We start from the raw sequence: 230,686 nt of genomic DNA, 5'->3' as shown, positions 1-230,686 counted from the left end.
ACGCCCAGTACAAGGGCCTTGCCGAAGCGCTTGCCAGCCTCGCCGCCTGCCTTGTCGGACTCAGCCGCGGAGCCCTTGACGAGCGCCGGGCCGAAGCCCTTCATTGACGGCAGTACCGGCAGCCAAACTGTGTCTTCGGCCTGGGCCATTGCGCCTCCTATTTTTGATGACGCTCAGACCATCTGGCCTGTGCATCGGCTACTTCATTCAGCAGTGAGCGGTGCCGTGCCATGGCCAGCGCCTGGCGCGCCCGGGTGAACGCCGTCTGTGGACGCTTGGCCGGGCGGCCCGGCCGTGGCTTGCCGCCAAGCATCCCCACCACGGTGGTCGTCAGGATGGTGACCTTGTCGACCAGCTCATCCAGCCGCTGAACCTCGGGGGAGTATTCCGAGACCCGCGGGCCCGGATCCGACGGCGCCGACTTCTTCGCGGCCGCCATGTCCGCCATGATCCGGGCGGCCACCTCGTCGTCATTGGCGATTGACTCCCGCAGCAGCGACGTTCCCGGCAGCCGGTCCAGCAGGATGCGGAGCTTCCGCCACGAGTGCTTGCCTCGAAAGAAGTCCAGGAGATCCAAGGAGTACTCCCGGTGGAAATCTGCTTCAATCTCGGCCCCGTACCTGTCCACCATGGAGACTAGATACGGGAAGGAGCTTCCCCCTGGGTGGTGTACCCCTGTTTCAGCATCAGGCGGATCTTGCGGGGGTCCCGCTCGGTGACTTTGCCGCCGCCCGGGCCGATCAGGACCACGGCTTCCGCCAGCTCGAAGTGGAGCATCATGTCGGTGATGAGGTTCTCCAACGCCTTCATTCCGGCCTCCGCCAGCAGCTGCTCCACCCGCTGCCACTGCTCGCCACACAGCGTGATCAACATGGCCTCCATGTCGCCCTGACGGTAAGCCCGGGCCCACTGCAGCAGGGACGCGCCAGTCGGTGCCTCGATGACGATGGTCTCCTCAGCGGAGACGGGTAGCTGGAACGGCTTCTGCTTGGCTTCAGCTGAGTACTGATCCCAAGTCTTGAATTCCTGTGACATTTGGTAGGCCTCTTTCTTTACTTGCGTGGCTTGGACGGTTCGGCCTTGTCAGCCGGCGGGGTGGGGACGTCCGCGAGCGCCTCGGGAGGTTCGACGGCGGACGGCTGTGCGGGTGCGTCGGTCTTGGCGGGTGCCGTGTGGGCGCGCCAGCCCTGGGCGCGGAGGTTGGTGGCTTCGACGCGGTCTGTTGTTGACCATGTGCGCTTGCCATCGGGGGAGATCAGCTTGATCAGATCGGACATGAGTAACTCCTTGGGTGAGGTGGTAGGCGGGTAAGAAGGTGGGGGCACCGGTGGGCCTACCAAGCAACCGGTGCCACCAGATAAGGGTGGGCGGTGGGCTAGGGGCCTGCTGGTGCGGGGAAGCCCATGGCTTCGTGGTCAAGTCCGGGGCCGCCCCAGATCTCGCGGAAGGAGGTGCCGACCTTGGCGTCGGTCTTGGCGCTGAAGGTGGCGGGGTACTTGACCTCGTCGCCTTCGGACCAGGCCTGTTCGCCGTTCTCGGTGATCTTGGCGTCCGGGAGCCAGCGGGCCACGTAGATGGCATCGGGGCCGTCGCCGTCCTTGCCGATGGCCAGCACCCGGTATTGCTTGCTGACCGGGCGGGCGGCCTTGTCGAAGAAGAAGTTCCCGTCGGAGTCGGTGGTGACCGTGGTCAGGTCCATGCCATGGAACAGTTCCATGGTGGTGCGCTTGGATTCCTGCATCGTGAACGCGAGGCCGGACTTATCCCCCACGATGTCGGTACGGGTCGGCTCGGCGAAGCCGTGTGAGGTAGTTTCCACGACTTCCTGGTCGCGGGACCAGGAGGCGCCGTCGTCCTTGGTGGTCAGACCCACCGGTAGGTAGCCGGGCGGGACGATCAGCCCATCAGTAGCGGTCCAAATGTTTGTGATCTCGGTATCCGCGGCTTCCTTCGGTTTGACGAAGATCGCCATTTCGAGAATCTTGCGGATGTTCTCGGGCGTGTGCCCCTGCTGTTCCTGGAAAGTCTTGGCAACCATGATGGCGGCCTCCTATATCTGTCGGTACTCGATGCGATACGAAGCCACAAAGCGGTTCGTCGCGGGGTTTTTGTAGTCAACCCATGTCGGGCTGACAGACGTGCGGACGCGGTCTATGAGGACACCGCCCGCCTTGCGGCCAATCAAGCCGTGGAAGAACTGCCTGACGTCCTCTGCGAGCGCCCCTGCAGAGCCGTAGTCCGGCTTGAAGCACTCGACGTCCACAACGGGGGCGTCGGTGACCAGGTCGTCAGTGCCGGGGCCGCGGGCTATCCGGATGAATCCGGGCAGATCCTCGACCTTTTCCGGCACTTCGGTGGCGCAGCGGACGCTGGTCTGCTCCTCGAGGTGGGCCACCAGTGCCTTTTCGATGTCGGGCCAGCGGCTCATCCTGCAGCCGCCCGCCCGAGAATGCGGCGCCGCGCGGTGCGGGAGGTGCCGAACTCCTGATCGACGTTGTCGGAGACGATGTTGACGAAGGGCCGGCCGCCGGGTCTTACCCCGGCAACCGTCGTCACTGTCATCTCCACACCTTCGGCCTTGGCGAGCTGCTCGACACGCTTTTTGCGCCGGTCAGCGATCACCTGCAGGTGGGCTTTTACGTCCCGGTGGTGCATGGCCTTGAGCATGAGCTCCCGTGAGATCTCCATTTCTGCCATCAGCCAGTCACCCGCTGCAGCTGCAGTTTCATGTAGCCCTGGACAATGAAGCCCTTGGGTTGCCGGGCTGGCTCTCCGATCACCTGGTAGGCGAGCCCTGCAAGCACGACGGCGTCCACCGCACCGATGGGGGCGGAAAGTGGCAGGTACAGCCAATAGCCGGAGGTCTGTTGGCCCTTGGCCACCATGTCCTCCGTGGCTCCCATCGGCTCGTACCAGCACGGCGAGGGCTCATCATGCCCAGGGGCGATGATGGGGTTGCCATACTCGTTCCGTTCATCCGTGGCGTGGCCCCGGACGCGGAGGATGCACTCCTCACTGAACATGTCCATCAAGGGGCCCCTTGGAGCTTGTACTTCTGCAGGACCGCCATGGACACGGAGTCGTACCCGGATTCCAGCGACACCGACCGAGAACCCAAGGACTCCTGGCTGATGCGGCCGGCCGCCCCGGACACGGCCCGCTCGGCAATGACGGTAAGCAGCTCGGCTGGGCATGCCGCATGGCCGTGGGAGAAGCGGACGTTGATGAACCTGGGGAACCCTCCCGGGCGCTCCAAGGTCCCGTCCTGCATGGATTCCCACCCCGTCACCGCGTCGCCGGCCGAGCTGGTCACCTCGAGGACTTCCACCAGGTGCATGGTCGGCAGCAGGACAGTGTCCGAAGTGCCGGCCCGAAGCTTCACCGTGGACGTCGCCAGCGGGGCAATGTGCCACTCGCACTCAGTCCGGATGGACTCTGCCGCTGCGTTGAGCACGGCGGGCGGGAACGGGGCGCCCTTGAAACCGACCAGCTCACTGCCCTGCACCAGCGACTCCAAGGTCACCCCTCCCATTACTTGTCCGCCGGGGCCGGAGCCTGCTTGTTGGCCGGGGCTGGGGCTGCCTTCGCGTCGGGCTTGTCCAGGGCCGCAGCTTCAGCGTCGGCGGTCGCCTTGGCAGCTTCCTCGGCTTCCTTCGCGGCCTTCTTCGCAGCAGCAGCCGCGGCACGCTCGCGCTTCTCCTCGGCTTTCTCCGCCGCCGAGTTCTTCAAGGACTCCACATCCTTACCGAGCAGACCCCGAACCTCTGCGTCATCATCGGAGTACTGAAACGTGGTGACGTACCCCGAAGATGTGACAACTTCGTATTCCTTCAATCCCGCCATGGGACACCTCCTGAAAAGTTGGGCGGCTGGCGGCCCCGCCACAAGTGACTAAGGCCGCCAGCCGAGTATTGGGGTTGACTAGGCGCGAACCGCGGCCTTGACGAATGCGGACGGGCGGGTGACACCGAAGGCAACTCGCTCTTCAGCAGAGACTGCAACCAGGCCACGCACGAAGAAGTCTTCGTGCGAGTCGGAGACGCTCACCGTGGTCTGCTCGCGGTCCCAGAGAACAGCCTTGGAGTAGTCGCCCAGCAGGGGGACACCGGAGGTGACGCCCTCGGTCTCGATAACGGGAGTGCCCCACAGGGTGCGGGGACCCATCGCGAACGGGCCGGCGCCGTGGAACTTGCCCGTGGCACCGTTCTCCCGAGCGAGGTCCAAGTACTCGACATCTTCCGGGTGCATACCCCAAGCGTTGGGGATGACCTTGCCGACCGTGCGGGCCTTGGTCTGGGCCTTGCGTGTGGTGGTGAAGAAGTCCGTATCGAATGCCTGTGACTGCAGGCCCGAGACGTTCAAGATGCCGGTGAGGTTATCACCGGTGCCGTTGCCACTGAAGATCTGCAACTCCTCGGTCTCCGCAATGTCCGCACGCAGCTCGTCGTTGATCATGCCTTCCAGCTGGGCAACATCGGAGAGTGCACGCTTGGTGGCTGGCACCCACTCGGCAATCGTCTTGACGTTGGTGACCTTGCGCTCAAACGCCCAGGACCCCTGCGGGCGGTAGCCGCCGTTGGGGTTGTTGATCAGAGCGCCGGCGCCTTCCGGAGCCGTGGGGCGATCGGCAGAGGTCGCCTCGGCCACAGGAGCCGCGGCGTTGGTGTGAGAGACCTGACGGACGTACTCAATAGCATCCGAGCCAGTGCGGCGAACGCTGATGAGATCACGGATGGTCAGTGGGCGACGGCCCAGCATCTCCAAGATGCCGGACTGCTCCGGAGTGACGAAGGCGCCGGCAGAGGTCTGGTCCCCACCGACGAACAAGCCCTTGACGCTGATGGGTGCCGTGGAGAACTTGGCCTTGTCGCCGACGCGGCCGTCGGGGAACGCGGCCATGGCGTCCTTGAACTGGGCCGAGTTCACAACTTCAAGGCCCAGGTTCTTCATGCGCTGGACGGGGCTGGCGCCCTTCTGGGCCTCCAGCAGGTCGCCGGCGTCCCCGCCAATCTCGGCCGCCAGTGCCTTGGCGTCGTCAAGGATGGCGGCATCGGCCTTGGCAGTCTTGATCTGCTCAAGGAAGTCCTTGGACTTCGCCATGGCCGTGGTGTAATCGGCCAGCTCTTCCCCGGTCAGCGACCGCGACTCGTCCGCCGCCTTCTGCGCAATTTCGCGGGCGGTCTTGACAGCCGCCCGGGCGGTGTCCTGAAGCATCTTCAGCTTGCTCATTCTTTGCCTCCTGGGCATAAAAAAAGACCCACACGGGTGTGCAGGTCAGGGGGTTGGTACTGGCGGCTACGCGCTGGCTTCGAGCTCCAGCTCAAGACCCATCACGTCGGCCATCTCAGCCAGGGAAGTGACGGGCTTGGCCGCCTTCGCCTGGTCGTCCTCGACTTCGGCAGCCGCAATGACCGCCCCAATGGCATCCTGCGCCGAGCGCAAGGAGTCAATGTGCTTGGCCGCGAGGACACGACCAGCCTTTATCCCATCAGCGAGCGCCTTGACAGCAACCACCGAGGTGTCTTGGTTCGCGCCGATGGGCACGAAACTGAATTCGTAGACCTTCAGCTTGCGAAGTTCGTTTGCCTTCGTACCGTCCTCCAGCTCGACGGCGCCCTCGTCGAGGACGTCGAAGGCGAAGGACAGTTGGGTGAGCTTCTTGTCTCGGACCAGCCGGTATGTGTGGGGTCCTTTGGGGGAGTCCATGTCGAACTTCCCCTTGACCCACCAGCCGTGGTCGTCCTCGCCCATGTCCGAGGCGCCGGCCACGTAGTAGTCGGGATCGTCGAAGCGGTGACCGAAGAGGCCAGGCATGGTGTTGCCGGAATCGGCCCAAGCCTTGATGTCGTCAAGGAAGGCGCCCTGGGCGATCACGTCGCCGTAGGAATCCGGCTCCCGGGTGAACGTGCTGGGGTAGACGATGAACTCGCCTTCCTCCAGATCATCTTCGGGGCCGGCTTTGACCCGTGCGGTGGTGCTTTTGATACGCATGTGCCCTCCTTACGGGCTAGGTGATGATGACGACAGAGCACTGGCAGCCGGCAACGTCGTCCACGTCGCCACTGAAGGAGCCTGGCCACTTCATTCCGTTGCTGAAATCGTCGTCTATGGACTGCTCTTCGCCGTCCATGGATGTGTGGCTGGCCCGCGGGTTGCCGGAATTGACTTGCCAGCGCTTGGTGGCCTTGGGCTGGGTCTGCCGTGATGCTTCCACCATGGCGAACCCTACGAAGTTTGCCGCCGCTGTCATGCCTGCCTGGGCGGAGCGTGACTCTTCTGCGACGTTGAACACGTGCTCGGCCGCTTCCATGCCGTCCTCGTCGAAGGCTTCCTCCAATGAGGCCAGAGTGGTCGCGTTGACCTGTCCGGCAATACGCTGTGAAACCTTCTTCAGGAACGCCTCCGTGCGGGCCACGCTGTAGGCTTCAGGGTCCATGCCCATGTCCTTCAGCGCCGCGGCCGCCACCGTCCCGGTGACGGACAGGGACTGCTTGAGCAGGTCCTCTGCGAGCTCGTCCTCCCATTGCTTGGCGTCCCACCACGTCGGGGACTTCTCCCGGTATGCGGCCAGCACGACGGCGCGCTGCCGGGAGAAGAACTTGGAGAACACGTCTGCCAGTGAGCCGGCGTGCTCGGCCGGGATCTCCTCATCGGTTGGCGCCTTGATCTCGTATTCGTTGTCCTTGGCTGCCTTCTTCCGGATGAGCGGCATCAGGGCCATGGACTGGCCGCCTACGTTCTGAGTCCCAGAATCTTGCGGCGAAGCCTGCCCGCCCGTCACCACGTTCAGCGGGACGATCAGGTCATCGCCGCCCTCCACGGCATACATGTTCCGCATGGCCCGGGCTTCGTTACGGCTCATCCATGGGCCCCCCACGGCGGCCTGCAGCTGGGCAGCTTGCTCTTCAAAGCTGCCCCGCATCTTCTCCTCAAGATTGAACTCAAGATAGAAGTTGTCCATGCCCCCATAGTCCGGGAACAGCTGAAGCACCAGCTCCTGCACAATGCGCTGCAGCCACGGGCCCAGAGTGTCCTGGTAAAGGTTCTTGTGCTGCTCTTTGATGTTGGAGAAGGTGGCCTTGTCCAGCAGCCCCACCATGGGCGGTGGGATGAAATAGGCCGAGGCGACCTCCTCGCGGGTCAGCTTTCGCGACTCGATGTACTGCAGATCCCGTGCCGTCTGGGAGGCATCGGTGAACTTCATCCCATCCTCAAGGATGGGTGTTCCGCCAGCCTCAGTGCCGCCGCCTGCGTACTGCGAGCGCCAGCCAGCACGGAACCGGTTCCGTGCTTCCTTGGACCAGGCAGGGGCGCCAACAGGGCGTTCCAGATAGCCAGAGGTGCGGGCGCCATTGCGGAACGTCTGGGCCCTCATGCGGGCTGCCTCGTACTCCTCGGCGAGGATTTCGCGGAGCGACTCAATAGGGGAGACCCCGCCGAGGTCGCCGTCCGGGCTGTACCCGCCGATGTAGACCACCTGGTCGCGGGTGTAGATGGCCTTCCCCTTGGTGCCCTGCACCTCGAAGGCTTCGGCCATGAGCCAGTTCTCACCCTTGACGGACCACATGCTCGGAGGGATACGGACCAAGGAGGTCCGTCCGCCGGCCGATATCTTTACGGCCAGGAAGCGCTCATAAATGGCGAGGTCCCTGATCAGTGCATCGAAGAACGTGTAATGGGTTGTCCACGGGTTGGGGCTGTCCAGCATCTGGATCAGTGGATGGTCGGTCACCCGGTGCCTGTCAGAATCGTCCACCCGTTCGAAGAGGTGAAGGCCCAGACTGGCGATGTTGCGGCCGAGGAAATCCACTACCGTGCGGACGCTGCCGTGCCGCTTCCAGATTAGGGCGTACGTGGCGCTGTAGTCCACCGTGATCTGAACGGAGGCCGAGCCTGTGGACACTGCACGGGACAGTGATGTGATCTGCCCGGCTGAAACGATTGCCGCCATGGTGGCCTCCTTACGGGGACTGGGTGAATTCGATCTCGGACCGCTCAACAATGACTTGCCCATCCATGGGGATGGGCTCGTCCGACTGGCCGATCAGAACGGCATCGCGGATGAACAGGAGCTGGGCTTCTTGCCGCACCAGGTAGCCGTCAATGGACTGGCCAGACTTGAGGTTCACGATGATGCGGACAGCCTGCAGGCTCTTCCACCCGCGAGGCTTACGGTGGCCCGGCTGCCAGTAGGCGGCGGATACGCCACCGGCGGCCAGCCCCAGAAGGAGCAGAAGTACTTCGAGCATGCGTTCTCCTTAGACCACCATCAGGTCGTCTTCTTCGTAGGCCGATATGGCAGGTACTTCCACGCCCGCCAGCCAGATCGCCAGCGTGCCGGCTTCCAGCGGGGTGATGTCGTCAGTGGCGCCCTTGCGGCCCAGCGCCCAGCGGTCACCCACCGGCCGCTTCACAGCACCGATGACTGCATCGTCCAGCTCTGCGGCCGGGGTGTGCAGCAGCTCGCCGTCCTTGACCTTGGTCTCCAGGGTGGCGCAGGCGTCCAGCACGTCAGCGGTGGATGCCACGTGCAGGCGGACGCCGGCCTTCTCAAGGTGGGGGATCAGGACAGCGCCAGGGCCGCGCCCGTCAATGACGCACGTGGCTCCGTAGGTGTCTTGCAGCTCCTTGGCCCTGTCCACCACCCAGCTTGTTTTGGGCCCATGCTGCAGCGGCTTCATCCAGGACCCTTCCGGGTTGGTCGCTCCGGCCACAATGGAGGAGCTGGTCAGGTCCATGGACACGGCAATTCCGAATGCCTGGATAGCCAGATCCTCCGGACGGGACAGCCGTTCGCCGTTCTCCCACTTCTTCGGGCCGAACAGCTCCGAGGTAGTGGGGTCATCCCACCAGCCCATCCGCTCACGGCCGAACTCCTCGGGCGGCAACGCATCCCGTTCGCTTTGGACGTACTCAATGGTCATGCCCGTGCCGTTCGCACGCACCCGCCCCAAAAGAGTGTTCGCCATGTACCAGTTTTCTTGGTCGTCCATCTGGCAGCCTTCAAATTCGCCAGGCTCATGGCTGCACTTCTCGTTCGCACAGGCGAGCCGTGGCGCGCCCCACTCGAGATAAACCAGGCGGCGCGAGCTGCCAATCCTTCCGCGGTCCCGGATCTTCCGCAGCGGCACCGAATGGCGCAGCCCGGCACTGGATCCATAGACCACCTGCGGATCAGGACGGGCCGAGAGCGTAGGCAACAGTGCGCCCAGGTGCGCCGGCGTAAGAGCGAATCCCTCATCCAGCACCACCTTGTCTCCGGTGAGCCCTCGCCCTCCGTGCTTGGTGCGTGCCTTGAAGTTCAGGCGGTGACCGTTCTTCAGCTCGATGCCCTCGCTGCCAGAGGCCCGATGGATCTGCTTCACGCGCTTCGACAGGGACGGCGAGCCCATGATGAGGTTCTCCATATCTCGGAACGCTTCCTGCGCCGTCGAGAACTCGTGAGCTGACCAGACAATCAGTTCCTGGTCGGTGATGAAAAGCCAGCCCAGGGCAGCCTGCTTGAACAGGCCTGTCTTCATGTTCTGCCGGCACGCAATGACCGCCGCTTCAAACGCCGTGGACTTGCCGGCCTTGTCGATGCCAAACATCATGTCCAGCGCCAACGCCTGCTCCGGATCGGGAGCGAAGCCAACCGAAGAAGCAAGGTCAGCAACTTCCGGACCGAACGTCTGGTGATATTCCGGCCCCGTACAGTAAGCAGGCTTAACCAGTGATGCCAAGCTTGATGTCACGTCGCCGCCTCAATTCATCCACGGTGTCTTCCTCGACCACAGCGCCTGCGAGCGCAGCATCAAGGGAGGCACTGAGCTGTTTGACCAGGGAGGACACAGCGGAGCCCGTGTCCATGGCGGAGTGATCAATGCGGCGGGCGAGAACAAGGGCCGCTTGCCCCATGACCGTGCCTACGCGCTCGGCCTTTTCAAGCTCGACTCGCACGGCGTCGGCCACGCTGCCCGGTTCGTCGGCGTCGGGGGCCGGTGGGGACTTGCCGTGGGCGGTTTTCTTGGCGGCAGCAGCCTGGACGATGCTTGGCAGGGCTGCCGGCTTGGTTCGGTGGGCCCGAACCCGGCATTGGGTGCTGCAATAGGTGGCTGTCCTGCGCTTTGCCGCGAACGGCTGCTCGCAGGTGGCGCAAATGACCTCCATAGCGGCCCTCCTGACTGACCGGACGGGCGGATCGCGTTACCGTATCGTCGCGTAACCCAGAATCGGTAACGTTACGTAGAAGTCCCGAAAACGTAAATGACTCCAGGCAGAGTCTGGCGTGTGTTATAGTGCCAGAGATTTTGACCCCCCTACCCCTGACGGGCGGGCGGGTAAGTCACCAGATGCGGATGGTCATCTTCCCTCGGCCGGTCCGGGCCGCCACTGCGTTGGCTTGGCCAGCTCGGCGGTTGCAGTCCTGGTGTTCGGGGCCTGTCCAAGCCGTGCGGTCGTCGTTATGGCCGAGATCCCAAGGTGTTCCTGGCTCAATCTCCACGTTGCAGCGGTTGCAGGTCGCTTGTCCGGCCTGAACAGCAGGTTCCCACCGCTTGCGCTCGGCTTGATGCTCGGCACCGTAGCCGCGTTCGGTGGTTGATGCTCTCGGTGTCGCCATGATTCCTCCAGACAGTCAACACATGCCGGCCCGCCGCCCCCTTACTGGAGGGGGAGATGTGCCGGATGGGGCGGCCTCCGCGGTTGGGGTGGGCCAACTGATGAGGTGGCCGGCGCCTGCTCGGCAGGCTGGCCCGGGGACGCCGGGAGTGCCTGCCAGGGAGGGTGGCCGGAGGGGGATGGGTGGGGGTGGGCCTCGCATAGGGGGAGGGGTACAGCAAAGGCCCCGGCGATACCCGCCGGGGCCTTGCATAAATCCTCTGGGGACAGCTATCCCCTCGGAATTACTCTACTACAATCAACGCCCGGGCCGCCGCTTTGCCTGCATGTCCTCGTACACAGTCAGCACATCGCCCGGATAATAGAGCTTCGGCGCCCTCTCTGTGGTCGTAACCCTGTCCAGAACATGCGGCAGCTTCCCATGCTTCACCCAGTTCTTGAAGTCGAACACAGAGACGAGCACTTTGGCCTTGGCCTGCAGGTACTCCCGCACAGCACGCGGCGCCATCGGCTCACCCCGAACCTTCACACTGATCGCGGCCAACAGGTCAGCCACACGGTAAACCTCCCCGCACTCCTGGCACCTCACCGAGGCATCATCGGGACTGGCCACGAGCTGCTCGGTGCACACCTCCGGCTCATGCCCTTCCAACGGCCGGCCACACTCGCCATACACACGGGTCTCCTCCGGACCCCACACCAAGTCCCGGGCCTGCCCCACCCACAACCGTGCCATGAACAACGTCTGCCCGGCTTCGGGGTTCTCCATGGCCTCGGCATGGGCCCGGGCCGGCAGCTGCCCCAACCACGCCTGCAGCAACAGCGCGTCCAAGCTGATCGACGGAGTGGACCCGGCCACGCCACCGGCCCCACCGGCACCCGGCGCCCTGGTCACGCTCGTTCTCCGGAGCGGCCCGACCAGGTACACCCGCAGCACGTCCACATCCTTCAGCAGATCATCCAGCTCGATGATGCAATCCGTGCACAAATACAGGCTCGTGATCCTGTGGCAGTCCGGAGTCGTACACGTCGTCATATCTTCCCCCTCAGATGCTCAATCAACAGTCGCTCCAAATCAAGCGGTACAACCAGCGCCCGGCACTCGATGTACCTGGACAGCGGCAACTTGACCACTCTGAACCGGAACGTCGAGGGTGGCTCATAGCCCAGCTTCGATGCCCGTGCCTTCAACTTCTCCAGAACCTCACGCCGATATAGGAGGATGTCAGCTGTTGGATTCTTGATCGGCAGATGCTCCACCAGGTCAAACATTGGGATTCCCCTTACGGTTACGTGGCCTAGTACGACGGCGGTTCTTCTTCCCTTGGGTGGATGGCTTGGGAATGCCTGATGGGTTGGGCGGTCTCTTCAGTTGAGCTGCAGGTGAGAGTAAGAGATCTGGTCCCCTTCCCTCCCCGTCCCGACCCGGCCCGTCCCTACCCGTCCCGGTAAATCCAGATACTGAACACTCACGTTCTGCTGGATCTACCGGAATCCGCAGATATCTATCAGGTCCATCCGTGGGCTGCTCAGGTGGCGCTGGCGCTGCCGAGTCCTGCCCGGTGCTGCTCGACTGCTTTCCGTCGCCGCTGGGAGCCTCTGAGGGGCTGCTACCAGTGGCCGGGGCCGGCGCTGCGGTTGGTGTTGGGCCGGTGGTGCTGCCGTTGCCCTGGATGGTTGCAGGCCGGGAATGGCCGTTGCCTGCGTGCTTGCCTGGCTGGACGATAGACGCCGGAGGTTTGGGCACCTTGAAGCCGTTGCGTTCACGCCAGTCATTGTTTTCAAGCCACTCACGGGTGTGCGGCGAGTAGTACGGTTTGAGCGGCTCGGGGAGCAGCGGGTAGCGCTTGTCTGCTTCCATGTCGTTGCCGCGGCCGGCGTTGCAGCCGGTGCAGCTCACTACGTACGTGTCTACCGTTGCCTTCTGGCCGGGGACACGGTGATCGTAGGTGCCAGCGAGGCGACCCTTGCGAGCCTTCCAGTTGACGACCATGCCGCAGTAGCGGCAGGCGTCACCGTCGCGAAGACGTATCGGTACTATCAGCGCCGGGTCGGAGTTGTCCGACTTGCGCTGACGCTCAAACTCTATTTCTTCCTTGGTGCGGATATGAATGAAGTCCGGGTCATCAATGACCTTGTAGACCTTTCGGGTGTGGCCGTCCTCGCCGAGGGTTTCCATCTCGACCAGGTAGCCGGCATAGATCCCGAAATCCAGCAAGGCCTTCGCCCTGGACGCCCCGGCCACCGAGACGGCCGTGCCCCGGTTGATCACGTAGTCCGTGAGGTGCGCCGCCGATTGGGTGGCGCACCTCAACACGAACCCGAACAACTCGTTCACTATTCGGTCATCAGCATCCTCATGCTCCAACACCGCCAACACAGTCGGATGATGGGCGGCGGTGTCGCCTATTCGTCCCCAGGGCACGAGGTGCACCTACTTTCATGGTTGAGACCTAAAAATTCTGTTGCGTTCCCTGCCCCGCCAGTCCACTGGCGACGGCGGCCCCTTACCCTGCCGCTGCTTGGCGGCGAGCGCCCGGGCACGTGGCTCGATGGGCAGTGGCTTTTCAATGACGCCGAGGGCCTGCAAGCTCTCGGTGAGTGGGATTAATGCCTTGAAGATCTGGGCGAAGATGTCGTGCACCATGGCTTCGATGCCTTGGATGACGTCCGCGAGCGTCGGTGGCTTGGGTTTGGCTGGCAGTGGGATTCGGCCATCGAGGACTTCGAGGAATAGCTGGTTCGTCATTGGATGCCTCCCAAACCGCGGAACATCTCAGCGGACACAAAGAGTTTGCCCCCACTCCTGAACACGTGGGTTAAGGCGCCGGGTATGGGGCCCACATCCTCTCCAAGCCAGTTGAGGACGTCGGCGAGGCCATGCCGGACTGAGCGAATGGTGTCTTGGGCCAGCGTTGGCTTGAGGGGCAGAACTTGAGTGACGATGATGCGGAGTGCCGTGGAGTCAACCGGCGGGCGGAGATCCGGAAGTGGGTTCGTCATGGTGTGCGTCCGTTCTTCAGCAGGGGCCGGCGCTTGGGTGCGTACCTGCCGCCGCCGTACCAGTCCCAGACGACGCGGTGGGGGAGTGATCCGTGCTCGGCCATGTACCCGTCAGAGAACATTGCCCGGGCGAAGGCGAACGTCGCTGCATTGAGTGTCGGTCGGCTCAAGACGTCACCTCGAACGGGGCCCATTCGCTCTGTGAGATGCCGCGGTCCCGCACGGATTCCATGCGGTACGTCTTCTTGCATTCCAGGCATTGCCAGATGACCCCGCTCGGGTATAACGGGCTGGGGCGAGAACACGTGTGTGCCGGCAGGAGCCCGGTCATATCGGTGCCTTTGAATCCACCCCTGGACAACGGCATGGTGTGGCAGCTACATTGGCACTCGGTGACGTGGTCGTGGGCTTCATCCCAGCCATCGCCAGCACATGACCTGTGCTTACCGTCGCGACAATCCGGATTCATGCGATCACCGCCGAGTAGCGCGGTAATCGCGGCATGAGCAAGGACGCGGCACTGTGCGGCGCGGTATTCGGAGATGCTGGTCAAACCCTCGCCGTGCATTGCTAGAGCGAATGTATCCGCCACTCTTTCCACGGCGGCGTCGTTGGTCAGCAGCGCATCAGAAGCCTGAAGGCCAGCGTCCGCCATTTCATCCAGTGATGATCGGCCCATGGTTTCGCTCCACAGCATCGCTTTGGAAGCAGCTTCTACCCGTTCCCCACGGCTCACTTGGTCCGCTCCCACGGGGTAACTTGGCGGGAGACTAGTTCACCCTTGGGTGGTGTCCTGATGACGTTGCGCTTGGCCCATGCGATGTCTGCTTTGAAGGCGCTTGTGACGGTGGCCTTGTCGCTTGGCTCGTATTCGGTGACGTCATCTTCCCCGTTCCACTGCACGCCCCATTCGGTGGCGCTGTTGTCGGGGTGCGCGGCGAGAGCGTCTGCAAAGTCGTCAAGAATGGATTCAAGGTCGTCCAACATGTGGCCGTAGGCAGACCGTGCGCCGGGCGTGAACGCCTCGTAAGTAGAGAACATTCGGCACTTCGCTGCCAGTTCCTCTACTGCATTTCGTAAATCAGACCTTGGTACCCCATCGGTGATTTCCACTCCAATATCCGCGCTCATGAGATTCCTCCGATGTTGTTCAGTACAGCTTGGAGCTGGGCCGGGGAGCAATGGTCACAGACCCGGTCAGGGTCGTGCGTGCAAGGTGTTGTCATGATCCGTCCTTTACGGCTGCAAGTTTCATCGGGAGCCTGTCTGCCCAGGCTGTTCTGTTAGCCGTGAATGTCTCGCTAACTTGGGCGTCTGCGTGGAGGTACCCGACAAAATGAGGACCGCAATGAATGATGAGGTTGCCGTAGTTATCGGCCGGTTCAATACGGAGCTCTTCGCTATATGCCATAGACGCGGCACGGAACTTGGCCATGTTCGCCGGATGAAACAAAGTGATTGGGACATTCGGTGCTACGCGGCGCTTCAACGCTGCTGCTATGGGGTGCCACAGTCCGGGGATGTCTCGATTGCCGTGGTCAGGCATGGTCAGCTTCACTGAACGCCCACCGAAGAGTGAACCGAGCTCGCGAATCTCCATCTGATGAATACGCTCAGGCTTATCATCCGGAGACTCAGGCGGAACGGTAGAAGTCCTGACAGTTATCTCTAACTGCTTGAACTTGTCCGAGAACAGACTCCGAATGGTACTAATGTCCTGCTTGGACAGGGAGACCCGGCCCATAGTGCCATCAAGCTCTACCAGCGGTATCCGGGCAACACCTGTTGTCATGCCACCTGATGCGGTGGCCACCAATTCCAGATGCTCACTCATCTGCAAATCCACTGTTGCCAAATACCCTGCATCTTGGCCCTGAAACGTATGGGCCGCACAGGCTGCGAGCGCGTTGGTTAGTGCGTCTGCTGGGACTGTTATTTTCATGGGTTCACACTCTCTATGAGCAGCGGCATTCGCCGTTGTGTGGGTCTATGGGTGCCCCGCATGAGTGGCAGCGGGGTGGTGCTACGGGGCGGTCGCGGTTCAGCATGGAGATGTCTGGGTTGTCGGTGCTCATGCGGTCATCTCCCGAGTGGTGCCACGGAGCCAGAGCTGGCCTGCTGGGTGCTGTTGAGCTCGGGCAGCATAGATCTTGCGCTGAGCGTCCACGAACGCGCCCAAGGGTGAGGAATAAGTCAACGGTTCAAGGTCATGACGGACGACCTGCGGGGCGTACCAAACCTGCAGCAACCACTGGCCGTCTGCTTGGCGCCTTACCCCTGCGCGTGGATACCTCAAATCACGGGCGATCGTTGTGGCCATGCTCAACTGAAACTCAGAGAACGGGTGGCGCAGTGGGACAGCTTTCGCGGCCAGTATTTCCTTGTGCCTGGTCACGGGGTTCACTGGGTTACCTCAGTGTCTTTGATGACGGTGACGTCTTCCTCGACACGGCGGTTCAGACCCTCAGTCATTTCTCTACTGGAGTAGGACCCGCCCTTGGTCTTGAACAGCTCCAGCGTGTCCTGTTCTGCCTGGTCAAGGCGGTGACCGAAATGGGTTTGTACCTGCTCAAGCCAGCGCTGACGGTTCGACCAGTCATAAACGGTGCGATCGAAGTTCTTTGCGAACCGCAGCTGCCGGTCAGTGTCCTTGGCATTTGCGTAGGCTGCGGCACGTGCCAGCTGCTTCCACGAGAGCTTCTGTACAGCTGCCTTCGTTCGCGCCAACCAATCATTGCGTTCCTTGCCGTACTCCTTAGCCTGCACAGGGCAATGAATGCTACTAATGTCACCCAAGGTCTCATCATCGAGCTTGGTGATATCCCCCCACAGAAGGTCAAACAGCAATTCCTTATCGGCTACTTCACCGGCCCCGTCCTTTGAAAGGATCTGGTTCGCAATGAACTGGCGCCGCACCTGGTAGCTGACAGATAGTTCCACGTTCAAAGCGCGGAGCTTCTTCTTCTCTTCCTTCTCCACCTCTGAAAGATCAGGCTTGGCCACGGTCAGCGGCCGGTACCACTTCGGTTCAGGGTTATAAGTGCTGTTAGTCCAGTAGTGGCCGGCAGCCACATGCTCCTCGTCGTTGAGCTCTTCGCCCTCGACGTCAGGGACGTGATCCCACTTATTAGAGTAGGTAACGTCCTGCGGGGCTTGCGGGGCCTCCAAAGCATCCATGAGCTGCTGAACCTCAGCCTGTGCATGCTCCTGCTCTGCACGGGCAATCGTCCGCTCCAGGTGCAGCGTGTAGCGCTTATCCGCATTACCAATGGTCTCCACCACCCGGGCATACAAGCCCGGCTGGCCAGCGTCCTCAAGCTCCTGGAGTTTCTTCACACCCTCCAAGTCCAAACGCCCAAACCCATACGCCTGCTGCACAGCCTCCGGTGAGCTCTTTACCCGAGCCTTAGCGATGATCTCCGACTTCGGCTTCTTGAACTTCTTCCCAATAGTGGACTCATTCAAACCCAAATCCAGAAGACGCTGGAAACCCTTAGCTTCCTCTAACGCGGTCAGGGCACGGTGGTTACGGCCGGTGGTCAGCATCGCCTCAACATCGTCCATCTCCCCACGCACTGGTGCATCAACAACGATGCAGGGCAGGAAAGACTTGTCAGCGTTCACAGCCGCCTGACGGCGACGGTGACCATCCTTCACCAGGTAATCACCCTCAAGCTCCGGGTGTGGGTAAACAATCAGCGGAGAGACAACACCAAGAGTGCGGATCTCTTCCGTCAACCGGTCCAAGTCCCCCAAGTCCTCACGAATGTTCGCCTTATTTGGCCGAACCTGACCTATCGCTATCTCTTCAAAACGTGTAGCCATTACTTCCCCACCTCTATGTCGTTATCTACTTGAAGCCCAGCCGCTACCTGCAGCAGAGCCGATTCAAAACCTGAATACTTACTCGCCCTCACGGCATCCCCACGGTCACGGCTCTGTGTAGTCAGGGACGCGAACTCTTCCGCGAGCATCATGATTCTTATGAAGCTCTCAGCCCCGAGCTGTGAAATCTCATCCGCCAAAGGACTGCCGGTAGCCGCCTCTTCCTCGGCACGCTGAGCAGCTTCCGCGTCATGACGTTCCAGCCACAGGTCCAGTGACTTGCAGACCCGCAACGCCGCAATGTAATGCGTTGACTTCACAGAGGCCGTATCAGCTAACAGCAACGCCACCGGCACATCCGCCCAGGCGGCTGCCATCTTCCACGCCAACTCATCTGTTCCCCTAGGGATTACAAATGCTGGGGCCTGATCATTCACTGTCTCCGGCATCACTTCTCCACCTCACGTATGAATCCGAACAACCCGGCCAGCAGCAGTACCAGGCCGGCGGCGTCCAATGAATTGAAAACTGTGATCATTGACCCACCAGCCACAGAGACCAGGGCGCCGGTCAGCAGTACCGGCAGCCACAGGAAAGCACGACGGCGGTTTGCGGCCACCCGCACCGACGGACGCACAACCTCGCCCATCAGAACATCCCTACTGCGGGCTGCTTGGCCGGGGCCGGCTCCACGAGCTCGTACTGCACCCTGGCAGTACCATCGACAAATACCGTGCGGGAATGTATCTCGACCACAATGGCCATGGGCGGGGGAAAGTGCGTGCGGCAAATCGTCACCAACTGCTTCTTCAGCTCGTGGGTGTCCTTGTAGGTGACCTTGCGGATCGGCCGCCAGGGAGCGCCGCCGCCTTTGGGGTAGATCACGGCGTTCCGGGTCTTCCGGTAGCCGCTCATGCCCGACCGTCGGCTATCTCGCTTAGCTTGGCGTTCCGGATCTGCATGGCCTCAGCCATGGTCCGCGGGTGATGGCGCGTCCCGTCGGGCCCGACGTTAACTGTCGAGACCACCAGCGGGCCGTGGGCCAGCCGTTGAAGCTCCGCAGCCAAAGCCTCATCAGGTGTGACTGCCGCCGTGTCCGGCGCCGGGTCCTCGACCACGGGGTTGGCATCGTCGAACCGGGTCTCGGCGTTTCGGGCCAGCCGGGCCAGCGCATGAACGGACTTCTGGAAAGCGTCCGCCCAAGCTACCAACACCTCAAAAGACGCCTGGACCTTGCCGACTTCATCAGCAGCCCGCAGATGACTGATCGCTACGGCCAGACGGTCCTTGTCCCTGTGCAACTGGGCCACGCTTTTGCCGCGGGCGATTTCAACGTTGGTGCGATCGCGGCCCTGGGGGTAGTCCAGCGCGTCGAAGAACATCCGCGACGGGAACGTCGGCAGCTCTGCGGACTTGCCAGCGGGCGCGCTGGGCTTAGGGGAATCACTCACGAGACCATTCCTTATGATTGAGTTTTTACTTGATGGGTACTTGACCGCTAGTCGGCCCGCTGCTCTTCCAACCAGACAGCGACATCCGCCGGGTCATACCGGACCAGGCCGCCCAGGCGCAAGAACCTGGGCCCCTTCTTCGCTGACCTCCAGTTGGCTAACGTGACCACTGGGATCTGCAAAACCTCCGCCAGATCCACCGGCGTCATATACCGGACCGGAGCCTCAGCCATGACCGTCACGACGCAGACCGGGCATCGACGTTGTCCCCGCTGCACTGCAGCACCCCGGGGTGTTTGCGGCGGAATTCAACGGCGGCGGGCAGGCCCTTGGTGACGGTCACTGCGCCGCAGTGGATCGCTTCCTGCAGGGTTACCACTGGATCGCCGCTACCCGGGACCGGGTAACCGTCGAGCTCGTTCTTGACACAGACATCAACCAGCATGTTGATCTGGTTCAAGGGGACGGCCACGTTTTGGTGGCTGTCGTAGATGTCGGCTGCCTCGGCGGCAAGTTCCTTTTCACGCTCGACGGCGGCCGCAGCCTTGGCCGCGCGGCGCTGGGCCGAGGTGAGGTTGGCCCGGAACGGGCGCTCCGGGGCGGGCTGGACCTCGCCGGTTGTCATGTGCTGGCGGCAAACAACCACGACGCCGGCGACTGTAAGCGTGGTGCCGGGGTTGAGGATGCGATAGTTCAGTGAATAGCGGGACCTGGGCCCCTCGGGTGACACCACCACGCAACATACCCGGCAGGCATCGCCATCGCGACGGCGTACCTCCGCCAGCAACACGCCCTGCTCCTGCGAGCGCAACGGGGATGGGAACCAGTTGTCTCCTCCGTCGGCTGTACGTGTCCATGGGCTCATGACGCCACCTTGCTCTCGTGGTGCTCAATGGTGTGTGAATTACTTATCACTTTGGGCATGACTTCATGCTCCTCGAGGGTGAAGTAGTCCTCCCAGTCAACATCTAGGCGCGCCGCGATCAGCAGCGCCAAGTCTTCGCTGAGCGTCTTCATGCCGCCCGTTTCGATTAGGTGAATGGCGTTCTGCGAGCGCTTGACGAGGAACGCCAAGTCGCGCTGGGAATACTTGCGATTCAACCTCTTCCGCCGCAATGCAGCAGGGTCCTTGACCTTCATCCAGGTCTCCTTACGAACGATTGAAAGTGTGCGGCGGGTATGTCGCATGATCAGTATTCCCTTCTTGTTTCGCTTTGACAAGTACATCATGCATTGTTTATCACTAGCTTGTCAACCCGACTAGCGAGGAAACCCGCGCGGGTTCTGCAAAGATGGGGTAGTTACTTGTCAACAAAACATTTTCGGCACTTCCTCAAGTGTCGTTGCAAAGGGAAGAGTCGGCGTCGTGAATGAACCTCAAAGCCTACGAGAGCTGGTTGACCTGGCCGTGGCCAAGCATCAGACCTCAGTGCGCCAACTTGGCAGCATCGCCAAGGCGCATGGCCACAAGGTTGTCTATACAACGCTTGGCCAGATTCGGAGCGGTACCTACAAGTCCACTCCAACGGATGAGACCATCCGTGCGATTGCGTGGCTGGCCGGCGTCAAGGACGAGGTCGCATTCATGGCCGCGGGACAACCCGTCCCCGGTCCTCCCTTTGCAGAGGAACTACCACCAGGTGTCGATAACCTTCCCGCGAAAGCACGGAAGGCCGCGATCGACATGCTGCGGGTCCTCGTTGACATGAACAAGGAGGTGGTGGGCAATGTCGAACAGCATCCCACCCATATGAACCAGGCAGGGGAAAGCCCTGCCAACCCCAAGGCTGTGAAGGTCCCTTATGTGGATCCGCACGCCCACCCAGATGCAGACAGCGCCGGTAACATTCCGTTGCCGGCCAACTACTTCGAACTCGCCGCCGACGGCTCCCGCAACCTGGGCGCCGAGGACGACGAGCGTTGGCAAAAACGCGGCGAAGAGTCGCAGGATATTGAGGGGGACCAATGACGGGACTGACTTTCACCGCGATCGACTTCGAGACGGCCAACGGCCGCCGGGCCTCGGCATGCTCCGTTGGACTGGCTCGGGTTGTGGACGGCAAGATCATCGGGACTGCTCGTAGCCTGATCCGGCCACATGCAGAACATGCAGAGTTTGCCCCGCACAACGTGAGGGTCCACGGCATCACTGCCCAGCAGGTCGCAGGTGCGCCGACATGGGACCAACTCCTACTGCCCGTCATGGCCTTCATCGACGGCACGCCCCTGGTTGCTCACAATTCCTCCTTTGATCAGAGCGTCTTCGAAGCCACAACCGCCATCCATGGTCTTGCAGTCCCGACCCCTGAATTCCTGTGCTCATTGCAGCTTGCCCAGGGACGCATGCAACTGATCGACTACAAGCTGCCCACAGTGGCCGGCTCACTCGGCGTATCCCTCACCGACCACCACAATGCTGCTGCTGATGCGATGGCATGCGCCGGCGTTGTACTTCAAATGGCCCGACTTTTTGGGCAGGACACCATGGAGGGCCTCTGGTCCGCTGCTGCCACTACCAAGGCTTCGGGCCGAAGCCAGCCGAAGGAATGGACGTCCAAGAAGCTGTCAGACCTGCCACAAGCAGCAGCGGACGCCGACGAAACCAACCCGCTGTACGGGCAGGTCTTCGTCTTCACCGGAAACATGGAGACCATGGAGCGCGACGACGCCATGGCCGCCGTCGCTAAGCATGGTGCCAGCTGTGGCAACGGCGTCACGAAGAAGACCACACACCTGGTGGCAGCAACCACCGGGACGGGCAAAGAAGCGAAAGCCCGCACCTACATAGCCGCCGGCCAGGACATAAAGATCATCACGGAGAAAGACTTCCGCGACCTTCTCACCCTGGCGAACGGCTAAGCACAGCCGTGTCATAAACCGCCCTGTGTAGTTTTAGTATCTATGTTCCCGTAGTTTGTCAGAACCTAGGTCTAGTGTCTGAATGATGTTCGATCCTTGGGGAGCGCTTCGGCGGCTTACACACATACACATCAGCTTTGTTCGCATGCCCGACGGTGCCCCTGGGCGCACAGACGGTCTGCGAGTAATCTGGTTGGATAGCAGACTCCAGCAAGACGAGCGGCGGTGCACACTGGTGCACGAGCTCGTCCACATGGAGCTGGGGCATGCCGGCTGCCAAGCGCCGAGGATTGAATACGAGGTCCGCGCCGAAACCGCGCGACGCCTCATCCCCATAGAAGCACTCTGCACACACGCTGCCTGGGCCGCCTCCATTGATGAGCTGGCCGAAGATCTCTGGGTCACCCCTGAAGTCGTCACCGACAGAATCCAAACACTCACGCCCCAAGAAGCAGCACAGCTGTCTCTTGTCGAGCACCAAACACGCTAACCCTTCCGGGTTGATCAGACAGGACATGCCATGCGAGGCAGGCCAAAACTCCCCATCGGGGCTCACGGCGACATCAACGTGGTCAGAGTCGGCAACAGCTGGCAAGCGCAGTGCCGCTACCGGGACACGGACGGCGAGACCAGGCAAGTCACCGCCTCAGCCCCGGCCCAGGGCAAAGCAAAACTCCGACTCCAAGAGAAGCTGAAGAACCGCGGCCGCGTTGGCGGAGAGGACATCACCAGGCACACCACCATCGCCCAGCTGGCCCTGCTGTGGCTCCGCACGCTGAGCCAGTCCACAGCCACCGCCGACCAGTACCAGGACAAAGTAGACAAGCACATCGTCCCCGCCCTGGGAGACCTCGCAATCCACGAAGCCACCACAGGCCGCCTAGAAGCCTTCCTGCGAGCGCTGCAGGCAAAGACCCCTACGACTGCCCGCATGACGCGCACGGTGCTGTCCCTGATGTTTGGCATGGCCGTCAGGCATGACGCCATCACGGTCAACCCGGTGGGGGAGGTGCTGATGGTCGCCCAAGAGAAGAAGAAAGTCACCGCGCTGAGTGTTGACGAGGTTCAGGCTCTGCGGGCTGACATCGAACGGTGGGCCAAAGAACGTCCCGGGCGTGACCAGGTGCGGGACTCGGTGGATGTCTTCCTGGCCACCGGGCTGCGGCCGGGGGAGTTGCTGGCGCTGCGGTTCAGTGACATTGACTTCAACGCCAACACCATCGAGGTCACGGGCACGGTGAAGCGCGACTCAGTCAAGGGTCTGCACCGGCAGGACTATCCCAAGTCGGAGTCCGGCGAGCGCATTCTCACGCTGCCGTACTTTGGCACCAAGGTACTCCGGCGCCGGCGGCTGTCGGCGAAGTCTGACCTGGTCTTCGCCAGCCGGTCTGGTGACCTCATGGAGCCGTCTAACTTCCGCCGACAGTGGCGTGACGCGCGTGGGGAGAAGTGGGCCTACGTCCAGCCGCGAAGCTTCCGGAAGGCAGTGGCCACACTCATCGAGCGCGAGTCCGGCTCCGTGGCTGCCTCGCTGCAGCTGGGCCACAGCTCGGACGCCGTGACCAAGAAGCACTACATCGCTAGGGATAAATTGGCCCCGGACGCGAGCTCGACGCTGGACAAGTGGGTCACGAAACGACCCGCGAAGGCCTGATTTTTCACCAGAAGTCACGGAATAAGCGTGGAATAAGCGTGGACCTGGAGCATTAAGCGTTAAATAAAAAAACCGCTCCAACCCCGGCGCTTGCCAGTGTTGGAGCGGTTTTACCCTGTGCACCCCTCCGGACTTGAACCGGAAACCCATTGATTAAGAGTCAATTGCTCTGCCAATTGAGCTAGGGGTGCAGACTATTCTTATGTATTTCTCTTTGCAGTAAAAAACCGCACCAACACCGGTTGTTACCAGCGCTGGAGCGGCAATACCAGTGCACCCCTCCGGACTTGAACCGGAAACCCATTGATTAAGAGTCAATTGCTCTGCCAATTGAGCTAGGGGTGCAACTTTCACCGCGTAGAAGCACTTCGGTTTGTGTCCATCGTGTTCCTCGCAACGACATGAAACTATACGGCCTTTTTGGTTCCGTGTGAAATCGAAGTCTCAGCTTTTGCCGGTTTTGAGTTGTGTATCACACTAAATCTCCCGCTCTTCCCTGTGAAGACACAGGTTTAGGTGCAGAAAAGCCACCATAAAAGTTTCCTCCACTCCGCGTTGGGTCCTCTCCGTTGAACCCTGCGCGTGGCCTACTGGCTTGTGTCAACTTTATGAAGCGCGGCAGGGGAACAAAGTTTAATGGTGGCCTCTGTCGCTACTTCAGCCATAGAATGGCGCTCATGAGTGTGAATATCAATTCAGCGGAATCATCAGAGGGCATCATCCGTACCGCCGATGGCAAGCCGGACATCAAACCCCGGAGCCGGGTTGTTACGGACGGTATTCATGCCGCCCCAGCGCGCGGCATGTTCCGTGCTGTGGGCATGGGAGATGACGATTTCAGGAAGCCTCAGATTGGTGTGGCTAGCTCTTGGAATGAGATCACGCCCTGCAACCTCTCCCTGAACCGCCTTGCTCAAGGTGCCAAAGAAGGTGTTTTCGCAGCCGACGGCTTCCCCATGCAATTCGGCACCATTTCGGTCTCCGACGGAATCTCCATGGGTCATGAGGGAATGCACTTCTCCCTAGTTTCGCGTGAGGTCATTGCCGACTCTGTGGAAACGGTCATGATGGCTGAGCGTTTGGACGGCTCCGTGCTGCTGGCCGGTTGCGATAAGTCCTTGCCCGGCATGCTCATGGCCGCCGCCCGGCTGAATCTTGCCAGCGTCTTCCTCTATGCCGGTTCAATCATGCCCGGCTTTGCAAAGCTGGAGGATGGCACGGAGAAGGAAGTCACCTTGATTGACGCCTTCGAAGCCGTCGGCGCCTGCGCCGCAGGCACCATGAGTTTGAAGGATCTTGACGCCATTGAGCGCGCCATCTGCCCCGGCGAAGGCGCATGCGGTGGAATGTACACAGCAAATACAATGGCCTGCATCGGCGAAGCGCTAGGCATGTCCCTGCCAGGCTCCGCCGCCCCGCCAAGCGCCGACCGCCGTCGTGACATGTATGCGCGCAAGTCCGGTGAAGCCGTGGTGCACCTGCTTGAAAAGGGCATCCGCGCCCGCGACATCATGACGAAGAAAGCCTTTGAAAACGCCATCGCCGTCACCATGGCATTTGGCGGTTCCACCAATGCCGTGCTGCACTTGCTGGCCATTGCTCGCGAAGCCGAGGTGGATCTGAGCCTGGATGACTTCAACCGGATCGGCGATAAGGTCCCGCACCTGGGTGATCTCAAGCCTTTTGGCCGCTACGTGATGTTCGACGTCGATAAGATTGGCGGTGTGCCTGTGATTATGAAGGCCCTGCTCGACGCCGGCCTCCTCCATGGTGATGCTCTCACCGTTACGGGCAAAACAGTTGCCGAGAATCTGGCTGAGATCAACCCGCCGGATCCAGATGGCAAGGTCCTGCGGGCTATGGATAACCCGATTCACAAAACCGGTGGAATCACCATTTTGCACGGTTCCATGGCACCGGAGGGTGCCGTCGTTAAAAGTGCCGGGTTCGACCTTGACATCTTTGAAGGTACCGCCCGTGTGTTTGAGCGTGAGCAGGGTGCCCTGCAGGCTTTGGAAAAGGGCGAAATTCAGGCCGGTGACGTGGTCGTTATTCGCTATGAAGGCCCCAAAGGTGGGCCGGGGATGCGAGAGATGCTTGCCATTACCGGTGCCATTAAGGGTGCCGGGCTGGGTAAAGACGTTCTCTTGCTCACCGACGGCCGGTTCTCCGGGGGCACCACGGGGCTGTGCATTGGCCACGTTGCCCCTGAAGCGGTCGACGGCGGTCCCATCGCTTTTGTCCGCGACGGGGACAAGATTCGTGTTGATATTGGGAATCGCAGTTTTGACCTACTGGTTGACGACGCCGAATTGGAGTCCCGCAAAATTGGTTGGACACCATTGCCGGCCAAGTTCACGACAGGCGTTTTGGCTAAGTATGCAAAGTTGGTCAACAGCGCTTCGACGGGCGCCTATTGCAGCTAGAGGTAAGCGCATTCCTCCCCGTAGAGTGGCAGGTAGGGAGCTACTTTACGGGGTCCCGTTCGTGACCATCCGAAGCACCTGCCCACAGAGTGGACTTCGGGTCCATATAGTGAGACGGTATCGTTCGCTGTTTGACACTTAAGCGTTGAAAACGGGAGACTTACACACATGCAACGAAAGCTTCCAAGCGTCATTAGCTAGCGCGTGAGGCGAAATGACCGCACCCATGGTCATGGCTCCAGTGGCGTTCTCCAATGAGAGAACTTCACGACACGTGCATACCCCTCGCTGAGAGCCTTATGGGCTGAGGGGTTCTTTTTGTTTCCACCACCAGCGGCAACTCGTATAACTGCGTTCGGCACCCAGAACTGAACGCAAATAAATAAGAAACACCTAAGAGCATGAGTTTCCCGAAGGAAGAACCGATGAGTAAAGGAACGCCCGGCAGCCCATCGCTGATGGCAGCCAAATCCTCTGGACACGGTGCCCAAGCCAGCACCACTTCTGGCGCAGTGAGCACCCTCAAGCCAGCCTCCGACGTCGTAGGTCCCAACAATGTTGTGGCACCTATTCAGATGACAGGCTCCGAAGCGCTTGTGCGTGCCCTTGAAGAGCTTGGTGTCAAGGACATTTTTGGTTTGCCCGGTGGAGCCATCCTTCCCACGTATGACCCGCTCATGGCATCTTCCCTCAATCACGTTCTTGTGCGACACGAACAAGGCGCCGGTCACGCTGCCCAGGGCTACGCACAGGTCACAGGCAATGTTGGTGTTTGTATTGCGACTTCCGGCCCCGGTGCCACCAACCTTGTAACGCCCATCATGGACGCGCACATGGACTCGGTTCCGTTAGTGGCTATCACCGGCCAGGTATCCAGTTCAGTCATTGGCACCGATGCTTTTCAGGAAGCAGACATTGTTGGCATCACCATGCCGATCACTAAACACTCCTACTTAGTGACTGACCCCAATGACATCCCTCGCGTTTTGGCCGAGGCATTTCACCTCGCCTCCACCGGGCGCCCCGGCCCCGTTCTGGTTGACGTGGCCAAGGACGCCCAGCAAGGCCAAATGACCTTTTCCTGGCCGCCAGTCATTGACCTGCCCGGCTACCGCCCGGTTTTTCGCGGCCATTCCAAGCAGTTGCGTGAAGCTGCCCGGTTGATCCGTGAATCAAAGAAGCCGGTACTTTATGTTGGCGGGGGAGTCATCAAGGCCAACGCCGCCACCGAGCTCATGGCACTGGCGGAACTCACTGGTATCCCCGTCGTCACCACTCTGATGGCTCGCGGAGCATTCCCGGACTCGCACCATCTGCACGTTGGCATGCCCGGCATGCACGGCGCCGTTTCCGCAGTCACGGCACTGCAGCAGTCAGATCTGCTGATCACCTTAGGCGCCCGCTTCGATGACCGCGTGACCGGCGTGCTCAGCAGCTTTGCACCGCATGCAAAGGTTATCCACGCAGATATTGACCCTGCGGAGATTTCCAAGAACCGCACGGCCGATGTGCCGATCGTGGGGTCTTTGAAAGAAATCATCCCCGACCTGACCGTCGCACTCAAAACGGAGCTGGACGCCAACGGCACCCCGGATCTGGGTGATTGGTGGGCATTCCTGGGCAATCTGCGTGACACGTACCCGCTGGGCTGGACCGAGCCCGAAGACGGGCTTATGTCTCCTCAACGCGTCATCTCCCGCATCGGAGCATTGTCAGGTCCCGAGGCTGTGTATGCTGCCGGAGTTGGCCAGCACCAGATGTGGGCGGCGCAGTTCATCAAGTACGAGCGTCCCCGTTCCTGGCTGAACTCAGGAGGCGCTGGCACCATGGGGTACTCGGTGCCTGCTGCCATGGGAGCAAAGGTTGGCAACCCCGACCGCGTTGTCTGGGCAATTGACGGTGACGGCTGTTTCCAGATGACCAACCAGGAGCTGGCCACCTGCCGGATTAACAACATTCCGATCAAAGTTGCCATCATCAACAACTCCTCTTTGGGTATGGTGCGCCAGTGGCAGACACTGTTCTACAACAGCCGCTACTCAAACACGGACCTGAACACCGGCCACGACACCATTCGGGTCCCTGACTTCGTCAAGCTTGCTGAAGCCTATGGCTGTGTTGGTCTGCGCTGCGAACGCGTTGAAGACATTGACGCCACCATTGAAGCGGCCTTGGCCATCAATGACCGTCCAGTGATCATCGATTTCGTTGTTAGCCCGGACTCCATGGTTTGGCCTATGGTGCCCTCAGGTGTCAGCAATGATCAAATTCAAGTTGCCAGGAACATGACCCCAGTGTGGGACGAGGAGGACTAGACATGACTCGACATACTCTTTCCGTACTGGTTGAAGACAAACCCGGTGTTTTGACCCGTGTGGCAAGCATGTTTGCCCGCCGCGCGTTCAATATCAACTCCCTAGCAGTTGGCCCCACAGAGAATGCCGGAATTTCCCGCATGACAGTTGTGGTTGATGCTGACGGTGAACTGATTGAACAAGTCACCAAGCAACTGAATAAACTAGTCAACGTCATCAAGATTGTTGAACTTGTTTCAGAGAATTCCGTACAACGGGACCACATTCTGGTCAAGGTACGGGCGGACGCCGCTACGAGATTGCAGGTAACCCAGGCTGCAGATCTCTTTAGGGCTTCAGTAGTTGATGTGTCCACAGACTCATTGACCATCGAAGCCACCGGTTACGCGGACAAGCTTGCAGCATTGCTCAACGTCTTGGAGCCATTTGGCATCCGAGAAATCGTGCAATCAGGCACCTTGGCCATCGGGCGGGGATCCCGCTCCATGAGCGATAGGGCGTTGCGCGCCTCATAGCGCACACCGTCCGCACACGCCGGCCCATGCGACCGGCATGAAATACTTTTCACCATTGGCAACACACACCATTCATTCAAGGAGCAATACAGTGACCGACATGTTCTACGACGACGACGCAGACCTCTCCATCATCCAGGGTCGCAAGGTCGCCGTCATTGGCTACGGCAGCCAGGGCCACGCACACGCACTGAGCTTGCGCGATTCAGGTGTTGACGTTCGAGTGGGCCTCAAAGAAGGCTCCAAGTCACGTGCCAAGGCAGAGGCAGAGGGCCTGCGCGTCCTCAGTGTTGCAGAGGCAACCGCAGAAGCCGATCTGATCATGATCCTTACACCGGATCAGGTTCAGCGCTTTGTTTACGCAGAAGAAATTGCACCGAACCTCAAGGCAGGCGACGCACTGTTCTTCGGCCACGGCTTTAACATCCGCTACGGTTACATCCAGCCGCCGGCCGACGTTGATGTTGCCCTCGTTGCCCCTAAGGGTCCGGGACACATTGTGCGCCGCGAGTTCGAAGCCGGCCGCGGTGTGCCGGACTTGATCGCAGTTGAGCAGAATGCCACAGGCAAAGCACGCGAGCTGGCACTGTCCTACGCCAAGGGCATCGGTGGAACCCGTGCAGGCGTCATTGAGACAACGTTCACCGAAGAGACCGAAACGGATCTGTTCGGCGAGCAGGCGGTTCTTTGCGGCGGTGCTTCACAGCTGGTTCAGTACGGTTTCGAAGTATTGACCGAAGCCGGTTACAAGCCCGAAGTTGCTTACTTCGAGGTCCTCCACGAGCTCAAGCTCATTGTTGACTTGATGGTTGAAGGTGGCATCGCCAAGCAGCGCTGGAGCGTTTCCGATACAGCAGAGTACGGCGACTACGTCTCCGGTCCTCGCGTGATCACCCCCGAGGTGAAGGAAAACATGAAGGCTGTCCTGAAAGACATCCAGAATGGCGCGTTCGCCAAGCGTTTCATTGACGATCAGGACAACGGCGGCGCCGAGTTCGCTGCGCTGCGCAAGCAGGGCGAGGACCACCCGATCGAGGCCACCGGCCGCGAACTGCGCAAGCTCTTCTCCTGGATCAAGACCAGCGATGACTACACAGAAGGCTCCGTAGCCCGCTAACGCAGCTTATCTATCAACCTTCGACGACGGCGTCTGCCGGACCTGCCTGGTCCAGCGGACGCCGTCGTGCTTTGCCACTGCAGACACAGTCTTTGCGGAGGTCAACACACGCTGGGCGCACGCTCGGCGCACGCCCGGCGCACGCTGAATTTGCTGTGTGACCTACATCGCTTGCGACGTACTTTGTTGCAATTGTTACGTCTGATCAAACCGGCCTCCCATAAACTGAAGCCCGTCTTTTGTTGTTGAATTAATAAGACAAGAACCAGTCACCAAGAATCTCCACAAGATTACAATCGAAAGCTAAAGAGGTCACCAGGTGAGCGCCACCAAGCCAGTAGTACTCCTCGCTGAGGAACTGTCACCCGCCACGATCGAGGCCCTGGGGCCCGATTTTGAGATCCGACATGCAGACGGCGCAGATCGCTCCGCTTTGCTTTCCGCCATTGTTGACGTTGATGCGATCCTGGTTCGCTCCGCAACGCAGGTAGACGCCGAGGCCATCGCCGCGGCGAAGAAACTGAAGATCATTGCACGTGCGGGTGTGGGGCTGGATAACGTTGATATCAAGGCCGCAACCCGGGCCGGGGTCATGGTGGTCAACGCACCAACATCGAACATCGTTTCTGCCGCCGAACTGACAATCGGTCACATTCTTTCCCTGGCCCGGCACATTCCGGCCGCCAGTACCGCGCTGAAAAATGGTGAGTGGAAGCGTTCCAAGTACACCGGAACCGAACTGCTGGAAAAGAAGCTCGGTATCATTGGTTTGGGCCGTATCGGCGCCCTGATCACCGAGCGCGCCAAGGCATTTGGCATGGAGATCGTTGCCTACGATCCCTACGTCACCTCAGCACGCGCCGCCAGCCTGGGAGTACAGCTCCTGTCCCTAGACGAGCTGCTGGAGCAGTCGGACTTCATCACCATCCACATGCCCCGCACCCCAGAAACACTGGGCATGATTGGCACCGAAGCATTCGCCAAGATGAAGAAAACCGCCTACGTCATCAACGTGGCCCGTGGTGGTTTGATCGATGAAGCTGCCCTGAACATCGCCTTGCGCAACGGTGACATTGCCGGAGCTGGCATTGACGTATTCGTCAAGGAACCCGCCACCGACGTTGACTTCCTGGGTCTGGATAACGTCATTGCCACACCCCACCTCGGAGCCTCCACGGATGAAGCACAGGAAAAGGCTGGCGTCTCCGTTGCCAAATCAGTACGTCTGGCCCTTGCCGGCGAGCTGGTTCCTGACGCCGTGAACGTGGCCGGTGGCGTCATTGCCCCCGACGTTCGCCCCGGTATCCCGCTGATTGAGAAGCTGGGCCGGATCTTCACTGCACTGTGCCACGCTTCTGTCACCGCCATTGATGTTGAAGTTGCCGGTGAAATTGCCGCCCACGATGTCAAAGCCCTTGAACTCTCTGCACTTAAGGGTGTCTTCAAGGATGTTGTTTCCGAGCAGGTCTCCTACGTCAACGCACCGGTTTTGGCCGAGCAGCGCGGCATCAAGACCAACCTGATCACCACCTTGGAGTCTGCTGATTACCGCAACGTGCTGACTATCCGCGGGGCGCTCTCGGATGATTCGCAGATTTCCGTTTCAGGTACTTTGACGGGCCCGAAGCAGATTCAGAAGATCGTTTCGGTCAATGGCTATGAACTTGAAATCCCGATGAGCGATCACCTCTTGGTGATCGCCTACGCGGACCGTCCCGGCGTTGTTGGCGCGTTGGGTCGCCTGCTGGGGGAAAACCAGGTCAACATTGCCGGCATGCAGGTTGCTCGCCACACAGAAGGAGGGCAGGCGCTGGCCCTGATCACGGTTGACAGCTCCGTGCCGCAGTCACTGTTGGAAGCCATCAAGGTTGAGATCGGTGCCACCATGGCCCGCGAAGTGGACCTGGAAGACTAATCTCCACACCTCTTCCTAGGTACAACAACGGCGCGGTCCCCACTTTGGTGGGGACCGCGCCGTGGTTCACTTTCCAAGCGTGGACATGCGGTGTTCCAGGAATCTACGTTTAAGGATTTTCACGGTAAATTCATAGGGTGAGAACTACTGACTCGGCCAAGACGCCTTACTACCTGACAACCGCCATCACGTACCCCAACGGCGTTCCGCACATTGGGCACGCGTACGAATACATTGCTACCGACGCCATGGCCCGGTTCAAGCGCCTTGACGGTTTTGATGTCATGTTCCTGACTGGCACAGATGAGCACGGTATGAAGATTGCCCAGACGGCTGAAAAAGAGGGCCTCACGCCCAAAGAACTCGTTGACCGCAACGTCACAATTTTCAAGGAAACCCATGCGGCCCTTGGCATTAGCTATGACCGTTTTATTCGCACCACCGACGCCGATCATTATGCCGCCTCTCAGGCCATCTGGCAGAAGATGGAAGAGGCCGGGGATATTTACTTAGGCAAGTACGAGGGCTGGTACTCGGTTCGTGACGAGGCCTACTACGGCGAAGATGAGACGGAACTGCGCGAGGACGGAAACCGCTACTCCAAGGTCACCGATACTGTACTGACCTGGACCGAGGAGGAAAGCTACTTTTTCCGACTCTCCAATTACCAAGACAAACTGCTGGCACTATACGACTCTGTACCCGAATTTGGTGCCCCCCGAACGCGCTTCAACGAGGTCATCAGCTTCGTCAAGGGAGGGCTAGAAGACCTCTCGGTTAGCCGGACCACATTCGACTGGGGAGTGCCGGTTCCTGGCAACGACAAACACGTCATGTATGTCTGGGTTGATGCGCTGACCAACTACTTAACAGGTGTGGGCTACCCTGATGTGGACTCAGAGGCTTTCAAAAATTACTGGCCGGCAGATGTTCACGTCATCGGCAAGGATATCTCCCGGTTCCATGCCGTGTACTGGCCGGCATTTTTGATGTCCGCCGGACTTGAATTGCCCAAGCGCGTAATGATCCACGGTTTCCTGCACAACAATGGCGTGAAGATGTCCAAATCGCTGGGTAACGTGGTGGCTCCTGCCGACTGGGTTGCCCAATACGGGTTGGACCAGGTGCGCTTCTTCTTGCTGCGTGAAGTTCACTTCGGGGCCGACGGCTCCTACAACCATGACGCTGTGGTGGGTCGTATGAACGCTGACCTGGCTAATAACCTGGGCAACCTAGCCCAACGTTCACTGTCCATGGTGGCGAAGAACTGCTCAGGTACCGTGCCTGCCCCTGGTGCATTCACCTCTGCCGACGAGGAGATTTTGGCTGCTGTACATGGGCTGCTTGAGCACTCACGCAACGCTTATGAGGTGCAGGATTTCCATGGCTCGTTGGAGAAGATCTGGCTTGTTTTGGGCGACACCAACGCTTACTTCGCCGAGCAGGCCCCATGGGTGCTGCGCAAGACTGATGTGGCGCGGATGGAAACAGTTTTGTACGTGACATTGGAGATCCTGCGCATTGTTTCGATCCTCATCCAGCCCGTGATGCCTGACGCGGCCGGTAAGCTGCTGACAATTTTGGGCCAGGGCACCGAAGCAGAGGATACGCTTCGCCAGTTCACGGCCATTTCCACTCCCTTGGTGGCCGGAACCGTGCTGCCCGCTCCGACGCCGATCTTCCCACGGTATGAGGAGCCGGCCGAGGCGTAGTCTTCCTTATTACCTAAAAGCCGCCGGTTGCGGATAAAGCCACCCCGCGCGCGGTGGCTTTATCCGCAACCGGCGGCTTTTGTGGTGGGCGGCGCTATTTTTGACGCAGTCCCGCTTCGCGTAAAAGGTAGATGAACCGTTCCCTGTTCATCATTTCCTTCCAATCCCAGCGCACGAAACCATTTCCTTGGGCACGGATCTGGTTCTCACGTTGCTTTTCCTTCAACACGCGTTGTTGAATGCTGAGCCCACCTCCCCAATCACCGCGCAGGTACTTGCCCTTGCCATCAAATTCACCCACTATTTTCTGCTCCTCGAACCAGAAGTCCACAAACGCGTTGCTGCCATCACGTAGTGTGAAATGTTTTTGCAGTACGGGCGCGGGGAATCCCCATTGGTGCATTTTTGCACGGCTGATCGACTCGCCGGCCGATCCTGAGAGGGAGGAGCTGAAGTTGATGATGGCAAGGGCTCGTCGCTGCGCGGCCTTGGTGGGTAGGAGCTCTGCTGAGTTCACAAGGTCCGCAAGCTGTAATGGCGGACCTTGTGGGTCTGTGCTCTGCCATGTTGGCTCGGTGAAGTCCGACTCCGAACCTGCGGGAGTGAAGTGATTGAGCATGTAGTTGCGGTTTGGGATGCGCAAACTTGAGTCGCAGATGGCCACCGCGGAGGGAAAATCAAGTGACAGAATCAGTTGCATGACGGTTGTAATTTTGTCTGTTAGTAAGAACGGGCCACAGCGCAGCATCCCTTCAGTCATCGAACCGCGGTGACGGACCACCCCGTTCTTGGACCGGCCGCTGGTCATAACATCCGTCATGACGTGCAGCTTCTGGGGTGTTCGCACTAGCCAAAGACCCCATAGGAGCCCAGCGGTGGCATGCGTAAAAACGGGCTGTCGCAGTGTTTGTTGTTGGTAAGCGAGCGTCTTCATGCCGTATTTTTGTGGCAGATTGAGTTCAGTCCACTCGGTAGATTTCATATAGATGCCACGCCGTAGGCGTGTCAGCTCACCTTTATTGGTAAGCGTGACAAGTGCGCGGCGGTCTTGTCCCACCTTTTCAAGATCGGCCGGACGGATCAGGCGTGGCAAGTTCATACATCCGAGCGTTCCACCCGGAGAGCGAGAGTGAAAGAGGCACGGTTGCAATTGTGGATAACTCCCGGCTGTGCACAACCTCGACCCATTGGGTAAAGCCGCCGGTTGCGGATAAAGCCACCCGGCGCCGAGTGGCTTTATCCGCAACCGGCGGCTTTAGCGCTGCAGGAGCCGCTCAGTCCATGGCCATTCCCTCAACAGGTGAGAGCTTCGCAGCGCGGTGAGCCGGCACTACTGAGGCCAGGAGACCGGCAACGCCAGCTACGAGCACCACCAGCAAGATTTGACCCCAAGGGACCATGACTGGGACGTCGGCAAAGTTGCCTAGGGCCGATTGCGCGCCAGCCCAACCGTAGATGACGCCCATGAAGGAGCCTATGAGCGCGGCAACTCCGGCAATCAGGACCGCTTCCAGCGCCAACATGCCTCGCAGCTGACCTCGTGTGAGACCCAAGGCCCGCAGTAAGGAATTTTCCCGGGTCCGTTCCAACACGGACAATGACAGCGTGTTCGCCACGCCGATCAGCGCAATGAACACGGCCACGGCCAGCAGCCCTGTAACCACAAGCAGCAACATATCGATGATCTGGTTGAACATGGCCTTCTCCAGAACGGCACCGCTGACCTGGTAATCGTCAATATGCAACGCACTGGCCAGAGATGTGCGCAGATCCGTTAGGGCGCTAGCATCTAGTGACTCGTCAACGGAAATCCATAGGGGAGCAATTTCTTGGCTGTGCAGCGGGTCGCCGGCATCCAGCGCAGGGAAGCTCGCCAAGGAAACCAGAGCATTTGAGCCATCGGTTGTGGCCGGGGTTGCGCTCAGAGTGGTTGTTTGAGTTCCGGCGGCCAGACTGACCGAGGTGCTTTGGAAACTCTTGGGCAGTACTGCTGATGTAGGGCCGGGACGGTTGGCGGGATTCGCCAGTAAAGCCAGCGCATCGGACTCTGATATTGCGTAGGCAGGCAGCTGCGTATCCCCGACCACTATGGAACCAACCAGCTCCAGTTTGGCAATATGCTTGACGCCTGGGAGTGCCGCTGCTGCTGCGATATCGGCCGGCGAAATCGGGGTTGCCCCGGGATAGCTCTGGGCGGTGATATCTACCGGATAACTGCCGTCAAGCTCGGTATCAAAGGCGTGTCTGGCTGTTGCTGCGCCAGTCATCATCATGGTTACAAGAGTCACTCCAATGAGGAGGGCTGAGGCCGTTGCCGTGGTCCTACGCGGATTCCGCACCGCGTTGGCGGCGGCCATTCGCCCCGGGACCCCGGCGGGACGAGCCAGTATCCCAGCTAGTGAGACCAGCTGGGGCACAATGAGAGTGGCCATCATCAGGATGCCTATGAAGGAGGCAGCTCCGGCGGGCAACGCCAAGAGTAGGTTTGCGCTCAGGCCGCCAACAACCAGCCCCACGCCGCCGAGCAGCGTGAGCACAATCCCGATTATTAGACGTGCGCGGCCGCCAGCATTCTGCAGTGAGGCGTCATCAACGGGCCGCAACGCAGCCAGAGGTGCCACAGCTGTTGCAGCTCGGGCGGGAACTAGAGCGGACAGTACCGTGAGCGAGGTTCCTACCACAAGCCCGGCAATGATGGCCGACGGCGGTACCGCCAAAGTGGCAAAGGTGAAGTCAGGGTTGTTGGCCAGCAGCGCCAAGATCAAGGCCATGATACCCGCCGCTGTAAGAACACCCAGTATCGAGGCCACGAAGCCCACAATGAGTGCTTCAACTATGACGGAGTTGCGAATCTGTTTCCGGCTGGCTCCAATACAGCGCAACAGTGCCAACTCCCGAGTCCTCTGAGCAACCAGCACGGAGAACGTATTGGAGACCACCAATGCCGAAACTAGCAAGGCAACGGCGGCGAATGCCAACAAGATGATGGTCAGTTGGTCCTGACCCCCTGTGAACATGGCCACCATTTCAGTGGTCTTTTCATCCGCTGTCAGGATTGTTGTTGCAGGACGGTCCAGACTGGTGGAGAGCGCCGATTTGGCCTCATCCACGGTGACACCGGGTTTTAGCTTCATAGCGATGCTGTCAAAGTTAGCGTCGCCGGGCGCAATGGTGCGCACAGCGGCCAGTGTGCCTACAAATTGCGCGGAGCCCTGCAACATGGGGTTTGTGGAGGAGGCCATGATGCCGGTGATGCTTGCCTGCAGACTGGTTGCAGCAGCGCCACCGGTGGCATCTGCGGAGGCAGTATTACTGCCGGATACGGCCTCACCTTTCACAGTTACTTTGCTACCTATCGTGAGGGAATTGCGCTTGGCGGTTTGCGCATCCACCACCACCTCGTTCTTACTGGAGGGCCATGCTCCCGAAAGCAACGCGAGAGGCTCCAAGGCTGAGTTGTCCGGCATATTCCGGAAGGACGCGCCAAGGGAAGTGTTGCCTAGATCAGACTGGGCATACACCGAAATCAGGGGGTAGGACTGAGCCACCAGTGAAGATGAGGCAACCATTTCAGCCGAACTCGCCGTCAACAGTTGCTCGTTTGTGGGGGAGATGAGCAAATCGGCTGATGCATATTCCTGGCCGATGCTGGCCTTCAAGGATGCCTTTGTGGAGGCATTGACCATCAGTGTTGCCGAAAGAAATGCGACCGCTAGGAGCACGGCCAAAGTAATGGCGATAAACCGCCGCGAATGAGTTTTAAGTTGGCTCAGGGAAACGTGCAACACGACTTATGCCCCCAAGGAAGCCAGCGAAGCCAGCACCGACTCGGCGGTGGGATTCTCCAACTGGCCCACCAGTTCGCCGTCGTTCATCAGAACCACGCGGTCAGCATAAGAGGCTGCCACCGGATCGTGGGTGACCATAATAATGCTCTGACCCATCTCCCGGGATGAGCGGCGCAACATGCCCAGGACTTCGGCGCCGGAGCGCGAATCTAGGTTTCCGGTGGGCTCATCGCCGAAAATGACATCGGGGCGGGTGAGTAGAGCTCGGGCAACGGCAACACGTTGTTGCTGGCCTCCGGAAAGCTCGTGCGGCTTGTGTTTGAGCCTGTCGGTTAAACCCAGCGTGGTGGTGATGAAGGTGAACCATTCCTTGTCCACTGTGCTGCCTGCCAGGGCCACCGGTAAAGTGATGTTGGCTTCTGCGGTCAGGGTCGGGACTAGATTGAAGGCTTGGAAGACGAAGCCAATCCGGTCCCGGCGCAGTTGTGTTAAAGCCTTGTCGTTCAGTGCGGTTAGCTCGGTGTCGCCTAGATGGATGGTGCCTGAAGAGACTGAGTCCAGGCCAGCCAAACAGTGCATCAGTGTTGATTTTCCGGAGCCTGAGGGGCCCATGATCGCGGTGAACTGGCCGGCGGGGAAATCCAGATCCACGTTCTTCAGCGCGGTCACCTCTGTCTCGCCTTTGCCGTAGCTTTTACGCAATCCGCGGGCCTGAACCGCTAGCGTACGTTGTTTTTGCTCTGTTGTGATGATCATGGTTTCAGCCTATTTTTTTTACTGGCTTGGCGGATCGGAGTAAGGGTGGATATGAGGGTAGGGTTCGACGCCGGAACCTCCTACCAGGGGTGGAGTGCGGTCCCGGAGGGGCCAGTTTGGGTCCATAAAATGGGCCGGAGCCGGACCTAGCGGTCAAGGTCGGGCGCGGGCCTGAGTTTCTTAAGCCAGAACTCCGTCTGCGCAATGTGCCCGGCGGTCGCTGTGGCTGCGGAGGAAGGGTCCCGATTTCTAATCGCTTCAACAATGTCCCGATGGCCCTTGTTGCTGGCCTCGCGCACGTTCGCTCCCTCAACGCTGTCAAAAACATTGAAATGCCGGCCTCGGGACCGAAAAAGACCCATCAATGAGGTCAGAGTTGAATTGCCGCCAGCGGCACAAATCGCTTCGTGGAAGCGGGCATCTAAGTCGGAGATGTCAGCGGAGTTCTCGGTGGCCTCCATTTTGGCCACCAGATCATCCAATTCTGCCATGAGCTCAGGTGTTGCCCGGGCCGCTGCCCCGGCGGCAGCATGTGATTCCAAGGAGCGGCGTATTTCGAAAAGTTCAAGAACGCTGTCAAAGGGGAAAAGGTCCACTAGCAACGCGAAGCCCTTGAGGATCTGTGCCGGTTCAAGGGAGGAAACATAGGTTCCAGAGCCGTGTCTAGCTTCCATAACGCCCAAGGCAGACATGGCGCGGATTGCCTCGCGTAGGGAACTACGCGAAACACCAAGTTGTGCGGCCAGTTCGCCTTCGGGCGGGCATTTCTGGCCAGGCAGCAGCTCACCGGATGCGATCTTGGCCCGTAACCCGTGCATGGCCGTCTCCACTGCGCTCATCGGAGGTCCCTTTCGGTAACTGTTATCATGGTCCTTCGAAATCTACAGACTCATCATATGTGTTGCAAAAGTCCTCATATGTCTTCCAAGTATTTTCCAACAATAATGGCCTAATTGCTGGCAAATAGAGTAAGTCATCGGACAAGTTTTCTAATTCATCTCTTGTCTTCATTCAAAATGTGAGGTAGCTTACTGATGAATCGTTATCAGCCGCCAACAGAAAGTACTCCGTGGCTTCTTCTTGCAGCACAGCACCATCCGCGCTTCTGACTCCGGAGGGGCAGCCCGCCCTGACTGATTGGTCGCTGAGCGCTGACAAACTTCATCTCAACCATGGTTCGTTCGGCGCCGTGCCCCGTGCCGCTCAGGAGCACCAGCTGGCCTTGAAGGCTCGCATGGAGGCCAACCCCTGCACCTGGTTCATGGGCCAGTCGGTAGCCTTGGCCACCACCCGCCAAGAAATTGCTGACTTCCTTGGCGTGGCTGCCAATGACTTGGCTTTGGTCCCTAATGCCAGTGCCGGCGTCAGTGTTGTTTACAATTCTTTGACCTTCGCCGCCGGCGCCCAGATTGTGACCACAAATCATGCCTATGGTGCCGTTCTAGAAGGTGCGCGCCGGGTCGCCCGCGAATGTAACGGTGAGGTGCGTGTGGCCGTCGTGCCGCTAGAGGCCGATGCGGCCAAGAGCGCTGAACTGATCATGGCGCAGGTGACCGAGCGCACGGCCCTGATCGTGATCGATCAAACCACCTCGGCTACAGCGCGTGCTCTTCCGGTGTTGGAGATCGCCCGGGCCGCCAAGAAATTAAGCATCCCGTTGTTGGTGGACGGGGCACACTCACCCGGGGCTGAAGCTGAGCCCGTGCCGGATTTTGAGGGCGTTTGGGTAGGTAATTTGCACAAATTTGCGTGCGCTCCTCGGGGAACGGCAGCGGTTGTGGCTCGCGGGCCTTTGCGTGAACTATTACACCCGCTGATCGATTCCTGGGGGTTCCCGCACGCATTTCCAGAGAACTTTGATCATGTGGGCACTCAGGATGTCAGCCCGTGGATGGCGGCCAAGACCGCTTTTGACACCATTGAAACCCGCTATGGGTGGGATGCTGTCCGTAGTTATTCCTGCGCCTTGGCAGATTACGGCCAGTCCATTATCCAAGATGCCCTCACCGCCAAGACGGGGCAGGATGCAGCGGTCGACGTCGGAATGCAGGTTGGTCAGTTGCGGCTGGTCAGGCTTCCCCAAGGGTTGGCAACGACGCACGAGGATTCCCACGCCGTACGTGCCTGGATCTCCGAGGTTCTGAACATTGAAACCGCTATCACCACTTTTGGCGGGGCCGGCTTCCTGCGGCTTTCGACCCATGTCTACAACACGGCCCGGGATTATGAATACTTTGCCGAACGAGCGGTCCCTGAACTTTTCCGGCTGGCACATCTGCGTTAGCCACGCAGAACCGCTCCCTGTAGCTCTCCGCAAGACCCACCGCCGCTACACTATGAAAGGCCTCCCATGAAAAAGAAAATCACTACCGTCACCGCCTTGGGCGTTGCCGCAGTTCTTGTCCTATCCGGCTGTGGCGGAGGTAATTCCTCTGCAGAGGGCACGGTCACCCTAAAAATGGTTGAGAGCCTGACTAATCCCACCCGAACGGACACTTTAAAATCACTCTTGGCAGGATTTGAAAAAGCTAATCCTGGTATCAAGGTGGACCTCATCTCACCACCAACGGACTCGGCAGATCAAAAAATCCAGCAAATGCTGCAGTCTGGTAAAGGCATTGACGTGGTTGAAGCCCGAGACATCACGGTTGGCTCCTTCGGCGCGAATAAGTGGTTGTATGACATGAGCGCGGATCTGAAGGACTGGGACGGCTGGACGAACCTCACAGATAACGCAGTTAACTATTCCAAACAAGACGGCAAGACCTACTACATTCCCTATGGTTTCTACGGGCTCTCGCTGTTCTACCGCACGGACTTGGTGAAGGAGGCAGGGTTCTCCGGACCACCGGCGAGCTGGCAGGACCTCCTGAAACAGTCAGAAAAGCTGAACGAACCCGACGCCAATAAGTTCGGCTACGCCTTCCGCGGAGGACCCAATGCCAACTCCAACGCCGTCGCCGTAATCGAGGCCTACACAGCAGATCAGATTGATCTAGAGAATGCTTTCAAACTCAACAACGGAAAAACCATCTTCTCCGCTCCCGAGGCACAGCAGGCCATGGATGACTACTTGGAGATTTTCAAGAAAGGATCTCCGCCGTCGTCCGTGGCATGGGGCTACCCGGAAATGGTTCAAGGCTTCAGTAACGGTTCCACAGCATTTCTGCTCCAGGACCCTGAAGTAATCGCCACCATCAAGGAGTCAAAATCCATCAAGGATGACCAGTGGAATGTTGCACCATTGCTTGTTGGCCCCACTGGTAAAGCCATCCAACCGGTAGCAACGGCAGGCTGGGGTATCGCTGAGTCCAGCACCGCCAAGCCAGAAGCCATCAAACTCATCAAGTACCTCTCTCAGGGCGAGCCGGCCACCCAGTTCAGTAAGGACAACTCACTGGTCCCGATTCTGAAATCTGCTGCCGAGGATCCGTTTTACAGCACAGGCCCCTGGGCCGCATACGTCACCATGACCGAGAACCCAGAGACTTACATTTCGGCCGTACAGCCCCGTGGCGTGGCTTGGTGGACCGAATGGATTAAGAAGTCCGACGGCGAACTGCAGCGCGTTCTCACCGGCAAGATGACCACCACGGAACTCTTGGCCAGCTGGGACAGCTACTGGACCGAAAAGATGGCGGGCTAGTCACCTGTGGCACTGAAAGCTAAGCAGGAGGGGGTGCGCGGGCAGAGCCTTGCCGGCGCACCACCAGCACCGCAGACTGTCTACTCCCGGAAGAAACGGTTCAACTCCAGGACCGCACTGACGCTACTGGCCTTCATGGCTCCCGCAGCAATCTTTGTTGGCATCTTTACCTACTATCCAATGATCTCGGGCAGCCAGATGGCGTTCCGTCATTGGAACCTTAACGATCTTTCCGACACCTCATGGGTTGGTTGGGGCAACTTCGTTACTCTTTTCGAGAATCCAGAATTTGGCACTATTGTTCGCAACACTGTTGTCTGGGTGGTTGGTTCGTTGGTGCCCCAGGTGGTTATCGGGTTTGCGCTGGCATTGTTCCTCAAACGGCGTTTCAGATTTCGCAGCGCATACCAAGCGCTCATCTTCTTCCCATGGGCCGTGTCCGGATTCCTGATCGGTATGCTCTTCCGCTGGATGTTCAACGCCGAGTTCGGCGTTGTCAATGATCTTTTGATGAAGACGGGGCTGACGGACTCGCCCATCCCGTGGCTGGCCGAACCCAGCTTCGCCATGACCGCCATCATTGTGGCCAATATTTGGTACGGCGTGACGTTCTTCGCCATTATGATTCTGGCCGCGCTGCAGTCAGTCTCCGAAGACATGTATGAAGCGGCGGCGATTGACGGTGCCGGGAAAATCCGGACCTTCTTGAGCATTACTCTGCCAGCCATTTCAGTCACGCTGGGGCTTACCATTCTCTTGCGCATTATCTGGATCTTTAACTTCCCGGATGTCATCTGGGCTATGACCGGCGGCGGACCGGCTGACCAAACCCACATCATCACCACCTACATGATCAAAATTACTCAAGAGGGTGATTACGGTCAGGCCTCGGCACTGGGCTTGATAGTGGTCTTTACCTTGATGTTGTTTGCCGCGTTCTACCTGATGGCCGTGCGTCCCCGAAAGGCAAACCGATGATCAATAAACAAACCGCTTTGGGGCGCACCACCAAGATCATCTTTTTGGGCCTCGCGTTGATTGTGACGATCTTTCCGTTGTACTGGATTGTTGTCACGTCACTGAAGGCTCCCGGAACAATCTATTCATTGCCCCTAGACTACTGGCCCAAGGAATTGTCCTTGGAGAACTACGTTGGATTGTTCACGAAGTCCGATTTTGGCCGGTACATGATCAACAGCTTGTTGGTGGCCACAGTTGCCGCCACGGTGGCGACCCTGATCTCCCTGCTCTCGGCGTATGTGCTGGCACGTTTTCAATTTTCGGGACGCGGCGCGGTCTTGGGAGCCTTTCTGCTGACCCAGATGATCCCGGGATTTATCGCACTAGGCCCGTTGTACATGATGATGACAAACTTCAATTTGGTTGATTCTAAAACCGGACTGATTCTTGTCTACATCGCTATCTGTATTCCGTTCTGCACCATCATGCTCCGTGGCTTCTTTGAAAACGTGCCGGATGCGTTGGAGGAGGCTGCCATGATTGACGGCTGCTCACGACTTGGTGCGCTCTTCCGTGTCTTGGTGCCCGTTATGATGCCGGGCATTGCTGCCAGCTTCATCTTCAACTTCGTCAACTGCTGGAATGAACTATTCCTGTCGGTGACATTGATGAATAGCGATGAAAACAAGACCATTCCGACGGCGCTTGCCGGTTTTATCTCCAGCTTCAACATTGACTGGGGTTCCATGTCAGCTGCCGCCGTGCTGACGGTTGTCCCAACCTTGGTTATCTTTGCCTTCGCCAGCAAATTCATTGTGCAGGGACTGACAGCAGGTGCAGTGAAGGGCTAACTCCAAAAAAACGGCGAATAGGGTGTCTCGACCACGAATCAAAGGGGTAGTTATCTCCAATCTCGAAGGGGGAGAGGGGTAGTTATCTCCAATCTCGGCGGGTTAGCGCGGGGAGACTATCCCAGTCTCATAGGCAATGACCACCACTTGCACACGGTCCCGGGCGTTCAGTTTGGCCAAGATATGGCCCACATGGGTCTTGACAGTGGCCTCTGAGACAAAGAGTTGAGTAGCGATCTCCGGGTTGGAAAGCCCGTTGGCAATCAACACAAACACCTCATGCTCACGGCCGGTGAGGCTGGCCACGGCTGCTGCGTTGGCGTCATTGGCAAGACTGGGTGCTGAGAGCATGGGTGCCACATGATCTAGGAGTCGCCGTGTGGTGGAGGGGGCAATCACCGCGTCGCCGGCAAAAACTGTTCTGATGGCTCCGAGCAGCTCTTCCGGAGGGGCATCTTTCAGAAGGAATCCACTAGCCCCGGCCTGAATGGCTGCCAACGCATATTCATCCAAGTCGAAAGTTGTCAGTACCACAATTTTCAGATCGGCCAGCCATGATCCCTCCGGGGCAGCATTGATCCGTTGCATCAATTTTCGTGTAGTTTCCAACCCGTCCATTCCGGGCATGCGCACATCCATGAGGACCACATCCGTGGCTGTCACGGCGAGTCTCTGCAATGCCTCGATACCGTTGCCGGCCTGCACCACCACGCTAAGATCGGCCTGAGAATTAATGAGCATGCCTAAACCTGAGCGGACCAATTGCTGATCATCCACTAAGGCAACGCGAATGGGGGAGTTAGGTGTCATGAGGTTAGTTCTCCGAATAGGGAATGAATGCTGTGATGTTGAATCCTCCACCGGGGAGCGGGCCCGCGCTAAGTTTTCCGTCGTAAAGCTTGACCCGTTCAGCCATACCGCGCAAACCGTTTCCGCCGGCGCCGGCAGGGGTTGGGCTGGAGGCTCCGCGGCCGTCGTCGTTCACACTAACTTCCAACCCGCGGGCATTCCACCCAAGATTGACGGTGGCTTGAACGTTGGGACCTGCGTGCTTCATGACGTTAGTTAGTGCTTCTTGAACGGCGCGGTACGCGGTGAGTTCGGCCCCGGCAGGCAGCGGGCGTCTTGAATCGCCAGTGACACTGTAACCCACGGGTAGTCCGGCTGCGCGGATACCCAAAAGAAGCTCGTCAAGGTCCATCAGGCCTGGCAGCGGGCGGGTTGAGGCCTCGGCGTCACCCCGCAACACGCCCAAAAGCCGGCGCATTTCTTGCAGAGATGAACGGCCCGTGGCGGCGATTGTGGCCAGCGTTTCAGGGGCAATCTCAGGATTGGCCACTGCTGCGTACCGGGCGCCGTCGGCCTGGGTGATGATGACGGAAAGAGAATGCGCCACAATATCGTGCATTTCGCGGGCAATGTGCGCACGTTCATCGCTGGCTGCCAGTTCGCGTTCATGCTGCGCTTCGATTTCCAGCCGGTTGGCACGGTCGGAGAGGGCTTGTTCGCGCAAGCGTTTGGTGCGGGTTAAATCCCCTGCTGTCCAGCTGAATAGGACTAATACCCAGACCGAAATGATGGTGACAATCCCTGATGGCAGATCTGCCAACGAGGTTGTCCCAAAGTTGTAAAAATAGCGGGTGACCAACAGGACGGCACCCACTAAAGCCAGGCCGAGTCCGCCTAGGCTGGCCCACCGGGGTCCGAACGCCGCAAGGGCGTAAACAACAAGAGGCACAGCAATATTGGCCGGTGCCGGAGGAACATGCAAGGCCCACTGCAGTAGCGCAACCCCCGCAATAAGGCTCCCAGCCAAGACAGTCCGTGTGCGCCGCCACGCTAAAGGAACCGCCAAGGCTGCGGCGAAGATGCTACTGACTAAAGTGTTAGAAAGGGCGCCAGGATAGCCCACGTCCGTCATGCTGAAGGGAAAAACCATCAGCAACAGGACAGCCATGAGAATAAAATCCACGGCAAACCGGTGCCGGCGGAACCAATCGTAGATGGAATGCATGATCACACCTCCAACTCTAGGTGGCGCGGGGTCACGCGGCATCCTGCCAGGGGTGGAGAGATGGAGTACCGGCTATATGAACCTCAGCGGCGGCCAGCAGCTGCCGTGATTCGGCTCGCCATGTTCTTGAAGATGATGCCGTGGAAAGGAAGCACTGCCAGCCAGTACAAACGCCCCCACAGCCCGCGGGGGAAAAAGACCGCTCGCTGGCGGAAAATACTCCCGCCAGAGTCGGGATCGGGCTTCCCCTGAGAACCGGAGCCTGAGTCACTGCCTGGGGCGCCGCCGTCGTCCGCTAACGGGGTGACCTCAAATTCAAGCCAAGCCCGGCCCGGGACAATCATCTCTGCTCGCAGCCGCAGCAGACGGCCGCGATCCAGGGTTTCTACCCGCCACCAGTCCACTGTGTCATTGAGCTGGAGATGGGTGGGGCTACGCCGTCCTCGGGTTAGACCAACCCCGCCTGCAAGCTTGTCCATCCAGCCCCGCACCGACCAGGCCAAAGGAAGTGAGTAGTAACCGTTCTCTCCGCCGATCCCTTCCACCACCGCCCACACTTGGCTGGCAGGAACATCAGTTGTTTTGCTTCGCTCATCGGTGAAGACTGTTAAACCTGCCCAGTCGGGGTCACTGGGTAGCGGCTCTGCGGGTGCACTCAGTGCGTGCGCAGTGGCCCACGTAGTTTCTACCGTGTCAGCTTCCATTTTATTCAGCGCTAGTTCCACCGCGTGTTTATAGGTGGTGAGGCCGCCGTCAGGTTCGGGAATGTAATTGGCAATGTCATTTTCGCTGGACACGCAGTCGTGTTGCAGCGATTCAACGAGGGGAATCGCCAGACTGCGGGGGACTGGGGTTACCAGGTTGACCCACTGGGCTGCCAACCATGGGGTCAGCACTGGCAGTGGAATGACTACTGGAGGCCGGAAACCCGAAGCCTGGGCATAGCGACGCATCATGTCCGCGTAGCGCAGAACTTCGGGCCCGCCAATATCGAAGGTCCTGTTGATCTGCGGTGGAAGCGTGGTGGCACCGACCAGGTAGTGCAGAGCATCCCTGATGGCAATAGGCTGGATTTTGTTCATAACCCATTTAGGGGCCGGCATCACTGGGAGAACATCTGTGAGGTGGCGGACCATCTCAAAACTTGCCGAGCCCGAACCAATAACAAGACCAGCCTGAAGAACCGCTGTGGGCGTGCCGGAGGCCATCAAGATATCGCCAACCTCTGTGCGGGAGGCCAGATGGCGGCTGAGTTTGCCTTTGGGGTGGAGGCCGGAAAGATAAACAAGGCGTTTTACCCCAGCCTCGCGGGCAGCCTTGCCCAAGTTCATGGCGCAGAGACGTTCTATCCGCTCAAAATCGGCAACCGCGTCCTTTGCTCCTGACATGGAATGGACCAGATAGTAGACAATCTCTGCGTTGGAGCACAGCTCGTCAGCCGTCTGTTCATCTTCCATGGAGCCTTCATCGACTTTCACCTGATCGTGCCAGGGGACGTCACGTAATTTGGTGCTGTTGCGGGTCAGCACGGTTACCTCATGTCCGGCGTCGAGGAGCAAAGGCACTAGCCGGCCACCAACATATCCGGTAGCTCCTGCAACAGCAATCCTGGCCATGTTCACTACCTCCGGCTCGACAAAACGACTTCGTTCCACCATTATGTAGTTAGATTTTCTTATAATCAAACTTTGGAGTCGGATATGGTCAATGGCCAAGGTATTTCACCTCGGGGCCAGATGCACCAGGCTTCGGTTTTGGTTCGCGAGATTCTCGTTCTGAACGAGGAAATGGAGTTCATCATGCGGCGTTCAATGGACGTCAATGAAACGGACTTTGCGGCAATGCAGCATCTGATGAAACGGATGTCGATGTCTCCGGGCGAGTTAGCCCAATTACTCCATCTGACCCCTGCGGCCACCACCACAGTGATCGATCGGTTGGTGAGCAAAGGCCATGTCCAGCGGACACCGCATCCCACCGACAGACGCCGCTCAGTGATCAGTCCAAGCCCGGAATCGGTCCGTGCAACCATGGAAAAACTCATGCCCATGATCTTGGCAGTGGATAGAAAAGCCCGCGGTTACGATGACGAGGGACAGCGGGTGCTAGTAGATTTCCTTAGCGGTGTGGTGGAATCGATTACCAGCCGCATTAGCGACCTCGAAGCCAAATTTCCAGACCTTACCCAGACCCAAGCACTAGCTAAAGGTGTGCAGTGATGCCAACAACCAATCAAGGTCCAGACACGTTACGAGGTGGAACCATGACGGATCGCAGGAGCAGCGTTTCGGCTGATAGACCGGCTTTGGGAGAGCCTATGATCAGTGCGGGGACGCCGGATTGGGGTTCTTTCAAGGTGCAGGTTCAGGCGTCATTACACGAGTATTTTGCCGGACACGAGGAGCGCGCACGCAACTACTCACCGGCGTTCAGCTCTCTTTGGAATCGGATGGCTCAGACCACCGATGGTGGTAAATGGATGCGTCCCAAGCTGGTTTATATGACATATTCGGCGTTTGGTGGCAGCAATCTGCGTGCCTGCGCAGACATGGCCGCGGCCTTTGAGATCCTGCACGCAGCATTGCTGGTGCATGACGACGTCATTGACAGGGACTTTATCCGCCGAGGCACGGCCACCATTGGCGCAAATTACCGGGATATGGCGGCCTCTCTTGGCCATGATGATGCTGACGCTGATCATGCCGGATTTTCCGCCGCCATTATTGCCGGAGATCTGTTGCTGACAGGATCACTTCGCTTGGCTACTTCGGCCGCACTGTCCCACCCGCACAGCATGCTGATCCTGGAAACCATGCACGAGGCAATTTTTGCCGCTGCCGCCGGTGAACTCGATGACTTGTTGTTCTCACTGGGGGGCTTGGATGCCCAACTGCCAGAAGTGCTGAACATGGAACGGCTAAAAACCGCTGTTTATTCTTTTGAAATGCCCCTGCGTGCCGGAGCGTTGTTGGCGGGCGAGTCGGTAGACACTGCCGATGCGTTGGCCTCGGTGGGCCGCGACATTGGCATTGCGTACCAAATCATTGACGATGTTCTGGGAACATTCGGCGAATCCGCCCAGACTGGCAAGTCGGTTGACTCTGACCTTCGCGAGGGTAAACGCACCATCTTGACCACCTTTGCCCAAGGCTCCCATGAGTTTGTAGCTGCTTTGGAGTCGTTCAAGGCAGGGCGGGCAAGCACGGATTCCATGCGTGAGGTCCTCCACCAACTAGGGGCGCAGGACTTTGCTGTGGGTCTGGCCGAATCCCTGGTTTCGGATGCTTTGGATAAGGCAGGGCAGCTGGAACTGCCAGAAGCGCTCTATTCCGAACTTTGCCGCATCTGCGATCACGTCCTGACAAGGAAAAACTAAGCATGGGAATGGATCCCTTAGGGCATTACTCAGATACCGCCACCCGCAGTGCAGGGGTGGTGATTGGCAGCTATTCAACCTCGTTTGGGCTGGCCTGCTGGATTTTGGGGCGTAAAGAGCGCCGCCACATCGAGAATATCTACGCTTTGGTCCGGATTGCTGATGAAGTGGTCGACGGCGCTGCTGCCGCGGCCGGGCTCGATGCGCAAGAAGTGTGTTGGCAACTTGATAATTTGGAACAGGAAACCGAAAAGGCTTTGGAGTGTGGCTACAGCACCAACATGGTGGTTCATGCTTTTGCCTTGACGGCGCGGCAGGTGGGCATTGATGCCCAGTTGACGAAACCCTTTTTTGCTTCGATGCGAACGGATGTGCTTGAAACAGTGCATTCCGCGGAAACTTTAGCGGAATACATTTATGGTTCTGCAGAAGTGGTGGGTCTTATGTGCCTGCAGGTTTTCCAAACCATGAAAGGCTCCGTGCCCGGTCATGAACAGGAGCTGATCCATTCCGCTCGTAGTTTGGGTGCCGCATTTCAAAAAGTGAATTTTTTGCGTGATTTAGGTGCTGACAGTGGTGACTTGGGCCGTTTTTATTTTCCCGGGTTGGACCCGTCTGTTTTCAACGATGCGCATAAACGCGAACTGCTGCAGGACATCCGGGACGACCTTGCTGCAGCCAGGGCAGGCATGGTGTTTCTTGCACCCCCGGCGCAACGCGCTGTGCGCTTGGCGCATGATTTGTTTCTAGCGCTTGTAGATCGGATCGGAAAAGTACCGGCCGCCAATCTGGTGAAACGTCGAGTCCGCGTGCCTGACTGGCAAAAAGTCTGTATAGCTTTGCGAGTATTCACCAGCACTACCCGGATCAACCCCCGCAAGCTTTTGCCACAGGAGGCACACCTATGAACCGAACATGCGTCGTCATTGGTGGAGGCATCTCAGGGTTAGCCACGGCTGGGCTCTTGGCAAGGGACGGGCACGCTGTCACGATTCTGGAAAAAGGGGATCAGCTTGGCGGCCGTGCGGGCAGGTGGGAAAGTGAAGGATTCAGTTTTGACACCGGGCCTAGTTGGTACCTCATGCCGGAAGTCATTGACCACTGGTTCGCCATGATGGGCACTAGCGCGGCTGCCGAGCTGGAGCTAGTCAGGCTGGATCCGGCCTACAAATTATGGAACTCCCCAAATTTGGTTGCCGCGGCCAACATCGGCAGCATCGGCAGTGACGGGAAAGCGCAGCCAGGCACGGACTCAACCGAAGTCCGGACAGGACGTGGACTGGCCACGGCCCTTTTCGAGTCCCAAGAACCGGGCTCCGGAGAAGAGCTGGAACGCTACCTGGACTCCGCCGAGCTGGCCTACAACTTGGCCAAAAAGCACTTTCTTTATGATCCATTTAGTACTCTTCGCGGCTTCCTTAGCCCTCAGGTTCTTCGCCATGCGCCCAGGCTTGCCAAGCTTCTGACGCAGAAGTTGCACGGCTTTGTGGCGGCACGCTTTACACATCCACTGCAACAAAAAGTGCTGGGTTATCCTGCTGTTTTTCTGGGCACCAGCCCCTACAAGGCGCCCTCTATTTATCATCTGATGAGCCATCTGGATTTACAGGATGGGGTGTTGTACCCGCAAGGCGGATTCGCCGCCGTTGTTGATGCGATGGAGCGTGTGGCCCGTACGGCAGGGGTAAATATCATCACCAGTGCCACAGCAACGCAGATTCTCACCAAAACGGCCGGGAAAAAAGCTCGCTGCGAGGGAGTTGCCTGGCAAGACAACGCCGGTGCTGGGCACAGATTGAGTGCCGACCTTGTTGTGGGGGCTGCGGATCTGCACCACGTAGAGACGGCGCTGCTTCCGGAGCCATTGCGCATGCGAAAAGAAAGCAAATGGGAGAAGACTGATCCGGGTATCAGCGCCGTCCTTGTCTGCCTTGGTGTCAGCGGCACCTTGGCAGAATTTGCCCATCACAACCTGCTCTTCACCGACGACTGGCAGGACAACTTTGCCCGCATCACTGATGGCCAGGCGCTTGCCAGCACCACGTCCTTGTACGTCAGTCGCCCCAGCGCCACAGATCCTACAGTGGCTCCAGCTGGCAGCGAGAACCTGTTTTTTTTGATTCCGGCCCCGGCGTTGACGAAGTGGGGGAAGGGCGGGCACGACGGCGCTGGCTCACCTGAGGTGGAAAAAGTTGCCGATGCGGCCATCGCCCAACTTGCCACGTGGACTAACACCCCGGATCTGGCAGAACGCATTGTGGTCCGGCGCAGCTACGGCCCAGCGGATTTTGAAGATAACTTCAACGCATGGAAAGGGAGCGCATTAGGCCTGGCCCACACCCTGACTCAAAGTGCGTTCCTGCGCCCGGGCAACAGCAACGCCAAGGTGGCAGGGTTGTACTATGCAGGAAGCTCCGTTCGGCCCGGAATCGGTGTGCCCATGTGCATGATCAGCGCAGAAATAGTGCTTAAATTGGTCCGCGGTGACACCACCGCAGGACCCTTGGATGCAGGACCCTTGGATGCACAGCCCTTGGATGCACCGGTGGATGCCACATGATTTATCTCTCTATTCTGCTGGCCCTGTTAGGGTGCATGGCACTTATCGATGCCCGGTGGAAACTGTTCCTCTTTGACAAGCCACTTGCCGGCGCCGCAGTCCTTCTTCTGGGTACAGCTTTTTTCCTGGCCTGGGATGTGTGGGCCATTGCTGTTGGCATCTTCTTACACCGCGATTCCCCGCTGATGACGGGGATCATGATCGGGGAGCAACTGCCACTGGAAGAAGCATTTTTCCTGCTGTTCTTGTGCTATCAAACGATGATTCTCTTTACCGGAGCTCAGCGAGTGCTATCGCGGGCAACTAAGCGTGGACGCCGGCGTGGAAACCACCAACCGGAACACCAACCAGGAGGTGGGCAGGGATGAATTTTCTTCAGCTCAATGCAATCTTCCTTTCGCTAGCTGCTCTGATCTTCGTAGCGGCCCTGTGGCGCTGCCCAAAGAAACGGACGGTGAGTACCGCTGTTCTTGTTTCTCTGCTCGTCATGGTGGGGCTGACGGTGGTCTTCGACAACCTGATGATTGCTTCGGGTCTCTTTGACTACGCTGGTGAGACGCTTAACGGTTTGCACATTGGTCTGGCTCCCATTGAAGACTTTGCGTACCCGCTTGGTGGGGTGCTGCTGCTACCAGGGCTTTGGTTGTTGCTGACAGGGAGGAAAAAATCATGAAGAATTTATTTGTGACTTCACGCCCTGTTTCTTGGGTCAATACGGCCTATCCCTTCGCAGCAGCCTACTTTTTGGTGACGGGACGGATCGACTGGGTATTTGTGGTGGGAACAATATTCTTCCTGATCCCTTACAACCTCTTGATGTACGGCATCAATGATGTTTTTGACTACGAATCGGATCTACTCAATGCCCGCAAAGGGGGAGTAGAAGGCGCGGTTTTGGACCGCCGCCACCACCGTTTTGTGCTCTGGGCCGCCGTCATTGCCACTGCACCATTTGTGCTGGTCCTGGCCACCCAAGGGGGTGTGGGTGCAAATATTGTTCTAACCGTATCCTTGTTCGCCGTAGTGGCTTATAGCGCGCCAGTTCTGCGTTTCAAGGAACGTCCGTTCCTGGATTCCATTACCTCAAGCACGCATTTTGTCTCTCCTGCCGTATACGGCTTGGCCTTGGTTAACGCTGAGTTTTCCCCCGCAGTTTGGGCCGTGTTATTGGCCTTCTTCCTGTGGGGCATGGCCAGCCATGCCTTTGGTGCTGTGCAGGATGTTGTACCGGATCGAGAGGCGAATATTGCCTCCATTGGTACAGTGCTTGGTGCCCGCTTCACCGCGTGGTTTTCCTTTATTGCCTACGCCATGGCGGGCGTGCTGATGCTATGGACCCCAGCACCCTTTGCTGCCGTGTTGGCCGTGCCTTACTTAATCAATGTTGGCCCCTATCTACGTGTCACCGATGCCACCTCCGCAAGCGCCAATGTTGCTTGGAAGAGATTCCTATGGCTGAACTACCTCACCGGATTCCTTGTCACGTTGACTTTGATCTGGCTGATTCTCCGAGGCAGCTAGTAATCGTTGCCCTGGAACCGCTCCGCTTCGAAGTGACCCAGTAACCAAGCGACCCAGCTACCCAAGCGACCCAGCTACTCAAGTACCGAAAGGCCTACTCATGAATGTCTCTATCGTCTGGTTCCGCGATGACTTGCGCGTGGCCGACAACCCCGCTTTACTAGCTGCTACCGGGGAAGGTTCCGCTGTGGCGCTCTACGTCCTGGATGAGGAGTCCCCGGGTATCCGGGCACTGGGTGGGGCCGTGAAGTGGTGGCTACACTACGCACTTGTAGACCTTCGAGCTGAACTTGCCCAGCTGGGTATTGAGCTAATCCTGCGCCGTGGCCCCGGCGTTGGGGTTGTCACCGAGTTGGCCGCCGAGCTGGGAGCGGGAGCCCTCTACTGGAACCGACGCTATGGCGGCCCGGAACGAGAGGTCGATGCAGCGGTCAAGTCCTGGGCGGGAGACAAGGGCATCCACGCCGAAAGCTTCCAAGCCAACCTTTTGCATGAACCATGGAAAGTGCGCACCGGGGCAGGTAATCCATATCAGGTTTTCACACCTTTCTGGCGAACAGTCTCCACCGAGGACTTCAGGGCACCGCTTGGCCATCCCGACCCCGGATCAGGCTTTGGCGCTCCGCTGCCAGAAAGCGATGGGCTAGAAAGCTGGAACTTGCTACCCACCACCCCCGATTGGGCCGGCGGGCTGCGTGAAAACTGGCAGCCCACGGCGGCGGCCGGCCATGAACTGCTGGCTGATTTCCTCAATGAGCGGGTAGGGGATTACTCTGACGCGCGCGACAGGCCTGACCAACGCGGAACAAGCCGGCTTTCACCTTACTTGCGTTGGGGGCAGCTGAGCCCGTTCCAGATATGGGCTGGACTGGCGCAGATCCGCCAGAGCGGTCCCACCTCCCATAGTTCCACGCCGGCTGGATCAACTGGTCCCGCCGTGTTTGCCTCCGAGCTGGGCTGGCGTGAATTTTGCTGGCACCAGTTGTATCACCACCCGGATTTGGCCACCACCAATCTGCGTCCACAGTTTGATCACTTTCCATGGCGGACTGCCGGTGGCGATGAACGTTCCGCCGAGCACCTGGCCGCTTGGCAGCAGGGTAAGACAGGAATCCCAATGGTGGATGCCGGTCAGCGGGAATTATGGCACACAGGGGTGATGCACAACAGAGTCCGGATGGTTGCGGCCAGTTTTCTGGTGAAGAACCTTGGCTTTGATTGGCGGGTGGGGGAGCAGTGGTTCTGGGATACTTTAATTGATGCGGATGCTGCCTCCAATCCGGCAAACTGGCAATGGGTAGCAGGTTCTGGTGCGGATGCCTCTCCGTATTTTCGGATCTTTAATCCGCTGACTCAGGCTAAGAAATTCGATCCTGCGGCGAAATATGTCAGCCGGTGGGTGCCGGAGGTTTTGTCCAGTGATTACCCGGAGCCTATTGTGGATCTGCAGGTCACCCGACGCGAAGCACTGGAAAGCTACGCATCCATTAAGGCCTAATCTCATTATGTGAGATGCTTTGACCATCATGTGGATGGTTTCGTTACCCTGAAACTATGAGCGCATCAACTGAAACTGCCGTGCTGGACCCTTCCGTGTTGGACGTTGCTGTTATTGCAGGCGACGGTATTGGCCCCGAAGTGACCGCCGAGGCCGTGAAGGTCCTGAAAAAAGTGTGCGCCAGTGACGGCCTTGGCCTGAAGCTCACTGACTACTTGCTCGGAGCTGAGCACTGGTTGGCCACGGGTGAGACACTGCCGGATTCCACTATTGAGGCCCTGCGCAGCCATGACGCCATTCTTTTTGGCGCCGTGGGTGCAGCACCTGGGGATACCTCCATTCCCTCCGGGCTGATTGAACGCGAGATGCTCCTGAAGCTGCGATTTAGCCTGGATCATTACGTCAATCTGCGCCCTTCTTTCTTGTACGACGGCGTGGCCTCACCCTTGGCGAATCCGGGCACCATTGACTTTGTGGTGGTTCGCGAAGGAACCGAGGGCCCTTATGTTGGCAACGGCGGAGTGTTGCGTAAAGGTACCCCGCACGAGGTGGCCACGGAAGTCTCTGTGAACACCGCATTCGGTGTGGAACGTTTGGTCCGCGATGGTTTCCGCCGCGCCAATGAGCGTCCCCGCAAGAAGCTCACCTACGTGCACAAGCACAACGTGCTGGTTTACGCCGGGCACTTGTGGAAGCGCACAGTTGAAGCTGTGGCGGCGGACTTCCCTGAGGTCAAAGTAGATTACCTGCACGTGGATGCTGCCATGATCTTTTTGGTGACCGATCCCGCACGTTTTGATGTGATCGTCACCGACAACTTATTTGGGGACATCGTGACCGATCTGGCAGCGGCGGTCACAGGCGGAATCGGCTTGGCCGCCTCGGGAAATATCAACATGGACCGCACGGCTCCGTCCATGTTTGAACCCGTCCATGGTTCTGCCCCGGATATTGCCGGCCAGCAAAAAGCGGATCCAACGGCGGCCATCCTCTCAGCGGCGCTACTGCTGCACCACGCGGGTCACAGCAATGCAGCGCAAAAGATAGAGGCGGCAGTTGCAGCAGATATTGCCACCCGCGAAGCGGGCTCGCCCAGGTCTACCAGCGCCATTGGTGACGCTATAGCGGCGGCTCTCTAACGGCGTCGTACTTCTGCGCCTTGCCACTGGCCAGCACATGAATCTAGTACGCGCAGTGGGTCACAGCACGCCGGGTAGGTACTACAGTTGAGGTAGTTTCACAGTGCGGGTCCGGGAGTGTCGGATCCGCCAAAAAAGTACCGAACTCCGCCTCAAGCTGGAACTACCGATGGCGGGCACAACCATGTGGAGGAAGCATGACCCAGATCGCCAATGAGCATTCCTTTTCTCAGCAGCGCAATGAAAGCCCTAAGAGCAGCGCGGAGCGTGAGGCCATTTTGGCCAACCCCGGCTTTGGCGATTACTTCACTGATCACACGGCAGTGGTTGATTATAAGGTTGATGCCAAGGGTGCCGGTGGCTGGAGCAATGCCCGAATTGAACCCTATGGTCCCATTGCCATGGATCCGGCTTCTGCAGTGTTGCACTACGGCCAGGAAATCTTCGAAGGTATGAAGGCCTACAGGCACGCAGACGGTTCCATCTGGACCTTCCGTCCCGAAGCCAATGCCGCCCGGTTGAACGCTTCAGCACGCCGAGTGGCGCTCCCGGAGCTGCCGGTGGAGACCTTCTTGGAGTCACTGCGCCAGCTGGTGAGAATTGATCAGGAATGGGTGCCCACCAACGATGGTGATGCCCTGTACCTGCGCCCGTTCATGATTGCCACCGAGGCGTTCTTAGGGGTTCGACCCGCGCGGGAGGTCTCCTACCGCGTTATTGCATCCCCGGCGGGCAACTACTTCGGTGGAGAACTGAAACCGATTTCAATCTGGCTTACCACTACCTTTGCCCGTGCCGGCGAAGGTGGCACAGGCGAGGCAAAGTGCGGTGGCAACTACGCCGCCTCACTTGCGGCGCAAATGGAGGCCGAGGCCAACGGTTGCAAGCAGGTCCTGTTCCTTGATCCGAACAATGACAACGCCGTGGAAGAACTTGGCGGCATGAACATCTTCTTCGTGTTCAAGGACGGCACACTTGTCACCCCCGAACTCAACGGCCACATTCTGCACGGGATTACCCGTTCATCCGTGATGCAGCTTGCCGCCGATCGAGGCATGCAGGTCCAAGAGCGCAAGATCACCATCGATGAATGGCGGTCCGGCGTGGCGGCAGGGGATATCACCGAGGTCTTTGCCTGCGGCACAGCTGCTGTTATCACTCCGATTGGCGAATTGAAGACGGCGGAGGGCCCCATCGCTTCCCCCGCAGTTGGCATAGGCGAGGTTACTGCAGCCATTCGCGAGCAGCTGGTGGGCATTCAAACAGGCGTAGTTGAGGACTTGCACGGCTGGCTGACCCGTCTGGTCTAATCTTCTCTTCCGAGGGCTGGGCCTGATTGCTTCTGGACCAGCCAGTGAGCGAACAAAAAATAAGCGCGCTGCTCGTGGACTGCCAATGTGGAGTCCGTGAGCAGCGCGTTTATTATTTCTGCTTGGTTGGTACAGAGACTACTTCCTCGTAGTCGTTGAGTTTGGCACCGTAGCCTCATTTACCAGATCCGCAATGATGCCAGAGCCGGCCTTAGCTGCTGCTGTGTCTACATTCTCTGAGGCCTGTTCCCAGCGCTGACGCGGGATCGATACAGTTTGCAGGCGCTGGATATGAGAGAGCATGGATTCGCGGACCAAGCAGCGTAGATCCCACAGGTCATCGCTATCCTCGGCGCTCACCACCACCCGGAGACGGACCAGTCCATTGACAGTATCTGTGACTTCCAGTTTGCCGGTGCGACCATCCCACAAGGGCGTGCCCTCAAGTGTTTCATGCAAGTGCGCCCGCAGCTGGCCCACCGGAGCCCGCCAATCGACGTCGAACTCCACGGTGCCCTTAATTTTGGGGCTATTCCTTGTCCAATTTTCAAAGGGAGTGCTGGTGAAGTAAGTGGAGGGCAGAATTAGCATGCGTTCATCCCATACACGAACCACTACATAGGTCATGGTGATTTCCTCGACCAGGCCCCACAGCCCTTCGACCACCACCACGTCATCAATACGGAGGGCGTCGGTGAAGGCAAGCTGAACTCCGGCAAAAACGTTGGAGAGTGAGCTTTGGACGGCCAAGCCAGCAACTATGGAGATCAGCCCGGCGGAAGCCAGGATCCCTGTGCCCAGTGCTCTTACCTCGGGAATGGTCAGTAACAACCCGGCCACCGCCAAAGTGATGACCAGCGCGCTGAGGATGCGTCTGCCCAAACTGATCTGGGTGGTGAGCCTGCGCCGACGTCTACTGTCCTTGACCCGCCCTGTGAACTGGCGCAGAATCAACCGTTCTGCCACGGAAAATGCTGCCAAAGCCAACCAGCATAGAGCCACAATGAAGGCAACCATCAGGGCAAAGTCCACCGGATGAAACCACGGTTGATTGGCTACTGTGCTCGCCAAAGCTATGCGCACCCCTATACAAAGCAGGACCACCAAAACCGGAGCTTTAGCCGGTGCGGAGCGGCGTTTAAAGTCAGGAACCTTCCGAAACGCATGATTGGCAATCACTCGCAAGAGGAAAGTCAGCACTAGCGCAGCCACTATGGCGCCAAGAACGGCCAGAATGGGTTTTATCGTCACTTCGAGTTGATCCATTCCTCGATGGTCTCAGAGAACCCTGGGGGGTTGTCCAACTGGCCGCAGTGACAGAGGCTGCTCCGGCGAGTTCTTTTTGACTCGCGTGCCACTGGCGCGAATGCGGGCATACCATTCAGAGACAAGCAGTGACGCGCCACCACACGGTTGGCGCTAGGAGGAGGAACTGATGGGCGATGAGCAGCGCAGACGCGAACTTGGCGATAATGAAGCCCCCGTGGAGGAAGAACTGGAAACCTCCTTTGAGCGCATCGTTGAGGAAGGCGCTCAACGCCTCCACAGAACCTGGTCCTCGGTATTAGTTACTGGATTGTTTGGTGGAATTGAAGTAGGGCTGGGAGTGATGGCCTATCTGGCGGTGGAACACGCCACCGGAAATAAGCTCTTGGCTGGGCTGGCGTTTGGTATCGGGTTTATTGCACTGCTTTTGGCTAAGAGCGAATTGTTCACGGAGGGTTTTCTGGTTCCGCTGGCTGCTGTGGCTGCCAAAGAGGCGCGCATGGGACAGCTGCTGAAGCTGTGGGGCGGCACGCTGGTTGCCAACCTGGCAGGTGGCTGGATCATCATGTGGCTGGTGATGCAGGCGTTCCCGGAATGGCGGGCAACAGTGGTGGAATCGGCTTCTCAATACGCCTTGGCGCCGTTGTCTGTGCAGACTGCCGCGCTAGCCATACTCGGCGGCAGCACCATCACGCTGATGACACGGATGCAGCACGGTACAGACTCCATGCCAGCAAAAATTGTGGCCGCCATGGGTGCGGCTTTCCTGCTGGCCGGTCTTCCGCTTTTCCACTCGATACTTGACTCGCTCATCATTTTTGGAGCCATCCAGGCAGGAGCCCCTTTCGGCTATTTAGAGTGGCTGAGCTGGTTCTGGTACACGGTGCTGTTTAACATGGCCGGGGGAGTGTTGCTGGTGACGGCGCTACGACTGGTGCGAAGCAAAGAGCTGGTCAAAGAGAAGCGAAATGAGTCTGACGCTGATAGCCGTACCAATGGGTAACTGCCAGAAGTGAGAACTTTGACGCTAGAGTTGATCTCATGCGTATAGCCCGTTTTGTTGCAGATAATGATCCCATGTACGGCATTGTAGAAGGGGAAACCGGCAGTGAAATAGTCACTGTTATCAAAGGAGATCCCTTCTTCAACGGTGTGGAGCGAACCACCATCAAATACCCGCTGGATGATGTGCGTCTGGTGGCGCCCATCATTCCGCGAAGCAAGGTGATAGGTGTGGGCCGCAACTTCGCCGAACACGCTCGCGAGCTGGGCAATGAAGTCCCGGAAAACCCGCTGCTGTTCCTCAAGCCCAACACCAGCGTTGTAGGCCCCAACGAACCCATCGTCTTGCCCGAGTTTTCCGAGGAAATCTCTTACGAAGCTGAGCTGTGCGTCGTCATTGGCCGCATATGTAAGGATGTCCCGGAATCACGTGTTGACGAGGTCATCTTTGGCTACACCTGCGGTAACGACCTCACCGCCCGCGACGTCCAAAAAGGCGACGGCCAGTGGGCCCGGGCCAAGGGCTTTGACACCTCCGCGCCGCTGGGCCCGTGGATCGAAACCAACCTTGATCCTGACGAGCTCAGCATCAAAGGCTGGCTCAACGGCGACCTTCGCCAGGACGGCAACACCAATCAGATGGTTCGCAGCGTGCGCGAACTTGTCTCGATCGTCTCCCATGCGTTCACACTTCTGCCCGGCGACGTCATCATGACCGGCACCCCGGCAGGTGTGGATCTACTCACCGAAGGCGACCGCTTCGACGTTGAGATCGAAGGCATCGGCCGCCTCTCCAACCCGGTGGTGCGCCGCTGACGGTTTTTTTGGCGGCGGCTTTGCTTCATGCACTGCGCCGGAGCCTGAGTTGAGGGGCCAGCGTGTCTTTGGGCGGGGCTTGGGTCAGGCGATGAACGAGGCAGCACGGCGGCGTCTTAAGAACCGGCCGCCCAAGCCTGTTGCTGGCTGGTTCTTTGCAGTAGCAGCAGTGTGCGGCGTGGTAGCCCGGGTCATCCATCTGAGCAATGGTCCACAACTGGTGGCCGAAATCCTCATTGTTATCGCCGTGGCTCTGGCCGCTGTCAGCTTGGTTTTGAAGCTGCGGAATTGGTTGAAGTCACGAGCGGGCAAATAGTAGGTACTTGGCAGCCGAGTACTTTAGTTGGATGCGCCAATAGGGAACGGGCTCATAGGCTAAGAGTATGAAAATAAGAATGCTCCCGTCAGGGAGTGTGTGGCGCACCGTGCTGTTGGTCATCTCTGTGGCCGCTGTGGACATACTGCTGTCAATAGTTTCGGTTGGGCTGGACTTGGACACCGGGCTAATTCCTGAGCCGGAGATTTCCGGGATGGAGTGGGCCAGGTTTGGAGTTGCCCTTCTTCTAGCCCCGGTTGGTGCGCTGGTGTTGATTGGCAGGCACCGTTTCCCCAAGACAACGGCTGTTGTGACGGCTTTGCTGGGCTCTCTTTCCTTTAGTGGTCTGGCGTTCGTTGTGGCACTATTTTTGTTGGCGAAGCGTCGATTCTCTTGGCCGGTTGCCGGGGTCATTGCTGTGAGCGTAGGCGCCGAAGCTGTTGTTGGGATCGAACCATTGGCGTGGCCCAACGCTCTATTCCTTGTTCTCCTGCTCGGTGCCATTGCCGTCTGGGGAGCCTACCGTGGCCAACGTGCTCGGTTGCTTCAGGCGCAGCTAGCCACACTGCAGGAGCGGGCCGAACGCTCCGAGGCGCAGCGCAGCGCTGACTCCGAACAAAGCAAGCTGGGTGAGCGTCACCGCATTGCCCGGGAAATGCACGATACTTTGGCGCACCGGATGTCCCTGGTGGCAGTCCAGGCAGCTGCCCTGCAGGTTGCTGCACCTGACACGCAGACGCTCCAAGCGGCCAAACTGATTCGCGAGACGGCCCATGCTGCATTGGGTGAACTCCGTGACGTGTTGGGGGTGCTGCATGAGGATGGCATTTCCGGCAGTTCTGTAATATCTGCGCAATGGCGCCAGCATGTTGCCGGTAGCGTGGCGGCGGACAGCTGCGGCCTTGTGGGAATATCACCCAGCGTTGTTTCTCATCCCACGGCCTTGGACCGCACGGCGCCCCCGGGCCTGGAAGAAATTGGTGGTTTGGTTAGCCAGTGGCGCCAAGCCGGCGTGGCCATTGACTACTCCACGAACCTGGAAACTTTTGGTGACATCCCCGATGCCGTGAGCAGGGCCGCGTACAGGGTTGTGCAGGAGGGGATCACCAATGTGGCCCGTCATGCCCCAGAGACAGAGGCTGTTGTTCGCGTGGAACTTCTAAGCGTGGAACTTCTAAGCGCACAGACGCCGACGATGGAAGCGCATCAGCTGCGGATAGTCGTTTCCAATGGGCACGGGATCAGCAACGAACCAGCCGTGGGGGCTGGGACGGGACTGATTGGTCTGGGCGAACGCATCAAAGTCTTGAACGGAATTCTTCAGCACGGGCCCAGTGATTCCGGATTTCAGTTGCAGGCCAGTATCCCGGTACAACTCCTTAGAAGGAACGGCGCTACTTCATGACCAGTTCACGAGCCCTTCCCGATCAGGCAGAGCACACCGGTTCCAACGCGGAGACTGCAGAGCTAAATCGGTTCGATACCGCCTCGCCCATCCGTGTCATTGTCGTTGACGATGAACAGCTGGTGCGGGCAGCGCTGGTAACAATGGTTAAAACCCGAACAGATATGAAGGTGGTGGGCGAGGCCGCCAGCGGACCGCAAGCGGTGCGGTGCGCGCAAACCCAACGTGCCGACGTCGTACTGATGGACGTGAGGATGCCAGGGGGCGACGGTATCGCCGCGACGCTGGAGCTGTGTGCTCTGCCAAACCCGCCTCGGGTGTTGGTACTGACAACTTTTGATCTTGACCAGCATGTCTTTGCTGCGTTGGAGGCTGGCGCGGCGGGTTTTTTGCTTAAGGACACAGATCCGGAGCGGCTTTTTCAGGCTATTCGTGCCGTAGCTGCGGGGGAAGGCATGTTGGCACCAACAGTGACAAGGCGGTTGATTGAGCGGACCAGGGAGAGGGCTGCGGCGGCGAAATCAAATGCTGCTGTGGCGCGGTTGAAGCTGCTGACAGCGCGGGAGGCGGAGGTGCTGGACGCCGTTGCACAGGGTATGAGCAATGTTGGAATTGGGCAATTCCTCTTTCTCAGCGAGGGGACAGTAAAAACCCATATGTCGCGAATTCTGACCAAACTGGAACTGGATAACAGGGTGCAGGCGGCCCTGCTGTTTCGCGATTCACGGAACTGAGCAGGGGATGGTGTCAATGGCGTGGAGGCCACCGCTCTTGTTTGCCGCCAGTACGTGACGGGATGCAAAAGCGGTGGCCTCCGTCTCCGGAGCGTCTCTAAAGCGCCTGATCCTGTCTAGACCACGCGAGTTGCAGAGCGGCGCCGGAGCACAAGAACCAATGCGATTCCCACCAGGAGAGCCCCCAGAATTGCCAGGATGGGTGCCGGTGTGCCGATTGCCCCAGCCGGGGTGACGGCAGAAACGCCGGTGTACAGCTCGGATGTACCGTCAGCCACTTGGCTGTTACCTTCGGCCAAGGTTCCCGCGCCGTCGGCCATGAGAGTTGCCCCCTCAGAGAGGTCTGAAGAACCGGCAGCAATCTTGGAGTTTCCATCCGCCAGTGCCTTAGTGCCTACCGCCAGCTTTTGTGCTCCTTCGCTAAGCGTCTTGCTCCCGGCCAGCAGACCCGATCCAGCGAGCTCCGGTACTCCTGCAACACCTTCGTTGAGCGCCTGTGTGCCATTGGAGAGTTTCTGTGTACCCGACTCCAAATTCCTTGTCGCATACAGCAATCCCGGACGCTCGGGGTCTCCGGGCGTGCCGTTCATGCCAAAGACCAGTTGCTGAGTACCCGCAGAAAGCTTCTGTGTTCCTGCTGAGAGTGCCAAGCTGCCAGCGCTAAGTTTCGCGGTGCCGTCAATAAGCCCAGGGTTGTTAGCAGTGCCCGTCAAACCGGCAGCAATTTTTCCTGTCCCTTCGGAGAGTTTGCCCGTGCCGGCGGCGAGGGCACTGGATCCTCCTGCCAAGGAGTTCACTGCGCTGAGAAGACCAGTTTGGGCTGGATCGTTGGGAACGCCGTGAACTCCAACCATCAACTGCTGGGTTCCTGCATGCAATGCTGTGGTTCCCTCGGCTAGTTGCTGGGTACCCTTTGAAATTTCAGCTGCTCCATTCGAGAGTTGCTTTGAGCCAGCTACAAGTCCAGGCTGTGCAGGATCATCGGGGACGCCGTTGAGACCAGCAGAGAGCTGAGCGGTGCCGCCGGCAAGCTGTTGAGTTCCGAGGGAGAGCTGCTGGGCGCCAGTATTAAGTGCGGCGCTGCCTTGCGCGGCCTGGCCAGCCCCTGCCTCCAATGCCCGCAGTTTATCTAGCAACGCGCCAACAGGGACTGCCGGGTTGGCCTCCGAGTAGGCAAGCAGCGCCGTCATTCCTTCGCTTAATGCCGCAATACCGGCTCCGGGTGTAGTGCCATTGGATCGTTGGCCAGCCAGCTGTGCTGCACCAGCTGCCAAACCTTGGGCTCCGGCATTGGCCTGCTGTGCGCCTGCGTTGGCTTGGGCTGCACCAGCCCCCAACGCCTCTGCGCCGGTTGCTGCCGCAGCCGCCCCTGCGCGCATTTGCTGAGCGCCAGTATTGAGAGTCGTTGCTCCGGTCGCGGCAGCGCCTGCACCTTTGTCCACTGCTCCAATACCAGGAGCAAGTGCCGTGGTGACCCCTGCAGCTAATGCAGCAGCGCCGGATTCCAACTGCTGGGAGCCGGCAAACAATTCTTCAGCGCCCGCGTTGGCTGCAAATACGCCCGGGGCCAGCTGGTTCTTGACGCCATCGGCGATGGTTGATGCTCCGGCATTGAGTTCGGTTCCGCCAGTTGCCAACTGGTTGGCGCCGTCGTGCACTGAAAAAACTCCGGGTGCTAGCTTATTGCGGACGTCGGCTGCAGTCTTTGCAGCTCCAGTGGATAAAGCCTGGGCGCCTTCGTTTGCGCTGAGCAAGCCGGGGGCCAACTTTTCCTCGATGCCTTGGCGCAATGCCGTTGCTCCGCTGGAAATTTTGCCGGCGCCTGTGTTGGCGGATGTGGCGCCTTCGGAAGCTGCTGCTGCACCTTTGGAGAGGGCTGCCGCGCCCACGTCGAGATCAGAGGCACCCTGCTTGAGCTTGTTGGCACCTTCCGAGGTGAGCTTGGTGCCATCGTTGAGCTGGGAAGCGCCGGTGGCTATTTTTGTTGTGGTGAGGGCGAAGAACATTATCAGTGCCAGCACCAGCAGGCCGAGAAGGGCGTGGACAATGTAATGGTTTCTGGCTGACTTGGGTATCGGCGCGCCGGTACTGCTGCGGGACATGGGCTGTTCCTCACGAAAAGTTGAGCAATGTGATGTAGCTAACAACTTAAGCTACTGCCGAGTAACTTACCTGAGGGAGTGACACTTAAGTTCACCGTTATGAAATTGTGATTAAAAATGTATCCGGAATTGCTTGTGATGGTCCCAGATATGTGGCCTCGTTCCGCTCCCCTGCCGTTGAGGTTGGAGATAATGACACCTCTTCGCCCTTCGCGCAGGCCTCCGTCGTCTCGTGAGGGCCTCGCAGGTCACCGGTGAGTTCGACGGCGGCATTGACCATGAGGCTAAACTGGAGCCATCATGACTATTGCTGCCTTAATTCCCACTGTTACCGCCGAAACTCCTGTCAGGGTCCGGTTCTGCCCGTCACCCACGGGAACCCCCCACGTTGGCCTGATCCGCACGGCCCTCTTTAACTGGGCCTACGCCCGGCATACCGGCGGAAAGATGATTTTCCGCATCGAAGATACCGACGCCAAACGTGACAGCGAAGAGAGTTACCTCCAACTCCTTGATGGGCTCACGTGGTTGGGTATCACCTGGGATGAGGGAGTTGAGGTTGGTGGGCCCCACGAACCGTACCGTCAGTCGCAGCGCGGTGATATCTACACGGACGTCATTGCCAAGCTGGTGGCCGGCGGGCATGCATATGAGTCTTACTCCACACCTGAAGAAGTTGAATCTCGTCACAAGGCAGCTGGTCGGGACGTTAAGCTTGGATACGACAACTTTGACCGCGACCTCACACCCGAGCAGATTTCTGCTTTTAAGGAGGAGGGCCGGCAACCGGCGCTGCGCTTGCGCATGCCTGATACCGACATCACGTTCACAGACTTGGTCCGGGGCGAGATCACCTTTAAGGCAGGATCAGTCCCGGACTACGCAATTGTTCGCCCCAACGGTGCGCCCCTGTACACGCTGGTAAACCCTGTTGATGATGCCCTCATGGGTGTCACTCACGTGCTGCGCGGGGAGGATTTGCTCTCCTCAACACCCCGCCAGGTAGCCCTTTATGAGGCGCTATATGCGGTGGGTGTGGCGAAGTACATGCCCCTGTTCGGTCACCTGCCCTACGTGATGGGTGCCGGGAATAAGAAGCTTTCCAAGCGTGACCCCGAGGCGAGCCTGTTCCTGCACCGCGATCATGGTTTCATTCCAGAAGGTCTGCTGAACTACCTGTCCCTGCTGGGGTGGTCGCTCTCCGCCGATGAGGACATTTTCACCGTTGAGCAGCTGGTAGAAAACTTCGATATTCATGACGTCTTGGGCAATCCGGCGCGCTTTGATATCAAGAAGGCTGAAGCCATTAACGGCACGCACGTGCGCCTGCTGGATGGCATCGATTTCCGCAACCGGCTTGTGCCATATTTGCAGGCGGCAGGTCTGGTAGGCGAGACGCTCTCAGCTCGCGAAAACGAGATTCTGACCGAAGCTGCGCCGTTAGTCCAGGAGCGCATCACCTTACTCGGTGAGGCGCCTGAGATGATTGCCTTCCTTTTCAAAACCGACGACGGCGTCGACGTCGCCGACGATGCACTCAAGGGCATGCCGGAGAACCTAAGTGAGGTGCTGGATGCTGCGCTGGCGGCACTGGAACCCCTTGAGGATTGGAGCGCCGAAGGTATTCAGGCGTCCTTGAAGAGCGCACTTGTTGAGGGCCTGGGCATTAAGCCACGCTTCGCTTTTGGCCCCGTGCGCACCGCCCTATCGGGACGCAAGGTCTCCCCGCCGCTATTTGAGTCCATGGTCATCCTGGGTAAGGAATCCACCCTGACCCGTCTGCGGGCTTTCAGGAGCTCTCGGTCTTGATCCCTGTGGCGCCAATAAACAACCTTGATCCCGCCCCGTTCCCGGGGCGGGTCAAGGGTGTTTTATTTGACATCGATGAGACATTAGTTGATTTGTATCGAGCTATGGCGGATGCCATGGTCTTCGCCTCGGAGCGGCTGCTGCCTGATTTCACGGCTGCTGATTGGGAGGATTTCGCTGCCCTGTACATGGCTGATCCACTTGAGTACTATGACCGCTATGTTGCCGGGGAGTTCACCTTTGCTCAGCAGCGAGGTTTGCGGGCCAGGGTTGTGTTCGACAGGTTGGGGTTCCTGGAATTTAATGACGCCGTTGAGCAGCGGTGGATCTCCGATTTTGAGACAGCGCAACCACAATCAATCCAGGCTTTCGCCGACGTAATACCGCTGTTGGATGCCTTGGACGCCGCCGGCATTCCGTATGGCGCCGTCAGCAATAATGTCCATGATTACCAGCGAACCAAGCTGGATGTGGCCGGGCTGAGTCGCATAGAGGTCCTTGTTGGTATCGACACGGTCAATGCCTCCAAGCCAGATCCGGCCATTTTCCTTGAAGGCTGTAGACAGCTCGGTACAGTGCCGGGGGAGACTATGTATGTAGGCGATAATTTTATGGTCGACGGCGTTGGTGCAGCGAACGCGGGCATGCACAGTGTGTGGTTAAACAGGAGCGGCAAGGTGGCTCCCGACGTCTCCGAAGGTGACGCATCGGTGGCGGCCGGGCTGCGTGTTGTTACCGATCTGGATCAAGTGCATTCCTTGTTGGGACTGCACACTCACGCCGCACGAGTGTGATGTACCGCTCGGCCTAAAGCACCATTACCGTTTTGGAGTTCAGCAAACTCTCGGGTATAGTTTTATCCCGGCGCGAGGGCCGTAGAAACCTTGGGGAAACCCGCGGGTTTCAGCCTGCGTGCAGCCATTGGGATATGGTGTAATTGGCAACACATCGGTTTCTGGTACCGACATTCTAGGTTCGAGTCCTGGTATCCCAGCGCTTGTAAAAGCCGCCTTTCATTTGGCGAGTGAGGCAGACTTCAGGTAATATTCTTGAAGTTCGTTGAGCAAGAAATGAATGTATTAGGGCCCCATCGTATAGCGGCCTAGTACGCTGCCCTCTCACGGCGGTAACGCGGGTTCGAATCCCGCTGGGGTCACAAAACAAAGGCCGGGAAGCTGAAAAGCTTCCCGGCCTTTTGCTTTCCCATGACGCTCGCTCACTCATGGCACTCGCTCACTCCACGTCGTTTTTAAACCGTGATCGATTTGCGCCATCCCAAGTCAAATAGGACCTGACAACAACTGAGCGAGCGTCCCGAAAAAGTCAACATAAACTGAGCGATCGTTTAAGAAAACACGACGTGGAGTGAGCGAGCATCGGATTGAGAGGCGGACCACAAGGGGTGCCTGTTGCCCACGGATCTTCAAATAGCGTCTGCCAATACCCTGTACCTTGCCCGGAACTGGCATGATAAAGCTGTGAGCCCCTCCGATTTGAGTCACCCAAGCGAGAATAATGCGAGCAGCGCGAGTACGGCCGCTGCCTCGGCAGAGCAGTCCGCTGAGCAGGAAGCAGCTGTTGGGCTGCTTGAGCGTGTGCGGACCGAGCTGGCCAAGCTGGTCCTTCCACTGGAATTGCCAGGTGTAGAGCAAGCCCGCGCCACGGCGTCGTCCGCTCTGGGCCAGCTGGATGACTACATCCTGCCCAGATGGCGAAGCTTAGATGCTCCTCTGCTAGCGGTTGTAGGAGGTTCAACTGGGGCTGGGAAGTCAACGCTCGTGAATGCGCTGATGGGCCATCCTGTGACTCGGTCCGGCGCGATTCGGCCCACCACACGCCAACCTATACTGCTACACCACCCCGACGATGCCCCGTGGTTCACCTCCTCGCGGGTGCTACCGACACTCCATCGCGTCCAGGGCGGACGTGTAAAGGACAACACTCCTGCATCACGTGCAGGTGTAGCCCCGGATGCTGGCGCTATGACTTCGCTGGTACTGGTCGCAGATCCGGCAGTTCCCGCCGGTGTCGCCATCCTTGATGCCCCTGATGTGGACTCCATCTCAGATGACAACCGCCAGCTGGCGGGGCAACTTCTGGCGGCTGCGGACCTCTGGCTGTTCGTTACAACCGCCAACAGGTACGCCGATGCTGTGCCTTGGAAGCTTCTTCTTGACGCGGCCTCGCGAGACATTACAGTGGCAGTCATCCTGGACAGGGTTCCGGCAGGTGCCGAACAGGAGATTGCTGCAGACCTGCAGGAAATGTTGATCCGAGAAGGCCTATCCGGAGCGGAACTGTTCATTGTGCCGGAATCGAATCTGGATGAGATGGGCATGCTCCCATCCGATGCCGTGGCACCGATCACGAGCTGGCTTGACCAAATTGGCAGTGATGCTGCAGGCCGGGCCGAGATTGTGCGCCGCACGCTTAACGGCACGGTCCGCTCACTGAGTGACCGGCTGAACTCGTTGGGTTTGGCAGTGCAAGCCCAACAGGACGCCAGCAGGCAACTTGAAGCAGACGTTCACGCCGCTTTTGCTGACGCCTCCACCCGCATCAGCAAGGCAACCAGTGATGGCAGCCTACTCCGAGGGGAAGTACTCGCCCGCTGGCAGGATTTTGTGGGCACGGGTGAATTCTTCCGGGCTCTTGAAAACGGTATCGGTCGTGTACGTGACAGAATTGGTGCTTTCTTCAAGGGGCAACCGCCACCGGCCGTCAAAGTTGAGGTGGCTATTGAAACGGGCTTACAAGCTGTCATTGTTGACCAAGGCGCCCGAGCATGCGAGGACGCTGATCAACGTTGGCGGGCAGATCCGGCAGGTCGCCAGCTTCTGGCCATGGACGACCTCTCCGGCGTGAGCCCAGATTTTGCCACAGAAGTTGCCGCTGAAATCCGGACGTGGCAAGGCGAAGTCATGGCATTGATTCGGGCCGAGGGTGCTGCGAAGCGCTCCCAAGCCAGATGGTTGTCCTTTGGTGTCAACGGGCTGGGCGTCATTTTGATGATAGTAGTTTTCTCCTTTACCGGGGGACTGACGGGAGCCGAAGTGGGAATCGCGGGAGGGACCGCCGTCGTAGGTCAAAAACTCTTGGAAGCCATCTTTGGTGAAGATGCCGTACGGCGTTTGGCCAAAGAAGCCAAAGAATCGTTGGATATGCGTTGTGATGGTCTGCTTGAGCGACAGCAGCAGCGGTTCCTCAGCAGGCTAGGATCGGCGGAAGGCGCATCTGATCCACTGGTGAAGCACCTTGACGAGCTAGCTGCGCAGCTTAGCGACCTCGGTGCAAGGGACGGTCAGCGTGGCAGAAGAAGCCGCAGTGATGAAGGGAAGCGAGCATGAGTCGGCATCGTCTGACACGTGCTGAGTCAACGCTGGATCGACAGCTTGTAGGGCTGAATCAGGCCCGAGAATTGGGGGAGGGGCGCCTTGACGACGGTGCTTTGGCGCAGGTTTATGCTGTGCTTGAGCGCGCCACGTCCAGACGTTCGCTCAGCGCCGATCACACGGTTGTTGGTTTTTTTGGTGCTACCGGCAGCGGAAAATCCTCGTTGTTCAACGCGGTTGCCGCCACGGATGTTGCTAGGGTTGCTGTGCGCCGCCCCACCACCAGTGAACCGCTGGCAATGGTGTGGGGGGCGGAGGGCAGCGCGCCGCTGCTGGACTGGCTTGAGATCGCAGATCGCAGGGAAGGTGACATTGTTCCCGGTTTGTCGGACGACGGCGGCGGGCTGGTGTTGCTTGACCTGCCAGATTTCGATTCGGTCCAGTTGAGTAACCGGAGCATTGTTGAGCGTCTTGCCGGGCAGGTAGATGTTTTGGTGTGGGTTGTTGACCCGCAAAAATACGCCGATGCCACCATCCACAACGACTTTATTAGACCGTTTTCCACTCACGCTTCGGTGACACTTGTGGTGCTGAATCAGGTGGACAGGCTAGCCATTGCCGAAGTGAAACCCGTGCTTGAGTCCTTGGCAGCAATTTTGGACCATGACGGGTTGGGCAAAGTGGTGGTGTCCGGGGTTTCGGCTGTGACGGGCGAGGGAGTGCTTGAACTTCGACGTAAAATTTCCGCCGTGGTTAAAGCTAAAGCCGCTAAATCTGCTCGGTTGGCGGCCGATGTTGCTGTGGCCGCTCAGCAACTCTCCGACGCGTCCGGAGGAGGGAACGCTGCTGGGGTGCACCAGCAGGATAGAAAGGCGTTGGCTGCTGGGCTGGCCAACGCAGTGCACGTTGAAACGGTTGTCACTGCCGTGCAGTCCTCCTACCGGTTGGAAGCTACCAAGAAAACAGGCTGGCCGGTGACTCGCTGGTTGTCGCGATTGAGGAAGGATCCGCTGCGCAGGCTGAGCCTGCGGCGCGGAGGGGCCTCCGAGGTGAATAGGACCTCGATGCCGCCGCCTGGATCGGCTGAGCTGGCCCAAGTGGATTCCTCGGTCCGTGATTTTGGCGATGCAGCCAGTTTGGGCGCGCCGGGCCCGTGGCGGGCATCGATCAGGGCCGCTGCCCGCAGTAACCGGGCCGCGTTACCTGACGCACTGGATCAAGCAATGGCGGGCACGGATCTGAAAGCTAACACGCGAGCGTGGTGGTGGCCGGTATTTGGGCTCATCCAATGGTTTGCGCTCCTGGTTGCGGTGGGGGGACTGGTATGGCTGGGCACGCTTGCAGTGCTGGGATATTTCCAGCTTCCCGTCCCTGATGTACCACAGGTTGAGGGCTGGCCCCTGCCTACGCTGATGGTGCTCGCCGGTGTTGTGTTGGGGATTTTCCTTGCCGTGACAAGCAAGTTCCTGGCCCTTGCCGGGTCTAAAAGTCGTGGCGCTCAGGCTCGACGGCGGTTGCGTGCCAGCATCGCTGCAGTTTCAAATCAGCTGATTATTCTCCCAACCGAGGCAGAGATTGACCAATACCGTGAGTTTCAAGAGGCCTTGAATCTCGCTCGTACCTGAGGTCCTTAGCCGCACGTATCTGACCGGCGGCGCCCCCACTACCCGCGGTTGAGGTTGGAGATGATCTCACCCCTTCGTTCCTCCGGGGTGAGATCATCTCCAACCTCAACCGTGTTGTGTTAACCCTCAGTCATCGCGTCTCGGCACTTCAGCAACGTGCGCAGGTTGCGGGTCGTTGTTGTACTTTTGTAGCGGGGCCTCGCCGACAGCTTGCTGAACGGGCTGTCCAAGGTGCCTCCCGTTGTTACCGGCCAAGCCAGAGCTTCGGGGCTAAGCCTGGCAAGTTCCACCCCGGGTAGCTCCATTCCGTGCCGGACGAGTTCATCCAACACTGCCGAATCGGAGGATAGTGTCAGGTAACAGTGGCGCTCTGGGCTATCAGCTGGCCAGGGGCACGCCTCGATGATGGATTCCAGTTGTGGCTTGTTTAGGACAACAACCCACGCGTCATAACCAAATTTCTCACGCAAGAGGGCCTCTATCCAGGACTTTATTTCCGGGACGGAGGCCTCTGCCGTGCAGACCACATTGCCGGAGGCCAGAAGAGTTTTAACCTTAGCCAAAGGCAGTGTAGCGAGGGCTGCGCGGAGCTCGGCCATCTTCACATTGATTCCACCGACGTTGACCCCACGGAGGAACACAGCGTATTGGCTCATGCGCAAACCATACCTGAGTTGGGAAATATGCTGCTAGTGGGTGCTCTTGCGCAATGCCTCGGTCAGGATACGAGAGGCATTGCAAACAATTTCTGCGTGCAGGCGACCGGGCTGGCGTGTGAGCCGCTCGATGGGGCCGGAAATGGAGACAGCCGCGATGACGCGACCTGAAGGGCCGCGCACGGGGGCTGAAACTGAGGCCACTCCGGGCTCGCGTTCACCAAGGCTCTGGCCCCACCCGCGACGGCGGACTCCGGCCAGAACCGTGGGAGTGAAGCGGGCATTTTGCAAGCCCTCGAGCAGACGCTCGTGGTCTTCCCATGCCAACAAGACCTGTGCGGCTGAACCAGCCTTCATTGTGAGCTGGGTGCCCACGGGGATGGTGTCGCGCAAACCGATGGGCCGTTCCGCGGATGCCACACAGACGCGGGAATCGCCCTGGCGGCGGAAAATTTGAGCGCTCTCCCCGGTGGAGTCGCGCAATTGCAGCAAAACAGGGCCGGCAGCTGCAATGAGCCGGTCTTCCCCAGCTGCCGAAGCTAGTTCAACTAGGCGGCTGCCCAGCACAAACCGCCCTTGCATGTCCCGGCTGACGAGCCTGTGATGTACCAAGGCTAGTGCCAGCCTGTGCACGGTGGGCCGGGCCAAACCGGTGGCCGCTACGAGCTGGGCCAAAGTTGTAGGTCCGGCTTCCAGTGCATCAAGCACAAGAGCCGCTTTGTCGATTACGCCAACGCCACTAGAATTGTCCATGTAATGATATTGACGTCTCAGCATGTGAGATGCAAATCGAAGAATTGGCTTCCCTCAGGATGAGACTGGAACAGTGGAAGCATACAAGTCAACGATTCTGCGTATGGTCACCTCAGATTCTACGTGAGGACCAGGCTTTCAAGCGCAGATTCAATAATGGAAGGGAGCTGCTGTGAGCGAGTCAACCACAGCCCATACAGTGGAGAACGCAGCAGTGGAAGTAGCAGCGGGAACCTCTGCCCTGCGCAAGATCGCGAAGACGCTGGCCGAGAAAGTTTGGCGTGATCACGTCGTTACTCATGGTGAAGGTGAGGGCAATGCCGCCCAGCCAGACCTTTTGTACATCGATCTTCACTTGATCCACGAAGTCACTTCCCCACAGGCATTCGAGGGTCTGCGCTTGGCTGGTCGTCCGCTTCGTCGCCCTGACCTGACCATAGCAACGGAAGATCACAACACTCCAACATTGGCGATCGATAAGCCGATTGCGGATCTGACCAGCCGCACCCAGATCATGACTTTGCGTAATAACTGCGCCGAATTTGGTGTTCGCCTGCACTCCCTTGGTGATGCAGAGCAAGGGATTGTGCACGTTGTGGGTCCTCAGCTGGGCCTGACTCAGCCGGGAATGACGGTTGTCTGTGGCGACTCCCACACCTCAACCCATGGCGCGGTTGGTGCTTTGGCGTTTGGTATCGGAACTTCTGAAGTCGAGCACGTCATGGCTACTCAGACACTGCCGCTGAAGCCGTTCAAGACCATGGCCATCAACGTTGAAGGGGCACTGCGCCCCGGTGTGACCTCCAAAGACATCATTCTGGCCATCATCGCAAAGATTGGAACCGGTGGTGGGCAGGGTTACGTTCTGGAATACCGTGGTTCAGCTATCCGGGCGCTATCCATGGATGCGCGCATGACCATTTGCAATATGTCCATCGAAGCTGGCGCCCGTGCAGGAATGATCGCCCCGGATGAGATCACTTTCGAGTACCTTAAGGGCCGTCCACACGCACCAGTCGGGGATGAGTGGGATGCGGCTGTTGAGTACTGGCGGTCACTGACCACCGAGGACGACGCCGAATTCGACGCCGAGGTGTTCTTGGACGCCAACACGTTGGATCCGTTCGTCACTTGGGGAACCAACCCGGGCCAAGGAGTGTCATTGAGCGATAGCGTGCCGTTCCCATCCGACTTTGGTGATGAGAACGCCAAGGCTGCCGCGGAGCGTGCGCTGACCTATATGGATTTGGAACCGGGTACACCCATGAAAGAGATCCGTGTTGACACGGTATTCCTAGGCTCTTGTACCAACTCCCGGATCGAAGATTTGCGAGCAGCCGCGGATATTATTCGCGGGCGCGAAAAGGATCCGAACATCCGCATGCTGGTGGTACCGGGCTCCGCCCGCGTGCGTCTGGAGGCAGAAGCTGAAGGGTTGGATAAGGTCTTCTTGGACTTTGGTGCCGAGTGGCGCTTTGCGGGTTGTTCCATGTGTTTGGGTATGAACCCGGACCAACTAGAACCGGGGGAGCGCTGCGCCTCAACCTCCAACCGCAACTTTGAAGGACGTCAGGGAAAGGGTGGGCGTACCCACCTTGTTTCTCCGGTGGTGGCAGCTGCCACCGCTATTCGCGGGACCCTCAGTGCCCCGTCTGATATAGATCAGCCAGCTTTCGTAGCGTAAGGAGCTAAGACAATGGAAAAGTTCTCCACTCACACCGGTATTGGTGTCCCGCTGCGCCAAAGCAATGTTGACACAGACCAGATCATCCCCGCTGTGTACCTCAAGCGGATCACCAGGACAGGGTTTGAGGATGCACTGTTTGCCAGCTGGCGCAAGAATCCGGAATTCATCCTGAACCAGGAACCGTTCAACCGTGGCTCCGTGTTAGTAGCTGGTGCCGACTTTGCTACAGGATCCTCACGTGAACATGCTGTCTGGGCACTGAAGGATTATGGTTTCAAAGCCGTGCTCTCATCCCGTTTCGCCGATATTTTCCGCGGCAACTCCGGCAAACAGGGACTTGTTGCTGCAGAACTGGCACAAGATGACATTGAATTAATCTGGAAGGTCCTGGAGCATGATCCGGGCACCGAGATCACAGTGGACCTGGTATCCAAAATGGTCACAGCTGGTTCGGTTGTAGCGCCGTTTCAGATTGATGACTACACCCGGTGGCGTTTGCTTGAAGGGCTTGATGACATTGGTCTGACCCTGCGTGACGAACCAGCCATCACCGCGTTTGAGGCTACTCGCCCTGCGATCAAACCAACCACGCTGCCAGCCAAGGTCTGATTGGTTCCATGAGTTTGACACTCTGCGTAAGCTCATGAGCTTTGTACTCACGAATTGCCGGTTTGCCCGTGGGGCGGGCCGGCAATGCGCGTTAAGGTCATAACTACGCCACGGGCTGCGCTTCGCGCAACCGCACAGCGGCAGCTAGGGGTGCGGCCCTGGTATGGCTCCCGTTAGGCATTGCGGTAGGCCCGCGCTGCGGAGCAGGGTGATCAGTTTCTGCGGGTTCTCCAAATCTGCCCATTCCCACCTGAGCACGTTGTAGCCCAATGCCCGGAGGCGGTTCTCACGGTTTTTCTCCTCAATGACAATCTGTGCCGGCGTTCTTCCCTTCAGGAATCTCTGGGCAGAATACTTTTCATGTCCATCAAACTCGCCCATGGTCTTAAATTCTTCCCAGAGGAAGTCAGGGTCTCCGATGGTGCCGCGAGCGTCGCTGAACCTCTTCTGAAGCACAGGTGGGTGGAAGCCGTGCTGGATCATGATGGCCCGGCTCCATGATTCTCCTGCCGAACCGGACCTGCTATCGGCGAAATTAAGCGCCCGACGAGTCTTTCGTTGTTGACTTCCGCTGATCAGCCGCGCCAATGATTCCTCCACCTCTACGTTGCGAATGCAGCGAGCGTATTCAACTGGCACAGCCGGGTACGCCTGTGGGTTCATAAGCCTGTCCATTGCGGCCAGACCCTGAGCAAATGTTCCAGAGGCGGCCAAATCACGGGCCGTTTCAACGAGCGAGGTTGTCAGTAGGCCATCTATCCGCCACGGTTCGGGGTCCCCGGGTACGGGATTATGCCTGCGCACTCCGTTCTCGCTTCGACCACCCGCGCAGGCGGTGGGTAAAACGCAATGGACATCGTGGGTTCTTTGCAGTGTTGGCAGACCCAGAATGCTTGCCGCTGATTCACGGCTGAACACGGGGGCGGATTGGGAAGAATCATTCACAGCCTGAATCAGGGTGCGGTAACGATGCCACGGTTTGAGGGACTTCCACACTTCCTCTGGTAGGTAGAAGCCGCGCCGGACCCGAATGACTTCACCTCGTGTGCTCAGGCGAGAGAGGCGGGTGGCGCCATGTTCGTCGTCGAACGGGTCAGATTTAGCGAGCCACGGTGGAGGCAGGAAATGTTCCATGGCTTGATTCTTGCCTCCCAGAAGGAGCTGAAGCAGCTGATTATTCCAAGATGTGCGTCAAGGGCTGCTGCGCTGCGGCTGTGGAGGAATCAACCGGACCCGGAGACCAGCACCAACGCAGCATTCCGGCAATAATGGCGGGTGTTCTGGATTCTCGCGGGCGGCACACCACCCGCGAAAATCCACACCACCCGCCGCTGACAACAGCAAGCCCAAAAGTCGCCGTTTCAGCTTATGCATCCGAGAAACTATGCTTGTCAGTGACCATCGCGCTGTACGGCTGCCGGTGGTGGAACCGAGGATTGGATGAAGATGAGCAGGATTCTAACGGTCCGTGGTGGTGTTCCACTGAAGGGACGCGTCCAGGTGAGGGGTGCCAAAAACCTTGTCCCCAAGGCGATGGTGGCAGCTCTGTTGGGCAATTCACCCTCAATTTTGCGCAATGTCCCGGAAATTAAGGACGTCGAGGTCGTCACCTCGTTGCTGCAGCTCCATGGCGTCACCGTTGACAAAGACTCCGTCACAGGAGACCTGACAATGGATCCGGCCAACGCCAAGCAGGCCAACACTGCGGAGATCAACACGCACGCCGGTGATTCCCGCATCCCCATTCTGCTGTGCGGACCGCTGATTCACTCCATTGGGCATGCTTTCATCCCGGATCTGGGCGGCTGCAAGATCGGTGACCGGCCCATCGATTATCACTTGGAAGTGCTGCGCAAGTTTGGCGCTGTCGTGGATAAAACAACAGGTGGCATCTCCATCTCGGCACCCAATGGTCTGAAGGGCACAAAAATTAACCTGCCCTACCCCAGCGTGGGGGCAACGGAGCAGGTGCTACTCTCCGCAACACGTGCGGAGGGCATTACCGAACTCAGCGGTGCCGCCACCGAACCTGAAATCATTGACCTGATTGCCATCTTGCAAAAGATGGGTGCCATCATTTCGGTCCAGACGGATAGAACCATCCGTATTGAGGGCGTGGATGAGCTCACGGGCTACGACCACACCGCCCTGCCAGATCGCAACGAATCAGCCTCATGGGCCTCGGCGGCCCTAGTCACAGGCGGTGACATCTATGTCCAAGGTGCCAGCCAGCGAGACATGATGACGTTCGTAAACACTTTCCGGAAGATCGGCGGTGGCATGGACATCCATGACGACGGCATCCGTTTCTATCACAAGGGTGGTTCGCTGAAGCCGCTAGTTCTGGAAACTGACGTTCACCCGGGCTTCATGACCGATTGGCAGCAGCCACTGGTGGTGGCATTGACTCAGGCAGAGGGCGTTTCCATTGTGCACGAGACTGTGTATGAGAACCGTTTTGGTTTCACTGAGGCTTTGGTACGTATGGGGGCCGGCATCCAGCTCCACCGCGAGTGTTTAGGTAGCATCCCGTGCCGCTTTGGTCAGCGCAACTTTGTCCACTCGGCCGTGATCTCAGGGCCAACGCCGTTAAAGGGCGTGGACATTGATATTCCGGATCTGCGTGGCGGATTCAGCCACATGATCGCGGCACTGGCTGCGCAAGGGACATCAACCGTGACAGGTATTGATGTGATCAGCCGGGGTTACGAGCACTTTACGGCCAAGCTTGATGGTCTGGGCGCCGATTTCGACGTGCATGAAACATCCAAGAACGCAAGGAATGCAGGGTAGATAACTGTGAGCAATGATCTTCCGGAGCCGGGCAAGGCAACACATAAGCGTCCCTACAAACCCAAGAGCATGACGCACCGTACGCGCTTTAATTTTGCGATCATCGCCGGGATTGCCCGTAGCCTGATGAACGTTGCAATCGGGAAACAATGGTATGGCCTGGACCGCCTGCCGTTGGATGAGGGTTTCATTGTGGTACCCAACCATTACTCCGAAATTGATCCCATCGTGGTGGGGCACTTGCTGTACAACCAAAATATTATGCCGCACTTTTTGGCTAAAGATGGATTGTTCAATAATCCGGTGCTTGGTGCTGCTCTGCGCGGTGCGCAGCAGATTCCGGTGGAGCGAGCCGGTGCCGGTGCCGGTAAGTCGCTGGTGGCCGCTAAGAAAGCGCTCGATTCCGGCAACGCCGTCGTTATTTATCCTGAAGGCACGCTGACCCGCGATCCTGATCTCTGGCCTATGAAAGGGCGGACAGGTGCGGCACGGCTTGCCCTGGCGACTGGGGTCAAGGTGATCCCCATAGTTCATTGGGGTGCCCAGGAAGTGTTCCCGCGTTATGCCAAGAGTTTCAAGATTTTCCCTCGCAAGAAGGTGAAGGTAGTAGTTGGCAATCCTGTGGATCTAAGCGCCTTCGCCGGGCGGAGCGCGGACAAGGCCACACTCGAGGCGATGACTGCGACCATTATGAAGGACATCACCTTGATGGTTCAGGACCTTCGTGGTGAGCAGGCGCCGGACGAGCTTTGGGATCCGGCAGCCCACCAGCAGTCGGCCCACGGACGCTTTGTGGAGCGAGGTTCCGACTCGAGCCACAAGCCCGTCAATAGAGAGAACATTAACAACGACGCCGGAACAACAGAAAGCGGGGACCTCCAGTGAGTTATGTGGATGGCAAGGCGCCACTCAAGACAGCAGTTTTGGGTGCCGGCAGCTGGGGAACTACTTTCGCAAAAATTCTTGGGGATGCAGCCGCGGGCACGGATCGAAAGATCGTGCTCTGGGGCCGTCGTCAAGAAGTTGTTGACCAAATAAATAACCAGCACCGCAACCCGCGCTACCTCTCAACCACCGAGCTGCCCAGCAACATCAGTGCCTCGGTCAATGTCGAAGATGTCCTCAAGGACGCCGAGCTCGTGGTCCTGGCAGTGCCCGCACAAAGCTTACGGGAGCAGCTGCGGGGGTGGGCCGGGTACATTTCCAAGGACGCCGTCGTCGTGAGTTTAATGAAGGGACTGGAGCTGGGTACCGATCAGCGCATGTCCCAAGTCATCGAAGCCGAACTTGGGCTGAGCCCTGACCGCGTGGTGGTGATTTCAGGTCCAAACCTGGCCATGGAAATTGCTCGCCAGGAACCAACAGCGTCGGTTGTTGCGTGTGTGGATGAGGACACAGCAAAATGGGTTGCCACCGTGTGCAAACCGCGGTATTTCCGCCCCTACACCATCAACGATGTGGTGGGTGTTGAGATCGGTGGAATCGTGAAGAACGTGATCGCGCTGTGCGTGGGTATTTGCGAGGGCCAAAAGGTGGGCGATAACACCAAGGCCTCCGTCATCACTCGCGGACTGGCCGAGACCACGCGGCTGGCTTTGGCGTTGGGTGGAAAGGCTGAGACCATGGCGGGGCTGGCGGGACTGGGGGATCTGGTAGCCACCTGTTCCTCGTCCTTGAGCCGAAACCACACGGCCGGTCGCATGCTGGGGGAGGGCCTCACCCTCGATGAGGTCAATAACCGAATGACCCAGACCGCTGAGGGTATCAAGTCCGGGCGTGCCGTTTCGGATCTTGCGGCGAAGATGGGCGTGGACATGCCCATCACTAACGCCGTTGTGGGTGTGCTTGAGGGTAGGCTCACTGTCGATGATCTGGGCCCGCTGCTGCTAGCCCGCCAACTCAAATCCGAAGGCGATTAACGCGTGAGTACCGATTCCCCCGCCATCACTGCGCCTATCCGTGTTGCCATTCTTTTTGGCGGGCGTTCCAGTGAGCATGCTGTCAGCTGTGTAACGGCTGCCGGTGTGCTGGGCGCCATTGACAGGACTAAGTACGACGTCGTTCCTATCGGTATCGCTAAAAGCGGACAGTGGGTTTTGGCTGGCGAGGACATCGAAGGGTGGTCCCTTGCCGAGGGTGACTCCCCGGAGGTTGCATCGGGGGTTCAGACAGTCTCGCTGGCGCACCTAGGCGGCGGTCACCAGCTGGTGGTTTCGGAGGCGGCTAAGTTGCCAGAGGAACTTGGTTCCGTGGATGTGGTGTTCCCGCTGTTGCACGGACCCTGGGGAGAAGACGGCACTATTCAGGGGCTATTGGAGTTGAGCGATACCCGCTATGTTGGGGCGGGGGTGCTGGCCTCGGCCATCGGCATGGACAAGCACTTCATGAAGGTGGTTTTTGCCGCTGCTGGCCTGAGCGTTGGGCCATACGTTGCCGTCACAGACCGTCAGTGGACTGTGGACCCGGCGAAAGTTCGCGAACGCGTGGCAGCACTGGGCTTTCCCGTGTTTGTAAAGCCGGCCCGTGCTGGTTCGTCAATGGGTATCTCTAAAGTCGATTCTCTGGATAGCCTTGATGCGGCGATTGAGGCAGCCCGTGAGCACGATCTTAAGTTGGTGATTGAGGCCGGGATTGTGGGCCGCGAGATTGAATGCGCCGTCCTGGAAGGCCGCGGGAACAATGCACCACGGGTATCCTTGCCGGGTGAAATCGCCATGGTGGACGGTGCCCACCACGAGTTCTACGACTTTGCCGCCAAGTACGTCCAGGGCAACGCAGTCAACCTGAGCTGTCCGGCGGAGATGCCTGAGGCGGATATTGCCCGGGTCCGGGAACAGGCTGCGCAAGCGTTCGATGCGGTAGGTGCAGAAGGCCTTTCCAGGGTGGACTTCTTTTATACGGCTGATGGTGAATTGATTATCAATGAGATCAACACCATGCCCGGCTTCACCCCGAGCTCCATGTACCCGCAAATGTGGGAGGCTTCGGGGCTGAGCTATCCGGAACTGATCGACGAGCTGCTCCAGTTGGCTCTGCAGCGCAAGGTGGGCCTCCGCTAGCCCTGCCCACGCTCGCTCACTTAACGTTGCTTTTTTGCCGACGCTCGCTCACTTTACTGCTTGTCCACCGCCACGTAGATGCTTCCAGCACTTGTTGGTGTTGGGGGAACGCTGATCGTCAGGGATTTCGATGGTACCGAGTCAATGACGTGAGCTACCGAATCGCAGGCCACGGATAGTGTGTCCGGGCCCACCTGCAGAGTTGAGCTGGAACCTCCGTTGCAAGCGATGATGACTCGCACAATTTCAGGGGCTCCGGTGAGCAGAGGAGTATTGTTCAAACCCTCTTTCCTAGTGTTGCCAACCGCTGCCAGGCTGTGATTATTGGGTGAGCCGAGAATTTTCTGGACGGCCTCTTTGAGCTCTGCCATGCCAGCGGGTTCTGCCGTGGCATTTTTGGTTGATTCGCTAGAATCGGGACTTGTGCTGGAACCGCTACTAGTTCCGGTGCAACCGGCTAACAATAGACCGGATATTAACGTGAGGGCAAGAAGCTTCTTGCGGCTAACATTATTTCTAATAATAGCTCCAGAATGATTCGTTGGTACTCGTTGTATTTCTTAACTGATCTTTCAACCTAGCAGTGAAAAAGCAGCAAGCTACAGCTGGTTTCGGCCTTGGGCCAACCATCCAGCGTTGATTAGCCTCCGCCAACTTTCAGCGCTTCCTGGGCCGGTCTCGCCAAGCTCCTGTGCCAAACAGAGCTGCGGCAACAAGGAGGGGCTGGAAGAATAACCGGACTAGTCGTTTGGTGTCGGTGTCGAGCCCAAATCCGTTCCTTGCGTCCAACCACTGGGCGATGTTGCCCGGAAAAACACCGATAAAGAACAAGGCCACTACCCATCCCACCGGAACGCGGCGCCGTGCCAACAGTAGGAGAGCGACACCAAGGGTGATTTCAACAATTCCCGAGGCAACAACCACAAAGTCGGGGTCTAGCGGCAGAAACTCCGGCACCTGCGCTTGAAATTCTGTCCGGGCCACCGTGAGGTGGCTGATTCCGGCGAATAGAAGCAGCGCCCCCAAAATCATGCGAACCGCTGTGCGTGGTTTAGACGTGGAAGGTTTTGGTTCGATCAGCCGGGCAAGGAACCCTTTGGACTGCGCATTGACCTGAGGCAGAGCGTTCATGGGTGTAACCTTTCGAGGGAATTGTGCCGAAGACTCTAGTCTTTCAAAGAATCCTCCCGCGCAGTACTCTCTCCACACCGCAGCCCAATCCAGGGCCAAAGAATCTACCCAGCTCACGGGCTAAACTGAAGACTGAACATTTCTGCGGCTGCATTAGCCGGCATTCCCTCTAGGAGCCCCTTCGCCCATGACCACTGAGCCATTGCAGCCAGCCCCTACTTTGAGCTGGACGCAGGGGGAGGAAGATCATTCGGCGCGCTGGTTTTCTGCCAGCGGAGCCAACCCTCCCAAAACTGTGCAGGTGGTGGATGACTCCCTCACCGCCGACGACGCTTACCGCCTTGCTGCCCAGGGCACAGCTATGTTGTGGCGGGGCGATTATCACAATGCCCGCCAGCTACTCTCGGCCATTGCCAGACGCCTGCCCGTTTTTTCAAGGCACGACGGCGAAGATGTCGCCAAAGCTTTCTACCGCTACCGACAAGGGCGGACACAGCGCGCACGTATGCTTGGGCTTTTACTTGTCCCGTTGGAGGCTGGCACACATATAACAGCACCTACCGTTGCGCTTCGCCGTGCACCCGACGTAGCCGCTGCATGGCTTGCTGCGGCTGGGCCGGTGGAATCACACACTGTGGCGCCGCTGCAAGATGTGCTTGGGGCCGTGGGTGCTTTTGAATGGCGCCGGAACGGTTTGTTTGTGCAGGAACTAGATGCCCTCATCCACCCCCACTACGGGACATTTGCGCCAATTCGCAGTGAATACTTGGCGCTGGTGGCGCAAGCTGTTCTGCCATCCACCGAGCTGGCCTTTGATATCGGCACAGGAACTGGCGTCTTGGCGGCTATCTTGGCCCAACGAGGAGTCAAACGTGTGGTTGGGACCGACAGTGAACCACGGGCCATCGCCTGCGCGCAGGAGAATCTGGAGAATCTGGGACTCAGCAGCTCTGTTGACTTGCAACTGACAGACATGTTCCCAGAAGGTCGGTCACCGCTGGTTGTGTGTAATCCACCCTGGTTGCCGGGGACGGCTAACACTTTGCTGGATAACGCGGTTTATGATCCTAAATCGCGCATGCTTAGAGCATTCCTGGCCGGATTGACGCGGCACCTTGAGCCCGGGGGAGAGGGATGGCTGATCATCTCCGACCTGGCCGAGCATTTGGGGCTGCGCTCAAGAGAGGACTTGATGACCTGGATTGAAAATGCTGGGCTTGAAGTGATTGACCGTATGGACACGTCTGCCAGGCATCCCCGCTCCATGGACACCAGTGACCCGTTCTATGCTGCACGCAGCAATGAAGTCACATCTCTTTGGAAACTGGGAGCGAAAGCTTAGCGGGCTCTCACAGGCATGCACCGTTGGCCGGGATCTTGGAAACGGCTGCAGATATTTCTGACAAAACCGTATCTGATGGAACAGTGTTATCTTCAAACACTAGCTCTGTGGCCGGTGTGCGTCCGTAAGTGGTGATGGTCCACGTAGTTTCCTTCTCCTTGAGAACCCAGTCCACGCCGTTGACGGCGACACATTTATCAGTGGTAGGGCTGGGAACTTGAACGCCGCATCGCAGGACCACAAGCGAGGGATCTCCCCACGCAGCAGTGGATTGGCTGGTGGTGGTACGACGCTTGGAGCCAGCCAGGGAGTCCGGTAGAGCCACCATCATCGATGCGCAGGCGGGATTATTGGCATCCTCGGCCTCAGTAATTGTCACCGAGGGTGAGCAGGCGGTAAGAGCTAAGAGCGCAACAGCAGCAAAAGGCACAGCGGTCCGCCATGAACGTGAAATCAGAGGCATGATTGAAGCTTATCTGCTTCCGCTGTGAAGGGTTTCGAACCGGGTATGCGCTGTCTTACACATTGGGACTTGTTGTGATTTTCATCTCATGTGCACCTCGCCACGCTAGCTCCAATGCGTTATGTGGGCTCAGCGTTCATTTCCGCATGGCAGGATAACACCCATGAATCTTGAATCCGAGGAAGTACGCCCACGGCATGGTCGAAGCAAGTCACGACGCAACGTCTTGTTTGTGTTCTTGGGTTTATTCGTGGTTGCCGCCGTGGTCAGCACGATCTTCGTTGTGAGTCTTGCTCAGAGCTTTGACAACAAGAGTCAGACGATTGAGACCGCATTCCCTGATGAAGCATCCAGGCCGGTGAAGGCAGTTGATGGGCCGTCGTCGAACGCCATGAACATTTTATTGCTTGGAAGCGATAGTCGCGGTGACTCCGTAGACATGGCCGAAGGCGGTGCGGCCTCGGACCAGCGCTCAGACACCATGATGTGGGTGCATATTCCGGGGGATCGCAAGGAAATTCAGATGATGTCCATCATGCGCGACACGTGGGTGGACATTCCTGGCCATGGAGAAGCTAAAATCAACGCGGCCATGGCGTTTGGTGGGGTCCCTTTGGTAGTGGAAACCCTTGAAGGACTGTTCAACAACCGGCTTGACCATGTGGCCATAGTGGACTTTGAAGGTTTCAAGGCAATCACAGACGCCCTGGGTGGCGTCAACGTGGACGTTCAAGTCCCCTTTACTACAGGCAACGGTAAAAACACTTTCGTCAAAGGCCAGCAGCAGATGAGTGGCGATCAGGCACTTGTCTTTGTGCGGGAGCGCTATGCGTTTACTGATGGCGACTACCAGCGCGTCCGTAACCAACAGGCGTTTTTAAAAGCTGTGATGAATTCTGTCCTTACGCCTTCGACCCTAGCCAACCCGCTAAGAATTAATGACCTCGTGGGTCGCGTTTCTCCCTATATGACGGTTGATAGCGGTCTGGACTCGGCCACTATTGGAAAACTTGCGGTGAGCCTGCGAGATATTCGCAGCTCTAACGTAAAGTCATTCACGCTGCCAAACTTGGGTACCGGGACTAGTGCCGATGGACAATCAATTGTTCTGCCGGACAATGCCGCCATAGCGGCCGTCTCCAAGGCCCTGACAGATGATTCCCTTGCTGCATATTTGGAGAGCGCCGGAATCGGCTAACCGTCTTAAGGCAAGGATCTGGTGGTAGAAAGTGCGATCTTTTAGGTCGGCTCAACAGGGGAAGAAACAGCTCATAGCTGCTTGATTTGATCGCTGTATGGTATTTTAGTTGGATCATCTAGTCCGGGAATCCAACAACCATGCCCTGATGGTGCCGGTTCTTTCCGAAATCAGTTGAGCTAAACAGGGCAAAATAATGTGCCAAATTGCTGATGGGGAAGTGAGACTAGTTTGAGACTACTTGTTGCGCCTCCAGGTCTAGTGCGCATCTGCCTAGTGTTCATGCTCCTCATTTCCGCACTGCTGGAACAGTCATACGCTGCCAGGGCAAACCCGGCAGACGTCTTGACCGACCCGGGTGGTAAACAAACGACAGAGCCGGTTGAGGGCGACACACCTCCGCCAGGGGACCAAACTACTCCACCTATCCCAACAACGCCTCCTGGGACGCTTCCATCGCCGACTACTGAGAACGAACCGCCTCCTTCGGCTGGTCCTGCTCCAGCTGGGTCGGCTCCTCCCGCGACCGCACCCGGGGATGGGGGTCTTTTCGAGCCGCCAGTGGAGGTACAGCCAGTACAGCCCGTAGTTGAACCGGTGGTGCCAGAAATAGAAACGGTTGAGCCGGAACCCACCAGTCCGGAAACTACCGCTGCCGCGACTAGCGCGGCCCCATCTACATCAGCTGCGGCACCTCCAACATCCTCCGCGCAGCCAACGAATAGCATCCCCGCACCTGCTGCAGGTGCGGCCATGGCTTCAGCTACTCCTGCTTCGGAAAACACCAGCTTAGTGAAGCTGATGGTGATTGGTCTCCTAGTTATTATTGGTCTGTGGTATATGCGATTCATGCGAAGCGGTCGTAAACGGGTCGGAAATCCTGCCACGGTGTCCGAGAAATAGTACGCTCATGACCAATAAGACAGACACAACCTCGCGCATGCGCGTCATGCTCCTTGCGCATTCATACTGGCCGGAGAACAGTCCGCCCCAGCGGCGATGGTCTTCATTAGGCCGAGAATTTATTTCTGCAGGCTGGGAAATGGACGTGGTTGTTCCAGTGGCCCATTTTCCGCAAGGGAAAAGAACGCTACACAGCAATCTTGCCGGTAGACCTTTCCGGACTCAGCAGGGGATCCATGGTGAGCGGATTCTACGCATTCCATACCTTCCACACAGCGGTAACTTCCACCTCGCGCGGCTTTTAGACCAGATTTTCTCCGCTGCGATGTCAATCCCCGCTGGGATATTTTGGCGAAAAGCTGACGCCGTGATTGTCACAGTTCCGAGCCTGCCCATTCTTGTGGCTGGGTTCGTGGTTGCCAAGGTCCGGCGTGTACCGCTCATTGTCGAGATGCGGGATGCTTGGCCCGATCTTGCTCGAGATGCCCGGATCGTCAAGGGAAACGTCAAGAGCATGATTGAAAGAGTTGTAGAGTCTATTCAGCTACGAGCCGATTTAGTGATTGCCGTCACTCAAGGTTTCGCTGAAACTCTGCGTGCGCGGGGAGTTGAGAATGTACTTACCGTCAGCAACGGCTTAGACGTAGATCTAGTGCCTGCGTTTGCTGCACCTGAGTTAACGCGAGATGTTTTGGAGGTGCTGTATCTAGGTAATCATGGGCAAAGTCAGCGCCTGGACGCTGTGATCAGGGCCAGCGCGCTGGTTGGTGGTTCAATGCACTTGCATATGGTAGGCCATGGCACGCATAGGCCCCAGTTGATCAAGCTTGCTGCTGAGCTTGGTGCTCCTGTGACCTTTCACGATTCACTCCACGGCCAGGCTGTGCTGGATCGCTACAAATCCGCAGACACCTGCATAGTGTCGTTGAGGGATGATTGGAAGTCCTTTGAGGCAACTGTGCCATCCAAGACCTATGAAGTGATGGCCATAGGCCGCCACGTGACTGCAATTGTCCGGGGAGAAGCTTCACGCATAATTACGGCTGCCAGCGCCGGCGACGTTGTGGCGTGCAATTCAGAAGCTATAGCTTCACTGTGGCGCGAACTGGCTGCGGACCGCAGCCGTTTGAACGCCGGCACAACTGGCCGTTCTTGGGTTCAATCACATGCCAACTACCCTGTTTTGGCAGCAAAATATATGCATGCCATTTCTCTTGTTTCGGGCAATGATGTGTCAAAAGTATGAGGATAAGGAATATTTCCCTAGCGGCTGGCACCGCAATCCGGCATTTATCTGATGACCCCATACTTTTGGTCCTACAGATTTCACGGCTTGTGCCGGACAGCCTGCTGTCGCCCACTGTTCGGCTGGTTGCCAAGGGACTTTCTGGGTCATCCGCTCCGGCCGCTCTTTTGGCCACGCATGTAGCGGGTGATATCCGAGGTTTGGAACGTAAATTGGTCACAGCGCTGGCACACGGTGCTCAGGGGAATAGAGCTCGCTTGGTTGCAGAAATCTGCTTAGCGGCGGGACGCCCGGACTGGGCGGACAAGTTCCTGTCACTAGCTTCTGAGTGCAAACGTTACCCAGCAACTTTGGCGCGTCGTAGATGGTACGACGGTGACATGTCAGGTGCTGTTCAGGCTCTCACCGGACAACGTGGAACCATGAAGCGTCAACGAAGCCGACTTGTGGGGGAAATGCGGTTACTTTCAGGACAGGGACCCGAGTTGGTGCCGGTGGCTATGGTGCCAGTTCCAGGCAGAGTATTGCATTTCCTGACGAACTCGTTGCCCCATACAACCAGTGGCTACGCACAACGGTCTCATTCCATTCTCACGGCTCAACAAGATCTTGGCGCAGAGATATTGGCTGTCACGCGCCTTGGATATCCTGTTCAGGTAGGGAAAATATTTGCCGCTGGCGAAGACGTTGTTAATGGTATTACGTACCGTAGAATGATACCTTCACGGTTGGCGAAGACAGCAGACGAGAGAGTACAACAGGAAGCGGCGGAGCTGCTGCAGATCGCTCTTGAGTTTCGCCCCGAAATATTACATACCACAACACATTTTACGAACGGGCTAGTGGTCGGTGCAGTGGCAGAAGCCCTCGGGATTCCATGGGTCTATGAAGTGCGCGGACAGTTGATAGATACTTGGGCTTCTTCGCGAACCAGCGCCGCAAAGTCTAGTCAGCGTTACAAGGCTTTCCAAAGCTCTGAAACATCGGTGATGCGGAAAGCCAATTCGGTAGCCACCTTGGGCAGGGTCATGAAAGCTGGCATAGTTGCACAGGGAGTTCCTGATTGCAAGATTATTATGGTGCCTAACGCTGTAGGTGGTGACTTCCTTCAAAAGCCAGAAACTCACACCGTAGCCAGAACCAAGCTCGGTCTAGATACTGGATGCGACTACATTGGCACTGTAAGTTCCTTGGTTGATTATGAAGGAATGGATGACCTGATAGAGGCGTTCGCACTACTAGCTCCTGGATTCCCGAATCTCAGGCTATTGATTGTAGGTAGCGGGCCTGTAGCTCCAGCGCTGAAGGAACGTGTGCGGCATCTGAATCTCTCAAATATAGTAATCTTTACGGGCCGAGTACCAAGGGAACAGGCACGGGTCTATCATCAGGCGCTGGATATCTTTGTTGTACCTCGAAAAGATCTTCCTGTCACGCGCGCTGTCACTCCGCTGAAACCAGTCGAGGCTCTGTCGTGTGCCAGGCCCGTGGTGGCAAGTGATCTACCGGCACTGCGAGAGATAGTGGAAGACGGCGTCAACGGTAAACTCTACGGACCGGATAATATTGGCAGCTTGGCGGAAACACTCTCCTGCCTTTTGCTTGATAAAAATGAGATGGACAGGCTTGGACTCAAGGGTCGTGACATGGTACTCGAGACGCGGACTTGGGCATCTAATGCATCGGTGTACGCGAGAAACTATGATGAATTGAAGGATAGATAGTATGGCTGCGCCAAACGATGCAACTAGCGGTCCTCAACCGACCGTAGTAGAAACTTCAGTCAATTTACGCCGTTTGAAACGCGTGGGCGCTAGGCCTTCTTTTTTAGACTATATTGTTTCAATTTGGGATTATCGCCATTTTATCTATTATGACGCTAAAGCAAAAGTAAGCACTAATAATGAGAAAGACAAGCTCGGCAGTGCTTGGTTAATTATAAGCCCGGTACTCAATGGTCTTATGTTCTTTTTTGTTATGGGTATATTGTTGAAGTCAGGACGAGGAATTGAAAATTTTGTTTCTTATTTGATTATTGGTGTTTTTTTCTTTCAATTTTCTATTAGATCCATTAATGCAAGCAGCCGGGCGATATTTTCCAATAAAAATGTCATTCATGCCTTCAAATTTCCTCGAGCAACGCTTGTAATAGCCGCCAATTTGAGAGAACTATTTCTCAATGTACCGGTTATATTGACTCTTCTGGTCCTTATCATACTGTTACCGCCGGACGAGCGTGTTACGCTCAAATGGTTATTGATAGTACCAATTATCTCACTGCAGTTCATATTTAATCTTGGTTTTGGACTAATTGTGGCCCGCATGTCATCTAGATTTAATGATGTGAATCAAATTTTGACTTATGGCATGCGAGCTTGGATGTATTTATCTTGCATGTTCTTTTCAATCGATCGTTTCTCGGATATGCCAATAGTGATGAAAGTTATGGAACATAACCCACTTTATCAAGTTCTATTCATGGCTCGAGGAGCGTTGATATACGACACTATTCCCTCTTGGAATTCATGGACTGTTTTGGCTCTTTGGTCTTTTGCAATGCTAGCGTTTGGGACCGTGTATTTTTGGAAAGCTGAAGAAAGCTATGGACGTGAGTACTGACATTAAATTTCTTGAATATTCACCTGCGGTGGTTATTGATCAAATAAGTATGGTCTATAAAACAACATCTAGGAAGCTAGATCTTGTGAAGACGTCAGAGACCAAGAATTCGAGGACTGGTCGCTTGCGACGGCCCACGGCGACAGTAGAAGTGGCCGCACTGAAGAATCTCTCTCTCGTTGTCGAGCACGGTGAGTCTCTGGGGATAATCGGCAGAAATGGTTCAGGTAAGAGTACCCTTTTGAAGATCATTTGTGGCCAGATTCCCCCCACGTCAGGAGTTGTCTATGCTTCGGCTACCCCAATAATGCTCGGTGTCAATGCGGCACTGCTGCCGGCTCTCTCTGGCGACCAGAATATTATTTTGGGCTGCTTGGCCATGGGAATGTCACATGCGGAGATAGATGAAAAATATGAGTCGATCGTGGAACTCTCCGGGCTGGAAGAAGCCCTCCATATGCCTATGAAGTCCTATTCATCTGGAATGTCCTCACGGCTTAGGTTTGCGATCGCGGCGAGCATCGATCCTGAGATTTTGATTATTGATGAGGCATTGAATACCGGGGATGCACAGTTCAAAGACCGAACGTTAAAGCGCATGCATGAACTCTTGGACCGAGCGGGCACTGTCTTTTTAGTGAGCCATAGTCTCTCCACGGTAATGGAACTGTGCAGTCGTGTGGTCTGGCTGGATGATGGTGAGCTCTTATTTGATGGCAATCCGGCTGACGCGGCGAAATTTTACCGCCAATTTACCCAAAAACTCTCTGCCGGTGACCGAATAGGAGCGCTGAAATTGCGCAGACGGCTCCTGCATGATTTAGAAGTCGCGGGCGTTGTGGATCGTAATGCCAAACGTCGGAACGGGGCCTTGGAGTGATTAATATTTCGGCGATTCGTAAGATGATGTGGCACCTGCGTGCGGGTGGTTTCGGCCAGCTCCGAGAGTGGCGTGGACGTGAGCTCTTAGAGAAGGGCATCCGTAATCTTGATAATGTCAGGGGAGCAGAAGGAATCTGGAGTGGTCGACGTTCCAAGCGCAGGCTGCAGTTCAAACCTAGTCACATGGTTCCGGACGGGGCCGGGCGGGCTAACATACGTGTTGGAGTGATCTTGGATGACTTTTCAGCGGCAGCTTTTGATTATGAATGGGATTGCCTAGCATTATCTCCTCACACTTGGAGACAGCAACTGGAACAAGGTGACATTGATTTTGTCTTTGTTGAGTCTACCTGGGCGGGGCCTAGTAAATTATGGGCAGGAAAAATAGGTGGCGTAAATGCGGATCTGAGAATTCTGAAAGAAATAATTTCCTGGTGCAGAAATGAAAATATTCCGACGGTCTTCTGGAACAAGGAAGATCCCGCGCATTATTCGGGATTCATAGAAGCAGCCAGTTTGTTTGACCAGGTTTTTACAACTGATTCAAATAAATTGCCCGAGTACCGTGAGGATCTTGGTCATTCACGAGTAGATGTTCTGCCATTCGCGGCTCAACCGGCACTGCACAACCCCATTCGGCCCCGGTATGGTTGGCGAAACCGCGATGTGGCCTTCGCTGGGATGTACTTTACTGAAAAGTATCCGGAGAGGCGCGAACAGTTGGACATGCTGTTGGGGGCAGCAGCGGATGTCTCAGATAATATGCCGAACGGACTCGAGATTTTCTCACGACAATTGGGTGGACTGGCAAAGTATCAATTTCCTGACCCGTACTCGGAGCGCGTCGTAGGTTCGCTGGACTATGCACAGATGCTTACGGCATATAAGGCCTATAATACATTTCTGAATATAAATACCGTTACTGATTCGCCTTCCATGTGTTCCCGCAGGATATTTGAAACCGTGGCGGCTGGTGCTAACATTGTGACGACGTCGAGTCCTGCAATTGCGTCGTTTTTTGGTCCTGAAGAAATTTTTGCCGTTGATTCTAGATCAGAAGCAGCTGATGTTATTATGGCCCTGCATCGCAACCCAGCTTTGGGGGAGAGGCGGTTACACAAGGCTCAACGTAAAATCTGGAACCACCACACGTACCGTCATCGTAGCGAACAGGTGCTTCAGTCCGTCCTTCCTGAACTGGCCCTCGGATTGAAGAGGCCAAGCGTTTCTGCCCTGGTCTCCACTATCAGGCCACATCAAATCGATCACATCTTTGGTACTTTGGCTAGCCAGGTTAATGTAGATGTTGAGCTGGTCCTGCTTACGCATGGATTCATCATTTCACCGGCTGAAATATTCTTGTTGAAAGAAAAACATAGTTTCTTCAATGTGACAGTACTGACTGCTCCACGCCACCAATCATTGGGTGAGTGTCTCAATGACTGCGTTAACGCTGCCGGTGGCGAAGTCCTCACAAAAATGGATGATGATGACTATTACGCTGCCCAGTACCTGAGTGATCAACTTCATGCATTAGCCTATTCTGGTGCAGATGTTGTGGGTAAACAGGCCCACTACATGCATTTGGTAGCTCATAAAGCGACACTACTGCGGTTTCCGGAACGCGAACATAGATGGACACGGTCTGTCATGGGCCCAACAATAATGGCTCGTTCCGAAGTATTCAAAGAGAACCACTTCCCGGACATAGGCATCGGCGAAGATACTATGTTCCTTCAGTCGGTACTTTTCGATGGAGGGACTATATATTCTTCCGACAGGTTCAACTACTGTCAGCAGCGATCGGGTGAGGGCCACACGTGGTCCGTCACTGACATGAATTTGATCGCAGGTAGTGAACTGCGCTTTTTTGGGCCATATAAAATCGAAGTATCTATATAGGGGAAGAATGTTAAGTTCAATTAGTAAAGTTGCAGTCATTGGTTTGGGCTACATAGGACTGCCAACCGCGGCTATTTTGGCCAGCCATGGGGTCCAAGTTGTTGGAGTCGACGTCAACCCGAGAAATGTGGACGCTGTCAACCGAGGCGAGGTTCCGTTCGTCGAACCTGATTTAGGTGGCTTCGTCGCCGGGGCGGTCAGCAATGGAAAACTCTCGGCGTCATTGCTGACGCCTCAGGCGGAAGTATACATTGTAGCGGTGCCCACGCCCTTCCTTTCGGACAAGACTATGGATGGAAAGTACATTCGGGCTGCAGCCGAAGGTATAGCTCCAAAGCTGGTCGGTGGTGAACTGGTTATTTTGGAGTCAACATCCCCCCCGGGCACCACAAAGATGCTGGGGGAGTACTTAATCGAGCTACGGCCCGATCTGAGTCTGAACCCAGACGACGGCAAGGCAGTTGTCCATGTGGCTCACTGCCCTGAGAGAGTGCTGCCAGGGCGGATCATGGTTGAGATGGTTACCAATGACAGGATTATTGGTGGACTCACTGCTGAGGCTGCTTCGCGGGCCAGGGATCTTTATGCTGCCTTTTGTCAGGGTGAATTACTGACGACTGATGCAGCTACAGCGGAAATGGCTAAATTGGTCGAAAATTCTTTTCGTGATGTGAATATCGCTTTCGCCAATGAGCTGTCTGTTATTTCCGATAAATTGGGAATAGACGTTTGGGAACTAATACGTTTGGCTAATCACCATCCTCGGGTCAATATCCTTCAGCCGGGGCCTGGTGTTGGCGGGCACTGCATCGCAGTAGACCCATGGTTTATAGTGTCAGCAGCGCCTGAGGAAGCTAATCTGATTCGGCAGGCCCGGAACACTAATGACTCTAAACCAGCCTGGGTTGTTGAACAGGCTGTTCAGTTGGCTGGGGACCTTTCTGATGCAAAAATAGCTGTGCTGGGACTTGCATTTAAAGCCAATATTGATGATCTGCGTGAGTCACCAGCCGTATTGATAACCCAGGAACTGAGTCGGAAACTGGATTCCGCGACTCTGCTGGTCGTGGAGCCGCATGTTAAGCAGCTGCCTAAGTCACTGATGCAGTTGGAGAACGTCTTCCTCACACCTTTGGAATCAGCACTTGCACAAGCTGACGTTATCGTCGTGCTGGTCGACCATGAGGTATTCAAGGCCGTTGATAAGTCTGCACATGCAAAAGTTCCGGTAGTTGATACTCGTGGTATCTGGAAGTCGTAGTTTAATCGTCTAATACTGCTCTAGGGATGGAACGAATGAAGCACGACGACGAAGAAGCACGGATATCAGCCCTTCAGTTGGCTAAGCGTAAGAAACATGGCAAGGACCTGGATTCACTGATTCTCAAGTATGAGGGGGCTTTGGCGCAGCTTAAAGTCAGGGAAAATGAAGCGAAAGCCCTAAAACGTGATCTGACGGCCATGAGACGCAATCACGACCAATACCGCCTTATTTCTGAGTCGGCGACCGCGGAAATTGTCAGGCTTAAGTCTTCTTTAGCAGCACTTCGTAATTCTAAAAGCATCCGTATGGGGCGGGCTATCAGCCGTCCTATACGGATCCTGAGACAGGCGCCCCGATCAGTGTCTAGCGCGCTAAAACAAAATGTTCAATGGAAAGCTCAACCCGGAGATGCTCAACTAGTGTTGAGTGGGAGAAGTGATAACGCTTCAGATAGCAATGGAGCACTTATACGTGCTGCACCATCAAGCGCGGCTACAGAGCCCGATGCCCAGTCCGTCGAAGTCAGCTACCTTGCGTTGATAAGGACATTTCAGCTCGCTCCGTCCAAGGGTAACGCAATACGGGTGATCTACTTTGACTATTTCACTTGTGGATCTTTGAAACGTCCAGCGGCATTCATAGATACTCATGCGGAGCTGCTCACTGGAGTGTCTACTCAGGAGCAAAAGGTACTTGATAATATCAAGGGTCAGGCTTCACTTCTCGAGAAACCGCCAAGCCTGCCACCGCGTCAGTCCAACATTGGATACCTCGCCGAACGCGGAAGAATAATGTACTGCGCCCACAGCACTGGCAAGTACAACAGTAATGGTTATTCCACCCGAACTTCCGGTCTGACCCAAGGACTACAATCCTCGGGTGAAGAAGTTGTCGTCGTGGCGCGCCCTGGCTATCCATGGGATTCTAAAGTAGATATCCCTGTTCCGTTAGCCCGAAGGTGCGAAGAACAGATTGGCGGTGTAACCCATGTATTTAACCCCGGTCCCAGCTGGACCGCAGATCGTATCGACCAGTATCTGGCAGAGTCCACAGACGTTTTCGTTCGCGAAGCTCAAAGAAATCGTGTCTCGCTTGTCCATGCCGCGTCCAATTACGTTACGTCGCTGCCTGCACTTATCGCTGCACGCCGAATGGGTGTCCCGTTCGTATACGAAGTTCGGGGGCTATGGGAAATTACCGAGCTATCGCATAGGACTTGGTGGGGTGAATCGGATCGATACAAACTGGCTTCAGCCATGGAGACCTTGGTGGCGTCCAATGCTGATGTGGTCTTGGCTATCACACGTGAAGTTCGTGCAGAACTTGTAACTCGGGGTGTAACTGAAGCCAGGATTTCGCTGTTACAGAACGCTGTTGACACGGATATCTTTGCGCCAATGCCGCCAGACTCCAACCTACGCGACAAACATAGCATTGATAGTGAAGCAATTATTTTGGGGTACGCGGGTAGCTTGGTGGCGTATGAAGGTGTCGCAGATATCGTTGCATCGATTGGCGTTCTTCGCGGAAATGGAATAAATGCTGTTCTCATGATCGTTGGTGACGGACCTGAGCTAATGAACTTGAAAGAGCAGACAAAGCAGCTAGGTATAACGGAAAGTGTCTTCTTTACTGGACGAGTAGCGAGTTCTGAAGTTCCTGCTTATATAAGCTTATTTGACATTATGCCTTGCCCACGGAGGAGGCTACCGGTAACTGAAATGGTCTCCCCTTTGAAGCCATTGGAGGCGATGGCCTGCGGTAAGGTTATGATCCTCGGTGATCTCTCACCTATGCGAGAACTGGCGGGAAGGGCCAACGAAAGGGCGCTGCTAACCACTCCTGGAGATGTCAACTCTTTGGTAACGGCCATAACTACCCTGATTGACGATCCGTCACTGTTGCAGTCAGTCGGACGACGTGCCCGGCTCTGGACGTTACGCGAGCGAACTTGGCGTCAAGCTGGAACCATTGCCGCTCGTGCGCATCGTGAGGCGAGGCTGCAATATAGTTCCTTAGAGCCAGGAGTGGCGCTAGAACAGCTCAAGATAGCGATCATTTCCGACCAATTCACCCTAGAGGGCCTCAGACCTGAAGCTGACCTCATAGTTCTACGGCCAGATACTTGGCATGCCCAATTATCAGGCCAGCCAATTGATGCTCTGTTTGTCGAATCGGCATGGGATGGAATCGACGGACTATGGAAACAAAAAGTCGGCTTCTACAGCGATGAAAAGTTTGATGAACTCAAGAGTATTATTAAATGGGCTAATGAAATGCAAGTTCCAACTATTTTTTGGAATAAGGAAGATCCGGTACATTTCAACCGTTTTCGTAAAACATCAAAGTACTTCGATCACGTTTTCACCACAGATGCTTCATGCATTAGCGCCTATATGGATAATGCTGGTGAGAGCCAGAAAACTGTTTCTTCACTGCCGTTCTATGCCCAGCCAAAATTCCACAATATTCTGCCGAGTAAGAGAGCATACGACCACACTGTCAACTATGCCGGCTCCTACTATGGGGATCGTTTTGCCGCTCGCTCAGTAGAACTCTCAAAGCTATTGAGTGCCGCAAGCAGCCAAGGCCTATCCATTTATGATAGGCAACATTTAAACCCTGATAGCCCATACCATTTCCCCGACCACCTATCGGGCTATGTTCGGGGCGGCCTTGACTACGCGGACATGGTGGAGGCTTACAAGGCCCACCCTGTGCACATCAACGTCAACTCGGTAGCCGATTCACCCACCATGTTCTCCAGACGAGTCATGGAGATCGCTGCATCAGGTGGTGCCGTCATCAGCGGGCAAGGCTGCGGGGTAGAAGATGTTTTTGCCGGTATAGTTCCTGTAATACGAACCAAGGGAGATGCCGAACTCCTCATACAACAATGGATGCAAGACGAAGAGTCAAGGCTGCGAGATACCTGGCTAACTTACCGGCTTGTTCATAGATCGCACACAGCGGCCCACAGGCTGGCCTGCGCACTCCGAACCGCGGGTCTGAAAGTGTTGGCACCAGAGCCAGCTAAATATGGTGTGTATGTCACGGAACTGAATTCGGAGGTAATAGCGTCACTGGAGATGCAGACAGTGCTGCCAACAGAGATCTTCTTTGTCGGTGAGGCATCTTCCATCCCACAAGGATGGCTGGCTACAAGGGTCGAGTCCAATGCCGAAGCATTAACGAGAGCACGGATACAAGGATTGAAGTGGGTGGCTGCGATGGGCACCGAACCGATAGATAGGACCTACTTTGAAGACCTCCTTTCAGCGGTTAGATTCGGCACATGGCGAGTCATCAGTGCGTCGTCGAAAGACTTGAATTTGCCAGGCTTGGGAATGGCTCAACTTGCAGAGGCCGAAGATGGCTCTACGGCGCTGATGGCCACCGACGCTGATGCCGAGGGGTCGCTGGTTCTTAGGCGTCCTAGCAACGCTATCCCGCTTGCCGAAGCTGGCGCAATCGGAGGTACAACAGCTCGTAAAATGCATATTCTTATTGCCGGACATGACCTCAAGTTCGCTGGCGGCATAATACGTCGGCTTCAGGGACTCGGACACAAGGTAAGTATCGATCAGTGGACAGGCCACAGTGGTCACAACGAGACCCTTAGTCTGGAGCTCTTAAAAGATGCAGACGTCGTCTTCTGCGAGTGGACGCTCGGCAATGCGGTATGGTATGCGGATAATAAAAATCCGAATCAACGACTCGTAACGCGTTTGCATCTGCAAGAGCTGTCAACGAAATATTTGGATAAAATTAATTACACTAACGTAGAGTCCGTGATCTTTGTTGGCCAACATATCGCCGATGTGGCCATTAGAGATCATGGAATCCCTGGGTCAATAGCCACTGTTATACCGAACTACGTGGATATAAATTCCCTTGCAATGGATAAAATTGGAGATGTACGTTTCAACCTCGGTCTCGTCGGAATAATACCCGAGAGGAAAAGGCTCGACATTGCCCTTGACGTCCTCACAGATCTGCGTGCTAAAGATGATCGCTTCAAGCTATATATAAAAGGAAAACTCCCTGAGGATTATCCCTGGATGTCCGACCGACCAGAGGAAATGAAGTTCTATGACGAACAGTTTGCTCGTATTCAAAAAGACCCTTTACTAAAAGGTGCGGTCCATTTCGATGGGCATGGCAATGATATGTCAGAATGGTACCGGAAAATCGGTATAGCTCTATCCGTTAGTAATTTCGAATCATTTCATTTGACTCTCGCTGACGGTGCCGCCTCAGGGGCTGTACCAATGAGTCTTGCATGGTCAGGTGCCGACCAAATATATCCGGAGAATTGGCTATCTGCAGATAGCACAGATCTGGCACAGTCCATTCGCGCTGTGACATCAAGTCCCGACAACTGGACGAGTGTTTCGGAACTATCAAAGGCTTATGCCATGGCCAGCTTTGATCAAGCCATAGTTCTAGAGAAAATCGTAGAAACGATTGTCGGAACTAGCTAATATTACATCCTTTCTTGGCTGATTAGTAAACTATCTACGAAAGCTTAACTGACCCACAATGCACGAACATTCAGATAATCAGATCCCCTTAGATGCGCTTCGAGGCTATGTTCTGCGTCGACTTCCATCCGGAGAGAGCAGTCTTTCACGAGGACGAGTAACCGCTTACAGGATGAGTGCGTCCTTCGAACGTCCAGGCCATCCGGAAATTCCTTATAACGATGGGGAAATGTGGACGGACGAATCTGACCGTGCTCGGTCACGTTTCATGCACGGGTTCATATTTTTTAGTGATTGGTCCGAATCAATCCGCACTGATACGTCCGGCGGCTTGGCAGGCGCAGCTGCGGATATTATTCTTGAATGGTATTCACGCTATCCATCGCGACCTGCGGTGAATACTATGGCTTACCATGACGAGACAACTGCCCAGAGATTGATAAATCTTCTAAATGTGAGAGAAGCCGCACTTCCCTACTTGACGGATAAAAAGATTCTGCTCCTGCAAGGTATTATCGATGATACTGCAACTCTACTTGAGAGCGAAGATTTTCATTCGACGGGAAATAATCATGGAATGTTTCAAGATCTCGCTCTCATCAACTATTCCATACTCGGAACATGGCGCGATAACAGATGTAGAAACTCTCTGTTTAACTTGGGCGAAAGCCGAATAAAGGCATACTTCCTGGATTGTTTTACATCGGAAGGTGTTCATCGTGAAAATACTCCTACGTATCACCTTATGATTTGCCATCAACTAAAATCGCATCGAGATCTTCTTGAACTTATTTCCCATCCAGACGTCGAAATACTAACGTCGACACTCAACAGGGCCTCAATATTTGCGACGCATAGTGTTATGCCATCGGGAAAATTTCCGCCCGTCAGCGATACTACCCAAAAGAGTTTAGCCTGGTACGCCCAGAATTTATTTGATGATCCAGAGTTCGAATATGCCGCAACACGTGGACGTCGCGGCAGTGTCCCGTCGGACAGAGTGTTAGTTCTCCCTTCATCAGGTTATGCCATATATAGGTCTTCGTGGACGGAGAAGGGAGCTACCTTTGCGTACTTCCATGCTGCATACAACGCGGATTATCATAAGCACTCTGACGACTTGTCGTTCCTCTTGACAAGCCAAGGGGTGGACTTGCTGACCGAGGCCGGGCCTCACGGCTATAACTATAAGGATCCTCATACACTATTTGCTTACGGGCAATATGCCCACAATAATGTGGTGGTTAATGGCAAAAGTGTGCGTCGTACTGACACTCATGCAGATACGGTGCATTTGTTTGACAATGGCAGTGGAAAAGAAAGGCTATCAGTGACAGGAGTCACTGGCCGTCTACATGGTACCCGGCATAGTAGAAGTGTGAATATTTTTGAGGCTGAAGGTGAAACCCAGATTGATCTATTGGACGTTATAGAGTCCGAATTTGGCCAAAAATACGAACTTATTTGGAATCTGGGTCCTGACGTCGTTCCGGTAGTACATGGTCAAGGATTTGAACTGTTTCACGAAGGCGTGAAAATTATGGATGCGCTGATGGCTTCAGACATTCCTCTAAAAATTAGTTTGCACTGTGGGCAAACAAAACCTACTTATATCGGATGGCGATGCCCAACCTTTGGGGTTGCGGAACCGAATAATGCAATAGTTCTGTCCTTCGGAGGTAAAAGCGCTGAGATTCTAACAAAGTTTCGCCTTAAGTCGTTCAATTATACTAATCGAGGGCTTCTGGAAGTTGAACCTATTTGGGAGAAGTTTCAGGATAAGTGCAGTCTGAACTATTCGATGTCGCCTGCGACGACTTCAGAAGGGTCCCGATTGCTGGTTGTCGTATTCTCAGCTATAAGCGGTTTGGGTGACTTTACGTATAACTACCGTTCTTCGCTAAATTCTTGTCCTGCAAATATACTATATATTCTTGATGACTTTGGAGATCAGGGTGCATACTACTATTCTGACCACGGTGACAAATATATTTATGATGCTACACAGAATCTTATTGAGACAAAATTGGATGAGTTGGGTCTGACCGTTGATAATCTAGTCACTGTAGGATCATCTAAGGGCGGAACCGCGGCTTTGATTCACGGAATCACAGCAGGTGCCGCTAATGTTTTCGTTGGAGCGCCACAGATACTTATAGGAAGTTTCTTGGAAAAACCGCACCCAAATATTTTAGAATTTATGACTGGTGGAACTAGCTCCAAAGATATTGCTTTATTGGATTGTTTGGTATTTGATGTGGCCAACAAGGCCGAGAGGTTTCCAAATATCCATATCCTAGTTGGCGAACGCGATCACCACTACAAGAATCACGTTCTGCCTTTTGTGCGGCATATGGCAGCCAAAAGCCAGAGTGTAGATCTTGACGTGCGCCCCGGACTGCCCCATGCTGAAATTGGTCCTGTGTTCGGACGGGAACTTCAAAAATTTCTTTCAACTCATTTGCTAGAGAAAGCTTCCGATGAGAACTCGGAGGAAACTGGCAAGGTATCTTCGGCGCAAATCAGTTCGTCTGGCAGCAACTCGTCCATTAGCCTTACAGTAAATAGTTTCGGGGGGGAAGAGGTTTCCTTTAAGCTGTATCTCGAAAGTGAAGTGGTCAATACGGTGCCCTATGGCGTCTTTCGCAGATACTCTTGGAGTAATTTACCGGCGGGTAGATATAGAGTACGTGTTTTTTTGAGAAAAACCCATGATCGCTCTTCGAGGGATGCATTTACCACTCGCTGGGTTTTATTGAAATGATGCCGGCTACTTGAGTGTGTGTCAAGGGCCCGACGAGACTCATCTAAAGTGCTCGCGAAATGGGGTGCGTGCCTCATTTGAGAAGTGCTCGCGAAATCTCTGGTGCATGCTTGGGTGCTTTGGTGGCTCTCCGTGGTTCGTGGGGATTCGGATTCCCGGGCTGAGTGTCATGCCGTTGTTCGGGCGGCACTTCTCAAGAGAATAACTGATGTGTAGTTGTTGGGGTTGCGGTAGCCACGTGCCGTTCGTTTGATGTGTTTGATAGAGGTGTTGTTCGCTTCGATTTTTCCGGTAGTGGCGCCGGTGACGATGAGGACCTCGATCTCTTTCCACCACCGGCAAATGGTCCGCCAAACCCTGGTCGTCTCCGGTTGCTTCGATGCTTGCACCAACTCTTCGAGGCGGTCTTTGGCCAGCTCGGCATCTTCTAAGGAAGCAGTTCGCAACAAGACCCGCACTTGTTCTTTGACTTCCCACGCTGCTTTGAGTTTCCCGGTCGGATCGTCCGTGGTGAAGACTGTCTCCAACCGGGCCCGGGCATTCTCTGAAAGGGTGTCACCAGCTCGTAGAAGCAGCCTTCGGTGTGCCCAGGCCCAGGACTCCGGACACGGTCTGGTGACGGGTTTGGGGGCTCTTGGTGGTTCGTGGGGATTCGGATTCCCGGGCTGAGTGTCATGCCATCGTCCGGGCGGCACTTCTCAAGAGAATAACTGATCTGTAGTTGTTTCGGTTGCGGTGGCCGCGGGCGGTGCGTTTGATGTGCTTGATGGAGGTGTTGTTCGCTTCGACTTTTCCGGTAGTGGCGCCGGTGACGATGAGGACCTCGATCTCTTTCCACCACCGGCAAATGGTCCGCCAAAGCGGGTAGCACCCTCGGCCCGGGCTTCTCCGGCCAACGCCCGCAGCACAGCATCGACCAGGATCGTTTCGAGGCCATAGAAGCCATCCGGCAATGAACCGTAAGTGGCTTTGGCGCTGCTGAGCAGGCCGGTAGTTTCCAGTGCCGGGAAGGCCAGGAACAGTCCGGCATGGCGAACATGGGCGGCCGGGGCGAACACCGGTGCCGCGCATTCGGCGAACACCGGTGCCGCGCATTCAAAGAGCCCGGCCCGTGCTGGTGCCCGCTCCCCGTTGCGGGCCACCGGGGCCTGCAACACAGGCTGTTGCGCTGCTTCAAGGGGCACTACAGAATCGTGGGTAAATTCAGTTGCCGGTGTTTCCGTCAGGGTGGCCATGTCGCGACGGACCGTATCGGTGGAAACCCCGGTAGCTTCGGCGGTCGCCCGCAAGCTCGCACCGCCGGCACGAACAGCACGAATCTGCGCTGCCTTGGCTTCCGTGAGCAGGGAGGGGCGTTTGGGTCCCTTCTTCACCGGCGCCAGCCCCTTCAGGCCAGTACCTTCAAGGGACTTGCGCCAGCGCCGCAACGACTCCGTGTTGACGCCGAAAGCTGCGGCGACCTCGTTGACCTAGGCGGCACCGGTATCGACTAGTTGGGAGGCCGCCAGCCGGCGCAGACCGTCTTGGCCCGCACCCCACACATAAGCCAACTGCCCGTTAATGAAGACCTTGCCACCAGTGGCGTTTTCCAGCAGGGCCGCACGCTCGCCCATGAGCACAGCGCCGAGGTCCGGCAGCACGGGAAGGGCGGTTTGGGTAGTCATTGAAACCATTGTTTCACCCACCCACGCAGGAAATCATCACGCCCTTATTATCTCACAGTGAGTATGGAATTATCAGCCCGAGCCAAAGTAAGAACCTCGGTAATTCAACAAACTACGAAAGTCGCATCCTCACCATGTCCGGAGTCCGGAGTCCTGGGTCCTGGATGCTTTCCATGTGGTGAAACTTGCCTCCGCGATGGTTGATGACGTTCGCCGCCGGGTTCAGCAAGACACACTCGGCCACCGTGGCCGCAAAGTCGATCCGCTGTTTGAAATTCGCCGTCCCCTGCAGATCGGGGCTGGGCATCTCAGTGAGAAGCAGGTAGCCCGGCTGAACGCGAAGCTTGAAGCCGGGGACCCGAACCACTAGGTCACGCTCGCTTGGCAGTGCTACCAGCAAGTCCGGGCCGTCTACCACGCAGCCCCGGAACGCGGGCGCGAACTCGTGGCCAAAGCTCTGGCGTCTTTCCCGTCGTGCTCGATTCCGGAAGTTGCTCGGCTCGGACAGACTTTGAAGTCCTGGCGGCAAGAAATACTCGCCTACTTCAAAACTCAGGGCGCTTCCAATGGCCCAACGGAGGCCGTGCAATGCCGATGTCGGCATTGGATTGCATCAGTAGCACCGTTTGAGGTCCCTGGGCGGTCGAAGTACGCGAGGATATCGATTGCCCTACGTTTGAGTGTTCCGCCCATCTTTTTCAGTTCTTTCAGTGCGGCAGGAACCCCGGTACTGAGGGAGTCAATGAGGGCTTGCATCAGCTTCTTACCGTGGGCCCGGTCTTTCTCCCGGTAAGCGGCGATCATGCGCTGATAGACGCCCCACGTCGCTTCGACCATGATGTGTTTATCCTCAGCGAACAGGTCAGTGATTCGCTTTTGTTGTTTCTCGGTCAGTAGCCCGTCACCGGTATGCAGCGTCAGCCGGGCTTTGTAGAGCGGATCTCCGGCCCGTCCCCGGTGCCCGCACGTGGTTCGCTGTACACGGCGCCGGCAGTCATCGAGCGCATCGCTGGCAAGCCGGACGACATGGAACAGATCCATCACCGCAACAGCGGCGGGGGAGTTCCTCGGCTGCGGCACTTTTGAACCCGGAGAATCCGTCCATGGCCACGACTTCCACCTCGTCCCGCCATGCTTGGGAGCGTTGTTTCAGCCAGGTAGCGAAGACCTGTTTGGAGCGGCCCTCCACCATGTCCAGCAGCCTGGACGGGCCGATCTTATCCCTTACCGAGGTGAGGTCGATGATCACGGTGACGTATTTGTCTCCATGTCGGGAGTCGCGCCAGACGTGCTCATCAACACCGAAGATCTTTACCCCGTCGAAGCGTATGGGGTCATTGATCAGCACCCGCCACCCTTCGACCAAAACAGCTTTGTTTGCGGTATTCCAAGACACTCCCAGCCCCTCTGCGACGCGGGCAACGGTGAGGTGCTGACAGACGGTGCCTTCCAACGCCCACACCAGGCGACGGCGGGAAAGCTTCGATCTGGGTTCAGCCGCCTGGGAAGTGTCTTGCCGCCAGACATGACCACACCCGGCACACCGATAACGGCGGACCCGAACCAACAAAGTCGTAGGCCGCCAGCCGAAAGGTTCATGGCCGAGTTCCCGCGTCAATGTGTCCCGCAAGATACCTTCGGAGCCACACTTTCGGCACCATTGATCCGTGGCCACCACACGACAGGCAATCACGGCACGATCGGCAGCAAGGAATTGCCCGGTCGCCTCCAAGCCAAGCCCGTCAGCGCGGCAGAAAGTAGTCAGGTCAGGGCATTGGAAGGTAGCGTTGAATACGAGGGCCTTGCTGTAGACAATCTGATTCTCTACCAAGGCCCTCACCTACGCCCAAACGAGATCCCCGCCCCAGAAATCACGCGCGCCAGACCTGACTACACTCTGGATTCGGAAGAGCCCGTAAATCGCAGAAGCGTACGTCGCACCGACGACCGGGCTGACACCTTTAAAATGCGTGTCGGTAAGGAGAGTGACAACCTGCTCTCGGTTGTTGGAACCAAGGAGAAGCTCCACAAAACGAAACTTCGTAGGACTGTCAACATCAACGACGTAGACGGTGAATCAGTGATTGATGTGTCCGACGTCATCGAAGCAGAGATTGCAAGCCATTTCGGCATAGACTGGAATCTTGGGACTGACGTTGTGCCGACTGTTATCGTTCTCTCCTTCGACCGTGTTCGGGCAAATGTTGCAACCAAATTTCTCTCGAGATCTTTCAGCTACGCAGATCGCACTCTACCTAGAACGGATCCTTCGGCCAGCATTTCTTATTTAAATGAAGAATCAGCCATATCGATCAAGTTAAGTATCACTGGATCATATGACGTCTCACTGAGACTATATAGAGGTATTAAAATAATAGACCGCATCCCTGATTCTAAATATGCAGAATATCATTGGAAACTTTTGGGGGCAGGTCGTTACCGCGTCCGTGTCCTTTTACGGAAGATGGATGACCGTGCGTGCCGGCGCGCACTTACGACGCGATGGGTATGGGTAGGCGGACTGCAATGATAAACAGGTCTTGTAAATCTGTCTTTATTTACAAGTGTTCCAATCAGTCATGATGAGGATTTACTTACCGACGAAAGTCTGGCATAGGAAAATTGCGAATTATCAGAAACCGCTTGAGAATAACTATAGTAAGTCTGCGATAGGTAAATTTGTTTCTTTCAAACATTGCATATAGGGGAAGAATTACGACAACTACAGAGGGTAATGTTTTGAAAGTATTCGACAAGAGAAGCTAGCCGTCCAGTGTTGGTTTATCGAAGTCCTCGACTGCCGAGCATCATGTGTATCCTGTGTGTCTCAACTGAAATGGATAGAATTACTTGACGACGCTAATTGCATTCACATAACACATAAAACATAATAGATATTGCATATTTGCATTATCCGAAGGAAAGGTTACCAATTAATGAACACTCAGGTTGGTAGGTCCTCTACCCCATTGCCCCCGAACCTTACGAAAATGAATTTCACAGAATTGACTGGAGTTAGGCCAGTGACAACGGCGATAGCATACCCGAATGATATTGTTGGCATTATTGCTAGCGAGGTTTTATCTGCTGAAATAGCACGGTACTACCTTACAGTTCCGTTGTATCCGGACACGTTGGTTAGTACTATTGATAAATTTCGCCCGACTTTCATCGTTGTCGAACGTGCGGCACTCTATGATGGCAGCTGGTTTGGAGTCGAATCCGAATCCGGAGGACTTCTTATCGAAGAAATTCTTCGAATCGAGAAGTGGTCCACAAAGCATGGGCGAACATTTATCTATATCGATAATGACTGGCCAGATCAGAACTACTCGCATGAGATAAGAAATTCAGCACATGTACGGTTTCCGTCACAGGAGTTCTGGCTTGCGATGCCTGAACAGCCGCGCCGAAGAAAAATCTTTCACGTGGCGAGCGACTACAGCGAAAGGACAAACAATGATTAGCAAAATTGTTCACGAACAGTCAAAGGATCTCATTCTCCTTGCAGGATCGGAGAATTTTGATGACGCGTCGGGGAGGAACGACGCCCTTGTCCGCGGGATGCTCGCAGAGGACACTGGGATTGCGACTCTCATCCCTCATAAAATTACAAACCTATATGAGGAGGATGGACTCGAAAGCCGGGTGGTGGGTATTGAACTGGACATGTCCGGGCAGATCCAAACCGAGATCTACGCCGCGCAGGCAGTCAAACGTCTGGATAATGGCCTGGCCGAATATATTTTTGCACATGGACTGAGCCTGTCAAAATGCATCGCGGCGGATCCCAAGGCTGAAGGGAAATTGATATCTTGGTTCTCCAAAAATGATCTAATGTCGGACTTAGATGATTCTGATGCTGCCCGCAAGGCAATTCATTTGACTCTTGACGCGTCTTGTCTGGTGATCGTCGATGACGAGTTCTCTAGAGTCGCGCTGATTCAACTTGTTCCCGAATTTGCGACGAAAATCCTCATTTTATGTACGTCAAGCAATGCTGGGTCACCATCTCCAGTGAATTCCGTGACTCCTCGTCAAATTGTGTCTTTCGTTAGAGCCCGACATAGAGTCTTAATTTTCGATGATTTGGTGGCGTCTACCGCACCTGGTATCCGGGGAGATGCGAACCCAACGCATGCTGCGAGCCCGGTCGACTTTTACTCCAGTGCGTACGAAATGGGGTCTCGGGATGTTCAAATCATCCGGCTGACAGCAAATGGACTTGAAGTCCATGATGGGCTTGATATTCGGCGAAACAATTGCATAACCATAAGTCCACAAATTGTGGAACGCCATTTGATAGATGGAGTACTGGCTCCACGTTACGCTGGCTGGTATCTTGCAGTCGCGGCTCGAAGTCTTGGTTGTAACATCGTTCTACCAGCGGATATTGAAACCGTAAAAAGTGCGGCAACGAATTCGTTTTTACGCAAACGTGTTTGGCCCACTTTGACTGCTGTTGACTGGAGTGATGCGAAGAGGAAACTCTTTCATAAAGAAGCAGAACTTTTCGCTAAAATACGCCGAATCGTTGTTCCCTCTGAGGGCATACGGTCAATCCTTGAGACTAGAATTCCAGAGATAACTGGGAAGACTGTTGTCCTTCCGTGGTTGGATTTGGACGGCGTGTTAGTAGGTTGCGAGTCCATGGCGGAAAAGTTGGCTGAATTAGCAGATCATGCTTCTGTGGGTCATTTCACCCCAAACGGAGACGAGCCGACAAAGAAAATTCTTTTTGTTGGACATGATTTTAAATTTGCAGGTGATCTAATCGATCAACTATCTGTCCGAGGTGAGCATGAGGTTCGCATTGAAAAATGGGTTCAACAGAACGTACAGGACGTGTCTGTTAGTCAAGCTAATGCGGATTGGGCCGACATTGTGGTCTGCGAATTCGCATCTCATAATTCGGTATGGTACTCGTGGGAGAAGCGACCTGGACAGAAATTAATCATTCATTTTCATGGATATGAGTTGTTTTCTGATTGGATCAGGGACATTAATATTAGCAATGTTGACGGTTTTGTGTTTGTGTCTGCGTTTTACCGATCCAAAGTTATTGCCGAATTGAATTGGCAAGAGGCAAACTCTTTTGTTATTCCGAATATGATCGATTCTTACGATCTTGCTCGTGAAAAGTTATCGGATGCCCGTTTCCATATTGGGATAGCTGGTATAGTTCCAGTTCTCAAACGCCCTGATCGGGCTCTCGATCTATTGGAAGCTCTATTGGAGGACGATAGTAGATACACGCTTCACATTCGAGGACGTAATCCTTGGGATTATAGCTGGATGTGGAAGGACGAGTCTGTTCGAGATTCATATGAGGCCTTCTATGAGCGATTGGTCATGAACCCGCGCCTGCGGTCGAGAGTTTCTTTCGATGGTTTTGGTCCAGACATGGGGCGCTGGTTTCAGAAGATAGGTTGGATGCTGTCGCCCAGTACACGAGAAACGTTCCATTTGGCACCGATAGAGGGTATGGCTTCCGGCGCAATACCGGTTGTTTGGGAACGCGAAGGTGCATCTGAAATATTTGATTCTAAATGGATACACGAAGACACCGCTAAAGCAGCGCATTTCATCCGTCGAATAAATAGTGACCCTCAATCCTTCCGACTTGCTCAAGTGGATGTCAAAACTGCCGTTATGGTGTACGGTATCGATTCTGTTTCCAAGAAATGGACTGATTTGATCTTTGACACCAGCGTCCAATACGATCGTGAGCCGTCAAAGATGATATCTTCCGAACGAGTGGAGGCACTATTTTCAAGGCGCCCTGATGTCACTCGTTTCGGTTGGCTAATTCGCACACTAATTCGTGACGGAAGGGAGTCACGTGTTGAACAGCTGATTGACGAAAATCCGCGCCTGTTTGATGCTCTTCCGTATGAGACGTTTGGAGCTTTTATTATGGAGCGCGGGCTGATTCGTGTTATTCGTTCAGCTTCGGCCATTCCGAAACGGAACTACGGGTCGGTATATCTCACTATCCACAATTCAGTCCTTGAAGTATTGGATTCGGATACATCACATACCGAAAAAGAATCGCGTCCTGACTGGATAAAATGTCTTTTGTCCTCGGCTCAGATCATGAATGAAAGAGTATTGGGGGCCCAATCTGAAAGTCAGCAGGTGTCTGGGAAAATCGGGGTGGAAGCTTCGGTCCTTGTCGCAGCCGATCAGATTGTTCGAGATGCCCGTGTCAGCCGACCGGCGCTTGTCGTTGGGAGTGGTAGCGCGTGGGCGTGCGTTTCGGGACTAATAGCGGCGCGTCGAGTTGGCGTGCCTTTTGTCCTAGATCTGGCCAGTTTGGGTGGAAATGTTTCCGAGGACGTTGCAGAGGGTTTACGTGAAGAATCTGACCTTGTACTTACGACAGAGCAACAAGAGATTGACATAGCGCAGGTTTGCGCTAGTTATGATGGTTTTGTGGAGCGAACTGGCCAAAGGAAATTGGCGAATCTGCGTATTGGTTTGATTGCTGATCAGTTTACTACCCGCACTGTATCAGAATCGTTTGTGGCGATACCGCTTCGTCGCAATGATGGTTACTTGCAGGTGGCAGCTGAGAACTTGGATGCAATATTTATTGAGTCGGCGTGGGAAGGGCCAAACGATGAGTGGCGCCGTGGAGTGGCTTATCATCCGGATCGAATTGCTGATCTTAAGCGGATTGTCGACGTAGCCCGTCTTAAAAATATTCCTTTGATTTTCTGGAATAAGGAGGATCCTGTCCATTTCCATAATTTCAAGGGAACGGCCGCTCTTATGGACTTCGTATTTACGACGGACAGTGATCGTGTTTCAGATTATCTCCGAATCTCAGAGAGCAATATTCGCGCAGCTGCTTCGCTGCCTTTTTACGCTCAGCCGATTATTCACAACCCTCTGAACCACGATCGGCCCTATGACCACTCAGTAGCTTACGCTGGGACATATTACGGTGACAGGTTTAAGGAGAGGTCAGTAGAATTGCACCAGATTCTTGAGGCCGCTGCCGTGCACGGCCTGACTATATACGACAGGCAAGTGAATGTTCCGGACTCCCCGTATCGTTTTCCAGCAGAGTTGGCAAAGTTCGTGCGTGAAGGAGTTCCTTACGATGAAGTCCTCAAGGTTTACAAAGCCCATCCGGTGTCTATCAATGTAAATTCGGCTCGTGACTCACCGACAATGTTCTCACGTCGAGTTGTCGAAGTTGCCGCCTCAGGCGGCGTTGTGTTGAGCGGGAAGGGGCAGGGCATCACTCAGCAAATCGGCGAGATCCTAGCCACAGATGATCCTGCGATATGGCGATCGAAACTAAGCCTTTGGATGTCAGACGAAGGCGCTCGAATCCGTGAAGCATGGTCTCAACTTCGGTGTATTGCACGGTCACACCTGGCCGACCAAGCGTTAACGTTGATGTTTCGTACGGCAGGTATACCTGTTTCGTATGTGGGACTTCCGTCCTATGCGATTGAAGTCCAAGTTCTTTCAGAGTCGATGGTAAGGGGGATGTTGTCGCAGACGTGGCTTCCTAGCGCTGCCATAGTGGGGTCGGATTCGCCCGCAAGCTTAATTGAGAAACTCCGAAAAGCACGAATCCAAGTTGTTCAGCACCGGGCAGATCTAGATCCTTCTGTAGAGTGGGTTGCACATGGGGTGCCGGATGAGGCTCCAACCTATTTCGAGGATGTCTTGCACGCCCATCGCTTCGGGATGTGGGCTGTCATTAAAGCCATTACTTGGGACGAATCGATGGGTAGGGGCGTGGCGTTGGCCACTACCAGTGATCGGGGTGAAGGTGATTTCCCGGTAATTGAACGTCTGTTCACCGATGTGCGGGACGCCGGAAAGGTTCTGTGGTGGGTCTTGGCGCCGACATTGGAATAGGTATCGACGCGGTGCCAGGTGCCCATGACTCCGGACTGTGACGACGGCCTAACCGGCTCTTGGTGGTTGGTGGGGGTTTGAGTTCTTGATTTAGCTATGCAAAGGGCCCGTGGGCCTGTTGGGATGAGTGTGTCTAAGCGTTCAACCTGGAACAGGACCACGAGCCTTGAACGAGCCTACCTTTTTGGCAGCCGACGCTGCCACCACTCTTTTCAATCTGCCTGACTACCGTGTCATCTCAACTGAGGTGTACTACTGATGTGGGACGTGCGCCACGAGGCGCTTGTTGTTCGAATGGAGGTGTGAGACCTCGGTCTGCTGGCACTCGTAGGTGCTGGTTGAAGCTGACGGCAGCCGGGCCCATGGATTGATGGGTGAGGTGGGAGCAGCCGTGACAAAGTCGGAACGGTCCGGGATTCCATGACGGGCTGGGTCTGGTGAGCGAGGCGGGAAGGTATACGTAAGGAACCGGTGTTGTTAAACCTCTTCAATCAGTGCCTGCTCTAAATCAAGGAAATTTGGGCAGGGGTGCGGTGCGTACCCGTTCTCTTCCGCAGGTAGTGGGGTGGCGGGGAACTTTTGGTCCGGTTTGTCTCGTTGGGGCCAGGAAATCATGGTGAAGGTCTACGGCGTAGCCGTGATGATGCCGCAGGGGTATAGCCGGGTGCCTAACTCGCTGATCGAATGCAAGTGAACGTGGGAACCGGAAGCGTCTCGTTCCGTGCCGCTGTGTTTTGGTGGGGCGGATAGACACTTTGCCTGTTGAAGGGCGTTTCTGGGGCGGAGCCGCCGTAGTAGTCCGAGGCCGGGAAAGCCGGTCACATGGCCAAGGGCGGCAGTGTGTCAGGGAGTGGAATCGTGTAAAGGGTTGGAGGTTCACTGGTGAATGTCGGTGAGGACCCTCGTGCTCGCAGTGATGTGGCGCGGGTGAAAGTACAACGGATGCAGGTAAAGCTACATCGGTGGGCCGGGAGTGATCCCGGTAAGAAGTTCAATGATCTGTTCAACCTTGTCTGTGACCCCGATTTTCTTCTGGTTGCGTGGGAACGCGTGGCCAGTAATCGTGGTGCACAGACGCCCGGGATTGATCAGGTAACGAAAGAAACCATCAGTTTCTGGGTGGGGGCAGAGGAATTCATTGATCACATCCGCGGCCTGTTGAGGACGGATTCGTTTCGGCCGCAACCAGTGCGGCGGGTGGAGATCCCTAAGGTTAGTGGGAAGATCAGGCAACTGGGCATTCCGACATTGGCTGACAGGGTGGTGCAGGCGTCGTTGAAGCTGGTGCTGGAACCGATATTCGAAGCGGATTTCCAACCGTCTTCGTATGGGTTCAGACCGAATCGGCGGGCACAGGATGCTATCGCAGACATTCACCATTACACATCTCATGGGTATGAGACGGTGCTCGAGGCAGACATCAAGGCGTGTTTCGATCGCATCGATCACACCGCTCGTTGACCTCGATACCGGGCAAGTCCTTGGCGTTGTCGATGGCCGTGATCATGTGGGCGTTGGTGCGTGGTTGATTCAACGTCCCTTGGAATGGCGTCTGGGAGTGCACGTTGTAGCCATTGACCCGTCAGTAGCCTTTAGAAAAGCGCTGCGGATGTGGCTGCCCCGAACCGCGTTAGCGGTGGATCACTTCCACCTTGTCTCCCTAGCGAACCAAGCCATGACCGAGGTCCGACAGCAGCTCTCCCATCAGGTTCATGGCCGGCGAGGACGGGCAGTTGATCCGGCCTGGGCGCACCGCATGCTGCTCCTACGCGCCGGCGACACCCTCTCAGAGAATGCCCGTGCCAGGTTGGAGAACCTCTTCGCCAAGGACGATCCGACCGGGAAACTCAAAGCCGCGTGGGAAGTGAAAGAACAACTCAGGGTCTTACTGCGCACCGGTTCACTGGAGGACGCCGAGCTAGCAAAGAAGCATCTCGAGACGCTCGTTCAAGCATCGAAGCAACCGGAGACGACCAGGCTCTGGCGAACCATTTGCCGGTGGTGGAACGAAACCGAGGTCCTCATCGTCACTGGCGCCACCACCGGATAAGTCGAAGCAAACAACACAGCCATCAAACACATCAAACGCACCGCCCGCGGCTACCGCAACCCAAACAACTACACGTCAGTTATTCTCTTGAGAAGTGCCGCACGGACGACGGCATAATACTTACCCCGGGAATCCAAATCCCCACGAACCACGAAGAGCCCTGAAACCGGCTCTCCGCGTTTCGTGGTGAATTCCCTTATTGCAATGGAAAGTTCACCGCTGTTCTGGCGGCGCTTCTGAGCATAATGCGTGTTGTGTAGTTGGTGCTATTGACGAAGCCGCGGCCTGTCCTTTTGATGTGTTTGATGCTGGTGTTGTTTGCTTCTACTTTCCCTGTGGTGGCGCCGGTGACGATGAGGACTTCAATCTCTGTCCACCACCGGCAAAGCGTCCGCCACAGCCTGGTCGTCTCAGGTTGGTCGGATTCCTTCACCAGCCGCTCGAGGTCTTCCTTGGCTAGTTCGGCGTCTTCCAACGAGCCGGTGCGCAGCAGTGTTCGTACTTGTTCTTTCACGTCCCAGGCTGCCTTGAGTTTCCCGGTGGGGTCATCCGTTGCGAAGACTTTCTCCAGCCTTGCCTTGGCTGCTTCCGACAGTGAATCAGCGCCCCGCAGGAGCAACATCCGGTGTGCCCAGGCCGGATCCACGGCCCGGCCACGACGCCCCCGCGCCTGTGAGAAAGGTGTTGGCGTACCTCTGTCAGTGCCTGATTTGTTAGTTGGATGAGGTGGAAGTGATCAACGGAGACGGCGGTGCGGGGCAGCCACATCCGCAAGGCTTTGCGGAATGCTGCTGAGGGATCGATAGCTACAACTTGAACGCCGAGCCGCCACTCCAGGGGGCGCTTGATCAGCCATGCTCCGACTCCGGTGTGGTCCCTGCCGTCAACAACACCCAGGATCTGCCCGGTATCTAGGTCAACGATCGTTGTCATCCACGGTTCGATCCGCTGCCACGTATTGGTCTCGGTGTTTTTGAAGAAGCGCACGGACCGGAAGCGGTGTTCATCGATCCCGAGCATTCGTGGTCGGAGGAGATCAACGTTGGGTAGTTTCGTTGCCGCCATGGTCAAGGCTTTTTGCACAAGCCACCATGAGACGCCATGGGCGATGGCTGTTTCTGTCGCTGCCCGCCCGGAAGAGACCACCGCATCAACGAGTGCGCCATGGAGCCGGCGGGTAGAGCGAGCCCTGGCTGGAACCTGGGCAGTGGCCTCAGAAAAGGTCTTTCGCTCGCACACTGACTCATCGCAAAAGTAGCGGCGCTTGCGCCAGAGTACCTCGACCGGGCCAGCGATGGGGATGTCCCGGACTCGCTGCCAGCGTCTGGAATGGCACCGAGTACCGATCACCCCGCACCCGGGGCAGCCTGACTCGACGGTACTTTCAACATGAACGCGGCGTTGCCCATAATCAAGGATCTGAGTCTCAAGAACCCGGTAATCCTTGAGGTTGAAGATCGTGGTGGCAGCATCAGGGTGCGGCAAAGTAAGCGCGTTCAAGGCTCGTAGTCCTGTCATCGATGAATGCGTCAGAACATCCATCACAACAGGGCTACGAGCCACCTTTGTTCAAGGACACGAAACCAGATTTCACCACGAACCACGGAGAGCCCTGAAACCAGACCGACAGCGAGTCAAGCCGCTACCGGCCCAACACCCAGATCATCATGCAAAATCTGGGCTAGCCTTTAGGAGTGGGAATATGTCTGGTCAGCAGTCAATACACTATTGTGTTTACGCGAACACTGGATAGCGTCTCATGGTTGTCTTAATATCATTTCAAGCGAGGCGAGGAGGTGCTCGCCAGCTCCTGGAACATAATGGTAAGGAGCCACCCCCCACTTATGGTCCGAATCTGCAACCAGGGATTTGGTTGGATATTCTATAAATCGAATTCCATCGAGAGAAGCAAGCCGGGCGTACAGTGCGTCCAGAATATCGTTATTTCTCGCGATGTTGTCCTGCTGTGGCAAAGGACTTCCATCAACCATATGAGTAGCCCAATATGTTTTGTTAACGATGATTCGTGTAGGTGAGCAAGCGTGTATGAGTTTCTCAAGGCCCGTTTCCCAAAGTTTAAAAAACTCAGAGGATCCCGGTGGAATCAGTCCAGCTCTTAGAGAAGACACGCCCGAACGTTGCAATTCTACGGAGTAAGTTAAATAGGTTCCGCAAAAAGGAAAAAGTTGAAGACGCTCGTCAATAAGATCTAATAAAAGGACATCGAAATTTGAATCGAGGAGTAATGAATGGAGGCGCTTTTCCACGTCTATTTTCACCATCCTTCTTTGGAAAGCACTATCAATCTTGGTCAAATCAGGTGGTGAGTTCAAACTATATCTGTCCGGCGGAGAAGCAAAAGCGCTTCCAAGCGAGGACCGTGCCACGTAGTCAACTAATTCAAAGTCATGTTCAAAAGAGAATGGATCCCGAGAAACGCAACTGCCATAGATAAAAATTCGATTTTTTTTGGGAGGAACTTCCATATTTAATGCACCAATGGCTTGGCCGAAGCCGTCCTGCACTTTTACAGTGATAGTTTTACCGAGAGTGGATTGCTTCCCGGAAAATTTAAACGAACTGACCGAAGAAAACCAGCGAAGCTGGTGTAGCTGACCACTATCGAGTTCCGTAAAGAAGCCAAAACGTAGGCCGCCAAAATGTGGTGGAATTCTTCCGAATTCAATTTCGACACTTTGGGATTCTCGGTCGTGCTTCCATACAAGCTTCATTTCTTGTATGAGGCGGTCCGCTATATGAGTCAGACTGCGGGGTTCCGTCCCTGGTTGCACCCCGGCATTGAATCCGGTCCTGATGAGACTGGTCTGCACGGAATCGATTGTGGCAGCAGGTGTGAGAAACTCTTTTATAGCCGAGGCCACAGCGGCCGACGGAAGCGGTGCGTGACCTTCGCCAAAGTCTGTGATCCAGATAGCGTGACTGGAGTTTTTCGTGTGTAGCCCGCGCGACCAGTAATCCATGCCGAAATGATTAATTAGTGGTGCCGTATGTTCCCGTACATGCCAATCGGATGCATTCTGGATTATAAACATACGACGAGGGAGCTGATTTCGTGCAGCGTTCATTAAGCTCGTTTCAACGCCGATTCCGTCTAGGTAGATTTTAGCCTTTTCACGCCAGTCAGCATCGAAATTATCGGTGCTAAAATTTTCGGCGAAGGCGGAGACAAGGTACTGCTGCACGAACGAGGGAGCATACCGTAAGATGTCTGTTTGGGGATTCCAAGCCAGTACTGACGCACGATCACCGAGGATAGTGCCGAAAAGAATTGCAGCGAATCCTCCGGCGCATCCGCCGATTAGGAGAAGCTCCCGATCAAGACGTGTTGCGATCGATTCAAGCAAACTAGAAATAGCAGTTACCACATCGAACTCAAGACTTCCTGCATACCAGGCGATATGGGTGGAGCCATCGATTTCCAAGCCGGGATCAGCTATGGAAATGAAAGGGATGGAAAGTTCGTGCGCAATCGTTTCCCCTGAGAAGAATGGTCCGGATTTTCGTGCTCTGTCTTGTACTGCCCCAGAGAAGAACACGGGTACGGCCAGTTGAGACTGGGAATTTAGACCCCTCAGCATTATGTCGAGTTCTGCTCCATCACCAAATTTGAGCGTATGGATTCCGTCGGCGAATTTAGAGTCTCGGAAGAAGTTCTCGGCGCTACTCCACACCAAGTGTTTTTGGTTAGTCCATCGCGAGTAGTCTCGTTCTGGTGCTTGGCCGCTAATCACGCCTAATTCCATCCTTCATTCGGGCTTCGAGTCCTTCAACCTGCTGGTGAAGACTCTCCAGTTTTAGAGTCAGTTCATCGTTGAGTGCGAGAGCTTCGCGATGAAGCCGTTCTGTATATCGATTTGAGCGTAGGAGCCGCGCCTCAAGATCTGTGGTCCTTAGAGATGAAGATCGGGCCTGGGCGCTACGGATCAACTCAATATCGTTTCGGCGGTCGACTTCATTTGGTGCTAAGATCAAGGTCGCTGTAGCACAGTATGTTCCAACCCAGGTGTAGCCAGTAGCTGCAGCCCAATCTAGGAGACGACCTCGACTGGTTTCGGTTGCAGCCTCGCAGGTAATTATAGGGCGGTCGCGGTTGATGATGGCCTGCGCACCCTCGAGAACCTCCAAGTCCATGCCCTCGACATCAACTTTTAAGAGTCGGATGGTTTGACTAAAGAATTCTTCATCGAGAGTGCTAACCACGAATTTTGCTTCGAAATGTAGTCCTGGTCGCGAAGTCAGTCTCGCGGCACCGACATTATTTTCGTCGTAGGCATCAAGAACCGCGTTGCCTCGGGTGGCTCCCAAAGCACGATTACGCAGCTCGATTAGCTCGTCTAAGAAATTGATTTCAATATTGTGCTTGAGGACTTTAGCAGTCTGGGGAATCGGTTCGAATGCGACCACTTTGCAGCCACGAATTCCTGCAAAGTAGAGGGAATGATTCCCAATATTCGCACCTGCGTCAACGACGAGATCGCCCGGCTTGAGGAGAGCGCCCACGACCGCCAAGAGTTCCGCCTCGTAAAATTGATTTGTCGTCCGTATGACGCGGCCAATATGGTCGTTGACTGAGGGGGCGGCGATAAGAACAGTCTTTGCGTCTACGGTTAGGCAAACTGGGGCCGGTAAGTCATGGGCGATCAATTTGTCTCTCCGCTTCCGTTATTTTAAATCGGATTTCATGCTAACTAAGGCTACCTTACCGGCTCTTCGTAATTAGGCATGGTTGGTGGGTTTGATTCGGTACGGACGGTGGCCTCCGGCACTGATCAGATTGCGCAGCCGGTAGTTCGAGAAGTTCCGCGGGCCATGTGCGTTATGTGGCGTTGCCTCAATCGTCTTGGCGCGGCGTGGCTGCAGGAGAGAGACATCAGGGTCTCTTTGAATGGTTATCGACTAAGAAAAACTTTCACAAGAAACCCTGACATGAATAATGCTACTTGTTGCCCGGGCTGGCGTGCGCGTGCCGACGCTCTCCTAGATGTTCCAGGTATCCACGTCATTGCCGTGGAAAACACCGCCCGCGAGCAAATCATCACTGTTGAAACCGACCAGAGTCTCACTGGCTGCCCGGTCTGTGGGGTCGTGGCTATTGGCTACGGCCGGCGCGTGGTGCGTCTGCATGACACTCCGGATCATGGCCGCCCGGTCCGGCTAGATTGGGCCAAACGAATATGGCGCTGCGCTGACCCCCACTGCCCTGCCGGGACCTTCACAGAGACCCATGAATTGGCATCAGTAAAGGCGAAACTGACCACCCGCGCGATCACTTGTGCCACTGATGCGCTCTCCCGCTTCGACACCTCGGTCTCAGCCCTTGCCTACCAGCTCGGTGTTTCCTGGCACACCCTCTGGAAGCCGGTGAAGGCTGAAGCGGAACGCCGCACCAGCATGAGTGAGCGGTTGGCGGGGGTGGATGCGTTGGGTGTTGATGAGCATGTCTGGGTTCATACCGGCTTTCCGGGTTCGGGCATGGTCACTGGCATTATTGACCACACCCGCGACGCCCACGGTGTCGTGCATGCCCGGCTGCTTGACCTGGTCGAGGGCCGGTCAGGGAAAACATACGCAGACTGGCTCAAAGCCCAGAGCCCGGAATTCCGGGCAGGAATCAAGGTTGCCATCTTGGATCCGTTCCGTGGCTATGCCAACGCGATCCGTGACGAGCTGCCTGATGCGATCCAGGTCCTTGATGCTTTCCATGTGGTGAAACTTGCCTCCACAATGGTTGATGACGTTCGCCGCAGGGTGCAGCAAGGCATCCTCGGGCACCGCGGCCGCAAGGGCGATCCGCTGTTTCAGATCCGCCGTTCCCTACAGATCGGGGCTGAGCACTTGAGCGAGAAGCAGATTGACCGGTTGAACGAGAAGCTCGAGGCCGGGGATCCAAAACATGAAGTCACGCTCGCTTGGCAGTGCTACCAACAAGTCCGGGCCATCTACCACGCACCGCCAGAAAAAGGACGGGAGCTCGTGGCCAAAGCCTTGACGTCTTTCCCGTCGTGCCCGATCCCGGAAATCGCTAGGCTCGGGCGGACCTTGAAATCATGGCGGCAAGAAATACTCACATATTTCAAAACCCAAGGGGCCTCGAACGGTCCCACGGAGGCCGTGAACGGAGTCATCGAAACCACCCGCAGGATTGCTCGTGGGTTTAGGAACTTCTCGAACTACCGGTTGCGCAATCTGCTCAGTGCCGGAGACCACCGCCGGTACCGGATCAAACCCACCAACCATGCCTAATTACGAAGAGCCACATTTACTCGCACAGCTAATCACGAAGTTGCTGCTAACTCTCGATAGTAGCATTCATCGTAGTTTGCGTTAGATGAATGTCTAGGAATTTCATATTTCCTATTAGGGTATCTGTAGACGATTTTTCAATCGCCCAGTCTAAGGCATTCTGGTCAAGCATCCAACTGTCTTCCACGGAAAGAAAAGAAATGATATATTCTACGGTATATTTCAAGAAATCTCGGCCGTTATCACTCTGACTAATATAAACATTACCAGCAAGATAACGGCGCCAGGGAGCTAAGAAATTGAGACCACCTGACTCTACAAGAGCAACATCGTATTCTTGAAGCCTGTGATTAGCTGAAATAGTTGGCGCAGTAGGAAATAAATCTACATCTTGAATCCATATGGACGTATTATATCTTTTCATAACTTCGTCAGCGACTAAATAACGTGCACATGCATAATAAGTAATAAGATTTCCAACTTCTCGAGGAGGAGTTTGAGACGACCAAGAAATATAAGGCCGAACTGATTCCCGGTGCGAGAACTCAAATAAGTTACTGAGCAGCCTATTAGCCTCAATAATAAATGCGGTGGCGTCCATGTTGTCTGCGACTATGTGTATATGTGTCGACAATGTTGGCTGAGCTATGAGGTAATAGAATATTCGTCCAAGATAGCGACGGAGAAAAGGAATATTTCCAGAATATAGAATGGTTATTCCAGTGTTTGATATAGGTTCTTCGGAGTGCCACGATATCGCCGCTGGCTCATATGATATGTCCGTCGAACTGAAACCATAAGTAATTGCACCCAAATCCAATCCGAATGAGATGACAAGTGATGGCTGTGAAGATATCGCAGCTAACATAGTTTGGTGGGCTTGTTTCCGATTATTTACTAGGCTGCTTATATAGCCTTGAATAATTCGGCCCATTGTAGTGTTGTCTGATTCAGCTCTCAAGTAAGTAGCCGATTTTTCTAAGGCTTTACGTGTACTATCGGGCAGTATGCTGCATCGTTGATTGGATGGATGAACTATAATGTTTTTAACGCGAAGAGGATCTGCAACCAATATATTATGGAGTTCAATGAGAGACTCCAAGCCACTAATAATATTTCCGGGTAGGGAATTTTGAAGTGGAGTCGATCCACGATATTTGGTGCAAACCGAAATGAGTCTTGAATTTGATTTAATACTTTTGACTCTTTGGAGACGTCGAAGCGTATCATTCACTATTCGAGTCGCACGATTCTCTAACGAGACGATTCCCATGAAATCCCAGTAGTGTAGAATCTCGGCCATGGCGAGAGATTCAGCTTCTTTACAATCCGTGTTCGGGGTTCTTAGCCAATTTTCAACTTTGACTATCTGCCTGAGACTTGAAAGCCGGATTCGTGGGCTTATCTCTTTCCGTAGGTCATGCTCAAGATGCTCTTCAATCCAAGCTACAGTGTTGTTTTCTGTATCTGGAAGTTCATCAGCACTAATGATTATCGAAGATTGCGAAGGCAATTTTTTGCTCTTGATCGCGCCTGTAATCCGTGATTTCATTCGGAGAACTGCAATGCTCGAAGTTGAAATGGATGCGTGCGAGACGTCTATTTTATACATTTATACTTTCAGGCATCTGTAACGGGTGATCTTTACCATCAGCGACTACTCGTTGAATCTCTCGCAGCGAGCCTACTTATGCTTCGAGGATTATTGTGGTTTGATCGTTATGAGATGGAACGCTCGATTACTCATTCCGTGCACTCGAGCGTTCCATCTGGGTATGCGGAACTAACATCACATCATAAAGTCTTAGGAGATAAATTCCTGTGTTCGCTGACCGACGCCTAGGAGTTGTGCGGCTGCTGCTACTGTTCGTGAGGCAGCGAGACCATCACCGTAGGGGTTTACTGCTGATGCCATTGACTCAAAGTACTCAGCGTCTTGGAATAGCCGTGTTGTTTCTTCGACGATGCGCTCTTCATCTGTTCCGATAAGCTTGACGGTCCCAGCCACAACGGCTTCCGGGCGCTCGGTGTTATCTCGCATGACCAGGACGGGTTTACCTAAGCTAGGAGCTTCTTCCTGGACGCCACCTGAATCGGTCAATACAACAGTTGCTAAAGAAAGCATTCGGGTAAACTCACCATAAGCTAGTGGCTCGGTGATGATCACGTTAGTGAGTCCTTCAATTGCAGGCAGGACAGCCTCCCGGACCACTGGATTTTTATGAGCCGGGAGCACGATGACAAGTTCAGGATCTGATTTGGCGATTCGAGCCAACGCTCTTCCCACACCGCGCATCGCGTCGCCTTGGTTTTCGCGACGGTGAGTTGTGACTAGCAGAATCCTCTTGCCGCTCGAAGCAAGTTCTTCCAGGACAGGATCGGTGAAAGCGATCTCCTTGCCCACAGTAGCCAAGAGTGCGTCGATAACAGTATTGCCTGTGACAACAATATCGGCTTCATTGACTCCCTCGGCCTGTAAGTTAGCTTTGCTTGTGCTGGTTGGGGCTAAATGCAGACTGGCCACCTGAGTCGTAATTTTACGATTTGCCTCCTCGGGAAAGGGAGAGTGCAGGTTGTGGCTACGCAGGCCCGCTTCCGCATGTATCACGGGAATGCCGCGGTAGAAAGCTGCAATGGCGCCAGCCGTAGAAGTAGTTGTGTCTCCCTGAACCACCACTGCGTCGGGTTTTTCGGCGGCGAGAAGTCTATCGAGTCCATTGATGGTGCGGGTCAAGATATCCGACAGGGTCTGGCCAGGCTGGAGGATATTCAGATCATGGTTGGGAACAATCCCAAATAATTCATTGACCTGGTCAAGCATTTCGCGATGTTGCCCAGTGACTGTGACAATGCATTCGAAGCGGTCATCTGCATGAAAGGCCGATACGATCGGAGCCATTTTGATAGCCTCGGGACGGGTGCCGAATATGGGCATGATACGGAGCACGGATATTTCCTCACTTTGATGGGCAGACCTCATCAGAGTGTACGTCAGACGAAGAAAAGTAAAGCAATCAACAACGCTGGAATAGAGACGAGTACCGTCACTATGACGAGAAGTGCTACGCGTTTTTTGCGGCGATGTTGGCGTTGACGTTCATCGAGCAGCTTCATTTTTTCCGCAACAGCGGATATTTCCGCCGGTGAGCTCTCTGATATTGCTGTCGGTGTAATGTGATTCATTAGCTCATTGGAGGCACAAGCTAGCTGAGTCGATCCGTACTCAGCTTCCCACTTAGCGACTAAGTTGATTGTGGGTTCTCGGTTGGTCTCCCAGCTGGCTGAAATAGTAGATCTCAACGGCTGATTCATGTGCCGGCCAGCTGATGAGGCTGGGTTGATCTCTACTGGCCGCCCTTCTAGCGACGTCCGGGGTACAGAGTCGGACATATGTTTCCTTTCGGTAGTCCACGTAGTCGGAGGACTAGCTGGTCAATCCTAACCCGGACAATGTGGCCCCGCACTGCGGCTGTAAATTGACTTCGAGGAGACCACCCGTCTCAATGACAAAGCGGCGCAACCACTGCCAGGTGGAGAATTGCGGGGTGGTGGATGCCATGGTGACCTCGGCATTGATGCATTGACTCATTAGGACCCCAGCCCGTTCGATGTGGTATCTGGAGGTCACTACGGTCATTGTTTTCCAGTGGTGTTGTGTGGCCAATTTACCCAGTGCAGTCGCCTCACCTCTTGTGTCCATTGGGGAAGGGGTAAAGCACACAACGTCGGAATAGATTGCTTCGTTGCTGTGAGTGTCACAGTACTCATCCGCGCTTGCATTGCCGGGGGTGTCTGTCTGTGAGATGACCAAATATTTGGCTCCAAGTTCGGAGCGTAGCAGCATCGCATCCAGTAAACGTTCTTTGCTGGCCCCTCCCAACATAACCACCGCATCAGCTTTTTTTGCCGGAGTGGTATGGACGTTGTAAAACAGCTGATAAGCCGTAAGGAGCCACGCGAGGAAGAGTGCCGCGAGGACTGCCCCAGCAATGAAGATGGTTTTTTTACGGGGCATGTGGAGTGCGGGCATCGGCCCATTCTAACGGGAGCAGGTGACAGCTCTGTGTCAACAGATGAAAGGAGATAGATTTGAGCCACGACGACGGCACCCTTTGGGAGGGCCGCCGTTGCCGTTCAATCTTGGAGTTGTTACCTAAAACGTGAAGTTCAAGATAGTCGCGGTTCCGGAGTTTAGTGGGACAGAAACGGACTTCTGGCCGGGCTTGAAACCGGGAATTTTCCCTGTTCTTCTGCAGTCTGGCCTGCAGACTCAAGGCCGTCAATCTGTGTCTGGTCCTGAGCGGCGAGTTCAGGACCAGCCAACTGGGTCATGGTACCGGTGGCGGCCTGCTGCGGCAGTTTTAGGGTTATGTTAACCGACGTCTGCTTCTGCGGGTCATTCTGATTGATGACCATGACACCCATGGTGCCGTCAGCGTGCTTTACCGGGTAGGCGTAGATGTTCTTATTACCGTCTACTTGGGATTTCAGGAAATCTCCGGAACCTAGTTTGTTGACCATCATAATTCCGTAGTATTGCGGACGCATGGTCACTATGCCGTTGGGTTGGCGGTACGGACCACTGTCACACAACGGCGAGCCCGGTGCGCCGCCTTTGCACGCCTCGAGGCCTCCGTGGAAATCTAGCTGGGTCACGCCTTCAGCCGCCGAGCGCATCGCATAGTTGACAGTCCACAACGCGGAAGCGTGAGTCTTGAGTGTTTGGTTGGAGCCGGGACACGCGGAAATGTTCGCTTCCGAGTTCCATACCGGAACATTGTGACCTGCCGCGGCCTTCACTGCAGATGCCGCGTAGGCGGCGCTGTCGTCACTGAGCTGACGCGAGAGGAGGATAGGAATGGTCCGCGCTCGGTCTGAATTTGCGGCGTCACTGCATTCGTGTAATGGGTAGTTGTGATAAGTCAAAGCACCTTGGTTCGGTAGATTCAGCGCTATATAATCTTTCCACCAGGCATCGTTATAAACTTCGGGTCCAACCACTTTCACCTCAGGGGCTGCTGCGGCTATTGCGGCAGAGTATGCACGGGCTTCTACAGCCCAGTCTTCTAAGGTGAAGGCAGCAGGTCGCAGAGCCAGGTATTTGTTCTCAACCCGGTTGTAGCCGTTGGGTTCGTTGCCCAGACTGATACCTACCAGACGGTCGCCAAGGATTTGGTGGGCATACTTTGCGAAGTCCGCAGCCCGTTCTGGGTCGTAATGGCCCATGTCCACAGCCAGCAGAGTTCGGGCGTTACCTCGGTCGAGGAGATGTTTCAGGTTCGTCAGAACCTCGGGGGTTACTTTGACCACTTTGCGGATGTCTTTGGGGTAGCTGGGGACGACTTCCCAGTTCGGGATGAGCTCATCCGTGGACGTCCAGAAAAATTTGCGGTCAACGGCCTGTGCGCCAAAACGAATAACTGGATTGCCTGACATCTTCAGGATATCCACAAGGTTCGACTGGTCAGGGTTCATCTGCATGTCGACAAGGTGGTCGGTATCCAAGGACAATCCCGCTAAGCCCTCAGGCATGATTTTCCCGGAGACGTCCGCACCGACGGTGATGGTGGTGTCCTGTATGGGCTCGGTGGCAGTGGTAGGAATCTCAGGCTGAACGTAGTCCGGGCGGTCGAAGCCAGGGAATGTCCTTTCTGTTGCCGGGGCAGCAGTAGTTGCTTTTGTACTGGTAATGACCGGCGCCTGCGTTGCTTCCTGTGGGGAAGTAGCGGTCAAGTTGGTCAGCAACTGTGTGCCGACAAGAACGAAACCACGACGGCCACGACCACTACCGCGCTAGATACCGTGGCGGCAATCACCCGCTTGCGTCGCGGCCCGTTCTCGGCGGTCCGCGGGTGGCGCTCCTCAGCAGCCGTGGCTTCAGGAACTTCTGGTTCGTCGGGGGATGGAGGGGTGCTGCGGGGCGGGGTCATAAAGGCTCCAAGAATGGTGTGGACAAATTCGGACCTCCCAAACTCGGGTCCTGCAAGAGTCAATCTGTGCGCAATAACTTCCGTGGACGTACTCAAGCTGCCATACAATAGGTCACTTCCGTCCAGCGGAAATCGGCTAGCTGAGCCAACCAAAATGATAGCCAGGGAAGTTGCCGCCAGCACATGATGGGCAGTGAGTAGTTGGACAGCTGGTTAGTCCGGATGGGATCCAAGACCCGGAGTCCTTCCAAAGATGGCAAGTTATTCCATGCGAAGAGTGTAAGGGAAATCACAATATGGTTTCGCAGAATGAACAGCAGGTCGCGGCTGCCAAGAACGAGCTACCGGTGCTAGTTGACCATGTATGCGAGGTGCACCTTCCTGCAGAGCGGAAGTAGGCGCTGGGTTTCACTGCCCATGAATTAGGTGCAGGCTACAGCCGCCAAGACCCGCTGCAGCGACTAGGTTGGTTTGCCTTTGCTCAGCTGGTTGAACGGACCAAGCTCACAGCACACCTTGCCGTAGTGGACCGGCCGTGGCCAGCGTGACTTTGACGGTGGCCAATCGCCCGAGACTCAGTCCGGCTGCTGCTGCGGCGCGCAACTTGATGGAAAGAATCATCCTAGAACGCACTGCCAACTTGGCGGACTTGGCCACCAGATTGCCACCAGAAATGGCCCGGTGCGCCACCGAACTTCCCCACCGCTTCAGCGCTAGGCCAGCCACCGCTCCGAAGACACGCCCAATCCAAGGCTGAGCGGTAGGAACAGGTGAGAAATCGCCGCAGGCCGGGTAGGTCGCCGCTGCGGGCGGATGAATGAACGGCTGAGCCACTGGGTAGTAGATGGATGCTGACAACTAGACCCACAATCCAGGAGATATCAGCTGTGCCAAGCAGGGGAGTGGTAGCCCCGGTGTACATGGCCAGGGCCAGGAGGGTACTTGAGCAATGATTCCGGCGAAGGACATCAGCAGCGCTGGAACGTTTACTTTCTCCTTCGAGGAAAAGTAGAAGTCAACCAAGTTGATGGAACTCCACGGGAGGAACACCGTCAATAGCAAGTGCACAGAGTCCTTGAAGTTGGGGTGAAGTTATCGAGGGGCCACCAGGGAAACGATGACCTAGACGGAGATGGAGCCAACCATATAGTCAAAACGCCCCCACGGGGTGAAGCGCAGTTGGCGAGTGAAAGAGCTGACAGAGGTCATAGTAGCGACGACACCGCCGCCGCCAGGAGCCTTGGCTCCAGCTGGCGCCTCCATTGAGTCCAAAGGTGCAGTGGTGCCCGGCTTTTCCAAGCTCTCTAAGCGCTCTAACGTCCACGCGCCCGAGAGCACATTTCTCCGCCTGACACAGTTGGAAGTTGAGGGGTATTGCTCGCAACGGACTTCCACCGATCCCCAAAATATTCCCCGACACTGAAACGATCTACTTCTACGAAAAAGACTTCGAGATCGATGCCCTGATGGAATGTTTGCCATCACTGGGATCGCCGCTTTCGTCTAGAACTGCTGTTTTGTCCTAGATGTTTGTTAGCGTTAACGGTGGCGGCGCAGTGCGCGGTAGTCTTGTTCAAGGTGAGCCGGGAAGTCTGGTCGGCGTAATATTGTCGACCTCAAAAGGACTCTTATGAAGCAAAAACCCGTTAAAACTGTTCGTGGCATTGTCTTAGGCCGTGGCAGCTACACCGAAGCGCTGCGCATTGGCGAGATCCTGCGGAAAGAAACCGTTGGCGGCATTCTGCTGGTTGCCGCCGCCGTCATAGCAATCATTTGGGCCAATTCGCCCATTTCCGACGGCTATTTCGCCTTGCGCGATTTCAAGATCGGTTACGCACCATGGCATCTGGAGCTCAGCTTAGGGACGTGGGCAGCTGATGGCTTACTGGCTGTGTTTTTCTTCCTGGTTGGTTTGGAACTCAAGCGTGAGTTCATAGCGGGGGATCTGCGAAAGTTCAGTAAGTCCATAGTGCCTGTGGCCGCAGCTGTGGGCGGAGTGGCGATACCTGCGGTAATTTACGCCGTCATCAACCTCAGCAGCCCCGATACGCTCCGGGGGTGGGCCATCCCCACAGCCACTGACATTGCCTTCGCTGTGGCAGTGCTGGCCATTATTGGATCTCATCTACCGAGCGCTCTGCGGATCTTCCTCTTGACCTTGGCTGTTGTGGATGACCTCTTGGCCATCAGCATCATCGCCGTTTTTTATACAGATGAGATCCAAGTTGGGCCGCTACTACTGGCTCTCATCCCACTGGCCCTTTACACTCTTTTGGCGCAGAAATACCGTCGCTTCTTTGGGGCTAAAGTCTGGACCGCTTGGGCAATCCTGCTTCCCTTGGGTCTTATCACTTGGGCATTGGTTCATGCCTCCGGCGTTCATGCAACTGTGGCCGGTGTGCTCCTTGGTTTCGCCATTCCCGTGATTCGATCACAGGCAAATGGCGGTCCCGAGGCGGGCCCGGGATTGTCGGAAATTTTTGAGCACCGCTTCCGTCCCATCTCAGCAGGTATTGCCGTTCCGGTCTTTGCTTTTTTCTCAGCAGGGGTAGCGATCGGTGGCTGGGACGGTCTGGTGTCAGCCGCAACGGACCCTGTTGCTATTGGGGTTGTGGTTGCGTTGGTGCTTGGGAAGCCAGCCGGGATCATGGGCACCACCTGGGTGTTGACGAAGTTCACCAGGGCATCTCTGGACCGTTCGCTGAAGTGGATTGACGTCTTTGGGGTCTCGCTGCTGGCAGGAATCGGTTTCACCGTCTCACTTTTGGTGGCGGAACTGAGCTTTGGGCAAGGTAGCCCCCATGATGATCACGCCAAGATCGGCATTCTCTTAGCCTCGGTGATCGCTGCTCTTCTCGCCTCGGCCATACTGACAACCAGAAACCGTCAATACCACGCGGTGGAGCTAGAAGAGACGGTTGATGATAACCATGATGGTATTCCGGATGTGTACGAGCACAATAACGACTAGCACTGATCTTTAGGCATGAGCCCCTCCCTGTGGGAGGGGCTCATTTTTATTGGATGATCACGGCCCTCGACGTACTTCAACTCTATATTGACATTTATCAATATAGAGTTAAAACTGGTCATATCGACAATCATCAATCTAGAGTTCTAATGGCGAGGAGCCCTGTGAGTACGCAGACCACAACCTCTGGTGAGCAGGCTGTAGCAGGCAAACTCTCCACCCTGGATACGTTCCTTCCTGTGTGGATTATTGCCGCCATGGCCGCAGGTCTGTTGTTGGGACGTTTTGTGCCAGGCCTGAACATGGCGCTGGATGCCGTGAAGATTGGCTCCATCTCGCTGCCGATCGCCATTGGCCTACTGGTCATGATGTACCCGGTGCTGGCAAGGGTGCGCTATAACGAGACGCGCCGAGTCTTGGCGGATCGTAAGCTACTGATCACCTCCTTGGTGCTGAACTGGGTACTGGCCCCAGCTTTCATGTTCTTTTTGGCTTGGATCTTTGTCCCGGACCTGCCTGAATACCGCACAGGGCTGATTATTGTGGGCTTGGCCCGCTGCATTGCCATGGTCATGATCTGGAACGATCTTGCCTGCGGAGACAGGGAGGCCGCGGCGGTTCTTGTATTACTAAACTCCGTCTTCCAGCTGTTTGCGTTTGGTGCTTTGGGCTGGTTTTACCTCCAGGTGCTGCCCGGGTGGCTGGGACTTCCGACGGCGTCCGCTGACTTTTCATTCTGGGCCATCACCGCCGCCGTGCTGGTCTTCTTAGGGATTCCGCTGCTGGCAGGGTTCCTGACCCGATCCATTGGCGAAAAGACCAAGGGGCGGTCCTGGTATGAAGAAACGTTCCTCCCCAAGCTGGGCCCATGGGCGCTCTACGGACTGCTCTTCACCATTACTTTGCTGTTTGCTTTACAGGGGAAAACAATTACCTCCCAGCCCCTGAATGTGGCGCGGATAGCGCTGCCGTTGCTGGTCTACTTTGTGGTCACCTTCACCGCAGGCATGATCATTGGCCGGAGTCTAAAACTCGGCTATGCCAAAACCACCACCTTGGCTTTCACGGCTTCGGGGAACAACTTTGAGCTCGCCATTGCCGTTGCAATTGGCACCTTTGGGGTCACCTCCGGTCAGGCCCTGGCAGGTGTTGTGGGCCCGCTCATTGAAGTGCCTGTTCTTGTGGCTCTGGTTTATGTGGCTCTGTGGGCCCGTCGCCGCTTTTTTACCAACTGAACCCGCACTAGCGCAGCCCCACAAGTGCCCCAAAATTTCCGTCATTTTTACCAAGGAGTATGAATTCGTGAGCGCTACCGAAACTAATAAGTTACCTTCCGTTCTGTTTGTCTGTGTGCACAACGCAGGGCGTGCCCAGATGGCTGCCGCTTATCTAACGGCCCTGTCTCACGGGGCAATCGAGGTACGCTCCGCTGGTTCTGCCCCGGCGGCCTCTATCAACCCGGCGGCCGTGAGCGCCATGGCTGAAGACGGGATCGACATGGCCGCCCAGATCCCCAAGGTCCTCACCACTGATGCGGTGGAGAAGTCCAGCGTAGTTATCACCATGGGCTGCGGCGATGCCTGCCCCGTGTTCCCCGGCAAGCGCTACGAAGACTGGCAACTCGCCGACCCTGCAGGGCAGGGGCTTGAGGCTGTCCGCGCCATCCGTGATGAGATCAAGGCCCGAGTCCTTGCCCTCATTTCCGTACTCCTGCCCACTGAACTCCTGCCCACTGAACCCCTGCCACCTGAGTTGCCGGTGGCAGTCATTGGGGCTGGGCCTATTGGTTTAGCCGCTGCAGCGAATCTGGTTCAACGCGGGCTTACGCCCCTGATTTTTGAATCAGGGGAGCACGTTGGTGCCGCCATCCGGGCGTGGGGACACATTCGCTTGTTTTCACCGTGGCGGCACAACATCGATCCGGCCTCCAGACGCCTGCTAGAAGCTACTGGCTGGAGTGAACCCCGGCTGACAGCCTTGCCATATGGCAGCGAATTTGTGCAGGAGTATCTGGCACCGCTTGCTAACATCCCGGCTATCAAGAATGCCCTGCATTTTTCTTCCACTGTCACAGCAGTGAGCCGGGTAGGTATGGACAAGACGCGTTCAGGTGGCCGTGCCGAACAGCCTTTCCTTATCCGGGTGGAATCAGCTGACGGGTCTGTGCAGGACCACCAGGTCCGGGCCGTGATTGATGCTTCCGGCACCTGGGCGCAACCCAACCCGTTGGGCCAGAGCGGATTGGTTGCTGCAGGGGAGAAGGAAGCTACCGCAGCAGGACTCATCACAACACCCTTGCCAGATGTCACCGGCACAGCGCGCGCCCAATTTGCCGGAAAACACGTTTTGGTTATTGGCGCCGGGCACTCGGCCGCAAACACGTTGCTAGCTTTAGGCCAGCTGGCCAAGAACGAGCCGGGCACCCGAATCAGCTGGGCCGTCAGGGGCCCCGATGCCTCGCGCCTCTACGGTGGTGGAAACCTTGACGGCCTGCCGGCCCGCGGCCAGCTCGGCAATCGCCTGTACCAGCTCGTCAAGGATGGCTACATCGACTTGCACACCTCCTTTGTAACCACATCCTTCTCTTTCTCCAGCGTGCCCGGTGCAGCTACCTTCGGTACGGAAACCTCCAACATGGAAACTTCCGGCGGAACTGGGGGAACTCTGCAAGTCACAGGTAATACTGTCAATGGTGAGGTAACCCTTGAGGCAGATGTGCTGATCCCCGCCACCGGGTTCCGCCCGGACCTGGACATCTTGCGAGAACTTCGACTGGAGTTGGATCCTGCTGTGGAAGCACCCCGGGACCTTGGGCCCTTGATCGATCCCGAATTCCACTCCTGTGGAACGGTCCCCGCCCATGGTGCCAAGGAACTGGCGCACCCCGAGCAGGAGTTCTACATTGCGGGTATGAAATCCTATGGCCGGGCCCCAACCTTTCTGCTTGCTACTGGCTACGAGCAAGTCCGTTCCATTGTGGCTGCCCTCGCCGGAGATCTCACCGCAGCTGATCAGGTGCACCTTGAGTTACCCAAAACAGGTGTTTGCTCCGGCGCCTAAGTGCTCCTTGAGTCACGCTAGTGGTGAGTGGTTCGCAAAAGCTGGGCACGCGGCGTCGTACATCCCTGGTGATAACCGCCGATTGTCTTGTATGGCAGACAGCGTGAGGTGTGGGTGCCTAGGATTGCCGGGCTGAGCGGGGTTTGATGAATACATAAGCAAATGCGTAAGGGTCTTTGGGCCCGGACAAAGATCCCACAGCTAAGGAACATCATGGCAACGATGCATGACCCATCCCGCTCCATCAGCGCAGCACGCGGCACCGAACTCTCCGCCAAATCGTGGCAAACCGAGGCGCCCCTGCGTATGCTCATGAACAATCTGGATCCTGAAGTTGCCGAACGTCCTGAGGATCTTGTGGTCTACGGCGGGACCGGCCGCGCCGCCCGCTCCTGGGAGGCGTATGACGCCATCGTTGCCACCTTGAAGACGCTCGAAGACGATGAGACGCTTCTGGTGCAGTCGGGCAAACCCGTGGGTGTGTTCCGCACCAATGTGTGGGCGCCCAGGGTGCTGCTGGCCAACTCCAACCTGGTGGGGGATTGGGCCACGTGGCCGGAATTCCGCAAGCTGGAGGCCGAGGGCCTGATGATGTACGGGCAGATGACGGCCGGCTCATGGATTTACATTGGCACCCAAGGGATTCTGCAGGGCACCTTTGAAACGTTCGCGGCCATTGCCGAGAAGCGCTTTGGTGGCACGCTGGCTGGAACGCTGACCCTGACCGGCGGTTGCGGTGGCATGGGCGGAGCTCAGCCGCTGGCCGTGACACTCAACGGCGGCGTCTGCTTGATTGTGGATGTCTCCGCTGAGCGTCTCCAACGCCGCGTGGGCAAGCGCTACCTGGATGAGCTGGCTCCTTCCTTGGATGCGGCCCTTGAGCGTGTTCTTGAAGCCAAGGCTGCTAGGACCCCGCTGTCCGTGGGCGTGGTGGGCAACGCCGCCGAGATCTTCCCGGAAATTCTGCGCCGCCATCAGGCGGGGGAGTTCATCGTTGACATTGTCACCGACCAGACCAGCGCGCACGATCCGCTCTCCTACCTGCCCACCGAATTCTCCGTGGAGGAATGGGCTCCGGAGTCCGCGGCCGACGCCGAAGGGTTCACCAAAAAGTCCCAGAACTCCATGGCCCGGCACGTCCAGGCCATGGTGGAATTCCAGGACGCCGGCGCTGAAGTGTTTGATTACGGCAACTCGATCCGCGATGAAGCACGCAAGGGCGGGTACAACCGGGCCTTTGATTTCCCCGGCTTTGTGCCGGCGTACATTCGCCCACTGTTTTGCGAGGGTATGGGTCCGTTTCGCTGGGTTGCCCTCTCCGGAGATCCCGAGGACATCCGCGTGACGGATGAGGCGCTAAAGGAATTGTTCCCGGAAAACGGCCACCTGCACCGCTGGCTTGACGCCGCCGCTGAGCATGTTGAATTTGAAGGCTTGCCGGCGCGTATTTGCTGGTTGGGCTACGGCGAACGGGCCAAGGCCGGTGTCATGTTCAACCAGCTGGTAGCGGACGGTAAGGTCTCAGCGCCGATCGTGATTGGCCGGGACCACCTTGACTCCGGTTCAGTGGCCTCACCATACCGCGAGACCGAATCCATGAAGGACGGCTCCGACGCCATTGCCGACTGGCCGTTGCTAAACGCCATGCTCAACACCGCCTCCGGCGCCACCTGGGTTTCCATCCATCACGGCGGTGGCGTGGGTATTGGTCGCTCCATCCACGCCGGTCAGGTCTCCGTTGCCGACGGCACACCGCTGGCTGCGGAAAAGCTGGAACGCCTGCTGACCAATGATCCCGGCATGGGCGTGATTCGCCACGCCGACGCCGGATACGAGCGTGCGCTGGAGGTTGCCGCCGAGCGCGGTGTCCGCGTCCCCATGCAGGAGCAGTAAGCCCGCCCCGGCCCCGCCGAGGTTGGAGATAATGACACCTCCACCCTGCCGAGGTTGGAGATAATGACACCTCCACCCTGGCGAAGTTGGAGATAATGACACCTCTCCACTATGGTCAGCATCGGTCCGGAGGCCTTTGCTGACCGAGGCGGTAGCTGAACAGGGCAGGGAAGGTGAGTGTCCGGCGTCGTGCGTCAGCGTTTCCAGTTATATGGGGTGGTTGTGGATACCTTGACCAGGCCGGAGCGCTCGAGGATGGGACGCGAGTATTCCGTGGAATCGCTGTGCACGAATTTTTTGCCCATAGCCAGTGCCGAACGGGCTCGAGCGGTGGTCAAGGCGCGGTATATGCCTCGGCGGCGGTAGGGCTCGAGGGTGGCCCCGCCCCAAATACCGACAAAATCGGTGCCGGGGACAGGTTCCAACCGGCCGGCGCTGACCATGCGTCCCTCAGCTTCAGCCACCCAGAGCTCCATACCGTCCTTGCGACCCAGACGGGATAGAAGAGCGTCAGCGGCACGCGTGTCAACGGATTCGCCAAATGCCTCATCGGCCATGGCGCTCATGGCGCGCACATCCGCGTCGGAAGTGATTTTTCGTAGTGTCACGCCGCTGGGCAACGCAGCATCCGCGGCCAAGGCGGCAAGGGGCCCGATCATGATGGACTCCGGATTCTCGGCAACAAACCCACGAGCCAGCAGTGCCTCGTGTAAGCCGGGCGCTTTATCATGACCGCGAGACTTCCATTCCACGCGGTTGACTACCGGATCTGCTTCGAAATATTGCAACGCTTTCGTGACAAGTGCGCTGATCGCTGGGGCATCTGCGTCGGCAAGGTCTTGATAGGTGACAAAGCCGCGCCCACCAGCGAAAGTGACAAGCCGCAGTGGACCCTCAATCATCACGTTGCTGGCGCTGGGGGTTTCTGCGTCCGTCCGAAGTTGATCGTCATAGGCACTGAGGTACTGCTCTTTAATTGTCATTGGTTTCAGTTTCTCAGGCTGTGGGCCGGTGACGCAATGCCCGGAGCTGACGTTTTGGGGAGTTCTGGGGATTTCTGGGGGAGGCCAAATGCGCCCCGGTTGGGGCGCCACAGTGCGGAATCCAAGAATGTCCCACCCTGACGCTACGGTTAATGCATGACTCTCACCGTGGCCAACCTCTCCGAGTCCGAGCTCCTGGCTCGGATTTTTCCACGCCTGCACGCCGGCAGTTCCATGGTGCTGGGGCCCGGGGATGACGCCGCCATCATCTCCGCGCCAGACGGCCGCATAGTCATCTCCATCGACACCCAGGTCCAGGATAAAGATTTTCGTCTTCTCTGGCCCAATGGCAGCACTTCCAGCGGATTCGATGTTGGGTGGAAGGCTGCCGCGCAAAACCTCAGCGACATCAACGCTATGGGTGCAGTTGCCACGGCCATGGTTATCAGCCTCACCCTGCCAGGCGGCACTCCGGTCAGCTGGGTGGAGCACTTGGCGGAGGGTTTGAGCGCGGCGATCCTAGCCCTTGGTGCACCGGGGTGTTCGGTGGCTGGAGGAGACCTTTCAGGCGGCAACGAATTGGTGGTAACAGTGGCAGTGACTGGCTCAATGGAGGGCCTTTCCCCGGTCCTGCGAAGTGGAGCTGGGCTAGGAGACCAAGTAGCAATCTGCGGCAATATGGGGTTTTCGGCAGCCGGCTGGGCCCTGCATGAAAGTACTCTGAACCCTGCTCAATACAGTCCGGCACTGATTGCTGCCGCTGAACTTTTTGCCCGGCCCCAACCTCCGTTGGCTGCCGGGCCCGCTGCAGCATCAGCCGGTGCCACGGCCATGATGGACATCTCCGATGGCCTCCTGCGTGACGCCACACGGATGGCCAACGCCAGCAACGTTAGCGTGAACTTGAACGGCAACGTATTGAAAAAGTTTGCACAAAAATTAGATGAATGTGCGCTGGCATTGGGAGCAGATCCGCTGCAGTGGGTGTTGACAGGGGGCGAAGACCACGGATTGTTATCCACATTCCCTGCCGGTGCAACACTCCCGCCAGGCTTCGTTGGGATAGGCTCTATAGTGTCCATCGACGCCACCAAACCGGTAGTGACTATTGACGGACGGAACTTCAAAAGCGCCGTGGAAGGCGCTCTGGGATGGGATCATTTTGCAGTCTAAGATCGCCGCAACTGCGCCCGTAGTTCGCCGATGGTTGGCGATGGCCGAGCAAACGTTGGCTAATCATAGCGACCGCCTCAATGCTATTAATATCTACCCGGTGGCCGACGCCGACACCGGCACTAACCTGTACCAAACGGTCCGGGCGGCGGCCCAAGCAGTCTCTGAGTTAGCACCCTCGGATGTGGGGGTCACCATGGCTGTTGCCGGGCGAGCCGCGATGGAGCAGGCTCGAGGAAATTCTGGGACACTACTCTCAGTTTCTCTTGTTGCCATGGCTGAGCCGCTCATTGGTGCCCAACGGCTCAGCGGGCCATTGATGGCAGCTGCCTTGCACCGAGCTCAAATACGTGCCTGGAGTGCTTTGAGTGAACCAATGCCAGGCACTATGCTCTCTGTCTTGGAGGCAGCATCCAGAGGTGCAAACTCAGTAGAGGGCGCCCATAACGGCGATGAATCTAACCACGCTCTGGCGCAGACTATTGACGCTGCGGTCATAGCCGCCAGAGAAGCGGTAGTGCTCACCGAGTCCCAGTTAGGAGTGCTCAGCGATGCTCGCGTAGTGGATGCTGGTGGAGTGGGGCTGCTGCTCATCTTGGACTGTTTGCGGTCCGTAATTATGGGTGAGCCGCTGCAAGAAGACCTGATGGACGGCCTCTCAGGCTACAAAGTCCAAGATCCTAACATTGCTCTGTCCATGCCGGAACAAGAAGGTGTTGAAGTCATGTGCACCATTACGTTAAGCCCGTTGGCGGCAGCAGGACTGCGCATGGAGCTTGGCGATCTAGGTGATTCGGTGATCATGAGCGCAGTCTCTGAAGAAGCTGATGACATGGGAGCCTACCCGTGGCGCCTACACGTTCATGTCCCTTCGGCTGCTGTGGCTTTGGAAGCTATCCGGGCTGTGGGTGATCCAAGCAATGTGAGTATCTCAACGCTATCGGCCCGTGCTCCTGAGGATGCCCATGAGTTCTACTGATCCGGGCGTTCCAGAATCAGGGGCAGCAAAACCGGGCAACCCGTATTCAGATCTTCTCTTGGAGCTGGGTCGGCTGGTGGGTGCCACCACCGCTAAGCAGGTAGCCAAGGGGCTGGACATCACCACTGTGGGGCAGATGCTCCACCAGTTTCCGCGACGCTATATTGCCCGCGGAGATCTGACAGATCTTGACCAGCTGCAGGTGGATGAAGAGGCCACGATCCTTGCCCGGGTGGTGGATTTGCGGACCCGTTACATGCAAACCCGCAAGGGCACCATTAGCGATGTGGTTATCACCGACAACTCCGGCCGGCCCTCCTCCCTGGTCATCAGTTTCTTCAACGGGTTCAAGGCCAAACAGGAATTGAAGCCAGGGGTGCTGGCAATGTTCTCAGGCAAAGTGGGCAGCTACGGTGGACACAAGGTGCTGACCAATCCCGGGTATGTTTTGCTGGCCGATGATGAACTGGCCGAACACGAAGTGGAAATACACGCCTCCAAACCCGTGCCGCTCTACCCAGCCACCGCCAAATTCCCCAGTTGGAAAACAGAACACGTCATTAAAGTGCTCCTACCCATCTTGGACTTTGCCATGATCCCGGACCCTGTGCCCAAGCACATCGCGGCACGAGAAAAACTCATGCCGCTGGCAGAGGCCTACGATGAAATTCACATCCCCTCAAGCATGGATACCTGGCCGCGTGCCCGTAAGCGCTTCCGTTTTCAAGAAGCGTTGGCGTTGCAAACCGCTTTGGCACAAAAGCGAGCTGAGGCGACTCGCTTGGACGCCACCTCACGAGCTGCTGTCAGCGGCGGCCTGTTGGATGCCTTCGACGCGCAGTTACCCTACACACTCACGGGGGGCCAGAGGGAAATTGGTGCTTTGGTTGCCACTGAGATTGCCGCCGGCCACCCCATGCATAGGCTGCTGCAGGGGGAGGTTGGTTCAGGTAAAACCGTGATTGCTTTGCGCGCCATGCTCCAAGTGATCGACGCCGGAGGTCAAGCCGCATTCTTGGCCCCAACTGAGGTTCTGGCCGCCCAACACCTGCACTCCATCTCGGCTTTGCTGGGCGCTTTGGGGGCGGGGACGCTTATTGGCGGGCAGCACGCTACAAAGGTGACATTGTTGACGGGATCCATGCCTGCTGCCGCTAAGAAGAAAGCTCTCTTGGCTGCAGCCTCGGGAGAGGCCGGCATTGTGATTGGCACGCATGCGCTGCTTTCAGACATCGTGCAGTTTGCTGACCTTGGCTTGATAGTGGTGGATGAACAGCACCGCTTCGGTGTGGAGCAGCGTGACGCCCTCCGTGCAAAAGCTCTGAAACCTCCGCATGTATTGGTTATGACGGCCACCCCCATCCCCCGAACTGTTGCTATGACGGTGTTTGGAGATCTTGAGGTCTCCGAGTTGACCGAGCTTCCTGCCGGCCGGGCACCCATTCTTACGCATGTCTCACCGCTGTCTGAGCATCCCGGCTGGGAACCCCGGGTTTGGTCGCGAACGCGGGAAGAGATCGACGCCGGCCACCAGGTCTATGTTGTGTGCCCCAAGATTGGGGAGGCTCCGGACGACGACGATGTGCCCCCCGCTGAGGGTGACACACGCCCCATGGCCGGGGTGCTAGATGTTGTGCAGTATTTACGCCGGGTACCGGTACTGGCGGGAACCCGCATTGAGGTCCTGCACGGGCGTTTGGATTCCGCTGATAAACAGGGAACCATGGCTGCGTTTGCCAGGGGCGAGATAGACGTGCTGGTGGCCACCACCGTGATCGAGGTTGGCGTGGACGTCCACAACGCCACGCTGATGGTAATTCTCGATGCTGACAGGTTTGGCATCTCGCAGCTGCATCAGTTACGCGGACGCGTGGGACGTGGCGGGTTGAAGGGTACATGCCTGCTGGTGACCAGCCTGGAAAAGGATCATCCCAGCCGCAAACGTTTGGACGCGGTGGCAGCAACCACAGATGGTTTTGTGCTGGCAAAACAAGATCTAGAAATGCGCCGTGAAGGTGACATTTTGGGGGCCAGACAATCAGGTGGGGGTTCTGGATTGCGTATGCTCAGTGTGCTGCGGGATGAGGATTTGATCGAGCGTGCCCGTCAGGATGCCACTGAAATTATCAGTAAGGACCCCGAACTGGCGTTTCACCCGGCTTTAAAGCTGGAAATTGAGATGTATTTGACCGAGAAAAATGAGGCATTCCTTGAACGTGGCTAGTCACAGCGTGGCCAAAGTATGAGCCGGATCGTTGCCGGAGCAGCTGGCGGATCTCCGCTGGTTTCGGTGCCAGGAGAAGGCACCCGTCCCACGACGGACCGGGTCAAGGAAGCACTGTTCTCAAGACTTGAATCGATGAATATGCTCTCAGGCACTAGGGTGCTTGACCTGTACGCGGGCGCTGGCTCTCTAGGAGTTGAAAGTGCCAGCCGCGGTGCAAGCTCGGTTGAGCTTGTTGAGTTCAACGACAAAGCCGCTGCCGTGTGCCAACGCAATGCCGAACTGGTCAACAAAGTAGTTGGCGCCAAAGTTGTCACAGTGAAACGGGCCAAAGTGGAATCATTTCTGGAGCGCGCAGCCTTGGCCGGCGTGGATCAGTGGGATTTGGTGTTCATGGATCCGCCGTATCCGTTGACCGAAACTGAACTCCAGCTGGTCTTAGGGCTGCTGGGGCCACGCCTGAGTGCATTCGCCGTGGTGGTTGTTGAGCGTTCCGCCCGGACACCCGAACCTTCATGGCCGCCGCTGATGGAGCGATTTGCGGAGAAGAAGTACGGGGAAACCCGGCTATGGTTTGCTGAGCCTGCGCAACTCCGGTGACCCTCCCCGCCGCTTTGTTGAGGTTGGAGATGATGACATCCCGGAGGAACGATGGGTGTCATCATCTCCAACCTCAACAGCACAGACGGGTGCGCATTGGCTCGTTAGCTCGCCAACGTGAACGGGCAACAGTCGAACAAAATCAAGCATTCGCCGGGTGAGGACGGCCCAGGCTGCTGATTCAACCGGTGAACAGCGGAGCCAACGCCAAAGTGAGGGCCGCTGCGGCAACCATCACCACTGCGGTTGAGATGGCAGCAAAAGCTCGCCGCTTGTTGCGTTCGGAATTATCAACAACGTGGTTCATATGTCGGAAAGACTGCTGGGTAACGCTGCGCCTGCCCGTTGGGGAGCGCGTTGCTGAACGGGACATTGATCTCCAGTAATATGCGGCAAATCCTCCGGGTGCTGACCGGAACCGTTGCCCACTCTACCAAGATGGTCCAAACAGCTTAGAACACAGCTGGTGTCATCATCTCCAACCTCAACAGCACAGGAGGGTGAGACTAGCCTGTTAGCTCGTCCAGTTCCACACCGCTGAGCAATGTGGCTGGGTGTGGGCCGGCCGCTACGAGTGACTCCGCCCAACCGGTTGGCCACGCTCCATTTGTGCCCAGCAGGATGATATTTCCGGGATAACGCCGACTAAAAAGCATGCTTGTCCCATAAGCAGCCACATTGTTCATGGTGGCCTGCAACGCCTTCGTTTGGCTGGTCACCAACGTGAATCCGGGTTCGTCGCCAACATTGACAGCCAGTATTCCATCCGGAGTCAGCCTGGTTGCAGCTTCGCGATAGAAGTCTGCGCAGGCCAGATGCGCTGGTGCTTCGGGGCCGCTAAAAATGTCCAAAATGACGACGTCGAACTTCAGCTCCGGTGGCAGCTGCGCCAACTCTTCACGGGCGTCACCAATATGAGTTGTCAGGTCGGTTCCTGCAGGCAGAGGCAACTGCTCTAAAACGAAGTCAAGCAATTCGCGTTCCAACTCCACAGCATGCTGAGTGGACCCCGGCCGGGTGGCCTGGATATATCGCGCCAAAGTCAAGGCCCCAGCACCCAAGTGCAGTGCCGTGATCGATTCGCCGGCTGGCTTGAACAGGTCAATAGCATTGGCGATCCGGCGCAGGTATTCATAGAAAACCTCCTGCGGAGCGGCCATGTTTACATGTGACTGCTCCGCACCATCGATGCTCAACACCAGGGCGTTGGCGTGCCAAGGATCGGGCTCAATCGTGGCGTGCACGCCACTGGTCCGCAGAAAGCGGCTACTGGTTTTCATCAGATTTTTGCCTGCAAGGTACTGAGGCGTTCGGCAGCTTCTTCCAATAGTGATTCTTTCTTGCAAAAGGCGAAGCGCAACAGTGAGCGCGTGCGCTGGGCGCCCTCGGGGTGGCAAAACACCGGAACCGGGATCGCTGCCACGCCGATGAGTTCGGGCAGTCGTCGGGCCAGCTCGGTGGCGTCGTTGACACCCATTCTTTGGGTATCCGCATTGATGAAGTAGGTCCCTTGTGGCAGGTACACATCGAACCCGGCCGCGCGCAGTCCCGCACCGAGAACGTCGCGTTTGCGGGCCAACGTGGCGGCCGCGTCGGTGAAATAGCTTTTATCCATGCGCAGACCAGCAGCAATGGCACTTTGGAAAGGCGTGCCGGAAGAGTAAGTCAGGAACTGCTTAACGGTGCGGGCGGCGGCAACCAACTCGGCTGGCCCGGAGAGCCAACCAATCTTCCAGCCGGTGAAGGAAAAAGTCTTGCCGGCGGAGGAAATGGTGAGCGTTCGTTGGGCCGCACCCGGCAACGTGGCCACGGGTATGTGCCGGGGACCAAAGGTCAGGTGCTCATAGACCTCATCGGTGAGGATCACGGCGTCGTACTTAACAGCTAAACGCACCACTTCACTGAGAACTTCCTCCGGAAACATGGCCCCGGTGGGATTATGCGGATTGTTCAGGATGACCATTTTGGTGCGGGGACTGAAACTGTTTTCCAAGACGGCCAGATCAGGCATGAAATTCGGTGCAAGGAGGGCAGCAGTGGTGTGAGTGGCTCCGCTGAGCCCAATCATGGCGCCATAGGAATCATAGAAAGGCTCAAAGGTGAGGACCTCGTCACCTGGACCGGTCAACGCCAGAACTGCGGAGGCGATGGCTTCCGTGGCGCCAGTGGAAATAATGATTTCCTGCTCAGGATCCAGCGTGATGCCGTAAAAACGCTCTTGGTGCTCCGCGACGGCGCGACGCAGATCCAGAATGCCTTTCCCGGGAGCGTACTGGTTGTGACCGGAGGCGATGGCTTCTTGGGCAATCCGGCGCAGTTCTGCCGGGCCGTCCTCATCAGGAAATCCCTGACCTAAGTTGATGGCCTGGTGTTGGGCCGCCAAAGTGGTGATTTCCTCAAAAATTGTGACGCCTAAGGAGCCGTCCGGGCCCATTAAGTTGGCACCTTGGGCTGTGCGCTGCCAGGGCGAGATCATAAGTGCTCCTTCGTTGCGGATGGGAGGTGATCCCCAAGTATTGTCTCTTTGACTAGGCTACCGGCCGGGGCGTTCCGCGCGAGTCCGGCGTTACCGGTCGGTACATGCCCACAGCTGGCGGACACAGAGGAGAACAAAGAGAATTTGTGCGCAATCTCAGCTAGATTCTTCTATATGCGACGTGCCGTATGCCCCGGATCCTTTGACCCCATCCACAAGGGCCACATCGAGGTGATTGCCCGTGCGGCCGGACTTTTTGACGAAGTCATTGTTGCCATCTCCACCAATTACAACAAAACCTACCGGTTCACGCTCAATGAACGTCTGGACATGGCCAAGAATACGTTCTCAGCGATCTCAGGGATCCTTGTGGAGCCGATGGGGGAGGGCCTGCTTTCCGACTACTGTCATGCGCGCGGGGTCTCGGCCATTGTAAAAGGCCTGCGCTCCTCCTCAGACTTTGACTACGAGTTGCCCATGGCAACGATGAACCGCCAGCTCTCAGGCGTGGAAACTGTTTTTCTGCCAGGGGATAGCCGCTACCTGCATTTGTCCTCCACCTTGATCAAGGAAGTCCACACTTTGGGCGGTGACGTCTCCGAGTACGTCCCGCGTGCCGTGCTGCGTCGAATTCAAGGCGCCGCGGGCCCGGACACCCGACCTGTGACAACGCTCCGAACGCAAGACTAGCTCTACTTGTGCGCACGGTAAGCGGCGAATGTGGCGCCACAGTGCTTGCTGCGCGCCGTTGGCCGCTCGCGGTGCGCAGAATTTGAATTCACACGGACTCAGCAGGGCGCTGTAACGCTCGTTGAGAGTTACATCACGGACGCCGCGGCTGAATGGGTTCGCTATGCAAGCCCTATCTGTCGTAGACTAGGTAAGGCCAATTGGCCTCTGGTGCCGATCATTTTGATGCCCGGCAGCTTTCGGGCTAAGATGGTGCGTCGGTCATACGTTTTTACAGGAGTTCTCATTAGCGAAACCACGTTGGGCAAAAAGTCCAACCATGGCACGCCCCTTACCGTCAGTGTTAGGGAGCTTGGGCGAAGCCCGGGCAGCATGTGGAAGTTCGAGGAACGTGTACCTGTGCCGGAAGATTTTGGCACTCCGCTCATTGGCGCGACGCCTGGGTCCATTTTGGATCTGGAACTCCGTTTTGAGGCCGTCCATGAAGGAATTCTGGTGTCGGGAAACGTGCTTGTCTATGTGACAGGTGAATGCTCCCGCTGCTTGGAGACGTTCGAGGATGACCTTGAAGTCGATGTGCAAGAACTTTTCTTCTACGAGGAGCCGTCCGCGGAATTCCTTGAACAAGAAGAAGATCAGCAACGTTGGGTCGAGCACGATTCTATCGATCTTGAACCGGTGTTGCGGGACGCAGTGGTAACCGCCCTGCCGTTCCAGCCGGTGTGCCGGGAAGACTGCGAGGGTCTGTGTTCCGAATGCGGAATACACCTTGCGGATGAGCCGGGGCACCACCACGAGATCCTGGATCCTCGGTGGGATGCCCTACAGGGCTTAACCGGCGAAGATAACTAGCAAATAAGTTTTTACTTGTGGGCACATGCCTGCGAGTTATCGAGAGAAAAGAGTTTGCCGTGGCTGTTCCGAAGCGGAAGATGTCCCGTGCCAATACGCGCGCACGCCGGTCCCAGTGGAAGGCCACCGCGCCTGCTCTGGTAAAAACCATCGAAAACGGACAGGTTGTTTACAGCCTCCCGCACCAGGCCAAGGTCGTCACCGACTCAGCCGGAACCGCACTGTTCTTGGAATACAAGGGCCGTAAGGTTGCTGACGTCTAAAACGTCCGTGCGGCCAACAGGTCCGTTCGATTAATTAATATTTATTGCAGGAGTGCCATGTCCGCAGAAATTCCATCAACGGAACTCACGGACGGTCACAAACTGCTTTTGAAGCGTCTCGGTGTCACTATTGATGCCGGGACGCTTCGTCTTGCCCTGACGCACCGTTCTTACGCGTATGAAAACGGTGGCATCCCCACCAATGAGCGCTTAGAATTCCTCGGCGATTCCATTCTGGGTTTCTCCGTAACTGATGCGCTGTACCGAGATCATCCCCTCTTGCCTGAAGGGGACTTGGCCAAGCGTCGCTCGGCAGTTGTCTCTACCCGCGCGTTGGCCAGCATTGGCCGCTCCTTGGGCTTGGGAGAATTCATCTACCTGGGTCAGGGTGAGCGTCTCACCAAGGGCCGGAATAAGTCTTCTATCCTGGCTGACACGATGGAAGCGCTGATCGGGGCCACCTACATTACCCACGGCATTGAGACGGCCCGCGCACTGGTTATGCGCCTCGTGGGTCCTTTGCTGGCCGATTCCGCTGTGCTGGGTGCTGGCACGGACTGGAAAACTAATATTCAGGAAATTTCTGCAGCCCGCCAGTTGGGCGCTATTTCCTACGACATCACGGGCGTTGGCCCCGATCACGACCGTTCCTTTACCGCGCGGCTGATTGTGGGTGGCGAGCATTTCGGCACCGGCACTGGCCCCTCCAAAAAGGAAGCCGAGCGTTCAGCTGCCGCCGCCGCCTGGATTGAGCTGCAGAGCCGCTTTGGTGAAGATCCTTCTGGGAAGCACGACGGCGGAACCTCCTTTGCGGGGGAAGGGGCACCCGCTGCTTCTGGTGAATAATGCCTGAGCTGCCCGAAGTAGAGGTGGTACGTAGAGGCCTTGAACGGTGGATCGCTGGGCGGAGTATCAACGGTGTTTCCGTGGTGGATCCCCGCTCAATCCGCCGCCATTCCCTGGGCGTGGAAGATTTCCGTGGCAACCTGCTAGGGACTACTGTGCTGGATGTGGTGCGGCGCGGAAAGTTCCTTTGGATGCCGCTCACCGATGATGCCTCCTCATCCACACCCCCGCATACGGCGTTGGTAGCGCACCTTGGTATGAGTGGTCAGCTGCTGGTTGAATCACCGGAACAACCATACGAGAAGCATCTAAAAGTACGCCTTTCTTTCTCCGCCCGTGATGATGCTCCGGAGGAGTTGAGATTTGTTGATCAGCGGATATTCGGTGGTTTATTTCTCACCTCACTGGTGCCTACAGCCGATGGGTTGCCCGGGGGATGTGGGCTGGGCTCAGACGGCAAGGGCTCAGGCAGCAACGGAGCAGGCAGCACTTTAGCAGGCGGCACAGTAGCCGGTGTAGAGGCAATGATCCCTGACGCAGCCGCGCACATTGGCAGAGACCCGTTGGATCCCTACTTTGACCTAGAGTCCTTGCATCAGAAACTCCGGGCACGGAAAACAGGCCTGAAGCGTGCACTATTGGATCAATCTCTGGTCTCCGGCATCGGCAATATTTATGCTGACGAGGCTCTGTGGGCTGCCAAAATGCACTTTGCCCGGCCCACGGATACGCTGCGCCGTCCCGAGACGGCACGGATCATCCATGCCGCTCGCGACGTCATGGACCGGGCGTTAGCCGCCGGAGGCACCAGTTTCGATGCGTTGTATGTCAACGTCAATGGCGCCTCCGGCTACTTTTCCCGGTCACTGAACGCCTATGGGCGCCAGGGGGAGATTTGTTACCGTTGTGATTCGCTGGGCTTATCTACACGGATTCGCCGTGACTCATTCATGAACCGGTCTTCCTACAGTTGCCCCGTCTGCCAGCCCCAACCTCGTAATGCGCGGCTTTAGGCAGGCCGGAGGAGTAACAGGCCGGAGGAGCAGCAGCATGTTCAGTGAACCAGGTGGACCGGACTAGAAAACCACCACGAATCTGGTGATGGCATCTTGTAAGATGTTCACCATTCCCGTTTCGTTTTCCATGGTGGAGCGCGATTTCAGCGCTGTGTCCGGGTGATCTGTGATGATGCCGTCAACACCGCCCCGCAGGAACCCTGTTTGCTTTGAGGCTTTATTCACTGTCCACACCATGAAACCAAGACCGGCATTGGCTGCCGCCTCCTGGATGTCAGGGGTGGCCGTCCATTCCTCCACCACAATGAAGTCCGCGATGGTGTCTGGGACGTCAACAGCGGCGAAGGCCATCGTGTAACCAACTGTGAGGTCGGGGCGTAGGGTCTTGAGGCGGTGAACGCTGGGTTTGTCGAGTGAATGATAAATGTTTTGCTGGAGGGCGCCTAGGTCTTCGAGCTCATTGACCAGCTGCTGAACATGGTCTTCGGGTTCGGCGCCACTGAATTTGATCTCCAGAAGAAGCTGCATATTAAGCTCTTGCGCCCGGGTGATGTACTCGGCAAGGGTAGGGATGCGATCTTCGTTGTCCTCCAAATCCCGGACAGTCATCGCTGTTAGTTCCTTGAGCGTGAGGTCCTTGACTGCCAGGTCTTTTCCTGTCAAGCGTTTAAGGTTGGCGTCATGCATAACCACGAACTGCTGGTCCTTACTTTGCATGACGTCCATCTCCACCAGATCCGCACCGGCACGGGACGCGGCCTCCAGCCCACTGATGGTGTTCTCAACGCCGCCATCGGAAAAGCCTCGATGAGCGAGCACCAACGTCTTTGGGTGATCCGCAATTTTCTCCATCGAAACTATGGCGCCTGTGCCCAAAACGAGGGCGAGGGCTAGTGCAGCCGTAGTGATGAACAGCGGGGCCCCGTTAGATGTTTTTTTGGCTGGCGATGAACCAGCATCCGGAACGGCGGCAGCCAGCAGCTCCTGCCGCAAATGCTCAGCCGGTAGCAAGTAAGCGCGACGGCGCAGGAAAACTACCAGCACCGCAGATACCAAGGTGGTAACCAAACCAGTGAGCAGCAGCGCAACTACCTGTGCCGCCCCCAAACTATAAGCTGCCACAGCAGGTGATGCCTCGGGTGAGAGTGCATCGCTGATGGCTGTGGGGATCAGAGTAACAAGGGCCAGCGCCCCTGTGGCCAAGCTGGCACCCAGGAGGACTGCGGCCACCGAAACAACCAGAACCAGTTCTTGTAAACCGTGAAGCAGTTTCCAACTGAGTCGGCTTGATTGCCCGCCGGTGGCATCAGTGAGGACAAAGAGGGGAACAGTCAGTGCAAAACGCGTATTGAGAATTCCCAGCACCAGTAAAAAGATCACCAGAGTGGCAGCGGATGGAATGCTCTTAAAGAGTTCGCCAGTGATGAAAGGTGGAATGGCGATGCCCTGGATGAAGGCTGATGTGAATCCAAAACCCGTTAGTGGAAGTAGGAGGAAGAGATAGCAAAGTAGCGGGAACGACGACGGCCGGATAAGTTTTCGCGACACCCTCCCCACCTCTCCCAGTACCTCGCGCACAGAAAGGGTGCCAGGACCAGTCAAACGGCTCAAAATCACCACAACAATTGTGAACTGCAGGGCCATCAGCCAGAAGGCGAGCGTGCACAATAGTATGATCAGACCCACCGTCAGCGGCAGTCCGGCGGTGCTCGTTAGGCCGCCAAGATCAAGAGCCGTCATTCCACTGGCGCGTAGTGCCTCACGGAAAAGCCAGCGCAAAATGGGAAAGGCTACGAGCAGCACAACTAGCTGCATGGCAAAGACGATACCCAGAAGACGGGCCCCGCCCTTGCGGACTAGTGCAAAGCCGCTGGCTATGTCACGGCGGACAGAGGCCCAAAATGGTATTCGGGTGGTTTTCACCGTTGACGGACCTTCCTGTACGGATGAGTGCTGACACGTTCGGTGATTTCGGAGATGAGTTCAGCGCGTGAGGATTTCTTTCGGGCCCCGGCTATGAAGCGGCGCGTCAAGCGGGCAGCACTACCTAAGTTCAAGGGGCGTCCCTCGATCCCGTACAGCTGACGAGCCCAATCGGGGAGCATGAACAGGATGCCGTCCTGGACAATGATGCCTGCCCAGACTTTCACGGGGTTGCCCTTGAGGTTGGGTTTGCGAAGGCCCTTGGCCAGCTCCGCCGCCGGCAAGGTTAGCGCCATCCAACTTTTTTGCTCATCCATGTAGCTATCGAGTTCGGCGCGGGTGGAGGAAAGGATGCTCGGGTCGATGCCAACAAGCTCTGCTGCCTTGTGCTGCTCTTGAATGAACGTGTCTTGCTGGTCAATAGTCAGGTCGGGACCAAATGCATCGGCACCCCGCAGGACTCCCCAGACAACAGTGTTGTGGGTCCACACGAGCCAGTCGTGATTATCTGCGCGAAGTTCCATACCTGTCTTGGGATCGGTCCAGTGAGCATGCGCGTGCATGCGGCGTACGGAGGTGCCAGCGGCGTCCGCATGGGCGCGGTCGCCAAAAATGGTGGTGTCAATGTATCGGCCGGTGCGTTCGGCACGGCCCTCCATATCCGTGGCGTAACCGCTGGTCTGATCGAAGAGGCGCATCATCATGGGGTTTAACGCCTGCATCAGTATGGCTGCCACGCCGCCCAGTTTAGAGGAAGGGTCGGAGAAGAGTATCCAGCTCACACTCTCCGGTCCAAAATACCCCTCATCAGTGACTGTTGCTGCGGCGCTTGTTGTATCTGTCATGGTCCCTCACAGAGTCCTTTAAAAGGACACCCGGCACGGCAGCTACACAGCTGAGTCTGTGTGTTAGCGGGTGTCAGTGTTCAACCAAACTACCAACCACAACGCGGTATAAGTGGTTGTTTTGGGAAAAGCAGGTAGTGTCCGTGGCGGCTCCTCTGCGCCGCACTCGCAGCTTCACGTTAGAGGAGGCCTCCGGGGTCCGGTGCAGCTGCGAAACAAGTGGTCTCGGTGGGGGTTCCCTAGGTAGGCGTACAAACTGGTTTTTCCAGCCACAGTGCATGCTGGCGAGAAGAGATCCGATGCTGGGGAAAGCCCAAGGCGTACGTGAGGCCCAAGTTATTGAACCGGAATTGTCCTAGCATCGCAGCTAAAAAATCGCAGCAAAAACCAGAGAAATGCGGGACTGCGCAGCTCCTAGGGGAAGAATAAGTAGCAATTTATCAATACTGCAGGGCAGCGCCCGCCCATGGACAACCCGCCCATGGACAGCCCGCCCATGGCCAACCCGCCCATGGACAAGGTGTCAGAAGTGCTAGCCCAAGGGAAGCAGCTGACGGCGATCAGTCACAGCCAACTTGGTATAGGCCCGCTGAAGATGACCCTCAACTGTGCGGGGAGATAAATAAAGTTCCTCCGCTATTGCAACATTGCTGGCCCCGGCAGCCGCCTTGACGCAAACCTCGCGCTCACGTTCTGTTAACAAGGCTAAGTTAATGCGCGTGCGCTCCAGCGCTGGAGTGTTCACGCCGGCAAGTGGGCGAGACAACTCCGCTGATACCCCCAAAAGTCGTGACGCCAGCGCCCGGTGACCCCTATCCCGTGCAAGATTTGCCGCTCGTTGCGCCAGCTCGGCCGCGTACAGTGGCCGCTCACAAGCCGTATGTTCAGCGATGACATCCTCAACAGACTCTGGGTGGGCTCCCAGTACCTCCTCATACCGTTGCAGAGTGCCCGCAAGGGCGCCTTCCACACCCTTCGCACAATGACTGAGAGTGCTAATGTCATTGTGCAGACCCAACCGCCAGGCATCGTGGGCTAGTCGCAGAGCCAGCAAATGACGGCCCCGCTTTTGAGCATCCAGGGCCAGCCTCTTCCAAACTTTGGTGGCAGAGCTTGGACCGTTGAGGTAAAGCTCCGCTGTAAGAAGGCTACGTTCGGCGTCTGCTCGGAGCCCATGGCCGCCGGTGACAGGGGCTGCGTGGAAGAGTGCATAGAACTCGGTTGAGCGCTCGCGGTCATCCACCATAGCTGCGGCTGCGGCACCGTACGCGGCAATCAGGCCGGTGAGGTGATGCGGGTCTATGGGTGAGACCAAGGCCAGAGCCTGCCCGCTCAGGTCCAGGGCTTGTGCAGCGTCGCCCTTCTCCAACGCTGTGCTGGCCTGTGCTGTAAGGAAAACTGCATGGTCCACGGCGAGGTCGGTCCAGTCAAGCTTGTGGCTGATTTCGGCAAGACCCGCGTGGGGATTCCCGTGAGAGAGGCTGGCCACATGGATCGCATGCAGGATTTCTCCGCGTGCCGTGGGTGATGCGGATTGCCATAGGTTGCCATCGATCAGGTTGCCAATCTCGCGCAAAGCAGTTGAGGGCATGCCACAATAACTGGTCTCAACTAACAGTTGGCTGTGGATGCGCAGCCGCAAATCTGGTGAAAGAAGCGGGTTTTTCGCATCCGCAGCCAGAGCCTCACGATCCGTTGCGTGGTTGCCCACTAAGTGTAGAAGACGGGCGAATGCGTGGATTTCTTCGTTGTCGCTGGGGCGTGGCGCCAGCTGAGCCAGCGCCTCTTTGAGATCGCCTAGGCCACTGAAAATAATCCAAGCTGCGCGTAGGCGTGCGGCGTCCACTCCGAGCTCAAGCAGTGGAGCAAGGACTGCCAAAGCCGGCCTTGGCCGCCCTGTCTCATGGAGAGCTTCGGCCCGGGTGATCATCAGAGCGGTACGGGAAGCGTCCTCGGACCATGTTTGGAATCTCTGTTCCTCAACGATCCGCGTCAACACCAGAACCGCGTCAAATTGCCGTGCATGGTTGGCGAGTTTCGCATCTTCGAGCAGTTCCAGGGGGCTGCTGAGTACGTCAAGGTCTTGGCTGTGTAGGGCTAAAGAAATTCTTGTGTGTGGGTGCATATCAGCACGGGGCAGGGCGGCGCGGATGCGTGCTGAATGTGCTCGTAGCGTGCTTCGTCCCAAGGTGGCTAGTACTGTGTGGGGAGTCAGCGCTGAATCAAGGGCCACTCTTGAGATAACTGGTGCACCGGCTGTGCTCCCACCATTGGAGCAGATGTGGATTAATCCGGCGTCATGGGCCTGGTCCAGCAGTTCTGCGGGAATGAGCAGGTGAGCGACGTCTTGTGGGAGTTCCCCGGTCAGGGCCAGTAGCTCTACGGCTTCCCGGAGTTCTTTGGGTTGTTCGGAGAGTCTTGTTGCAATGAGGTCCGATATTCTGCTTCCTCGAGGACGCCATTGGCTGCGAAGGGTCCAATAGGCTTTGCTGCGAGTCAGAGAGTTATCGCCCTGGGCGTCCAAGGCAAGCTCCCGTAGCTGGAGTGCATTACCCCCTGAAAAAGCCAGAAGGGTGCTGGCCGTACTGGTGTTGACGCGGCCTCCAAACAACTCCTCCAACAACACTAACGCATCAAGGGTATTCAACGAGGCCAACTCAACTCTATGTGCCTGTGCTGACACTGCGAGCCGTCGCAGTGGTGCTGGAAATGCGGCAATGGTGCGGGCTACGCACACCAACGGCAGAACACTGCTGGCCGCAAGTTGAGCGAACGCGGCTGTGCTTTCTAAATCGATATCCTCGGCGTTGTCCAGCAGCACTGTGGAGGGCCGAGAAGCCAGGCTGTGGGTTAGGGAAGCCATGAGATGTGCGGGGGAGGCGATCCGCGGCGCGGCCCCAACGAACGGCGCGGTCCCTGCAAATGAGGTGGTCCCGGCAAATGAGGGCGGCCCAGTAAAAGGGGCAGGCCCGGCAAGTTGGGCGGCTAAGGTGGCCAGTGCGGCAAAGGGAACGTCCCGAAGTACGGGAGTGCCCGTGAGCCTGTACACCGGTTTGCCGTGCTGGGTGTGTGTTGCCAAGACACGGTTGGCAAACGCCGTGCGGCCACTTCCGGACTGTCCCAGCACAATAAGTACGCCACCGGCGGCTAGTGCCCGGGCAGCTTCACTTTCGAGTTTTATCCGTGAGGGCAGGGCCGTGCCGCGGGCAGCTTGAGAGACGTTCACGCACTGATTGTAGTGAGCATTGTTTGCCTATGAGGTACGCCACGCTGTGATTACAGGTAGTGGCCCTGTCCCCGAACCACGGCTTCCTTGTGGTAGGGCTGAAATTAGCTTGTGCGGTAGTGCTGCGCTAAACGGGCCAGGCCTTCATCAACTGTGACTGCCGGGGTCCAGTCAAGCACCGCTTGAGTGTGGCGTTGGTCGAACCAGTGGGCAGTGGAGAGCTGCTCTGCCAAGAAACGGGTCATAGGTGGTTCGTCATGGACCCAGCCCCGAGAACCGGCCGCGCTCCATGCTTTTTCAATCACGGAGCCCGCACCACGAGCCAACCAACCTGGCACGGAGTAGCCAGGAGCTGGCACTCCAGCGGCGGCACAGATTCCAGCAATGAGTTCCCCCACAGCCCGGGGTTCACCATTAGTGACAACCAACGCTTGGCCGTGGGCGTAGTCCATGCGTTCAAGGCCGCGCACAATCGCCTCGGCGGCGTTATCAACATAGGTGGTGTCAATGAGTGCCCGTCCCCCATCCAGTAGGGGGAGCCTGCCTGTACGGGCGCGTTCCACTACGCGTTCCACCAGTTGAGTATCCCCGGGACCCCAAACCACATGCGGACGGACGGCCGTGACCCTGAAAGTGGGGGAGTCCTGTGCAAGAGCGATTTGTTCGCCAGCAGCTTTGGAGCGTGCATAGTGTCCACGGGCAAGCTCGGGATTAGCTGCGCCAGCGGGCGCGCCCACAATGGAAGAGCCAAAGTGGGCTACTGAGGGTGAGGAAACAAACACAAAGTCCCGGACGCCTTCGTGTTGGGCAGCCGCAATGAGTTGACGTGTGCCAACGATGTTTGTTGAAACGAATTCGTTCCATTCCCCGGTGAAGGAGACCTTAGCGGCCAGATGAACTACTGCGTCCATGCCGGCTACTGCGCGTGCGCCAACGTCGGGGTCAACCACAGAGCCCTGCATCGATTCCCACGGGGCCTGGACCGCACGGCGCTGCAATGTTCGCACTCCGAAACCGCGTTCATGGAGCAGGCTCGCAACGGCTCGTCCCAACAAGCCGCTGGTTCCTGTCACCAGAACGCGGCGCTGGCGCTTCGAGATGGTGGTAGCTAGGGGATTGTTGGGGGAGGCAGAATTTTCCAAGGAAGAGTCGGCGGTCATGGACGCCCTGGCTTCTCACCGGATAGCATTCTTCCGGCCCACCGCGAGAGCTTAGCTCGATCAATTTTTGAGTTGTGCCGCACATCGGTGGGCATGGAATCTATGACAAGCACCGCAGCCAACGGCAAGTCAGTGCTTTGGGCAGCCGCCCTGATCTGGGTGGCCAGTGCGGTTGGCGCCAGCCCGACGCGTTTGACGGCGGGGTTCGTTTCAACAATGGCAATTGCCACCTGAGTGCCCCTGGGACCAACACCAACTATGGCTGCACGGGAAACACCTGGCACCAGTTCCACGGCCTGTTCGGGCGCGACAGGAGTTTTCACACCGGTGGCGGTGGTCAGGATATGCTCCATGCGGCCTTCCACCCAGAGCCGGCCATGGGCATCCAGATGACCAACATCGCCACTGCGATGCCAGCCGGGGATGGAAGTACTCAGTTCCTGAGTGATCCACAAGCGGTCGTAACGCTCTTTCACGTGCGGTGCACTGACCAAAATTTCCCCTGTTACGTAGGCGGCAGTGGTGGGCTCAGGCACCACAACACCATCGGCGTCCACAGGGGCAATCGCAGTGGACGCGCCACTGACGGCCGTACCCACGCACACACCATTTCCCGCGCCCGCGGCACGAATGCCGGGCAGGTCAATATCGGTAAGCGGCAGCGCTTCGGTCATACCGTACGGGGTGTGCAGCTCAGCGTTCGGGACAAGCTGCTGAACGCGTTCCAGCAGAGGTTGTGCCAAAGGTGCCCCTGCAGATAAGACCAGTCCGACGTCGGACAGAGACTTGCGCTGCGTAGGGGAGAGTTCCGCCGCGGTCCCCACAACGTTGACCAGGGCCGCTGGCGAGGCAAAGACAACCGTCGCCTTGATGGCTGCTGCGGCGTTGGCCAGTGCGTGAGCGGTCAGAGTGCGCGGCGCGGTGACATCCATGTCTGGGGTGACGGTGGTGGCACCAAGTGCCGGGCCCAAAAGTGCAAAGGGTGCGAACCCAGCTACAAGCGCTGTGCCTGCTTCCAAATGGTAGGTGGCCTTGAGGGTGTCGCGCATGGCAGCCAAACGGCGATTTGTATACACCACGCCCTTGGCCGGTCCCGTGGATCCTGAGGTGAACAGCACTGCGGCGTCCGCGTCGGCGGGCAGGGGAATGAATGCCTGGGCATTGCCCGCCAGGCGCACAACGCGGCCGTTGGCCATAAGTTGCGGCACGGTGGCGGCAACGGAGAATAAAGATTTCTTGATCCGGGCTGAGGCTGGTGTGAAATCCTGCGCTGCAATCTTCACACCCGGCCAGTTGTACAAGCGTGCGCCAGCGAGGGCGCGCTCAATGCCAATCAAGTAATCCGGGCCCGCACCCTTGATAGCACGGCTCATGCCCTTAGTGCCCAAGCCGGCATCGGCCACAACAATGATGGCGCCAAGCCTCAAACACGCATATATCAACGTGGTCAGGTTGATGCCCGGTGGCACCAGCAGACTGACCCGGTCTCCACCTTTTACACCCAACTCCCGCAGCCCTGCCGCGAGATCGTCCACGTCCCGAGCCAGCTGTGCCCAGGAAACAACTCGGGTAGCGCTGGCTTCTCCGGTGGGGAGCATGTCAACAATGGCAGTGGAAGTATCGTCTTGCCGGGCATCAATTTCAGCCAGCATCGGCACATAAGGATTGGCCGTTTCCGGATTGTTTGGCTCACCTTTTACCGAACGGGCAGACTCGGCAGGGCTGGCGGGAACGTTACCGGCGAGCCACGCAAAGGTTGGTGTGGCAATGTCGCGGTCTTCTTGCACCAGGTGACTTGCACCCTCAAAACGGTGCACGTGCGCGTGCGGCAGACGAGTCAGTAAATCACGCAAGTAGCGATCGGAAAAGACAGGGTCCTTGGGCCCCCACATCATAAATACGGGCACATCCAGGGTGCGGATGTCAGCGGACACCGTGTCCAGAGCAGCCCGTGAGGGATGATCCTCGGCGGCGGGAATGTCAGCCACAAAATTGCCAACACCTGCCCTGCGAGCAACAGTTTTGTACGGTGCCATGAACGCCGCTTTAACGTCTTCACTCAAGCCTGGTTGTGCCAGAGAGTGCGTCACCTGCAAAAAGGCGGACGTCGTCGTGGTACCCCACTTATGAACCGCAGGGTGGAGGGCAAGTTGCAACGCAGGCGGTAGTGAGAACCCTGCCGGGTGAACTGCGGTGTTGGTCAGGATCACACCGGCTAGCTGTTCCCGGTGTCGGGTGGCCCAACCAAGGGAGATGATCCCTCCCCAGTCATGGCCAACACTGACCACAGGGCCTGTGAGATCAAGGGCGGCGGTGAGATCGCCCAAGTCGGTGATGCGGTCTTCAAGGCGACGGAAAGTCCCTGTGCGTTCGGAGAAACCCATATCCAGCTGATCAACGGCGATGACCCGCCACGGACCACCTGCCGCGAGTGTGGCGGGAGAGGTTGCCCCGGCCAACAGGGTGCGCCAAAGGTATGACCAGGTGGGATTGCCATGGACACACAGCAGCGTGCCCACAGGCTCTAGCCCCGTGGCAGCAACATCCTCGGCATTGTCTAAGTAATGCCATTGATGCCGTGATCCAGCGGGATCAACTACGGCTGTGGACGGCACTGAGCGGGTGCGTCGCCAACTGGCTTGGACACCGGGCCATGACTGGGTAGGGTCAACCTCCGATGAAGCCACTGCTACCACGCAATTTCCATCATGGCGGTATTAAGCCCGGAGCCCACGCCCATGCACAGCACGCGATCACCACTGGAGAGAGTTTGGGATTCCTGCGCCAAAGTCATCGGCAATGACGCCGGACCCACATTGCCCCATTTGGGGAACGTGATGGGAACTTTGCCCTTGACAAGGTTCACGGCCTTGATGATTGCATTGGTGTAGGAATTGGACACTTGGTGTGTGACGTACCTGTCCATGGAACGCCAATCCCAGCCGTCCGTGTGAGCTTCATCCCATGCGTCAGTAACAAGCTCCAAACCGTTATCCAGCAGGCCCTTGGTGTCAGTGAACATTCCGTCAGGGCCGCCAACACAAAGCTCGTGGTGCTGGGTGCCGGCGCGGGAAACCCCGCCAAGGATGCGGTGGCCACCCGGGTGCAGATCCGCAGGCCCAATCACCGCAGCAGCGGCTCCTGATCCCAGAGTGAGGGTGGCAAATTCTTTGAGGTAGTCCTCACGGGTGGACGTTTCAGCATTCAAACGATCAAAAGTTGTTTCCTGAGTGGTTTGGGCATCCTCACCAGCAACAATCAGTGCGTACTTGATTTGACCTGAATCAATCATGTTTGCGGCCAATGTCATGCCGTTAACGAACCCTAAACACGCGTTTGCCACATCAAAGTTCATGGCAGAGGAGGGCAACCCCAAACCGTTGTGGATTTTTACAGCCACAGAGGGTTCCAGATTGCGACGGGTGACAGAGGTGTTGATCAACAGCCCTACCTGGCCGGCTTCAATGCCCGCTTCAGCCATGGCTTTGGCTCCAGCTTCAATAGCGGCGTCATCAAAGTCCGTTCCGGGCGCCCACCAGCGGCGTTCTTCTACACCGGCCACACGCTCCAACAGGCGCTTCGAGAGGCGCAACCGTTTCAAGCTCGGGGCAAGCCGAGCGTCAAAGTCGCTGGACTTGACTACAACTGGAGCCTCAATGCTTGAGACAGCCAGCAAGGCGGTGTTGTGGTGACGAAACGTAGCGTTGCCGATCAAGTTCCAGCCTTTTTCTTGTAATGTTCGGTGCTAAATGGCACCGAAAAAGCAATGACTGTGCTGCGAAACGTGCGGGAACTGCATTGGCTGGCCCCCGTACACATAAAGGCACACCCTTAACTATGCACCTTAGAGGGGTGTTCATGCACATGCGCCTTAATGCATACACACGTTGGCCGCCCGGGTGGCGAGCAGAAATTCACGGTAGATTGGCAGGTGTGAAACGCCCGCCTGCGCAGGAGAAGAATACAGTTTGCATCTAAAGAGTCTTTCCGTGCGCGGGTTCAAGTCCTTCGCCTCGGCCACCACCTTTGACTTTGAACCAGGTGTCACAGCTGTTGTGGGCCCCAATGGTTCGGGTAAGTCCAACGTGGTTGACGCCCTGGCCTGGGTCATGGGCGAGCAAGGTGCCAAGACCTTGCGCGGGGGCAAAATGGAAGACGTCATCTTCGCCGGCACCTCAGCACGTCCCCCGCTGGGGCGGGCACATGTTGCTCTCACCATTGATAATAGCGACGGCGTGCTGCCTATTGACTACGCTGAAGTCACCATTTCCCGTACGTTATTCAGAGCTGGAGGTTCTGAATATGCCATCAACGGGAGCTCATGCAGGCTCCTTGATATCCAAGAACTTCTCTCGGATTCCGGCTTGGGCAAGGAGATGCACGTCATTGTGGGGCAGGGGCAGCTAGATAAGGTTCTGCATGCCACCGCCGAGGATCGCCGAGGCTTCATCGAAGAGGCCGCAGGCATTCTCAAACACCGCCGTCGCAAAGAAAAAACGTTACGCAAATTAGAAGCCATGTCGGCAAACCTTGCCAGACTCACCGACCTGACAGGGGAGATCCGCCGCCAGCTGACCCCTCTGGGCAAGCAGGCAGCCGTGGCCCGACGGGCTCAAAGTGTGCAGTTTGACGTCCGGGACGCCAAGGCACGCCTGCTGGCCGATGACATTGTGAGCCTGCGCACCGCCGTCGAACGTGACGAAGCCGCAGAGCTGGCACTGAAAAACCGTCGCGAACTGGTGGAAAAGACTCTCCACAGTGGTCGTGAAAAGCAAGCGGATCTTGAACAACAAGCAGCCGCTGCCACTCCGTTGCTGAACGCTGCGCGCGATAATTGGTATCAGCTGTGTGCCACACGTGACCAGTTCAAGGCACTGGGGGTGCTTGCTGCCGAACGTCGGCGTCACCTCGGTGCCGTGGATGCAGCGCCGGATCCCAGCCGGGATCCTGACAGGCTTGCCGAGCAGGCCGCCCGTCTGCGTGCCGAGGAAGCCGAGCTGGATTTGACCCTTGAAGAACGCCGCTATGGGTTAGAGACGGCGGTTGAAATCAAGGAGGACGCGGAGGCTGCCGTGAGGGATGAGGAGCAGCGAGTCCGGGCTCAAATGCGTGCCACAGCTGACCGCCGCGAGGGTCTGGCCACGTTGGCCGGAAAGGTTTCTTCGGCTCGTTCCCGAGTTGAGTCCGCCGAGGCTGAAATTGGCCGCCTGCACCAGGGCAAGGCGGCTGGCGCTGATCGGCACAAGGCGGCGGCGCAAGAATTTTCTGCCCTTGAGTCTCAGGTGGCCGGGGTTGAAGCTGGTGAGGAGCGCCTGGACGAAGACTATGAAGTGGCCACCGCCGCCGTTGATGCACTGGATGCGAAGATCGAGGCCGTCATAACGGAGCAGCTGGCAGCGCAAAGGGATCGTGATTCCCTCACCGCGCGCCGCGATGCCCTCGCCGTGGGCCTGTTGCGCAAGGACGCCAGCGCGCACCTGTTGGAGACCCGCCCACCCGGCATTATGGCCTCCATGGCAGAGCTGCTTCGGGTGGTCCCCAGCCATGAAATCGCCATCGCGGCAGCCCTTGATGCGGCGGCCGAAGGCGTGGTTGTCAATGATGCCGAGTCAGCGCTGAAGGCCCTTGAACTAGTCAAAACGCACGACGGCGGACGGGTCACCTTGGTGGTTGCCGCCGGTCCAGCAGTTCCCGCCGGTCCAGCCGGGACCGCTACGGGTCCCGCGGCAGAGATCCTCACGAAGCAGGCCGCAGCAAAAGAGGCGGTCAACGCAGTGAAGGGAGCCGTCGTCGGCCGGGCACAGGTCAGTGGTCCAGCTGAGCTGGATGCGACTCTGGATGCTTTGCTGGCAGCTGTGGTTCTGGTCCCGGATTTGGCGGGGGCACGGGAAGTTCTTTCTCACCATCCGGGGCTCACGGCTGTGACGGCGCAGGGAGATGTGATTACGGCTTTCTATGCAAAGGGTGGATCTGCCACGGCGCCCTCGCTGCTTGAGTTGGCGGCCGCAGTTGATGAGACCGAAACGCAGCTTAGCGCCGCCACAGCGCGCGGGGAACAGGCCAGATTTGCGTTGGCCGGGCTGCAGTCACAGCGCCGTGACTTGGCTGTTGTCCAGAGCGATGCGCTGGCTGCACTGCACGAATCTGATGCGCGGCTTGCCGCTGTTGCTGAGCGGCTTGGTTCGTTAGGGGCCACCTTGCGATCGGCTGCGGGCGAGTCCGAAAGGCACGCACAAGCGCTCAATGCGGCTGCGGAAAATCTGGTCCGGGAGCAGCAGGTGCTGAAGGAAATGGCTGCCCGGTTGGCCCAAGCGCAACAGGCTCCAGCCAGCGTAGAACCTTCCATGGAGGAAAGGGATACCTTGGCTGCTGCGGCGGCTGCGGCTCGTGCTGTGGAGATGGAGACGCGGCTTACCTTGCGCAGTGGCGAAGAAGCGCTGAATACTGCGCGGACTCGGGCGGCAGCCTTGGAACGGGCAGCGGCAACAGAACGCTCGGCTCGGGAACAGGCGGCTCGCCGGGCTAACCGCAGGCTGTTCCAGTCAAAGAAAGCCGCGGCCGTGGCACTGGCTGCCCAACATATTTTGGCGTTCGTGGAAGAGTCAATCGAGCTGGCCGAGCAGGTCCGCGATCAGGCAGAGCAGCAGCGGGCCACCCGTGAAGTGGAGCTCATGTCCGTGCGGGCAGCCACCGCTGAGGCGCAGAAGGAACTGGCCACGCTGACCGATTCCGTGCACAAGGATGAAATAGCGCGCACGTCACAGCGGTTGCGTATTGAAACTCTTGAACTTAAGTCCATTGAGGAGCTGGGACTCAGTGTGGACCATCTCATCACGGAATACGGTCCCGAGACTCTTGTGCCGTTGGCTCCGGGGGTTGGCACTGATAAGTGGGCGGCGTTGCGCATTGAGGTTGATGAAGCAGGGGATGAACTCCGTGAAGGGACCCAGTTTGTGCGCCAAGAGCAGGAAAAGCGGCTCAAACGCGCCGAGCGCGATCTATCTGCCCTAGGGAAGGTGAATCCGCTGGCGCTGGAGGAATTTGCGGCTCTAGAGGAACGCCACCAATTTTTGTCTTCACAGCTTGAGGACCTCAAAGCCAGCCGCAGAGACCTTATGGACATCATCAAGGAGGTGGATCAGCGTGTGGAGGAGGTCTTCACTGCCGCCTACGCAGACACGGCCGTGCAATTTGAGCGCGTCTTTGGCCGGCTCTTCCCGGGCGGTGAGGGACGGCTGGTCCTGACCGATCCCTCCGACATGCTCACAACAGGTATTGAGGTTGAGGCCCGGCCCGCTGGCAAGCGAATTAAGCGACTCTCGCTGCTTTCCGGTGGCGAGCGTTCACTAACTGCCGTAGCGCTGCTGGTGGCTATTTTCAAGGCTCGGCCATCGCCGTTTTACGTCATGGATGAGGTTGAAGCCGCCCTGGATGACACCAACCTGGGGCGCCTGCTCACCATTTTTGAGGAACTGCGCGAATCCAGTCAGCTGATCATCATCACCCACCAGAAGCGGACCATGGACATTGCCGACGCGCTCTATGGTGTGTCGATGAGGGGCGACGGAGTATCAACAGTGATCAGTCAGCGAATGAACCGCCCCGAATAACCGCCCCACCCCCGACGCTCGCTCACTCTACGTCGTGTTTTTGAGAACGCTCGCTCACTAGGTGAGCGAGCGTTTGCTCATAGTCGACGTAAAGTGAGCGAGCGTTTGCCGGGGGTGCTTACAGCTGCTGGGTGTCCTTTGCACGCAGCCAGAACAGGATGCTAACCAATGCAACGGCGCCCGCCATAGAGAAAGCCACCCCGTAGGAAAAGAGGTCAACCAGGAAGCCTGCTGCGATGGGTCCGATGATGGCGCCCAGATCCGAGCTCATCTGGAACGTGGCCAGTACCTTACCGCCAGACCGATCATTGCCAATGACATCACCCACCGAAGCTTGCTGCGCCGGACCCATGAGCCCACTGCCCAAACCGGCGATTGCTGAGATAACAAAGAACCAGAAAACTTCCCCGGTGAACCCCAACACGCACATGGCAATACCGTTGACGACCAAACCAGATAAAATCATCGGCTTGCGGCCCCAAGTATCAGCCAACTTGCCGGAGAACGTGAGGGCAACACCGGTGCCGATAGCAAACACGGCCAGAGAGATACCGGCAACTTCCGGTCCGGCACCCAACGCCGCAGTGGCAAAGAGTGGAACTAATGCCATTCGAATGCCGAAGGCGGACCAGCCATTAGCGAAACTGGAGGTCAGTACCGCCCTGTAGGCAGGAATTGCCAGTGCATCACGCAGTGGCAGAACCTGTTTCTTCAGCGCAGCCTGAGCACGCTCATGCACCGGAATGGGAAGAGCAGCCGGAAGGAAGGTGGCTACAAGAATGGCCACCAGCACTAGTGCCCCGGCGTAAACCAGGAACGGCAACTGCATTCCAAACCCTGCCAACAGCCCACCCACAGCAGGCCCGGCAATATTGCCCAACAGGAAAGAACCGGCGTACAAACTAGAAATGCGACCTCTCGCCTTGGGTGGAGCCATCCGGATCAAAAGACCCATAGCGGCCACTGTAAACATGGTTGAACCAATACCGCCAAGCCCGCGGTAGACCAACAATTGCCAATAATTCTGGGCAAAGGCACAGGCCGCGGAGGATGCTCCTACAATCAGGATCCCCAAAATATAGGTGCGTCGCTCACCCATCCGCTCCACAAGCCATCCACTGAGCGGGGCAAAGAGCAATCTCGTGAAGGCAAAGACGCTGACCACCACTGCTGCGGCGGTCACACTGACATCAAAACTTTGCGCAAATTGGGGCAGAACAGGTGCCACAATGCCAAAACCAATGGCGATCAGGAAAGCGGCAGCAACCAGCACCTTGATCTCTCGAGGCAACTTCACTTTGGTTGGGTCAGAGACCTTATTGGCACGGGGACTAGTCATTGGCATCAAAGAAGAGTTTCTCACACGCAGCAGGAGAGCCAATGCCGGCAGGCCCCGTGAGAGACTGGGAGAGTGAACGATTTTCTCCCCATCATTGTGTCCATTGTTGTTGGCCTCGCCGTCATCGGCGCCCTCATTCCAGTCTTTCTGAAGGTCCGGCGAAGCAACCAAAACTACGTTGGCCCGCGCGACGCCAATGATCCAGCACCGCTGGATGCCACCGATGCCCAAGGTGGCGGCACCCTGGTTCAGGAGCGCCCGGAAAGCCAAGTTCCGCCGTCGGACATTGATAGCGCGGAAGTTGAGCCGGAAACACCAACTGCACCGTCGCTGGAAACGCCTCTGCCCGTTGACGGACGGCTGGTACGCCTGCGCGCACGGCTATCGAAGTCAAACAATGCCCTGGGTAAAGGCTTGTTGGCGCTGCTTTCGCGCGACACTATCGATGAAAATGTGTGGGATGAGGTCGAGGAGACGCTGCTGCTGGCAGATATCGGCACCGATTCAACCATGGAACTGGTGGATACGCTGCGTGAACGCGTCAAGGTCTTGGGCGTGCGCAGCCCCGAACATGTCCAATCCATGCTGCGTGAGGAACTGATCAAACTGGTGGATCCCACCATGGACCGGACGCTGAACCTTACCCGTCACGAGGACCGTCCGGCTGTTTTGATGGTGGTTGGCGTCAATGGTGTGGGTAAAACCACCACCGTGGGCAAGCTCGCACGCGTGTTAGTTGCACAGGATAAGGACGTGCTGCTGGGCGCTGCCGATACCTTCCGCGCCGCTGCGGCAGAGCAGCTGGCAACGTGGGGTGCCCGCGTAGGTGTACCCACTGTGAAGTCCGACGTCGATGGGGCAGACCCCGCTTCGGTCGCCTTTGAAGCGGTGAAGGCCGGGATCGAACAAGAAGTTGATGTTGTCATGATCGACACCGCCGGGCGCCTGCAAAACAAGGTTGGGCTGATGGACGAGCTTGGCAAGGTCAAACGAGTCATTGAGAAGCAAGCCACCGTTGATGAGGTGCTGCTGGTGCTGGATGCAACGACAGGTCAGAACGGGCTCACCCAGGCGAAGGTCTTTGCTGAAGTCGTGAATATCACCGGCATTGTCCTGACGAAGCTGGACGGCACTGCCAAGGGTGGCATTGTGGTGGCCATCCAGAAGACCCTCGGGGTTCCCGTGAAACTGGTGGGACTAGGTGAAGGCGCCGATGACCTGGCGCCCTTCGAGGCAGAGACATTTGTGGATGCACTACTGACTTAAAAGCGGCCTTTAACACAGCGCCCGTTTTGGCCGGCACCGAAACACACCCGAAACACGGACGGTGCACTGTTTTAACGTTGTGGCGGAAAATGTAACGCCACGGAAACGTTGCGCACCTCATTGCGAAACACCCCAGTCCCAACATTGTAAGAGTCCAGATTGCACGGGCCCAGGTGGCAACCGGCAATCATTCTTGCAATGAAAGGCCAGCAGCCAATGAATACTGGTGATACAGCGTGGGTCCTCATATCGGCGTCCCTGGTGCTCTTGATGACCCCAGGACTAGCATTTTTTTACGGAGGCATGACCCGGGCCAAGGGTGTGCTGAACATGATGATGATGAGCTTCGGGGCCATCGCCGTTGTTGGTGTGCTCTGGGTTCTTTTTGGTTACTCGGCAGCTTTCGGCAGTGACGTTGGGGGCGGACTGCTAGGTAACCCTTTCGAAAAGTTGGGGCTGCGCGGTGTCCTGGACACCGGCGCTGGAATTCCCTTAATGGCGACTATCCCAGAGATTGCCTTTGTCGGCTTTCAGGCGGTGTTTGCCATTATCACGGTGGCGCTCATTACCGGGGCAATAGCAGATCGTGCCAAATTCGGTGCGTGGCTCCTCTTTGCCGCTATCTGGGTCACAGTGGTGTATTTCCCGGTTGCCCACTGGGTTTTCTCATTTACCAAGGACGCCAATGGCAATCCGACTGGCGGTTGGATCGGTCAGGGGCTAGGTGTCATTGACTTTGCCGGCGGGACGGCGGTGCACATCAACGCCGGCGCAGCCGCATTGGCGTTGGCGATTATTTTGGGGAAGCGCAAAGGATTCGGCAAGGACCCCAGCCACCGCCCGCATAACCTTCCCTTCGTCATGCTCGGAGCTGGCCTGCTGTGGTTTGGCTGGTTTGGTTTCAACGCAGGCTCGGCCTTAGGGGCCAACGCTATTGCTGGGTATGCCTGGATCAATACGCTCGCCGCCCCGGCTGCGGCTATTTTGGGATGGCTTCTTGTAGAGAAAATTCGCGATGGCCACGCCACCTCCCTCGGCGCGGCTTCCGGAGCCGTTGCCGGGCTCGTTGCCATCACGCCGGCATGCTCGGCGTTGACCCCCATGTACTCGATGGCACTGGGCTTACTGGCTGGGGCCGTCTGCTCCTTGGCAGTTGGCCTGAAGTACCGTATGGGCATTGACGATTCCCTCGATGTAGTGGGTGTTCACCTGGTGGGAGGCATTGTAGGGACCCTATTCATCGGCTTTGCAGCCGATCCCGGTGCACCCGCAGGAGGCCAGGGACTGTTCTACGGAGGCGGACTCGAGCTGCTGGGCAAACAAGCCATCGGTGCCCTGGCCGTTATGCTCTACTCGTTCGTCATCGCCTTCCTCATCGGGTGGATCATCAACAAAACCATAGGGTTACGCGTTTCCGCCACGGCGGAAACAGACGGTATTGACATCAGTGTCCACGGCGAATCGGCCTACGACTTCGGCGGCCGCAGCTCCGGTAGTTTCTCGCCGTTGCTGGAGAAACTGCCGGCGTCCGTAGGGCCACAAGAAACACAGACTATGGAAGCAAGGGTAGATGCATGAAACTCATCACGGCAATCATCCGTCCCGAACAATTGGACCAGGTTCGCAATGCGCTGGAAAGCTACGGTGTGCAGGGCCTCACGGTCAGCGGCGCGCACGGTTACGGACGCCAACGCGGCCACACGGAGGTTTACCGCGGGGCGGAATACACAATTGATCTGCACGCAAAAATCCGTATTGAAGTCCTCGCCTCAGATGAGCAATCAAACGATCTCATCGACATCATCGTGGCCAGCTCCAACACCGGCAATGCTGGGGATGGCAAAGTCTGGATGACTGCGGTATGTGAAGCCGTCCGCGTCCGAACTGGTGAACGCGGCGTTGCGGCGATCTAGAGTCTTTCCAATGGACGACGGCGGCACTTAGGTGAGTGGAGAACTTACCTAAGTGCCGCCGTCGTCGGTCAGGAAATACTCCAGTATTATCCCGTTGGGAGGGAAAGCCTAGTCGTTGCTGGTGGTCCAATCACCGGGCCCATTAGAGCCGGCAGCATATTCCTCCATCGGGACTTTGTCAGCTTTCCATGCGGTGAAGGTTGGCTCCACAATACGCCAGCACTCTTCCGCAGTGTCACCGCGCACTGAAAGCAGGGGATCTGCCCGCAGAATGCCTTCCAAGACTTCGCCGTACGGCAGGAGCGGATCGCTGCCCAGCTCTGCTTCCAATCTGACCCGGTCAAGGGTGAAGACGTCACCTGGGCCATTGACATCAAGATCCAACACCAGAGTATCCGGACCGAAACCGATGTGTAGGCGCGTTGGGGCATCTATTCCCTTGAACCCAAGAGGCAGGTGCGGCACTGGTTTGAACGTCACCACCGCCTCCTTGCGTGAGTGGCCAACAGCCTTACCGGAACGCAAAATGAACGGTACTCCGGCCCAACGCCAATTGTTGATGTACACCTCCACCTCAGCCAGGGTCTCGGTATTATTGGCCGGATCCACGCCGTCTTCATCAACGTAACTGGGCACGTGACGTTTACCAATGGTGCCGGCGGTGTAGCGGGCCCGGCGGGTGTAATTGGCCAAATCACCACCGTTGCGGCCAATAGTGCTTGCGCGCAGAACTGTGGCAATGCTGGAGCGGACGTCCTGCTCACCCAAAGTTGCAGGGGGTTCCATTGCCATGATGCCCATGACTTGAAGCAGGTGGCTTTGAATCATGTCACGCCCGGCCCCGGCATGGTCGTAGTAGCGGGCCCGGTTCTCCAACGTCAGCGCCTCATCAAAGAAGATTTCGATCTTTTCAATATGCTCACCGTTCCAAGAGTGCTCCAGCAACCTGTTGGCAAAGCGAAGCCCCAAGATGTTCAGGACGGTGGACTTGCCCAAGAAGTGATCCACCCGGTGGATGTGGTCTTCGGGAACCAAGCTGGCCAGTGTGGCATTGAGTTCGCGAGCTGATTCAACGCTTGAACCAAACGGTTTTTCCATCACCAGACGAGTTCCCTCGGGCAGCTCTTCTGGAGTCAAAACCGAGCAGGCCTTTTGGCTTATTGCCGGGGGCAGGGCAAAATACAGGGCAACCGGGCCGGGAATATCTTTGAGGAATTTGCCCAAGGCACCCTTGGCTGTGACGTCAAGCTGATGGTAAGTGCTCTCTTTTTTGACTTGTTTGAGATCCTTGATCCCGGAGGCAGTGGATGACTTATCCGTTGATTTTTCGCTGGGGGAGAGGGCCTCGGAGAAACTCTCTTTGAGCCTTTCCTGCCACTGCTCAGCGGACCAGTCATCGTTGCCGGCGCCCACCAACGAGAGCCCGTCCGCCCGTCCTGAAGCAATCAAACGAGCCACCCCGGGCAGCAAAAGTCGACCCGTCAAATCGCCCGAGGCACCCAAAATAACAAGTGTCTTGATCCGCCCGTCGGAGCCGTTCGCCTGAACCGGGGGCCCGGCGTCGTGCGAGGCTTTTGAAGCCTTGGTTTTCGAGCTGGCCGAAGAGGAGGCATGAGTACTGGAAGCTGAGCTGGTTTTCTTCACACTTTCAGCATGCCACCAAGTCCAGAAAATTTCAGCACTTCCGGCGCTCAAGAGCGTGAAGTTTCATTTGGAACGTGCTTGTCAGGGACAATCACCGCTGGTGAGTTCCGGGTTGCGTGGCATGTGCAGCGAAGCGGCGCCGTAGTTGGTACCCTTGATAGTTGAGTCCCTCAGGAAAGGGAGTGGGACGGTGGTAAACGCCGTCTCGCCGGTCTCATCCTGATTACCGTAATTGCCGCGTCTCTTGCGCGGGCAGGCCCTGGCCAGCCCGCGCGGGCGTTGGTTAATCTCTGACGAAAGAAGTACGCGGCGCGTGTTCAACTCCCTATCTGATCGGTTGACAGCAACTTTCAAGAACCTCCGTGGCAAAGGCCGGCTAAGCGAAGCCGACGTCGATGCCACAGTGCGCGAGATCCGTCGAGCCCTTTTGGATGCCGACGTTGCCGTGCCGGTGGTTCGTGAGTTCACAGCCAAAGTGCGTGAGCGCGCGCTGGGCTCTGAGGTCAATGAGGCGCTGAATCCAGCTCAACAGATCGTTAAAATCGTCAACGAGGAACTCGTTGCCATTCTTGGTGGGGAAACCCGCCGCATTAACTTGGCTAAAAACCCGCCCACCGTCATCATGTTGGCCGGTTTGCAGGGTGCGGGTAAAACCACCCTCGCCGGAAAGCTGTCCAAGTGGCTCAAGGGCCAAGGGCACAGCCCACTGCTGGTTGCAGCGGATTTGCAGCGTCCCAACGCCGTCAAACAGCTCCAGGTTAACGGTGAGCGCGCGGGTGTCCCCGTTTTTGCCCCGCACCCCGGTGTTAGCAGCGAATTTGAAAGTGCCACCGGTGATCCTGTAGCCGTCGCCATGGCTGGTCTGGCTGAGGCAAAGGCCAAACTTCACGACGTCGTCATTGTTGACACCGCCGGACGTCTTGGTATCGACGCAGAGTTGATGAAGCAGGCTGCAGACATCCGCGCCGCCATCAACCCAGATGAAGTCCTCTTTGTTATAGACGCCATGATCGGCCAGGACGCTGTTAACACGGCTCAGGCGTTCAACGAAGGTGTGAACTTCACCGGTGTTGTTCTGACCAAGCTGGACGGCGATGCTCGCGGTGGTGCTGCGCTCTCCGTTGCCTCCATCACCGGCAAGCCCGTCATGTTTGCCTCAACGGGTGAGTCACTGGATGACTTCGAGCTGTTCCACCCAGACCGTATGGCCAGCCGCATCCTTGACATGGGTGACGTGCTCACGCTCATCGAGCAGGCTGAAAAGAACTGGGATAAGGGCGAAGCTGAGCGGATGGCGAAGAAGTTCGCCGACCAAGAAGATTTCACCCTCGATGACTTTCTGGCTCAAATGCAGCAGATTCGCAAAATGGGCTCCATGAAGAAAATGCTCATGATGATGCCAGGTGCCGCCAACATGCGCCAACAACTTGAGAATTTTGATGAGCGCGAGATCGACCGCGTTGAGGCCATTGTCCGTTCCATGACACCTCATGAGCGTGTGGCGCCCAAGATCATGAACGGCTCCCGCCGCTCCCGCATAGCCAAGGGTTCCGGCGTTCACGTTTCAGAGGTCAACGGGCTTCTGGAACGGTTTGGGCAGGCTCAGAAAATGATGAAGAAGATGGCTCAGGGTGGCGGGATTCCCGGTATGCCAGGTGTTGCGGGCCCGGGCGGATTCAGCAGTGCACGCAAGGGCAAGCAAGGGCCCAAGAAGAAGGCACGCTCCGGCAACCCGGCCAAAGCTGCCGCAGAGTTGAAAGCTGCTGCGGAGAAGGCCAGTGCGCCCAAGTCGCTGCCCACGGGTGCCGCATTTGGTGCGGGCGCCGAGGACTTTGATCCGGCTAGCCTGAACCTGCCGAAGGGGTTTGAGAAGTTCCTCGGCAAGTAAGCCACGCTACCTGCAAGGCCCTGTTCGGAAGTCAGTAACACCTCTGTTACTGACGCACCGGACGGGGCCTTTTGCTGTTCACGCACCAACCTTGTGCTGCTCGGGCACCAAAATGGGGCACTTTGTCAGTGGCCTCCGGTAGCCTGCATCAATGAGTAAAACCCGTATTGTGTTTGTGCATGGCATGGATGGTTATGGGGTTGCTGCCTGGCCCGCTCAACACACCCTCGCCGGGAACTACGATTGTTTGTTTCTCAAGCGGACCGGTTTTGACGCCGTAGAGTTCCCTGTCGCCGGCGACTTCGCCGCCGACGCCCGCATTGTCATTGATGCGTTGGGAAGGGGCGGCCATCTGGTGGCCCACGCCCAGGGTGCTGTCGCCGCCATGATGGCAGCTGTGGAACGTCCCGATCTAATCCGGTCGCTAGTTTTGGTGGAACCTGCGCTACTGTCGCTGACGGCAGAACTGCCTGCAACCACTGCATACCGTGAACTTGTGGAACCGTTGTTTGCCCGAAGTGCGGAACTGACAGATACTGCCTTTTCTGCCGAGTTCAGACGGTTAACCGGTGCCATGACGGGCCCAGGTAATGCTGGGCAAAGCACTGCTCACAGTACGGTTCACAGTTCAACGGGAATGACGCGCCTAGCACCGGCAGAATCCTCAGCCAGAACCGCGGCGCGTGTTCACTTACAGGCCCCGTTGTGGGATGCGCCGTTGCACATAGTTCCCGGTGTACCCACTCTTGTACTAACAGGAGGCTGGGAACCCCTCTACGAAGAAATAGCCGAGTATCTCACCACAACGGGTGCCATGCATCGGATGACACCTGGTGGACACCGCCCGCACGACCACCCCGAAGGTGTTCAAATAATCACAGAGTATATTGCTGAGCAGACGCTGGCCACCACAGATGACCGCTGACGCCGGCGTAACCGCCCTGCTCTTCACAGTGCACCAATATCACGATGCACCAATATGCGGCGCACCAATACGCGGCGCACCAATACGCGGCGCAGGGAGATGGCTGTCATGTCGGTAGGATCGCTCTATGTTTGAAATTCGTCCGGCAGCTCTGAGCGAGTTTGCCTTGCTGCCTGCCGTCGAGGCGGAAGCCGACCATGCCTTTGAAACGCTGGAGCCACCCCTGTCCATTGCCAACTTTGCACCTCTGGGCATGCCGGCAGATTATGCTGACGCGTTTCACATCATGGTGGCCGGGCGTCCGCCGGTTGGTTTTGTGCAGTTAGAAATCGTGGATGGCCAAGCCCACCTGGAACAACTTTCTGTCAGTCCTGAGTTCGCACGGCAGGGTATTGGCCGTTCATTAGTGACGGCCGCAAAGGCATGGGCGGCGGAGGCTGGCTTCAAGTCCATGACGCTCTGTACCTTTGCCGAAATACCTTTCAACGGGCCCTTTTATGCAAGCTGCGGGTTCGCGGAGGTTGTATCGGGGCAGTGGCAAGGCGAAATGAGAGCCCGTCTTCAGCACGAACGCGAACTTCAAATGGCCGCTGTGGGTCGACGAATTGTCATGAGAGTCGACCTGAACCAGCGCTAGTAAAGCTACGTGTCTCCCAAGTAACCTAGCTCAGCCGGTGAGGCCGGGGCTGTGGACAAAGCAGATTCAAGTTAGGGTTGGTTCCGGAGCTCGCCGTGAACCAAATACGGGGGCTTCCCCGGAACATTTCAGTGCCGGAACCCAACTTGAAAGGCTTGTGCGTGGCCAATTACTCAGAGTTCTTCATTGCCGACCACCACCAGGCGGTTGCTCGCGCCAAGGCGCGACAGGCTGGAAAATCACCTGCCATGGACGTGCCCGTGCTGCCCACTCCCGGCCTGAGTGACTTCGAGTTTGAAGTACTCGGTGAGTTTGCCGTCAATAAGGTCCATGCAACAGGAGTGGCTGCAGAGCTGAGTCTTGTGGATATTGAGTTGGATAATTTGTTTGCTGTTCCTGATGCGCTCCTTGAAGTTTTTGCAGAGCTGAACGCCCCGGAGGATCCCGAGGATGTTGTGGATCTTGCCGCGCAATGGGCCCAGGCCGAAGAGATGGAATCCACTCCTGCGGTAACCGAGCCGTTGCTGCGTGCTTTGACGGGTATGGCGGTTGCTGCCATGTCGGCGGCCGAAGACAACGCCAAGATGGGTCTGTTCTTCTACTCCGCCGAGTAGTTCTGGGCGCCGCCACGAATTTTCTTTCGCCAGTTGCCACTTATGGTGTCCAGATCGCCCGTTACGGCACCGTAAGTGGCAACTCGCGGATGTCAGGACCTCGCCGCGGCCGCCCAAGAGCTTAAATGCGGTGCCATGATGAACAACACGTGGGCATCAGAACGCAACACGTTCCATGTAGCAAAGTTTTTCTGGCATAATAAAGATGTACTCGATCCGTGTGGCCCCTCTCTCCACTTGATGATCGTGTCCTTAGAAATCCGAAGATCGGCCCGCCCCACGGGAGCGTGACACGGAATTCGCCCCTTTTTCGAACCAGGAGTAACCACAAAAGTGGCCGTAAAGATTCGCCTTAAGCGCTTTGGTAAAATGCGTGCACCGTACTACCGCATCGTCGTCATGGACTCACACTCAAAGCGTGATGGCCGTGCGATCGAAGAAATCGGTAAGTACCACCCGACCGAGCAGCCTTCATTCATTGAGGTCAAGAGCGACCGTGCGCAGTACTGGCTCGGCGTTGGCGCTCAGCCGTCTGAACCTGTTGCCAAGATCTTGAAGATCACCGGTGACTGGCAGAAGTTCAAGGGCATCAAGGGCGCCGAAGGCACCTTGAAGACCAAGGCCCCCAAGGAAGCATTCGTTGCTCCTGAGGCCAAGAACGTTGTTGTTAAGGAAGCCATCACCAAGAAGGCCAAGAAGGCCGACGACGCTGAGGCGCCCGAGAGCACCGAGGCCGAGTAACTTGTTGGCTGAAGCGCTGGAGCATCTTGTCCGCGGGATTGTTGACTCTCCCGAGGACGTGCAGGTGAGCGTCAAGACCAATCGCCGCGGGGAATCCCTCGAGGTGCGCGTTCATCAAGACGACCTCGGCCGGGTTATTGGCCGACAGGGCCGCACCGCACGTGCTTTGCGCACAGTGGTAGCTGCACTGGCCAACGGTGAACCGGTGCGTGTTGACGTTGTTGACACGGACCGTCGCCGCTAACCTGTCCCACGGAACTTGGTATCGCCTTAGCGCGAACTAAAGCAAGTTTCCAGCAGCTAAGCCAAATGTTTGGCCCCGGCACCATAATGGTGACGGGGCCAAATTTTTTCCCCATCATTATATAAATACGTAAGGAATCCCCATGCAGGTTCAGGTTGCCCGAATTGGCAAACCCCACGGTATCCGTGGAGAAGTGACGGCATTGGTTCTCACCGATGCCCCTGATTCCCGGTTTGCCGTCGGCACCGAATTCGTTGTTGAACCGGCAACGCTGGGAGTCCTGACTGTCAAGAGCTCGCGCTGGAACAAGGATATTCTCCTGCTCGGTTTCGAAGGTACCACCACCCGCAATGAAGCAGAATTGTTGCGTGGTGCCACCTTGTACTTTGAATCCGAAGATGACCAGGACGACGACGCCTGGTACGAACACGAGCTGCTGAACCTTGAGGTTCGTGTTGGCGATGCAAAGGTTGGCAAGGTCACTGGCTTGCGCACCCAGGCCGTGCAGGACCTGCTGATTGTGCAAGACAATGAGGGGGATGAAGTTCTGGTTCCGTTCGTGGATGAGATAGTCCCGGAAGTGAATATCGAAGAAGGTTTCGTTTTGCTGACTCCTCCCGCTGGCCTCTTTAGCGTTAATAAAGAAGTATCAGCGAGCGATGAATCCGGCGAGGCTGCGGACTTAGATGGCACAGAAAATAGCGGCAAATAATGCGTTTTGACGTCGTGAGTATTTTCCCCGAGTATCTGGCGCCCTTGGACCTGAGCCTTATTGGCAAGGCCCGCGCCGAGGGAATTCTGGAGCTCGTTGTCCATGACCTGCGCAGCTACACCGCGGATCGGCACCGTACTGTTGACGACACCCCCTATGGTGGTGGCGCGGGGATGGTTATGAAACCCGAACCGTGGGCGCAGGCTTTGGAGGACATAAGCGCTGTCTCGGCCGTGTCCGACGGCGCTCGGCCCACCTTGATTGTGCCTTCACCTGCCGGGGAAGTGTTTAACCAAAAGCTTGCCTACGAGTTGGCCGGTGAAGAGCACTTGGTCTTTGCCTGCGGACGGTATGAGGGCATTGATGAGCGCGTACTTGATTGGGCCGCCAGTGAATACACGGTGCGTCCTGTCAGCTTGGGAGACTATGTTCTCAACGGTGGCGAAGTGGCAGTCTTGGCCATGGTTGAGGCCATCGGACGCCTAATACCTGGCGTGGTGGGAAACCCGGAGTCACTTATTGAAGAATCCCATTCCGATGGGCTGCTTGAATACCCGGTTTACACCAAACCCTCGAGCTGGCGCGATCATGAGGTCCCCGAGGTGCTCCTTAGCGGCAACCACGGAAAGATCGCCAAATTCCGCAAAGAACTCCAGCTGCGTAGAACTTCGCAGCGACGTCCGGACCTGATTGACGCCCTTGATGTCTCCAACTTCAGTAAAACGGATCGAAACGTGCTGTGGGACCTGGGTTACGCCGTGGTCGAGGGAAGAGCAGTTCGCCGCGACAACGAATGAACCAGGCGTAGTGAGACCATGGTGCGTACCGAACTGAATTAGTTATTGAGTCGCCATCTGTGGCAAAATGAACAGATGTGCCTACTGGGCGTGTTCCTGCCACAGGGGGAACACTAGCCAACAGGGCGGCACACCGGTGATCCAATCGAGGTATCCGGTCCAATTTTTTCGATTCCCATGACAGGCTTTGTGCCGTCCATGAAAATCGTGACACAAAGTAAATGACCTGTGGCGTTTACCTGGAGTGAGAAAATGCATCTTCTCGATTCTGTTGACGCAGCCAGCCTGCGCAGCGACATTCCCGCCTTCCGTGCCGGGGACACCCTCAACGTTCACGTGAACATCATTGAAGGTTCCCGCTCACGTGTCCAGGTGTTCAAGGGCTTTGTCCTTGGCCGCCAGGGCGACGGCATCCGCGAGACCTTCACGGTCCGCAAGGTCTCCTTCGGTTGCGGTGTTGAGCGTACCTTCCCGGTACACTCCCCGGTACTGGACAAGATTGAAGTTGTCACCAAGGGTGATGTACGCCGCGCTAAGCTGTACTACATGCGTAGCCTGCGTGGCAAGGCAGCAAAGATCAAGGAAAAGCGCGACAACGTTCCCGCCAAGTAAAAAAAGGAACCGCACTTTGACTCAAGCGAAACGCCAGACCAGGAAACTGGGCTGGCGTTTCGTTGTTTTGGCAGTTGCCATCATCTTTGTTTTCTTGGCGTTGGTCCGCAACATCTGGGTGGATGTCTACTTCATTCCTTCAGAATCAATGGAGCCACTGCTGCTAACTGGTGACCGCGTCTTAGTCTCTCGGACCATTTTTGCAAAGGTGCCTATTGAGCGTGGGGATGTTGTTGTTTTTGACGGGCGAGGTTCCTTCGCACCCTGGAAATCCGGTGCTGGCCCGCTTGCTGACGGGGTGGTGGGTGCTGGCCAGTGGCTTGGTCTGGTGCCCAATGACAACGTTTATGTAAAACGGGTGCTGGGCGTGGCTGGAGATACGGTGAAATGTTGTTCGGCTGATGGTCTCCTGGAAATTAACGGGGTGCCTGTGACCGAGAGTTATCTTTATCCGGGGGATGAGCCCAGCGTGGTGACGTTCACTGTGAGCGTTCCGCAGGGTAAATTGTGGCTTATGGGCGATCACCGAAGCGTGTCTTTAGATTCGCGTTCACTGTTGGGTGCTCCCGGTGGCGGGTTGATCTCCACTTCAAAAGTCATTGGCTCCCCACTTGCAACCGTGTGGCCGTTGGATCGGTTGCACGTCATCGACAGCAACAGCGATGCGGCGCCCTAAGAGCTGAGTCGTTCGTAGTTTACGCGCCGTCAGCGGTGCGCCAAGACACATTTCTGCTTGACTTTGCTAAGGAAATTTACGTTGATCCAAGACAGTGTTCCGGAGAAATCCGATGACGCCGAACCCCATGACGCCGAACCCCACGGCGGTGGTTCCCAAGAGTCTACAGTGGCACACGTGCCCCACGACTCCGCTAGCTCGCAGAGCCCAGCGGACGCTCATGACACCGAAGGCGGGCATGCACGGCACTCAACTGCGGGTCGGCACAGCACCAACGCCACCAACACTGATGGCACCAACAGCACCAGCACCAACGGCGATGGGACGCTCGCTCACCGTCTTGGCCGCCAGGCGTGGTCGTGGGGCAAGGAACTGTTGATCATCATTGTGATCGCGGTTGTCTTGTCATTTTTAATCAAAACATTTTTGTTCCGGGCATTCTTCATCCCCTCTGGGTCGATGGAAAACACGCTGCAGGTCGATGACCGGATCTTCGTAAACTTACTGGTGCCGGAACCATTTGCACTTAAGCGCGGGGACGTTGTTGTTTTCAAAGACACCCAAAACTGGCTCAAGCCAGAGCCTACAAGTGAGAGTCCCCTTGGTTGGGTGAGCAAGGTGGCGACCTTCATTGGTTTGGCACCGGATAGCTCACAGCAGCACCTCGTCAAGCGCGTGATTGGCATGCCAGGGGACAAAGTCAGGTGCTGCGACGCTGATGGAAAATTGAGTATTAACGGCCAAGCCATCACCGAACCGTACCTGTTTCCCGGTGCTTCACCGTCGGAGACTACCTTCGAAGTTACCGTTCCCGAGGGGCATTTGTGGGTTATGGGCGATCATCGCAACAACTCCCAAGACTCCCGCTACCACAACAGCTACAACAACACCGGCTTTGTCCCCATTGCCGATGTGGAAGGCCGTGCTGTTGTGATTGCCTGGCCCGTGACCCATTGGGGGATCCTGGGCAACCACCCGGAGGTTTTTAACGAAGTCCCTAATCCAACGAGCTCAAGTGTGGGCTCTGCGGCGCACGTGCCAGCAGGTCAGTAATGGTTGCTACTGCACCCACTCTTGAGTGGGAACGCGAACTTGCCTCTCGCGGGTTTGCGGTTGTTGCGGGGTGCGATGAAGTGGGGCGTGGCTCACTTGCCGGTCCCGTCAGTGTAGGAGTGGTCATTATTCGCCCAGCCTCGGCCAGCGAGCTACCAGGGGTTAAAGACAGTAAGCTCCTTCGCATTCCTGTGCGCCAGGCGCTCGTTCCAGCAATTGTGGACTGGGCGCAGGCTAGTGCCGTAGGGCATGCGGCCGCCCACGAAATCGATGCTGTGGGCCTTGTGAGTGCACTGCGTTTGGCTGGCCAACGGGCCATGGCACAAGCTGCTGCAGTGCTGATGCCAGATTTTGTTATTTTGGATGGCAACCAAGATTGGCTCTCTGAGCCTGTCCATGAAGATCTTGGCCTTTTTGCAACAGCTGCCCCGCAGGGACCACCCGCACCTTGGCAGGTCCAGACTCGCATTAAAGCGGACCTGACCTGCCTGTCAGTCGCCGCGGCTAGTGTCCTTGCCAAGGTTGAACGCGACGGCATGATGAGCCAGCTCGCCCAAGAGTTCCCGGCGTTTGGGTGGGAGTCGAATATGGGCTATGGAACAGTCAGTCACCGGGCTGCTATTGCTCAACTAGGTCCCACAGACCACCACCGCAAAAGCTGGCGTCTAGTATAATCAGTGCCGTGGAGGTCGCCGTGCTGAGATGAGTTTGCTCCCGGGCCCGTTGGGTAAGTGCGTGTTCGTGATGGATGATGGAAGCATGAGCGCTGAGGATCTGGAAAACTACGAAACTGACATGGAGTTGCAGCTTTACCGCGAGTACCGCGACGTGGTGAACCTGTTCAGCTATGTGGTTGAAACGGAACGACGATTTTATTTAGCTAACCATGTGGATTTACAGGCCCGGTCAGCTGACGGCGAGGTGTACTTTGATCTGACGTTGCAGGATGCCTGGGTCTGGGACGTGTACAGGACAGCCCGTTTTGTGAAGAACGTGCGAGTCATCACTTTCAAGGACGTCAACGTCGAGGAACTGATCAAATCTGATGACCTGCGGGTCCCCAAGGACAGCCAGCTGGGACCGCTTGGTTAAGTCCCGCCGTCGTCCTAGCCCCGTGAGGTTGGAGATAATGACGCCTCCACGGCTTTCCCGGTATTGAGGAAGACTCGGAAGAGGGCCATTTAGTCAGCATTTAGCACATTAGGATGTGATATTCATCCTAAAACCCTGGCAGTAACATGTCCGGAAGCACGAACTCAGCTGCGGGTGCTTGTTACGATGCAATCATGAGTCGAAACAAAAGTGTCGAATCCCCGCCCAAGAGCACAGGTGCTGTATCCACTGAAAATACGGACGATGGTGATACCGGAGACCGCATCAACAAAGTAGTCTTTTTTGGGGCCGCAGGTGGTGTGCTGGCCATCGCTCTCTGGGCCATCATTGATCAGGAGGGCGCCGATTACATCATTAACAGCGTGGTGGGATGGGTCGGTTCCACGTTCGGCTGGTACTACTCGTTAGTGATTGTCCTGGTGCTGGCCTTCGTGATTGCCGTAGCCGTCAGCAAGGTTGGCAAGACCCGGCTAGGGCCTGACCACTCGAGGCCAACTTTCAACCTGTTCACATGGACAGCAATGTTGTTTGCCGCCGGCATTGGGATCGACCTGATGTTCTTCTCGGTCTCAGAGCCTGTTGCACAATTTCTGGCGCCGCCGGCTGGAGAGGGTGGCACCGTTGAGGCTGCCCGTCAAGCCTTGGCCTGGACCCTGTTTCACTACGGCATCCTCGGATGGGGGCTGTACGCACTGATGGGCCTGGCCTTGGGCTATTTCGCCTACCGTCACAACCTGCCGTTGAGCATCCGTTCGGCGCTATTTCCTATCCTCGGCAAACGTATTCACGGCCGCATAGGTGATGCCGTTGACATTGCTGCGGTGCTGGGCACAATTTTTGGTATCGCCACTTCCTTGGGAATCGGTGTTGCACAGCTGAACTTTGGGTTGTACTTCATGTTCGGCATCCCGGAAAATACTGGTATCCAAATAGTCTTGATCGCCGTTGCCGTCATTATGGCAACCATCTCCGTACTGACCGGAGTGGAAAAGGGAATTCGCCGGCTCTCTGAACTCAACGTGATCTTGTGTATTGCTTTGATGGTGTTTGTTCTCATCGCAGGCAAGACCGGCTACCTGCTCGATGGGATCGTACTGAACATTGGTGACAGCATCTCCCGCTTCCCGAGCATGGCGCTGAACACGTTTGCCTACGACCGTCCGGATGAGTGGCTTAACGGCTGGACCTTGTTCTTCTGGGCCTGGTGGATTGCCTGGGCCCCGTTTGTAGGCCTGTTCCTGGCACGTATCTCACGCGGACGCACCATTCGCCAATTCGTTGGTGGAGTACTTGTGGTGCCTTTCGCCTTCATCCTGCTGTGGATTTCAATCTTCGGTAACAGTGCCCTGGACGTAGTTCGTAGTGGCAACACAGCATTTGGCGAACTAGCCATGAATACTCCCGAGCGCGGCTTCTACACGATGCTTGACCAATACCCCGGGGTGACTTTCACGGCGGCCATAGCAACGTTTACCGGCCTGCTTTTCTATGTCACAAGTGCCGACTCCGGGGCCCTGGTCATGGCTAACTTCACTTCGAGATTGAAAAATCCAGAGGCCGACGGCGCCAAATGGGTTCGTGTCTTTTGGTCAATGGCCACCGGGCTACTGACGCTATCGATGCTTCTGGTGGGTGGTGTCAGCACGCTGCAAAGCGCTACGGTCATCATGGGCCTGCCTTTCTCCGTGGTGTTGCTGTTCATCATGCTGGGTCTATTCAAGGCGCTTCGGGTGGAGAGTGCGCTAGCAGGCAGCTACCGCGCCGGACTTCATGGTGTGCTCTCTTCCAGAGCCGGTGGCTCAGGCCCCGAGAACCGCAGAAGCTGGAAACAACGGTTGGCACGAGCAGTCAACTATCCCGGCAGGCGGCAAGCACACAAATTCATGGAGGAGGTTGCCCGCCCGGCTCTGGCTGAGGTTCGGGATGAATTTACTGCCCAGGGCATTGAAGCCACGTTGGACTTCGGGACCGTGGAACCAACAGGTATTGGGACAGCAGACCTGGTTATTCATCTTGGCGAGGAGAGGGCTTTCAAGTACCAGGTCTATCCTGTCCAGCAAGAAGTGCCTTCCTATGCCAAGTCCTCCGTAAAAACGGAGCACTACTACCGTATGGAAGTGTTCTCCCTTGAAGGCAGCCATGGTTATAACCTCTTTGGCTCCAACAGGGAACAGGTCATTGCTGATGTCCTTGACCACTATGAAGTACATGTGGCCTTCCTGCACCAAAGCGGCGGAGCCACCGGTGTCAGCAAAATTGCTGAAGCCAGCGAAGCTAAGACGGACTGGGAGGGAGACTTTGACACTGTTGATGACCTTCCCGCAAATGTCGCAACCACACCACCGAACAACGGATTGGATGAGGAAACACCATGACCGAAAAAAACCATGTGGAGCCGACCAACACTAGGGCCAAAAGCATGTTCATCGGAGGCGCCTGGGCACCTGCCGCCGCCGGCGGGACCCGCGAAATTTTCTGCCCCGCTGATGGACGGCTGGTGGCGAGCGTTTCGGAAGGAACGGCAGAAGACTCCGAACGGGCTATTGCAGCAGCCCGCACTTCATTTGACTCCGGCGTGTGGTCTTCAGTGCCTGCACCGCAACGCGGAGACTTCCTGCTCAAAGTAGCCACTCGGCTTCGGGAGCGGAAGGAAGAATTTGCTCGCGCCGAATCCGAAGATACAGGCAAACGGATCCTCGAAAGCCGTCTGGACATGGATGACATTGCCGCATGCTTCGAGTACTTCGGACGGTTGGCAGGCCAAGATGCCGGGCGCATTGTCGATGCTTCGGATAACAACGTACTTTCACGTATTGTGTACGAACCCGTCGGTGTGTGCACCATGATCACACCCTGGAATTACCCGCTGCTTCAGGCGGCATGGAAGATTGCTCCGGCCTTGGCGGCCGGATGTTCCTTTGTTCTCAAGCCAGCCGAACTGACCCCATCCACAGCAATCTTGATGCTGGATGTTCTGGATGAACTTGGACTGCCGGCAGGGGTTGCCAACCTCGTCACCGGAGCCGGTGCTGACGTTGGCCCACCGCTGTCAAGCCACCCGGATGTAGACATGGTCTCCTTCACCGGCGGATTGATCACAGGACGCGGCATTGCTGCTTCCGCTGCTGGAACCGTAAAAAAGGTTGCGCTGGAGCTCGGCGGCAAGAACCCGAACGTGATCTTCGCAGATGCAGACTTTGATGCTGCACTGGATAACGCGCTCAACGGGGCCTTTGTTCACTCAGGGCAAGTATGCTCAGCTGGCGCCCGCCTGCTGGTGGAGGAATCCATAGCCGAAGACTTCGTGACTGAACTGGTGCGTCGTGCAAACGGCATCCGCCTAGGCGGACCCTATGATGAGGACGCCGAAACCGGTCCGCTCATCTCGGCAGCTCACCTGGAAAAAGTTGATGGCTACGTACGCAAGGGCCGAGAAGAAGGTGCTCGAATCCGCTGCGGTGGACGCCCCGCTACGGCTGCCGAGGTCGGTGCTGCACGCGGTGCGGTGAAGGACACCGGCATCGAAGGGCCCAAGGCCGAGGGGCACTACTACCTGCCCACTGTCATTGACCAGGTCACTTCCGGTATGTCTGTGCTCACTGATGAGGCGTTTGGACCTACCATCACCGTTGAAACTTTCCGCACTGAGGACGAGGCAGTAGCCCTAGGTAACGACACCATCTACGGCCTGGCCGGGGCAGTCTGGACACAAGACGCCAGCAGGGCTCAACGTATTGCTGGGCGTCTGCGTCACGGAACTATCTGGATCAACGACTTTCATCCGTACCTCCCGCAGGCTGAATGGGGTGGCTTTGGCCAGTCCGGAGTGGGCCGCGAACTTGGCCCCACAGGCATGGGCGAGTACCAGGAAGCAAAGCATATTTACCAGAACCTTGACCCGCAAGTCACCGGTTGGTTCGCTGACCACGGCTCGAGCCCCAGCCAGGAGGAGAACTAGACAATGAGCATGATTGAAGATGCAGCCAACCGCGACTTTGACTACATTGTCATTGGTGGTGGTTCGGCCGGAGCCGCTGTGGCAGCCCGCCTTAGCGAAGATCCCGCCGTCGAGGTGGCTCTAGTGGAGGCAGGTCCTGACGACCGCGAACTGCCTGAGATCCTCCAACTTGATCGGTGGATGGAGCTTTTGGAATCCGGGCTTGACTGGGATTACCCCATTGAGAAACAGGAGAACGGCAATTCCTTTATGCGCCATGCCCGTGCACGGGTCATGGGCGGTTGTTCCAGCCATAACTCCTGCATCGCTTTTTGGGCACCGCGTGAAGATTTGGATGACTGGGAGAGGGTGTACGGTGCCAAAGGTTGGAATGCGAAGATGGGCTACCGTCTGTTCAAGCAGCTTGAAAGCAATGAGGATGCTGGCCCCGACGCCGCGCACCATGGAGACAGCGGACCGGTAAAGATTATGAATGTCCCCGCAGCTGATCCGTGTGGGGTCGCGCTGCTGGATGCGTGTGAACAAGCCGGAATTCCTCGGGCGAAGTTCAATAATGATGTCACTGTTGTCAATGGTGCGAACTTCTTCCAAATCAACCGTCAGCCAGATGGAACGCGCGCATCCAGCTCCGTTTCTTACATTCATCCGATCATGGACCGGAAGAATTTTACGTTGCTCACTGATCTGCGGGCCCGCGAACTAACCTTTGACGAGGCGAACAAGTGCACGGGTGTCAATGTGGTGGATTCGGCTTTTGGTCGCACTCACACGTTGAAGGCCAACCGCGAGGTTATTGTCTCCGCCGGGGCCATTGACACACCGAAATTGTTGATGCTCTCAGGCATTGGCCCGGGCGAGCAACTGCGTGAGCACGGCATCGCAGTGCGCGTGGACGCGCCGGGAGTTGGCGAGAACCTGCAGGACCACCCCGAGGCTGTCATCCAGTGGGAGGCGAAGAAGCCCATGGTGGAGGAATCCACACAGTGGTGGGAGATTGGCATCTTCTCACAGACGCGCAGTGGGTTGGACCGGCCGGATTTGATGATGCACTATGGTTCCGTTCCGTTCGATATGCACACACTGCGTCAGGGCTACCCCACGACTGAGAACGGGTTCTGCCTCACTCCAAACGTCACTCACGCTAAATCGCGGGGCACTGTCAAGTTGGCGAGCCGGGATTTCCGCGACAAACCCAAGGTGGATCCGCGCTATTTCACGGATGAGGCGGGCCATGACATGACCGTCATGATCGCGGGTATACGCCGGGCCCGAGACATTATTTCTCAGCCGGCCATGTCCGAGTGGGCGGGAACTGAGCTCTACCCGGGCAAGGATGTGCAAAGCGATGAAGAGATTGCAGATTACATCCGCCGCACGCACAACACTGTTTATCACCCGGCCGGAAGCGTGCGCATGGGTGCTGATGATGACGCACTGGCCCCGGTAGATTCGGAGTTGCGGGTCAAGGGTGTCACAGGGCTGCGCGTGGCTGACGGTTCTGTCATGCCGGAGCTGACTAGCGTTAACCCCAACATCACCACCATGATGATTGGGGAGCGCTGTGCCGAGCTTGTCCGGGCGAGCGCTGTTAACTAGATTCTGACTCGCTTAACTCTGGTTCACTAAACCCGAGTACGACGCCGGTGACTTGCCTTGGTGGGCGGGTCACCGGCTTCGTGCGTTCTGGGGTGCTTTGTTCCCCCACAGGGGGCTGCGATTGGTGAGACTATCCACAATCGGTGTCCTGGCACTGTTGCTGGCATCCAATGCGAGCCAAGCTGACATTGGAGGCTGTTATGAGAGCAAAAGATGCGTTGGGTCAGTCCGGTGAACGGGTGGCAGCTGATTATCTGGAGGACCGCGGTATCCGGGTGATTGATAGTAACTGGCGGTGTGCCAGCGGTGAGATTGACCTTGTTGCCCTTGATGGAAATGAACTCGTCATAGTTGAAGTCAAGACACGCAGGTCGCGGCGGTATGGGGATCCGCTTGAAGCGTTGACACGGATTAAACTGTTGCGCCTACGAACTTTGGCGGTGTTGTGGGCGCGCGAACACCAACACGTCATTGGTACCGTGCGAATTGACGCTGTTGGCATCATCATGGACCACTCGGGCCCACCCAGCATTGACCATCTCAAGGGCGTGGCCTGATGGGGATGGGGCGTGCCCTTGCCGTGGCCCTGGTTGGTTTAAATGGCCACGTCATAGAAGTTGAAGCCGACATTGGCCAGACCCTGCCCAACTTTATTCTCCTAGGACTCCCAGATGCCTCATTATCAGAAGCACGGGAGCGGATTCGATCGGCGGCGCAAAACTCTGGGATTCCATTGAGTCGGCGTAAAATAACTGTCAATTTAGTACCAGCTTCTCTACCTAAAAAGGGCTCTGGCTTTGACTTGGCCATTGTTATGGCTGCCCTCAACGCTGCGGGCGATGTTCGGCGAACCGGCAGCACTGTCTTCCTTGCTGAACTCGGACTTGATGGACGGTTGCGGGCGGTCCGGGGAGTCCTGCCCGCAGTTCTTGCCGCGTTGTCTGCCGGGTACAAGGAATTTGTTGTGGCAGGTGCCAATCTCGCTGAAGCGCAGCTAGTAAGTGGAGCCAAGGTTCGCGGCTACGACTGCTTGGCACAGGTGGTCGCTGACTTTGAGGCCAACCCCCAAGAACTCATAGGCCTTGAAGGCGTCACTGCGGCCGGCATTGAAACCGCTCAGCCGGTAAGCGGTGTAGTGGCAAACCACGAGAAAGTGGATTTGTCCGAGGTAGCAGGCCAAACAGTGGCGCGTCTTGCGTTGGAGATCGCGGCCGCGGGTGGGCACCATCTGATGATGATAGGACCACCCGGCTCAGGAAAAACCATGCTGGCCGAGCGGCTGCCCGGACTACTACCGGATCTCAACGATGCCCAGGCCATGGAAGTCACTGCCATTCATTCCCTTGAACATAGAGCATCTGGACTTGTTGGGCTTATACGGCGCCCGCCTTATGAGCGGCCGCATCATTCCGCTAGCACAGCAGCCATTATTGGTGGGGGTAGCGGCATACCGCGTCCTGGTGCCGCTACCCGCGCTCATCGAGGCGTGCTCTTCTTAGATGAGGCGCCCGAGTTTGATAAACGTGTATTGGATGCACTGCGGCAGCCTCTGGAAAGTGGGGAGCTTGTGCTCCATCGCTCCGCCGGAACGGCATCTTACCCCGCCCGTTTCCAACTTGTCATGGCCGCCAACCCCTGTCCTTGCGGAAAGGCAACGGGCAAAGGAATCAATTGCGAATGCACACCCATGGCACGTAGGCGCTATTTTGGTCGGCTTTCGGGTCCTCTGCTTGACCGGGTGGACATTCAGCTGCAGGTCAATAAGGTACAGCTCTCACAGCTGTCCGATTCTGCACAGCGTGAATCAAGCGCCCAGGTGGCAAAACGGGTAGAGATGGCCCGCGACATTGCTGGCGAGAGACTAAAAAAGTGGGGCTTGGTTCACAACGCTGATCTCACGGGCCGGGTGCTGCGTGGTCCTCTGCGGTTGGGTGGCCATGACACAGCGCTTTTGGACAGGGCGATGGGGACGGGGGTACTCAGCGCACGGGGTTATGATCGCGTTTTGAGATTGGCGTGGACGGTGGCAGATCTTCAAGGACGTGAGCGACCCGGCAGCGATGATGTGGGGTTGGCGTTGACATTGCGGCAACGAGGTGAGGGATTGTGAATATAAGTAAGGCAGAAAGAACGCCGGATTATTCTGAACTGCGCATAGCGCGTGCTGCTCTGACTCGGTTGATGGAACCTTCAGATCTGCCGGGGCTGGCGCTGATCCAGGTACTGGGGCCACAAGAGGCGATGGCTTTGATTGCTACCAGCGCCTGGTCGAGTTCTGCGGTTGAACGCCAGATCACTGAAATACTGGGCTTTGCAGGCACCGAGCGGTGGACAGGTCTGGCAGAGGCATTGGGGCGTTGGCGGCCACGGCTGGGCGATGTTGCGCCGGAACGGGACCTAGCCACCATTCAACGATTGGGCGGGAACTTACTGATCCCTGAAGACACACAATGGCCACGAGCTTTAGAAGATTTGGAACTGAACGCGCCCATAGCACTCTGGTGTAGGGGCAAAGGCAACAGGATTCCGCCAAAGTCAAGCTGCATCGCGGTGGTGGGATCCCGTGACAGCACCAGTTACGGGGCTAATGTCAGTGCGGAAATTACCAGTTCCCTGGTGCAACGCAATTTTACGATTATCAGTGGAGGCGCCTACGGGATCGATGCCCACGCGCACCGTGGAGCCTTGAGCGCCGCCATGCCGGTACCACTGACAAGGCACACCGAAGGCCGAACCGTCACGGTGGAGAACGACCCGGCTAACGAGCAGCCACCAACAATCGCTGTCATGGCTGGGGGAGTGGACAGATTCTACCCATCCGGAAATGAGGACCTGTTGCGGAGCATTGCTGACCGCGGTCTTGTCGTGGCTGAGGTGCCTCCTGGCACGAACCCCACACGCTACAGGTTCTTGCAACGTAACCGCCTCATCGCTGCCTTGTGCGGGGTCACCGTTGTAGTGGAGGCCAGATGGCGTTCAGGTGCGCTGAATACAGCTCATCACGCTGAGGCGCTCAGCCGGGTTGTGGGGGCGGTGCCGGGATCCGTATACTCGGCGAATTCTGCTGGTTGCCACAGGTTACTCAAAGAAGGCTCGGCTGTGTGTGTCACTGACGCAGCGGATATTGCTGAACTGGCGGGTGTTATGGGGGAACACCTTGTGAGCGAACCACTGGTGCAGGAAGCACTGTATGACGGTTTGTGCACTCAAGACCTGCTGCTTCTGGATGCTTTGCCGTTGCGCGCAGCCACTACGTTGGAAAAACTGTGTGTAGTTGCGGGGCTCAGCGCTGCCACAGTCTTATCCGGGTTGGGCCGACTTGAGGCATTGGGGCTGGCAGAAAGACTGGCAGGTGGCTGGAAGCGCCAGGCTCAATGACCTCGGTGCGCGAACTGCAGCGGCTAACGGCAGGGCGGGCACAGGATGAGCGCGTTGCTGAGATGGATGAACATCTCCCATCCATCTGTCTCGGAGGTACATCACCATGCCGCAGAACTACATCATGATGGCGGGAGCCCAAAAGTTCACTGGTGGCCAAACACTGGCCGCCCTTGCCCAAGCTCTCACCGGTGTCGGCGTCTGTGTCTACCCTTGAAAGCAAAGGGTTGGGATAAACCAAAAACAGATGGACCGGCGGGGGAGCTTGAACCCGGGGGTTGTTCAGCGCACAGTGAGTGTGTGGATTCAACAGAACGCTCCTCCCTGCCTCCTGCTCTAGCCGGGGCAGCGAACGCCTTTGAGCGCTACTTACGCACGGAACGGGGCCGTTCAGAACACACCATCAGGGCATACCGCGGGGACCTTGACGCATTGTTGATTCACGCCGTTGCCGAGGGCAACACTTCTTTGGCGGAGTTGGACTTGGGCTCGCTGCGGCGTTGGCTGGGGGAGCAGAGCGAGGCCGGACTGGCACGTTCAACACTGGCTAGGAGGGCTGCCACGGCACGCAGCTTTACGGCATGGGCGCTGCGGGAGGAGCTCATTGGAGTAGACCCGGCGGTGCGGTTGAAGGCTCCCGCGCGCGGGAAGAGCCTGCCGGCTGTGTTGCAGCAGCAGCAAGTACGGCGGATGCTTGAAGAAATGGTCAAGACGGCCCAGGCGCAGGATCCGGTTGCCCTGCGCGATCTTGCAATGGTTGAACTTCTCTACGGAACCGGAATTCGTGTCGGTGAACTGACAACTTTGAACCTCACTGACATCAATCAAGAGCGGCGCACTGTGACTGTGGTGGGCAAAGGTAACAAAGAGCGAACTGTGCCCTTCGGTGTGCCAGCGGATACGGCACTGAGCCAGTGGATGAACGCCGGCCGGCCCAAAATACACAAGCATCAGGCTGGTGAGGCACTCTTCCTTGGACAGCGCGGCGGACGTATTGACCAGCGCACAGTGCGCTCAGTGGTAGATAAACACTTGGCTTCTCTCGGTGATACCTCTGCAACCGGGCCTCATACTTTGCGGCATTCGGCTGCCACTCATCTCCTGGACGGTGGCGCGGACCTACGCGCTGTGCAAGAGATTCTGGGGCACAGCTCCTTGGCTACCACACAGTTATACACTCATGTCTCGGTGGAACGGCTGAGAGAAAGCTACCGCACAGCACACCCACGCGCCTGACACTTCGCTCTCTGAACATAGTGAACGTAAGGATCCAGCCAGAAAGCCGGAAAGCCAGAAAACCAGAAAACCGCATAAAAAATAGGGACATGCTTGTCATAAGTGCTCACCTTAGTGGCGTTATCTGCCCCGCTACGGCACAATGATAATAAGTTATCTTTTGATAGCGAATCCCGGGTTTATAACCTAGACATTTAGGGACGGTTCACATCAGAATCGCGTAACACCAGTTCCATCCAAAGAAGGTCGTTGGGGAAGACGCACCTACTGCAATGGAGGATGGAATGAAGGTTGAACACACGCGCGGTGTTTTGTTTGTGCACTCAGCCCCGGCTGTCATGTGCCCGCATATTGAGTCATCCATTGCTGGGGTGATGGATCAGCGCACGGACTTGCAGTGGACTGCACAGCCCGCGGCGCCTAATGTGCTGCGCACTGAACTTAGCTGGCGTGGGCCTGCCGGAACCGGCGCCCGCCTTGCCTCCGCTTTGCGCGGATGGGCCAATTTGCGTTACGAGGTGACTGAGGATCCGAGCCCGGGAACGGACGGCTCCCGCTGGTCCCACACTCCAGAACTGGGTATTTTTCACGCGATCGCGGATGTGCACGGGAACATTATGGTTTCCGAAGACAGGATCCGCTACGCCTATGAGACAGGCAAGGGTGACCCTTCACTTGTCTACCAGGAGCTTTCACTGGCTTTGGGGGAGGCATGGGACGAAGAACTCGAGCCCTTCCGCCACGCGGCAGCCGGAGCACCTGTGCGCTGGCTACACCACGTTGGCTAAAGCAGCCCAGAACATCCCAGAAGTGACCAGTGCCTCGCGTATCTCCCCCAGCTTTGATCGCTTGGGCTGTTCACAGCATCCCAAGTCTCACCCGTGAAAAAAATGACCCGCAGCAACTGCTTAAAAACACTTGAAAGGTGTTTTTCGCTTGTTTGCTGCGGGTCAGTTTTCCTACAAAGACTAGGCCATGTCAACCTTGGGTCCTGTGCTGCGGATGGCCACAACGGCATTGTGTCCACCAAAGCCGAAGGAGTTGTTCAGCGCCAGGACCTCGCCTTCGGGCAGTTTGCGGGGTGTGCCGGTGACAACGTCGAGGGGGATCTCCGGGTCCTGGTTCTCCAAGTTGATGGTGACCGGGGCCAGGCGGTGGTAAACAGCCAGCACCGTCAGGACCGACTCAACGGCGCCCGAAGCACCCAACAGGTGCCCCATCTGTGACTTCGTGGCCGACACGCACACATTGTTCACGTGCTCACCCAGGGCGGCCCTGAGCGCGGTGTATTCGGGCTTGTCGCCCACGGGGGTTGAGGTGGCATGCGCGTTGACGTGGGATACGTCTTCAGGCAGTGCGCGAGCATCAAAGAGGGCCGCCTTCAACGCGCGGGTGGCACCCAGACCCTGGGGGTCCGGTGCGGTGATGTGGTAGGCATCGGCGGTTACTGCGGTGCCGGCCAATTCACCGTAAATGCGTGCGCCACGGGCCAGCGCATGCTCTTCAGCCTCGAGCACCAACGCGCCGGCGCCTTCACCCATGACGAATCCGTCGCGGCTGATGTCGTACGGACGTGATGCCGTCTCGGGGGAGTCGTTGCGCTTGGACAGGGCCTGCATGGCGGCGAAGGAAGCCAACGGCATGGGGTGGATGGCGGCTTCGGCGCCGCCAGCCACGACCACGTCGGCCTTGCCGGAACGGATCAGCTCCAGGGCGATGTGCAGTGCCTCGGTTCCTGAAGCACACGCGGAAACGGGGGTGTGTGCGCCGGCACGGGCGCCCAGGTCCAGGCTGACAGCCGCGGCCGGGCCGTTGGGCATGAGCATGGGAACGGTCATGGGCAGCACGCGGCGGGGGCCCTTTTCACGCAGGGTGTCCCAGGCATCCAGGAGAGTCCAGACACCACCAATGCCGGTGGCAAAGGCTACGGCCAGGCGGTCGTGGTCCACCTCCTCAATGCCGGAATCCTTCCATGCTTCACGTGCAGCCACCACAGCGAACTGGGTGGAGGGGTCCATGCGTTTGGCCTCGACACGGCTGAGCACTTCGGTGGCGGGAGTTGAAGCCTTGGCTGCGAAATGAACGGGAAGATCGTACTTTTGTACCCATTCATCTTTCAGGGTGTGTGCGCCGGAGACGCCCTTGAGGGCATTCTTCCACATGGTCGGGACGTCGCCGCCAATGGGTGTGGTGGCACCCAGTCCGGTGATGACTACTTTGCGGGCCATGGTTCAACTCTCTACAAAAATTATGGGGCAGGACTCGAAGATGATTATTGTGGTTGGCCGGCGTCCTGCTTTCCGGCCAACCACCATGTCTCTTTTCGCTGACGCGGGTATGAGACTAATGCACAAGGGCTGCTTAAGCCTGTGCGCCTGCAATGAAGCTGACAGCGTCGCCAACGGTCTTGAGGTTCTTGACTTCCTCGTCCGGGATCTTCACGTCGAACTTCTCTTCAGCGTTGACAACAATCGTCATCATGGAGATGGAATCAATATCCAGGTCATCCGTGAAGGACTTGTCCAGCTCAACGGCCTCAGGGGCAAGGCCGGTCTCTTCATTGACGATTTCGGCCAAACCAGCCAGGATTTCTTCGTTGCTAGCCATTGACGGCTCCTTTTCTTCTTGTGCTGTGATCAAGGACTTGATCGTTTAATAGCATGTTGATCAAACCACGGATGTGGAGAGATACGTTTAATTAGGGCAGGCGCACTACTTGAGCGCCAAACACCAGTCCGGCACCAAAGCCGATCTGCAGCGAAAGTTTACCGGAAAGCTCCGGGTTCTCAGCGAGCAGTCGGTGTGTTGCCAAGGGGATGGAGGCAGCCGAGGTGTTTCCGGCGTCGGCAATGTCTCGACCAATAATGACGTGCTCAGGTAACTTCAGCTGCTTGGCGAGTTCATCAATGATGCGCATATTGGCCTGGTGGGGAACGAACGCGCCAAGGTCGGCAGCAGTTATACCTGCGTCCTCAAGCGCCTTCTTGGCCATCTTCGCCATCTCCCACACGGCCCATCGGAACACGGTCTGTCCGTCCTGGCGAAGGGTTGGCCACAGCGTTGAGTGAGCCTCATCTGCGGCGGCGTGAGCAACGCCGTCGCCCTTCATTGCCTGCTCGCTGAAGTCGCGGATGTCCAGCTGGGAGTGGGTCATACCAATGGTGTCCCACTTACTGCCGTCGGAGCCCCAAACGGTGGGGCTGATGCCGGGCTCGTCCGAGGGCCCGATAATAACCGCACCAGCCCCGTCACCGAGCAAAAATGAAATGGTCCGCTCATGGTTGTCAATAACGTCGGAGAGTTTCTCAACTCCAACAACCAAAACGTATTCTGCAGTACCGGAACGCACCAGGGCGTCTCCTTGGGCCACGCCGTAGCAGTAGCCTGCGCAGGCAGCGGAGATGTCAAAGGCGGGAGCGGGTGAGGCCCCGAGCCGTTCGGCAATCAAGGCAGCCGCTGATGGCGTGGCGTAGGGGTGAGTCACTGTGGAGACAAGGACGGCGCCAATTTGTGTGGCGTCTATCCCGGCATGCTTGATGGCTTCGGCGCCTGCAGCCACGGCCATATCCACCACCGAGACATCTTTGGGGGCGCGGTGGCGGGTGATGATGCCTGTGCGTTGCTGGATCCACTCGTCGGAGGAATCGATCCACTGGCACACATCGTCATTGGTGACGATCGTGGTGGGGCGGTAGGCGCCAATGCCTAAAATGGCTGATCCGGCACGGAGCGTACTTTGCTTAAGAGTAGGTGTACTCACAATGTTCCTTCTTGGTGCGCGGAGTGTGCTGCCAGCAAGTCCTGGGCAGCCTGAAGATCATCGGGTGTTTTCACAGCAACGGTAGCAATTCCGGGCATGGCTCGCTTGGCCAGACCCGTCAACGTTCCGGCAGGGGCAAGCTCTATCAAAGCGGTCACGCCCATAGCGGTCATGGTTTCCATGCACAGATCCCAGCGTACCGGTCGCGAGACTTGGGCGATCAAGGATTCAAGGGCGTCTGCTCCGGAAGGTACCACGGCGCCGTCGTAGTTTGATAGCAGCGCAACCTGAGGCGTGTGAGGGGTCAGAGACGGGGAAAGTGTTTCCAGAGCCGAAACGGCAGGAGACATGTGGTGGGTGTGGAACGCACCAGCTACCTGGAGAGGGATTACCCGGGCTTTGGCTGGCGGGGCAGCCATGAGAGCGGCGATTTGTTCCAAGGTTCCGGCAGCGACCGTCTGTCCCTTGGAGTTGATGTTGGCCGGGGTCAGGCCGGTAGCTGCGATGGCTGCCAAGACCTCCTCTGGGTCTCCACCAACAACTGCCGCCATCCCTGTGGGTGTTGCGGCGGCGGCGTCGGCCATGCGGTTGGCACGTTCGCGCACAAAAGCCATGGCGTCAGAGTTGGAAAGGGTCCCCGTGATGGCGGCGGCGGTGATTTCACCCACCGAGTGTCCGGCAACCACCACTGAGCGTTGGGCCAGCTTGCTGGCAACATCGAGTGTGGCACCTTCAGTGCCGAGCAGTGCCTGAGCTGTAATGAGCCCGGCAGCAACAATCAGGGGTTGAGCTACGGCGGTGTCTTTGATGGTTTCGGCATCTGATGTGGTGCCGTGGGCCAGCAGATCAATTCCAGCGGCCTCGCTCAGGGTGAGCAGTTGTTCCCGCACACCTGGGCGTTCCAGCCATGGTGAGAGGAAACCGGGGGATTGGGAGCCCTGTCCAGGGCAGACTATTGCAAGCACATTAACCAGCTTTCCAAACTAAACCGCATTTTCAGGGTATTTTCTTGCACCAAGCTCTTCTCCACAATTTGTAGGAAGTCTACAATGGTGGTGCCTCTGCTGTGCTATCTCAGTCTTCTTTTAGGCGAAAAGAACTAAATTCTCATCCGGATCCTTCGCGGTGCGTGGGCAGGCCCTGTTTGCCCGGCAACGTCTTGGGCGCTGCCTTTGGCACCGGCTTAGAAGAGATGACTTTGGCGGGCGTGGCAAGTCTGCCCACGATGATCGCTGTCTGCAAGACAAACGCTTCACGCGGAACCAGCGGATCCCAGCCAGTGACGTCGCAGACGCGTCGCAAGCGGTAACGGACCGTGTTGGAGTGTACAAAGAGTTCCCGGGCGGCGGCTTCCAGTGAATGCCCGCCTTGGAGGTAGCTAATGAGCGTTTCGATCAAACCATTGGAGGCGGCCACAAGTGGCCGGTAGATGCTCAGCAACAGTGCGCGTCTGGCGGATTCATCGCCACCGATCACTCGCTCAGGCAGAAGGTCATCCGCGGAAACTGGGCGTGGGGCAGAGGACCATCCCTTAGCCACGGAGATACCGGCAAAAGCAGCCTTGGCCGATCCCGTGGCCTCAGCCAACGTGGGTGCCAGCGGGCCGTAAACAACAGGGCCGGGTGCGAAAAGTTCGCTCAGGCGGATGTAGGCAGATTCCGGATCTGTGACATTTCCGAGCACCAAAATGAGTTTGTCACCTTGGATACCCACCATCACATCCTCGGAAAAACGCCCGGCGGCCCTGCGGAGGGTGGCTAAGAATAAGGCGTTGGCTTCCTGGGGTGCGGCGCCCACCATGATGGTGAAGTGTCCGTGTGAGGTCCAGCCAAGCGCGGAGATCCGTGATTGCAGTGCGTCGGTGTTTTCCCCACGCAGGATGCCGTCAACGGCGAGGGCTTCCAAGCGGGTGTCCCAAGCGCCACGATTTTCTGCTGCCCGGGCATAGACATCGGCCGCCGCGAAGGCCACTTCTCTGGAATAGCGCAGTACTGCCTCGCGCAAATCCACTTGTTCTTCGGGGGCGGCTATTTCCGGGACCCTGTCTTCAACGACTTGGACCACTGTGCGGATCAATTGCAGGGCACGTTGAAGGCTGATGGAACGGGTCAGTTCAGTGGGTGCTGTGCCAAACACATCGGAGAGAACCCAGCTTGGTGAGGACGGGTGCTCATACCAAGAGACAAATGCAGTGATGCCATTCTGTGCCACCAGGCCAAGCGCCGAGCGTTCATCAGCGCTGAGTTTCCTGTACCAGGGCAAAGTATTTTCAAGCTCTTGACGCATCATTGTTGACAGCGTGCCAACATTGGCCCGCAACCGCTCCAAAGTCTCCGACGTGTCCTTGATTCCAGGGCTCCTGTGTTGTAGTGCGTTTTTACTGCCTGTTGTGCTGGCTGAATTCTTGGCGGGTTTACTATCCGAGGGGGATCCCGCCGGCTTGTTAGTAACTGCCATATCTAGAGGATATGTCTTTATTGCTCGAAGAGGTTATTTGTGTGAACCCAACAACTCAAGAATTAGTCGCCCTGCCTGTAGGTAGCGTGTTTCTGGGGCTTAACGTACAGCGGGTGCCTGGTGTTGCTGTAGAACCTCTACAGCAACACCAGGCACCCGGTAACGAACTCTTGTTGGTTAGCTGTCGCCGCCGGTGTTGCCGGTGGTTCCTGCGTTGATGTTGAGGAGGTCGTATTTTTGGGCTGCTTGTTGTGGTGTGTTGGTGTCGATGTCACCGTTTTTAGCGAGCATTTGCAGGGTGCGTACCACTATGGAGTGAGAGTCGATTTTGAAGTAGCGTCGTGCTGCTGCGCGGGTATCGGAGAAACCGAAGCCGTCTGCGCCGAGGGTCGCGAAGTCATTAGGCAGGAATTGACGGATTTGATCCGGGACTGCTTTCATGAAGTCACTCACGGCGATGATGGGTCCGTGCGCGTTAGCCATTTTCGCTGTGATGTACGGTGTGCGTGGGTCTTTTTCCGGGTGTAGGAACGCGTCTTCTTCAGCCGCGAGGCCATCGCGACGGAGCTCGGTCCAGGATGTTACTGACCAGACATCGGCTGCGACCCCCCATTCATCGGCAAGGATTTGCTGTGCTTCTAGGGCCCAGGGCACGGAGACTCCTGAAGCCAGGAGCTGGGTACGGGGCCCGTCATGCTCGCTTTTCTTGAGCAGATAGATCCCGCGGGTGATCCCTTCAACATCGATATCTTCGGGTGCTTTAGGTTGAATGATCGGCTCGTTATAAACAGTGATGTAGTACATCACGTTAGGATCCGTGGAGTCTTTACCGTACATCCGCTCTAGACCGGTGCGGATAATCACCCCGATCTCATACCCGTAGGCGGGATCGTAGGTGATCACTGCCGTATTGGTAGAGGCCAGGAGGGGGGAGTGCCCATCAGCGTGTTGGAGGCCTTCACCGGTGAGGGTAGTCCGCCCGGCGGTGGCACCAATAATGAACCCGCGCGTCATTTGATCCCCGGCAGCCCAGAACTGATCCCCGGTGCGTTGGAAACCAAACATGGAGTAAAACACGTAGACCGGGATCAATGGTTCCCCGTGGGTGGCGTACGCGGTACCGGCGGCGGTAAACGCCGCGACGGAGCCTGCTTCGTTAATACCGGCATGAACGATCTGCCCAGAAATGGACTCTTTATACGCTAAGACCAGATCACGGTCCACGGAGAGGTAGTTCTGCCCGTTGGGGTTGTAGATCTTCGCGGTCGGGAAGAACGCATCGATACCGAAGGTCCGTGCTTCATCCGGGATGATCGGGACAATACGCTGACCAATACCCTTATCGCGCATGAGGTCTTTAAGTAAACGCACGAACGCCATCGTGGTCGCGGCATGTTGCTTACCCGAGCCACGATTAGCGACTTCGTAGGTTTTATCCCCGGGGAGTTCTAACGCGGTGTGTTCAGAGCGGCGCTCGGGCACGAACCCGCCCAGGACCCGGCGGCGTTCCATCATGTACTGAATTTCCGGGGTATCCATCCCGGGATGGTAATACGGGGGACGGTACGGGTCCGCTTCAAGGACTTCATCAGAGATCGGCAGACGCAGGTGAGTACGGAAATCTTTCAAGTCCGAGAGCGTAAGCTTCTTCATCTGGTGCGTGGAGTTACGTGCCTCGAAGTGTGTCCCGAGTCCGTAACCCTTCACGGTGTGGGCCAGGATCACGGTGGGCTTACCCTTGAACTCGCTTGCAGCTTTATACGCGGCGTAGACCTTGTGGTAATCATGGCCGCCACGCTTGAGGTTCCAAACCTCGTCATCAGAAAGATGCGCGGCGAGTTCTTTAGTCTGGGGTGTTTGCCCGAAGAAATGCTCCCGAACGAACCCACCAGATTCTGCCTTGTACGTTTGGTAGTCACCATCAACAGTGTCATTCATGACCTTGACCAAGGAACCATCTTCATCACGGGCCAGGAGGTCATCCCACTCACGACCCCACAAAACCTTGATCACGTTCCAGCCAGCACCACGGAAGAACGCTTCGAGTTCTTGAACGATCTTCCCGTTTCCACGAACCGGACCATCCAAGCGCTGTAAGTTGCAGTTAATAACAAACGTTAAGTTATCCAACTTGTCATTAGCGGCCAGTTGCAGCAGCCCACGCGATTCAGGCTCGTCCATTTCACCATCACCTAAAAACGCCCAGACCTGCTGCTCAGAGGTGTCTTTAATGCCACGGTTATGTAAATACCGGTTCGATTGCGCCTGATAAATAGCGTGCATCGGCCCGATACCCATCGAGACCGTAGGGAATTCCCAGAACTCCGGCATTAACCGTGGGTGGGGGTAAGACGACAGTGCATGGCCTTCCTTGGATTTCTCCTGACGGAAACCATCCATGTCTTCCTCACTCAAACGCCCCTCAAGGAAAGCACGAGCGTACATACCAGGCGAGGCATGACCCTGGAAGAAAATCTGGTCTCCACCACCCGCATGATCCTTGCCACGGAAGAAGTGATTGAAACCCACCTCGTACAACGTCGCAGCACCAGCATAAGTAGAAATATGCCCGCCCACACCAATCTCAGGAGCCTGCGCACGATGCACCATCACAGCAGCATTCCACCGCAACCACGCACGATACTTACGCTCGATCTCCTCATTACCAGGAAAAACAGGCTCCTGATCAGCAGGAATCGTATTAACATAATCAGTCGTAGTCACCATCGGCACACCAACACTCTGCGCACCAGCACGCTGGAGCAAACTACGCATAATGTACTGGGCACGCTCAGTGCCACGCTCCTGAATCAACGAATCCAAAGACTCAAGCCATTCAGCAGTCTCTTCCGGATCACGATCAGGGAGCTGATTAGTCAACCCGCTAAGGATATGGGAGTTGTTCTCGTCTCCAGCAGCCACGTCCAACCTCTCTTAAAAGCAGTGTGGGGGGCCCAAAGCTGTGGCCATGGGCGTGTATAAACACTCTAGACCGCCGTTAGCGGTTGTGCGTAGCTGTGCCTATTGGATGACTACGGCCCGAACCCGCACCATGCTCACCAGCGCAGGGAACTCAAAGCTGTGCGAGTAATATAAATCACACCGAAATCGGCTTATTTACTGGTTTTTCGCAGGATAGACATTGTCAATGATCCTTAAATAGAGGCAATATGGGCTGTCCCCCCTAGACTGGGGATACATATCAACAACCCGGCACGCAGGTGCTGACCCCAGGAGGAAAAACGTGAGCGAGGCCGACGCCGGCACTGTTGCCAAGGTGGCAGACAAATTGGGGTTCAAGGACGAGGATCTTGTCCAAGAACTCGGATACGACGACGACGTTGATTTTGACTTGCGCGACAGCATTGAGGACCTGATTGGTTCTGCAATGTTCGATGAGCATGATCACGACGTTGTAGACGCGGTCATCCTTTGGTGGCGCGCAAACGACGGAGACCTAGTGGATGCCCTGGTGGATTCACTGACCACTCTGGATGAGGGTGGGATTGTTTGGGTGCTTACACCCAAGCCGGGCCGTGCAGGTTTCGTCGAACCGGCGGACATTGCGGAAGCCGCACCCACAGCAGGGTTGCATGTGACAACGACGGCAGGTGCTTCTGCTGACTGGGCCGCAACACGCTTGGCTCCGCGCAAGCGTCAGTAATGTACGACGGCGTCACGCACCCAGGTCTGCAAGTGGGGGACACTTCCCCCGACTTTTGCCTGCCAAACCAGTTTGGTGAGCCAGTTTCACTCACCGGGTTGCGTGGCACCGCCGTCGCCCTAGTGTTTTATCCCTTTGCTTTCTCTGGTATTTGTACCAGTGAATTGGCTGAACTGCGCGATAATTTAGCTGATTTTACCGAAGCTGGTGTGCGGGTACTGGCTGTGTCCGTTGATAGCAAGTACACCTTGCGTGCCTACGCGCAAGCCGAAGATTACAACTTTGAGCTCCTGGCTGACTTCTGGCCGCACGGTGAAGTTGCCAGCGCGTATCAGGTATTTGATTCTGTCCGTGGCATGGCTGGACGCAGCACGTTCCTGATCAATGCTGAGGGTGTCATTGCCGATATTTTTAGCACCCCTACGGCAGAAGGCCGTGAGCTTGCGCGGTACCGGCGGGCGATGGAGCGGCTCTGACCATGGACAGCGTGCGCCCAGGAATCGGTCAAACAGGCTTCGTGCGCCCTGATTCCGTGAGGAGCGCCGTAGCAACCAGTACAGGGTTGACCGCTACTGACATCGAGGCCTTGGATAGCCTCACGGTACTGCTGCGCGAATCCCCTGCTGCGTTTCTGACAGGGGCGGGTCTGAGCACCGATTCGGGCATACCTGACTACCGTGGTCCTGATGCCCCGGTGCGTAAACCCGTGACTTACCAAGAGTTCGTGGGGGACACCCTCTTGCGGCAGAGATATTGGGCAAGGAACCATGTGGGCTGGACCCACATGCATCATGCCGTTCCTAACTTAGGTCACTATGCCGCGGCTGCGCTGGAGCGTGGCGGGTACTCAAGTGGCATCATCACTCAAAATGTTGATGGTCTCCACGAAGACGCCGGAGCCACCAATGTGGTTGACCTGCATGGCCGGTTTGACCAGGTTGTGTGCATGGGGTGCAACAACACGTATTCCAGGACTTTTCTTGCCGGCATCCTGACCGAACTCAATCCTGGTTTCCTGGACGCTGTGGTGGCCGCCGGCGGAGTTTCGGCGGCGCCCGATGCTGACGCTGACCTGGAGGGCGAGAAGCTCATCTCCGAGTTCCAAGTTGCCAGGTGTCCTCTGTGCGGTGGCATGCTGAAGCCAGATTTCGTTTTCTTTGGTGAAAACGTACCCAAGGAAAGGGTGCTGCGCTCCTTTGGGATGGTTGATTCGGCCGAGCTGCTGATTGTTGCAGGCTCGTCATTGACAGTCATGAGCGGCTTGCGTTTTGTAAAAAAAGCCGCCAAAGATGGCAAGCACGTGGTGATTATCAACCGGGGTATAACAAGGGGGGATCCGCTGGCTGACGTGAAGTTGGATATTGGTGTGGGAGAGGCTCTGGGTTACTTGGCAGATGAGCTGGGGCTCGATTGGCGCAATCACTAAAACATGATGTACAGTAGTTTCTCGTTGGTCAGGCCAACAAGCGCAATGCTTGTAAGCCTTAAGCAATGAATGGGTCTTTAGCTCAGCTGGTAGAGCGCCACGTTTACACCGTGGATGTCATCGGTTCGATCCCGGTAGGACCCACCAAAGAAAACCCCGTGAATTCAAGGCGAAAGCTAAGAATCCACGGGGTTTTTTGTTCGTTGAGAGCTGAGCAAATTTTGTACGTGTTGGGCATTATCGAGTACTGACTAGGGAAGCTCATGCAGGGGATATCTTTCACAGCTATTGATTTTGAGACAGCCAATAACTTCCGGGCATCGGCTTGCGCAGTCGGTCTGACGAAGGTTCGGGCAGGAGTTGTTGTTGAACAGGCAACGTGGTTGATGAATCCGCTGCCCGGTTACAACGAGTTCCACCCTGTCAATGTGGCAATCCACGGCATAACCGCAACTCAAGTGCGCAACATGCCTAGCTGGAGTGGCATTCACGGACCCATGATGGACTTTATTGCTGGCGATGCGTTGGTGGGCCACAACGTTAGCTTTGAGAAGTCAGTGATTTCCAAGGCAAATGAGGTGTGTGGGCTCCCAGCGCCCACACTGGATTTTCATTGCACGCTGGCTCTCGCCCGCAAGTACTTGAAACTGGAGCATTACGCACTTTCAGATGTTGTGGATGCCTTAGAACTTCCGGCCTTCAACCACCACGATGCCGGTGACGACGCCCGGGCGAGTGCCCTGATAGCCCTGGAACTGGCCCGGCGCAACGATGTGTCCAGTCTGGCCGCTCTCTGGCCTGGTGGCGGCAGTGCCGCCCCGCAAACGCCCAGCTACTACGCTGCGGGCTACACAAGAAAACTGGCCGATCTACCGCAGGCTAACCCTAATGCAAATGCCTATGGTCCCCTTTTTGGTCAAACAATAGTATTTAGCGGAGACCTGGCGGCCATGCCGAGGGTGGAAGCCCAGGACGCTGCGGCAGCCAGGGGTGCCTCCATTGCCAACAGCACAACGAAAAAAGTTACCCTGGTTGTCTGTGCCGAGTTGGAGCGGGGCGGGCGCCCCAGCGCCAAGGTCAAGCGGGCCTACGAGCTCGCTGCGACCGGGCAGGATATTGCGGTCATCGGGGAGCTGAAGTTTCTGCGCCTGCTCGCCTTCAAGTAGCTGGCCCCCTCTTCGTGAGGTTGGAGATAATGACGCCACCGCCGACCCGGCGGAGGCGTCATTATCTCCAACCTCACGCTATGGGCAGGCACCAATGTCAGACCCTGTCCGTAGCATCTGTGACATGAAAACGGGTGTGGAAGAAGTGACGGTAACAATGACCGCGGCAGGGGTTCCTGCCGCTGTTCACCGAGATGGCCGGGTCTGGCTGGTGGGCGCCGAGCCTGTGCGTTGGTATGAGCGGGTTGAATGGTGGAAACATGCGCAGCGCATGCCCAAGGGGCAGGGGCGCGTGGATGTGCAGGTGTGGCGCTTACAGGCTCGTCTTGGGCGTAACCTGCGCAGTGAGCTGGTCACCATGGAATTAGAGCGTGACGCTGATGGCGCGCCATGGCGGGTTCGCGGTCCACTGCAGATGGCAAGTTGATGGGGGCCAATGATTGCAAATGACCGCAGTGGCCCAAGCTGCTGCTTAAAATAAAAGGCTCCCCGCCACAGCTATTGGGGGACGCTGTGGTGGGGAACCAGTACTAAAAATATAACAACTGGCACGGCCAGATGCAAACTGACACACTCCATTGCCAGATGTTCACAGCTTGGGGTCAAGAAGAAGTTTCACATGCTGAAACTTGAGGCAAAAAAATCCGCAGCACCGGAGAAACTCTCAAAACGGGCACTTAAATTGGTGGACCTTCCACTGTGGCTATTGGGGGACGCCACAGGGGAAGGCCTGGAGAAAATATACCTCTCCTCCGGGAAAAACACAACAACGGACGTTCTACCTCTGCGGTGGAGGCCCTGTGGTGGCAGCTGTGAGCTAGTAGAAGTAGACAGAATCCACAGGGTGCAATAGCTCCTCGTCGGCCTGAAAGCGCGTGAGGTTCTCGATGAAACGCTCGGCAATGAGACGGTTCTCCGCTGCACTCAAGGCTGAGCAGTGGGGTGAGACCAACACAAGTGGGTGCGACCATAGTTCACTGTTCGTTGGCAACGGCTCCTCGGCGAAGACATCGAGGCAAGCGTATGAGAGCTGGCCATTGTTCAGTGCTGCCAAGAGATCCTCCTCGTCAACAACCGTGCCACGGCCCACATTGATCAGAATCGTGCCCGGTTTCATGGCGTTGAAGATTTTTGAATTGATTAGTTTTTCCGTATAGGGCGTTCCAGGGAGAGTGTTGATGAGAACGTCGGCTGTGGCCACAAGATCGGGAAGTCCGGCGGTGTCGGTGACTACGTCTATACCGTCGATGGCTTCTACGTTGCGTTTGGTGCCGCTGACGTTCATGCCTAGTGCCCGGGCCAGGCGCGCAGTTTCAAGACCAATCTCGCCAAGTCCGGCAATGACTACGTTGGAGCCACTGAGCAAACGTGTAGGGCTCCGGAGCTCCGGCCAGTGCTTCGCGGCCTGATCGGCGGCAAGCGCTACTGTGCCTTTGAAGCCGTTCAGGATGCCTAGCATGGCAAATTCAGCTAGTGGCAAGGCGTGGACGCCAGCAGAGCTGGTGACAGTGATACGCGCTAGGTCTGAGGGGGACAGGTTGGCCGCCTTGACGGTGCCACCTGCGCCGGCTGCCATGGCTTGAATCCACCGCAGCTTCGGGCTTGAGGAGATGCTAGCCAGCCCCTGAGCATCTTCATTGGGAAAACCGTAGAGCACATCGGCGCTGCGGAGCATTTTCCAATAGCGCGCTTCCTGTTCGGCTGTTCGTTTGAACGCCGGATCCCCTGCGTGGTCGGCCGGGAACCGCTCCGGTGGCAGCAGTTCGGGTTCATAGCGAACGGTCACGGTTGGATGCGCCGACTTGATGCGCTCCACAAGCTCGGAGCTGAGTGGGACAGCAATCGCAACCGTAATATTTTCAGGGCTCATAATCTTCATCGTAATGAAGTGCACACAAAATACTGAACCACGTCCAAAGAAACTCGGGTCCGGCTCCAGACCCGTAAATTTTTATAAAGCCAGTCTCAAATGAGACAAGCACCTGTATGCCCGCTCAGCCGCGCACCACCAGCATGTTCGTGCACCTGTCCGCCCGCAAAATCCTGTAACCAACTGGGGAACCTGAGTCGTCACCGATATGCTGGAGGAAACTGTTCAATTCACTCTGGAGGTAGCATGTCTGCACAAAATGACACTGCACAAACTGGCACAGCACAGATCGGCGTCACCGGCCTAGCCGTCATGGGCGCCAACTTGGCCCGCAACCTGGCCCGCAACGGATACACAGTGGCGCTGCACAACCGCTCGGTTGAAAAAACCGACGCGTTGTTGGACGCCCACGGCGCCGAAGGAAACTTCGTGCGCACCCAGACGCTCGCCGAACTTGTAGAGTCATTGGAGAAACCGCGCCGCGTGCTCATGATGGTTAAGGCCGGCGCTCCCGTTGACTCGGTGATCGATGCCCTCGTACCGCTCATGGAGGCCGGAGACATCATCATAGATGGCGGCAACTCCAACTTCCAGGACACCCGCCGCCGTGAAGCCGCCTTAGCCAAAAAAGACTTGCACTTCGTAGGTGTTGGCGTATCCGGTGGTGAAGAGGGTGCCCTGCTGGGCCCGTCCATCATGCCCGGTGGCTCCAAGGAATCCTACGACGCCCTGGGTCCGCTGCTGGAAAAGATCTCCGCCAAGGTGGACGGCCAGCCTTGCTGTGCATGGATTGGAACTGACGGTGCCGGCCACTTTGTGAAAATGGTCCATAACGGTATTGAGTATGCGGACATGCAGGTCATCGGTGAGGCCTACGACCTCCTCCGCAGCGCCGCCGGCATCGAACCGGCTGAGCAGGCAGAGATCTTCAAGAAGTGGAACGAGGGGCAGCTGGCCTCATTCCTGATTGAAATCACAGCCGAGGTGCTGGGTCATGTTGATGCCAAGACCGGCAAGCCGCTGGTTGATGTCATTGTTGACTCGGCAGGCCAGAAAGGCACGGGCCGCTGGACTGTCCAGTCAGCCCTTGATCTTGGCTCACCCACCTCGGCGATCGCCGAGTCCGTGTTTGCTCGCGGACTGTCTTCCCAGCGCAACCAGCGTGCCATTGGCCAAGAGGTCCTGACCGGCCATGAGGTTTCCGTGGAACTAGGCGCGGACTTTGTTGAAGATGTCCGCCAGGCTCTCTATGCGTCCAAACTGATTAGCTACGCCCAAGGCATCGACATGTTGACCTCCGCGGCCACCGAGTACAACTGGGATCTGAAGCTTGACGAGATCGCTTCCCTATGGCGCGGCGGCTGCATCATCCGTGCAGAGCTGCTCAAGGACATCACAAAGGCCTACGCGGCAGAAGAGAAGCCGGCGAACCTGTTGTTCGCGCCGGCGTTCGCAGCCGAAATTGCCGAGGTTCTCCCAGCTTGGCGCCGCGTGGTGTCCACCGCCGTTCAGCTTGGCATCCCGGTTCCGGTGTTCTCTTCCTCGCTTGCGTACTACGACGGGTTACGCCGCAAGCGCCTGCCCGCCGCACTGACCCAGGGACTGCGCGACCTCTTCGGCGCCCACACGTACAACCGTGTTGACGAAGAAGGTACGTTTCACACCCAGTGGAGCGGGGACAAATCCGAGGTAAGTGCCGTAGACACTCACTAATCCACGGTGGCGAACGACGGCGGCGGGTAACCTTTGAAAAAAAGGTTACCCGCCGCCGTCGTTCTGGGGTGCGGTGATCAGCGGCCCAAGCGCTGACGTGCCGTTCCTGCGCTCTGCCTCATGAACGCTCGCCACGGGGCAAAGTGAAGGGGTCTCCAGCGCTGGCGGCAAAGTCCTGTCGATGCTCGGGGCTTTCCCAGTAGGCGAAAAATGTGGGGCCTAAGGCAAGACCTCCTATGCACACCGCTAAAGTTTTTATCAGGCGCATGGACGCGGCTGTCTAAGGCGTGGCAGCCGATGTTAAAGAAGAATTTCGCATGCTCGCGGCGTCTGCGTCCGCGGCAGCACCGCGGGGCTTGCTGGCGCTGGGTCGGGCATTTCGGGAATGGGCACTGTGACAACCGGTGCTTCACTTGCTCATGTTTGCCGGCTGGCAAGGATCAGGGGATCGCCGTGAGGGAGCGCTGGACTTTTTCCATGAAGCGCTGGCGCCACTGGTGGCTGCCGTGTCTGCACTGCTTGAGAACGCACCTGCAGCTGGACCTCCGGCCGCAGTCGCCATGGCAGTCTGGGGGCAAGTCCACGGACTCGTCAGTCTGGAGCTCTCGGGGGCGGGGCTGTCCATGGACGCCTGGACGGATGCGAATGAAGCCGCACTTTCCTCCATAGCCCGCGCCTACGTGGGTAGCTGAAAGAACTAAATCCACATGGCCGGGTCGATGTACTCCGCTGGATCGACGGCCGGAGCCATCTCACGCTTAGCGTCTCGATGCCGCCATGTGGCTGGGACGCCCGTGATGATGGAGTTACAAGGTGCCTCTTTGACCACGACGGCGTTGGCGCCAATGGCGGAGTCACTGCCAATGGTGATGGGGCCCAGCACCTTCGCACCGGCACCTATGGTGACACGGTCGCCGATGGTTGGGTGCCTCTTGACCTTGGCCAGAGAACGGCCCCCGAGGGTTACCCCGTGATAGATCATGACGTCATCACCAATGTTGCTTGTCTCGCCAATAACAACGCCCATGCCGTGGTCGATGAAGAAGCGCCTGCCAATGGTGGCACCCGGATGGATCTCGATTCCTGTGACAAAACGCGCCAACTGTGACAATGCCCTTGCAGGAAACCGCAATCCCGGTTTAGCCCACATCTTGTGGGTTAGCCGATGCATCCAGATGGCATGGAGCCCCGAGTATATGAAAAAGTTTTCTGCCGAACTGCGGGCAGCCGGATCATGCGAGCGGGCCGACTCGAGGTCTTCATGTATTCTGCTGAAAAATCCCACAGACTTCCTTCAGTTGAGCGCCACAGATAATTCTTGGCGTGGTTTGCCATGCCTGCGCAAAGGAGCCGTCCCACTACGCAGCGTTCGAACAAACAAAGTCCCCAGACGGCAAGACCCGCATCACTGACACCGACAGCGTCATTGATGCGGGAAATATTCCGCCAAGGATACTTACTAGCCCCGGATGTCGTCGTAAAGCACTGTGGAAATGTAGCGTTCGCCGAAATCGCAGATGATGGCGACTATGAGTTTGCCGGCGTTTTCCGGGCGTTTAGCCAGTTCCAGGGCAGCCCAGACGATCGCTCCGGAGGAAATGCCGCCCAAGATCCCTTCTTTGACACCGAGTTCGCGGGCAACCCGGACGGAGTCCTCTAGCGTGGCGTCGAATACTTCGTCGTAGATGTCTTGATCCAGAATTTCAGGAATAAAGTTGGCGCCCAGACCCTGAATCTTGTGGGGGCCAGGGGCCCCACCGTTGAGGATGGCCGAATCTAGGGGCTCCACGGCAACAATCTGCACGCCGGGCTTGCGTTCCTTGAGGACTTGGCCAACACCTGTGACGGTTCCACCGGTACCAACTCCGGCAACGAAGATATCAACGGCCCCATCGGTGTCGTTCCAGATTTCCTCGGCGGTGGTACGCCGGTGCGCCTCGGGGTTTGCAACATTGGCGAATTGTTGGGCCCAGACAGCATTTTCCGTGTTGGCGACGATTTCCTTCGCTCGGTCTAGGGATCCGCGCATACCCTCGGAACCCGGCGTCAAAACAATCTCAGCACCGTACGCACGGAGCATGACGCGCCGCTCAGTGGACATTGTCTCTGGCATGGTCAGGATAACTTTGTAGCCGCGTGCAGCGCCAACCATGGCCAAGGCGATGCCTGTGTTCCCTGAGGTGCCCTCCACAATAGTGCCACCGGGCTTGAGTTCCCCCGACGCCTCTGCTGCATCAACAATGGCGACACCGATCCTGTCCTTGACGCTGTTGGCAGGGTTGTAGAACTCCAGCTTCACAGCCACCGTGGCATCCAGGCCTTCAGTTAGGCGGTTGAGGCGCACCAAGGGTGTGCCGCCCACCAATTGGGTAACATTGTCATAAATCCGTGCCATGACTTCTCCTTCAATTCTTTCGTGAACCGGTGTGCTGCAGTCTCGGGGTGCTCGGTATGTTCGCCAGCGTAGCGATTCCTGCGGGGTGTTCCTACGCGGAAAGCCACTTCGCGTAATGTTTTCTTACTTTGGCGATTTTTGGGTCGATAATGACCCTGCAGTAGCCGACTTCCGGGCGCTGGGCATAGAAATCCTGGTGATCTGCGGTGGCAGGATAGATGACCCCCAGTGGTGAGACTTCCGTAACTATTGGGTCATCCCACAACGGCTGGTTGCGCTCAATAGCAGCATGGAAAGCTGCTTCTTCCTCAGCATCGCGGTAGTACATGGCTGAGCGGTACTGGGTTCCGGCGTCGTACCCCTGCCGATTGAGCGTGGTGGGATCGTGCTGCACAAAGAACATGTCCAAGATGACGTCCGGGGGAATGATACTTTCATCAAAAGTCACCGATACCACCTCCGCATGTCCTGTCATGCCAGTACAGATTTGTTCATACGTGGGATTTGGCAGGGCCCCGGCAGTGTAACCGGACACTACGGATTCCACGCCTTTGGTCATTTGGTAGACGGCATCGAGGCACCAAAAGCACCCACCGCCCAATACAAAAGTCTTCATGTTCATTTATAAGTCATTTGGTGGCCACAAGATTCCCCAACGGCTTTGAAGTCTCCACTGGGCGCTCTCGCCAGTAAGGTAGGACTATGAGTAAGGAATCATTTCTTCCCACGCACGACGACGGAACTGGCGCAGGTGCCCACGGCGCCGAGGCAGTCACCGGCACAGATCAGGAACAAGATCCAGATCAGGAAAAAGATCCAGTCCAGGAACAAAATCCAGACCAGGAACAAGATTCGTTTCAGGAACAAGATTCGCTCCAGGCTCCGGATCAGGACTCAGGGCCGGATCAAGTCTCAGGGCCGGGCGAGGATGCATTGTTTGCCTTGGAGACTCCGGTACTCTCAGACATTCTCGTCGCTGTTGAGGAGCTGTGGCCGGAATCCTTGGCTGAAGAATGGGACCGTGTGGGTCTGGTAGTTGGCCGCCCTGAGGCGGAAGTAGACAGAATCATGTTCGCTGTTGACCCCACACTTGAGGTCATTGATGAGGCGTTGGAATGGGGTGCGCAACTGTTGATCACCCACCACCCCTTGTTGCTTAAGGGCGTGAACTCGGTGGCCGCCACCTCGGGGAAAGGCAGGGCAATCCATAGGCTGATCGAAGGTGGTTGTGCCCTGCTGACTGTCCATACCAATGGCGATAGCGCTGTAGGTGGCGTCTCCGATGTACTTGCCGACGTTCTTGGCCTGAGCGATGCGCAGCCGCTTATGGCAGCCAAACACGGTTTAGTCGAAGAAGGAATTGGCCGTGTTGGCATGCTGCCGGGAGCCGAAAAGTTGGGTGACTTGGCCGCGCGGATCTTCTTAACGCTGCCAGCCGTTGCCGGAGGTGTGCGGGTGGCGGGGGATAAAAACGCGCTTGTCCATAAGGTGGCGGTGTGCGGAGGGGCCGGAGATAGCTTGTTTGACGCTGTTCGTGCCAGTGATGCCGATGTATATGTCACTGCGGACCTGCGTCATCACCCGGCCTCGGAAGCCCGTGAGGCACGCGCGGACGGAAAGCCGTTCCTTATCGACCTCTCGCACTTTGCCAGCGAATGGCTATGGCTTCCTGCCGCGGCCCAAGCCCTGGGTAATGTTCTGAGCGACCAGGGCTTTGAGGCTGAATTGGCAGTGAGTCAGACAAACACGGACCCGTGGGACTTTATTCTCACCCCCGGGAACTAGGCTTGCCCATGAGAATAACCACGCACGTGATGTAGCAGGAGGACTTACATGGCTAAGGCAGCACCGGGCGAGCAAATGCGCTTGCTGGAGATTCAGGGCCTTGACGGCAAACTACGCGGGCTTGATGTTCAGGCGAAGGCGTTGAAAGAAGATCCTCGCCTTCCAGATTTACACGCTGGGGTAACAGTGGCTAAAAGTGATCTTGTAGTCCTTGATACGGCCGTGAGTGATGCTCACAGGACACTAACGAAGGCTGAAGATGATGTGGCGGCTGTAGTTGCCCGGATTGAACGCGACGAGACGAAATTGAACAGTGGCAGTGGATTGTCAAAAGATCTCATGGCGCTGCAAAGTGAGATTGAATCCTTGAATCATCGCCGGGGCGATCTTGAGGACACCCAGCTGGAGGCTATGGAGGCCTTCGAGGAGGCAACGTCGAAGCAAGAGGCTCAGCACGGCCTCGTGGCACAGATGCAATCCGTCCTTGACGAGGTTTTGGATGAGCTGCGCAGCAAATTGGGTGCACTGAAAATGGAGCGCGACGCCACTTTGGCCGAACGGGCGGAGCTGGCCGCCACCTTTGCCCCGGAACTGCTGGCCATTTACGACAGGGCCCTAGGCAAATACGGTGTTGGCGCTGCCCGCTTGTTCCACGGAAAGTCAGAAGGTTCAGGCATGCAGCTCAGCGCTGGCGACCTGGTTGAGATCAAAAAGTCAACGCCTGAGACCCTTGTCTTTTGCCCGGATTCAGGTGCCATTCTGGTCCGTTCCGAGGACTGGGGCTAGACCGCATTCCCACTGGTGTTTGGCTATTTGGAGCTTCGGTGGTCGGAAAGCTCAGTCACTGAGGATGATGTTCAGGGCGTGCGCTTTGCGCGAAGTTCCTGCCACGAGTTCAACCGTCCATCGTTCTCCGGCGGCACGGGTCAGCTGCTCCGGGTTTTGTGGTGCCGCACCACGGCGAGTCAGCAAGTGTCTGGCCAGTTCCCCGCGGGTGTGTTTGGCGAAGTGTGAGACCACTTTGCGTGTGCCGTCACGTTCTGTGAAAACGTTGATGGCCACAGTGCGCACGGGGTCAGGGACCCACGCGGCGGCGTAACTGCTGGAGCGGCAATCGACCATGAGATGATCTTGGGCGTGCTCCGCCAACGCCGCGGCTAGCCGCGGTTTCCAGTAGCTGGCTAGTTTCCCCAGACCTGGCAGGCCTACGGACATGGAGAGACGATAGGCGGGGATGCTATCAGCGAATCCCACGGCTCCCCAGAGACCGGAGATCACAAGGATTGTGGCATCCGCTTTGCGTTTTTGGGTTGTTGTGAGGTTTGAATACCCCAGGGCGTCAAAAAGCACACCCGTGTAGATGCTGTGGGCCGGTGCGGCTGGCTCTTTCATCAGGCGCATGTTCCGGGAGACCTCATGCCCCAAGGTTGCTCCTACGCCCAGTTGACGGAGAGCATCATCTTGTCCTGACACGGAGGCCAACGCAAATGCCACCTCCTGCCGGGCGGCGGTGAGCGAGGGAAAGCTCAAATCAGCCAAGTCAGCGGGGGAACCGGTCTGGGCCGGGGTCTTACCTTCAGAAGGGGGAAGCAAAATTAGCACTGTTCGAGCTTATCTGTTGGTGAGTGGGTCAATCTCCACTAAGACTCCAGGTCATCAGGGGATACTCCGGCGTAGAGACGTCACGGCAATCCCGTATAGTTCATTTCTAGATAGACCGGTCTAGTGAACCGTCTCACTGAACTCGCCAGTAACATCTGTGCGCTGGCACACTAGAGGTGGCTTGAACCAAGGGTGTTTTGAGCTGGAAGAGGATGATTACGTGGTGCAAGAACTCGCGGCAAACAATAGTGAAGCCGTCCTAGAGTCATGGATCGAACGCGAAACCATGGCGGAAGCTATGATTCCGCTTATTGGCCGCCTGTATCGTGAGAATAACGTGATTCTCTCAGTACATGGACGCAGCCTGATCAACCAGTCCGCCGTCAGCTTGCTGAAGGCGCACCGTTTTGCCCGCCATGTTGACGGAGTTCTACTCCGTCCAGAAGAAACACTGCCCATGCTCCTTGCATTGACAGCCCTTCGTCTGGGCCCGGCGTCGATTAACCTGGCCACGTTGAATCTCAAATACGCCCAAGAGGGTGTAGGTCAGAGCCGCGAAGAATTCCTGCGCGTTGAGCTAGCTGAGATCGTGGACCGCCAGGGACAGGATCTGCGGCGAGGCAAGGATGTAGTCCTCTACGGTTTCGGGCGGATCGGCCGGCTGCTGGCCAGGATCCTCATTGAACACGCAGGGGGCGGTCAGGGCTTGCGGCTCCGGGCGATTGTTGTGCGCAATGGTGGCGAATCTGACCTGACCAAACGTGCCAGCTTGTTGCGCCGTGACTCCGTCCACGGGCCTTTCAACGGCACTATCACCGTTGATGAAGAGCGCAACATCATCCAGGCCAATGGCACAGCCATTCAGGTTATCTACTCGGATGATCCTTCCGCCATCGACTACACCGCTTTCAATATTCACGACGCCCTGATTGTGGATAACACCGGCCGGTGGCGCGATGAGGAAGGCCTCTCGCAGCACCTGCAGAGCAAGGGTGCCTCCCGGGTGTTGCTCACCGCACCAGGCAAAGGGGCGCTAAAGAACGTGGTGCATGGAATCAACCATGACACCATCAAGGATGAAGATAAGATCATCACCGCCGCCTCCTGTACCACCAACGCCATCACACCGGTGCTCAAGGCGCTCAACGACAAGTACGGTATTGTCCATGGGCATGTTGAAACTGTGCACTCCTTCACGAATGATCAAAACCTGACGGATAACTTCCATAAGGGAGACCGCCGGGGGCGATCTGCAGCGCTGAACATGGTTTTGACCGAAACCGGAGCTGCAAAGGCCGTAGCCAAGGCACTGCCCGAGCTCGCCGGTAAACTCTCTGGTAACTCCATCCGTGTCCCCACCCCGAATGTGTCGATGGCGATCTTGAATTTGACACTTGAAAACGGCACTACCAAAGAAGAAATCAACACATATTTGCGGGATATGTCCTTGAATTCCGGGCTGCGCAAGCAGATCGATTTCATTGACTCTCCGGAAGTGGTTTCCAGCGATTTTATTGGTTCACGCAGGGCCGGAATTGTGGATGGTCTAGCAACGATCAGCAATGACAAGCATTTGGTTCTCTACGTCTGGTATGACAACGAATTCGGCTACAGCTGCCAAGTGGTCCGCGTGATGGAAGAGATGGCAGGGGTCCACCCGCGTCAATTCCCCGCAGTGGAAGAATCACCGGTACTGTTGCCGGCGTAACGTAACGGCGTGTCAAAGGTGCTGGTCGGCGTCGTACTTTAAAGTACGACGCCGACCGGCACCTTTAGCTTTAACCTCACCCCGGTAGAATTCTGGACCAGACCCAGCTGCCCAGTCTTGCTCCGCTCGATCGGTGTCCCTGCGACCTGTACACTTAGTTGCTGGATAGGGCAGCTAGGCAACCGCGAGCCACGCAAGTGACTCGAGGAACGTCCGGGCTCCACAGAACAGGGTGGTGGGTAACGCCCACTCGGGGTAACTCGCAGGAAAGTGCCACAGAAAGTAAACCGCCCGCCTGGTTCGCAAGAGCCGGCGCAGGTAAGGGTGAAACGGTGGTGTAAGAGACCACCAGTTCCCCAGGTGACTGGGGAAGCTCGGTAAACCCCGCCCGGAGCAAGGCCAGACAGGGCATGACTGAGGGCTGTTCGCCCGAGTGTCTGGGTAGGCCGCTAGAGGGCGTCGGCAACGGCGTTCGTAGATGGATGGTTGCCTCTCCGCAGCGGGTAACTGTTGCGGATGACAAAACCCGGCGTATCGGCTGCCCTATCCACTTAAACTTTCCCAATCTGTGAATCTACCGCGAGGTGTGCCACTACTTCCTACCCGGCTGTAGGTAACTTTTCAATAGCGGCGATGGTGCGGTAAGTTTATGCGATGGTTGGAATAATAATTGCACTTCTTGTCATTTGGCTTGTCCTTTCGATCCTTGGTTTTGTGGTCAAGGGCCTGTTCTGGCTGGCGGTCGTTGGAATCGTCCTGTTCGTGGCTACGGCCGCTATCGGCTGGGTCCGGCGAAACGCCCTGAATAAATAGCACCACTGAATGAGTAGTTGTAAATGGGTCGGTCACTTTAGGTGGCCGGCCTTTTTGCTGCCTGAGGGTTACAACGGCTGCCAGATTCTCGATACACACGCCACATCGGCCTGTGGATAACTCAGAACGCGCCAACGGCTATGTCTCTAGACTTGTTCCAGCACGACTTATTCAACGACGCAGCCGCTGGTGAGGGAATCAAGGTGGGCAGAGGCCATGGCACGCCACACACAACTCCAACTCCAACGGCACCGACCGCAGGCGCAGTGCCGGGCCCCCGTGCACGCCGCAATTGCTCTAGCCTTGCTGGTTCTAGTGCTCTTGAGCGGCTGGCTGCACAGTTCGGGGCGGTGGCCTTTCGTACCAGAGGCCGGCCCGGCTCCATCGTTCAGCACACCGACGCCAGTTCTGGGCGGGCCAGTCATTGCAGTATCGACAGGAAGCGCACTGATGCTGCTGGACACTCTGGAGGTTAAGGGGAAAGCTCCGGGCAAGGACTACCAACGCAGCGCCTTCGGTGAAGCCTGGATGGACGCCGACGCCAACGGCTGCGACACTCGCAACGATGTCTTGCGAAGAGATCTTCAAGGGGTTGCGTTCAGTGCCGGTTCCCATTGCGTAGTGGCCTCCGGTGTTCTCGCTGAGCCATATACAGGAGCGGAAGTTCACTTCCAACGAGGCAAAGACAGCAGCGGGGCAGTACAAATCGACCATGTGGTGGCTCTTGGCAATGCATGGCAGACCGGCGCATCAGCGCTGTCGGGGTTGCAACGCCAAAGTTTAGCCAACGATCCCTTGAACCTTCTGGCGGCAGATGGGCCGGCGAATCAAGAAAAATCTGACGGCGACGCAGCCACGTGGCTGCCAGCGTCCAAAAAATTTCGCTGCCACTATGTTGCCCGCCAAATTTCCGTCAAAGCCGCCTACAACCTCTGGGTAACGGCAGCAGAAAAAGCGGCCATGAAACGTGTCCTTGGCCCGTGTCCGCAGCAGCAAAGCTTGCCATCTGGATACCTGCATTGAAGAGAAACTCGTTGTCAACGCCAGCTGCAGATAAAGCAGACCAAGGGCTACTTCTGCATGGAAGTACCAATTTCTGCCAGTGAGAGGCCAGGGTGGTTCTTTTCCACCCTACGCATAGCCCAAATATCGTTGAATAGGGCCAAGAACTCCCCGTCGCTTCGCTCAAGTACCTCAGCTCCATGAATCGCGCTCAGCGTGGCTGTGGCCTCCTGCGTGGTCAATCTGGCGAGAGAATACGGCAAACGCTCCAAACGCATAGGAGCGTTGAAATCATGATGCATGCGGTCCTCGACAACTTCAAACTGCATGGGGCCCACAGCAGCGAGCACAGGTGCCTGATCGCCGCGTAAATCCGAGCGCAGCACCTGAATAACACCTTCGTGCTCCAGTTGTTCAATTCCCCGGCGGAACTGCTTGTACTTGCTGGGATCTTTGGATCGGGCCACCTGGAAGTGCTCCGGCGCGAACAGCGGAATGGCAGGGTATTCCACGCCTTCCTCAACGTAAAGGCTGTCGCCCACTCGCAAAGCTGAAGCATTTACCAGCCCCACTACATCACCAGGAAACGCGGTATCGATGACCTCTCGTTCGCGGCCAAACACTTGCTGTGCATACTTGGTGGCGAAGGACTTGCCTGTGCGTGACTGGGTAACAACCATGCCTCGTTCAAACATGCCAGAGCAGACGCGGACAAAAGCCACGTGGTCGCGGTGTGCCTGGTTCATGCCTGCCTGGACCTTGAACACAAAGCCTGAGAAAGGGGCTTCTACCGGACGGGTGGTGCCGGAAATGTCGGCGCGCGGGGAAGCCGGAGGGGCAAAGTCCACCAGCGTGTCCAGTATTTGCTTGACCCCAAAGTTCAGGGCTGCTGAGGAGAACAGCAGGGGAGTGGCTTTGCCAGCGTAGAACGCATCAAGGTCCAAAGGTGAATCGACATCAACAACCAGACTGGCTTCATCGGTGGACTCAACCCATGCTTCACCTTCGGATTCGGCTGCCTGCTCGGGCGTGAGGTACTGGGTCAAGGCGATGTGGGCGCCGGAGCTGTTGCGGGCAAACTTGGCAAACTCGTTGCGTCGGATATCCCACACGCCACGGAAGTCACCGGCAATGCCGATGGCCCACGTCAGTGGCATGGGGGTCAGCCCGGTGCGCTCGGTGATCTCATCCATCAATTCAAGGGGGTCAAGTCCTGGCCGGTCCCACTTGTTGATTACGGTGATGATGGGTAGATTGCGCTGACGGCACACCTCAAAGAGCTTCATGGTCTGAGTTTCCAAGCCCTTGCCAGCGTCAATGAGCATAACGGCGCAATCGACAGCAGCCAATACGCGGTAGGTGTCTTCTGAGAAGTCAGCGTGCCCGGGGGTGTCTAGCAAGTTAATGACAGTGTCGCGGTAGGAGAACTGAAGCGCCGCGGAGCTAATTGAAATCCCGCGGTCCTTCTCCATCTGTTGCCAGTCAGAGACTGTGTCCCGGCGGTTGGACTTGCCATTAGTTGCCCCGGCGGTACCAATCACTTTGGCATGCAGCGCCAACGCTTCTGTCAGCGTTGACTTACCGGCATCCGGGTGGGAGATGACGGCAAAAGTTCTGCGACGCTGCGCCTGACCGGTAATTTCGGTGGCGCGGACGGGGGACTGGGCCGGAGAGGACACAAGACTACTTTCTAGCGGTGAAGAATTTTGTCAGGCAAAGACAGGACAGCAAATAATAAGTTTACCGCAGCATGGCGGCGTGTTGTTGGCATCATAACTCCAAAGTACCGAAGCCCAACTGCCAGGTGCCTCCGGCATCGATGCGCTCAAGAACAACCTTTTCTAACGTCGTGGTCCGTGGCAACGTGTGCAACTCTTCTAGAGTGCGGGTGCGGAAAGTGAAGTACACGGCATCCGTTGGTTCATCGCGAGGCTGCCCGTAGGGAGTGAAACGGGCGGCGAATCTGGCAATATTGGAGCTTGGGTCAAGATGATCCCGCAGATAAGGATCCAGTAGCCAGGACTCACAGTTGGCTATTTTTACCGGCTGTGCGGGGAAGTGTTTGGCAAAGAAGCTGCCAGCCCATGCCAAACTTTCACGCACGTTCTCGGCAGCTAAGCCACCACCTTCTGGGATATGGATCCCCAGTATCCATTCTCCGCTGGAAACACCGGGGATGGGATTTGCTGGTTGGTGGATCAGATATTGGAGCCGACCAAGCTGATATATACGGCCCGAGAACACGTGGTTGAGCCATTTCCAGGTGTCCATGCCGAACCGGTTGTGGACTCTGCGATTAATGACCAAATTGCGACCAAAATCAGCCAAGGTGGCACGCGAAATTGCGTCAGAGATGGCCCGCCCCTGATGCCAAGCCAAAAGGTCAGGCACAAAACGCATCATGGCACTGAGCCAATCCAGCTCAGTAACGGCCAGTTCTGCAGTACCAAGTTCAGGGACAGGCTCGTCGGCGCTGCCCAAACTGGCGGATAAATATGTCAAAACCCTGGATACTGGCGGGGTGGGGGGTCCCTCAATCAAAATTAAACAGTCACTGCGATCTTCTTCGGCGATGTCAAGGTAGGCAAGGACCAAGTTTGGGCTGAGGGTGGTTCGGGAAGTCATTTTCCCAGCCTACCGAACACCACCGCAGTTGAGGTTGGAGGTGATGACATCCCGTTCATTCCTCCGGGGTGTCATCACCTCCAACCTCAACCAAAAGAGGTGGTTATTTGGCGGCCTTGGGCTTCTTTACGAACAGGGTGTCCGCCTGCTCCAAGGACATGCCGTTGGTTTCCGGGATCTTGAACATCACAAAGAAGAACGATCCCACCGCGAACAATGCGTAGATTCCGTAGGTCAGCGGCAGTGAAGCCGAAGCCATGGAGGGGAATGTCAAGGTGATGATGAAGTTGGCAATCCACTGAGCTGCGGCTGCCAGCCCGAGCGCGCGGGCCCGGATGCGAGAAGGGAAGATCTCGCCCAAAAGGACCCAGACAAGCGGTCCCCACGAGGCGCCGAAACTAACCACAAAGATGTTGGCTGCAACCAGCGCTACAGGTCCCCAGGAGCCGGGCAAACTGATGTCGGAACCTGAGCCAGTGGCATTGGCAAAAGCCAGTGCCATGGTGCCCAAGGACAGTGCCATACCAATGGACCCTGTCAGCAGGATGGGACGCCTACCGATTCTGTCCACGAGTGCAATGGCGACGAGTGTCACAAGGATATTCACGATTGCCGTTACCACTGAGATGGTCAGTGAATCCTTCTCCTGGAAGCCCACCGCCTGCCACAGAGTTGTGGAGTAGTAGAAGATGACGTTGATGCCCACAAATTGTTGGAGCATGGAGAGGATGATGCCAATCCACACCACTGGCATCAAACCAAAGCGTTTCCCACGCAGGGAACCTTTCTTAGCGGAAAGCGAATCTTCCTTAACAGCTTCTTTAATTTCGCGGATGCTGCGTTCGGTGTCCTCATGCGGGGCAATGGTTTTGAAAACCTTTGCGGCTTCCTCTTCTTTTCCTTGGAGCACAAGGAAGCGAGGGGATTCAGGGAGTACCAAAGCGATTAGGAAGTACGCCACGGCCGGAACTGCTGCGGCCAGGAACATCCAACGCCAAGCAGGCAAACCAAACCACAGCGTCTGGGCGGCGCCTCCGGCGGCATTTGCAAACAAAGCATCGGAAAGCAGTGCCGCAAAAATACCTGTCGTGATGGCCAGCTGCTGCAACGAAGCCAAACGTCCGCGGTGTTTGCGTGGTGAAATTTCGGAAATGTAGGCAGGAGCAATAACGGAGGCCAGCCCAATACCGAGACCACCCACGAGCCGCCAGAAAATCAAGTCGTAGACGCTGAACGCGAAACCGGTACCCAAAGCACTGACGAAGAAGAGGAGGCCACCGAGCTTCATGGCCGGGATGCGCCCCTTGGCGTCCGCAATTTTTCCGGCCATGTAGGCGCCAACCGCGCAGCCCAAAAGAGCAACAGCTACGGCGAAGCCGGTCAGGGCGTCCCCTAGAACAAACTGGCCCTGGATGGCGTCTACCGCGCCGTTGACTACTGAGGAATCAAAGCCAAACAGGAATCCGCCTACGGCACCGGCCACTGCAAGGCCTATGACTTTGCGGGGAATCCCTGTCGGGGCTGGGTTGGTCGTGCTTGAGTCGGACATTGTTCCCCTTTGCGGCCACGTCGTAAAGAAAGAAGCGGCCGGAGTAAAAATTTACATACTTTCTGTATGCCCAAGCTACTCCATGCAGGCTGGCTCCGCAGTAATATTGCGCAGAAAACTCCACGTGAGAAACCACTCACAACATCGCACCGCCAGCATCATCGGAGCCGGAGCCGGAGTGGATTGGTGCTGGCGCGGAGTAGTGCCCGGAGCGGAGCCCGGAATGGATTAGTGCCCGAAAGGGTCCGGGTCAACCCCTGGCATCCAGGTCAGATGAGGCACGCCCCAACCGTTGCTCTTTGCGGAGCGCCTGGCTTTCTTGGAAAAACGTGCATTGAGCCTGTCAACGTAGAGCTTGCCGTCAAGGTGGTCATATTCGTGCTGCATGCAACGGGCAAACCAACCCGTGGCTTCAAAATCCAAGGGGTTGCCATCTACATCGAATCCGCGCACACGCACCCACTCGGCTCGTTTGAGTGGAAAGTCAATGCCGGGTACTGACAGGCAGCCTTCAACTTCTTCTTCAGGATCCGGAGCGTTCCCAGAGATCTTACCCACTGTCAGCGTTGGATTCACCACAACCCCAAGGGAGGGGACGTCGTCGTCGTTCTCCATCTTGTAGGTGAAGATCCGCAGACCGACTCCTATTTGCGGTGCTGCCAGACCAACACCGTTGGCCGCCGCCATGGTTTCATACATATCTGCGACAAGGGATTTGAGGTCTTCGTCAAAGGTCTTAACCTCATCAGCGCGGCGGTGGAGAACGGGTTCACCCAAGATGGTCACGGGCAGGATGGTCATGACAGCTTCCTTTTCAGGCTGGGAATCAGGTCAGATTTTACTATGTGGTTCAAAATTCGGGAGGTGCGGACACCGGGACAACACAAGGGAGAGAATGAAAAACACCCCGATCAATTGACCGGGGTGTTTCGTGATTCCTGTGAATCACACTCGGGGTGAGATACGGGGGTTGAACCCGCGACCTCCTGGACCACAACCAGGCGCTCTGCCAACTGAGCTAATCCCACCATGTCCGCCGAAGTGCAGAAATACATCTATTCGATGTCTTCCGCGCTTATGGCAACGACGACTAGTCTACCCGATCAAAAAGGTTGCCAAGACCAAAGCGGCTCTTTTTGACTTTTCTGTGAGTTAAATCGCATTTTGGCGGCGGAAATTGTGTTGTGAGAATTTTACAAGTTCACAAGGAGGGTTAGAGAGCCGCTGAAATGTTCTTGGCTGTGGCGGAATCCGGACCTGGAGCAGGGACAAATACGGCTTCCCTGTAGTACTTGAGTTCCTTGATACTGTCCATGATGTCGCCCAGCGCGCGGTGCCCACCAGTTTTTGCCGGTGATTGGAAGTAGGCGCGAGGGTACCAACGGCGGGAGAGCTCTTTAATGGTGGAGACGTCAATGACGCGGTAGTGCAGATGCTCCACGAGTTCGGGCATGTCACGGGCAAGGAACACTTTGTCAGTGCCAATGGAATTTCCGGCGAGGGGAGCCTTGTTGGCCACGGGGACGTGCTTGCGAATGTATGCGAGCACCTGTGCTTGGGCGTCCTCCATAGTGGTGCCGCCGGCCAGTTCCTCCAGCAGCTTCGAGGTGGTGTGCATGTTGCGGACAAAGTCACCCATCTGCGCCAAAGCCTCCTCGCTGGGCTTGATGACGACGTCAACACCCTCGCCCAAAATATTCAGTTCGGAGTCCGTCACGAGCGCTGCCACCTCAATCAAGGCGTCATTGACGGCATCCAAACCCGTCATCTCACAGTCAATCCACACAATGCGTTCATTAGTAATAGCCACCTCCCCAATGTACCGGAACTGCGCTGCCGTGGCCGCGTGCGGTAAAATCGACTCCAGCGGTTCCGATACCGCCCAATATTTTGTTGCAGAAAACTTACGACGACGGCTGGAGACTTGAGATGACAGCCTCGCCTGCCGTGGAGAACGATGTTGCCTTGCATCGATCGTGGATTGCCGTAGTGCAAGGATTCATTGGTTCTCTCATGATCACGGTCGGCTCTGTAGGGGTGGGCTGGATCGCAAACGGCTCCCCAATGATTCGTAATCCACTGGTGATAGCAATGCGTACCGAGGGTGCCGGGGTCATTACCTCAACAATTTTACTGACTCTTGGCGCCATGGTCCTGCTGCGGTCTTGGCTGCGGCTCGGGCAGCGACTTTGCAAGTGGGGGCCGGGTTCGCTGCGTACCGTGGTGATTGCCATCATCGCTTGGGGAGCGCCACTTGTTCTAGCCGTCCCTATCTTCTCCCGCGACGTCTACGCCTATACAGGCCAAGGCCGGCTCATGGCAGAGGGACTGGACCCCTATACTTCCGGGATTTCATCCTTGAGTAACTGGTTCATGCTTGGCACGGATCCCTCATGGGCTGAGAACCGGACACCATACGGACCAGTTATCCTGTGGCTGAGCCGAGGCGTTGTTGCCCTGACCGGGGGGCAACCTGACTTTTCCGTCCTGCTCTTCCGCGTGATCGCCTGCGTGGGGGTGGCATTGTGTGTTCTCTATGTGCCTAAACTTGCACGCCTTCATGGCATCGACGGTGCCAGGGCACTGTGGATTTCTGTGGCGAATCCGTTATTTCTGCTCTCGTTTATCGCCAGTGCACACAACGATTCCCTGATGCTTGGCCTGGCCGTGGCAGGGACCTACTTCGCCGCTACCAAGCGGGGACTGCTGGGAGTTGTGCTTGTGACGGCTTCCATAGCCGTAAAACCAATCACGATTGTTCTGTTGCCATTCATTGGTTTGTTGTGGGCGGGGCAGGCTGCCGGTTGGGGAAGGCGCTTCCTCTACTGGGCCGGGACTGCCTCGTTGAGTCTGCTTCTCTTGTGGCTCATGGGTATTCCACAGAATTTGGGGTTGGGTTGGACCTGGGCACTCACTGATACCGTGCCCGGTTACACGGGTTATTCGCCCTCGGGCTTCGGTGGGCAGGTGGTAGAACTGGCCGCCAATACGGTGGGTCTTAACGGAGCGGTCATAGGAGATGGCTTCCGAACCGTGTTGAAAATTGCCAGCATTGGGATCGCGGCTTGGTTAGTGCTCTTTGGAGACCCGCGAAAGGCTGTACGCCGGATGGGGCTGGCGTTTGCCGCCGTGGTACTTTTGGCCCCGATCATCCAACCTTGGTACATTTTGTGGTTCCTGCCGTTTCTAGCCGTGACAGGGATCCGTAATAACTGGCAAACGAAGGTTTGTTATGTGGTGATTGCGTTCTTCGTGGTGTTTGGTGCCCAAGACCAGCTTTTTGTATGGAATTTTGTGCAACTTCCGATCGATTCAGAGGTGCTTTCCATCACCGTTGCGTGGGTGGTGGTCATTTACCTACTGGTTGTGGATGTCCACACTCGTAGGCTGCTGTTCGCACGCGAGGCTGACTCGAAGCCGCTGGTGTGATGGTGAATCAGCCGGTCAAACTCGGTCCGTGCCTAGCATCAGGGCAGGACCCGCTCCGGATTTGTTAGCTCGGTGGGTGGGGGATCGCGTTGCGGCCCAGCTCAACCGTGCGTTTGGCAGCCCAGAGTAAAAGTGTCACAAGCAGTACGTTCCGGCTTGTTAGCACCGCAGCCATGATGGGGTTTGCATGGATCAAGGGTGTGTAGAACAACGGATAAATAATGAATGTGGTGAACGCTATACCCATCAAAAGAGTGGCAGGAACCTTCCACCTGTCCCAATCGTGAACTAGTCCGGCTACCACAACAGGCAGCAGCCAGATGATGAACTGCGGTGAACCAACTTTGTTGAACACTATGAATGCCGTGACCATCAACAGTGATCCTTCAAGAAGTAGTTCCTGGCGCTGGGCACCTCGCCGTAGAGCCCAGATCATCAACACCGCACCGGTTAGGGCGGCCATGATCAACAGCGGCTGCATCAACCAGGCTGCAACTTCCGCTCCCGGGCCGTAAACCTCGGTGGAGTTAATGGCCAAATTGTCCGCGATTTTGGATCCGCCCACATTAAACACACTCATCCACACCCATGGGGTGGAGAAAGTGGCTTCCAACTGCATGCCTCTATCGCCCTGATTGATGGCAAAATCCAACAGGTGAGAACCAGCCCCGGTCAGTACGGCAAAGGCCGCCACCGCCACACTGACAAAAATGCCTGTCACCAACACCTGAACCCGTTTGGTGCTGGCAATGAGCAAGGGAGCAATAACGGCAGCCGGCCACACCTTGATCCACGTGGCTACGGAGAGGAGCAGTCCTGCGATAACAGGGCGCTGAACTGCGTACAGGAGGGCAACCAGAACAAATGAGGTGGTGATGCCTTCTACACGGGCAAAGCTGAGAAAGCCCATGAACATGGTGAAGAACAGCCAAAACCAGGCCGGTGCTATCCCGCTCCGGGACCGCGAGCCACGGGTCAAGAAATACAGGCCCACGGCGTTGAGAAATGTGATGATCAGCGTCCAGCCAAGGAGGTACAGCGAGGGGCCAAACACGTTGGCGGCAAAGATCGGCAGCTGTGCCAGTAGCGGGTACACCCACGGACTGATCACATCACCTAAAACCTCTGGGTTATAGCCAAGAAGCGCCCACTGGCGGTACTGCTGGGTGTCACTGAAAGTATCGCCGTGGACAATGAAGCTCATCATCCAGAGCAGGAAGAAAAGATGAACGGCGGCGAATCCCCACCACACGCTAGCGAGTGTGCGGAACCATGCCAGTACCTGCGGGGAGATGAATCTTGTGCGGATAGTGATGGCCCGTTCCAAGACCCGGTCGGAGAAAGGAGCTGAAATGTCAGGGCTCCTTGGTCAGCGGGGACTCGGTAGCCCCGGCGGGACTAGCGGCCGCAGCAGAAGTAGCCCCGGCGGGGGCCGAGCTGGCCGCTAAGGAGGCAACGGCGTCGTGCCGAGGAATCAGTGAAGGGTTCTTGCCCATGAGGAAGAGTTGGCGCACACTCCACACAAACAAGACCACCAGCAGGAGGTTACGTAAGGTCAGAACGGCGGCCATGGCGGGGTTGTTGTGGGAGAGTGCGTCGTAAAAGAGTGGGTAGACAAGGAATGTCAGCACCGCGACGCCGATGAGCATGGTGGCGGGGACGCGCCAGGCCTTCCACTGATAGGACAGACCAACAGCGACCGCAGGTGCCAGCCACACCATGAACTGCGGCGAGCCCACCTTGTTGAACACCACAAAGGCTGTGACAAGTGCCAGGGAGCCAAAGAGCAGGAGCGCCGTGCGATCGGCCCCACCATTGCGCTTACCTGTATGCAGAGCCCAGAAAATCAGGGCCGCAACCAGTAGTGCGGCGGCGATAAGCAGCGGCTGCATCAAAAAGCTCATGAGCCCAGATCCCGGGCCATCGACCTGCATCGAGTTAATGTCCTGATTCATGTACATGCGCGCACCACCAAGCCCAAGCACACTCATCCAGAGCCAGGGCATGGTGAACGTTGCCTCGAGCTGCATGCCACGATCGCCTTGTTCGAGCAGAAAGTTCAGCAGCTTGGGCAGAGCGTTCATGCCCAGCGCTAAGGCAACAACAACTGCTGTGACGAGTACCCCGGCCAGGACCACCTGGACGCGTTGCTTCACTACAGTGAAAAGGGCAAGTACGACGGCGGCCGGCCAGACTTTTGTCCACGTCGCGATACTCAGGATCAGCGAGGTCAGGAACGGGCTTGCCACACCGATTGACAGGGCGATCAGGACCACGGGGGCTGTTAACCCGTCAACGCGGGCAAAGCCAAGCCACGCTAACAAAGCAGTGAAACCAATCCACCATAGGGCTGCCGGAATAGCCTGAGAGTTTTTACCCCAGCGGGTGAGTTTGCCAACGGCCAAGGTGTTCAGGGCGGTGATCAGCAGGACCCAGATGAACAGGAACGGGCCACCGCCAAAAAGGTACGCAACCACCATGGGCAGGAGGGCAAGGATTGGGTAAACCCACGGGCTGGGGCCGGTTACAAGGTTTTCGTTGAAGTCCACCGATGCCCAGATGCGGTAAATGAAAGTGTCACTGAACGCCTCGCCTCGAAGCGAGAGCAGGCCCGCCAACAGCAAGAAAAGTATGTGAACGCCAGCAAAGACACTCCACATGCCGCGAGGTGTTTTTACCCAGTTTTGGATGCGGGCGGGAAGCAGCACGTCCCGGAATCGGGCGAGGGCGGCAAAAAAAGTATCCGTGGAGATGATGCTGTCCTTCTCAAGTATTGTTCCAGCTTGGGCCAGGCCAAGCCTCGATACGACACAGTGGGTTCTAGGTGATCCAAGGAACGCTCTGGCTGAAGTGGGTAGAATGCCAAGGACGGAGTCCTTGGCATTCTACATATTAGCGCAGCAGTTTGCTGCGCCCCGGATCTGCCCGGCCATGTACACGCCAATCTGCCCTGCGTTCAGGGCGGCAAAAGTTCAGGAGTTAGTTGTTGACCAGTACGCGCGCGGCCCTGCCGGAGGTGAAGCACAAGTTGTTCAGTAAACTGCCTTTCCGTACTGGCACGGCTGCATCAGCCATGTGGCAGGGATTTGCCGGTTCACTGCTGTTGCTCTTGGGATCCTTTGGAGTTGGCTGGTTGGCCAGCAGTTCGGTACTGATTCGCAACCCGTTGTTCATCCTGGCCCGAACAACACCTGTGGCCGTTATCACCACCACCGTGATGTTGTGCGTGGGGGCGGCATTGATGCTGCGGGCGTGGGTGAGGCTGCGCCAGCACTTGGCCGGCTGGGACGATGACTGCGGCCCTGTCCTGAAAAAGGCGTTGAGCTTGTGGGTGGCACCAATGATGCTTGCCCTGCCTTTATTCAGCCGTGACTCATACGCCTATATTGGTCAGGGCCGGCTCATGCAGCAGGGCCTTGACCCTTATACAAACGGTATTTCAGCGCTGAACAACTATTTTTCACTTGGTCCCGACACGCTGTGGACGGAGGCACCCACCCCCTATGGGCCGCTCTGGCTCTGGCTTGAGCACCTGGCGGTGATATTGCCGGCCAGTAGCCCTGAGATAGCGTTGATTCCATTCCGTCTGGCCAGTTTGGCGGGCGTTATCTTACTGGCAGTCTATGTGCCCAAACTGGCTGCACGCCATGGTTTCAACCCCCACCGCGCACTGTGGCTGACTGTGTTGAACCCGGTGGTTTTGATCAATTTTGTGGCTAGTGTGCACAACGATTCACTGATGCTGGGGCTTGTGGTTGCCGGCATTTACTACGCCTCGGCCAAACGGCCCATAGTGGGCATCTTGTTTGTCACGGCTTCTATTGCCATCAAACCCATCACCTTGATTGCCCTCCCATTCGTGGGGCTGCTGTGGGCAGGCTATCAGGCCGGTTGGGTGCGCAAGTTTGGTATTTGGGCTGCAACGCTGGGCATTTCAACAGCCATTATGGCGGCTATGGGTGCAATCAATGGGTTTGGTTTCGGCTGGCTTGCCGCCTTGCAAACTCCGGGCACCGTGTGGATTTGGTATGCACCTGTGGGCTTGTTCTCCAACGCAGTTGGTTTTGTGGTCATGGTTCTTGGCGGTGCGGGTGCTGCAGTGACTGATGTTATTCAAACCATTGGTCAGCTCACCTCCATCCTGATTGTGATGGCGCTGGCGTTTTTGAAGCTCACACTGCCACCGCAGTCACCGCAGTCACCGCAGTCGCCGCAGTCACCGACGAAAAATGGTGCCATATTTCTTGATCAATCCCAGCGCTACAGCCAGGCGGTGCTCCGGCGCATGGCCTGGGCGTTCGCAGCCGTGGTCCTGCTGGCGCCAATGATCCAACCCTGGTACATGCTGTGGCTGTTGGCCTTCTTCGCTGTCACCGGCATTCCCGAAGGCTGGCAGACCCGTTTAACGCTGTACCTGAGCGCATTCTTTACCTTGATTGCCCTCACTGACCAACTAAGTGTTTTTCCCTGGATTCCCGTGGTGTTGATCAGAACCATAGCCATCGCATTGGGTCTTATCTGCATCCTGTACGTGATGTTCTTTGATAAAAAAACACGCGGACAGTTTCTGCGCCCACGCCAGCTCGCATCGTTTCCAACCACGGCACCGTAAACCACTCACCCGGGAAGCCGCGTAAGCGTTTGCCTAAACACGCACCAACCGTAAGGAAAAAACACGTGGACAACACCTTTGATTCGGTGTTGGGCGCGCCGTCACTGGGGAACCGGAGGCTGCCATGTTGGCCTCAATGGCGTTGAAATGGCGTTGGCGAGCACGTACGGAAACCGCCGAACAAGATACGGCCAAGCTCAACTTTTGATAGCTCTTAGCGCGGACTCTGAGCGTGATGGGGGAAGTTCCAAGTTGAGGCAGCTGTGCATTTGTGCTTGCAAGGGCTCAGAATAGAATCATGGAGAACATAGTATCCCGGTGGCAACGTGAGCTGCGTGGAACCTTCGCCAATAATTCGCTCACCATCCCGCAATGGCAGGTGGACCTGGAAAAGGGCGACGACGGAGGCTACTTTGGGCCCGGATCGGCAGTCTGGGCGGTGCACGGCTCCATGACGACTACTGTGGCAGGGATCCAAGCACTTTTGATCCAGGCGTTGCACCCTGGCGCGCTTGCGGGAGTGCACGATCACTCAAATTACCGCACAGACCCGTTAGGCAGGTTGGCCGGAACTATCCGCTGGATCTTCACCGTCAGCTACGGTGATACTGCTACGGCGCAGAAGGCTTCGGCAAAGGTCTTGCGCATCCACGAGCACATCCATGGCACATACACCACCAACAACGGAGACGAGCGCCCCTATACTGCCAACAACCCGGAATTGCTGCGCTGGGTGCATTTGGCTTTTACACAGGCATTTTTGGGTACACACCAAGCGTATGGGGAACCAATACCGGACGGCGCTGATGCGTACGTGGGCGACTGGGCCGTGGCAGGAGCCCTCATGCGGGTTCTCCAGCCTCCTGTTACCGTCCAAGAGTTACAGTCACAATTGGCTGGATTCACCCCGGAGCTTCGTTACGACCATCGGGTGAAAGAAATTGTTACCTTCATCAAGAACCCGCCGTTGCCGCGTTCGCAGCAGGGCGGCTACAAGATTCTCTTTGCCGCAGCCGTGGCGTCACTTCCGGAAGAATACCGTGAACTGCTGCGATTAAACCCACCCCGCCTGGGCCAGCTGGCCCTGCCAATGACTGTGCCTACCAAGGCAGTGCTTGGGGTAGTGGGCTGGAGTTTGGGCCCCATATCACCAAGTGAGTCTGCGGCCAGGAGGCGCAGGAGCCGATTGGGCATGGGGGAAATTCCCAAATTACCTCGCTAAGCTGTTTATGGCTTTATCGCCTTGCACCTGCCCCACCTACTCAAGGACCGCAACCAGCCCATGACACCACGTATTTTCTACCGCACATTGGCCATCGCCGAAGCGGTCACCTGGACACTGTTGATCGCAGGAATGATTTTGAAATATGCGGTGGGTGTTGGTGACTGGCCTGTCAAAGTGGGTGGTTTTGCGCACGGCTTGGTGTTCATTGGCTATGTGACCGCCGCCGTGTTGGTAGGCCTGAACCAGCGCTGGCCCAAACGCCTCATTGTGGGAGCGGGTGCCACAGCCTTTGTCCCGTACTTGACCATCCCGTTTGATAGGTGGCTTGAGCGAAAGAATATGCTTGAGGGGAACTGGCGCACCAGCGTCACTGATCACCCACATGACGGACATTGGGTTCAAGTCCTTCTGCGCTGGATGCTTAACCGTCCAGTGTTGCTGGGGGTCATCTTTGTGGTTTTTGTTGGCGGCATCATGTCCACGATGTTGTTCATTGGCCCGCCCGGGGGGCGTGCTTAGACAGTCAGTGGACTCTGCCCAAGCACGGCTCCGGGGGACCTGCTCGATCAGTGGTGTGCCGTCCAGCAGCCCAGAATGGTGGTGGCCATTTCGTAGGCGAATTTGCTGGGGGTGACACGATCTGGACCCACAGCTGAACTCAGTGCTGTTGCGTCAACGTGGAGCGTCATGTTGTCTTTTGCAAAGATGACAGTTCCGGAATCAGACTGGTACCCGGGCAATCCCAAATTGGCTAGCCCCTTGATAGGTGCCGCCTTGGCTGAACCGGCCATTTTTTCTGCCAATGCGCCCGCTTCGGCGTCACTGGCCGATTCGGTTACTTCCATCACGAACGTTCCTTCAGCGAGCGGGTAGGTACAGGAAAATATTTTACCGTCCCAGTTTTCTGATGTTTTAGGCAGTTCGCTCAGAGAGAGGATGTCGCGAACTCCCTCTTTTGCCACATCAGCGCACACCATTTTAGCGGCCTCGGACGGTCCCTGGGACTGGACAGTCAAAACACCCTTCATACCTCCGGTGGTGCTATGGAAAGGGTAGAGCCCAGCCTTCTTTGGCGCCTGGAAATTTGCCACCCCGCCAGCTGCGACAGTGAGTTTAAAACTGCTTGAATCATCAGCCACGATTTCTACCGTGGAGGCTTCCATATTCATGACGGTCACGGTGGCGCCCGGTGGAAGCGGCTTGGGGTTATGGAACATGCCGTCCTGAATGTGAATCATGGACTCCATTGATCCCATGGAATCCATGGCACCCATTTCGGGGGCTCCACTGGCAGTGGCAGAAGCACTTGGAACAGACGGGGCCTGTGCCACTGTTGTTGCGTTCATACCGCATCCTGTCAGGGTGAGCGCACCGGCCAGGGCCAATACCGCGGCAAGTCTGGGTTTTTTATACACGTTCTTCCAATCCAAAACTCTTAGGGGCGCTGGGACGCGGGGCGATTCTGTGATGCGGGATGTGAGGCTGCTGGCTGATTACTACTATCCGGCGTTGCTGGAGACAAGGTGTGCGTAGACTACGAAGTTCTCGGTGAATTCTCCCGAGCTGGCTTCATAGCCGTCGCAGGTGATCAACCGGATCTCGGCGCGATCGGTGTTGCCATATACGGCCAGGGTGGGGAAGGCGTTCTTTTTGAATATTTCACTTCTGTCTACAGCAAAAACGGCAACGCTACCGTCGGCGCGGGTGACGGAAAACTCTTCGCCTTCGGTGAGTTCATGCAACCGAAAGAAGACACCTTCGGGGTTGTTGGTTGCGTTGACGTGACCGAGGATGACGGAGGGGCCGAGCTCTCCGGGGGTGGGGGAGTGTTTGTACCATCCAGCGGGGGAGCCTACAGCTTCCGGGGGTACTTCTGCCTCGCCATTGGCCTCGCGCGCCAGCGTCATTAAGTTTGTGGTTAAACCAATGTCAGGGATCGTCAATGAAACAGGTGCTGAAGCCGGGAGTACCTCGCCTTGGATGGCCGGTTTAGCCGGTGGTGCTGGTGCGGGACTCGAGGGTTCAACAGTGGGTGGTGGCGCAGCGGTGGTAGGTGCTGCTGGTGAACTTGAGGTGCTCTGTTGTGTCTGTGTGGTGCTTGCGGATGTAGTGGCGGGCCCACATGCGGCAACACCAAAGGTGAGGGTTGCCAGGAGGACCGCCGCCGCCGCGGGGCCCAGAGGGCCTCCGCGACGACTGCAGTTTTTTACCATGGTGAAATCAGCCGCTACTTAACCGAAGCGGTCTTTTTGCGGTTCATGGCAAGAGCTGCACCGGCTGCAAGTACCAGGGCACCTCCGCCAGCAAACCATGCAACATCAGGAGAAGTGGAAGCGTTAGCTGCTGCTACCTGAGTTGTAACACCCGTTCCGGGTGCACCGCCGGGCATGGCCGCCATCTGTGAAGCAACTAGCGTGCCGCACAATGCCGGTGACGTTGCTGCCAACGGCAGTGAGGGAACCAGATCGCTCTTAGCTTCCTGGCCTGCAGCTGACAAGGTGGCCGGATCCAGTCCATGGACTACAACAACGCCGGTGCCGGCCTTGATAGCGTCAATGGTGGCAGCGTTCATGGTGAACGTGCGCTCATACTTGTAGTTGGCGCCCATACCGCCAACGGCAAGGTCCAAAGCGGCCTTGTCACTGGTGTCACCGGTGGTGGAAAGCGTGGTGCCAATCTTTCCGTAGGACGGGCCGCCTTCTGTGGTGCTGATAACGCCGTCGCCATTGGTATCAGCGCCGGGAGCCGGGCAAGTTCCGGCACCTTCGATGTGAATGTGCTGAACGTGGGGGTAGTCAGCGCCATCGAAGGTTGCTGCCAAGCCCTTGACGTCCTGTGTCACGGTGGCCTGATCGCCTGTGATGGAGAGCCAGAGGGAGCCGCTGGCATTGCTGCCGTTGATGGCGCCCAAGTTGGCTTCGTAGGTGGTTGCATCGCCGTCAGCGGCCATAGCGGCCCCACCGGAGAGGGACAGCGCAGCCAGTGCAAGCACGGGTGCTACGAGAAAAGCAGATTTCTTATTCATGTGAATTCTCCTCATAAGTGCCGGACGCCCCATCTTTGGGCGCGTCCACTATGTGCTTCGGTGCACAAGGAGTTTCGGATTGGAGAAAAGAAAAGATTTATTTTGGCCAGGGCACCAGAAGGCGTCCCAGGCCTCTTGCGCGGCTCGGTGGTAGGGGTTGTATCCCCTGTCAGCGCACCAATTTTGTAACCCCGGCCAAGAACAGATCCAGACCAAAATTGAAAGTAGCGCTCTCACTCTCGGGGTCAAGCGGGCCGGGGAGAACCCCGGCCTTCACCAGGCCGCTACGTGTTTGTTCTTGGGTCACTGTGCCCAAAATGTAGTGCACCAGCGTCAGGCCAGCCCACTGGGCCTGCTCGGCTGGCACGCCCGCTAAGACAAAGTGCCCTAAGGGTTCCTGCAGGCTAGGGAGGGAGTCCGGGGCTAGTGCGTGCGTGAAGGCAACCATCTCGGCCCCGTCACGGACCTGTAAAAGTACGTCTCGGATGTTCTGAGCCCAACGTCTCAGGATCGAGAGCCCGGTGGTTGGCTCCGTGGAAACGTAAGCATCCGCAACCGTAATGCTCTCTCCAGCCGGAGCTAGGATCATGACCGAGAGGATACCCAGGAGATCTTGTTTGTTCTTCACATGCCAGTACAGTGCGCCAGGTTGCACGCCCAAATCTCGAGCTAAACGGCGCATGGATAGATCTGCCAAACCGTAGTCGCGCAGGATCCCAAAAGCGGTTTCAATCACCTTTTCACGAGTCAAAGACATGGCGGGGTCCCTTCCTGAGGATTTTTAGATGACTTTATTCGGGACCAAAAGGATCCACTGCGGTGGGCGGGAGGCTGCGTGTTTCCCCTCTATCCTGCCTTATGCCCGGGGTTCGGAGCTGAACGGGCACGCAGGGGCCCATTTGACAGCAGTCACACGTTTTTCGATACTTGAACGGTGTTCAATAACTTTCAAGCCCTAGCCGACCGGCAGTTGACCGGTGCCACCCTGACTCGTGAGGATGCTCTTGCAATCCTGACTTCTTCCGATGAGCAACTGTTGGAAGTCGTGGCCGCCGCGGCCACCTTGCGCCGTGCCTACTTCGCCAACACGGTAAAGGTGAACTACCTGGTAAACCTCAAGTCCGGGCTTTGTCCAGAGGACTGCACCTACTGTTCGCAGCGTTTGGGTTCCGCCGCACAGATTCTAAAGTACACGTGGCTCAAGCCTGAAGAAACTTTGAAGCAGGCATCGACTGGTGTTGCGGCAGGCGCTTCACGTGTTTGTCTGGTGGCCAGCGGGAAGGGACCCAGTGATCGAGATGTAGATCGGGTCGCGGACATGGTTGCTGGGCTAAAAAGCGAACACCCTGACGTGGAAGTTTGCGCGTGTTTAGGAATTTTGAAGGATGGCCAGGCGGAACGGCTCAAGGCGTGTGGGGTGGACGCGTACAACCACAACCTGAACACCAGCGAGGAGATGTATAAGGAAATCTGTTCAACCCACGAATTCTCCGATCGGGTGCGCACGGTGGAGCATGCCAAGAGCGCAGGCCTCTCACCATGCTCGGGCCTGATTGTTGGGATGGGGGAGAATAATGAGGACCTCATCGATGCTGTGTTCGCGTTACGCGATCTTGGCTCAGACTCCATCCCCGTGAACTTCCTCATGCCTTTCGAGGGCACCCCCTTGGAGGACACCTGGTTGCTGAGCCCTACTCACTGTGTGCGCATTTTGGCCTTGATTCGTTTCGCGTGCCCAGAGGCGGAACTTCGCATGGCAGCCGGGCGTGAAATGCACCTGCGCAGTCTCCAACCGCTGGCTCTGAACATTGCCAACTCGCTATTCCTTGGCGATTACCTCACCAGTGAGGGTCAACCTGGCCAAGCCGATCTTGAAATGATTGCCGACGCCGGATTCACCGTCTTGGGCGGTAAGCCAGCTGAAGGTGCTGTGCCTGAACACGTTGTGCCCGGGCATAGCGGCGATTTTGGAGCAGGTGCCCAGCCCGCCATTCGCCGCCGTGGTGCTGGAACGGCACTTGCCCCGAATGCCTGAGCGCACCGCCGCGGATCCCTTAACTGATACGTCATTATCAAAGGGAACCCACTCACGCTCACTGGTAGAGCGAGACCGTGGGCTGCTTTGGCACCCCTATGCTCCGCTGGACGGTCCGGATCCTTACGCCGTTCTTGGTGCGGCCGGGACCAAACTGCACCTGCAGGACGGGAAAGGGGAGGAATTTGAGGTGGTTGATGCTATGAGCTCGTGGTGGTCGGCCGTCCATGGTTACCGCAACCCGGCACTCGACGCTGCGCTGGCTGAGCAGGCCGGCACTTTTTCACATGTCATGTTTGGTGGACTGACGCATGCCCCGGCCGTGGAACTAGCCGAGCGGCTGGCGGCCATGGCACCTGCGGAGTTGGCCCACGTCTTTTTTGCTGACTCGGGTTCTGTCTCGGTGGAGGTGGCCTTGAAGTTGGCGCTCCAGTACCAACGCGCTCGCGGTTTTCCCCAAAGAAGCCGGTTTTTGGCGCTTGCCGGTGGATATCACGGAGATACTTTCGCTGCCATGAGCGTCTGTGACCCGGTGGATGGCATGCACGCGGAGTTTTCCAGCCTCGTGGCGAAGCAGTTGTTCCTGCCTCGACCGCCGCAGGCTCATCTGATGGGTGACGAGCTTGTGTGCGACCCGGTGGAGGTAGCGAACTGGGTGGCGGTATTGGAGGAAACTGTCCGTAGATACGGGGACGAACTAGCCGCAATTGTGCTGGAGCCGGTACTTCAGGGTGCCGGTGGCATGTATGTTTATGCACCCGAATGCCTGCACGCAGCGCGACGTGTGGCCAACGAGTTTGGATTGTTGCTGATAGTTGATGAGATTGCCACCGGTTTTGGCCGCACCGGAAAACTGTTCGCCGCCGAGTGGGCGGATGTGGTGCCGGACATCATGTGCGTGGGTAAGGCGCTCACCGGGGGGTACCTGACAC

General features: G+C 57.0%; 208 protein-coding genes, 6 tRNA genes, 1 other RNA gene and 3 pseudogenes (2 of these 218 running past the window's edge). 116 read left to right on the top strand and 102 right to left on the bottom strand.

The annotated features are described in order from the left end of the window. The 35 genes from AAFM46_RS11020 to AAFM46_RS10850 form a co-directional block, all read right to left on the bottom strand. Positions 1-149: the 5' portion of a phage tail tape measure protein gene (locus AAFM46_RS11020; RefSeq protein WP_343317790.1), read on the bottom strand. 3,292 nt of this gene lie to the left of the window's left edge; 149 of the gene's 3,441 nt are visible here — the first part of the coding sequence; its start codon is at positions 147-149; its stop codon lies beyond the left edge, outside the window. Between the two features lie 8 nt (positions 150-157). Continuing rightward, positions 158-631, bottom strand: coding sequence for a hypothetical protein (locus AAFM46_RS11015; RefSeq protein WP_343317788.1), 474 nt, complete (start codon positions 629-631; stop codon positions 158-160). Positions 632-636: 5 nt separating this feature from the next. Further along, positions 637-1,035: a hypothetical protein gene (locus AAFM46_RS11010; RefSeq protein ID WP_343317786.1), complete on the bottom strand. Its 399-nt coding sequence runs from the start codon at positions 1,033-1,035 to the stop codon at positions 637-639. A gap of 17 nt (positions 1,036-1,052) precedes the next feature. After that, entirely contained in the window at positions 1,053-1,325 is a 273-nt protein-coding gene (locus tag AAFM46_RS11005) for a hypothetical protein (protein ID WP_343317784.1), read from the bottom strand. A 50-nt stretch (positions 1,326-1,375) separates the two neighbouring features. After that, the gene (locus AAFM46_RS11000; protein WP_343317783.1) at positions 1,376-2,038 is read right to left on the bottom strand and encodes a hypothetical protein; all 663 of its coding nucleotides are present in this window, start codon (positions 2,036-2,038) and stop codon (positions 1,376-1,378) included. Between the two features lie 12 nt (positions 2,039-2,050). After that, on the bottom strand, positions 2,051-2,428 hold the full coding sequence (locus AAFM46_RS10995; RefSeq protein ID WP_343317781.1) for a hypothetical protein: 378 nt from the start codon (positions 2,426-2,428) through the stop codon (positions 2,051-2,053). Next, positions 2,425-2,697, bottom strand: a complete 273-nt coding sequence (locus AAFM46_RS10990) for a hypothetical protein (protein WP_343317780.1) — start codon at positions 2,695-2,697, stop codon at positions 2,425-2,427. The genes AAFM46_RS10995 and AAFM46_RS10990 overlap by 4 nt, the downstream gene beginning before the upstream one ends. Continuing rightward, entirely contained in the window at positions 2,697-3,029 is a 333-nt protein-coding gene (locus AAFM46_RS10985; protein ID WP_343317778.1) for a hypothetical protein, read from the bottom strand. The genes AAFM46_RS10990 and AAFM46_RS10985 overlap by 1 nt, the downstream gene beginning before the upstream one ends. Further along, the gene (locus AAFM46_RS10980) at positions 3,029-3,523 is read right to left on the bottom strand and encodes a hypothetical protein (RefSeq protein WP_343317776.1); all 495 of its coding nucleotides are present in this window, start codon (positions 3,521-3,523) and stop codon (positions 3,029-3,031) included. The genes AAFM46_RS10985 and AAFM46_RS10980 overlap by 1 nt, the downstream gene beginning before the upstream one ends. Before the next feature lie 8 nt (positions 3,524-3,531). Continuing rightward, positions 3,532-3,843, bottom strand: a complete 312-nt coding sequence (locus AAFM46_RS10975) for a hypothetical protein (protein ID WP_343317774.1) — start codon at positions 3,841-3,843, stop codon at positions 3,532-3,534. Between the two features lie 78 nt (positions 3,844-3,921). Beyond that, a complete protein-coding gene (locus AAFM46_RS10970) occupies positions 3,922-5,229 on the bottom strand; it encodes a phage major capsid protein (protein ID WP_343317772.1) in 1,308 nt (435 codons plus the stop codon). 66 nt (positions 5,230-5,295) lie between these two features. After that, positions 5,296-5,991, bottom strand: a complete 696-nt coding sequence (locus AAFM46_RS10965; RefSeq protein ID WP_343317770.1) for an HK97 family phage prohead protease — start codon at positions 5,989-5,991, stop codon at positions 5,296-5,298. Positions 5,992-6,007: 16 nt separating this feature from the next. After that, entirely contained in the window at positions 6,008-7,951 is a 1,944-nt protein-coding gene (locus AAFM46_RS10960; RefSeq protein ID WP_343317769.1) for a phage portal protein, read from the bottom strand. A gap of 10 nt (positions 7,952-7,961) precedes the next feature. Next, positions 7,962-8,249 carry a hypothetical protein gene (locus AAFM46_RS10955; protein ID WP_343317767.1) on the bottom strand — a complete coding sequence of 96 codons (288 nt, stop codon included), beginning with the start codon at positions 8,247-8,249 and terminating at the stop codon, positions 7,962-7,964. A 9-nt stretch (positions 8,250-8,258) separates the two neighbouring features. Further along, the gene (locus AAFM46_RS10950) at positions 8,259-9,722 is read right to left on the bottom strand and encodes a hypothetical protein (RefSeq protein ID WP_343317765.1); all 1,464 of its coding nucleotides are present in this window, start codon (positions 9,720-9,722) and stop codon (positions 8,259-8,261) included. After that, the gene (locus AAFM46_RS10945) at positions 9,706-10,149 is read right to left on the bottom strand and encodes a hypothetical protein (protein WP_343317764.1); all 444 of its coding nucleotides are present in this window, start codon (positions 10,147-10,149) and stop codon (positions 9,706-9,708) included. Before AAFM46_RS10945 ends, AAFM46_RS10950 begins: the two co-directional genes overlap by 17 nt. Before the next feature lie 175 nt (positions 10,150-10,324). Next, a complete protein-coding gene (locus AAFM46_RS10940; protein WP_343317763.1) occupies positions 10,325-10,600 on the bottom strand; it encodes a hypothetical protein in 276 nt (91 codons plus the stop codon). Between the two features lie 297 nt (positions 10,601-10,897). After that, a complete protein-coding gene (locus tag AAFM46_RS10935; RefSeq protein WP_343317761.1) occupies positions 10,898-11,635 on the bottom strand; it encodes a hypothetical protein in 738 nt (245 codons plus the stop codon). Further along, positions 11,632-11,871 (bottom strand): hypothetical protein, encoded by a 240-nt coding sequence (locus tag AAFM46_RS10930; protein WP_343317760.1) that lies wholly within the window; start codon positions 11,869-11,871, stop codon positions 11,632-11,634. Before AAFM46_RS10930 ends, AAFM46_RS10935 begins: the two co-directional genes overlap by 4 nt. Next, complete coding sequence (locus AAFM46_RS10925) at positions 11,864-13,024, bottom strand: hypothetical protein (protein WP_343317758.1); 1,161 nt, start codon at positions 13,022-13,024, stop codon at positions 11,864-11,866. Before AAFM46_RS10925 ends, AAFM46_RS10930 begins: the two co-directional genes overlap by 8 nt. Before the next feature lie 15 nt (positions 13,025-13,039). Continuing rightward, positions 13,040-13,348 (bottom strand): hypothetical protein, encoded by a 309-nt coding sequence (locus tag AAFM46_RS10920; RefSeq protein WP_343317756.1) that lies wholly within the window; start codon positions 13,346-13,348, stop codon positions 13,040-13,042. Further along, the gene (locus AAFM46_RS10915; RefSeq protein WP_343317754.1) at positions 13,345-13,602 is read right to left on the bottom strand and encodes a hypothetical protein; all 258 of its coding nucleotides are present in this window, start codon (positions 13,600-13,602) and stop codon (positions 13,345-13,347) included. The genes AAFM46_RS10920 and AAFM46_RS10915 overlap by 4 nt, the downstream gene beginning before the upstream one ends. Further along, positions 13,599-13,772, bottom strand: a complete 174-nt coding sequence (locus AAFM46_RS10910; protein WP_343317753.1) for a hypothetical protein — start codon at positions 13,770-13,772, stop codon at positions 13,599-13,601. Before AAFM46_RS10910 ends, AAFM46_RS10915 begins: the two co-directional genes overlap by 4 nt. Further along, the gene (locus AAFM46_RS10905) at positions 13,769-14,338 is read right to left on the bottom strand and encodes a hypothetical protein (RefSeq protein WP_343317752.1); all 570 of its coding nucleotides are present in this window, start codon (positions 14,336-14,338) and stop codon (positions 13,769-13,771) included. The genes AAFM46_RS10910 and AAFM46_RS10905 overlap by 4 nt, the downstream gene beginning before the upstream one ends. Continuing rightward, a complete protein-coding gene (locus tag AAFM46_RS10900; RefSeq protein ID WP_343317751.1) occupies positions 14,335-14,733 on the bottom strand; it encodes a hypothetical protein in 399 nt (132 codons plus the stop codon). Before AAFM46_RS10900 ends, AAFM46_RS10905 begins: the two co-directional genes overlap by 4 nt. A gap of 91 nt (positions 14,734-14,824) precedes the next feature. Then, a complete protein-coding gene (locus AAFM46_RS10895; RefSeq protein WP_343317750.1) occupies positions 14,825-15,544 on the bottom strand; it encodes a hypothetical protein in 720 nt (239 codons plus the stop codon). A 129-nt stretch (positions 15,545-15,673) separates the two neighbouring features. Continuing rightward, positions 15,674-16,006: a hypothetical protein gene (locus AAFM46_RS10890; protein WP_343317748.1), complete on the bottom strand. Its 333-nt coding sequence runs from the start codon at positions 16,004-16,006 to the stop codon at positions 15,674-15,676. After that, positions 16,003-17,427 carry a ParB/RepB/Spo0J family partition protein gene (locus AAFM46_RS10885; protein ID WP_343317746.1) on the bottom strand — a complete coding sequence of 475 codons (1,425 nt, stop codon included), beginning with the start codon at positions 17,425-17,427 and terminating at the stop codon, positions 16,003-16,005. The genes AAFM46_RS10890 and AAFM46_RS10885 overlap by 4 nt, the downstream gene beginning before the upstream one ends. Continuing rightward, a complete protein-coding gene (locus AAFM46_RS10880) occupies positions 17,427-17,876 on the bottom strand; it encodes a hypothetical protein (RefSeq protein WP_343317744.1) in 450 nt (149 codons plus the stop codon). Before AAFM46_RS10880 ends, AAFM46_RS10885 begins: the two co-directional genes overlap by 1 nt. Next, on the bottom strand, positions 17,876-18,076 hold the full coding sequence (locus AAFM46_RS10875) for a hypothetical protein (RefSeq protein ID WP_343317743.1): 201 nt from the start codon (positions 18,074-18,076) through the stop codon (positions 17,876-17,878). Before AAFM46_RS10875 ends, AAFM46_RS10880 begins: the two co-directional genes overlap by 1 nt. After that, positions 18,076-18,342, bottom strand: coding sequence for a hypothetical protein (locus tag AAFM46_RS10870; protein WP_343317741.1), 267 nt, complete (start codon positions 18,340-18,342; stop codon positions 18,076-18,078). The genes AAFM46_RS10875 and AAFM46_RS10870 overlap by 1 nt, the downstream gene beginning before the upstream one ends. Then, positions 18,339-18,878 (bottom strand): hypothetical protein, encoded by a 540-nt coding sequence (locus AAFM46_RS10865; RefSeq protein ID WP_343317740.1) that lies wholly within the window; start codon positions 18,876-18,878, stop codon positions 18,339-18,341. Before AAFM46_RS10865 ends, AAFM46_RS10870 begins: the two co-directional genes overlap by 4 nt. 47 nt (positions 18,879-18,925) lie before the next feature. Continuing rightward, positions 18,926-19,111: a helix-turn-helix domain-containing protein gene (locus AAFM46_RS10860; protein ID WP_343317739.1), complete on the bottom strand. Its 186-nt coding sequence runs from the start codon at positions 19,109-19,111 to the stop codon at positions 18,926-18,928. 5 nt (positions 19,112-19,116) lie between these two features. Continuing rightward, the gene (locus AAFM46_RS10855) at positions 19,117-19,743 is read right to left on the bottom strand and encodes a hypothetical protein (protein ID WP_343317738.1); all 627 of its coding nucleotides are present in this window, start codon (positions 19,741-19,743) and stop codon (positions 19,117-19,119) included. After that, a complete protein-coding gene (locus AAFM46_RS10850) occupies positions 19,740-20,108 on the bottom strand; it encodes a helix-turn-helix transcriptional regulator (protein WP_343317737.1) in 369 nt (122 codons plus the stop codon). The genes AAFM46_RS10855 and AAFM46_RS10850 overlap by 4 nt, the downstream gene beginning before the upstream one ends. A gap of 136 nt (positions 20,109-20,244) precedes the next feature. Between AAFM46_RS10850 and AAFM46_RS10845 the strand changes: the two genes are divergently transcribed. From AAFM46_RS10845 to AAFM46_RS10830, 4 genes are all read left to right on the top strand, one after another. Then, complete coding sequence (locus AAFM46_RS10845) at positions 20,245-20,847, top strand: hypothetical protein (protein WP_343317736.1); 603 nt, start codon at positions 20,245-20,247, stop codon at positions 20,845-20,847. Then, positions 20,844-21,737, top strand: coding sequence for an exonuclease domain-containing protein (locus AAFM46_RS10840; protein WP_343317735.1), 894 nt, complete (start codon positions 20,844-20,846; stop codon positions 21,735-21,737). The genes AAFM46_RS10845 and AAFM46_RS10840 overlap by 4 nt, the downstream gene beginning before the upstream one ends. A gap of 145 nt (positions 21,738-21,882) precedes the next feature. Continuing rightward, positions 21,883-22,227: an ImmA/IrrE family metallo-endopeptidase gene (locus AAFM46_RS10835; protein ID WP_343317733.1), complete on the top strand. Its 345-nt coding sequence runs from the start codon at positions 21,883-21,885 to the stop codon at positions 22,225-22,227. Positions 22,228-22,257: 30 nt separating this feature from the next. Then, positions 22,258-23,391 carry a site-specific integrase gene (locus tag AAFM46_RS10830; protein WP_343317731.1) on the top strand — a complete coding sequence of 378 codons (1,134 nt, stop codon included), beginning with the start codon at positions 22,258-22,260 and terminating at the stop codon, positions 23,389-23,391. Positions 23,392-23,509: 118 nt separating this feature from the next. On the opposite strand, the gene AAFM46_RS10825 is transcribed toward AAFM46_RS10830, so the two are convergent. Together AAFM46_RS10825 and AAFM46_RS10820 are read right to left on the bottom strand one after the other, a co-directional pair. Beyond that, a tRNA-Lys gene (locus AAFM46_RS10825) sits at positions 23,510-23,582 on the bottom strand. 81 nt (positions 23,583-23,663) lie between these two features. After that, a tRNA-Lys gene (locus tag AAFM46_RS10820) sits at positions 23,664-23,736 on the bottom strand. Between the two features lie 332 nt (positions 23,737-24,068). Between AAFM46_RS10820 and ilvD the strand changes: the two genes are divergently transcribed. The 6 genes from ilvD (at position 24,069) to metG (ending at position 33,391) form a co-directional block, all read left to right on the top strand. Beyond that, positions 24,069-25,817: a dihydroxy-acid dehydratase gene (ilvD, locus tag AAFM46_RS10815; RefSeq protein WP_343317730.1), complete on the top strand. Its 1,749-nt coding sequence runs from the start codon at positions 24,069-24,071 to the stop codon at positions 25,815-25,817. Between the two features lie 425 nt (positions 25,818-26,242). Further along, positions 26,243-28,132: an acetolactate synthase large subunit gene (locus AAFM46_RS10810; RefSeq protein ID WP_343317728.1), complete on the top strand. Its 1,890-nt coding sequence runs from the start codon at positions 26,243-26,245 to the stop codon at positions 28,130-28,132. A 2-nt stretch (positions 28,133-28,134) separates the two neighbouring features. Then, positions 28,135-28,647, top strand: coding sequence for an acetolactate synthase small subunit (ilvN, locus tag AAFM46_RS10805; protein ID WP_283528030.1), 513 nt, complete (start codon positions 28,135-28,137; stop codon positions 28,645-28,647). A 91-nt stretch (positions 28,648-28,738) separates the two neighbouring features. Beyond that, a complete protein-coding gene (ilvC, locus tag AAFM46_RS10800) occupies positions 28,739-29,764 on the top strand; it encodes a ketol-acid reductoisomerase (RefSeq protein WP_283528028.1) in 1,026 nt (341 codons plus the stop codon). A gap of 319 nt (positions 29,765-30,083) precedes the next feature. Further along, complete coding sequence (serA, locus tag AAFM46_RS10795) at positions 30,084-31,679, top strand: phosphoglycerate dehydrogenase (RefSeq protein ID WP_283528026.1); 1,596 nt, start codon at positions 30,084-30,086, stop codon at positions 31,677-31,679. A 137-nt stretch (positions 31,680-31,816) separates the two neighbouring features. Continuing rightward, complete coding sequence (gene metG / locus AAFM46_RS10790) at positions 31,817-33,391, top strand: methionine--tRNA ligase (RefSeq protein WP_343317725.1); 1,575 nt, start codon at positions 31,817-31,819, stop codon at positions 33,389-33,391. 94 nt (positions 33,392-33,485) lie between these two features. Here metG and AAFM46_RS10785 read toward each other — a convergent pair whose 3' ends face one another. The 4 genes from AAFM46_RS10785 to AAFM46_RS10770 form a co-directional block, all read right to left on the bottom strand. Then, positions 33,486-34,490 carry a type IV toxin-antitoxin system AbiEi family antitoxin domain-containing protein gene (locus AAFM46_RS10785; protein WP_283528022.1) on the bottom strand — a complete coding sequence of 335 codons (1,005 nt, stop codon included), beginning with the start codon at positions 34,488-34,490 and terminating at the stop codon, positions 33,486-33,488. A 175-nt stretch (positions 34,491-34,665) separates the two neighbouring features. Beyond that, a complete protein-coding gene (locus AAFM46_RS10780) occupies positions 34,666-37,179 on the bottom strand; it encodes an ABC transporter permease (RefSeq protein WP_343317722.1) in 2,514 nt (837 codons plus the stop codon). Between the two features lie 3 nt (positions 37,180-37,182). Continuing rightward, positions 37,183-37,935, bottom strand: coding sequence for an ABC transporter ATP-binding protein (locus AAFM46_RS10775; protein WP_343317720.1), 753 nt, complete (start codon positions 37,933-37,935; stop codon positions 37,183-37,185). A 146-nt stretch (positions 37,936-38,081) separates the two neighbouring features. Beyond that, positions 38,082-38,774 carry a FadR/GntR family transcriptional regulator gene (locus AAFM46_RS10770; protein WP_343317719.1) on the bottom strand — a complete coding sequence of 231 codons (693 nt, stop codon included), beginning with the start codon at positions 38,772-38,774 and terminating at the stop codon, positions 38,082-38,084. Positions 38,775-39,004: 230 nt separating this feature from the next. Between AAFM46_RS10770 and AAFM46_RS10765 the strand changes: the two genes are divergently transcribed. The 4 genes from AAFM46_RS10765 (at position 39,005) to AAFM46_RS10750 (ending at position 43,392) form a co-directional block, all read left to right on the top strand. Then, on the top strand, positions 39,005-40,219 hold the full coding sequence (locus AAFM46_RS10765) for an aminotransferase class V-fold PLP-dependent enzyme (RefSeq protein ID WP_343317718.1): 1,215 nt from the start codon (positions 39,005-39,007) through the stop codon (positions 40,217-40,219). Between the two features lie 66 nt (positions 40,220-40,285). Beyond that, positions 40,286-41,581: a sugar ABC transporter substrate-binding protein gene (locus tag AAFM46_RS10760; RefSeq protein ID WP_343317716.1), complete on the top strand. Its 1,296-nt coding sequence runs from the start codon at positions 40,286-40,288 to the stop codon at positions 41,579-41,581. 6 nt (positions 41,582-41,587) lie between these two features. After that, the gene (locus tag AAFM46_RS10755; RefSeq protein ID WP_343317714.1) at positions 41,588-42,559 is read left to right on the top strand and encodes a sugar ABC transporter permease; all 972 of its coding nucleotides are present in this window, start codon (positions 41,588-41,590) and stop codon (positions 42,557-42,559) included. Then, complete coding sequence (locus AAFM46_RS10750; RefSeq protein ID WP_283528008.1) at positions 42,556-43,392, top strand: carbohydrate ABC transporter permease; 837 nt, start codon at positions 42,556-42,558, stop codon at positions 43,390-43,392. The genes AAFM46_RS10755 and AAFM46_RS10750 overlap by 4 nt, the downstream gene beginning before the upstream one ends. Positions 43,393-43,494: 102 nt before the next feature. On the opposite strand, the gene AAFM46_RS10745 is transcribed toward AAFM46_RS10750, so the two are convergent. From AAFM46_RS10745 to AAFM46_RS10735, 3 genes are all read right to left on the bottom strand, one after another. Beyond that, the gene (locus AAFM46_RS10745; protein ID WP_283528006.1) at positions 43,495-44,202 is read right to left on the bottom strand and encodes a response regulator transcription factor; all 708 of its coding nucleotides are present in this window, start codon (positions 44,200-44,202) and stop codon (positions 43,495-43,497) included. A gap of 4 nt (positions 44,203-44,206) precedes the next feature. Beyond that, complete coding sequence (locus AAFM46_RS10740; RefSeq protein ID WP_343320436.1) at positions 44,207-45,406, bottom strand: sensor histidine kinase; 1,200 nt, start codon at positions 45,404-45,406, stop codon at positions 44,207-44,209. Between the two features lie 83 nt (positions 45,407-45,489). Continuing rightward, complete coding sequence (locus tag AAFM46_RS10735) at positions 45,490-47,022, bottom strand: SDR family oxidoreductase (protein WP_343317712.1); 1,533 nt, start codon at positions 47,020-47,022, stop codon at positions 45,490-45,492. 84 nt (positions 47,023-47,106) lie between these two features. On the opposite strand from AAFM46_RS10735, the gene AAFM46_RS10730 reads away from it, so the two are divergent. The 10 genes from AAFM46_RS10730 to AAFM46_RS10685 all read left to right on the top strand — a co-directional run bounded on the left by AAFM46_RS10730 (position 47,107) and on the right by AAFM46_RS10685 (position 56,810). Beyond that, complete coding sequence (locus tag AAFM46_RS10730; protein WP_343317711.1) at positions 47,107-47,625, top strand: MarR family transcriptional regulator; 519 nt, start codon at positions 47,107-47,109, stop codon at positions 47,623-47,625. 44 nt (positions 47,626-47,669) lie between these two features. After that, positions 47,670-48,782, top strand: a complete 1,113-nt coding sequence (locus AAFM46_RS10725) for a polyprenyl synthetase family protein (protein ID WP_283528000.1) — start codon at positions 47,670-47,672, stop codon at positions 48,780-48,782. A gap of 2 nt (positions 48,783-48,784) precedes the next feature. Then, positions 48,785-49,690: a squalene/phytoene synthase family protein gene (locus tag AAFM46_RS10720; protein WP_343317709.1), complete on the top strand. Its 906-nt coding sequence runs from the start codon at positions 48,785-48,787 to the stop codon at positions 49,688-49,690. After that, positions 49,687-51,342 carry a phytoene desaturase family protein gene (gene crtI / locus AAFM46_RS10715; protein ID WP_343317707.1) on the top strand — a complete coding sequence of 552 codons (1,656 nt, stop codon included), beginning with the start codon at positions 49,687-49,689 and terminating at the stop codon, positions 51,340-51,342. Before AAFM46_RS10720 ends, crtI begins: the two co-directional genes overlap by 4 nt. Beyond that, entirely contained in the window at positions 51,339-51,710 is a 372-nt protein-coding gene (locus AAFM46_RS10710) for a lycopene cyclase domain-containing protein (protein WP_283527995.1), read from the top strand. Before crtI ends, AAFM46_RS10710 begins: the two co-directional genes overlap by 4 nt. After that, positions 51,707-52,015 (top strand): lycopene cyclase domain-containing protein, encoded by a 309-nt coding sequence (locus AAFM46_RS10705; protein WP_343317703.1) that lies wholly within the window; start codon positions 51,707-51,709, stop codon positions 52,013-52,015. The genes AAFM46_RS10710 and AAFM46_RS10705 overlap by 4 nt, the downstream gene beginning before the upstream one ends. Continuing rightward, the gene (locus AAFM46_RS10700; RefSeq protein WP_343317701.1) at positions 52,012-52,863 is read left to right on the top strand and encodes a prenyltransferase; all 852 of its coding nucleotides are present in this window, start codon (positions 52,012-52,014) and stop codon (positions 52,861-52,863) included. The genes AAFM46_RS10705 and AAFM46_RS10700 overlap by 4 nt, the downstream gene beginning before the upstream one ends. Before the next feature lie 100 nt (positions 52,864-52,963). Continuing rightward, positions 52,964-54,361 (top strand): deoxyribodipyrimidine photo-lyase, encoded by a 1,398-nt coding sequence (locus AAFM46_RS10695; RefSeq protein ID WP_343317699.1) that lies wholly within the window; start codon positions 52,964-52,966, stop codon positions 54,359-54,361. A 56-nt stretch (positions 54,362-54,417) separates the two neighbouring features. Then, on the top strand, positions 54,418-55,500 hold the full coding sequence (locus AAFM46_RS10690; RefSeq protein ID WP_343317697.1) for a 3-isopropylmalate dehydrogenase: 1,083 nt from the start codon (positions 54,418-54,420) through the stop codon (positions 55,498-55,500). A 197-nt stretch (positions 55,501-55,697) separates the two neighbouring features. Further along, the gene (locus tag AAFM46_RS10685; protein WP_283527985.1) at positions 55,698-56,810 is read left to right on the top strand and encodes a branched-chain amino acid aminotransferase; all 1,113 of its coding nucleotides are present in this window, start codon (positions 55,698-55,700) and stop codon (positions 56,808-56,810) included. A gap of 138 nt (positions 56,811-56,948) precedes the next feature. On the opposite strand, the gene AAFM46_RS10680 is transcribed toward AAFM46_RS10685, so the two are convergent. Then, positions 56,949-58,061, bottom strand: a complete 1,113-nt coding sequence (locus tag AAFM46_RS10680) for a mechanosensitive ion channel domain-containing protein (RefSeq protein ID WP_343317695.1) — start codon at positions 58,059-58,061, stop codon at positions 56,949-56,951. A gap of 184 nt (positions 58,062-58,245) precedes the next feature. Between AAFM46_RS10680 and AAFM46_RS10675 the strand changes: the two genes are divergently transcribed. The 5 genes from AAFM46_RS10675 (at position 58,246) to AAFM46_RS10655 (ending at position 62,349) form a co-directional block, all read left to right on the top strand. Then, the gene (locus AAFM46_RS10675; protein WP_283527981.1) at positions 58,246-59,079 is read left to right on the top strand and encodes a formate/nitrite transporter family protein; all 834 of its coding nucleotides are present in this window, start codon (positions 58,246-58,248) and stop codon (positions 59,077-59,079) included. A 38-nt stretch (positions 59,080-59,117) separates the two neighbouring features. Further along, positions 59,118-59,894, top strand: a complete 777-nt coding sequence (locus AAFM46_RS10670) for a fumarylacetoacetate hydrolase family protein (RefSeq protein ID WP_283527979.1) — start codon at positions 59,118-59,120, stop codon at positions 59,892-59,894. Between the two features lie 91 nt (positions 59,895-59,985). Beyond that, positions 59,986-60,210 carry a hypothetical protein gene (locus AAFM46_RS10665; RefSeq protein WP_343317692.1) on the top strand — a complete coding sequence of 75 codons (225 nt, stop codon included), beginning with the start codon at positions 59,986-59,988 and terminating at the stop codon, positions 60,208-60,210. Between the two features lie 67 nt (positions 60,211-60,277). Next, positions 60,278-61,615 carry a histidine kinase gene (locus tag AAFM46_RS10660; RefSeq protein ID WP_343317690.1) on the top strand — a complete coding sequence of 446 codons (1,338 nt, stop codon included), beginning with the start codon at positions 60,278-60,280 and terminating at the stop codon, positions 61,613-61,615. After that, on the top strand, positions 61,612-62,349 hold the full coding sequence (locus tag AAFM46_RS10655; RefSeq protein WP_343317688.1) for a response regulator transcription factor: 738 nt from the start codon (positions 61,612-61,614) through the stop codon (positions 62,347-62,349). Before AAFM46_RS10660 ends, AAFM46_RS10655 begins: the two co-directional genes overlap by 4 nt. A gap of 116 nt (positions 62,350-62,465) precedes the next feature. Here the strand turns inward: AAFM46_RS10655 and AAFM46_RS10650 are convergent, their stop codons facing one another. Continuing rightward, entirely contained in the window at positions 62,466-64,451 is a 1,986-nt protein-coding gene (locus tag AAFM46_RS10650) for a hypothetical protein (protein WP_343317686.1), read from the bottom strand. A 300-nt stretch (positions 64,452-64,751) separates the two neighbouring features. Between AAFM46_RS10650 and gltX the strand changes: the two genes are divergently transcribed. From gltX to AAFM46_RS10620, 6 genes are all read left to right on the top strand, one after another. Further along, the gene (gene gltX, locus AAFM46_RS10645; protein WP_343317684.1) at positions 64,752-66,260 is read left to right on the top strand and encodes a glutamate--tRNA ligase; all 1,509 of its coding nucleotides are present in this window, start codon (positions 64,752-64,754) and stop codon (positions 66,258-66,260) included. A 5-nt stretch (positions 66,261-66,265) separates the two neighbouring features. Then, positions 66,266-67,054, top strand: a complete 789-nt coding sequence (locus AAFM46_RS10640; protein WP_343320435.1) for an HAD family hydrolase — start codon at positions 66,266-66,268, stop codon at positions 67,052-67,054. A 128-nt stretch (positions 67,055-67,182) separates the two neighbouring features. Further along, positions 67,183-67,254 (top strand) — tRNA-Gln (locus tag AAFM46_RS10635). A gap of 89 nt (positions 67,255-67,343) precedes the next feature. Beyond that, positions 67,344-67,416: transfer RNA gene (locus AAFM46_RS10630), tRNA-Glu, on the top strand. 439 nt (positions 67,417-67,855) lie between these two features. After that, positions 67,856-69,607, top strand: coding sequence for a dynamin family protein (locus AAFM46_RS10625; protein WP_343320434.1), 1,752 nt, complete (start codon positions 67,856-67,858; stop codon positions 69,605-69,607). After that, positions 69,604-71,217 (top strand): GTPase, encoded by a 1,614-nt coding sequence (locus AAFM46_RS10620; RefSeq protein ID WP_343317682.1) that lies wholly within the window; start codon positions 69,604-69,606, stop codon positions 71,215-71,217. Before AAFM46_RS10625 ends, AAFM46_RS10620 begins: the two co-directional genes overlap by 4 nt. Before the next feature lie 119 nt (positions 71,218-71,336). Here AAFM46_RS10620 and AAFM46_RS10615 read toward each other — a convergent pair whose 3' ends face one another. After that, entirely contained in the window at positions 71,337-71,873 is a 537-nt protein-coding gene (locus AAFM46_RS10615; RefSeq protein WP_283527962.1) for a DUF1697 domain-containing protein, read from the bottom strand. Positions 71,874-71,906: 33 nt separating this feature from the next. Then, positions 71,907-72,626 (bottom strand): IclR family transcriptional regulator, encoded by a 720-nt coding sequence (locus tag AAFM46_RS10610; RefSeq protein WP_283527960.1) that lies wholly within the window; start codon positions 72,624-72,626, stop codon positions 71,907-71,909. Positions 72,627-72,876: 250 nt separating this feature from the next. Here AAFM46_RS10610 and leuC point away from each other — a divergent pair, with 250 nt between their 5' ends. Both leuC and leuD read left to right on the top strand, forming a co-directional pair. After that, on the top strand, positions 72,877-74,310 hold the full coding sequence (gene leuC / locus AAFM46_RS10605) for a 3-isopropylmalate dehydratase large subunit (RefSeq protein ID WP_283528620.1): 1,434 nt from the start codon (positions 72,877-72,879) through the stop codon (positions 74,308-74,310). A gap of 12 nt (positions 74,311-74,322) precedes the next feature. Further along, complete coding sequence (gene leuD, locus AAFM46_RS10600) at positions 74,323-74,922, top strand: 3-isopropylmalate dehydratase small subunit (protein WP_283527958.1); 600 nt, start codon at positions 74,323-74,325, stop codon at positions 74,920-74,922. A gap of 144 nt (positions 74,923-75,066) precedes the next feature. Here leuD and AAFM46_RS10595 read toward each other — a convergent pair whose 3' ends face one another. Continuing rightward, a complete protein-coding gene (locus AAFM46_RS10595) occupies positions 75,067-76,056 on the bottom strand; it encodes a hypothetical protein (RefSeq protein WP_343317679.1) in 990 nt (329 codons plus the stop codon). Positions 76,057-76,368: 312 nt separating this feature from the next. On the opposite strand from AAFM46_RS10595, the gene murA reads away from it, so the two are divergent. The 4 genes from murA (at position 76,369) to AAFM46_RS10575 (ending at position 80,774) form a co-directional block, all read left to right on the top strand. Next, positions 76,369-77,715 (top strand): UDP-N-acetylglucosamine 1-carboxyvinyltransferase, encoded by a 1,347-nt coding sequence (gene murA, locus AAFM46_RS10590; protein ID WP_283527954.1) that lies wholly within the window; start codon positions 76,369-76,371, stop codon positions 77,713-77,715. 69 nt (positions 77,716-77,784) lie between these two features. Further along, complete coding sequence (locus tag AAFM46_RS10585; RefSeq protein ID WP_343320433.1) at positions 77,785-78,600, top strand: lysophospholipid acyltransferase family protein; 816 nt, start codon at positions 77,785-77,787, stop codon at positions 78,598-78,600. After that, entirely contained in the window at positions 78,597-79,634 is a 1,038-nt protein-coding gene (locus AAFM46_RS10580; protein WP_283527952.1) for an NAD(P)H-dependent glycerol-3-phosphate dehydrogenase, read from the top strand. The genes AAFM46_RS10585 and AAFM46_RS10580 overlap by 4 nt, the downstream gene beginning before the upstream one ends. 3 nt (positions 79,635-79,637) lie before the next feature. Then, positions 79,638-80,774: a D-alanine--D-alanine ligase family protein gene (locus tag AAFM46_RS10575; RefSeq protein WP_283527950.1), complete on the top strand. Its 1,137-nt coding sequence runs from the start codon at positions 79,638-79,640 to the stop codon at positions 80,772-80,774. A 53-nt stretch (positions 80,775-80,827) separates the two neighbouring features. On the opposite strand, the gene AAFM46_RS10570 is transcribed toward AAFM46_RS10575, so the two are convergent. Further along, entirely contained in the window at positions 80,828-81,145 is a 318-nt protein-coding gene (locus tag AAFM46_RS10570) for a hypothetical protein (RefSeq protein WP_343317677.1), read from the bottom strand. 286 nt (positions 81,146-81,431) lie between these two features. Then, on the bottom strand, positions 81,432-81,806 hold the full coding sequence (locus tag AAFM46_RS10565) for a hypothetical protein (protein WP_343320432.1): 375 nt from the start codon (positions 81,804-81,806) through the stop codon (positions 81,432-81,434). Between the two features lie 286 nt (positions 81,807-82,092). Here AAFM46_RS10565 and AAFM46_RS10560 point away from each other — a divergent pair, with 286 nt between their 5' ends. Continuing rightward, a complete protein-coding gene (locus AAFM46_RS10560) occupies positions 82,093-83,247 on the top strand; it encodes a class I SAM-dependent methyltransferase (protein WP_343317676.1) in 1,155 nt (384 codons plus the stop codon). A 7-nt stretch (positions 83,248-83,254) separates the two neighbouring features. On the opposite strand, the gene AAFM46_RS10555 is transcribed toward AAFM46_RS10560, so the two are convergent. Beyond that, a complete protein-coding gene (locus AAFM46_RS10555) occupies positions 83,255-83,710 on the bottom strand; it encodes a DUF3515 domain-containing protein (protein ID WP_343317675.1) in 456 nt (151 codons plus the stop codon). 163 nt (positions 83,711-83,873) lie between these two features. Between AAFM46_RS10555 and AAFM46_RS10550 the strand changes: the two genes are divergently transcribed. From AAFM46_RS10550 to AAFM46_RS10510, 9 genes are all read left to right on the top strand, one after another. Then, positions 83,874-84,908 carry an LCP family protein gene (locus tag AAFM46_RS10550; RefSeq protein WP_343317674.1) on the top strand — a complete coding sequence of 345 codons (1,035 nt, stop codon included), beginning with the start codon at positions 83,874-83,876 and terminating at the stop codon, positions 84,906-84,908. Between the two features lie 910 nt (positions 84,909-85,818). Then, the gene (locus AAFM46_RS10545; RefSeq protein ID WP_343317673.1) at positions 85,819-87,057 is read left to right on the top strand and encodes a glycosyltransferase family 4 protein; all 1,239 of its coding nucleotides are present in this window, start codon (positions 85,819-85,821) and stop codon (positions 87,055-87,057) included. A gap of 422 nt (positions 87,058-87,479) precedes the next feature. Next, positions 87,480-88,781 (top strand): glycosyltransferase family 4 protein, encoded by a 1,302-nt coding sequence (locus tag AAFM46_RS10540; protein WP_343317672.1) that lies wholly within the window; start codon positions 87,480-87,482, stop codon positions 88,779-88,781. 1 nt (position 88,782) lies between these two features. Next, positions 88,783-89,676, top strand: a complete 894-nt coding sequence (locus tag AAFM46_RS10535) for an ABC transporter permease (RefSeq protein ID WP_343317671.1) — start codon at positions 88,783-88,785, stop codon at positions 89,674-89,676. Then, entirely contained in the window at positions 89,666-90,556 is an 891-nt protein-coding gene (locus AAFM46_RS10530; protein WP_343317670.1) for an ABC transporter ATP-binding protein, read from the top strand. Before AAFM46_RS10535 ends, AAFM46_RS10530 begins: the two co-directional genes overlap by 11 nt. Continuing rightward, complete coding sequence (locus AAFM46_RS10525) at positions 90,553-92,460, top strand: glycosyltransferase (RefSeq protein ID WP_343317669.1); 1,908 nt, start codon at positions 90,553-90,555, stop codon at positions 92,458-92,460. The genes AAFM46_RS10530 and AAFM46_RS10525 overlap by 4 nt, the downstream gene beginning before the upstream one ends. A gap of 7 nt (positions 92,461-92,467) precedes the next feature. Then, a complete protein-coding gene (wecC, locus tag AAFM46_RS10520; RefSeq protein WP_343317668.1) occupies positions 92,468-93,721 on the top strand; it encodes a UDP-N-acetyl-D-mannosamine dehydrogenase in 1,254 nt (417 codons plus the stop codon). 35 nt (positions 93,722-93,756) lie between these two features. After that, positions 93,757-98,208, top strand: coding sequence for a glycosyltransferase (locus tag AAFM46_RS10515; protein ID WP_343317667.1), 4,452 nt, complete (start codon positions 93,757-93,759; stop codon positions 98,206-98,208). Positions 98,209-98,380: 172 nt separating this feature from the next. Next, positions 98,381-100,972, top strand: a complete 2,592-nt coding sequence (locus AAFM46_RS10510; RefSeq protein ID WP_343317666.1) for a heparinase II/III family protein — start codon at positions 98,381-98,383, stop codon at positions 100,970-100,972. 167 nt (positions 100,973-101,139) lie between these two features. On the opposite strand, the gene AAFM46_RS10505 is transcribed toward AAFM46_RS10510, so the two are convergent. Beyond that, positions 101,140-101,667, bottom strand: a complete 528-nt coding sequence (locus AAFM46_RS10505) for a transposase (protein WP_343317665.1) — start codon at positions 101,665-101,667, stop codon at positions 101,140-101,142. Continuing rightward, the gene (locus AAFM46_RS10500) at positions 101,645-102,043 is read right to left on the bottom strand and encodes a transposase (protein ID WP_343320431.1); all 399 of its coding nucleotides are present in this window, start codon (positions 102,041-102,043) and stop codon (positions 101,645-101,647) included. Before AAFM46_RS10500 ends, AAFM46_RS10505 begins: the two co-directional genes overlap by 23 nt. A 162-nt stretch (positions 102,044-102,205) precedes the next feature. Between AAFM46_RS10500 and AAFM46_RS10495 the strand changes: the two genes are divergently transcribed. After that, complete coding sequence (locus tag AAFM46_RS10495; RefSeq protein ID WP_343317664.1) at positions 102,206-102,445, top strand: hypothetical protein; 240 nt, start codon at positions 102,206-102,208, stop codon at positions 102,443-102,445. Here the strand turns inward: AAFM46_RS10495 and AAFM46_RS10490 are convergent. Next, a complete protein-coding gene (locus AAFM46_RS10490; protein ID WP_343317663.1) occupies positions 102,442-102,636 on the bottom strand; it encodes a hypothetical protein in 195 nt (64 codons plus the stop codon). The two genes, AAFM46_RS10495 and AAFM46_RS10490, sit on opposite strands and share 4 nt — an antisense overlap. A 196-nt stretch (positions 102,637-102,832) precedes the next feature. Between AAFM46_RS10490 and AAFM46_RS10485 the strand changes: the two are divergent. Then, a pseudogene (locus AAFM46_RS10485) lies at positions 102,833-103,168 on the top strand (transposase); the annotation flags it as partial. 74 nt (positions 103,169-103,242) lie between these two features. On the opposite strand, the pseudogene AAFM46_RS10480 reads toward AAFM46_RS10485, so the two are convergent. Next, positions 103,243-104,452, bottom strand: a pseudogene (locus AAFM46_RS10480) (ISL3 family transposase); the annotation flags it as partial. A 1,174-nt stretch (positions 104,453-105,626) separates the two neighbouring features. On the opposite strand from AAFM46_RS10480, the gene AAFM46_RS10475 reads away from it, so the two are divergent. From AAFM46_RS10475 to AAFM46_RS10460, 4 genes and pseudogenes are all read left to right on the top strand, one after another. Then, on the top strand, positions 105,627-106,103 hold the full coding sequence (locus AAFM46_RS10475; RefSeq protein ID WP_343317662.1) for a hypothetical protein: 477 nt from the start codon (positions 105,627-105,629) through the stop codon (positions 106,101-106,103). Beyond that, positions 106,096-110,517, top strand: a complete 4,422-nt coding sequence (locus tag AAFM46_RS10470) for a hypothetical protein (RefSeq protein ID WP_343317661.1) — start codon at positions 106,096-106,098, stop codon at positions 110,515-110,517. The genes AAFM46_RS10475 and AAFM46_RS10470 overlap by 8 nt, the downstream gene beginning before the upstream one ends. An 882-nt stretch (positions 110,518-111,399) precedes the next feature. Then, the gene (locus tag AAFM46_RS10465) at positions 111,400-111,978 is read left to right on the top strand and encodes a reverse transcriptase domain-containing protein (RefSeq protein WP_343317660.1); all 579 of its coding nucleotides are present in this window, start codon (positions 111,400-111,402) and stop codon (positions 111,976-111,978) included. Then, positions 111,875-112,684, top strand: a pseudogene (locus AAFM46_RS10460) (transposase). The gene AAFM46_RS10465 and the pseudogene AAFM46_RS10460 overlap by 104 nt, the downstream one beginning before the upstream one ends. Before the next feature lie 79 nt (positions 112,685-112,763). Here the strand turns inward: AAFM46_RS10460 and AAFM46_RS10455 are convergent. From AAFM46_RS10455 to AAFM46_RS10440, 4 genes are all read right to left on the bottom strand, one after another. Further along, a complete protein-coding gene (locus AAFM46_RS10455) occupies positions 112,764-113,189 on the bottom strand; it encodes a transposase (RefSeq protein ID WP_343317659.1) in 426 nt (141 codons plus the stop codon). Continuing rightward, positions 113,078-114,085, bottom strand: a complete 1,008-nt coding sequence (locus tag AAFM46_RS10450) for a transposase (RefSeq protein WP_343317658.1) — start codon at positions 114,083-114,085, stop codon at positions 113,078-113,080. The genes AAFM46_RS10455 and AAFM46_RS10450 overlap by 112 nt, the downstream gene beginning before the upstream one ends. A gap of 239 nt (positions 114,086-114,324) precedes the next feature. Next, a complete protein-coding gene (locus tag AAFM46_RS10445; protein ID WP_343317657.1) occupies positions 114,325-116,319 on the bottom strand; it encodes a DUF6270 domain-containing protein in 1,995 nt (664 codons plus the stop codon). Further along, positions 116,312-117,088 (bottom strand): FkbM family methyltransferase, encoded by a 777-nt coding sequence (locus AAFM46_RS10440; RefSeq protein WP_343317656.1) that lies wholly within the window; start codon positions 117,086-117,088, stop codon positions 116,312-116,314. Before AAFM46_RS10440 ends, AAFM46_RS10445 begins: the two co-directional genes overlap by 8 nt. A gap of 426 nt (positions 117,089-117,514) precedes the next feature. Between AAFM46_RS10440 and AAFM46_RS10435 the strand changes: the two genes are divergently transcribed. Then, on the top strand, positions 117,515-118,831 hold the full coding sequence (locus AAFM46_RS10435; RefSeq protein WP_343317655.1) for an ISL3 family transposase: 1,317 nt from the start codon (positions 117,515-117,517) through the stop codon (positions 118,829-118,831). Positions 118,832-118,877: 46 nt separating this feature from the next. On the opposite strand, the gene AAFM46_RS10430 is transcribed toward AAFM46_RS10435, so the two are convergent. From AAFM46_RS10430 to AAFM46_RS10400, 7 genes are all read right to left on the bottom strand, one after another. Beyond that, positions 118,878-120,383 (bottom strand): hypothetical protein, encoded by a 1,506-nt coding sequence (locus AAFM46_RS10430; protein ID WP_343317654.1) that lies wholly within the window; start codon positions 120,381-120,383, stop codon positions 118,878-118,880. Between the two features lie 252 nt (positions 120,384-120,635). Then, positions 120,636-121,778, bottom strand: a complete 1,143-nt coding sequence (wecB, locus tag AAFM46_RS10425; RefSeq protein ID WP_343317653.1) for a UDP-N-acetylglucosamine 2-epimerase (non-hydrolyzing) — start codon at positions 121,776-121,778, stop codon at positions 120,636-120,638. Between the two features lie 44 nt (positions 121,779-121,822). Beyond that, positions 121,823-122,014 carry a hypothetical protein gene (locus AAFM46_RS10420; RefSeq protein WP_343317652.1) on the bottom strand — a complete coding sequence of 64 codons (192 nt, stop codon included), beginning with the start codon at positions 122,012-122,014 and terminating at the stop codon, positions 121,823-121,825. Between the two features lie 241 nt (positions 122,015-122,255). Then, positions 122,256-122,861 carry a YdcF family protein gene (locus AAFM46_RS10415; RefSeq protein WP_343317651.1) on the bottom strand — a complete coding sequence of 202 codons (606 nt, stop codon included), beginning with the start codon at positions 122,859-122,861 and terminating at the stop codon, positions 122,256-122,258. A gap of 161 nt (positions 122,862-123,022) precedes the next feature. Then, complete coding sequence (locus AAFM46_RS10410; RefSeq protein WP_343317650.1) at positions 123,023-124,564, bottom strand: hypothetical protein; 1,542 nt, start codon at positions 124,562-124,564, stop codon at positions 123,023-123,025. Between the two features lie 5 nt (positions 124,565-124,569). Then, positions 124,570-124,761 (bottom strand): hypothetical protein, encoded by a 192-nt coding sequence (locus tag AAFM46_RS10405; protein WP_343317649.1) that lies wholly within the window; start codon positions 124,759-124,761, stop codon positions 124,570-124,572. Between the two features lie 504 nt (positions 124,762-125,265). Further along, positions 125,266-125,619, bottom strand: coding sequence for a hypothetical protein (locus AAFM46_RS10400; protein WP_343317648.1), 354 nt, complete (start codon positions 125,617-125,619; stop codon positions 125,266-125,268). 772 nt (positions 125,620-126,391) lie between these two features. Between AAFM46_RS10400 and nhaA the strand changes: the two genes are divergently transcribed. From nhaA to hutU, 4 genes are all read left to right on the top strand, one after another. Continuing rightward, on the top strand, positions 126,392-127,732 hold the full coding sequence (gene nhaA, locus AAFM46_RS10395) for a Na+/H+ antiporter NhaA (protein WP_343317647.1): 1,341 nt from the start codon (positions 126,392-126,394) through the stop codon (positions 127,730-127,732). Positions 127,733-127,881: 149 nt separating this feature from the next. Next, on the top strand, positions 127,882-128,967 hold the full coding sequence (gene arsB / locus AAFM46_RS10390) for an ACR3 family arsenite efflux transporter (RefSeq protein WP_343317646.1): 1,086 nt from the start codon (positions 127,882-127,884) through the stop codon (positions 128,965-128,967). Between the two features lie 67 nt (positions 128,968-129,034). After that, positions 129,035-130,792 carry an NAD(P)-binding protein gene (locus AAFM46_RS10385; RefSeq protein ID WP_343317645.1) on the top strand — a complete coding sequence of 586 codons (1,758 nt, stop codon included), beginning with the start codon at positions 129,035-129,037 and terminating at the stop codon, positions 130,790-130,792. A gap of 213 nt (positions 130,793-131,005) precedes the next feature. Continuing rightward, a complete protein-coding gene (gene hutU, locus AAFM46_RS10380) occupies positions 131,006-132,685 on the top strand; it encodes a urocanate hydratase (protein ID WP_343317644.1) in 1,680 nt (559 codons plus the stop codon). Between the two features lie 194 nt (positions 132,686-132,879). Here the strand turns inward: hutU and AAFM46_RS10375 are convergent, their stop codons facing one another. After that, positions 132,880-133,668, bottom strand: coding sequence for a GNAT family N-acetyltransferase (locus AAFM46_RS10375; RefSeq protein ID WP_343317643.1), 789 nt, complete (start codon positions 133,666-133,668; stop codon positions 132,880-132,882). Positions 133,669-133,824: 156 nt separating this feature from the next. Here AAFM46_RS10375 and thiL point away from each other — a divergent pair, with 156 nt between their 5' ends. Genes thiL through rsmD form a run of 4 tightly spaced genes read left to right on the top strand, consistent with a single transcriptional unit; the run spans position 133,825 to position 138,644 of the window. After that, entirely contained in the window at positions 133,825-134,841 is a 1,017-nt protein-coding gene (thiL, locus tag AAFM46_RS10370; RefSeq protein WP_283527873.1) for a thiamine-phosphate kinase, read from the top strand. Next, positions 134,831-135,820, top strand: a complete 990-nt coding sequence (locus AAFM46_RS10365) for a DAK2 domain-containing protein (protein ID WP_283527870.1) — start codon at positions 134,831-134,833, stop codon at positions 135,818-135,820. Before thiL ends, AAFM46_RS10365 begins: the two co-directional genes overlap by 11 nt. Next, a complete protein-coding gene (locus tag AAFM46_RS10360) occupies positions 135,807-138,044 on the top strand; it encodes an ATP-dependent DNA helicase RecG (protein ID WP_343317642.1) in 2,238 nt (745 codons plus the stop codon). Before AAFM46_RS10365 ends, AAFM46_RS10360 begins: the two co-directional genes overlap by 14 nt. Before the next feature lie 18 nt (positions 138,045-138,062). Next, positions 138,063-138,644 (top strand): 16S rRNA (guanine(966)-N(2))-methyltransferase RsmD, encoded by a 582-nt coding sequence (gene rsmD / locus AAFM46_RS10355; protein ID WP_343317641.1) that lies wholly within the window; start codon positions 138,063-138,065, stop codon positions 138,642-138,644. A gap of 181 nt (positions 138,645-138,825) precedes the next feature. Here the strand turns inward: rsmD and AAFM46_RS10350 are convergent, their stop codons facing one another. From AAFM46_RS10350 to AAFM46_RS10340, 3 genes are all read right to left on the bottom strand, one after another. Continuing rightward, a complete protein-coding gene (locus AAFM46_RS10350) occupies positions 138,826-138,951 on the bottom strand; it encodes a hypothetical protein (protein WP_283527863.1) in 126 nt (41 codons plus the stop codon). Between the two features lie 199 nt (positions 138,952-139,150). Next, positions 139,151-139,924, bottom strand: coding sequence for a fused MFS/spermidine synthase (locus tag AAFM46_RS10345; RefSeq protein WP_343317640.1), 774 nt, complete (start codon positions 139,922-139,924; stop codon positions 139,151-139,153). Continuing rightward, positions 139,924-141,120 (bottom strand): aminotransferase class I/II-fold pyridoxal phosphate-dependent enzyme, encoded by a 1,197-nt coding sequence (locus AAFM46_RS10340; protein WP_343317639.1) that lies wholly within the window; start codon positions 141,118-141,120, stop codon positions 139,924-139,926. The genes AAFM46_RS10345 and AAFM46_RS10340 overlap by 1 nt, the downstream gene beginning before the upstream one ends. 174 nt (positions 141,121-141,294) lie before the next feature. On the opposite strand from AAFM46_RS10340, the gene coaD reads away from it, so the two are divergent. The 5 genes from coaD to AAFM46_RS10315 all read left to right on the top strand — a co-directional run bounded on the left by coaD (position 141,295) and on the right by AAFM46_RS10315 (position 144,784). Beyond that, entirely contained in the window at positions 141,295-141,810 is a 516-nt protein-coding gene (gene coaD, locus AAFM46_RS10335; protein ID WP_343317638.1) for a pantetheine-phosphate adenylyltransferase, read from the top strand. Between the two features lie 372 nt (positions 141,811-142,182). Beyond that, the gene (locus AAFM46_RS10330) at positions 142,183-142,662 is read left to right on the top strand and encodes a YceD family protein (RefSeq protein WP_343320430.1); all 480 of its coding nucleotides are present in this window, start codon (positions 142,183-142,185) and stop codon (positions 142,660-142,662) included. A 59-nt stretch (positions 142,663-142,721) separates the two neighbouring features. After that, on the top strand, positions 142,722-142,925 hold the full coding sequence (gene rpmF / locus AAFM46_RS10325; protein WP_044579357.1) for a 50S ribosomal protein L32: 204 nt from the start codon (positions 142,722-142,724) through the stop codon (positions 142,923-142,925). A gap of 57 nt (positions 142,926-142,982) precedes the next feature. After that, complete coding sequence (gene rnc, locus AAFM46_RS10320) at positions 142,983-143,771, top strand: ribonuclease III (RefSeq protein WP_343317637.1); 789 nt, start codon at positions 142,983-142,985, stop codon at positions 143,769-143,771. Further along, positions 143,771-144,784, top strand: coding sequence for an Fpg/Nei family DNA glycosylase (locus AAFM46_RS10315; RefSeq protein ID WP_343317636.1), 1,014 nt, complete (start codon positions 143,771-143,773; stop codon positions 144,782-144,784). Before rnc ends, AAFM46_RS10315 begins: the two co-directional genes overlap by 1 nt. Before the next feature lie 63 nt (positions 144,785-144,847). On the opposite strand, the gene AAFM46_RS10310 is transcribed toward AAFM46_RS10315, so the two are convergent. From AAFM46_RS10310 to AAFM46_RS10285, 6 genes are all read right to left on the bottom strand, one after another. Beyond that, complete coding sequence (locus AAFM46_RS10310) at positions 144,848-146,710, bottom strand: glycerophosphodiester phosphodiesterase family protein (protein ID WP_343317635.1); 1,863 nt, start codon at positions 146,708-146,710, stop codon at positions 144,848-144,850. Next, positions 146,707-147,555 (bottom strand): oxygenase MpaB family protein, encoded by an 849-nt coding sequence (locus tag AAFM46_RS10305; RefSeq protein ID WP_343317634.1) that lies wholly within the window; start codon positions 147,553-147,555, stop codon positions 146,707-146,709. Before AAFM46_RS10305 ends, AAFM46_RS10310 begins: the two co-directional genes overlap by 4 nt. Positions 147,556-148,087: 532 nt before the next feature. After that, a complete protein-coding gene (locus tag AAFM46_RS10300; protein WP_343317633.1) occupies positions 148,088-150,781 on the bottom strand; it encodes a LuxR C-terminal-related transcriptional regulator in 2,694 nt (897 codons plus the stop codon). A gap of 104 nt (positions 150,782-150,885) precedes the next feature. Beyond that, the gene (locus AAFM46_RS10295) at positions 150,886-151,941 is read right to left on the bottom strand and encodes an NAD-dependent epimerase/dehydratase family protein (RefSeq protein ID WP_343317632.1); all 1,056 of its coding nucleotides are present in this window, start codon (positions 151,939-151,941) and stop codon (positions 150,886-150,888) included. Next, positions 151,938-154,637 (bottom strand): alpha/beta fold hydrolase, encoded by a 2,700-nt coding sequence (locus tag AAFM46_RS10290; protein ID WP_343317631.1) that lies wholly within the window; start codon positions 154,635-154,637, stop codon positions 151,938-151,940. Before AAFM46_RS10290 ends, AAFM46_RS10295 begins: the two co-directional genes overlap by 4 nt. Next, positions 154,631-155,656: a 3-oxoacyl-ACP synthase III gene (locus AAFM46_RS10285; protein ID WP_343317630.1), complete on the bottom strand. Its 1,026-nt coding sequence runs from the start codon at positions 155,654-155,656 to the stop codon at positions 154,631-154,633. The genes AAFM46_RS10290 and AAFM46_RS10285 overlap by 7 nt, the downstream gene beginning before the upstream one ends. 253 nt (positions 155,657-155,909) lie before the next feature. On the opposite strand from AAFM46_RS10285, the gene smc reads away from it, so the two are divergent. After that, positions 155,910-159,551: a chromosome segregation protein SMC gene (gene smc, locus AAFM46_RS10280; RefSeq protein ID WP_343317629.1), complete on the top strand. Its 3,642-nt coding sequence runs from the start codon at positions 155,910-155,912 to the stop codon at positions 159,549-159,551. 118 nt (positions 159,552-159,669) lie between these two features. Here smc and AAFM46_RS10275 read toward each other — a convergent pair whose 3' ends face one another. Then, positions 159,670-160,890 (bottom strand): MFS transporter, encoded by a 1,221-nt coding sequence (locus tag AAFM46_RS10275; RefSeq protein ID WP_343317628.1) that lies wholly within the window; start codon positions 160,888-160,890, stop codon positions 159,670-159,672. Positions 160,891-160,962: 72 nt separating this feature from the next. On the opposite strand from AAFM46_RS10275, the gene ftsY reads away from it, so the two are divergent. The 3 genes from ftsY to AAFM46_RS10260 all read left to right on the top strand — a co-directional run bounded on the left by ftsY (position 160,963) and on the right by AAFM46_RS10260 (position 164,069). Continuing rightward, positions 160,963-162,156, top strand: coding sequence for a signal recognition particle-docking protein FtsY (gene ftsY / locus AAFM46_RS10270; protein WP_343317627.1), 1,194 nt, complete (start codon positions 160,963-160,965; stop codon positions 162,154-162,156). Between the two features lie 216 nt (positions 162,157-162,372). Next, on the top strand, positions 162,373-163,734 hold the full coding sequence (locus AAFM46_RS10265) for an ammonium transporter (RefSeq protein WP_343317626.1): 1,362 nt from the start codon (positions 162,373-162,375) through the stop codon (positions 163,732-163,734). After that, positions 163,731-164,069, top strand: a complete 339-nt coding sequence (locus tag AAFM46_RS10260) for a P-II family nitrogen regulator (protein ID WP_283527832.1) — start codon at positions 163,731-163,733, stop codon at positions 164,067-164,069. The genes AAFM46_RS10265 and AAFM46_RS10260 overlap by 4 nt, the downstream gene beginning before the upstream one ends. Before the next feature lie 108 nt (positions 164,070-164,177). Here the strand turns inward: AAFM46_RS10260 and AAFM46_RS10255 are convergent, their stop codons facing one another. Further along, a complete protein-coding gene (locus AAFM46_RS10255) occupies positions 164,178-165,713 on the bottom strand; it encodes a glucose-6-phosphate dehydrogenase (protein WP_343317625.1) in 1,536 nt (511 codons plus the stop codon). A 313-nt stretch (positions 165,714-166,026) separates the two neighbouring features. Here AAFM46_RS10255 and ffh point away from each other — a divergent pair, with 313 nt between their 5' ends. From ffh to AAFM46_RS10150, 21 genes are all read left to right on the top strand, one after another. Further along, positions 166,027-167,601, top strand: coding sequence for a signal recognition particle protein (gene ffh, locus AAFM46_RS10250; protein ID WP_283527823.1), 1,575 nt, complete (start codon positions 166,027-166,029; stop codon positions 167,599-167,601). Between the two features lie 151 nt (positions 167,602-167,752). Then, entirely contained in the window at positions 167,753-168,526 is a 774-nt protein-coding gene (locus AAFM46_RS10245; RefSeq protein ID WP_343317624.1) for an alpha/beta hydrolase, read from the top strand. A 127-nt stretch (positions 168,527-168,653) separates the two neighbouring features. Next, positions 168,654-169,163: a GNAT family N-acetyltransferase gene (locus tag AAFM46_RS10240; protein WP_283527819.1), complete on the top strand. Its 510-nt coding sequence runs from the start codon at positions 168,654-168,656 to the stop codon at positions 169,161-169,163. 161 nt (positions 169,164-169,324) lie between these two features. Next, a complete protein-coding gene (locus AAFM46_RS10235; protein ID WP_283527816.1) occupies positions 169,325-169,777 on the top strand; it encodes a hypothetical protein in 453 nt (150 codons plus the stop codon). Between the two features lie 333 nt (positions 169,778-170,110). Continuing rightward, a complete protein-coding gene (gene rpsP, locus AAFM46_RS10230) occupies positions 170,111-170,518 on the top strand; it encodes a 30S ribosomal protein S16 (protein WP_283527814.1) in 408 nt (135 codons plus the stop codon). 1 nt (position 170,519) lies between these two features. Continuing rightward, entirely contained in the window at positions 170,520-170,762 is a 243-nt protein-coding gene (locus AAFM46_RS10225) for an RNA-binding protein (RefSeq protein ID WP_283527812.1), read from the top strand. A 142-nt stretch (positions 170,763-170,904) separates the two neighbouring features. After that, entirely contained in the window at positions 170,905-171,474 is a 570-nt protein-coding gene (gene rimM, locus AAFM46_RS10220) for a ribosome maturation factor RimM (RefSeq protein ID WP_283527810.1), read from the top strand. Further along, on the top strand, positions 171,474-172,271 hold the full coding sequence (gene trmD, locus AAFM46_RS10215; RefSeq protein ID WP_343317623.1) for a tRNA (guanosine(37)-N1)-methyltransferase TrmD: 798 nt from the start codon (positions 171,474-171,476) through the stop codon (positions 172,269-172,271). The genes rimM and trmD overlap by 1 nt, the downstream gene beginning before the upstream one ends. A 252-nt stretch (positions 172,272-172,523) precedes the next feature. Next, positions 172,524-172,883, top strand: coding sequence for a 50S ribosomal protein L19 (gene rplS, locus AAFM46_RS10210; protein WP_283527806.1), 360 nt, complete (start codon positions 172,524-172,526; stop codon positions 172,881-172,883). Positions 172,884-172,899: 16 nt separating this feature from the next. After that, a complete protein-coding gene (gene lepB / locus AAFM46_RS10205; RefSeq protein ID WP_343317622.1) occupies positions 172,900-173,559 on the top strand; it encodes a signal peptidase I in 660 nt (219 codons plus the stop codon). A gap of 81 nt (positions 173,560-173,640) precedes the next feature. Further along, positions 173,641-174,612 (top strand): signal peptidase I, encoded by a 972-nt coding sequence (gene lepB / locus AAFM46_RS10200; protein WP_343317621.1) that lies wholly within the window; start codon positions 173,641-173,643, stop codon positions 174,610-174,612. Continuing rightward, complete coding sequence (locus AAFM46_RS10195; protein WP_283527800.1) at positions 174,612-175,286, top strand: ribonuclease HII; 675 nt, start codon at positions 174,612-174,614, stop codon at positions 175,284-175,286. The genes lepB (AAFM46_RS10200) and AAFM46_RS10195 overlap by 1 nt, the downstream gene beginning before the upstream one ends. A gap of 85 nt (positions 175,287-175,371) precedes the next feature. Continuing rightward, complete coding sequence (locus AAFM46_RS10190; RefSeq protein ID WP_343317620.1) at positions 175,372-175,704, top strand: DUF2469 domain-containing protein; 333 nt, start codon at positions 175,372-175,374, stop codon at positions 175,702-175,704. Between the two features lie 194 nt (positions 175,705-175,898). Next, complete coding sequence (gene betT, locus AAFM46_RS10185) at positions 175,899-178,100, top strand: choline BCCT transporter BetT (protein ID WP_343317619.1); 2,202 nt, start codon at positions 175,899-175,901, stop codon at positions 178,098-178,100. Continuing rightward, positions 178,097-179,683: an aldehyde dehydrogenase family protein gene (locus AAFM46_RS10180; protein WP_283527794.1), complete on the top strand. Its 1,587-nt coding sequence runs from the start codon at positions 178,097-178,099 to the stop codon at positions 179,681-179,683. The genes betT and AAFM46_RS10180 overlap by 4 nt, the downstream gene beginning before the upstream one ends. Positions 179,684-179,686: 3 nt before the next feature. Beyond that, positions 179,687-181,279: a GMC oxidoreductase gene (locus AAFM46_RS10175; protein WP_343317618.1), complete on the top strand. Its 1,593-nt coding sequence runs from the start codon at positions 179,687-179,689 to the stop codon at positions 181,277-181,279. 200 nt (positions 181,280-181,479) lie between these two features. Continuing rightward, entirely contained in the window at positions 181,480-181,836 is a 357-nt protein-coding gene (locus AAFM46_RS10170; RefSeq protein WP_283527790.1) for a YraN family protein, read from the top strand. Next, complete coding sequence (locus tag AAFM46_RS10165) at positions 181,836-183,389, top strand: YifB family Mg chelatase-like AAA ATPase (RefSeq protein WP_343317617.1); 1,554 nt, start codon at positions 181,836-181,838, stop codon at positions 183,387-183,389. Before AAFM46_RS10170 ends, AAFM46_RS10165 begins: the two co-directional genes overlap by 1 nt. A gap of 71 nt (positions 183,390-183,460) precedes the next feature. Continuing rightward, on the top strand, positions 183,461-184,657 hold the full coding sequence (locus tag AAFM46_RS10160; protein WP_343317616.1) for a DNA-processing protein DprA: 1,197 nt from the start codon (positions 183,461-183,463) through the stop codon (positions 184,655-184,657). A gap of 300 nt (positions 184,658-184,957) precedes the next feature. Continuing rightward, positions 184,958-185,893 carry a tyrosine recombinase XerC gene (locus AAFM46_RS10155; RefSeq protein WP_343317615.1) on the top strand — a complete coding sequence of 312 codons (936 nt, stop codon included), beginning with the start codon at positions 184,958-184,960 and terminating at the stop codon, positions 185,891-185,893. Positions 185,894-186,177: 284 nt separating this feature from the next. After that, positions 186,178-186,681, top strand: coding sequence for a DUF3145 domain-containing protein (locus AAFM46_RS10150; protein WP_283527747.1), 504 nt, complete (start codon positions 186,178-186,180; stop codon positions 186,679-186,681). A 180-nt stretch (positions 186,682-186,861) separates the two neighbouring features. Here the strand turns inward: AAFM46_RS10150 and fabF are convergent, their stop codons facing one another. The 6 genes from fabF to aceE all read right to left on the bottom strand — a co-directional run bounded on the left by fabF (position 186,862) and on the right by aceE (position 195,032). Then, a complete protein-coding gene (gene fabF / locus AAFM46_RS10145) occupies positions 186,862-188,121 on the bottom strand; it encodes a beta-ketoacyl-ACP synthase II (RefSeq protein ID WP_343317614.1) in 1,260 nt (419 codons plus the stop codon). A 133-nt stretch (positions 188,122-188,254) separates the two neighbouring features. Then, a complete protein-coding gene (locus AAFM46_RS10140; RefSeq protein ID WP_038462997.1) occupies positions 188,255-188,500 on the bottom strand; it encodes an acyl carrier protein in 246 nt (81 codons plus the stop codon). 91 nt (positions 188,501-188,591) lie between these two features. Beyond that, the gene (locus AAFM46_RS10135) at positions 188,592-189,653 is read right to left on the bottom strand and encodes a beta-ketoacyl-ACP synthase III (protein WP_283527738.1); all 1,062 of its coding nucleotides are present in this window, start codon (positions 189,651-189,653) and stop codon (positions 188,592-188,594) included. Beyond that, the gene (locus tag AAFM46_RS10130; RefSeq protein WP_343317613.1) at positions 189,650-190,618 is read right to left on the bottom strand and encodes an ACP S-malonyltransferase; all 969 of its coding nucleotides are present in this window, start codon (positions 190,616-190,618) and stop codon (positions 189,650-189,652) included. Before AAFM46_RS10130 ends, AAFM46_RS10135 begins: the two co-directional genes overlap by 4 nt. Positions 190,619-190,760: 142 nt before the next feature. Beyond that, complete coding sequence (locus tag AAFM46_RS10125; RefSeq protein WP_343317612.1) at positions 190,761-192,110, bottom strand: helix-turn-helix domain-containing protein; 1,350 nt, start codon at positions 192,108-192,110, stop codon at positions 190,761-190,763. Positions 192,111-192,287: 177 nt separating this feature from the next. Continuing rightward, on the bottom strand, positions 192,288-195,032 hold the full coding sequence (gene aceE, locus AAFM46_RS10120; protein ID WP_283527732.1) for a pyruvate dehydrogenase (acetyl-transferring), homodimeric type: 2,745 nt from the start codon (positions 195,030-195,032) through the stop codon (positions 192,288-192,290). 322 nt (positions 195,033-195,354) lie between these two features. Here aceE and AAFM46_RS10115 point away from each other — a divergent pair, with 322 nt between their 5' ends. The 6 genes from AAFM46_RS10115 (at position 195,355) to AAFM46_RS10090 (ending at position 198,793) form a co-directional block, all read left to right on the top strand. Continuing rightward, the gene (locus tag AAFM46_RS10115; protein WP_343317611.1) at positions 195,355-195,774 is read left to right on the top strand and encodes a DUF3052 domain-containing protein; all 420 of its coding nucleotides are present in this window, start codon (positions 195,355-195,357) and stop codon (positions 195,772-195,774) included. Then, entirely contained in the window at positions 195,774-196,250 is a 477-nt protein-coding gene (locus AAFM46_RS10110) for a peroxiredoxin (protein WP_283527728.1), read from the top strand. The genes AAFM46_RS10115 and AAFM46_RS10110 overlap by 1 nt, the downstream gene beginning before the upstream one ends. Positions 196,251-196,252: 2 nt before the next feature. Further along, positions 196,253-197,200, top strand: coding sequence for a Sir2 family NAD-dependent protein deacetylase (locus AAFM46_RS10105; RefSeq protein ID WP_283527726.1), 948 nt, complete (start codon positions 196,253-196,255; stop codon positions 197,198-197,200). Between the two features lie 71 nt (positions 197,201-197,271). Next, positions 197,272-197,347, top strand: a tRNA-Val gene (locus AAFM46_RS10100). Between the two features lie 116 nt (positions 197,348-197,463). Beyond that, complete coding sequence (locus tag AAFM46_RS10095) at positions 197,464-198,366, top strand: exonuclease domain-containing protein (protein WP_343317610.1); 903 nt, start codon at positions 197,464-197,466, stop codon at positions 198,364-198,366. 124 nt (positions 198,367-198,490) lie between these two features. After that, positions 198,491-198,793 carry a hypothetical protein gene (locus tag AAFM46_RS10090; protein ID WP_283527722.1) on the top strand — a complete coding sequence of 101 codons (303 nt, stop codon included), beginning with the start codon at positions 198,491-198,493 and terminating at the stop codon, positions 198,791-198,793. 390 nt (positions 198,794-199,183) lie between these two features. Here the strand turns inward: AAFM46_RS10090 and AAFM46_RS10085 are convergent, their stop codons facing one another. Beyond that, positions 199,184-200,236, bottom strand: coding sequence for a D-2-hydroxyacid dehydrogenase (locus tag AAFM46_RS10085; protein ID WP_343317609.1), 1,053 nt, complete (start codon positions 200,234-200,236; stop codon positions 199,184-199,186). A 246-nt stretch (positions 200,237-200,482) separates the two neighbouring features. Between AAFM46_RS10085 and gndA the strand changes: the two genes are divergently transcribed. Together gndA and AAFM46_RS10075 are read left to right on the top strand one after the other, a co-directional pair. Continuing rightward, positions 200,483-201,949 (top strand): NADP-dependent phosphogluconate dehydrogenase, encoded by a 1,467-nt coding sequence (gene gndA / locus AAFM46_RS10080; RefSeq protein ID WP_343317608.1) that lies wholly within the window; start codon positions 200,483-200,485, stop codon positions 201,947-201,949. 404 nt (positions 201,950-202,353) lie between these two features. Then, positions 202,354-202,641, top strand: coding sequence for a WHG domain-containing protein (locus tag AAFM46_RS10075; RefSeq protein WP_343317607.1), 288 nt, complete (start codon positions 202,354-202,356; stop codon positions 202,639-202,641). A 5-nt stretch (positions 202,642-202,646) separates the two neighbouring features. Here AAFM46_RS10075 and epsC read toward each other — a convergent pair whose 3' ends face one another. From epsC to msrA, 3 genes are all read right to left on the bottom strand, one after another. Continuing rightward, entirely contained in the window at positions 202,647-203,234 is a 588-nt protein-coding gene (gene epsC / locus AAFM46_RS10070) for a serine O-acetyltransferase EpsC (RefSeq protein WP_283527714.1), read from the bottom strand. A gap of 174 nt (positions 203,235-203,408) precedes the next feature. Further along, positions 203,409-204,344 (bottom strand): cysteine synthase A, encoded by a 936-nt coding sequence (gene cysK / locus AAFM46_RS10065; RefSeq protein ID WP_283527712.1) that lies wholly within the window; start codon positions 204,342-204,344, stop codon positions 203,409-203,411. Positions 204,345-204,435: 91 nt separating this feature from the next. Continuing rightward, a complete protein-coding gene (msrA, locus tag AAFM46_RS10060; protein WP_283528604.1) occupies positions 204,436-204,960 on the bottom strand; it encodes a peptide-methionine (S)-S-oxide reductase MsrA in 525 nt (174 codons plus the stop codon). A gap of 86 nt (positions 204,961-205,046) precedes the next feature. Between msrA and AAFM46_RS10055 the strand changes: the two genes are divergently transcribed. Together AAFM46_RS10055 and AAFM46_RS10050 are read left to right on the top strand one after the other, a co-directional pair. Further along, positions 205,047-206,129 (top strand): Nif3-like dinuclear metal center hexameric protein, encoded by a 1,083-nt coding sequence (locus AAFM46_RS10055; protein WP_343317606.1) that lies wholly within the window; start codon positions 205,047-205,049, stop codon positions 206,127-206,129. 48 nt (positions 206,130-206,177) lie between these two features. Further along, positions 206,178-206,915, top strand: a complete 738-nt coding sequence (locus AAFM46_RS10050) for a DNA-binding protein (protein WP_343317605.1) — start codon at positions 206,178-206,180, stop codon at positions 206,913-206,915. 51 nt (positions 206,916-206,966) lie between these two features. Here the strand turns inward: AAFM46_RS10050 and AAFM46_RS10045 are convergent, their stop codons facing one another. Continuing rightward, positions 206,967-207,731, bottom strand: a complete 765-nt coding sequence (locus AAFM46_RS10045; protein WP_343317604.1) for a peroxide stress protein YaaA — start codon at positions 207,729-207,731, stop codon at positions 206,967-206,969. A 220-nt stretch (positions 207,732-207,951) separates the two neighbouring features. Here AAFM46_RS10045 and AAFM46_RS10040 point away from each other — a divergent pair, with 220 nt between their 5' ends. From AAFM46_RS10040 to AAFM46_RS10025, 4 genes are all read left to right on the top strand, one after another. After that, positions 207,952-209,439, top strand: coding sequence for a glyceraldehyde-3-phosphate dehydrogenase (locus tag AAFM46_RS10040; protein WP_343317603.1), 1,488 nt, complete (start codon positions 207,952-207,954; stop codon positions 209,437-209,439). A gap of 166 nt (positions 209,440-209,605) precedes the next feature. Continuing rightward, positions 209,606-209,989: RNase P RNA component class A (rnpB, locus tag AAFM46_RS10035), an RNA gene on the top strand. 104 nt (positions 209,990-210,093) lie between these two features. After that, entirely contained in the window at positions 210,094-210,252 is a 159-nt protein-coding gene (locus tag AAFM46_RS10030; protein ID WP_283527703.1) for a hypothetical protein, read from the top strand. A 216-nt stretch (positions 210,253-210,468) separates the two neighbouring features. Continuing rightward, a complete protein-coding gene (locus AAFM46_RS10025; RefSeq protein WP_343317602.1) occupies positions 210,469-211,275 on the top strand; it encodes an HNH endonuclease family protein in 807 nt (268 codons plus the stop codon). A 47-nt stretch (positions 211,276-211,322) separates the two neighbouring features. Here the strand turns inward: AAFM46_RS10025 and AAFM46_RS10020 are convergent, their stop codons facing one another. From AAFM46_RS10020 to orn, 6 genes are all read right to left on the bottom strand, one after another. Further along, on the bottom strand, positions 211,323-212,933 hold the full coding sequence (locus tag AAFM46_RS10020) for a peptide chain release factor 3 (protein ID WP_343317601.1): 1,611 nt from the start codon (positions 212,931-212,933) through the stop codon (positions 211,323-211,325). A 91-nt stretch (positions 212,934-213,024) separates the two neighbouring features. Then, a complete protein-coding gene (locus tag AAFM46_RS10015) occupies positions 213,025-213,879 on the bottom strand; it encodes an acyltransferase domain-containing protein (protein WP_343317600.1) in 855 nt (284 codons plus the stop codon). A gap of 103 nt (positions 213,880-213,982) precedes the next feature. Next, a complete protein-coding gene (locus tag AAFM46_RS10010) occupies positions 213,983-215,428 on the bottom strand; it encodes a sugar porter family MFS transporter (RefSeq protein WP_283527694.1) in 1,446 nt (481 codons plus the stop codon). Positions 215,429-215,656: 228 nt separating this feature from the next. After that, the gene (def, locus tag AAFM46_RS10005; protein WP_283527692.1) at positions 215,657-216,229 is read right to left on the bottom strand and encodes a peptide deformylase; all 573 of its coding nucleotides are present in this window, start codon (positions 216,227-216,229) and stop codon (positions 215,657-215,659) included. Positions 216,230-216,383: 154 nt separating this feature from the next. After that, positions 216,384-216,456: transfer RNA gene (locus AAFM46_RS10000), tRNA-His, on the bottom strand. A gap of 185 nt (positions 216,457-216,641) precedes the next feature. Then, complete coding sequence (gene orn, locus AAFM46_RS09995) at positions 216,642-217,238, bottom strand: oligoribonuclease (protein WP_283527690.1); 597 nt, start codon at positions 217,236-217,238, stop codon at positions 216,642-216,644. A 119-nt stretch (positions 217,239-217,357) separates the two neighbouring features. On the opposite strand from orn, the gene mptB (AAFM46_RS09990) reads away from it, so the two are divergent. Continuing rightward, positions 217,358-218,857 (top strand): polyprenol phosphomannose-dependent alpha 1,6 mannosyltransferase MptB, encoded by a 1,500-nt coding sequence (gene mptB, locus AAFM46_RS09990; protein ID WP_343317599.1) that lies wholly within the window; start codon positions 217,358-217,360, stop codon positions 218,855-218,857. A gap of 64 nt (positions 218,858-218,921) precedes the next feature. Here mptB (AAFM46_RS09990) and AAFM46_RS09985 read toward each other — a convergent pair whose 3' ends face one another. Both AAFM46_RS09985 and AAFM46_RS09980 read right to left on the bottom strand, forming a co-directional pair. Next, the gene (locus AAFM46_RS09985) at positions 218,922-220,172 is read right to left on the bottom strand and encodes a glycosyltransferase 87 family protein (RefSeq protein ID WP_343320429.1); all 1,251 of its coding nucleotides are present in this window, start codon (positions 220,170-220,172) and stop codon (positions 218,922-218,924) included. 40 nt (positions 220,173-220,212) lie between these two features. After that, entirely contained in the window at positions 220,213-221,610 is a 1,398-nt protein-coding gene (locus AAFM46_RS09980; protein ID WP_343320428.1) for a glycosyltransferase 87 family protein, read from the bottom strand. Positions 221,611-221,843: 233 nt separating this feature from the next. Here AAFM46_RS09980 and mptB (AAFM46_RS09975) point away from each other — a divergent pair, with 233 nt between their 5' ends. The 3 genes from mptB (AAFM46_RS09975) to AAFM46_RS09965 all read left to right on the top strand — a co-directional run bounded on the left by mptB (AAFM46_RS09975) (position 221,844) and on the right by AAFM46_RS09965 (position 225,213). Continuing rightward, positions 221,844-223,469 (top strand): polyprenol phosphomannose-dependent alpha 1,6 mannosyltransferase MptB, encoded by a 1,626-nt coding sequence (gene mptB / locus AAFM46_RS09975; protein ID WP_343317598.1) that lies wholly within the window; start codon positions 221,844-221,846, stop codon positions 223,467-223,469. A gap of 298 nt (positions 223,470-223,767) precedes the next feature. After that, a complete protein-coding gene (locus AAFM46_RS09970) occupies positions 223,768-224,691 on the top strand; it encodes an oxygenase MpaB family protein (protein ID WP_283527682.1) in 924 nt (307 codons plus the stop codon). 60 nt (positions 224,692-224,751) lie between these two features. Then, positions 224,752-225,213 (top strand): DUF3817 domain-containing protein, encoded by a 462-nt coding sequence (locus tag AAFM46_RS09965; RefSeq protein WP_283527680.1) that lies wholly within the window; start codon positions 224,752-224,754, stop codon positions 225,211-225,213. Positions 225,214-225,260: 47 nt separating this feature from the next. Here the strand turns inward: AAFM46_RS09965 and AAFM46_RS09960 are convergent, their stop codons facing one another. The 4 genes from AAFM46_RS09960 to AAFM46_RS09945 all read right to left on the bottom strand — a co-directional run bounded on the left by AAFM46_RS09960 (position 225,261) and on the right by AAFM46_RS09945 (position 228,476). Beyond that, positions 225,261-226,109: a hypothetical protein gene (locus AAFM46_RS09960; RefSeq protein ID WP_343317597.1), complete on the bottom strand. Its 849-nt coding sequence runs from the start codon at positions 226,107-226,109 to the stop codon at positions 225,261-225,263. 84 nt (positions 226,110-226,193) lie between these two features. Further along, on the bottom strand, positions 226,194-226,907 hold the full coding sequence (locus AAFM46_RS09955) for a class F sortase (RefSeq protein WP_283527676.1): 714 nt from the start codon (positions 226,905-226,907) through the stop codon (positions 226,194-226,196). A 14-nt stretch (positions 226,908-226,921) separates the two neighbouring features. Beyond that, entirely contained in the window at positions 226,922-227,719 is a 798-nt protein-coding gene (locus tag AAFM46_RS09950) for a hypothetical protein (protein WP_343317596.1), read from the bottom strand. 169 nt (positions 227,720-227,888) lie between these two features. Continuing rightward, positions 227,889-228,476, bottom strand: a complete 588-nt coding sequence (locus AAFM46_RS09945; RefSeq protein ID WP_343317595.1) for a TetR/AcrR family transcriptional regulator C-terminal domain-containing protein — start codon at positions 228,474-228,476, stop codon at positions 227,889-227,891. Positions 228,477-228,653: 177 nt separating this feature from the next. On the opposite strand from AAFM46_RS09945, the gene bioB reads away from it, so the two are divergent. Then, entirely contained in the window at positions 228,654-229,754 is a 1,101-nt protein-coding gene (gene bioB, locus AAFM46_RS09940; RefSeq protein WP_343317594.1) for a biotin synthase BioB, read from the top strand. After that, positions 229,696-230,686: the 5' portion of an adenosylmethionine--8-amino-7-oxononanoate transaminase gene (locus AAFM46_RS09935; protein WP_343317593.1), read on the top strand. The gene runs 434 nt beyond the window's last position; 991 of the gene's 1,425 nt are visible here — the first part of the coding sequence; the start codon lies at positions 229,696-229,698; its stop codon lies beyond the right edge, outside the window. Before bioB ends, AAFM46_RS09935 begins: the two co-directional genes overlap by 59 nt.

Origin of the sequence: Arthrobacter sp. TMP15 (assembly GCF_039529835.1) — a bacterium.
Lineage (GTDB): Bacteria > Actinomycetota > Actinomycetes > Actinomycetales > Micrococcaceae > Specibacter.
Note: the sequence above shows the minus strand (reverse complement) of the source record. Positions and strands in the feature narration are given on the sequence as shown.

What these genes read in the sequence shown, in the direction of transcription:
- AAFM46_RS11015 (WP_343317788.1), bottom strand. Translation starts at nt 631, where the DNA reads ATGGTGGACAGGTACGGGGCCGAGATTGAAGCAGATTTCCACCGGGAG.
- AAFM46_RS11010 (WP_343317786.1), bottom strand. Translation starts at nt 1,035, where the DNA reads ATGTCACAGGAATTCAAGACTTGGGATCAGTACTCAGCTGAAGCCAAG.
- AAFM46_RS11000 (WP_343317783.1), bottom strand. Translation starts at nt 2,038, where the DNA reads ATGGTTGCCAAGACTTTCCAGGAACAGCAGGGGCACACGCCCGAGAAC.
- AAFM46_RS10995 (WP_343317781.1), bottom strand. Translation starts at nt 2,428, where the DNA reads ATGAGCCGCTGGCCCGACATCGAAAAGGCACTGGTGGCCCACCTCGAG.
- AAFM46_RS10990 (WP_343317780.1), bottom strand. Translation starts at nt 2,697, where the DNA reads ATGGCAGAAATGGAGATCTCACGGGAGCTCATGCTCAAGGCCATGCAC.
- AAFM46_RS10985 (WP_343317778.1), bottom strand. Translation starts at nt 3,029, where the DNA reads ATGGACATGTTCAGTGAGGAGTGCATCCTCCGCGTCCGGGGCCACGCC.
- AAFM46_RS10975 (WP_343317774.1), bottom strand. Translation starts at nt 3,843, where the DNA reads ATGGCGGGATTGAAGGAATACGAAGTTGTCACATCTTCGGGGTACGTC.
- AAFM46_RS10970 (WP_343317772.1), bottom strand. Translation starts at nt 5,229, where the DNA reads ATGAGCAAGCTGAAGATGCTTCAGGACACCGCCCGGGCGGCTGTCAAG.
- AAFM46_RS10965 (WP_343317770.1), bottom strand. Translation starts at nt 5,991, where the DNA reads ATGCGTATCAAAAGCACCACCGCACGGGTCAAAGCCGGCCCCGAAGAT.
- AAFM46_RS10960 (WP_343317769.1), bottom strand. Translation starts at nt 7,951, where the DNA reads ATGGCGGCAATCGTTTCAGCCGGGCAGATCACATCACTGTCCCGTGCA.
- AAFM46_RS10955 (WP_343317767.1), bottom strand. Translation starts at nt 8,249, where the DNA reads ATGCTCGAAGTACTTCTGCTCCTTCTGGGGCTGGCCGCCGGTGGCGTA.
- AAFM46_RS10945 (WP_343317764.1), bottom strand. Translation starts at nt 10,149, where the DNA reads ATGGAGGTCATTTGCGCCACCTGCGAGCAGCCGTTCGCGGCAAAGCGC.
- AAFM46_RS10940 (WP_343317763.1), bottom strand. Translation starts at nt 10,600, where the DNA reads ATGGCGACACCGAGAGCATCAACCACCGAACGCGGCTACGGTGCCGAG.
- AAFM46_RS10935 (WP_343317761.1), bottom strand. Translation starts at nt 11,635, where the DNA reads ATGACGACGTGTACGACTCCGGACTGCCACAGGATCACGAGCCTGTAT.
- AAFM46_RS10930 (WP_343317760.1), bottom strand. Translation starts at nt 11,871, where the DNA reads ATGTTTGACCTGGTGGAGCATCTGCCGATCAAGAATCCAACAGCTGAC.
- AAFM46_RS10920 (WP_343317756.1), bottom strand. Translation starts at nt 13,348, where the DNA reads ATGACGAACCAGCTATTCCTCGAAGTCCTCGATGGCCGAATCCCACTG.
- AAFM46_RS10915 (WP_343317754.1), bottom strand. Translation starts at nt 13,602, where the DNA reads ATGACGAACCCACTTCCGGATCTCCGCCCGCCGGTTGACTCCACGGCA.
- AAFM46_RS10900 (WP_343317751.1), bottom strand. Translation starts at nt 14,733, where the DNA reads ATGAGCGCGGATATTGGAGTGGAAATCACCGATGGGGTACCAAGGTCT.
- AAFM46_RS10895 (WP_343317750.1), bottom strand. Translation starts at nt 15,544, where the DNA reads ATGAAAATAACAGTCCCAGCAGACGCACTAACCAACGCGCTCGCAGCC.
- AAFM46_RS10885 (WP_343317746.1), bottom strand. Translation starts at nt 17,427, where the DNA reads ATGGCTACACGTTTTGAAGAGATAGCGATAGGTCAGGTTCGGCCAAAT.
- AAFM46_RS10880 (WP_343317744.1), bottom strand. Translation starts at nt 17,876, where the DNA reads ATGCCGGAGACAGTGAATGATCAGGCCCCAGCATTTGTAATCCCTAGG.
- AAFM46_RS10875 (WP_343317743.1), bottom strand. Translation starts at nt 18,076, where the DNA reads ATGGGCGAGGTTGTGCGTCCGTCGGTGCGGGTGGCCGCAAACCGCCGT.
- AAFM46_RS10870 (WP_343317741.1), bottom strand. Translation starts at nt 18,342, where the DNA reads ATGAGCGGCTACCGGAAGACCCGGAACGCCGTGATCTACCCCAAAGGC.
- AAFM46_RS10860 (WP_343317739.1), bottom strand. Translation starts at nt 19,111, where the DNA reads ATGGCTGAGGCTCCGGTCCGGTATATGACGCCGGTGGATCTGGCGGAG.
- AAFM46_RS10855 (WP_343317738.1), bottom strand. Translation starts at nt 19,743, where the DNA reads ATGAGCCCATGGACACGTACAGCCGACGGAGGAGACAACTGGTTCCCA.
- AAFM46_RS10850 (WP_343317737.1), bottom strand. Translation starts at nt 20,108, where the DNA reads ATGATGTACTTGTCAAAGCGAAACAAGAAGGGAATACTGATCATGCGA.
- AAFM46_RS10840 (WP_343317735.1), top strand. Translation starts at nt 20,844, where the DNA reads ATGACGGGACTGACTTTCACCGCGATCGACTTCGAGACGGCCAACGGC.
- AAFM46_RS10835 (WP_343317733.1), top strand. Translation starts at nt 21,883, where the DNA reads ATGCCCGACGGTGCCCCTGGGCGCACAGACGGTCTGCGAGTAATCTGG.
- AAFM46_RS10830 (WP_343317731.1), top strand. Translation starts at nt 22,258, where the DNA reads ATGCGAGGCAGGCCAAAACTCCCCATCGGGGCTCACGGCGACATCAAC.
- ilvD (WP_343317730.1), top strand. Translation starts at nt 24,069, where the DNA reads ATGAGTGTGAATATCAATTCAGCGGAATCATCAGAGGGCATCATCCGT.
- AAFM46_RS10810 (WP_343317728.1), top strand. Translation starts at nt 26,243, where the DNA reads ATGAGTAAAGGAACGCCCGGCAGCCCATCGCTGATGGCAGCCAAATCC.
- ilvN (WP_283528030.1), top strand. Translation starts at nt 28,135, where the DNA reads ATGACTCGACATACTCTTTCCGTACTGGTTGAAGACAAACCCGGTGTT.
- AAFM46_RS10785 (WP_283528022.1), bottom strand. Translation starts at nt 34,490, where the DNA reads ATGAACTTGCCACGCCTGATCCGTCCGGCCGATCTTGAAAAGGTGGGA.
- AAFM46_RS10775 (WP_343317720.1), bottom strand. Translation starts at nt 37,935, where the DNA reads ATGATCATCACAACAGAGCAAAAACAACGTACGCTAGCGGTTCAGGCC.
- AAFM46_RS10770 (WP_343317719.1), bottom strand. Translation starts at nt 38,774, where the DNA reads ATGAGCGCAGTGGAGACGGCCATGCACGGGTTACGGGCCAAGATCGCA.
- AAFM46_RS10760 (WP_343317716.1), top strand. Translation starts at nt 40,286, where the DNA reads ATGAAAAAGAAAATCACTACCGTCACCGCCTTGGGCGTTGCCGCAGTT.
- AAFM46_RS10750 (WP_283528008.1), top strand. Translation starts at nt 42,556, where the DNA reads ATGATCAATAAACAAACCGCTTTGGGGCGCACCACCAAGATCATCTTT.
- AAFM46_RS10745 (WP_283528006.1), bottom strand. Translation starts at nt 44,202, where the DNA reads ATGACACCTAACTCCCCCATTCGCGTTGCCTTAGTGGATGATCAGCAA.
- AAFM46_RS10740 (WP_343320436.1), bottom strand. Translation starts at nt 45,406, where the DNA reads ATGCATTCCATCTACGATTGGTTCCGCCGGCACCGGTTTGCCGTGGAT.
- AAFM46_RS10735 (WP_343317712.1), bottom strand. Translation starts at nt 47,022, where the DNA reads ATGGCCAGGATTGCTGTTGCAGGAGCTACCGGATATGTTGGTGGCCGG.
- AAFM46_RS10730 (WP_343317711.1), top strand. Translation starts at nt 47,107, where the DNA reads ATGGTCAATGGCCAAGGTATTTCACCTCGGGGCCAGATGCACCAGGCT.
- AAFM46_RS10725 (WP_283528000.1), top strand. Translation starts at nt 47,670, where the DNA reads ATGACGGATCGCAGGAGCAGCGTTTCGGCTGATAGACCGGCTTTGGGA.
- AAFM46_RS10720 (WP_343317709.1), top strand. Translation starts at nt 48,785, where the DNA reads ATGGGAATGGATCCCTTAGGGCATTACTCAGATACCGCCACCCGCAGT.
- crtI (WP_343317707.1), top strand. Translation starts at nt 49,687, where the DNA reads ATGAACCGAACATGCGTCGTCATTGGTGGAGGCATCTCAGGGTTAGCC.
- AAFM46_RS10710 (WP_283527995.1), top strand. Translation starts at nt 51,339, where the DNA reads ATGATTTATCTCTCTATTCTGCTGGCCCTGTTAGGGTGCATGGCACTT.
- AAFM46_RS10705 (WP_343317703.1), top strand. Translation starts at nt 51,707, where the DNA reads ATGAATTTTCTTCAGCTCAATGCAATCTTCCTTTCGCTAGCTGCTCTG.
- AAFM46_RS10700 (WP_343317701.1), top strand. Translation starts at nt 52,012, where the DNA reads ATGAAGAATTTATTTGTGACTTCACGCCCTGTTTCTTGGGTCAATACG.
- AAFM46_RS10695 (WP_343317699.1), top strand. Translation starts at nt 52,964, where the DNA reads ATGAATGTCTCTATCGTCTGGTTCCGCGATGACTTGCGCGTGGCCGAC.
- AAFM46_RS10690 (WP_343317697.1), top strand. Translation starts at nt 54,418, where the DNA reads ATGAGCGCATCAACTGAAACTGCCGTGCTGGACCCTTCCGTGTTGGAC.
- AAFM46_RS10685 (WP_283527985.1), top strand. Translation starts at nt 55,698, where the DNA reads ATGACCCAGATCGCCAATGAGCATTCCTTTTCTCAGCAGCGCAATGAA.
- AAFM46_RS10675 (WP_283527981.1), top strand. Translation starts at nt 58,246, where the DNA reads ATGGGCGATGAGCAGCGCAGACGCGAACTTGGCGATAATGAAGCCCCC.
- AAFM46_RS10670 (WP_283527979.1), top strand. Translation starts at nt 59,118, where the DNA reads ATGCGTATAGCCCGTTTTGTTGCAGATAATGATCCCATGTACGGCATT.
- AAFM46_RS10665 (WP_343317692.1), top strand. Translation starts at nt 59,986, where the DNA reads ATGAACGAGGCAGCACGGCGGCGTCTTAAGAACCGGCCGCCCAAGCCT.
- AAFM46_RS10660 (WP_343317690.1), top strand. Translation starts at nt 60,278, where the DNA reads ATGAAAATAAGAATGCTCCCGTCAGGGAGTGTGTGGCGCACCGTGCTG.
- AAFM46_RS10655 (WP_343317688.1), top strand. Translation starts at nt 61,612, where the DNA reads ATGACCAGTTCACGAGCCCTTCCCGATCAGGCAGAGCACACCGGTTCC.
- AAFM46_RS10650 (WP_343317686.1), bottom strand. Translation starts at nt 64,451, where the DNA reads ATGTCCCGCAGCAGTACCGGCGCGCCGATACCCAAGTCAGCCAGAAAC.
- gltX (WP_343317684.1), top strand. Translation starts at nt 64,752, where the DNA reads ATGACTATTGCTGCCTTAATTCCCACTGTTACCGCCGAAACTCCTGTC.
- AAFM46_RS10620 (WP_343317682.1), top strand. Translation starts at nt 69,604, where the DNA reads ATGAGTCGGCATCGTCTGACACGTGCTGAGTCAACGCTGGATCGACAG.
- AAFM46_RS10615 (WP_283527962.1), bottom strand. Translation starts at nt 71,873, where the DNA reads ATGAGCCAATACGCTGTGTTCCTCCGTGGGGTCAACGTCGGTGGAATC.
- AAFM46_RS10610 (WP_283527960.1), bottom strand. Translation starts at nt 72,626, where the DNA reads ATGGACAATTCTAGTGGCGTTGGCGTAATCGACAAAGCGGCTCTTGTG.
- leuD (WP_283527958.1), top strand. Translation starts at nt 74,323, where the DNA reads ATGGAAAAGTTCTCCACTCACACCGGTATTGGTGTCCCGCTGCGCCAA.
- AAFM46_RS10595 (WP_343317679.1), bottom strand. Translation starts at nt 76,056, where the DNA reads ATGGAACATTTCCTGCCTCCACCGTGGCTCGCTAAATCTGACCCGTTC.
- murA (WP_283527954.1), top strand. Translation starts at nt 76,369, where the DNA reads ATGAGCAGGATTCTAACGGTCCGTGGTGGTGTTCCACTGAAGGGACGC.
- AAFM46_RS10585 (WP_343320433.1), top strand. Translation starts at nt 77,785, where the DNA reads ATGACGCACCGTACGCGCTTTAATTTTGCGATCATCGCCGGGATTGCC.
- AAFM46_RS10570 (WP_343317677.1), bottom strand. Translation starts at nt 81,145, where the DNA reads ATGGCAGAGCTCAAAGAGGCCGTCCAGAAAATTCTCGGCTCACCCAAT.
- AAFM46_RS10565 (WP_343320432.1), bottom strand. Translation starts at nt 81,806, where the DNA reads ATGATTTTGGGGGCGCTGCTTCTATTCGCCGGAATCAGCCACCTCACG.
- AAFM46_RS10560 (WP_343317676.1), top strand. Translation starts at nt 82,093, where the DNA reads ATGACCACTGAGCCATTGCAGCCAGCCCCTACTTTGAGCTGGACGCAG.
- AAFM46_RS10555 (WP_343317675.1), bottom strand. Translation starts at nt 83,710, where the DNA reads ATGCCTCTGATTTCACGTTCATGGCGGACCGCTGTGCCTTTTGCTGCT.
- AAFM46_RS10550 (WP_343317674.1), top strand. Translation starts at nt 83,874, where the DNA reads ATGAATCTTGAATCCGAGGAAGTACGCCCACGGCATGGTCGAAGCAAG.
- AAFM46_RS10545 (WP_343317673.1), top strand. Translation starts at nt 85,819, where the DNA reads ATGACCAATAAGACAGACACAACCTCGCGCATGCGCGTCATGCTCCTT.
- AAFM46_RS10540 (WP_343317672.1), top strand. Translation starts at nt 87,480, where the DNA reads ATGAAGCGTCAACGAAGCCGACTTGTGGGGGAAATGCGGTTACTTTCA.
- AAFM46_RS10535 (WP_343317671.1), top strand. Translation starts at nt 88,783, where the DNA reads ATGGCTGCGCCAAACGATGCAACTAGCGGTCCTCAACCGACCGTAGTA.
- wecC (WP_343317668.1), top strand. Translation starts at nt 92,468, where the DNA reads ATGTTAAGTTCAATTAGTAAAGTTGCAGTCATTGGTTTGGGCTACATA.
- AAFM46_RS10515 (WP_343317667.1), top strand. Translation starts at nt 93,757, where the DNA reads ATGAAGCACGACGACGAAGAAGCACGGATATCAGCCCTTCAGTTGGCT.
- AAFM46_RS10510 (WP_343317666.1), top strand. Translation starts at nt 98,381, where the DNA reads ATGAGTGCGTCCTTCGAACGTCCAGGCCATCCGGAAATTCCTTATAAC.
- AAFM46_RS10500 (WP_343320431.1), bottom strand. Translation starts at nt 102,043, where the DNA reads ATGCGCGGCACCGGTGTTCGCCCCGGCCGCCCATGTTCGCCATGCCGG.
- AAFM46_RS10495 (WP_343317664.1), top strand. Translation starts at nt 102,206, where the DNA reads ATGTCGCGACGGACCGTATCGGTGGAAACCCCGGTAGCTTCGGCGGTC.
- AAFM46_RS10490 (WP_343317663.1), bottom strand. Translation starts at nt 102,636, where the DNA reads ATGACTACCCAAACCGCCCTTCCCGTGCTGCCGGACCTCGGCGCTGTG.
- AAFM46_RS10475 (WP_343317662.1), top strand. Translation starts at nt 105,627, where the DNA reads ATGAATTTCACAGAATTGACTGGAGTTAGGCCAGTGACAACGGCGATA.
- AAFM46_RS10470 (WP_343317661.1), top strand. Translation starts at nt 106,096, where the DNA reads ATGATTAGCAAAATTGTTCACGAACAGTCAAAGGATCTCATTCTCCTT.
- AAFM46_RS10455 (WP_343317659.1), bottom strand. Translation starts at nt 113,189, where the DNA reads ATGTTGCTCCTGCGGGGCGCTGATTCACTGTCGGAAGCAGCCAAGGCA.
- AAFM46_RS10450 (WP_343317658.1), bottom strand. Translation starts at nt 114,085, where the DNA reads ATGACAGGACTACGAGCCTTGAACGCGCTTACTTTGCCGCACCCTGAT.
- AAFM46_RS10435 (WP_343317655.1), top strand. Translation starts at nt 117,515, where the DNA reads ATGAATAATGCTACTTGTTGCCCGGGCTGGCGTGCGCGTGCCGACGCT.
- AAFM46_RS10430 (WP_343317654.1), bottom strand. Translation starts at nt 120,383, where the DNA reads ATGAAATCACGGATTACAGGCGCGATCAAGAGCAAAAAATTGCCTTCG.
- AAFM46_RS10420 (WP_343317652.1), bottom strand. Translation starts at nt 122,014, where the DNA reads ATGAATCACATTACACCGACAGCAATATCAGAGAGCTCACCGGCGGAA.
- AAFM46_RS10415 (WP_343317651.1), bottom strand. Translation starts at nt 122,861, where the DNA reads ATGCCCGCACTCCACATGCCCCGTAAAAAAACCATCTTCATTGCTGGG.
- AAFM46_RS10405 (WP_343317649.1), bottom strand. Translation starts at nt 124,761, where the DNA reads ATGACCCCGCCCCGCAGCACCCCTCCATCCCCCGACGAACCAGAAGTT.
- nhaA (WP_343317647.1), top strand. Translation starts at nt 126,392, where the DNA reads ATGAAGCAAAAACCCGTTAAAACTGTTCGTGGCATTGTCTTAGGCCGT.
- arsB (WP_343317646.1), top strand. Translation starts at nt 127,882, where the DNA reads ATGGCGAGGAGCCCTGTGAGTACGCAGACCACAACCTCTGGTGAGCAG.
- hutU (WP_343317644.1), top strand. Translation starts at nt 131,006, where the DNA reads ATGGCAACGATGCATGACCCATCCCGCTCCATCAGCGCAGCACGCGGC.
- AAFM46_RS10375 (WP_343317643.1), bottom strand. Translation starts at nt 133,668, where the DNA reads ATGACAATTAAAGAGCAGTACCTCAGTGCCTATGACGATCAACTTCGG.
- thiL (WP_283527873.1), top strand. Translation starts at nt 133,825, where the DNA reads ATGACTCTCACCGTGGCCAACCTCTCCGAGTCCGAGCTCCTGGCTCGG.
- AAFM46_RS10360 (WP_343317642.1), top strand. Translation starts at nt 135,807, where the DNA reads ATGAGTTCTACTGATCCGGGCGTTCCAGAATCAGGGGCAGCAAAACCG.
- rsmD (WP_343317641.1), top strand. Translation starts at nt 138,063, where the DNA reads ATGAGCCGGATCGTTGCCGGAGCAGCTGGCGGATCTCCGCTGGTTTCG.
- AAFM46_RS10350 (WP_283527863.1), bottom strand. Translation starts at nt 138,951, where the DNA reads ATGAACCACGTTGTTGATAATTCCGAACGCAACAAGCGGCGAGCTTTT.
- AAFM46_RS10345 (WP_343317640.1), bottom strand. Translation starts at nt 139,924, where the DNA reads ATGAAAACCAGTAGCCGCTTTCTGCGGACCAGTGGCGTGCACGCCACG.
- AAFM46_RS10340 (WP_343317639.1), bottom strand. Translation starts at nt 141,120, where the DNA reads ATGATCTCGCCCTGGCAGCGCACAGCCCAAGGTGCCAACTTAATGGGC.
- coaD (WP_343317638.1), top strand. Translation starts at nt 141,295, where the DNA reads ATGCGACGTGCCGTATGCCCCGGATCCTTTGACCCCATCCACAAGGGC.
- AAFM46_RS10330 (WP_343320430.1), top strand. Translation starts at nt 142,183, where the DNA reads ATGTGGAAGTTCGAGGAACGTGTACCTGTGCCGGAAGATTTTGGCACT.
- rnc (WP_343317637.1), top strand. Translation starts at nt 142,983, where the DNA reads ATGTCCGCAGAAATTCCATCAACGGAACTCACGGACGGTCACAAACTG.
- AAFM46_RS10315 (WP_343317636.1), top strand. Translation starts at nt 143,771, where the DNA reads ATGCCTGAGCTGCCCGAAGTAGAGGTGGTACGTAGAGGCCTTGAACGG.
- AAFM46_RS10305 (WP_343317634.1), bottom strand. Translation starts at nt 147,555, where the DNA reads ATGACAGATACAACAAGCGCCGCAGCAACAGTCACTGATGAGGGGTAT.
- AAFM46_RS10295 (WP_343317632.1), bottom strand. Translation starts at nt 151,941, where the DNA reads ATGACCGCCGACTCTTCCTTGGAAAATTCTGCCTCCCCCAACAATCCC.
- AAFM46_RS10275 (WP_343317628.1), bottom strand. Translation starts at nt 160,890, where the DNA reads ATGACTAGTCCCCGTGCCAATAAGGTCTCTGACCCAACCAAAGTGAAG.
- AAFM46_RS10265 (WP_343317626.1), top strand. Translation starts at nt 162,373, where the DNA reads ATGAATACTGGTGATACAGCGTGGGTCCTCATATCGGCGTCCCTGGTG.
- AAFM46_RS10260 (WP_283527832.1), top strand. Translation starts at nt 163,731, where the DNA reads ATGAAACTCATCACGGCAATCATCCGTCCCGAACAATTGGACCAGGTT.
- AAFM46_RS10245 (WP_343317624.1), top strand. Translation starts at nt 167,753, where the DNA reads ATGAGTAAAACCCGTATTGTGTTTGTGCATGGCATGGATGGTTATGGG.
- AAFM46_RS10240 (WP_283527819.1), top strand. Translation starts at nt 168,654, where the DNA reads ATGTTTGAAATTCGTCCGGCAGCTCTGAGCGAGTTTGCCTTGCTGCCT.
- rimM (WP_283527810.1), top strand. Translation starts at nt 170,905, where the DNA reads ATGCAGGTTCAGGTTGCCCGAATTGGCAAACCCCACGGTATCCGTGGA.
- trmD (WP_343317623.1), top strand. Translation starts at nt 171,474, where the DNA reads ATGCGTTTTGACGTCGTGAGTATTTTCCCCGAGTATCTGGCGCCCTTG.
- rplS (WP_283527806.1), top strand. Translation starts at nt 172,524, where the DNA reads ATGCATCTTCTCGATTCTGTTGACGCAGCCAGCCTGCGCAGCGACATT.
- AAFM46_RS10195 (WP_283527800.1), top strand. Translation starts at nt 174,612, where the DNA reads ATGGTTGCTACTGCACCCACTCTTGAGTGGGAACGCGAACTTGCCTCT.
- AAFM46_RS10190 (WP_343317620.1), top strand. Translation starts at nt 175,372, where the DNA reads ATGAGCGCTGAGGATCTGGAAAACTACGAAACTGACATGGAGTTGCAG.
- betT (WP_343317619.1), top strand. Translation starts at nt 175,899, where the DNA reads ATGAGTCGAAACAAAAGTGTCGAATCCCCGCCCAAGAGCACAGGTGCT.
- AAFM46_RS10180 (WP_283527794.1), top strand. Translation starts at nt 178,097, where the DNA reads ATGACCGAAAAAAACCATGTGGAGCCGACCAACACTAGGGCCAAAAGC.
- AAFM46_RS10175 (WP_343317618.1), top strand. Translation starts at nt 179,687, where the DNA reads ATGAGCATGATTGAAGATGCAGCCAACCGCGACTTTGACTACATTGTC.
- AAFM46_RS10170 (WP_283527790.1), top strand. Translation starts at nt 181,480, where the DNA reads ATGAGAGCAAAAGATGCGTTGGGTCAGTCCGGTGAACGGGTGGCAGCT.
- AAFM46_RS10165 (WP_343317617.1), top strand. Translation starts at nt 181,836, where the DNA reads ATGGGGATGGGGCGTGCCCTTGCCGTGGCCCTGGTTGGTTTAAATGGC.
- AAFM46_RS10160 (WP_343317616.1), top strand. Translation starts at nt 183,461, where the DNA reads ATGGAACCTTCAGATCTGCCGGGGCTGGCGCTGATCCAGGTACTGGGG.
- AAFM46_RS10150 (WP_283527747.1), top strand. Translation starts at nt 186,178, where the DNA reads ATGAAGGTTGAACACACGCGCGGTGTTTTGTTTGTGCACTCAGCCCCG.
- fabF (WP_343317614.1), bottom strand. Translation starts at nt 188,121, where the DNA reads ATGGCCCGCAAAGTAGTCATCACCGGACTGGGTGCCACCACACCCATT.
- AAFM46_RS10140 (WP_038462997.1), bottom strand. Translation starts at nt 188,500, where the DNA reads ATGGCTAGCAACGAAGAAATCCTGGCTGGTTTGGCCGAAATCGTCAAT.
- AAFM46_RS10125 (WP_343317612.1), bottom strand. Translation starts at nt 192,110, where the DNA reads ATGGCAGTTACTAACAAGCCGGCGGGATCCCCCTCGGATAGTAAACCC.
- AAFM46_RS10110 (WP_283527728.1), top strand. Translation starts at nt 195,774, where the DNA reads ATGTACGACGGCGTCACGCACCCAGGTCTGCAAGTGGGGGACACTTCC.
- AAFM46_RS10105 (WP_283527726.1), top strand. Translation starts at nt 196,253, where the DNA reads ATGGACAGCGTGCGCCCAGGAATCGGTCAAACAGGCTTCGTGCGCCCT.
- AAFM46_RS10095 (WP_343317610.1), top strand. Translation starts at nt 197,464, where the DNA reads ATGCAGGGGATATCTTTCACAGCTATTGATTTTGAGACAGCCAATAAC.
- AAFM46_RS10090 (WP_283527722.1), top strand. Translation starts at nt 198,491, where the DNA reads ATGAAAACGGGTGTGGAAGAAGTGACGGTAACAATGACCGCGGCAGGG.
- AAFM46_RS10085 (WP_343317609.1), bottom strand. Translation starts at nt 200,236, where the DNA reads ATGAGCCCTGAAAATATTACGGTTGCGATTGCTGTCCCACTCAGCTCC.
- gndA (WP_343317608.1), top strand. Translation starts at nt 200,483, where the DNA reads ATGTCTGCACAAAATGACACTGCACAAACTGGCACAGCACAGATCGGC.
- cysK (WP_283527712.1), bottom strand. Translation starts at nt 204,344, where the DNA reads ATGGCACGGATTTATGACAATGTTACCCAATTGGTGGGCGGCACACCC.
- msrA (WP_283528604.1), bottom strand. Translation starts at nt 204,960, where the DNA reads ATGAAGACTTTTGTATTGGGCGGTGGGTGCTTTTGGTGCCTCGATGCC.
- AAFM46_RS10055 (WP_343317606.1), top strand. Translation starts at nt 205,047, where the DNA reads ATGAGTAAGGAATCATTTCTTCCCACGCACGACGACGGAACTGGCGCA.
- AAFM46_RS10050 (WP_343317605.1), top strand. Translation starts at nt 206,178, where the DNA reads ATGGCTAAGGCAGCACCGGGCGAGCAAATGCGCTTGCTGGAGATTCAG.
- AAFM46_RS10030 (WP_283527703.1), top strand. Translation starts at nt 210,094, where the DNA reads ATGGTTGGAATAATAATTGCACTTCTTGTCATTTGGCTTGTCCTTTCG.
- AAFM46_RS10025 (WP_343317602.1), top strand. Translation starts at nt 210,469, where the DNA reads ATGGCACGCCACACACAACTCCAACTCCAACGGCACCGACCGCAGGCG.
- AAFM46_RS10015 (WP_343317600.1), bottom strand. Translation starts at nt 213,879, where the DNA reads ATGACTTCCCGAACCACCCTCAGCCCAAACTTGGTCCTTGCCTACCTT.
- AAFM46_RS10010 (WP_283527694.1), bottom strand. Translation starts at nt 215,428, where the DNA reads ATGTCCGACTCAAGCACGACCAACCCAGCCCCGACAGGGATTCCCCGC.
- def (WP_283527692.1), bottom strand. Translation starts at nt 216,229, where the DNA reads ATGACCATCCTGCCCGTGACCATCTTGGGTGAACCCGTTCTCCACCGC.
- mptB (WP_343317599.1), top strand. Translation starts at nt 217,358, where the DNA reads ATGACAGCCTCGCCTGCCGTGGAGAACGATGTTGCCTTGCATCGATCG.
- AAFM46_RS09970 (WP_283527682.1), top strand. Translation starts at nt 223,768, where the DNA reads ATGGAGAACATAGTATCCCGGTGGCAACGTGAGCTGCGTGGAACCTTC.
- AAFM46_RS09965 (WP_283527680.1), top strand. Translation starts at nt 224,752, where the DNA reads ATGACACCACGTATTTTCTACCGCACATTGGCCATCGCCGAAGCGGTC.
- AAFM46_RS09955 (WP_283527676.1), bottom strand. Translation starts at nt 226,907, where the DNA reads ATGGTAAAAAACTGCAGTCGTCGCGGAGGCCCTCTGGGCCCCGCGGCG.
- AAFM46_RS09950 (WP_343317596.1), bottom strand. Translation starts at nt 227,719, where the DNA reads ATGAATAAGAAATCTGCTTTTCTCGTAGCACCCGTGCTTGCACTGGCT.
- AAFM46_RS09945 (WP_343317595.1), bottom strand. Translation starts at nt 228,476, where the DNA reads ATGTCTTTGACTCGTGAAAAGGTGATTGAAACCGCTTTTGGGATCCTG.